Raw genomic sequence first — 230,686 nt, 5'->3', positions numbered from 1 at the left:
GATGCCAAGAAGCTCTACTCAGGCTTCAACCTGGCCAACCCCAGCACGTCGGTATCGATGACCATTAACGGTCCGGCCGCCCAGCTGGCTGCGTTTTTCATGAATGCTGCCATCGACCAGCAGTGCGAGCTGTACATCAAGGAAAACGGCCTGGAGGCGGAAGTCAACGCTAAAATCGACCGGATTTACGCGGAGAAAAACCTCACTCGCCCCCGCTACCAGGGCGACTTGCCCGACGGCAACGACGGCCTCGGCCTGATGCTGCTCGGCGTGACCGGCGACCAGGTGCTGCCAGCCGACGTGTACGCGACCATCAAGGCCAAGACGCTGACGCAGGTGCGCGGCACCGTGCAGGCTGACATTCTGAAGGAAGACCAGGCCCAGAACACCTGCATTTTCAGCACCGAATTTGCCCTGCGCCTGATGGGCGACGTGCAAGAATACTTCATCCAGCAGAAGGTGCGGAATTTCTACTCCGTGTCCATCTCCGGCTACCACATTGCCGAGGCTGGCGCTAACCCGATTACTCAGCTGGCCCTCACGCTAAGCAACGGCTTCACGTTTGTGGAGTATTACGTGAGCCGCGGCATGAGCGTGAACGACTTCGCACCCAACCTGAGCTTCTTCTTCTCCAACGGCATCGACCCGGAGTACGCCGTGATTGGGCGGGTGGCGCGCCGCATCTGGGCCAAGGCCATGAAGCTGAAGTACGGCGCCGACGCCCGCAGCCAGATGCTGAAGTACCACATCCAGACCTCGGGCCGCAGCCTGCACGCCCAGGAAATCGACTTCAACGACATCCGTACCACGCTGCAGGCGCTCTACGCCATCTACGACAACTGCAACTCCCTGCACACCAACGCATACGACGAGGCCATCACCACGCCCACCGAGGAATCGGTGCGCCGGGCCATGGCCATTCAGCTCATCATCAACCGCGAGCTGGGGCTGGCCAAAAACGAGAACCCGCTGCAAGGCTCCTTCATCATCGAGGAGCTGACCGACCTGGTGGAAGAAGCGGTGCTGCTAGAATTTGACCGCATCACGGAGCGCGGCGGCGTGCTCGGGGCCATGGAAACCATGTACCAGCGCGGCAAAATCCAGGAGGAAAGCATGCACTACGAGATGCTGAAGCACACCGGCGAGTACCCCATCATCGGGGTGAATACCTTCCTCTCGTCGAAGGGCTCGCCCACGGTGGTGCCGGCCGAAGTCATCCGCGCCACGGAGGAGGAAAAGCAGTACCAAATCGACATGCTCACCCTGCTGCACCAGCGCAACGCCGACCAGGCCCCAGCGCGGCTCAAGCAGCTGCAGCAAGTAGCAGTGGCCAACGGCAACCTCTTCGCCGAGCTGATGGAAACGGTGAAATACTGCTCGCTCGGGCAGATTACCAATGCGCTGTTTGAGGTCGGCGGGCAGTACCGGCGGAATATGTAGGGCTGTATAGGCCAATAAAAAAGGGTGCTCCCTTGCTGAGGGAGCACCCTTTTTAGTTTTTGTTACTTAATCCTACAGAAATGCATTCCCTGTTGCCTGGCCCCAAAGGGTGGAAGTTCGTCGAGGTAGATTATGGTCAGGCTATGCAGCACTATTCAGGATTTGGCAAAGACATATTTAAGCATCTCGAACAACATATTCCAGGAGTAATTCTTGCTTTCCGCTTCTTCTGTTCAACTGCTTCTCAAAAGGTGGATTTGTATGCCGTTTACGAAAAGGAGGACCTATCTTTTGCTATTCAGTTGGACCCGGATTGCGAAGTAATCTGCTTTTGGAATTTGCAAGGTTTACACCACGAAATTGGCACTTGGGCATTAGAACCCTACGCTGAGGCTATACAGTTTATTGAAGGATTACTTGTATAAGGCCCCACAAACTGCCCCAGGCGGGCCGGTCGGGCCCGGCGGCGCGACAAGGCCAGCTTCGGCAGCGGCGGGGGGCACGGGTCGGGCCTATCGTATCGCTACTAACTCCTATCGGACCGTTTCTGGCGCACCAAGTGACGCATACTTAACACCCGATTGTAACCCTTCGCCAGCGGGGCTAGTATGCGGCAGCTAACTCGTCGCCGGGTTGGGCATGCTTTGCCTAATTCCAACCCCTTATCACGGCCTTTACCTTATGATAGACCACTTCAGCGAAGTAGACAGAGCCAAGCTTTTTCTGCTGTATCACCTCAACCCGGTGCATCCCAAGGCCCCGCCGGTTCCCAAAGGCCCCTTGCTGCAGATTGTGATTATCCGGCACGGCGAAAAGCCCACCGAGGGCGACAATTTATCTGCCAAAGGATTTGAACGGGCACTGGCTTTGCCCGATGTGCTCAATAACTTGCTGCCCCGCCCTCCCGATTTCACCTACGTGCCGTGCATCGGCACCGATAAGGAGGAAACCACCCGGGTGCGGATGATGCAAACCGTGCTGCCCTACGCCGTGCAGCACAACCTGACCATTAACAGCGACTACGCGCCCGATGAAATCAAGGGCCTCGTGAAAGAACTTCGGCACCACCGCGGCATCGTGCTGCTGGTATGGGAGCATCACAACATTGTAAAAATTGCCGAGGCCCTGGGCATCGAAGAACCCCAGCAATGGCCCGACGATGATTACGACAGCATCTGGACCATCACGTTCAAAAAAGGCCGCGCCAAGGGCAAGGCCAAACAACCAGTGCTCACCAAGAGCCGAGAAGGCATTCAGCCGGCGGCTGTTTAAACTGGCTCAGGAGTCTACGGCAACAATCCCCGACATTTGCCGGCCCATGAAGCACCTGATAGACCTGGCCGGCTGGAACCGCCGCGAGCATTTTGCTTTCTTTTCTACGTTTGAAGAGCCTTTTTTCGGCCTGGTAGCCACTGTTGACTGCACCCGCGCCCTGGCCGAAGCCAAGCGACTCGGCGTGCCGTTTTTTCTGTATTACCTGCACGCGGCCTTGCAGGCGGTAAACCAGGTGGAGGCCTTTCGCTACCGCATTGAGGATGGGCAGGTCTATTGCTACGACCGTATTCACGCCTCGGCCACCATTGGGCGGGCCGACCAGACGTTTGCGTTTTCCTTTATCGAGCACCACGACGAGCTGGCGGACTTTCTGCCGACAGCCAACGCCGAAATCGCGGCGGTGCAAGCCAGCCAGGGACTGCGCCTGAACGAGCAGACCGGCCGGTCCGACGTCATCCATTTCTCGGCCATTCCGTGGGTGCGCTTCACCGGCCTGAGCCACGCCCGCAGCTTCAGCCACCCCGACAGCTGCCCCAAGATTTCGGTGGGCCAAACCTACGCGGAGGGCATGGCTACTCTGATGCCGGTCTCCGTCAACGTGCACCACGGCCTGGCCGATGGCTACCACGTGGGGCTGTTTCTGGCAGCTTTCCAGGAACTGTTGGGCTAAGGGCTTGAGAAAGTCTAGCAGTGAAACCAAGAAAACCGCCCCGGAAGCTACAGCAGCTTCCAGGGCGGTTTTCTTTTGGAGTTTGCCAACCAGATTTGACCAGACGGTTGCTTACTTTTTGACGGTAGCGACGGGATGAGCCTGCTTTATGGCCTTTTCGTCGATTTTGGTTACCTGGCCGGCGGCAACCAGCCACTGGCCGCTTTTCTTGACCAGAACCATGGTTACCAGGTCCCGACTGGGGGCTTCTCTGTTCGTGCCCCGGTTAACGCCGTCGGGTGGGTATGCAGCCCCAATCGCCATTTCCTCGTTCGCCACTGCCACTTCCGGGGTTATGCCCCGCACGGTCGTGTTGGACGGTTTGAAGGGCACCCCCTTATACATCTTGAAAAGCTCCTCATGGCCCTTTATCAGCTGCGACTGGCCTTTCCAATGCATCCCCACTGGGGTGATGAAGCTGATGTCCTTGGTGGTGTAGGTTGTCATTTCCTGAAAGCGGTGATTGTTCAGGTTGGCGTCCCAATGAGCTACTACCGCCCGGATAGCCTTATCGTCGGCGGGCGCGAGCTGGGCCGAGGCAAGATGACTGCATAACAAACCGCCGATGCTTAGCAACAATGTTTTCATGGCATTAAGGAAAAGGGTGAAAAAGCAATTGGCGGCCCTGGGCTACATGGCCGTAAAATCATTCTATTAAGGTTGAGCTGGTATGCCTCTTGCGGAGCTTCCAGCCAGCCAGGAGGTTAGGCCTGGCTTTGTCATTATAATTTAGCAATATTTTTACATTAAACACAATTAAATCATTTTCTGTGTTAAGTTATTTAGGTTGAGCTGGTGTACAGTCCTCTTCATTGTGCCATTTGGAAGCCCGTTCAGCCCTATTGCTAAACATCCACGGGCCTTCTGGCTTACTGAGTACTTTTAATTATTTATTCGCCTGCTTTTCACATTCACGCATGACCATCACCATCGCCCAGCACTCTGCCCATCCCCTCACCGTCAACCGCCTCGGCTACGGCACCATGCGGCTCACCGGCCTGCAAATCTGGGGCGAGCCGGCCAATCGCGGGGAGGCACTGGAGATACTTAAAATCGCGGTTGGGGCAGGCGTGAATTTTCTGGATACGGCCGACTATTACGGCGAAGATGTGACCAACCGCCTGATTGCGGAAGCCCTGCATCCGTACTCGCCGGGCCTGGTAATCTGCACGAAGGTGGGCGCCACCCGCCGGCCCGATAAAAGCTGGGTGCCCTACAACAGCCCCGAAAACCTGCGGGCCAGCATCGAGAACAACCTGCGCACCCTCAAGCAGGAGCAGATTCAGCTGGTGCACCTGCGCCTGATGGGACACGGCGCGGTTCCGCTGGCCGAGCAGCTCGGAGCAATGTATGAGATGCAGCAAGAAGGCAAAATCCTACACGTGGGCCTAAGCAACGCCACCCGCGCCGAGCTGGAAGAAGGCTTGCAGCTGGGCCCCATTGCCACGGTCGAGAACATGTACGGCTACGCGCAACGCACCACCGTGCAACTGCCCCACGGCGCCAACCCGGGCGGCGAAGAAGTACTGGATTTGTGCGAGCAGCACGGCATTCCGCTCATCCCGTTCTTCTCGCTGGTGCACGGCCTGCCCAACGCCGGCGACAAGCTCGCGGCCATTGCCCGGAAGCACCACGCCTCGGAAGCGCAGATTAACATTGCCTGGTTGCTGCACAAGTCGCCCTGGATACTGCCGATTCCGGGCACCTCGTCGCTGGCGCACTTGCGCGAAAACATACAGGCGGCGCACATCCAGCTGAGTACGGAGGATATGGCATTCCTGGCCTAGCCGCACCAAGCACTTTTTAATTAGTGCGGTTTCATCGTTGGTCTTGCTGGCGCCGGATGCATCCTTTGGCGGGCCCACCGGTCATTGGATAGGGCCGGGTGCACCGTTCGTCAGGAAGGCATACGTTCTGGCTCAACCTCGACAAGCACAGAATGAACGAAGGTCGGCAATAGCATTATTTTCAGTTGGACCTTAATTTTGTTCCATGAAACGCGGCTATTGGTATGGCATTGGAGCCCTGCTGCTGGCGGGGTGGTATCCGGAGGGGCCGGTGCAGGCCCAGTCCCTGACGGGCGTATGGCAAGGCGTAGAAACCGATACCGGCGAGCCCGATGCCGTGTGGCCGGCAGTGCTGCGGCTGCAAAAGGGCAAGGGCACCGACGTGTTCGGCGTGCTCTATCAGGAAGTGGGCGGGCGGCCTCACATTACGGTTACGTTTCAGATGCAAGGCAAGCGCACCGATAAGGGCATGCAGCTCGACCACATTCGGAAGCTCAACGAAACCGGCCGCACGCCCGACAGCTACTGGTGCGACGGCTCCATCGCCTTCACCTATGATGCCAGCCAGGAAAAGTTGACCGGCCACGCCACCTACCGGCCCGTGGGCGACTGCGACGTGGGCACGTTCACGATGTATCGCATCAAGCTAAAATCGCCGGCCACGGTGCAGGCCGGCACCGAAAGCACGATTCGAGTATCGGGCCGCAACGTGATGTGGTACGCCGACCCGGAGCTGAAGCAGCCGCTGAATACCGGCAACACCTACCGCACCCGGCTCACCAAAACCACCACCTTCTACCTCACCCAGGAATTTTACCCCACCAGCCAGAGCCCGGTGGTGCCCATCACCATTCAGGTAACGGGCGCGGTGGCCAAGGCCACGCCGAAGCCCGCGCCCCCACCGCCCGCGCCGGTGCGCCCCGACACGGTGCGCCCGGAGGTAGCGCGCCTCGATACGGCGCGCCCGGCCCCGGCGCCCATTATTATAACGCCGACGCCGGTGGTGCTGCCCACGGTGTTGTTTAAGGTGGGCACGCCCGAGCTGCTACCCGAAGGCCGGCCCGCGCTCGACCAACTGGCGGCCGAGCTCAAAGCCCGGCCCACCCTGCGGATACGCGTGGTGGGCCACACCGACCGGGTGGGCGAGCACGACAAAAACCAGCTGCTCTCGGAGCAACGGGCCGCTGCGGTGAAAGATTATTTGGTGCAAGGCGGCGTGGCGGCCGACCGCATCAGCACCATCGGGTACGGCGACACGCGCCCGCTCTTTACTTCGCCCAATGTTCGCAACCGCCGGGTGGAGGTGGAGGAAGTGAAGTAAAGGCGCGTTGGGGCTGCTGGCTTCGAAACGTTTTGGGTGTCCAGGCGCATATTTGCGTCTGGTAGGCTGCGCCGTTGGCATTTATCCGCAGGGTATTGTTCAACGGGGCAGACGCGAATACGCGTCTCGACAGCTTGCCGGTGTCTCTGTACCCACCGCAACAATCAGCTACTCCCCGCGCATGAAACCCGGTAGAATTCTCACGCTCGCGCTTGCCTTGCTGGGCGGTGCCCAAACCGCAGCCCAAGCCCAGGCTGGCAGCCCCTGGAATAACAAGCAGTGCGCGGTGGTGCTGACGTACGACGACGCCATCGATGTGGACCTGGACAACGCCCTGCCGGCGCTGGATTCCGTGAAGCTGCGGGGCACGTTTTACTTGATAGGCTCGTCGCCGGTGGTGGCGCGCCGGCTCAATGAGTGGCGGCAGGCCGCCAAGCGCGGGCACGAGCTGGGCAACCACGCCCTGTTTCATCCCTGCGACGGCAGCCGGCCGGGCCGGGGCTTCGTCACGCCCGACAACGACCTGAGCAAGTACACCGTGAGCCGGGCTGTAAACGAAATTCGGGTCACCAACACCTTGCTCACTGCCATCGACGGCAAAACCGCCCGCACCTTCGCCTACCCCTGCGGCGACCTGAAAATCGGCGATGTCAATTTTTATGACCAGCTCAAAAACGACTTCGTGGCGGCCCGCGGCGTGACGTCTGGCCTCCAAACCCCCGCCCAAGTCAACCTGGACAATATCAACAGCTATATGATAAACGGCCAGTCGGGCCAGCAACTAATTGACCTGGTGAAGCAGGCGCAGCAGTCGCACACGCTGCTGGTGTTCTTGTTTCACGGCGTGGGCGGCGGCCACAGCCTCAATGTAGACCTGCAGGCCCACCGCCAGCTGTTGCGCTACCTCAAGGCGCACGAAAAAGACATCTGGGTGGCGCCCATGGTGGAGGTGGCCACCAAAATCAAGGGGCTGCAGCAGGTCTCATCTGCAAGTAAGCAATAGGGCGTTGCCTTCTCACGCCCTTTCAATCACGAACTTTACAGCTGATTCAGCTCAATTTCTATTCCGTGAAAAAACTTCTCCTCGCGTCCGCCATCCTCTGCTCCTACACCGCTTCGGCGCAAAAACTCAGCTCCACCGAGCGCAAAATTGTGGCTTCTGTGCAGCAGAACATGCCCCAGTCGGAGAAGCTGCTGGAGCAGTTGGTGAACATCAACAGCGGCACGCTCAATGTGAAAGGCGTGCGGGAAGTGGGCACGGTGCTCCAGAAAGAGTTTGACGCGCTGGGCTTCAAAACCGAGTGGGTGGCCATGCCCGAAACCATGCAGCGCGCCGGCCACCTGGTAGCCCAACACAAAGGCAAAAAAGGCAAGAAGCTGTTTCTGATTGGGCACCTCGACACGGTCTTTGAGCTGGACATGCCCTTCACGAAGTACACCCGGCTCAACGACTCCACCGCCACGGGCCAGGGCGTGAACGACATGAAAGGCGGCGACGTGGTGATACTCGCGGCGCTGCAGGCCCTGCAAGCCAACGGCCTGCTGAAAAACGCGAGCATCACGGCTTACTTCACCGGCGACGAGGAGCGCGGCGGCAAAGGCCCCGAAAGCCGCGCCGACTTCATAGCCCGGGCCAAACAAGCCAACGTGGCCCTGGCCTTCGAAACCGCCACCAACCTGCACACGGTGGCCACGGCCCGGCGCGGCTCCAGCACCTGGCAGCTCAAAACCTTCGGCACGGCGGCCCACTCCTCGGGCATCTTCAAGCCGGCCGTGGGCTACGGCGCCATCTACGAAGCCGCCCGCATCCTCAACTCCTTCCGCGAAACCCTGAGCCAGGAGCAGTACCTCACCTTCAACCCCGGCCTGATGGTGGGCGGCTCGGAGGTGAACTACGACGAAGCCAAAGCCCGCGGCGAAGTGGTGGGCAAAACCAACATCATCGCGCCCACTGCCTCCGTTGTCGGCGATTTGCGCTTCCTCACCGAAGCCCAGAAAGACGCGGCCCGTGAGAAAATGCGCGCCATTGTGGCGCAGAACCTGACCAATACCAAAGCCGAAATCACGTTCTCGGACGGCCTACCCGGCATGGCCCCCACCCCCGGCAACCAGAAGCTGGCCGCCCTGGCCGACCAAACCAGCCGCGACCTGGGCTACGGGCCCGTAGCGGCCGGCGACCCGGGCTCGCGCGGGGGCGGCGACATTTCCTACATAGCTCAATACGTCGATTGCCTCGATGGCCTCGGCGTGTCGGGCAAAGGCGCGCACGCGGCCGGCGAGACCATCAACCTCAAGGAATTTCCGATGCTGGCAGAGCGCGCCGCGCTGATGATTTACCGCCTTACCCGCTAGCCACCCGGCCGCCTTGCGGCACCTGAGCTAACATATGAATGCCGTGATTATACAACCGAGCGAGGAAATCATTCCCCACCGCCACTTCCTCATCCACAAGCCCTACGGCTGCCTCAGCCAGTTTGTAAGCCAGTTTTCGGGCGAAGCCAAAAAAACCATGCTAGGCCGGTTTTACGATTTCCCGGCGGGCACCATGTCCGTGGGCCGGCTCGACGAAGACAGCGAAGGCCTGCTCCTGCTCACCACCGATGGCAAAGTGAGCCAGCACATCCGCAGCAAGAAGATTGAGAAGGAATACTATGCCCAGGTAGACGGGCTGATTGACGAAGATGCCATTGCGCGGCTGCAGGCTGGCGTCGAAATCGGGATTGAAAATGTGAAGTACCAGACCAGCCCCTGCCGGGCGTTTCGGCTGGACCCAGCCCCGGACTTTGCGCCCCGTTCCAAGAAAATCCGCGACGACCGGCACGGGCCCACCAGCTGGGTTTCCATCACGCTCACGGAAGGCAAATTCCGGCAGGTGCGCAAGATGACGGCCGCCGTGGGTTTTCCCACGCTGCGGCTGGTGCGGGTGCGCGTGGGCAGCCTGCACCTGGGAGCCATGCAGCCGGGCGAGGTAGTGGAAGTGTCAGGCTTCGAAGGTTAAGGCAATGTTAATTAGGCTGCATGCATAACATATTCAGCTCAACCTTCGTATCTTTGCACCGGAATCACCACCAGGCTATTTCACTTATCGATTATGAAGAAGAACACCGCCCTATCCGTTTCGTCGCTGCTATTGCTGGGCGGCGTGAGCTACCTGGCTGCCAAACTGGCCGGCCTCGACCTGACGTTTGACTTCGCTGGCGACGACGACCACCTCTCCTATTGCTAAGCGTTATTTTATCGGTACCCACCGTTCTCTGCAATTAAATAAGCAGAAAGCCCGGCCCTTTGGCTGGGCTTTTTTGTTGTTAACTCGGCCATTACGGCCGGGCGCGGCGGTTCGGCCCGGCTTTTGGAACTTTGCCCCCGCAACGGCGTAACCCGTTCACCTATTTTTTCACCGGCTGGCGGTGGCGCAACGGCAACGAGCCCCAGCCCAACCTACTCCTACCCTGCCCATGAATCTCGATTCCCACCAAGCTCAGGTGAGCTACATCATTGGCCGCGACCTGGCCCGCAACTTTGCCCAGCAAGGCCTCGAGCTGGACGTAGACACCCTGGCCGGCGCCCTGAAAGAGGGCCTGCAGGGCCTCCCCAGCCGCCTGACCCAGGAGCAAATGCAGGCCGCCATGCAACAACTGCAAGAGCAGATGGGCGGTGCCGATGACCAAGACGACAACCAAAACCCCAACGCCGTGAACAACAACAAAGCCGAAGGCGAAGCCTTCCTCGCCGAAAACGCCAAGAAGCCAGGCGTGACCACCCTGCCCAGCGGCCTGCAGTACGAAGTGCTGACCCAGGGCACCGGCCCCAAGCCCACGCTGAAATCGTCGGTGACGACGCACTACCACGGCACCCTGATTAACGGCACCGTATTCGACAGCAGCTACCAGCGCGGCCAGCCCGCCACCTTCCCCGTCAATGGCGTGATTGCTGGATGGACAGAAGCCCTGCAGCTCATGCCCGAAGGCTCGAAGTACCGCCTTTACATCCCCTCGGACCTGGCCTATGGCAAGCGGGGCGCCGGCCGCGACATCCCCGGCGACACCGCCCTCATCTTCGATGTGGAGCTGATTAAAGTAAATAACTGAGGGGCCGTGGTGGCGGTGGCCGCTCCGGCGGCCTCCACTACCACGCGCACCGCGGCGCCCCGCTGGGCCCGCACTACTAGTACCTTGGCTGTTTCTGAGCACATGAAAGACCTCGAAGCCCAGCCACCCGCTGACCCAACTTTGCCCGTGGCCCCGGAACAACCTTCCGGGGCCGCTTTGCTGACTGCTGCCCCGGCCGCAACGTCGGAGCCCACCCCCGAGCTGCCCCCCGCCCCGCCCCTGCGCAGCGACGACGGCCGGCTAACCCTCACCGACACCACCCTTACCGTGCGGGGCCAAACCTTCCTGCTGCTGGAGCTGGAACGCGCCGAGCTCACGCCGGTCCGCTGGATACTGTGGTACCTGCTCGGGGGCCTGGGCCTGGCGGCCGTCATGATTGCCTTCCTGCAGAACTGGCTGCGCACCGGCCCGGCCATGATTGGCATGGCGCTCACGGCGCTGCTCCTGGCCTACGGGCACCGCGGCACCAACCGCCTGCGCCTGCACCGGCTGGGCCACGAGCTGGTCAACTTCGCCCTGCCCGGCGAAACGCCCCCCTGGCAGCGCCTCATCGCGGAGGTGAACCGCCGCATTTTCCGGGTGCATGACCAGGCGGCCCGCGAAGCGGCCGCCGTGCTGGCCGCGGCCGACGAGGCCATGCGCCAAGATGCCCTGGAAGCCCAAGCCGCCACCGAGGCCGGCGGGCACGACCCGCCGAATGACAATGATTTGATTGATCCGTAGCGCTACTTAATAGTACCGTAGCCGTAAGATCTTCAGCAGGCTGTGACTTACCTTCGCGCCCCACAAATCCCTAGCGCGCCTCTTTCGGCAGATTATCGTTTTTTATCCCCTTCATGGACTCTAAACATTCGCATACCGCTATATCGGGAGCAGGACTACTTATTGCCTTAGGCATTATTTACGGCGACATCGGCACCTCGCCGCTCTACGTAATGTCGTCCATTCTCAAGAGTGGCACCGTCCCCGATATGATTGACGCCCATCTGGTATTGGGCGGCATTTCGTGCGTGATATGGACCCTGACGCTGCAAACCACCGTCAAGTACGTGCTGCTCACCCTCAACGCCGATAACAACGGCGAAGGGGGCATTTTCTCGCTCTATGCCCTGGTGCGGCGCCGGGGCGCGTGGCTGTCGGCGGTGGCCATCATTGGTGGCGCGGCCCTGCTGGCCGACGGCGTGATTACGCCGCCCATTTCGGTGTCGTCGGCCATTGAAGGTCTCAAAGCCGTGTACCCCAGCCTGACCCAGGATATCGTGGTGTACATCGTGATTGGCATTATCGCGGGCCTGTTTCTGCTGCAAAGCTTTGGCACTCAGATAGTGGGCAAGGCTTTTGGCCCCATCATGCTGCTGTGGTTTACCATGCTGGGCGTACTGGGCGGCATCTGGATTTATGAAAACCCCATCATTCTGAAAGCCTTCAACCCCTACTACGCCTACGATTTGCTGGTGCGCTACCCCGGGGGCTTCTGGCTGCTGGGGTCGGTGTTTCTGTGCACCACGGGGGCCGAGGCCCTGTATTCTGACCTGGGCCACTGCGGCAAGGGCAACATTCGCATCAGCTGGACCTTTGTAAAAACGGCCCTCGTTCTCAACTACCTGGGGCAAGGCGCATGGCTCCTGAAACACGAAGGCCAGATGCTGGAAGGTAAAAACCCCTTCTTCGCACTCATGCCGCAGTGGTTCCTGCTCATCGGCATCAGCATTGCCACCATTGCCGCCATCATCGCCTCGCAGGCCCTCATAACGGGCTCCTTTACGCTGGTGGCCGAAGCCATTCGGCTCAACATGTGGCCCAAGGTGCGGCTCAACTACCCCACCGATGTGAAAGGCCAGCTCTTCGTACCGAGCATGAACCGGCTCCTGCTGCTGGGCTGCATTGGCGTGGTGCTGTATTTCCGGGAGTCGACCAACATGGAAGCGGCCTATGGCCTGGCCATCACGCTCACCATGCTCATGACCACGATTCTGCTCACGGTGTGGCTGCGCGCCAAGAAGGTGGCCCTGCCGCTGGTTTTTGCCTTTGCGTCGCTTTACGGCATCATCGAAGGGGCTTTCCTGATTGCCAACATGCGCAAGTTTCCGCACGGCGGCTGGGTTTCGTTGGCCATCGGCGGCGCGCTGATGGGCGTGATGTACGTGTGGCTGAAAGCGTTTTACATCAAGCGCCGGCTCACGGAATTTGTGCGCCTGGAGCCGTACGTGGACGCCCTCAAGCAGCTCAGCGACGACGACTCCATCCCCAAGTATTCTACCCACTTGGTGTTCCTGACGTCGGCCGAGCGCAGCTCAGAAATTGAGCAGAAAATCATCTACTCCATCTTCCAGAAGCGGCCCAAGCGGGCGGATATCTACTGGTTCATCCACGTTGACACCACCGACGAGCCCTACACCATGGAGTACAAAGTGACTGAAGTTGCGCCCGACGACGTGTTCCGCATCAACTTCCGGCTGGGCTTCCGGGTGCAGCAGCGCATCAACCTGTACTTCCGCAAAGTGATTGAGGACCTGGTGCGCAACAAGGAAGTGGACATTACCTCGCGCTACGAGTCGCTGAGCAAGCAGCACGTGACCGGCGACTTCCGCTTTGTGGTACTAGAGAAGTTTCTAAGCATCGAAAACGACTTCCCCACCCGCGAGAAGCTGGTGATGCAGGCCTACTTCTACATCCGCCAGTTCATTGCGTCGGAAGACCAGTACTTTGGGTTGGACACCTCGTCGGTGAAAGTGGAGAAGGTACCGCTGGTTATTGCCCCAGTACGCGAAGTGGCCCTGAAACGCATTCGGTAATCCTAAAGTCTGTCATGCAGAGCGCAGCGAAGCATCTTAACACGCCAAAACGAGTCGTTCCCCGGCGATAAGATACTTCGCAGCGCTCTGCATGACAGACGGTAGAGTGAATTAACAAAAAAAGCCCCGTGCTGGTAGCACGGGGCTTTTTTGTTGCAAGTCGCAAAACCTATTTCGTCGCCCCCAGCCACCGCTCCAGCACGAGTTGCTGGGCAGCAGTTGGGCTAGCTGCCGGCTGCACCTGATACTTCAGGTCCGGGTTGGGCTGCATCTTTAGGGTGATGTCGCGGTTGAGGCCGTCGCGGCGCACCTGGAGCTTAAGCTCCGAGCCTACCGGGCCGCCGAGCAGCGACTTCGCGGTTTCTTCGGTGGGCGCGGCGCCGTTTATCAACAGGATTTCGTCGTTTACGTTCAGGCCGGTGTTCCAGGCGGCGCGGTCGCGCAGTACACTCGTCACGAGCAGCTTCCCGCTCCGGTTGGAAAAGGCAGCCCCGATGGTGCCGGAGGTGCTGAGCGGCGCGCTGCTCAGTGTGAGGCCGGCATAGCCCAAGGCCGTGGCGAAATCAATCGGCTTGGTGCCGTACACGCTGTTCTGGAAGAACTCGTCGTAGCGGCGGCCGGCTACTGTGGCCACAGCATCCTGGAATTCCTTGTCGGTAAACCCGCGGCCGGCTTTCTTATAGTAGGTGTCGTACAGCAGGCGAAACACGTCGTCGAGGTGCTTCCCGCCCTTCGTGGCTTCGGCAATGTTGAGGTCCAGCCAGGTGCCAATCAAGTCGCCTTTGGAGTAATAGCTGATTTGGGTATTGACGGCGTTCTCGTTGGGCCGGTAGTATTTAATCCAGGCATCGAAGCTGGACTCGGCGGCCGACTGCACGCGGTTGCCAGGTGTGTTTTCTACCTCCGTTATTGCATTGGCCAGCTTGCCCAGGTACTCGTCGCGCGAGAGTAACCCAGCCCGCTCGTTGAGGAGCTTGGAGTAGTATTCCGTCATGCCTTCGCTCACCCATAGCATGTGGGTGTAGTTTTCCTTGTCGTAGTCGAACGGCCCCAGGGCCACCGGGCGAATGCGCTTCACGTTCCAGAGGTGGAAGTATTCGTGCGCCGCCAGGCCCAGAAACGACTTGTAGCCTGCCTCCGTGCCGTAGGAGCCCCGGCTCACCTCCAGGGTGGTGGAGTACAGGTGCTCCAAGCCCCCGCCGCCGCGCTCCAGGTTGTGCACGATGAACAGGTAGTGGTCGAGCGGATTCTGGCCCACCACGCGGTGCGCTTCTTCGCACACCTTCTTGAGGTCGGCCGTCAGCTTGGCGTCGTCTGCGTTGTACGTGCCAAACATGGCCACCTGGTGCGGCGTGCCGTTGGCGGTGAACTCCAGCACTTTCTGGTTGCCGATTTCCATCGGCGAATCGGCCAGCTCGTCGTAGCTGGCGGCTTTGTAGGTGAACTTACCGGTGCCGGGGCGCAGCGCCGTGCTTACCTGGGCCCAGCCGGCGGCTGGCTGCACCACCACCGTACTGCCCAGCATCTTGTTTTCGGCGGGGTACATAAACACGCTCGTGCCGTTCAGGTAGCCGTGGTCGGCGTCGATAAACGAGGTGCGCACGGTCAGCTCAAAGGCGTAGACGCGGTAGCTCACCTGGAAATTGGCCTGCTTGGCGTGGCGCACCCGCCAGGTGTTTTTGTTGATTTTCTCAACGGCCAACGGCTGCCCGGCGGCCGTGCGGGCCTGGAAGCCTTCCACGTTCTTGGAGTATTCGCGCACCAGGTAGGAGCCCGGGGCCCACACCGGCATTTTCACGTCAGTGTAGTCGGCCGGGAAGCCGCCCAGCTCCATTTTAACTTCAAAGTAGTGGGTTTGGGGCGCGGGCATGGCCAGCGTGTAGCGCAGCGTGGGCACCACGGCCGCCGGGCGCGCCTGCACTGCCAGCCCGCCGGCCAGCAGCAGAGCCAGCGCGGTATGACCAAGGCGTATTTTTGAATTTCTGAGCATTAGCAATGTTATAAGATGGACCTTTGGCACAAAGTAAGCCCGGAGCACTGCCTCCAACCTAGCGAACAGCCCTGCGTTGAGGGCTATTGTGGTGCTTACTTTCGGCACCCACTTTGCACTCCGTTCGATTATGCGTTACGTCTGGCTGGTTTTTATAGGATTATTGGCCGCCATGGCCATAGTTCTGCCCCGGCTAAACCGCCGGGCTGCGGCCCCCAAGCGCGTAACCTGGACCACCACTAAGTCCGACGACCTGCCGGCGCAGCCGGTTTCCACTTCCTTCGCTGCCCTGCGCGAAGCCCCGGCCACTGGCCTGGCGGCCCGCGCCGATAGCATTGTGGCCTTCGGCCTTTCGCATCAGGGCACGCCCTATGTGTTTGCCGGTACGTCGCCCCTCACGGGGTTTGACTGCTCCGGCTTTATCATGTACACCTTCGCTCATTTCAACGTCAACGTGCCGCATTCCACGGCCCTGCTCATTGACGTGGGCCGCCCCGTAGCGCGCGCCGAAGCCCAACCCGGCGACATCGTGGTGTTTACGGGCACGGCGCCTACCAGCACCACGCCGGGCCACGCCGGCATTGTCATTTCCAAGCGGGGCGAAGTGCCGCTGCGGTTCGTACACGCCTCCTCGGCCCGGCGCGAGTCCGGCGTGAAAGTGAGCCAGGTAGAAGGAACCGACTACGAGCGCCGCTTTATGCAGGTGCGCCGCGTGCTGGGGCCCGGTGCCATGGTAGCCACCAACGCGCCCAAGCCAGCACCACTGGCTCGTACAGTAGCTCCGGTAGCAGCGCTGCCCACCCGCCCGGCCGCAGTAGAGCCACTGGCTGCCCCCGTAACGGCCCCGCCCAAAGTGCTGCCGGCCCTTAAGAAAGCGGCGCCAGTGGCGCGGAAGAGCACCCGCACGGTGGCCAAGAAAGCAGCCACTCGCAAAAGCACGGTGGCCAAAAAGAAAGTGGCGCCCACCATCCGGCACAAAGCCCCGGCCAAGAAAGCCCCGGTGAAGAAAACTACCCGCACCACTTCAAAAAAGCGGACGACTCATTAAGAGCGCAGGGCTTCGGGGAAATGCAATTGGGCTAAAAAAAGCGATACCCGGTACGCCTCTGCCGTCCCACTAAAGGGCGACTGGGCGAACCGGGCATCTAATCCTTCAAATCTTACCAAGCGGCGAAACTGGGGTACAGTTCCGGCGTCCTAAGCGTAAGACCTGGCCGAATGTGGGCAGCCTTAGGAGCTACCCCACGAAGCTGTTGTTAGGCGCGTACTGCGGTGAAGCGTACGACATTCGACAGGCTTGGCAGGATTTGTTTGGGACTACTAGACATTTTGTACCTCCTTTCTTTACGTTCGACATAACACTCATTCGCGCGGCCCAGCACCTTAGGGCTGCTTGAATGAGGCCGTAGCACTCACTACTGGTCGGTAAAGTTAATAGCGGAAACTAAGGTTCAAAACCTGGAGCCTAATTATTGGGCTAAACCCGCTCAACAGTAGCTTGAGCCCTGATTTACAGCTATATTTTTTTTGTCATTAGTAGCGAAAATCTCGTCTGCTTAGCAAAAGCTCATAACTTGGCCGTAAACTTGCCTGGGTGCTATTCAATACCACCGGCGGGCCCTCCGGAATTTTTCAATTACCTTTTCCCATCAAACCCACTCCTCTTCTCTTCAGAAATGAAAAAAACACTGCTTTTACTCATTGCCCTCGTGTTGGGCGTTGCCCGCATGGCTTCCGCCCAAACCATGACCCCGCTCGGGGTATGGACGAACTCGGAGAAGAAGGCCACGTTTGAAATATACAAGTGCGGCGACAAGTTGTGCGGTAAAATTGTGAGCCTGACCGTACCGAATGACCCCGCCACCGGCAAGCCCAAAACCGATAGCCAAAACCCCGACCCCAAGCTGCGCAACCGCCCCCGCCTGGGCCTGGTGTTTATGCAAGGCTTCAAGTACGACGACGACAACAAGTGGGACGACGGCAAAATCTACGACCCCGAAAGCGGCAAGACCTACTCCTGCTACATGAAGCTGGAAAGCGCCAACACCATGGAAGTGAAGGGCTACATCGGCTTTTCGCTCATTGGCAAGTCCCAGACCTGGACGCGGGTAAAATAACCGCCCGGACAGTTGCCTGATAAACGGTAATAAGGCCGGTTTCCCCACGGAAGCCGGCCTTTGTTTATGGCACGCTCCCTTGGATGCGCGCCCCCCGGGCCCAAACCGGTGGCCTGCCCGGCGCCGGCTCCCAAACTATTTACCAAAGTGGGTGTTTCGACTCCACTAACTTTCCACGTTTTGCTCGATTTTATCCACAACCTGTTTCGCTCCAATGCGAAATCCCCGGCCTCCTGGCACGCGGTGGCGCTGTCGCCGGCCCAGGTCCGGCGGCACGCCCGCTGGGTCGAGCAGCGCGTGTACCTCAACTGGCTGGGCCCCTATTTTAAGGCCTACCACCTGCGCAAGGGCGGCGCGGCGGGCACCCGCGGCTTCCAGGTGCAGCTGCTGCAGGAGCACGGCCGCCAGGGCGCGCTGCTTTTCTTTGACCCTTCGATTGGGCCCGGCAACTTCCGCCACTTTTACGAGCACCTCGGCGAGCGGGTGCTGGCGCTGGGCTACCGCCGCGCCTGCGCCGACAAGTGCACCCAGCAGCGCGAACACTACACCGAAACCACGCTCAAGCAGTTCTTCAAGCCCAACCCAACCGACTGCCCCCACACCGGGGATTGCAACCAGCGCTTTGGCCTCATCACCGTCGATTTGGTGGCCGTCAATGGGCAGCCCATGTTTATCCGTCTCACCAGCAACGCCGTGCTCGAACCGGGCTTCACGCCCGCCCGCTCGTTTGATGAGCTGCTAAAGGCCCTGCTCGACGCGCCGCCGGCCGACGCCGCCAGCGAGGCGCTGATTGCGGTGTACCACGACACATTCTAGCAATTGAGCTAAAAAAAGCCGCTCCTTCTCAGGAGCGGCTTTTTTATTTAACGGGTTGGGCTGAATTACTCCCGTACAAACCGGCTCTGGCCCAGCAGCTCGCCCTGAGCACCGAGCAGGCGCAAGTGGTACAAGCCCGGGGCCAGCGCGTGCGTGTAGAGTGTGGGCTGCTGCGCCACCACCACTTGCCGCAGCACCACGCGGCCCGTGGCATCCAGGGCTTCGGCCGTGAGGCGGGCGGCGGGCAGCGCCGATAATTGGAGCTGGTCGCGGCAGGGATTGGGGTAAAGGCTGAGGGGAATGACACTGGTACCCGCCCGGTTGGCCAGCAAGGTATTGTCGCGAAAAGCGCCGCTGTACGGAGAGTCCAAAATCCACTGGTCCGGGTCGATTGCCACGCTGGCCACGGTGCTATTCACAGAGAAATAGTAGGTTTCGGTGGCCTGGCCCTGGTGCAGGCGCACGGTTTGGGTAGTACCGTTGGTGAAGGTGAGGCGGTAATCAACATCGGTGTCAAAGAAAGGCGTATAGTATGGAAAGGAGGCTATTTCATTAACGCGCAGCACGAAACTGCTGCCGTTCTGGTTCCACTTGCCATCAAAGAGGGGGGCGCCATGTCCCGTGAACCATTGCTGGAAGAAATACCCGAGCGGCCGGCCGGCCTCACCCTCGAAAATGCGCTGCAAATCGGCAGTGCGGGCGGTAGACCCACGGAATTGGGTCTGGTAGGTGCGCAAGGCCCGAAAGAACTTGGTATCGTCGTTCAGCAAATAGCGTAGCATGTGAATTACGGCAGCACCCTTCTTATAGCTCAGGTTATAATTGAAGATGCGATGCACGCTGGTGGTGTCGTCCACCGACATGCTCCCCTGGTCCAATAGCGCGTTTTGGTGGGCGTTGTCCATCCAGGCGCGGGCACTGGCGGGGGTATCAAAGGCTTGCAGCGAGAGGTACTCCCCGTAGGACGCAAAGCCTTCGTTGAGCCAAATGTCTGCCCAGCTGGCACAGGTCACGTTGTCGCCAAACCACTGATGGAAAAGCTCATGGGCAGTGAGCGTGAATGAAAACCCATCCTGGGTGGTCATGGTTTGGTGCTCCATGCCGCCGAAAATGGGGGCCGTGGTGTGCCCGTATTTTTCGTTGGCAAAAGGGTACAGCCCCACCAGGGCCGAGTAGTTTTCGATAAAGCCCGGCGTCAGGTCTATGCGGGTTTTCCAGTAATCGAGGTACGCCTGGTTGTACACGTAGTTGACGATGGGAATGCGGGGCCCACCGGCGGGGTTGGCGTAGTTCACGTACTCCAGATACGGCGCCACCGACACCGAAATCAGGTAATAGTCGATGGGATGCCGGGACTTCCACTCGTAGCGCACCTTGTTGCCCGGGAGCGGCACGGTGCGCACCAGCACGCCGTTGGAGCCCACCTTGTTGGGCTGGGTGGTGGTCACCCACACGTCGGAAGAGTCGGCTTTGTCGGTGAGCACCTGCTTGCACGGAAACCACTCGTGCGCCGAAAAAGGCTCCGACAAGGACCAGGTAACGTCATAGGCAAAGGTTGGGGCGCCGTTGTAAGTATCGATGTTGACCGAACTGCGGTTGCTCAGGCCGTTGCCGATGGCCGCCGAATTGCCGCTGGGCGCCGTGCCGTGGTAGTAGATGCGGGCATCGGCCAGGGAGTTGGCAGCCAGGGGTTTGGCCAGGCCGGCGGTGGCATCGGGCCCGGCCCGGCGGATGCCGGGCGCGCGGCGGCCGTTCACCACCACCGAGTCGATGAGCAGCGTGGCAGTGCCGGCCGGGGAGCCCGCCGGGGCCTGGTATAGCTCAAATGCCAAGGAATCGAGGGCCTGGCTTCCCACCCGAAGGCGCATCCACACCGAGCCGGCCACGTTCAGCGAGTTGTTTTCCATAGCCAGGTCCAGCTTGTAGTACTTCACGTCGTACCGGTCCATTTTGCGGCGGTGCGGCACCGAAGTCGTTGCGCTGCGCAGGGCCGCCTGCACGTGGCCCGCCGCGCAGAGCCGGCCGCCTTCCAGCTCTTCCGGGCTCAGGCTGAAGCCGCGAACGTTGGCGCCAGGCGCCAGCTGCTGGGCCCGCAGCCCCGGGGGCGCAGCGAATAAGCTGCTCAGTAAGAAACCGTAGACCAATGGACGCATAGGATAGAGAAAAGAAGTAAATAGTGCCATACCAGTTCGGTAGCGCCACCACCTTGTGGGCACCTAAGGTATGGCGGCACACCCCTAAAACCAGCTTACGGCCGAGCCAATCCGGCGTGCCAGCAAAACGCGGTGCCCCGGCCAGAAGTTGACTTTAGCGGCCGTATATTTCGGCTCCATCCGGATTTAGTACGCTTATTTCTCCAACGAATGCTCTTTCGCCTTCCTTTGCCCGGTCCGGCGTGGGCTGCATTGCTGCTGTTTTGGGGCAGTTGGCTGGGGTTTGGCAAGACGGCACAGGCTACGCACATAGTGGGCGGTGAAATGGAGCTGGTGCACAATACCGGCGAGTCCTACACGCTGCTGCTCAACCTGTACTTCGACGCCGTGAATGGCAACGTGAGCGTGCTCGATGCCGACCTCACGGCCAGCATTTTTGAGAAAAGCACCAACAACCGCATGACCAACGTGGTGCTGCCGCTCAGCAGCAACACCTTCGTCAACTACACCAATCCGGCGTGTGCCCAGCCCACGCTCAGCACCCGCAAGCTGGTGTACAGCAAGCTCATCACGCTCACGGCCGATACCTACAACAGTCCGCAAGGGTACTACGTGGCGGTGGAGCGCTGCTGCCGCAACTACTCCATCAGCAACATAGTGGCGCCCAACAACGCCGCCCAAACCTTCTACCTGGAGTTTCCGGCGGTGGTGCGGGGCGGCAAGCCCTTCTACGACTCCACGCCGCGCATCTTTCCAGCACTGGCCGACTACGCTTGCCGCAACGAGCTGTTCTACTACGACTTCGGCGGCCAGGACGCCGACGGCGACTCCCTGGTATACGACCTGGTAACTCCGCTCAACGGGCACGCCAACGCCACCGTGCCCAAGCCCGCTGCGGCCGACGCGGCCCCTTATGCCCTCATCAAGTGGAACCCGGGACTAAGCACCCTCAACCAGATACCCGGCGCTCCCACCCTCGAAATCGGCCGGAACTCGGGCCGGCTCACCGTGCGGCCCACGTCGTTGGGCCTCTTCGTGTTTGGGGTGCGCTGCGCCGAGTACCGGCGGGGCGAGAAAATCGGGGAATCGCGGCGCGACTTCCAGCTGATGGTGCTAAACTGCGCCGTGAACACCAAGCCCAGCCTTAAGCTGCTGCCCGCCCCGGCCAGCCCTACCACGTACCGGCCCGGCCGCGACACCCTGCATTTTGTGCCCGGCGGCAACCGCTGCGTTCGGCTGCGCTTCACCGACCCCGACCCCAATTCGCGGCTGACCTTGTCATTAACCCCAGTAAATTTTTCGGGCCTGCTGCCCACGTTTACGTCGGTTAGCAGCGGCGCGGTGCGCACGGCCGGCGCACCGGATACGCTCACGGCCACGCTCTGCTTTCCTGAGTGCATGAACTCCCGCGGCCGGGTCTTTTTGCTGGATGTGGTGGTGGGCGACGACGGCTGCAGCCTGCCCAAGCGCGATACGGTGCGCGTGGCTTTCACCGCCGTGCCGCCCGGCAACACCCCGCCCACCATTGCTGCCACGGCGGGCCCGGCTCTGCCCCTGCGCGTGCGCGTGGGCGACCTGGTAGCCTTCGACGTGACCGGCACCGACCTCGACTACGACCCCGTGCAGCTGGAAATGACCGGGCTAGGCTTCAGCCCCGGCGCATTGGGGGCCACGCTCGCGCAGGGCACCGCCGGCAACCAGCAGCGCGGCCGCTTCACCTGGCGCGTCGATTGCCGGGCCGTGGGGCCCGATTCCGTCTTCACCTTCCGGTTTGCGGCCGCAACGTCGCCGTGCAGCACGCGCGACGTTGCCACCATCTCGGTGCCCGTGGTGGTGAGCTACGCCAACCACGCGCCCGTGCTGGCCTCAAGCCTGCCGGTGCCCAAGGGGGCGGAAATCCCCCTGCTGGTGCTGCCCCTGGGCCGCCAGTATACCGCCACCTTCACCGGCACCGATGCCGACCGCGACGGCCTGACCCTAACGGCCAGCGGCACTTCCAACGAAGGCAAGGAAGGCTTCGACCTGGCTGCTGCGGGCATGCGCTTCCAGGCCTTCAACGGTACGGGCGCGGCCAATGGCACCTTCAGCTGGGACGTGAGCTGCGCCGCGGCTAATCTGCACCGCGAGCTCACTGTCACGTTCCAGCTCGTGGATGCCACCTGCAAGCCCCTGCCCCAGGTGCAGCGCGTCCGCCTGCAGGTCAAAAGCCCCGATTCGCTGGCCGTGAAGCTCTACAACGTCATCACCCCCAACCGCGACGGGCAAAACGACGAGTTCCGGCTGCCCGACCTGCCGCCGAACTTTTGCGATGCGCAGTTCGCCAGCATCCGGATTTTTAGCCGGTGGGGCCAGCAGGTCTTTGAATCGCAGGACCGTGAATTTCGCTGGCCCGGCCAGGGCAATGGGGGGCTGTACTACTACTTTGTGTCCTACACCGACGGCCGCAGATACCGGGGCTGGCTCGAAGTAATTCGGTAGCTCACCTACCATCTATTGTGTCATCCATCACTCCGCACCAGGTACAAAAAGAGCCGCTAAAGTGAATTAGCGGCTCTTTTTATTTAACTCACTTTGAAGCGTCTATACACTCCTCAAAACAAAAACAGAAACACAGCAAACAACGCCACCCAGAGCACATCGATGAAATGCCAGTAGGTACCCAGCATGCCCAGCTGGCGGCGGTGGTAGGGGTTGCGGATGAACACCAGCGTGCGCACCGCGTCGCGGTCGGCGTGCAGCACGCGCAGCAGCAGGGCCAGCAAAAACAGCATGCCGCCCAGCAGGTGGGCCACGTGCAGGGCCGATATCAGGTAAATAAATTGGCCGCTGCTGCTGCTGGCCGCCCCTTGAAAGGGCACGCCGGTGGTCATCAGCTCGCGCCAGCCCAACACCTGCAATCCCGCAAACACGCAGCCCAGCAGCAGGGTAGCGCCCAGGCAACGGGCCAGGCTGCTCAGGTCGTCGTCGGCATACAGCCGCGGGGCCTGTGCCATGGTGTAGCTGCTGAGCAACAGTACGATGGTGCTCAGCGAGAAATACCGCGGCAAGGAATGCAAGCCCGTGGGCACCCCGCTCCGCAGCCGCGTGGTGACATACGCCGCCACCAGCATCACAAACATGATGGTGATGGCCAGAATCACCAGGTAGAGCACCACCATCAGCGGCGGCATGCGCTCGATGCGGCCAAACGGCGACGAACGCCGGCGGGCCCCTACCTGGTTTTCGTGTTTGTGCTCGGAGTTCATCGGGGTGGGAAAGGGGTGTTCTTTCCAAACTAATCGAACTGGAATTAGTTGCAAAACCACTCCGATTTACCCCGGGGCGGGGCTACCGAAAGAACGAGCCGATTTTGCCCAATACGGCGTTGAGCGTGATTTTGGGGGTGCGCTGCACGCCGAACGTGACGTAGGTTTTGCCGCCCACCCGCAAATCCAAGACCCACCCCAACTGACGGGCCAGATCATTGATTTGCTGCATGGGGTCGGGGCCGGGGGGCTTGGCCGGCTTGGGCACGCCGGGGGGCGTGGGCGGGCCCGCCGTGAGCAGGTCGAGCACCTGCTGGCTGGGAATGTTGAGGATGAGGTAGGTGCCGGCAGCGGCAAGCTGCAGGGCGTGGCCATTCCAGTTGATGACGAGCTGGGCCTCAATTTCGAGGGTACTAGGCACCGGCTTCGGCAGGGCTGGGTGGCAGCTGGGGGGCAGCCGGCTGGTCGCCGCGGGTGCGGATGCGGAGCGAGCCGTTGAGCTTCCAGGTAGCGGCCGGGGCGTTGGGGTTTTGGGGGTTTGGCACTTGCAGCTCCATTTGGTCGAACGCGCAGCTGAGCTCCACACCGCCCGAAAGCTTGCCGAGCAGGGAGGCGGCCATGTCGGCCCAATTAGATGAGGAAGAATCGGCCATGTTAGCAGGTGGGTTAGGGGATGAAGGGGGCGAAATGGGGCAAGGTGCCCAGCCCCCGAATGGCCGCAAAGTACGACCACGCACCTGCTAACGCAACGAAACGGCCCGGGTTGCGGGGCATCCCTGCCCCCTGCCGGCCGCGTACATTTGTACCCCATTGCCTTTTAGCTCAACTCCATGTTCGCTTCGCGCTCCTGTTCTGGTCATGCGGCCGCTTTCCTGCTTTTGCTTTCGGGCTCCGGCCGCGCCCAGTCCCTTACCGACTCTATGCTCCCACCGCGGCCGGAAGCAGTTTCTGAGCTAGCTTTTGAAGCAAGCCCGGCCTCCTGCGCCCACCCGTTTGGCTTGCATGCAGGCCAGAACCTGGAGTACCAAATTCTGAACAGCAAAGGCAAGTCTACCGGCGCCGTGCGCTACCGGGTAGTGAGCATCAGCACCGATTCCGTGGCCCACAAAAAGAACAAAGCGGTAGTGACCACCAGCGTCCGACTGAAAAGCGGCCTATACGACCCTACCAACCTGGTGCTGGCCCAACAGGACCTCACCTTCTTTTGCCGCAACGACACCACGTTTACCGATGGCTTGCGGGAAATCAACTACGAAGGCCTCAAGTCTTTTCGCGACCGGCGGATGACCTACCAAGGCACGCCGCTGGCCTGGCCCAACCAGCCGGCACCCGGCAGCGCCCTGGGCGAGGGCGGCGCCCTGGTGCAGGTGAGCAGCCCGTCGGTGGCCATTGCCAAGGTCAAGACCACGGTGCTCAAACGCAAGCTAGTGGCCGGGCGCATTCCCGTCACGGTGCCCGCCGGCACGTTCAGCTGCTACATGGTGAAGAGTGAGCGCGAGCTGGCCACCGCTGCCCGCGCCGACCTCGTCCTGAAAAATGCTGGTCGGGAAATTGACTACTACGACCCCGCCGTGGGCATCATCAAGACCGAATACTACGACAAGAAAGGCAAGCTCCTGCAATCGCGGGTGCTGGCCAGGCACTAGCTTTTACCGGGGCTCGAGTTATAAAATAGCCCAACCCGTTTCGCCCTGAGGGCCGCGCAGCAGGCTGTAGTGGTCTTGCTGGCCCAGCACCTCCACGGGCGTTTGGGGCGCCAGAACTCCCCCGGCCGGGGCCGTTTTGGTCGGCTGCAGGAGCAGCTCAGTCGCTTTGGGCAGCACCAGACGCCGCAGCGGGGTGGCCGAGGCCCCGACCACGGCATGCTCCCCAACGTAGCCGATTTGGCCACCCGGGGTTTGCACCCGCAGATCGGTCCCCTGCTGGCCTATAACCAGCAGCGGCACTTGCTTGGATAGCCGGGGTAGGGATTGCAGGTGGCCGATTTGCTCCTTGCCCGCCGAGACCCGCAGCATCGCCGCTGCGCGTAGCCGCACGAATTCGCCGCGCTGGTCGGGGCCACTGGGCAGCGCGGCCACCGGAGCGGGATGGTGCACAAAGGGATAAGGGTCGATGGCGCCCTGGCCGCTGCGGTAAATGCCAAAGTGCAGGTGGGGCAGGGTGTGGCGGGCGTTGCCGGTATTGCCCACCAGGCCCAGGGTATCGCCGGCGCGTACGTGCTGGCCCACCGTCACCAGCTGCTTATCTAAGTGCGCATAATACAGGTGGTTGCCGTGCGCGGCGTCGGCCAGCCATACCACCCGCCCGCCGATGGGCGTTTCGCCGGTGCGAGTGATGAACCCCGCGGTGGCGGCCACAGCCGGGGTGCCGCGTGCGGCAAAAATATCAATGCCCTCGTGTGAGCGCACTCCAGCATCGCGCGGAGCGCCCCAGAAGCTGCCCACGGCCGCATCGGTGCGGCCCTGCACCGGAAACACGCCCAAACTGGGCTCGCGGGCCACGCGCAGGGTGTAGCGCCCGGCGGCCAGCAGCTCGGGCTGTACCCGCAGCAGGTGCTGCCCGTCGGCGTCGGCCAGGTACCTAAAATCCAGCACCAGCGTATCGGCGCTGGCCAGGGGCACCGGGGCGCGGCCGGGTACTACTTCAAAAGCATCCAGAAATACACGGACCGGCGCGCTGGTAGGCAGCGTCAGGCTTACGTGAACCTGCTCGCCGGCGCGCACGGCGTAGCGGTAGCTGGCCGCCGTGGGCCGCTCGGGCCGGAAATACCCGGTCTCCGTGATTGGCAGCGTGACCACCAGCGAATCGCGGAGCGCCTGCTCGGCCGCCGCCAGCCAGGCCCGGCCCGCGGGCCGACGGTCGAGGCCGGCCTGGTGCAGCTGCCGGGCATATGCCTCGTGCGGGGTCGGCTTTTGAAATAGGGCCTGCAAGGTCTGTTGCTTGCTACAGCCGCTCAGCACCAGGATTACTCCGAAGAGAACGGGCCACAACAGTCCTGCCAGCGGCCGATTCGCGGGCCGCTTAATAGAAGCATCCGTTATTGATAACATGCCATTCAAACACCGGCTTCCGGCGGGTAGTTCGGGTGCCGGGCGGGCCTGGCCCTACCTGAGCCAGGGCAGCACTTCCGGGCCTGGGCCGGCCTGCTACCTTTACGCTCCATTCCCGCCTCACCCCTGCTCTATGAAGCTTATCGAATGCCCGCGCGACGCCATGCAAGGCCTGCCCGAATTCATTCCGACCGCCACCAAAACTGCCTACCTAAATACCCTGCTTAAGGTCGGCTTTGATACCCTGGATTTTGGTTCCTTCGTGTCGCCCAAGGCCATTCCGCAGCTGCGCGACACGGCCGAAGTGCTGGCGGGCCTGGACCTGAGCGCCACCAAAACCAAGCTGCTGGCCATTGTGGCCAACCTGCGCGGCGCCGAAACCGCTGCCCAACACCCCGAAATCAGTTACCTGGGCTTTCCGCTTTCCGTCTCCGAAACCTTCCAGCGGCGCAACACCAACCAAACCACCGCCGAAGCCCTGGCCGACGTGGCCACCATGCACGAGCTGTGCGAGCGCACCGGCAAAACCCTCGTCACCTACCTGTCGATGGGCTTTGGCAACCCCTACGGCGATGCCTGGAGCCCCGAAGTTGTGACGGATTTTACCCAGCAGCTGGCGGCCCTGGGCATTCACATTGTGGCCTTGTCCGACACCATCGGCGCCTCTACGGCCGCCACCATTGCGCCCTTGTTCTCCGCTCTGATTCCGGCCTTTCCAGCCATTGAGTTTGGCGCCCACCTACACACTACGCCCACCACCTGGCACGAAAAAGTAAGCGCCGCCTACCAGGCCGGCTGCCGGCGCTTCGACGGCGCCATTGGCGGCTTTGGCGGCTGCCCCATGGCCGCCGACGAACTCACCGGCAACATGGCCACCGAAAACCTGCTGGCCTTCCTGGCGGAGAACGGGCTCGATTCGGGCCTGGATTCCGCTGCCTTTGCCCAGGCTCGGGCGGCGGCTACGGGGGTCTTTGCTTTTCATTAATTTGTAGCCAATGCTTCCTACCGCCGATATTTTTATTCCCTGCTTTGTCGACCAGCTGTATCCCGCTACCGCCATGAACATGGTGAAAGTGCTGGAGCGGGTGGGCGTGCAGGTTAATTACAACCCCGACCAAACCTGCTGCGGGCAGCCGGCTTATAACGCAGGCTACAAGCCCCAAAGCCGGGCCGTGGCCGAGAAATTCCTGCAGGACTTTGCGGCGCCGGAAGCAGCCAATCCACGCTACGTCGTGAGCCCCTCGGCGTCATGCGTGGGCATGGTGCGCAACAGCTACACCGACTTATTCGCCGACACCCCGGCCCTGGCCAGCTGCCAGGCCGTGCAGGGCCGCACCTACGAGCTGACCGAGTTTCTGGTGGATGTGGTGGGCATCTCCGCGATTCCGGGCGCGCGGCTGGCGGGCAAGTACACCTACCACGATTCCTGCTCGGCGCTACGGGAGTGTGGCATTCGGGCGTCCCCGCGCCTGCTGCTGGACAGCGTGGCCGGCCTAGAACGAGTGGAGATGGCCGACAACACCACCTGCTGCGGTTTCGGAGGCACCTTTGCCGTGAAGTTTGAAGCCATTTCGGTGGCCATGGCCCAGCAAAAGGTGGAGCACGCACTCGACACCGGCGCCGACTTCATCGTGAGCACCGACGTGAGCTGCCTGATGCATCTGGAGGCGTACATCAAGAAAGAAAAGCTCCCCCTGAAGTGCCTGCACATCGCCGACGTGCTGGCCAGCGGCTGGTAGCCCACTGCAATATTGAGCTAACCCGGCCCCCTACTTTCTGACTTTTTCTGGTGCAGTATTATTTATCCGGCCGTCTTTCGCAGCAGTTGTTGTGGCTGGCCTGCCTGGCGGGCGTGGTGGGGCTGCTGGCCGCGCGGTCCTTGGTGGCGCTGGCGCCGGTGGTGGCCGTGCTGGCCGTGCTGGCCAACCCCAATCTGCGAACTGAATTCCCTCGGTACTTCCGCAATGGGGCCGCCATGTGCGCGGCGGCCATGTTCGGATTCCTACTGATTAGCGGCCTCTATACCAGCGAGTGGGCTACCTGGCGCCACGACTTGTTCCGTTACCTGCCCTGGATAGCAGTGCCGCTGGCCTTCACGCTGGCCGTGCCCCTTACGGCACGGCAGCGGCTGGCGGTGGGCTGCTTATTCGTGCTGGGCACGGCGGCCATCGGAGCCGCTACCCTGGCTAAGTACCTGCTGGACCCGGCCGCAGCTAACGAGGCCATCCACTTGGGCCAAAACGTGCAGGCCGTGACGCGCATTTTCCACATCACGTTTGGCGTGATGCTTGCCCTGGCCTTCTTCTGGGGTCTGCTGTTGCGCCGCAGCAAACTTGCTGGGCCGGTGTTGCGGGGCGCGCTGCTGGCGTCGGCAGTAGTGGCGGCGCTTACGCTGCACGTACTAGCGTATCGCACGGGCCTGCTGGTATTCTACACGAGCCTGTTGGGCTATGCGGTGTGGCTGCTGGTACGGCGGCGCCTGCTGCTGGGAGTTGGGCTGCTGGTGCTGCTGGGGCTGGGCCCGTGGCTGGCATACCACACGCTCGAATCGGTGCGGCAACGGGTCGACTCTACGGTGTGGGACGTGGGCCAGTTCACCAATCAGCAGGACATCAACGACTATTCCCTGGCGCGCCGGCTCGCGGCCGTAGAAACCGCTAGGGCCGTGATTGGGCAGCACTGGCTGATTGGCGTAGGCCCCGCCGATACTCGCGCGGCCATGATGGCCCAATACGACTGGAAGGATTACGGCCTCCGGCAGGCCAACCGCGTCGAGGTGCACAACCAATACCTCGAAGCCCTAATGGGCGGTGGGCTGCTTGGCTTTGGCCTGCTGCTGGTGCTCCTGCTGTGGCCATTCACCCAACCGCAGGCCCGGCACAATCCCTACCTGTGCTTCTTCCTGCTGATTCAAGCCACAGCCATGCTGGTCGACGCCGTGCTCTCCCTGCAAATTGGGCTGAACCTGTTCATCTTCGGCTACGGCTTCCTAGCGGCAGCGACGATAAAAAATGAATAATTAAGAATGAAGAATTGGTCGTTGGGCTAATTCTTCATTCTTAATTATTCATTCCTCATTCTTAATTCAGACTAAAGCGCTTTTCTAATTCGCTCTTTGAGCCCGGGGGTGGCCTCCAGGAGCGGCAGGCGCACGGCGGCTCCGCATACGCCCAGCGCTTCCAGGGCAGCTTTCACGCCCACGGGGTTGCTTTCTTCATACATGAGGGGGTTGAGGGGCAGCAGGTGGAACAGGCCCGTGCGCGCTTTGGTAAAGTCGCCGGCCAGGGCCGCCCGGGTCATGTCGGCGAAGCGCTTGGGGAAGGCGTTGGCCATCACCGAGATGATGCCTTCGGCGCCGCAGGCAATTAGGGCGGGCGTGAGCACGTCATCGCCCGAGAGCAGCAGAAAACCTTCCGGCTTGTGGGCGGCAATGGCCAGGCACTGCTCCATGTTGCCGCTGGCTTCCTTGATGCCCATGATGTTGGGGTGCTGGGCCAGGCGCAGGGTGGTTTCGGCGGAGATGTTGGAGGCCGTGCGGCCGGGCACGTTGTAAAGAATAATGGGCACGGGGCTGGCCTCGGCCAGGCGGTGGTAGTGGGCCACCAGGCCGGCCTGGGTGGGCTTATTGTAAGCCGGGCTAGCCGATAGCACGGCCGCAATGCCGTCGAAGTCGGTGCTGAGCAGGAGTTCTTCGGCCACGGCCGTGTCGTTGCTGCCGATGCCGTACACCAGCGGCACCCGGCCGGCCACGTGGGCCTTGGCCACGCGCAGCAGCTCGGCTTTTTCCTCGGCCGTGGTGGTCGGCGATTCGCCGGTGGTGCCATTCACCACGAGGTATTCCACGCCGCCGTCGATGCAGAAATCGAGCAAGTGGCGCCAGCCGACATAGTCCACCTTAAAATCGTCGGTAAACGGGGTGACCAAGGCCACGCCCGTGCCGTGAAATGCCGGAAGACGGGTGCCAGAGTTGTTCATGCGGGTGATTGGGGGTTAGTTTTGCACAAAGGTAGGGGTGCGTCGCACGCACCCGGCATTTCGCTCTTGGCTGCCTCATCCATTTTTAGCTGCCCATCCCGGCGGACGTGTGCGACACGGCCCAATTATTATGAAATTCACCACTGCTTCCCTCCTATTGGCTGCCCTTGCGGTGGCCGCCTGCGAGTCCAAAACCGCCACCACGGGCGAGTCCGCCACTAGTTCTGCCACGGTGGAGGCCGCAACTATCGACCCGGCCGTGGCCGGCACGTCCGGTACCCGCGCCACTTCTACCGACGAGGCCAACGCCACGCCCGCGCCGGCCCCCACCAGCATTCCGGCCAGCAAAGCCGGCGATGCGGCTGCCATTCTGGCCCGGCCGCAGGTGCCCATCCTGTGCTACCACCAGATTCGGGACTGGACGGCCCGCGACTCCAAAAACGCGAAGGACTACATCACGCCCATTGCCACGTTCAAGGGCCACATCAAGATGCTGGCCGACTCGGGCTACCACACCATCTCGCCCGACCAACTCTACGCCTACATGACCACCGGGGCCAAGTTGCCGAGCAAGCCCATCATGCTCACCTTCGACGACACCGACCTCGACCAGTTCACCATTGCCCGCCCCGAGCTCGACAAGTACGGCTTCAAGGCCATGTATTTCGTGATGACCGTGAGCCTGGGCCGCCCCCACTACATGACCAAGGCCATGGTGAAGCAGCTTTCCGACGAAGGCAACATCATCGGCTCGCACACCTGGGACCACCACAACGTGAAGAAATACCAGGGCAAGGACTGGGAAACCCAAATCGACAAGCCCACCAAAACCCTGGAGGAAATCACCGGCAAGAAAATCAACTACTTCGCCTATCCCTTCGGCCTCTGGAACGAGCAGGCCTTCCCCGAGCTGAAGAAGCGCGGCTTTGTGGCGGCCTTCTCCCTGGCCGAAAAGCGCGACCAGAACGACCCGCTCTTCACCATTCGCCGCATCATCGCCAGCGGCTACTGGACGCCCCGCACGCTGCACAACAGCATCGTGCAGTCGTTCTAATACAAAAAAGAGTGCTTTATGTAATTGCAAAAAGCCCCGGCCATAACAGGCCGGGGCTTTTCTTTTTCAACTTGGGCTACTTTAGTTGCTGCTGTGTGGCTCACCAAGTCAACCATTCGCTGGCCTCGACTTGCCTTAAATAAAATTGGGCTTGTCCAGCTTTTTGGCAATGCGGTAAGCCGCGTTCATCAGCCCAACGTGGCTGTAGGCCTGCGGGAAATTGCCCCACTGGGAGCCAGTTTTGGCGTCCACGTCTTCGCTCAACAGCCCCAGGTGGTTGGCGTAGCTGATGAGCTTCTCAAACTCCCTGATGGCATCGGTGAGGCGGCCCACACAGGCCAGGGCCTCCACGTACCAGAAAGAGCAGATGAGAAACGTGGTTTCGGGGGTGCCAAAATCGTCGGCGTGCCGGTAGCGGTAGAAAAGGCCTTCCGGGGTTTTCAGCTCGTTTTCCAGGGCGATAAGGTGCTGCCGGGCCCGCTCCGAATTGGGGTCGAGGTAGCCCATGAGTATCAGCTGCAAGGTGCTGGCGTCGAGGTGGGGCGAGCCGATGGCGTTGGTATACGCGCCCAGTTCGGGGTTGTAGCACTGCTCGATGCGCCGGGTGGCCTCCTCGTTTAGCTCCGTGGCCAGGGCTTCCATAGCCTTATTGCCGAGCGCCCGCGCCACCTTGCGGGCCGCGTGGCTGCCAGCCCAATGAAACAGGTAGGTGTAGCAGTGGTACTGGGCTAGGTTGCGAAACTCCCACAGCCCGGCATCGGGCACGTCCATGGTGGCCTTGATGAGGCCCAGAGCCTCGTACATCAGGGTTTCCGACGAGGTCCGCTCCGGGTTCACGAAGCGGTGGTCGACGTAGAGCGGCAGCAGCGCCACCAGCACCTGGCCGTACACGTCGTTCTGCACGTGGGTGTACGCATCGTTGCCGATGCGCACCGGCTGGTTGCCCATGTAGCCGGCCAGGTCCAGTTCCTGCTCCACCAGCTCCGAAGCGCCGCTGATGCCGTATAGCGGTTGGTACTTGCCTTTTACTTTGGTCGAAATGTTGGCGATGTAATGGAAATACCGCTCCATTTCCTCGAAGTGGCCGATGTTGTTGAAGGCCGTGAGGATGTAGTAGGTATCGCGCATCCAGCAGTAGCGGTAGTCCCAGTTGCGGGTGCTGCCGGGCGCTTCGGGCAGGCTGGTGGTGCTGGCCGCAATGATGGCCCCGGTGTCTTCGTACTGGTGCACCTTCAGGGCTAGGGCCGACCGAATGACCTGCCCCTGGTAGAAGTCGCCGATGCTCATGCTTTTCACCCACTTGCGCCAGTATTCCACGGTGCTGCTCAAGAACCGCTCGGCCGTGCTTTCCAGCGGGGCCTCTAGCGGCGCGCCATAAGTCAGCACCAGGTACTTGGTTTCGTTCAGGGCAAAGTCTTCCTCGTCCACCACATAGGTGAGCGGGATGTTGGTGGTGAGGCGAATCTCTTCTTCGAGCCCCAGGTAGGCAATGTGGTTGGAGCTGCGGCGCCGGCTCAGCTCTTTGGTGCCGTACTCGCCCACGGGGTCGCAGGTAACCCGTATGCGCGGCGCGCCGGCCATGGGCTCCACCTTGCGGATAAACATCAGCGGCTTGTAGTAGCGCTCATACTGCGAGAAGCGCGGGGCAAAGTCCGTGACGCGGTACCGGCCGTCGGCGGTGGTGATTTCCGTGCACAGCACGTTGGTGTTTTCCAGGTAATACTGGTGCGAGCTAAAACTGGCCCCGGCGGCCGGGCGAATGCTAAATTCGCCGCCTTTGTTCGCATCGAGCAGGCTGCCGAATACGAAGCTGCTGTCGAACCGCGGCCAGCACAGCCAGGCCACGGAGGCATCTTTTCGGATGAGGGCCAGAAAGGCGCAGTTGCCAATCAAGCCCATTTCGTAGGTGTGCTTGATGGAGTTGGACGGGTTGGCGGGGCTGGGTGCGGGGTGCAAAGAGTCTGAAATCATACGGCGGGCATTACGTGAAGCGCGGCCCAGCCCAGTGCAATTCCGGCGGGCACTTACCAAAAAGACCCGGCAGCCTACTGCCGGGTCTTTTTAGAAATACGCCGGAACGCGGCCTAAGTTTCTGTTTTTGTTCGCCAGGCTTCGCTTATCTAACGGTAGCGCCTGTGCCCGCTCACAGCTTTGCCGGGAGCACTGCCTTAGCCCCCGCGCCCTTGGCGGCTGGCCCCGGGAAGAGCACCGGCACCTGGTGAACCACCACCACAAAGGGGTAGTCGCCTTTCATTTGGCTGTAAATTGTAGCTTCAAAATCAGGCCCTTTATACCGCACCGCTTCGCAGCTCGGGCACGTCACGGGTTCAGCCACGAGCTTGCGGCTCTTCAACTCACTCCGCAGCTCACGCACGAGGCATGCACCGTTTTGAATACCACGTTCTGGCCCGGGCGCTGCGCCCGCAGCATGAGCCGGGATGTAGCCACTGCCGCCCCGTTTTGATTATCAGCTCAATTCGACGACCCTATTTCTCAATTGTCAAACGGGTACACTTGGCGCCGCTGCGAACAATGTAAATGCCGGCCGCGAGGCCTTCCACTCGCAGCAAAGCTGCCCCGTCGGCACCCGCGCATGCTTTAGCAACCTGCCGCCCCCGCACATCAAACAGCGCCACTTCGCTCGAGAGCCCTCCCTTCACTACGATAGTGCTGCTGGCCTGGGCAGGATTCGGGCACACTTGCAGGCGGCCCGCCTTATCCGAAGCTTCCCCTATACCCGACAACGCCCGGACCGGCGAGTAGGCAGCCTTGCCATCGGTGTCAACTTGGCGCAGGCGGTAGTACACCGTTGTGGTAGCGTAGCGGGCAAAACCCAAGTCGGTATACTGGTACGCGTGGAGCTGGGCGCTGGTACCATTGCCCGGCACCTGGCCCAATGGGGAGAACATGCGCCCGTCGGTGCTGCGCTCCACCTCGAAATAAGCATTGTTTTTTTCCGACGCCGTGCTCCAGCGCAGCAGCGCCGCAGCTCCCTGCTGCTCGGCGGTAAATGCGCTAAGGGTTACGGGAAGCGGTGCCGCCACCGCCGATGCGCTTTCAAACGCGCCGATGTTGCCACGGGCCGGGGCCTGGGGCATCGGGTTGCCCATAAAATCCCGCACTCCGGGGCTGATGTTAAACTCGGCTTGCAAGTCAATGCCAGCGGCCAGCACCGGAGAGGTAGCTAGCGGGGCCACTACTGCCGAAAGGTTGCTCAATTGGGGGTCGGCGTTGAGGCCGGTGGTGCGCCCAGCGCTCAGCTGCTCCTGGGTGGTGGCGGTGCGCCAGGCTTGCAGGTCCGTGTAAGTTGAGCCGTTCCATTCCACCACCAGCGGCTCCGCGGTGCTCCAGTAGCAATTGCCCTCCAGGCGCAAGCTGGCCGTGCACAGGGTGCTCACCACGGGCAGCCCCCCCGTGGTTTGCAGCACGTTGTTGCGCAGGGAAAGGTCCGAAAAGCCGCCACTGGCGATGTAGACTGCCTTGGGCCGCGTGCCGTCGGCCGGTGGGGTCAGGAGTACGGTGTTGTTATAAATATTGGCGCGCTGAATGCCGCCGTTGTCCCCCGAAGACCATAGCTCCAGGGCGCCTTGGTTGTGGCCGCGGGCGTCGTTTTCGCTGATGTTGTAGCGAATGGTGAGGTCGTGCATCGGGGCAGCACCGCCAAACTGGGCCAGCAGGTAGCCAGCGCCCTGGTTGTCGTGGGAGTAGTTGTACTGCATCACCGAATTGGTGCAGCCGCCGTCCAGGTCGAAACCGCCACCGTCCAAAGCGGTGCCGGATTTATTGTTGTACGATTCGCTCAGTTGAATCACCAGGTTGTTGCAGGCCCAGCCCCAGATGCCCACCGGCCCACCGGAAGGGTTGGCGTTGAGCCGGCCGTTGTCGTGCGCGACGCAATGCTCGATGAGCACGCCGTCGATGCCGGCGAGTACAATGCCGTTGCCCGTGTGGGTATTGGTTACGTCGGCCCGGCCGGGGTTGTCGTAGGCCTGGCAGTTGCCCACGTACCAGTTGCGGTGCACTTGCCCCGCCAAGGGAAACGGCTGGTAGGAGCTCAGGCCGGCTTCGCCGTTGGCGTGCAGCTGGCAGTCGGTGATGCGCACATCGGAGTACCCGCTCGTGGCCTTGTCACTCCCGAAGATAATGCCGGAGTTGCGGTAGCCGCTTACGTCCAGGCTCTCCAGGCGGAGGTGGGCAAGGGGGGCATTGTCGGCGTCAATGGTAAAAATTACGCCGGAATTGGTGCTGCTCAGGCGGCCCGCTCCCACAAAGACCAGTTTGCTCAGCTCAATGCCCGCCGTGTTCGGCGCATAAAACCCAAATGAATTGCCGCTGGAAATCGTAGCCCGTCCGCTTCCGTACGAGCTTACCACCAGCGGTTTCGTCGGGGTGCCCTGGCTGCCATTGTGCAGCCAGATTCCGCCTTGGAACGTTTGGCCGCCCTCAAATAGAATACGGTCACCCGGCTGAAAAGCGGTGGTGTTAACCTTATCAATCGTGCGCCACGCGGTGCCTATGGAAGTGCCCGTCTGGCCATCATTCCCGGTTGGACTTATATAATAAGTTTCTGCGCGCAATGAACGAGAGCTCAAAATGACAAGAAGTGATAAAAGTATAATTTTTGCCTTCATGCAACCTCAATAAAAAAGATGAGGCGACAAAGTTAAACGATTTAACTATTATTAAAATATCAACATTTATGAAGCCATATTATAATTTAACAAGAATACTTGCCTCTGATACTGCAATTCCTTTTTTTGCAGTTGAAAACTAAAGGAATTGTGCATGTATAAACATAGTACAAATTTTATATTCAGAAGCAATTAAGGCATTATAACCCCAAACAGAAAAAATTTCACTCAATTCTGTTCCGAACCAACAGTTCACAAAAGGTTATAAGGCAAGGCTAGTGTTGGGCTGCTACCCACGGCAGCTGTTTCCTGGCTCCAACTCTTAGCTCGCTGTTGATAAACCCTGCTAACGCTGCCCATTTTGTGGCGGAGGGGGGCTATAGCAGAAGCCACCAACGCCAAAAGCCGAGCTAGCACAGCTGCTACGGCCTGATGGCACCGCTTTTCATTGGCCTTCAGTCAAACGTTCTTCCACATCCAATTGCTACTTACCCGCTGAAAATCGGGCCGGGGAATTAGCCATAGTTCGGCCATTCCTCCTTATGAGTAGCTTTCCACGCAGATAGCAAAAGTCATTTACCCTTTAATTGGGCTAAACTCTCTTGCTTTTTTGGTCGGCAGTCGTGTCAACGAGTGGGTTGCAGTGCTCACTTTAAGCCGCGGAGCAGGACTTAGATTTTGCCCCCGCAGTAGCGTCGTCTTTCCGATAGCATCGGCATCCGTATCATACACAACTGCTTTGATTTCCGGATAGCGACGCGCGACTCGCCGGGCCAGTATGGTCGGGTCTAGCCGAGTGGGCGGCAAAGCGGTAAGCAGCAGAACCGGCTTTTGATGCAGCTCGAGCTGTTTTGCCGATTGAAGCCGCAGGGCTTCGTATCCCTGGCCGGCCTCTTGCTCCGGGTGGTCGGCTACCATCCAGTCAAAGTAGGGAGCCCCGGGACAGTAGCGAGCCAGGCCCTCCCGGCGGGGCGGGGTCCACATCCAAACCACGTTAGAAACCTCTTCGGCCCGAAACCCTCTTATCATCGCCCGCCACTGCTGCCGGTATTCCTTCGCGGAGTTGGCGGCAAACAGCGGCCGCAGCATCACCGTCCGCTGAGTAGATTGCTTGAACCGGCGGGCCACCCGCTGCCAGTAAACAATGCTGTGGGCTGGCCCCGCTACGGGCCAAGTAATCAGCGGCACTTGAGTTGGTGGCAGGCGCTGGAGTGCCTCCAGCGGCAACAACGGCACGGGGGCAGCATCGAGTACAAACGTCGCTATGTCTTTTCCCTGATATTTTTCCTGGCCCGGGGCAACACCGGCAGTAGCAGGTGGCTCCAAGCCCGCAGCTTCTACTCCGACGTGCACGGCCAACCCACCCGATTCTGCCCAATCCAAATGGGGCACGGGAGCAATGACGCCCAGGTGAATAAGCAGCTGCACAATGGCCCCCACGGTTCCGACGCCGGTGACCAGGCCCACGGCCGCCCGCCGCAGGCGCCACGCCGTGGCCCGGACCAGCCCGTCGTAGAGGCGGTTAAAGCCAAGCACCAGCGGCCGGAACGGCCAGGTGGCCATGTCGCGCACGAAGTTCCGCAGAGCCTCGTGCTGACCCATGGCGCTAGCCGCCAGCAAAATTATGGCCAGCGTTGCGCAGAGTCCCACCATCAGATTGGTGTAGAGGGTTAACGACTGCATGCGGCCGTACTTGCAGGCCGCCAGGAGTACCAGCGCGGTTGCTATGTTAGGAAGCGCCATGCGCCACTCATTTCGGAGCCAGCCTTCTTCTTTGGGAGTGGGGATATACGGAACCCGAACGCGGAACACCGCATATACGAACCCCATAGTGTACACCCACCAGGTGCCTATCCGCAAAAAGCCCCCCGCCAGGTGCAGGCCCCGCTCATGGGGCTCGCGCAGCCACTGCTGGGCGTAGCAGCGAATCAGCAACGCAATGCCCCACAGCGGCAGCATGTGCTGGGCAAAAGCTTTAAGGGAAACGTACCAGGGAAACTCGACCAAAGCGAGCGAAGCCACCGGCACCAGGATGTCGATGAGGGTGACCACCCCCGAAAAGAAATACAACGGCAGCGTGAAGTAATGCAGGCGCTGCGCCCACGTAAACCGGCCCCACAGCCGTGGATACACCCGAAACATCAGGTCAAACGCACCGCGGGACCACTTGAGCTGCTGGGCATAAAACGCGCCTAATGACGAGGGCACCAGCCCCCGGCTGAGCACCTTGGGCACGTACACCGACTGCCACCCCTCGGCGTGCAGGCGCATGGCGGTGTGCATGTCTTCGGTCAGGCCGGCCGCGTGCCCCCCGATGGTATCCAGGGCAGCCCGGCGAAAGGTGCAGTTGGCACCAATGGCTTGCACAGTGCCGTAGGCGTTCATGCCCATCATCAAAGGGCCGTAGAAGTGGTAGGTCTGTTCCGCGGCCCCCCGGGCCACCAAGCTCTCCTCCTGGTTGCCGTAGGCTTGCACCACTTGCACAAAGCCGACTTTTTCATCCTCAAAAAATGGCATTACCTGGTCTAGAAAGTCAGGTGCCATGACGTGGTCCGGGTCCAGCACCACGCAAAACTCGCCAGTGGCATGCCGCAGGGCGTTGTTAATGTTGCCGGCTTTGGCATTCGATTTCTCCGTCCGGGTCACGTGCACCACCCCCAGCCGCTCGCATTCCCGGCGTAGAAAAGGGTCGTCGCCCTCGTCGCACAGGTAGCTGGTATGCGGGTAGTTCAGGGCCTGCATGGCCTCCAGCGTGCGGACAATCATGTCGTGCGGCTCGCCCGGGCAGGCCGTGGTAAGCACGTCAACGGTTCGTAGCCTAACCTGCGCGGGAACCGGTGCAATGGGCTCCTGCACCTGCACGTAATGCACCCATTCATGCAGCATCCGCAGCATTTTAAAGCCCAGCGAAACTACCAGCAGCCAAAACAAAGGCGCATAGCCTATGTGCTCAAAGCTGATAAACCAGCTCAGAAAATACGCCATTGCCACCAGCCCAAAGCCAACCAGAATGCGCATGTACTTCACGCCAGCGGCTAGCTTATAGCTTACCTCATATGCTGGCGTGGGAACTGTAGGAGAAGCAACTAACTTATCGATTAGGCGTTTTTTTTTACTGATTTGATTTTTACTGATTTGATGGCATCCACTATTTTTTTATGAGTGATATATGCAATCATAATTAAATCAACAATGGATAACTCTTCGCTTTTTAACGACCATTATAAGTAAACGTTCCGCAAGGAAATAATTAAAGTTATTTTTTATCGTGGAAAGATTAAATTAATAATAAAGGGATATGGATATTAAACTAATTAAATTTCTTCTATAGCACGCCACCAAAACCACTTCTTTACAAGAGACCAATTATCTGTACTTCAGTAACGTAAAGTACAGACCAGTTCTATTTGCCATTACTGACCGACTCTGTGAAGCTTAGTCAATTAGCAACAGCTGCCTATCTCATCTTGATGACGATGACAGTTAGTGGGTGTAAAGAGGAGCGCAAGGCCTCTAGCCCACCAGCTGAATGGACACCTGTGTCGGTGCGTGTGGTGCAAACTCCTAGTGGCTTCGTATTGGAAAGGCAAGGGCGACCATACCGAATTCGGGGCGCGGGCGCCACCCAGCATTTTGAACGAATCAGGGAGGCGGGCGGCAACTCCGTGCGGCTATGGACTGCCGATTACGCCGGCCCTCTGCTTGATGAGGCGCACCGCAACGGTCTCACCGTGATGCTGGGCCTCTGGCTGGCTCCCGAAGGCAAAGCCATGGACTACAACGACCGCACCGCGGTGCAGACCCAACTTCAACGCATCCGCGGCGAGGTTCTGCGCTTCCGCAAGCACCCGGCGTTACTAATGTGGTGTATCGGCAATGAGCTTGACTTGGGTAAAGTGAACCCCAAAATGTATTCGGCTATGAATGAAGTGGCCGTTATGATTCATAAGCTGGACCCCAATCATCCGGTCACCACGCCTTTAGCCGTAATTGCCACTTCCATACCGCTCCTGCAGCGCCGGGCACCTGCCATCGACGTTCTTTCCGTGAATAAATACGGCGGTCTCAATAAGCTGCCCGAGCAACTGCGCATTATCGGTTGGAAAGGGCCCTACATCGTGACCGAGTATGGTACGAAAGGGTATTGGGAGTCAGACTCCACTAAATGGGCGGTCCCGCTTGAGCTGAACAGTGCCCAAAAAGCCGCCTTTATCGCAAAGCGCTATCGGCATACCATGGTAGAAGACTCGGCGCATTGCCTGGGGTCTTATGTTTTCTTTTGGGGAACAAAATTTGAAAAAACCCCGACCTGGTTCAGTCTTTTTTCCGAGGACGGCGAAAAGACGCTGGCGGTGGATACCCTGCAGTATTTATGGCAAGGCAAAAAACCAGCAAACTTTGCACCCAGCATTATCCATATGACCCTCGCGGGCAAACGGGACGTGAACTTTCCCCACCTGCGCACCAACACCGAATATCCGGCCACGGCAGTAGCCCGGGACCCGGAAAGCCAGGCGCTCACGGCTGAGTGGGAATTATGGCCCGAGCTGCCTCCGACCGCAAATGCAGATGAGCCGGTGGAGCCCCTAACCGGGTACATCAGCCAGCCCTCGACACACGGCGCTACGCTGCGCACCCCGCTTCGCCCGGGCGCTTATCGGCTCCTGCTTTGGATTCATGATGGGCACGGCGGGGTAGCCACCGCCAACATTCCCTTTTATTGCGAAGGCGGAAAGTCCGGCCAAGCAGCGGGTGTCCCGGCCGAGGCGCAACTAAGATAGGCATGCGCGGACCTTAGCCGCGCACGCACGGCTAGCTAAATAGCTCGCCCTGGCTGCCCAGCCCAGTGGCCGCAATCACGTTCTCCTCGGAAACTGCGGGTTCGTCTTCCGAGCTGGGCAGCAACGCCATCAGCTCGGTTTCGGAAATAATGGGCACCTTGAGCGCCAGCGCTTTCTCACGTTTGGCCGGGCCCATGTTGTCGCCGGCCACCAAGTAGCTCAACTTCTTGCTGATGGAGCCCGTGATTTTGCCGCCGTTGGAAATGATGACCTGCTGCAATTCTTCGCGGCTGTGCGATTCAAATACCCCGGAAATGACGAAGGTGAGCCCCGCCAAGCGGTCCGAAGCGGGCACTGGGGCCTCACCCGTCACGGCGAGCTGCACCCCGGCTTGGCGAAGCCGTTCGATTAACGCCTGGTTTTCGGGCTGCTGGAACCAATGAGCCGCCGCCACGGCAATGACGCCTCCTACTTCGGGTACCGCGGCCATCTCCTCGGCCGAAGCCACCATCAGGGCGTCGATGGTGCGGTAGTGGGCCGCCAGTTTCTGCGCCACGGTTTCGCCGACGTAGCGAATGCCCAAGCCGAACAGCACCCGTGGAAAGGGCACCTGCTTGCTGGCCTCGATGCCGGCAATGAGGTTATCAATGCTCTTTTCGCCGAGGCGCTCCAGGGTTACCAACTCGGCGCGACGGGCGGGCAGGTCGTAAATGTCGGCCGGCGTCGTCACCAGGCCGAGGTCAAAGAACCGGCCCACGGTTTCGGCCCCCAGGCCGTCGATGTTCAGTGCTCTGCGCGACACGTAGTGCTCGAGGCGGGCCTTGAGCTGGGGCGGGCAGCCCCGCTCGTTGGGGCAGCGGAAATGGGCTTCGCCCTCGGGGCGCACCAGCGGGGTAGCGCAGGCCGGGCACAGCGTCGGGTACTGAATGGGCACGGCATCGGCGGGGCGGGCCGCCAGGTCAACCCCGGTGATTTTGGGGATGATTTCGCCGCCCTTCTCCACGTACACCAAATCGCCCAGGCGCAGGTCCAGCAGCTCAATCTGGTTGGCGTTGTGCAGGGTGGCGCGTTTAACGACCGTGCCGGCCAGGGGCACGGGCGTGAGTAAGGCCACGGGCGTCACGGCGCCGGTGCGGCCCACGTTGTAGATGACTTCGTTGAGCCGGGTGCGCGCCGCTTCGGCCGGGTACTTGTAGGCAATGGCCCACCGCGGGCTTTTGGCGGTGTAGCCCAACTGGTCCTGCTGGCGCAAATCGTCCACCTTGATGACGATGCCATCGGTTGCCACGGGGAACTCGTGGCGCTGTTTGGCCCAATAATGCACGAAGTCCAACACCTCAGTGATGTTGGCGCAGCGCCGCCAGGTATCCGATACGGGCAGGCCGTAGCGGCTCAGTGCCTCCAGGGCCGCGCTGTGGCTGGCAAAATGCCGGCCCGGGGTTAGCAGCGAGTAGGCATAAAACCGCAGCTTGCGGGCGGCCACCTGGGCGGAGTTTTGCAGCTTGAGGGTGCCGCTGGCGGCATTGCGCGGGTTGGCCAGCAGGGGCTCGCCGTTTTGCTCGCGCTCGGCATTTAGCTCGGCAAAGACCGGCAGGGGCATAAACACTTCGCCGCGCACCTCGAAGTCCTCGGGCTGGTCGGGGCCGGGGCGCAGGGCCAGCGGCAGCGTACGGATGGTGCGAACGTTGGCCGTGACCACATCGCCGCGGGTGCCGTCGCCGCGGGTCACGCCCTGCACCAGCTGGCCGTGCTCGTAGCGCAGGCTCATGGCCACCCCGTCAATCTTGAGCTCGCAGACGTAGCTATAGGGTGCCCCTTCCAGGCCGCGCTGCACCCGCTCGTCGAACTCTCGCAGGTCGTCTTCGGAGTAGGTATTGCCCAGGCTGAGCATGGGGTAGCGGTGCACGGCCGTGGGAAACTGCTTGGTGATGGTGCCGCCCACGCGCCGGGTGGGCGAGTTGGGCAAAGCCAAATCCGGGTAGTCGGTTTCCAGCTGGTGCAGTTCGGCCAGCATCTGGTCAAACTCCTGGTCCGGGACCTCGGAGATGTCGAGCTGGTAATACTGGTGGTTGAGCTGGTGCAGCCGCTCGGTGAGGGCCAGGATGCGTTGCTGAACGGCGGAAGAATCGGGCATGGACGGGGCGCCAGGCGTGGCAATACGGGTCGGAATATCTAACGGCGCACAAGCTACGCCAGCGTTTTAAAACGAGTTTAATCACAAAAAAGGCCACCTCAGCGGGCGGCCTTTCTACTGCTTTCAGCGTCAGGGAATAACCGCTAGTCTTGCACCAAAACCCCGTCGGCCATAAAAGTGAGCTGCTGCTCGTCCTGGGTGATGGCGGCAATTTCCTGGCTCGATTTGCCGGCGTCTTTGGCATAATGCTGCAAGTCAGCTTTGGGCACTGTGCTGCGGTGGGCCCAGCCGCTCACCACCACGTTGTGGCCGCTGAGGTCTTTGGGCACAAAAAAAGCGTAATCCCGGAAGCGGACCCGCATCGGCTTGCCGTCGGCCGTGGGCAGGGTCATCCAGCAGCCCTTGGCCTGGCACACGGCCTGGGCCTTGCCAGTCAGCTTTAGTTGGGCCGAGTCGCGCGTGCCGAGGGCGGTGGGGAGGGCGCTCATGAGCACGGCCCCCTCCGGCGTGATGGCGGCCCCGTAGGTCTGGCCGGGGCGCGCGGCGGGCACGCTGGTGCTGGGCCCTTCACCCGGCTCCTCCTCGGTGGTGGTCGAATCGCCATCACCGCCCGGGGGCACATCGGAATTATGCCCGTTCACCTCCTTTTGGGGACCCACCGGCAGCACCGGGTTGATGGGTGCCGAAGGAACCAAGCGCACATACAGCAGAATGGCGACCAGCACGCCGGCAAACGAGAGAATAAACTTCATAACAAAAGATTGAAAAGGAGGCGAAACGTGTAAAACGGGGCGATAAGTACGGGCATTCTGCCCATGCATAACGTACGGCGCGATTGGGCTAGTGGCTAATCACTACGGCCTTGCCCAATTTGCGCACGTACGCCAGGCGCCGCTCTGACCCACCCGTGCCGGTAAAGTCGAAGGCCACCGTGGAGGGGTCTTCGCGCAGGGCGGCCCAGGTCTTGGTATCTACCTCGGCGGGCTGCTCCAGGCCCGCGGGTACGGCGGGCTGGCTAAAGTGCCCGGCGGCGAAAAAAGTATTCATGCCCTGCAGGATGGCAATTTCCTGGTCGCGCACGCTCGATGCCTGCGGGTCTAAGGTGCTTTCGCTCAGCAAGGCGCGGGCGGGCATCACTTCATGGCGCAGGGTATCGCCCTTGCTGGTGGTCACGATGAAGTGGGCCCGGGCCGTGAGCACCCGCGGGCCGCGCAGCTGCAGAATGAAGTTGTCCTTGGTGTTGGGGTCCGAAAACGTGTGGCTGGTGCTCACGGTGTTGAGCACGGTCTTGCTGCCGATGCGGGCCCCGTTGCCGGCCACCGGCGGCTTGTAGGTGGTGCGGGGGTCAGTTGTCGAGCTGCTGACCTCGCGCTCGGTGCTGACGCAAGAAGAAAGCTGAAGCGTGAGCCCGGCAGCAAGCAGGGCAATGCCCGAAAGTTTAAGAGGAAATGTTTTCATATAAAATGGGGCGCGGCGCAAACAATTAGGCGCACGAAGATATGCTGAGAAAAAAGGGGCTGGGTGATTAGGCCTCAATATTTAAACTGAACCGAAGCCGGGGATTTTACGCGAATAGCTAAGCAATAGGTTTGCCCTGGCGCCATTCATTTCTCAGAATAACCCGACTTCCACTCCCACCACCCAGCGCGGCAGCTCGGGCCAGGCCGCGTAGCTGGCCCCAAACGCCGAGGTGAGCCGGTAACGGCCCACCAGCGCGTAGCGGTCCATGCCGAGGCGAGCCCCCACCCCACCGGTCCAGCGGCGCAGATACGGCAGGCCGCGCTCGGTGGTTTCGACGGAGGCGATGCCGGGCGCGGGCTCGTCTTCGGTTTGGTGGCTGGTGGCGGCAATCCAGCCGCCGCTGGCCAGCACGTCCACGTAGCGCCCAATGGAGTTGCCCCGGCGGCCAGCGTTCAGCCGCAGGCTCACTTCCGAGAATACCTGCTGCGTGCCCAGGCTTTCGCGCAGGTGCACGGCGGGGGTGGGCAGGGTCTTGTGGTTATTCTGGGCTAGGCCATAATGCTGGTAACCATAGCCCAGGTCGAGGTTGAGAGAAAGTGCTTGGTTGAGCCGGAATTTCAGGCGCCCCCCGGCGCGTAGCTCGGCCGAGGCCGGACCGTAGCGCACGCCAGCTCCCGCGCCGGCCGGACCCGCCAGCAGCCCATAGCCCAGGTACAAATGCCCATAATAGCTGCGGTTGGGTCCAAACGAATTCTTCAAGGTGTCTTCGGCCACGTCTGCTTGCACCAGCACTTGCTGCGCCCGCGCCGCCTGCGGCCCACACGCCAACGCCAGTACGGCCACGGCCCAACGTGCCCGCATGCCCAGGCAAAAATGCCCGCCGGAAAGCGAAACCCTTAATCTGGATAGCAGCCTTCTCATTCCGAATAAGTTCCGGTGAAGCCTTTGAAATAGACCCGCAGCACGTCGCCGGGGCTCAGCAGGCGGCGCGGCACCTGCACTACCAGGCGCTGGTTTACGGCGCGGGTTTCGTAGCGGCGCAGCACGCCGCGGCGGTCGGCCACGTTCCAGTAGAGATAGGCGGGGTAATTGGGCTCGGGCAGCGCGGCCTGGGGCGTGCTACCGGGGGCGGCCGGCTGCTCGTGGCCCACGGGCGGCGCCGACGCATCGGCCGGTGCTTTTGCGACGGGCACGATGGGCGCAACCTGCACGGCTATTTCGCTTTGGTCAACGGTGAGCGGAAGCATTTCCGCCAGGCGCATGGCCGCTTCCGGCCGGATGATGACGGCAATCAAGCTGTCGTGAGCCACAAAATCGAAGGTGGGAACGGGAGCTTTAGTTTCTTGGGCAGCGGCCGGAAGGCCAAAGTGCTGGTAGCGCGGCCGCCCATAGCCGTGCGCGTAGTCAAAGTACGGATACAGTTCGGCCGATTTTTCCAGCTCCTGAAACAGCTGCATGGCCGTCAGCTTGCGGTTCTTTTGCCACATGCAGGCCGCAAAGCCCGCCACCAGCGGTGAAGAAAAGGAGGTTCCTTCCAGCCGCTCGTATCCGCTGGGCGTGGTGGTGAGTACGATGCCGAAGGCGGACAAATTGGGCTTGGGCCGGCGGTCGGCCGTAGGCCCAAAAGAACTAAAATCTAGGTGCAGGCCCGTTTCGGGGTCCAGGCCACCCACGGCGAGCACCGAATCGGCATCGGCCGGCGTGCCAATGCGTACCCAGTCGTTGTCGCCGTCGTTGCCGGCCGCGCTCACTACCAGGATGCCCTTGCGGGCAGCCAGGTTAGCCGCGCGGGAAATGAGGCTGCGGCGGCCGTCCATCTGCTCCGGGAAATAGCGCTGCTCGGTGTACGCCAGCGAGGAATTGATAATGTCAGCCCCGAGGCGGTCGGCCCATTCCACCGCAGCCAGCCAGGCTTCTTCCTCGGCGTAGCGCTCCCGGCCCAGCTGCTCCGTGCGGGCCAGCAGGAACTCGGCCGCGGGGACTAAGCCCAGCGCTGGGCCGGGCGCGCCCGTGGTAGTGGCCAGGCGGCCAGCCAGGCAGCCCATTACCTCCGTGCCGTGGCTGCCCCCGTGGTACACGTCGTCGCGGTTTTTCAGGAAGTCATGGGTGGCCACGATGCGCTTGCTTTTCACCAGTTCCTGGAACCCGGGGTGCTCGGGCAGCCCCCGAAAGCCCACGTCGAAGACCGCAATGCGCAGGCCCTGGCCCTCAAGCCCCGCGGTGCGGAGCGCTGGGCCATCCAGGTGAGCCGTCTGGCGGCGGGACAGCAGATAGTCGCTGGCCGAAATTGGCTCAACCGTTAAGTTCGTTTTGGGCTGGGAAGGGAAAGCGGCGGCTTCATGCGCGGCTACCTGGGCAGTGGCCTGCGGCCAGCGCTCCACCGACAGCACGCCCGGGAGCGAGCGCAGCGCCGCCGCCTGGGCCGGCGTGGCCCGGCACGCTACGGCATTAAACCAACGACTCACCAGGGTAATCGTGTCTACCCGGGCCCGGATACTGGCCACGTAATCTGCCCGTACAGGCAGGTCGGTTGTCTCAAATGCCGGGAGGTGCTGGCGGGTACGGCGGGCCTGGGCGGCTGGTGTAAAGTAGTGGGCTGGGGCGAAGCTGACGCCGCTTTTATCCTTCAGGGTTACCCAGTACCGGCTTGCACCATCGGCACCGTTTTCCTGCGCGCCGGCCCGTGCCGCCAGCCCAAGCAGCAGCCCCAAACCCCACACAAAACGAGCCCATTTCCTATTCAAAATTCACACATCAAAACTGATTCCTGCCCTTGGCAACTGCCAGGCTCAGCCTTTTATTGAGCTGATTTGGCAGCCTTTTCATCTCAAAGCGCTCCAGCCTTTCTGGGCTAATTTAAGCAGCCCAGTTGCGCTGCCCGGCAGTAGCTCACCGAAAATAAACTTAATCTACTCATTAAATCATTCTGCAATAACCGGCTCTTACAGACCGTATTTACTCAGCAGATATATCATTGAAGCCATGCTGGCACCGCCCAGCTCCAGCTCGCGCCGGTTCACCTTATCGAAAGTATCGGCGGCGGTGTGATGGATATCGAAGTAGCGTTGCGAGTCGCACTTGTAGCCGATGAGGGCCTTGGGGTGCACCGCCTCTTGCAGGGGTTCGATATCGGTGCCGCCGTGGCCCGCCGTGATGTCGTCCACATTGTAAGGCTTGAGCAAGGGCGCCCATTTCGCCACCTTGGCCAGGGTAGCCGCATCGGCTTCCAGGTTGAAGCCGCGGGGCGTGAAACCGCCGCCGTCTGATTCGATGGCCGCTACGTGGGTTTCTTTGTTTCGGGCGGCCAGGCGGGCGTATTCTTTGCCGCCGCGGGCGCCATTCTCTTCGTTCATAAAGAGCACTGCACGCACGGTACGCTCGGGCCGGAAGCCCACGGCGCGCAACAGACGCAAAGCCTCCATGCTCTGCACGCAGCCGGTGCCGTCGTCGTGAGCCCCCTGGGCGAGGTCCCAGGAGTCGAGGTGGCCACCCACGGTGATGATTTCCTGAGGGAATTTGCTGCCTTTGATTTCACCCACCACGTTGTAGCTTTTCACTTCGGGCAAAGTGGCGCACTCCATTTCCAGCTCAAACTGTAGCTCGGGGTTGGCCTTGAGCAGCAAGCTCAGCTGGTCGGCGGCGTTGGTGCTGAGGGCGGCGCCGGGCACTTTGGTTACGGCTTCGTCGTAGGCCATGGTGCCCGTATGTGGGTTGTCGTCGCGGGCGCTGGTGAGCGAGCGCACCAATGCGCCTACGGCCCCGCGCTTGGCCGCTTCGATGGCGCCGCTACGGCGCTGGTCGCCGGCGCGGCCGTAAGCCAGGCCGGGCTCAATCAGGGCATCGTCGAAAGGCCGGTTGTAGAAAATGAATTTGCCTTTCACGGCCGCGTCGGGCAGCTTTTTCAGCTCGTCGAAGCTGTGCACTTCTACCACGCCGGCCTTGAGCTTGCCGCCGGTGCCCACCGAGCCGCCCAGCGCACACACGGGCACCTTGATTTCCTTGCCCTTATTGCCCACAATTTCGCCCTTCTCCTTGCTGCCGCGCACCCAGTGCGGCACCATCACCTCCTGCAGGTACACGCGGTCGAAGCCGGCTTTTTCCATGGTGGCCTTGCCCCACTCCACCGCTTGCTGGGCCTGGGGCGAGCCCGACAGCCGCGCGCCAATGGTGCCGGTGAGGTAGCGGAGGTTTTCGTAGCTCTCGCCGCGCAGCAGGGCTTCGTCAAAAATTCGGCGCAATGCCACCGAATCCGTTACGGGCACGGCCGCGACGGCGGTAGCGGCTGCTGGCTTTTCGGGCTTGGCTTTGGCGGCTTTGGCGCCGCGCTGGGCCTGGGCGGGCGCCAGGCCGGCTAGTACTGCGGCAGCGGCCAGCGCGGTGCGGCGGCACCAGGCGGCTGAATTCAAATGGGTCATAATGGTTGGGTAGGCACCCCAAACGGCGGGGTTGTGCTGCGAAAGTACGCGGGACGGCTCAGCTAGCGCACACGCGAGGGCTTCGCCACTGCTTCGGTGCGCCGCTCGGGGCCGTAGCCCTGCACGCTCACCTTGGGCAACGCGCCTTCCGTAATGCGAACCGTGAACAAATAGTCGTACTCATTATCGGCGATAGAGTCGACGGGCGGCGTGCCACCCAACGACTCGATGAGGGGCAGCAAGGTATTGGAATGGCCCACGACCACCACCGTCTTGCCCAGGTATTCTTTGCGAATGCGCAGGGCCAGGGCCGTCGTTTCCTTGGGGTTGTACACCTGCGGCTCCAGCCGGGTGGCGGCTGCCAGCGGGGCCAGGGTGGCGCGGGTGCGCTTGGTATCGGTGGTGAACAGCGCCGCTGGGTGGCGGCGGGCCAGCAGCTGGCTCAGCACCTGGGCCCGCACCTCGCCCACGGCCGACAGCGGTGGGTCGCTGAGGGTGCTGGCGGCGGTGTCCTTCTCGGCGTGGCGCACGAGGTAAACGGTGGTCACGCGGGGCTTTGCTTTGCCCTTGGCGGGCGCCTGGGCCTGGGCCACGGCGCTGCCCAGGAAAGCAGCTAGCCCAACCAGCAAAAACAACAAGTGAGAAAAGCGTGAGGTCATATCAAAAAGGCAAACAATGAAACCGAATCCCTAGCAAATTACGGTACAATCCCGTAAGCCCTCTGTGCGGGTACCCGGCGCGCAGCACCTTCATGCAGTGTTCAGGTAGCCATACCGTATGTTGCGCTGCGGAATTCGCCGTCTCCACCCCTCATCTCGCCCCTAACGCCATGCACGTTTTGCTCATCGAAGACGAAAAAAGCCTGCACCAGGAAATGCGCCAGTTTCTACTACAGGCCCAGTACCTGGTCGACTCGGCCTATACCTTCGCCGAAGCCTCCGAAAAACTGTATGTGAGCAGCTACGACTTCGTGCTGCTCGACCTAGGGCTGCCCGGTGGCGATGGCCTGGACCTGCTCAGGGAAGCCCGCCTGAATGAAAACCAGGAGGCTTCGTTCATCATCCTCACGGCCCGCGGCGCCCTCGACGACCGGATTCGGGGCCTCGACCTCGGGGCCGATGACTACCTACCCAAGCCCTTCTCGCTGCTGGAGCTCACCAGCCGGATGCAGGCCATCACGCGGCGCAAATTCAACCTGAAGCGGCCCGAAATTACGTTTGGCCAACGCTTTAGCATGGATTCCAATGCGCGCATCGTGCGGCACAACGGCCAGGAAGTGCCCCTCACCAAAAAGGAATTCGACCTGCTGCACTACCTGCTGCTGCACCGCGGCCGGGTGCTCACCCGCCTGCAGCTCGGCGAGCACCTGTGGGGCAATGTGCTCGAAGACGACTCCGACTCCAACTACATCGACGTGCACATCAAAAACGTTCGCAAGAAACTGGCTCAATTCGAGCCCGCCGATTTTCTGGAAACCGTGCGCGGCATTGGCTACCGGGCCGCCGAGTAGTTTCATTTAACATTTATCATTTAACATTTATCAGCTTAAGGCGGCATCGGTACTGCAAAGCGCCCGCTGCCTTTCTCGTGTGTTAAATGATAAATGTTAATTGATAAATGAAACGCCATGCGATTAGAAGCCAAACTTGCCTTATTCAACGGCCTCTCTAAGCTGCTGCTGGTGCTGTTGGGGGCGGTGGTGATTCCGCCCATCGTGCAGCGGGTGGCCGTGGGCCACACCGACTATCACTTGCGCGACAAGCAGCGGCGGGTGTTGGCCCTTATTGCCCGCGACGGCCTGCAGGCATTTGAGCAGGGCGAGCGCGCCGAAACCTACGCCGACTACAACATCATCAAGCAAGAGTACATAACCCTTACGCCGCTGCCCGCCGGCGCGCCCCTGCCCAAAGAGCGCATTTTTGAAGAGCGCCGGCAGGTCGACCAGCAGGTGGAAGACTTCCGCATCCTGAGCTTTGCCCGGGCCCCCAGTACGCCGGGGCAGCGGGCTTTTCGCATCGAAATAGGCTCCTCGCTCGAGACCGTGGAGCTGCTCACCAACACCCTCCGCCAGCTGGCGCTGTGGGTGCTGGTGGCGGCTTCCGTCCTCACCATTTTCACCGATGCGGCCTTTGCCCACTACCTGCTTAAGCCGCTCCGGGAACTGACCATCCGCAAGCTGCGCAGCATCCGCCAACCGTCCGAATTCAACTTCGAACCCATTGATACCGACACTACTGACTTCCGCAGGCTCGATGAGCGGTTGAACGCCCTCATGCGGCAGGTACAGTCGGCTTTTGCCAAGGAGCGGGAGTTTATGAGCAACGTGAGCCACGAGCTGCTCACGCCGGTTAGCATCCTGCAGTCGCGCTTCGAAAACATGCTGCAGGACCCTTCCCTACCCGAGGCTCATGCCCAGCAGATTGTGGAATCGCAGCGCACGCTCTACCGCCTGCGCAACACCGTGCGCACCCTGCTGCTCATCGCCAATATCGAAAACGAGCAGTACCTGCGCGACGAGCCGGTGAGCCTCTCGTCCGCTGTGGCCGACGTGGCCGAGGAGCTGGACGACCGCCGCCAGCAGCGCGAAATTACCCTGGACATCGACATCGCCGGCGACGACGTGCGCCCCCGGGCCAACGCCAGCCTGCTGCACACGCTGCTGCGCAACCTGCTCTCCAACGCCATCAAGTACAACCACGAAGGGGGACACATCCGGGTGCTGGGCCGGCCTCTGGCGCAGGGGGGCTACCGCCTGCGGGTGGAAGATACGGGGCCCGGCATTGCGCCCGACCACCAGCCCTACCTCTTCGACCGCTTCCGGCGCTTCCATGGCAATGCGCCCGGGGCGCCGGAGGGCTACGGGCTGGGGCTGCCCATCGCCCAAACCATTGCCGGCTTCCACGGCGCCACGCTGCGGGCCGAGTCGGAGCTGGGGAAAGGCACTGCCTTCGAGCTGGACTTCAAGCCCGATTCTACCCACGCCGTTGGGTTCATTCCCTCTTCATAGCAGCGCTTTACCTTCGGGTAGAAATTATACTCCCGTGCAAAATCTACTCAAAGTCATGCTTTGCGGGCTGCTCCTGCTGCTGGCTGTGGCGCTGGGCACCGAAGTGGTGGCCCTGCATCGCAGCCAAGGGCCTGGCGCACCCAAACCGGCGGCGCCCGTGGTGGTGCGCAAAGCCCCCCACCCCCACGCGCCCCCCAAAACCGTGCGCCCGGTAAAGCCGCACGCCAAGGCGCCCGCCATCGTTCTCACGCCTCCTTCACAATCGCACAAAAAAGCCCCAACTCAGTAGCTGGGGCTTTTTTGTGGGGTCTAGCTTTGCGTGGCCGGGCCGTAGTCGCCGGACGGCACGGGCTGGGGCGCGGCCTGAGCTTCCATGGCTTCGGGCATGGGCAGCTGCCACTTGGCGCTGAGCTGGTCGAGGCCGTGGTGCGCGGTGAGGTCGAACTGGCAGGGCACCACCGACACGTAGTTGTTGGCCAGGGCCCACTCGTCGGTATCGGTGCCGTGGTCGAGGTTCACGAACGAGCCGATGAGCCAGTAGTACGGGCGTTGGTACGGGTCGAGGCGGCGGTCAAACTCTTCCTGCCACTTGGCGCGGGCCTGGCGCGAGAGGCGCAGGCCGGCAATGGGCGTATCGGAGTTTTTGGGAATGTTCACGTTGAGGGCCGTGCCGGCGGGCACGCCGTGGTCAAGCGCGTAGCGGCACACCTGGGTCACCCATTCTTCTACGTGCGAGAAATCGGCTTGCGGCCCGTATTCGCACAAGGAGAAGCCCACGGCGGGCAGCCCTTCAATGGCCGCTTCGATGGCCGCCGACATGGTACCGGAGTACAGCACGTTCACGGAGGCATTGGAGCCGTGGTTGATGCCCGACACCACGAGGTCGGGCGTGCGGTCTTTGAGCACGTAATGCTTGGCGATTTTCACGCAGTCGGCCGGGGTGCCGGAGCATTCGTAGGCTTCGATGTCGGGCCCGAAAACTGGGTTTTTGGTGAGGCGCAGCGCCTGGCCGATGGTGATGGCGTGGCCCATGCCCGACTGCGGCGCGTCGGGGGCTACCACCACCACTTCGGCCCCCAGGGCCTGCACAATTTCGACCAGGTAGCGGATGCCGGGGGCCGTGATGCCGTCGTCGTTTGAAACGAGAATAAGGGGCTTTTTCAAGAGCAAGGAGGCGAGTGAAATGATAGGTACTACGTGCACAAAGGTAACCCCGGAGCATACTCCCCTCCTTAGTTAGGGCGGGGATGCTTAACGGCTAAGTTGAGCTGGGATGGTTAGGTCGTTGCACGATGGGCGAGCGAGTTGGGCTGGCGTCGTTGTTACATCTTGGGCTGGAATCGTTCGCCTATCGTGCAACGATTCAACCACCCCCGTTCTCGCCCTTGGCTCGAACATCCCCTCCTTAGCTTCGCTGACCTTCGGTTGGTAAGGAGGGAAGTGTTGTTCGCCTATTCCTCCTGTCGTTCTTTGCGTCATGTTTGCTTTTCTCCTTGCTTCGCTGATGACCCTCGCTCCCGCCCCGACTGCTCCGGCACCCGCCTGGCGCACGCCGTTCGAAAACGACCCCGCCGGCAACACCACCGCCACGCACGCCGAATGCATTGCCTACTACCAAAAACTGGCGAGTGCGTACCCCAAGCAGCTGCATATGGCCGAAGCCGGCCCCACCGATTCGGGCCTGCCGCTGCACGAGGTGGTGCTGGCCTCGGATGGCGACACGGACCCCGCCAGCACCCGCCGCAAAAACCGCCGCGTGCTATTCATTCAAAACGGCATCCACCCCGGCGAGCCCGAAGGCATCGACGCGAGCATGATGCTGGCCCGTGACCTCGTGCAGCAGCCCAAGCTGCACAAGCTGCTCGAGGGCGTTACGGTCGTCATCGTGCCGGTGTACAACGTGGACGGCATGCTCAACCGCAACTCCACCACCCGCGTGAACCAGAACGGCCCCGCCGCCTACGGCTTTCGGGGCAACGCCCGGCACCTCGACCTGAACCGCGACTACATCAAGCAGGACTCGCGCAATGCCCGCTCCTTTGCCGCGCTGTTTCAGAAGTGGCAGCCGGATATTTTCGTCGAAACCCACACCTCCAACGGGGCCGACTACCAGTACACGATGACGCTCATTGCCACCCAGCACAGCAAGCTGGCGCCGGCCCTGGGCACCTACCTGCAAGGCCAGCTGCTGCCCGCGCTCTACAAGGGCATGGAGCAGAAAAAGTGGCCCATGACGCCCTACGTCGACTTTGAAGGCAAAACGCCCGAGCGCGGCCTGCGGGCGTTTCTGGAAACGCCGCGCTACTCCACCGGCTACGCGGCGCTGTTCAACACCATCGGCTTCATGCCCGAAACGCACATGCTGAAGGCGTTTGCGCCGCGGGTGCATGCCACTTATGACTTCCTGAAAACCATGCTCGAAACCGTGGGGCAGCAGTCGGCCGCCATTGCCACGGCCCGCACCGCTGCTACGGCCGGCATGGCCGCCCAAACCACCTTCCCCCTCGCTTGGACGCTCGACGAGAGCCAGCACGAAACTGTGCAGTTCCGGGGCTACGAGGGCCGCACCAAGCCCAGCGAAGTGAGCGGCCAGCCCCGCCTCTACTACGACCGCGCGGCACCCTTTACCCGGCCCGTGAAGTACTTCAACACCTACAAACCCACGGCTACCGCCGCCCGCCCCACGGCCTACATCATTCCCCAGGCCTGGGGCGAAGTGCTGGACATCCTGCGCCGCAACGGCGCCACGCTCGAGCCCTTGGCCCGCGACGTGACCGCGCCCGTGGAAGTGTATTACCTGGAAGACTACAAAACCAGCCCCCGCGCCTATGAAGGCCACTACCTGCACAGCCAGGTGCAACTGCGGCCTGCCACCGAAACCGTGACCTTTCACCAAGGCGACCTGGTGTGCTACCTCACGGACGCAGCTCCCGTGCGCTACCTCATCGAAACGCTGGAGCCCCAAGCCACTGATTCGTTCTTCGCCTGGGGCTTCTTCGACAGCGTGCTGCAGCAAAAGGAGCATTTCTCCGACTATGTGTTCGAAGACGTGGCCGCCGACCTGCTGCGCCGCGACCCGGCCTTGAAGCAGCGTCTCGAAAAGCTAAAGCAGCAAAATCCGGCCTTTGGCAGCAACGGCGCTGCCCAGTTGGAATGGGTATATCTGAACTCTCCCCACCGGGAGGCTGGCTTCAACCGCTACCCGGTGGCCCGGTGGCTCGGCACCGGCCGCTTGGGCCAATAAGCCATGTGCGGTAGTTGATACAGCTATTTTAGTCGAGTGGCCCCTGCAACCAGCTACGTGCGGCGTCTTCATCGGTAAAGGTCCGCAGGTCGAAGGGGTGGCCGGGGGCATAAGCGGCGTCCATCACGGCGCGCAAGGCAAGGTCGGTGCGCAGGTTCTCGGCACGTACTGGCGCCACCAAAAAGGCCAAGCGCAGGCAGGCGGGGCGATGCTGCTCAGCGGCCCGGGGCAGCCAGATGGTGGTCCCCCAGCGGGCGGCATCGGCATCGGTGGTGGGCTGGCGCCGCACATCGAGCAGCCAGTACGGAGTACCCAGCCCTTCAGGTGCCAGCAATATGGCCTCGTACTCGGCGCGCTCGGTCTGGAGCGCATGCGACGTAAGCCAACGTGCCGTGAAGATGTCCTGGTCGGGGTGGTAAGCGAACTGCAAGGGAAGTAAAAAGAAAACGAAGCAAAACCGGGGAAGAGTCAAAACTACAAAGCTGAACGCTACCAACCAGCTACGGAATGGGCCACCGGCAGCGGCCGACAAAGCTCTGTCTCCAAAGCAACTAAAAATCCCCGCGCACCAATTGGTGCGCGGGGATTTGCTTTAGGTTCGTAGTCCGGCCTAGCGCCGGCGGCGCGTCTTTTCGTCCTCGTCTTCGTCGTCACCTTCACCAAAGGTGGGCATGGTGAACATCGACGAGAGCACTTCTTGGCTTGGACGGCTGAGTTGAGCTAGGTTTGAAAACCAGACGGCACGCAGCTATCCCTTTAACGTGTTTTTGGCTCGAGAACTTCCTTTTTTGCCCAAAGGCGTTTGCTTGACCTGAAGCTCCGCGAGTTTCTTGCGAATAGCCGGGGTTTCCTGCAGCTGCAAGGCCTTGGTGTAAGAGGCTATTGCAAAGTTCGGCTGCTTTTGGGCTTGGTAGTAGTCGCCCAAGCCGGAGTGTACGTTGGAACTGGTAGGATAATTCTGCAGGTTCAGCTGAAAAAGAGCCAGAGCCCGCGGGGCTTGCCCTTCTTGAGTCAGTAAGTAATTAGCCAGTCCATTGACAAATGATTCGGGCGGCAGCACCGAGTAGCCCACTTGTGCCGATACCTGCTGATAATGGGCCACCAGCATGGCCGCGCCGTCTTCGGTTGGCTTCTTCGCGATGAGGGCAAGGATAGAAGCTATTGACAGCGCGTAGGGTTGAAAGATGTAGTTCAGCGCATCGGAGGTCGCGGGTACTGTTACCGAACCGTGCGAGTCGGTGGGGTAATAGCGGAAGGCCGACCGTAGCCCGTTGCCTGGGTTTCGGGCCAAATCCTCGCGCAGCTTCCACTTTGCCCGGCCATGCTGCCCGCTTATCGACGGGTCTTTTGCCGTTAGCACCGAATCCTGGCCGGAAGCATTGGCAGAGGCAACAAATAACGTGCGCCCTTTAAAACGGGGTTGGGCCAATGCCTCGTGAACCTGCTTCAGGAGATTTTCGCTATCCCACCACATGCTGGGGTCCAGGGCCACGTAATTCTCAAACAAGTTGGCGTGGTGAACCAGCGTGTTCATGACGAGCAGCCCCCCAAACGAGTGGCCAATAAGGGTGCGGTGGGCCGAGGCTGGATAGTGGGCTTCGATGTAGGGAATTAGCTCTTTTTCTAAAAACGCGGTAAAGTTTTCGCCGCCGCCAGCTGCTTTCAATTCTTCGGGCGGCATGCCCTCAAAACTTGTTGGGCGCGAAGGAGTAAGGTCGCGAGTGCGTTGGGTGTTAGGGATGCCCACCACAATCATCTCCGGGCATCCAGTTTCCGGAGACTCGCTCTGGCGTTGAATCATGCCCGAGGTGTATACAAAATGGTCTTCGCCGTCGAGCAAGAACACCACCGGGTAGCGTTGCTTGGCATGCGTCAGGTCGCTGGCGCTGGCCGGCACAGAAATCCACACCTTACGCTGCTCCTTGAGCACAGTAGATGTAAGACTGTCGACCTGTCCAATGACAAGAGCGCCTTTCTTTACGGTTTGAGCCTGAACCAACGCCGCCGAAAATAGGAAAAAGGAGAGTAAATGGAGCTTCATGAAAACGTTCAAAAAAAGATGATAAACATTCAAATATACAGCATTTGAACTAAGAGCCTATTACCGAAAAAATTGCTTCGCTTTTTTTACTTCTATTTCCAATAAAATAAAAAAGCCCCGCGCACCATAAGGCACGCGGGGCGTTTTAACGTTATCAGGCCTGCTTTACAAGCTTAGCAGCGCTACCGGCGACGGCGGGGCTTTTCGTCCTCGTCTTCATCGTCGTCATCGCCAAAGGTGGGCATAGTGAACATCGACGAGAGCAAGTCCTTGAACTGCGCCCCCGAGGTGAGGCGGTTGCGCGATATCAAGCTGTGCTCGGCAAGGCCGTGGAGCAGGAATTCCATCAGGAAATAGGTGTGCTCGGGTGTTTCGTTGGGGTGCAGCTCGGTTACGATGTCGCGCAGGCCGGGCACCTGGTCCAGGGCCTTGCGGTAGTCGGCGGTGCTGGCGTCGTGCAGCAGGTCCAGGGTGTGGCCGTTGCCGAACCACTCCTGCACCGTTTTGTAGGGCGACGGGCGGTTCTTGAGCTTCTTGGATTTGTCGGGGTCGGGGAAGTACTGCAGAAACAACGTGCGCACGGCTTTGCCCATCAGCTTTTCGGCCACGATGCCCGCGCCCTCCTGCTCGCCCTCGTACACCAGCTCAACTTTGCCGGTGATGGCGGGCACGGCCGAAATAAAGTCGCCCACACGGACGTACGTGTTCTTTTCGCCGTTTAGCAGGGCGCGGCGCTCGGCGCCGGCTATCACCTGCTCGTAGGCCGAGATGGTAAGGCGGGCCGACACGCCCGACTTGGCATCCACGAACTCGGAACCACGGGCCTCTACGGCTACTTGCTCCACCAAGTCGTGCACGATTTCGTTGCTGGTCACCATGCCCTTCTGCTCGTCTTTGATGCGGGCTTCTTGCTTGGTGATGCGCTTGCCAATCTCAATCGTCTTGGGATAGTGCGTGATAATCTGGGCGTCAATCCGGTCCTTGAGCGGCGTCACAATGCTGCCGCGGTTGGTGTAGTCCTCGGGGTTGGCCGTGAAGACAAACTGGATATCCAGCGGCAGGCGCACCTTGAAGCCGCGAATCTGGATGTCGCCTTCCTGCAGGATGTTGAACAGCGACACCTGGATTCGGGCCTGCAAGTCTGGCAATTCATTAATCACGAAAATGCCGCGGTGCGCCCGCGGAATGAGGCCAAAGTGAATCACCCGCTCGTCGGAATACGGCAGCTTGAGCGTGGCCGCTTTGATGGGGTCGGCGTCGCCGATGAGGTCGGCCACCGACACGTCGGGTGTGGCCAGTTTCTCGGTGTAGCGCGAGTCGCGGTGCATCCAGTCCACGGGCGTGTCTTCGCCTTTCTCGGCAATCAGGTTTTTGGCAAACACCGAGAGGGGCTGCAGCGGGTCGTCGTTGAGCTCGGAGCCGGCTACTACGGGCATCCACTCGTCGAGCAGGTTGATGAGCAGGCGCGCAATACGGGTTTTGGCCTGGCCGCGCAGGCCGAGCAGGTTGATGTGGTGCCCGGCCAGAATGGCGCGCTGCAGGTCCGGAATCACGGTTTCGTCGTAGCCGAAAATGCCGGGAAATACTTCCTCCTTGTTGCGGAGCTTCTCAATCAGGTTTTCGCGCAGCTCGGCTTTGACGCTGCGCGGTTTATAGCCACTGGCGCGGAGTTGGCCCAGGGTGCGGATGGTTTCGTGCTTCATGGAGTGCGTTGGAGGGAAAAGGGCTTCCCGGGTAGTTTAACCGTGAAAGGGGGATGGAGGTTCAGGCAGGCACCGGCGGCCGCCGCTACACGCCAAGCAGCCTGAGCAGCCGCGTGCTCTACTGCTTACGGAAGAGGCATCAGGAACAGTTGCTGAAGCGGCCTTGCGGGGAAAAGCAATGACCAGCTACTTAACTCAGCGCCAGCTCAACTATTGTTTTTTCACTAATAATTGTTGTTTTTTAGTTAATGCTTTTCTTTCACTTCGATAACCTTCTGCGAGAAAATGAAAAAGAATCCACATACTCCCAGCTTGGTAACCGGATTGCTGTTGCTGGCTGTGGCTGGCTCCGCCGCATTTATCAACGTGCCGGGCGAGCCCCAACAGCAGGCTCCGGCGGCAGTGCCAGTGGTTCGACCCAGCACGCCGAAACGCGTGGAGCAGGGCGAAAAAATAGTGACGGTGATGTGCGCGCACTGCCACCGCAACCCGTCTACCAACACCCTGGCCGGCCGGCCCATGCCCGACCTGGGCACCGACTTTGGCAAGTTGTATTCGGCCAACATCACGAAGGACCCCAAATTTGGTATCGGCGACTGGACCGACCAGCAGATTGTGACCATGGTGCGTACGGGAGCGGGCCCCGACGGCCGCTTGCGCGTAGCAATGCCCCACTTTGCGTACCTGTCCGACGAAGACGCCTCCAGCATTGTGGCCTTTTTGCGTTCGAACAATGCCCTGGTGCAGCCCACCGCGGAGCCCAGCCATCCCCAGGAATTGTCTCCCCTGGGCAAGAACCTGCTCCAAAACGTACTGAAGCCAACTCCCCTGGTCAAGCACCTGGCCGATGCCCCTCCGGCTTCCCAACCCGTGGCATTGGGCCATTACCTGGTGATAGGCCGCTACCAGTGCTACTTCTGCCATTCGCAGGATTTTAGTACCAACAACGAAGCCAAGCCCGAACTATCCAAAGGTTTTTTGGGTGGCGGACACAAGTTGCTTGACGATGAGTTGAATGTTCGCGTCAGCCGCAATCTCACCATGGATCCGGAAACGGGCCTTGGTAAGTGGAACGAAGCGCAATTCAGCAAAGCAGTGAAATTTGGAATGGCGCCAACCGGCATTCTGCACGCGCCAATGCCCAAATTCTCGACCATGACCGATGAGGAGGTACATGCCCTATGGGCTTACCTGAAAACCGTTCCGAAAATCAAGAACGCCACGCCGGAAGATGTTGCGGTTAATACCAAGTAGTAGTGGGCTTGCTTGAAATAGAAGCAAAGAAGGAACATCAGTCATGCACAGCGCAGCGAACCGAAGGTCGGCGTAGCCAAGCATTATTACCGCTTCGATGAATCGCCTGTCATGCAGAGCGCAGCGAAGCATCTTATCAGGTCAGAACCATTCGTTCAGCGGGGATAAGATCCTTCGCTGCGCTCTGCATGACAGGAGGCGCGGGCGAGATGCTTTCTTGCGACTGGCATGCCAGATTCAATCTTGATAGAAACCAGCCTTACAGTGTCTTGCGGCGGTTCTTTTTGTAGTCCTCAAACACCAGGTGGCCTAGGCCCTGCAAGCCGGAATAGTAAGCTTTGCCCTGGTTCACCTCGGTGAATTCTTCCACAAATTTCTGCAAATACGGGTCGGAGGTAATCATGAACGTGGTGATGGGAATCTTAACGCGGCGGGCGGCGGCAGCGATGTTCAGGGTCTTGTTTACCACCTTGCGGTCGAGGCCGAAGGAGTTTTTGTAGTAGCCGTTGCCTTCCTTCAGGCAAGTGGGCTTGCCGTCGGTAATCATGAAAATCTGCTTGTTGGGCGTCTTGCGCTTGCGGAGCAGGTCCATGGCCAGCTCCAGGCCGGCGACGGTGTTGGTGTGGTAGGGCCCCACTTGCAAGTAGGGCAAGTCCTTCACCTCAATCTGCCAAGCGTCGTTGCCGAACACGATGACGTCGAGGAAGTCCTTGGGGTACTTCTGCTTCACGAGCTCGGCCAGGGCCATGGCCACTTTCTTGGCTGGGGTGATGCGGTCTTCGCCGTAAAGAATCATGGAGTGCGAGATGTCAATCATCAGCACGGTGCTGGTCTGGGACTTGTGCTCGTTTTCGCGCACTTCCAGGTCGCCTTCGGTCAGCATGAAATCGTCGCCGTCCATGCCGTGGTTGAGCTGGGCATTGCGGATGGATTCCGACATCTGAATCTGCTCGAGCGAGTCGCCGAAGCGGAATTCGCGCAGGTCGGTGCTTTGCTCGTCGCCCTGCCCGGTGTGGGGCGTGCGGTGGTTGCCGGTGCTGCTCTTTTTCAGCTTGCCAAAAATCTCCTCCAGCGCCGACTTGCGGATGCCTTGCTCGGTCTTGGGCGTGATTTTGAAGGCGCCCCGCTCCTGCTCGTTCTCATCGATGTAACCTTTCTTTTTGAGGTCATCGATGAAATTGCCCATGCCGTACTGGTCGTCGGTGAGGCCGTACTGTTTGTCTAATTCGTTGAGCCACTGCAGCGCTTCGCCCACATCGCCGGAGGTGATGGTGACAAGCTGCATGAATAGCTTAAACAAGGACTCAAACCCTTTTTCGGGCTGGTCTTCGGGCACAAAATCGCGGAATCGGAAGCCTACCATATCATTTAGCAATTAACATTTATCAATTAACACCCGCACCGTGTGCTACGGGGCAAACACCCGCATGGGTGAGGATGTTCATTGCCTGCGCCGTCAGCCATCGTGCTCAATTGATGGTTTGCGAATTGTCTTCAATACCCTTCACACCTGTTGGGTGTTACATGCCGAATGTTAATTGCTAAATGAGATGAAAGCTATTTGGAATAATACCGTCGTGGCCGAAAGCGACGACACCGTGGTGGTTGAAAACAACCACTACTTTCCCGCCGACTCCCTTAAATCGGAGTTCTTCGAAGCCAGCATTGCCCAAACCAGCTGCCCCTGGAAAGGGCGCGCTAGCTACTACTCTCTGCGTGTGGCCGGCGAGCACAACAAGGACGCCGCCTGGTACTACCCGGAGCCCAAGGAGGCGGCCCAGCACATCAAAGGCCGGGTAGCTTTTTGGAAGGGCGTGAAAATCGAGCAATAAGTCCCGCGCGATTTACGCAAGAATCGGGTTTTGGAGGCCGGGGCAATGCACGAATTTTGTAGCCAATCAGCCCCCGATTCCCATGACGGACTACGAACGCATTGCCGCCGCGCTCGCCTTCACGCGCGCCAATTTTCAGCAGCAGCCCACCCTGGAGCAGCTGGCCGAACAGGCGCACTGGAGCCCGTTTCATTTCCAGCGCAAGTTTCAGGAGTGGGCCGGCGTGTCGCCCAAGAAGTTTCTGCAATACCTGAGCCTAGACCACGCCAAGCGCATGCTGCAGCAGCAGGTTTCGGTGGCCGAAGCGGCGTATGAAACGGGCCTATCGGGCACCGGGCGCCTGCACGATTTATTCGTGACCCTGGAAGCCATGACGCCCGGCGAATACCGCCAGGGCGGCGCCTCGCTGGCCATAGTGTACAGTTTTGGGGAGTGCCAGTTCGGCCCCTACCTCGTGGCCTCTACGGCCAAAGGCATCTGCAAGCTGGTATTTGTGGAAGACGTTACAAAGGCCCTCTCCGACTTGCGGCAGGAATGGCCCAACGCCACGCTAGTTGCCGCCGAAGAGCCGGCCCACACGCAGGTAGCGCGGTTTTTTGCCCGCACGTTTCAGCCCACCGACCGCCTGCATCTGCACCTGAAAGGCACGCCGTTTCAGCTCAAGATTTGGGAATCACTGCTGCGTATTCCTGAAGGTGAGCTGCGCACCTACGCCCAACTGGCCACCGCGGCCGAGAACGGAGCGGCGGTGCGCGCCACGGGCACGGCCATCGGGGCCAACCCGGTGGGCTACCTCATCCCCTGCCACCGCGTGATTCGGCAAACCGGTGAGTTGGGCCAATACCGCTGGGGCACCACGCGCAAAGCCGCGCTGATTGGCTGGGAAGCCGCACGACAGGTCATATAACAATTAACAGCCGTTCTGAAGGACCAAATGGGCCTATCGGAACGGCTGTTAATTGTTATATGATAATTGTTAAATGGATTAAGAAATCCACTTGAACTTGTATTCCAGCTTGGGCACGGGCATGCGGTCGGCTACGCGGCGCAGGCGGTTGGGCAGGGCCATGATGTAGTCGCGGGCTTTTTCGGCCGGGCCGGTGAGGCCGCCGATGTGCTCGATTTTCCAGTCGTGGATGAGCGAGTCGAGGATGTCGGTGTAGTCGGAGCTGGTGTACACGCCGAGGCGCTGGGCGGCGTCGGTGAAGTGGCCGAAGGTTTTGCCCATTTCAATGCCCATTTCGCGCATGTAGTGGGCCGGCATCACGATTTTTTTACGCATCATGTCCTCGAAGGCCAGCATCATTTCGCTGGGGTCAACTTCGAAAATCTTCTCCACAAAAGTCTTGTAGACGCGGGCGTGGCGGTTTTCGTCGCCCGCAATCATGCCGCAGATTTTGGACAGTTGGTCGTCGCCGGCGGTACGGGCCAGCTGGCCCACGCGGCGGTGTGAGATGTTGGTGGCCTGCTCCTGGTAGCTGGTGTACACAAAGGCGCGGTACGGGTCGTGGGCCGTGCCCAGGTCGAAACCATCGTTGATGAGGTACTGGGTCGAGACTTCAAACTCGCGCATGTTCACGCGGCCGCTCAGATACAGGTAGCGGTTGAGCAGGTCGCCGTGGCGGTTTTCTTCGGCCGTCCAGCCCCGAATCCACTGGGCCCAGCCGTTGTCGCGGTCGCGGTTCAGGTCGTCGAGCTCGTGAAACCAGGCCTCGTAGTTGGGCAGGGCTTCTTCCGTGATGGTGTCGCCGATGAGCACGGCCAGCAAGTCGTAGCTGAGGTTGCTGGCTTTTTCACGCAGCTCTTTTACCTGGTCGAAGAAGGACTCCTGCCGCGAATCAGGTAGAAAATCGGCGGGCTGCCAGCTGTCTTCCACGCTTTTGAGGAAGGTGCCCATGTTGGACTTCAAATAGCCTTCGAGGTTCTGCAGCACTTCGCTGCGGGAAGTCATCGTGGACGTTAGCATAAGAGGGGGCGAAGAAGCGTGAATAATTAATGAAGAAACGCTTTTGCCGAAGCAAAGGTCTGCGGCGCGGGCAAGGAGCAGGGTATAAAATTATGGCATTGGCGCAATGAGGCGCTGCCTTGGCTGCCGGGCTCAGCGGGCCGGCCAGGGCTGCACGCGGTAAAATCGCAGCGTTGAATCGGTGGGCAGCGCTTCGCCAAAGGTAGGGCTTAACTGCATGCGGGGCCCGTCGAAACGGAAACGGCGGCTAAGCCAGGCGGCCGTTTCGGGGGTGAGCACCCACACGGGCGCTGGGCCGGGTTGGGCTGGGGCAGCCAGGCGGCGCAGGCATTCCGTTTGGTCGGCGGTGCCACTGAGCGCGCGCCGCAGCTGGCTTTGCGACGCATCGTGCGACTGCCAGCCGGTGAGCACCAACACCGGCCCGGGACCAAGGGAATATGTGCGAAAGGGCGAGAGGCTTTTGAGCAAGTCATTGCTTCCCGCCAGGATGAGGATGCGGCCCGCACGGGCTTGAGCTATAGATTGTAGCGCCAGCCGGTGGCGCCGCTCCTCCTGGCCCAGCACCTGTCGGCGATGAAGCGTTTTGGCTCCGTAAAGCAGCACGACTACCTGCACAGCTACTAAGCCCAGCAAGCGCAGGCCGCGCGGGAGTGCGACGCTGGCCGTTGAGCTAAGACCAGCGCTTCGTTCTTGAGCTGAAAACACGAAAGCCAGATTGGTTATCAGCCAGAAATCCAGCAGCGGGAGCGCCAGGCGCGGCGGCAGCTTGAGGAATCCCGCGCAGAGCACCAGCGCCGCTGCAAAACTTAGTTGCACCAGCCAGAATAAGGGGCGCTGCCGCCGTTTCCGCGCCTTTCCCAAGGCAGTTGCCGCCAAGGCCAGTAACAGGGGGAAATAGTCGCGAGCCAGCTGCCCAGCTCGCATCATGATTTTGGCCGGCACCTGCTGGGCGAAAAACTCCCGGGCATTGAATACATACGCTCGTTGGCACAAGGCTTCGTTTACTACGGTAGAGTCGCCCATCAGCCACAGGCTGAGCGCAGCCGTGCCCAGGCTATCCGCAGGTGTGCGCGGTTGTGGGCGCAGTTGGTCGAAGTCGAGCACGCGGGCGAAGTAGCGGTCACGCGCTTGGGCCCGGGCTTCGGTGGGCGTTTGGAGCAAGGCGGCCGTGCCAGCCGCCAGGGCCAACCCCAGCACCGCGCTAAGTATCACCGGAGCCGCCCGGCGAATGCCGCCGGCTAACAGCACGGCTGCAGGCAGTACCGCCACAAAACCCATCAGGGCCAGGCTTGGCCGCATTAGCCAGGCGGCCCCCAACCCCGCCAGCCCAATAATTAGTGGCGCTCCACGACCCGGCCGCTGGGCCGCAAACAGCACCGAAGCCCCGGACAGCAGCACCCCCACCCGCACGTGACTGAACCACAGCCAATGTTCCAGCCACGCCACGCCGAAGAACACGACCAGCACCAACACCAGCGCTGCCGGCCGCAAATGGGACCGCAAGAGCCTATCAAGTACCGCAAAAACGAGCACGGTGGCCAAGCCAAGCAGCCCGGCATTGAGCAGCCCAAACCAAGGCCAGTTGGGCAGGGCCGTGTAGGCCGCGGCCAGCACGTGTCCGTAGCCGTGGAAATAAAGCGGCAACGACGCGACCGGCTTCAAGGCCATCACCCCCGAAAAAAGCCAAGCCAGGGAGGCATCGTCGCTGGTTTCGTAGTAGCTGCCCAATCCCGCCACGGTACCAAGCGTGAGTGCCAATGGCAGCAGCACAACGCGGGCAAAAATGGCTAAACGGGAGTGATTCGGCACTGGGGCAACGGGAGAATTTCAGCGAAGAAACGGGGCCGGGCGGCATCGTCCCTGCCATGAGCTCATTTCTTAAGCCTTACTTGGCCTTTCTACTTTCAAAAAAGACCGCCAGATTTAAGCTGGGCTATTAATTATTAAAACATCCGGCTCCACGTAGCCAGGGCCCAATCCATGGCGGTTGGGCTAGTGGTTTGGCGCAGCAGCGCGAACAGCTCCTTTACTTCGGTGTGGCGGTGGCGCCGGGCGGCCTGGCGCAGTTCCCAACGCAGGCGGATAGCTAAGGCGGCGCGTTCGTCGGCGGTGCGCACCAATGCCAGGGCTTTGCCGCATACCTGGATGGTGGAAGCCAGGTAGGGGTCGTGGCGCTGGTAGGCGAGGCTGCTCATGCTGCGGGGGTGTTTGCGCTTGCGGGTCGTCACCTCGTCGAGGTAATGAAACTGCCACTCGCGGCTGGCGCGCACCCAAAAGTCAAAGTCTTCATAGGCCAGCGTCTCGTCGTAGCCGCCTAGTTGGGCCAGGCAGGCGCGGCGCATCATCATGGTGGGCGTGCTGATAAAGTAGTGCCGCAATACTTCGGCAAATACCCAGCCGCTGGCCGGGCGGGGCTTCAGGCCACCGTGGCCATCGGGCTGGTGGTGCAGGCCCAGCAGAGTGCGGTTTTCGGCTATCAGCTCGGCATTGGAATACACCACTCCCACTGTGGGCGCGGCGGCCCGAAACGCTGCTACTTGTTGGGCTACCCGCTCCGGCAGCAGCACATCGTCGGTGGCGAAATCAATCACAAACTCGCCGTGGCTTTGCCGGAAAGCCAGGTTGAAGGCGCGGCAGTTTCCTACGTTTTCGGTGAGCAAATACAGGTGCCAGTTTGGTTGCCGGGCAGCGTACTCGCGCAGTATGGCAGGGCTTTCGTCAGTGCTGGCATCGTCCACGAGCCACACTTCTAGGTTCGGATAGGTTTGGCTGAGAATGGAATCCAGCGCCTCACGCAAAAACGGCGCATGGTTGTGGCACAGCGCCACGATAGTAACGGGCGCTTTGCTTAATAAAGAATGAGGATTGAGGAATGAGGAATTGGGCATGGGCAATGGCGACAAATGAAGGGAAGAAAAATTCTTCATTCTTCATTCTTCATTCCTGATAATGGCTCATTCTTCCTTCTCAACTGAAATCCCGCGCAGGCCAGCAGCAACAGCCAATAGCGGCCGGCATGGGCGAGCACCGCGCCTTCCAGGCCAAAACGCGGCAGCAGCACGGCCAGCATGGCAGCAAACACCGCCGCTGATGCAGCCTGAACGGCCACGTAGGGACCGGTACGCGCCCGGGCGGTGAGCTGAAAAATGAAAATCCAGCTCAGAAATTTGGCCCAGTCGCCCAGCAATTGAGGCCCAAGAAACTCTCGCGCCCCCAGTAAATGTGGGGCAAACAGCAGCGGCAGCAGCCAGTTGCGGCAGGCAAAAATCAGCACCAGGCCGAGGGCGAGCACCGGGGCCAGCAAACCCAGCACCCCCAGCAGGTAACCGCGCGCGGCCCGTGGCTGCCCGGCCAGCGCCGCCAGCCGCGGATAGAAAACGCTGCTCATCACTGCCGCAAACACCATGGTGTAATTGTCGGAGAGCTTGGCCACGGTCTGCCATAAGTCGGTGCGGGCGGGCCCGAAGTTGGCCAGCAGGTAACTGCGCAACACATAGTCCACGGCTTTGCCAAACAGCAGCGTGCTCACAGCCATGAGCAGAAACTGGCTCAAGCGCCGCACGGCCAGGCGGCTGACGGGCCCCGCCAGCCGCAGGTGCCGCAGCACGCCGGCCCGCGCCGCCAGCACCAGGGCCGGCAGCAGCGTGAGCCCCTGCGCCAGCAGGTAAGCCAGCAGCACCAGGTTGAGCGGTAAATGGCGCAGCAGCGCCACGGCGGCCGCACCCGTGCCCAGCAGCGCTACCGCCACCGATAAGCTGATGTAGGCCCTCAGCCGCCCGGCCGCCAGCAGCGCGGCCCCCAGCAGCCCTTGCCCCGTCAGCAGCGCAATGCCCACCACAAACGCCGCCAGGCTGCTCCATCCCCAGCCCAGCAGGCCCTGGCTGGCCAGCACCGCGGCGCCGGCCAGGAGCGCCGCGCCATTGAGGCCCGCCGCCGCGCCCAGCCACACCCGGTAGCGGGGGCTGCCGGGCTGCAGCGGCGCGAGGTATTTCACCAGGCCCACCTGCACTCCGTCGTTGGACAGGGTAGTGAGCAGGGCCATTAGGTTTTGGAATTGGGCCAGCAGGGTGAGGCCGCCGGCCGGCGCGTAGGTCGCAAACAGCTTGTTCAGCACCAGCGCACCCGCGGCCCGGGCTACCACGGCCACGCCCGTGCCCAGGGAGCCGCGCACGAAGCCCCGCCAAACAGATGGAGCGGCAAGCGGCCGGGCTGGCGATGTGGAAGAAGTTGGCAACACAGGCGGCGCGGCAGATTAGCTCAACGAGGGCGTAAAGAACGGCAACCCTAGTTTCCTGGCATTTCTCATTTGTTCCGCAGGCTTTTCGCCCAGCTCAGTCGCAAGCCGGCTACCCCGCCCAGATGCCGTTTAAATCGCAGCAACGAAGTATTGGGGCCGGAGTCGAGCATGGAAGTGCCCAGGTCCAGCACTGCCATGCCGCTGGCCCGGGCAAAGGCGTGCAGGCCTTCGTTGAGCATCACCACCGGGCTCAGGGCATTGCAGCGCAAAGGGCTGGCGGGGTAGAAATTATACAGCACCTGCTCATCTACCCGAATGGCAACCGTGAGCGCAGCCCACCCCCCATCTGGCTGGCGCACCGAAAACAGGAAATGCTCTTTGGGGAAGTGTCGAAACAGCTCCTGCACCCGCGCCAACGGCAACGACAGCTCCTGGCCCCGCTCCAGCCGGCACGCCTGAATAAACTCGTAAGCCGCCGGCAGCAGAAAGGGCGGCTCCTGCTCAAAGTGCAGGCCATAGCGGCGGCACTTGTGCAGGCGGCGGCGCTCCGACGGGTGCAGGTGGGCTTCGTAGGCCCGTTTGGGGTCGAGGTGGTAGTTCTGCTCGGCCAGCGTGACGCGGTAGCCGCGTTGCCGCAGCGTTTCGGCCAGCACGGCGGCACCCGAGGGGTCGTAGGCAAAGGGGTGGCCGCGTAGGGCTACTTCCTGAATCCCGCGCTGGCACAAGGCAGTTTCAGCAGCCTCAAGCAGGCCATGCAGTTGGGCTACGCTCACGCCGGCGGCTAGCTGTACCGCGCCAAAAGGCGCCTGCGCGGGGCTGCGGGCCAGGGCGTTGTTTTCCTCCAGCACTAGGTGCAGTTGGGCTACCGTGCGGCCAGCCGCAGCGTCTTCTAGGTACAGGCTGAGGACCGTTGGGGTAGCCGGCTGCAGTACTTGGTGCTCGGGCCGCAGGTACAGAAACGACTCAAAAGCCAGCGGCAGCCGGGGCGCGGCCGGGCCAGCCGGCCCGCTTTCCACGGCCCAGACGGCGAGCCCCGCCGCCCCGCGCTCCGCGTCTGCCTCAACCGCAACTGTAGAATCCGTACTTTTCAAACTTACTTGTCGTAGCCCTGCCAGCAAAGTACGGCACAGAACCGTCGTCTGCCGACGGGCGGCCCCTTCATTGGGAGCCATTTCACTAATCTGGAAACGCCCGCGCTCAGGATATCTTCATCCGGCCGCCATGCGTAGGGCCGAAATTGTGCTTTCGTTTCTTTATTCCTCTTCCGCCGCATGAACCCGCTCAATTCCCTTGCTTCGGCCGCGCCCAACCGCTCGCCAGCCCTGGCCGAAACCGCCGGTCCGGTGGGCTACACCGTTACCGACCGCGAGGCCACCCGGCAGGCCCGCGAGCAGCAGGTGGGCCAGCGCCCGGGCACCCTCAACGTGCGCGAAGAGGCCATGAAGCCGCGCCTGTTTTTGATGGCCTACGACGAAAACACGTTCATAGAAGAAGAATACACCGACCGCTACGACGAGCTGCTGGTCTGGCTGCGCGACCACCCCGAGCTCAAGCACTGGATTGACGTGCGCGGCTACGGCGACCTGGCCCTGATGGAGCAGCTGATGCACGATTTCGGCCTGCACCCCCTGCAAATGGAAGACGTGCTCAACGATTACCAGCGCGCCAAGGTGGAGGTGTTCGACGACCACCGCCTGTTTATGGTGTCGCGCATGACCGACTTCACCCGCAACCTCGAAATCGACGACGACCAGCTCTCGCTCTTCACCGGCCCCAATTACGTGCTGTCGTTTCAGGACGACTACGACGACTGCCTCGACTCGTTGCGCACGCGCATCCGGTCCAATTTCAGCACCCTGCGCCGCCGGCCCATGCTCTACCTGGCCTACGCCCTCACCGATGTGGTACTCGACCACTACTACCCCACCATGGCCGCCATCGGCGACTACATTGAGGAGCTCGAAGAAGCCATTTTTGCAGACAAGCGCCCGCGCCGGTTGCTCAACCGCATCCTGCGCATCAAAAAGGACGTGGTGCGTTTTCGCCGCCTAGTGTACCCGGAGCGCGACAAAATCGCCGAAATCCTGCGCCTGCCCGATGAAGTGATGCCTGAGGAGCTGAAAATCTTCTACCGCGATGCCTACGACCACGCCATTCAGGCCCTCGACCTGGCCGAGAGCTACCGCGACAACATCTCCTCGCTCACCGACCTCTACCTCTCCGACCAGGGTAACCGCATGAACGAGGTAATGAAGGTACTCACCATCATCAGCACTATTTTCATCCCCCTGAGCTTCGTGGTGGGCCTCTACGGCATGAACTTCCAGCACGACGACGGCCACGGCCACGTGCTGCCCCTCAACATGCCCGAGCTCTACAAGCCCTGGGGCTACCCCATGGTGCTGGGCCTCATGTTCATCGTGGTCATGATTCAGCTCGTGTATTTCTACCGCAAAGGCTGGCTGACAAATAGATAATTTTCATTTAACAATTAGCATTTAACATTTATCAACTGCTCTATTTGCCCAAATTGAGCTGATGGAACGGCTGATAAATGTTAAATGCTAATTGTTAAATGACCCAAAACTTGGGCCACTCGCTCGGCCACGGTGCCTTCAACTAGGGTGTAGGGGATGCCGAAGTAGTCCAGCTGCATGAGAATCATGCCGTGCTGGAAGCTGCGCAGCGCCTCGGGCCCGCGCCAGCCGTCCTGCTCAAAGGGCACGGTGGGGGCGCACACGAACGTGTGGGCGTAGCGCTGCCCGCACACGGCGGCCATGGCCTGCAGCATGGGGTCGCAGCGGTGGAAATAGTAGTAGGAATACAGGGCCGTAGTGGCCGCGTTGGTATCGCAAAAAATCACTCCCTGGGCTTGAGCTCCGGCTTCGTTTTCCAGTTCCACGTGGCGGCGGGCGATGTAGAGCAGGTCTTCGTAATCGAGGTTGCCGCTTTTTTGCTCGTGCAGGGTGCGCCCGTATTCCGGTACCCACACCGTGTCCAACGCTTCGGCCAGGGCGGCGCACAAGGTTGATTTGCCGCTGCTTTCGGCCCCGAGCAGCACCACGCGGGGCACGGCGGCCGGCGGCACCACCCCAAATTGAGCTGCCACCAACGGGTGTAAAAACTGTGCATATTCCGTCGGATAGCTGCGCACCAAGGTTCCGGATACCGGCACCTGCGGGCGGGCAGGGTCAACGGCGACATGCGCGGCGCCTAGATGCTTGGCAAACCCAGGCCCGTAGTCTTCGCTGCTGAAAACAACGTCGATATGAATACCACGTTGGGCTAGCCAGCGGCGCACAAATTCGCGATGCGTGGCGTCATCGGCTGCATCAGGCGGCACACCGTCGGCGTCGGCCGAAAGGGCGGAAATGCGCAGGGGCGTGCTGCCAATTCTTGGTCCTTCGGATACCTCATCGCCGCGGTACAGCTCCCGAATCCAGCCGGCGCGAACAGCGGCGGGCAACGTGGCCGAATCAGGATTGGCATACACCAGCACCACCAGCTCGGACACTTGAGTTGCAGCAGCTTCGAGCAGGAGTTGATGGCCTTTGTGCAGCGGCCAGAATTTGCCAACTACCAAGCCCGTTGATTCAGATGTATTCATGTATTATGGATGTATCAACGTAACAGACTGTTATGTTGGGTTTACAAAGCCCCTTTACTGCGCCATTTGTCATGCTGAGCGCAGCGAAGCATCTTCTCACGGCTCAACGATTCGTTCAACCTGAGAAGATGCTTCGCTGCGCTCAGCATGACAGCCGATTGAGTAACATTCTGATTTCTAAGGCAACGCCACCTTCAGCTCCGTGCGGCGCAACTCGCGGCTCACTGTGCGCACCAGCTGATAAGTATCGGTGGTGGCATCGTAGCTCAGGCCCACGCCGGAACCGGTGCTGGGCATGGGTGCGCCGCCCAGCAGCCGGCCCTTGCCATCGTACACAAACACGTGGCCCGGGCCGGTTTCTGTGACGGCGATAATCCGTCGGCCATTGCCAAAGTCGAAATACTGAACGGGTTTAACGCCCGAAGTCACGAAGCGCTGGGTGATGAGCGGAACCGGCTTGTTGGGCAGATACACGTCGAGCTGATTGCCATCTTCTCGGGTCACGGCGAAGGTGCGGCCGCGGGCGTCGGGCACCAGCCGGAAGCGGGCTGTGCGGCTCCAGGTGGCCACCCGTGCCCGGCTGATGATGTCGCCGCTAAGGTTGAAGACCACCAGCTCGCCGTGCTGGTTGACAAGTGTAAAGCGGCTGCGCGCCAGCGTGGCGCCGGCCTGCACCAGCACCCCGCCGGCCAACCGCCCGCCCATGCTCAATGGAAAACCGGGGAACAGGCTCCCCTTCCCATCAAAGGCATACACGTAGCCGTTTTGCAGCGGCACCAGCACCACATCGCGCCCATTCACGCTGAGCAAGGCCGGCCGGCCCGCCAACGGAAAGTCGAGCTGCTTGGGCTGCCAGCCCGGGAAAAGGCGCCCTTTGGCGTCGAGCAGCAGCAGGTCGTTGCCCGCCGTCACGGCCAGCAGGCGCGCGGGGGTACCGGCGCCGCTGCCGGGTGCAGCCAGCAGGGCGGCCACGCGCACGCTATCGGGCAGGTTGAGCGGGAAAGGCAGCACATCGCGGCCGTCGTTGGCAAGGAGATGCAGTTTGTGGCCAGCACCCAGCAACAGGCCGCCCGGCACGCCGCCCGCACCCGGCAGCAGGTTCAGCCCCACTACCGGCGTGGTGAGCGTATCCGACCACAGCACGGTGTTATCGGCACTCACGTAGTAGAGCACGCCCGTCGAGTCCTGCACCACCACCGCCGGAATGCGCGTGCCCAAGGCCGGCAGCAGCGTAGGTGCCCCCAGCAGCGGGTACTGAAAGGTCATGACCCGGCCGTTGGCCGCCCCACCGGCCTGCGATAAAGCGGGCCCCAAATCGGGGTGCCGCAGCAACAGCTGGGTGTAATACTGCGCCTCCGGGGCCGACTCATTTTCGGCCGGTACCAGCTGCATCGCAATCTGGGGAAAGCGTTTAAACAAGGCTTCGTTGCGCAGCAGGCCTGCCCGGCGCTCCTCGGTGAGCACGCCCAGCAGGGCGTTCCAGCTGTTGCGCGTATCGATAATGATGCTCAGTCGGGCCTGGGGCAGGGTTTCCTGCAAAAACGAAACCTGCGTGGGGCTTTGCGCCCAAGTGCGGCCGGCCACCACATCGGCCAGGTAGCCATTCAGGGTCAATTCATCGGAGAGCACCAGGTAGTTGCCCACCATCACGCCCGCGCCGGCCACGGCCTCCACCGCATAGGGCCGCGCCGGAGCCAGCAAGGGGCCCAGTATTGCCGCTTCGGGGAAGGCCACCGGGTGCACCTCGTAGGGGCCTACTCTGGTAAACGACGGCGAACTGTTGTAGATGCGGCGCAGCCGGGCCAGCCACTTGTTGGTGCGGGCGGGCGCGGGGCAGCGCACAAAAGCCAGCCGGCCGGGCCGGCTGCCCGCCGCCGCCGTAGCCAAATAGCCAATAGCCATTTCCCCATCAAAAGTAGCCCGCAAGCTATCCAGGGCGGCGTTTCGGCCCAACGAATCGACCAACGGGCGGCCTGGGCTGGGCCAGGTGCGGGCGGGGTCGGCGGCCAGGTGCAGCAGCATAGCCGTGCGCGTGCTCATCAGGCTGGTCATTCTTAGGGGTTGGGCGGGCTGGCCGCGCAGGCGCTGGTGCAGCGCGCCCCGGGCCGTTTCGGGATTCGAGAACCCCTGGAGCTGGGCCCGGCTACCGGCCAGCTTCACGCCCAGCAGGCCCTCAGACACTAGGCCAGCCAGCTGGTCGAACTGGCTGTGGGCATCTTTCCGAAACAGCACGTCCAGAAACTGCGGCAGGCGCCGGTAGTTCACCAGCAGGCTGGCATCCACGCCTCGCAGCTTCAACAAATCGGTGGAGCTGAACGCGGCCACTACCGTCGGCGCATCGGGATGAGCTAGGCGGCGCACTACGGATTCCACCAGCGCTGGCTTAGCACTCACCACGAGGTGGTTGCGGTAGTTGAGCACGGTGAGGCTGTTTTCGCTGCGCCGCTCGGTGAGCACGGTCAGTTCCTGGTCTTCGTAGTCGCGAGTGCTGAGCCGGTAGCGAGGGTCGCGGCCCAGCGTTTCGAGCAGGCTCCGTACCTGCCGGTACTCGGCCACGCGGGCCAGCGGAATCTGGTAGAGCACATCGAACTCGCCCGACCCCGTTACGTGCACGGAGGTAATTACGAGCTTGCGGCCCAGCAGGGCCAGGATGCCGTTGCGGCGCCGGGCGCTGCCACCCGCCAGGCTATCGGCCAGGGCCAGATGCCCAGCGGCCTGTTGGAAGTAACGCACCGCCGTGAGGTTGTCCCACAACTCGGTTTCCTGCAGGTGGCGGACAAGCGCGGGGTGGTCGTGGGTGCTCAGCACCAGCACGGCATCGTCGGGCACCAGGGAGTATGGGTCTACCGGCACGGCCGCAAGGGTGCGCCGGTAATAGACGTAAGTGGCCAGCGCGAGCAGCAGGAGCAGCGCCGTTAATAACGCCAGGAGCTTTCGGGACATGCTTAAGGAAGCGGATGACGGGCGACGAAAGTACGGCCTAAGGCAGGTTGCCAACGCAACGCTATCCAGCGGCAGCCCGGAATAACCAGCCCAACCCAGTAGTGAGCGAGAGCCAAGGTCTCATTCTATAGGCTACCACGCACAAAAAGATGAATTTATATAGAACTGTAGGGATGGAAAGATGCGGCTGGCGCCCATCGGCACCCTTAGCCGGGGTTCCTTTGAAAAGCATTTTAGCAGCCACTATACCAATGACTTACCAGGCGCTAACGGGTAAAATAAAAAGCTCAGCGTTGCGGCCAACCTTCTTATATTTTGCTTCATGAAGCTACTGGTGCGTCCTCGTTTTCAGTTGAGCTGTTTTGGGGCATCGTGCTGCTGTTGCTTGCACCCGCCTGCTATCACTTTACGCCGGGCGTCGATGAGGTAACCACCGACCACAAGGAGCTGCTGGGCAGCTCCGAAACGGTGCGCGGCTTCTTCGACCGGTTTCAGGCCGCTTACCAGCAGCGCGACTCCACGCTCTACGGGCAGCTGTTGGCACCCAGGTTCTGGTTTACCTACCACGATTTCGTGGCCAACGCGGACCGCTCCTGGACCCGCGACGTGGATGCCAACACCACCTACCGCCTCTTCAAAGCCTCCCGCTCCACCAAATTGCAGTGGATGCAGTACCTACCTGCTCCGGCACGCTCTCGTCGGACACGCTAGCCAATGTGGAACGCGCCTTCCAGCTTACCATCGAGCAGCGCAACAGCGAGCGGCTTTCGGGCTAGGGCACGGCTCGGCTGTTGCTGGTGTGCAAGCACCGCAACGCCCCGTGGCGCATGCGCACCAGGTACGACCGCAGCGAATTTTAATTAGCTTTTCGCTACGTTTCAAGCAAGGCCTGCCGTTTACGGCGGGCCTTTTCGTTTTCTTTGACAAAATTCTCTCCTCTTCTATGACCGAACCTCAACTCGTGACCGAACCGCAAACCGCACAACCGCACTTTAAGCGGGCCATTAACCTCTTCGATGCCATCATGCTCGTCACGGGCAGCATGATAGGCTCAGGCATCTTCATCGTCTCGGCCGACATTGCCCGGCAGGTGGGCAGCGCTGGCTGGCTGCTGGTGGTGTGGCTGCTCACTGGCTTCATCACCATGGCCGGGGCCATCAGCTACGGCGAGCTGGCCAGCATGTTCCCCAAAGTAGGTGGTCAGTACGTGTACCTGCGCGAGGCCTTTGGCCGCCTCACCGCCTTCCTCTACGGCTGGACGCTTTTCCTCGTCATCCAGACCGGCGTAATTGCCGCCGTGGCCGTGGCCTTTGCCAAATTCACCGGCGTGCTGGTGCCGTATTTCAGCGTAAAAAATGTGCTGTTTCAGGCCGGCAGCTTTGAGTTCAGCAGCGTGCAGCTGCTGGCCATTATCCTTATCATCGCCATCACGGCGCTCAACGCGCAGGGTGTGCGCACCGGCAAGCTTATTCAGAACGTACTGGGCAGTACCAAGCTCATTGCGCTAGGCCTGCTTATCTTGTTCGGCGTGGCCCTGGGCATGAACCACGAAGCCATTCAGGCCAACTTTGCTGACTTCTGGTCGGCCAGCCGGTCCCCCGCCCCGGGCGTGAGCGCACTTACTGTGCCCATCAGCGGCAGTGCCTTGGTCATCGCCATCGGCATGGCCATGACGGGCTCCCTGTTCTCGTCCGACTCCTGGAACAACATCGGCTTTGCCGGCGAGGAAATCCAAAACCCCGAGCGCACCCTGGTGCGCAGCATGGCCATCGGCACGGCCATCGTCACGGCTCTCTACATTCTCATCAACGTGGTGTACCTGCTGGTGCTGCCGCTGCACGGCTCGCCCGAAGCCACCACCCTGGCCGGCCGCGGCATCCAGTACGCCGCCGACGACCGGGTAGCCACCGCCGTAGCCGAATCGGTACTCGGCAAGGCCGGCGCCTACATCATGGCCGTACTCATCATGCTCAGCACCTTCGGGGCGAACAACGGCATCATCTTGAGCGGCTCGCGAGCGTATTTTGCCATGGCGAAAGATGGCCTGTTCTTCCCCGGCCTGGCCCGCCTGAACGGCGCCGGCGTACCCGGCCGCGCCCTCTGGGCCCAGTGCCTGTGGGCCTGCCTGCTCTGCCTCAGCGGCTCTTATGGCCAGCTGCTCAACTATGTGATGTTCGCCGTGATTTTGTTTTACGTGGTCACCATCATCGGCATTTTCGTGCTGCGCCGTACCCGCCCCGACGCGCCTCGGCCCTACCGCGCCTGGGGCTACCCGGTGGTGCCGGGCCTATACATCTTGCTGGCCAGCGCCTTCTGCATCATCCTGCTCATTGCGCCCGACACCGCCGAATTCTCCCGCCGCGGCCTGGGCCTGGTAGCGCTGGGCCTGCCGGTGTACTTCCTGTTCGGCCGGGGGTTTGGCAAACGCTCGGAAGCCTAGCCCACTGGCTTTGCTGCATAAAAAAAGGCCTCCGTGCGGAGGCCTTTTTTTATGTCCTATCTGCCTTTTGAAGGCAAACGGCTAGCGGCGCTTTTTACCGGCTTTGGCGCGGGGCGTGAGGGTCACGTTCATGGACTTGGAGCCGCTGGTACGCACCACTTCGTCGTCGTAGCCGCCGTAGCCAAAAATCAGGCTGTGGTCGTCGCCGCCGGGCACTTCCATGGAGTAGTTGCCATTGGCGTCGGTGCTGGTGCCTTTGCTGCTGCCCTTCAGCAACACGGTGGCGCCAACGAGCGGCCGGCCGTTTTCGTCAACAATGCGACCCGACATCGTAACGTTGGCGGGGGCAGCGGGCTCGGGCGTAGCCACCGGAGCGGGCGCGGCCTCCGCTACTGGGGCGGGCTCCGGGGCCGCGGCTACTGCTGCCGGAGCGGCCGCGGGGGCCGTGGCCACGGCGGGCTTGGGAGCAGCCGTTTTGGCGGCGGGCTTGGCTACTTCCTCGTCGGCTTCCTCCACTTTAGCAGCCGGCGTGGCTTTGAGGCCGGCGGCAATGCTATCCGATGAGGTGCGGGCGGTGGCGGTTACGGCCGCGTCCTCGAGCATAAACGAAGGCGTGGCGGCGGCCAGGCCCGTGCCGCCGCCCTTGCCGCCCTTGGGCAACGCGATATAGCCCACCACCAGCGCTAGAATAACAGCCACCAGCACGTACATGAGGCGGTTGTTGCCGCCGGACATTACCTCCTCGTCCTGGGCGTCCAGGTTGGGGTCGTATTGCTCCTCTTCAAGCTTGGGTAGATCTTCTGGATTCATAGGGTTAAAATGAGGTTTGAGATGATGACAAAGGGATATCCGGAAATAGATAGTCATCGAAGACACTATGCCAAATATGGTCCGCAAGTTAAGCTATTGTCGGGTTTTCTGCTCTAGCGGAAAATTTATTTCGGCCGCCGCTGGCCTTGCCTCGGCCGTAGCCCCGGTACTCGCTGTTGATTAGCCCGATATACTGGCCGGAATCATCTTCGCAACTTTATTTTCTAGTTGCAGAGCACAATTCGGGACATTCCGCAACTACAGAAGCGGGGCGAAAACTCAGGCGTAGTGCTGAGTTCCCGCCCCGCTTCCGGAAGCCTGGTGACGTAGAACAACAGGCCTTAGCCGTCGCTGATGGTTTCGTTGCGGCCGGCCGGCTTGGCTTCGCCACCGGGGGCTTTTTCGCCAAACTCCTGGTCGCGGGTGCGCAGGTTGTGGTCCAGCTCAATACTGCCTTCGGATTCGAAGCCGGGGCCCTGCGCCTGCTCGTCTGCGCTGGTGTGCTGGTTGCCGCCCTGAGGGCTGGTCTCCGAGCCGCCGATATGTAGGTTCTCGAGCTGGTCCTTCTGGTTGTCGCGCTGGGTGTAGCCGTTGGCGCCCGTGTTGCGGGCCGCCGAAGGGTCGTTGCTGGATTTGTTGTTGCTCTGGTCCTGCTTGTATTCTTTCTGGCGTTCCAGCTCTTCGTTTTTCGGAAAGTTCTTGTTCTCGGTAATCTGGGCGTTTTCGCCCTCGTCGGCATCGGTTCCGTTGCCGGAAATATTGTCAGGAATCATAGAAATAGGCTAAAGTGGTGGGAGCTTGTGTTTCCAGACTTACGCAACCCCAGCCTTTCCGTTACGAAAAAGCCCGGCCGTGGTGTGGCCCCTCACTCGCCCACCTGCTCGGTGTCCCGGCTCAATTGGGCTAGCCGGCTCAGTTCTGGCTGTTCAGGGACCAGTCGTAAGGGTAATAGTCGACGGCGTAAGTGGCCGGAATCTTTTTGCCTTCCCGAAACTGGTTGATGTACGCCACCCTGGTTTTGCCGCTGGCCTTAAAGTCGGCTTCGTACCACTTAAAAATCTGGGAGAGGTGCACCTTGCGCGCCTTGTCATCGACGCGGATAAAGGCCGGATCCTGCAGCACCTGCTGGGCCTGAATGGTGAGCTGCGCATCGAGCGAGTTGCCTTCGTAGGCGGCGCGCCGCAGGCGGGGGCAGCCTTTGGCGCCGCACACCAGGGCAAAATGCACGCGCGGGTCGGCGTAGGGCTGGCGCAGCTTTTTGGTCTCCAGGTCGTTGAGGGTGAGCTGTTCGCCGGCCACACTTACCAGGTTTTTATCGAAGAAGCCCGGCACTTTTTGCACCGATTCGAGGGGGTAATTTGCCACGACCTGCCCAATCACCGACAGGTTGTAGGCGTTCAGGTAGAAGGCCTTGCGGTCGTTGAGCGGGGCCGTGGCCGCATCGAACGCCGCCACGCGCTTCAGCAAGCCCTGCAGCTCCAGCGGGTTGCGCTTGATGGCGGCGTAGTTCACGTTGCCCTCGGTATCCACAAACTTGGCGAGGAAGACCGTGGCGGCAGCTGGCAGCGTGGGCGGCGTGGCTTCGGCGGCTGCCACATGCGCAGCAAGCAGGCAAAGAGCCGTGGCAAAGCGGGCGGCGAGGCGCCGGGAGCGGTCTAGCATAATCATGAGCGTAAATCCAGGAGGTGGAGAACAAGCGTACCCTTGTAAGGTTGACCACTGCGGCCAGTCAATCATTGAGCCACAAACGTCGGAAATGGAGCCGGTGGTATTCCCCGGGCTCCGCCTACTTTTGGTATCTAACTCAATTTCCTGCCTTCACCCCCACCCACTCGTATGCACCTGGTTATCATCGGCAACGGCATTACCGGCGTCACGTGTGCGTTGGCCGTGCGCCGGCTGCGGCCCGAAGCGCAAATAACCATCATCTCGTCGGAGAGTGCGCACCACTACTCCCGCACGGCCCTGATGTACGTGTACATGGGGCATCTGCGCTCGCAGGACATCAAACCCTACGAAGACTGGTTTTGGGCTGAAAACAGCCTGACCCTGGTGCACGCCTCCGCCACAGCCCTGCACACCGCCGAAAACCAGATAACCCTCGACAATGGCAGCACCCTGCGCTACGACCAGCTGCTGCTGGCCACGGGCTCCGAAAGCAAGCTAGCCGACTGGCCCGGCCAGCACCTGGCCGGAGTGCAGGGCTTCTACAATTTGCCCGACCTCGCCGCTATGACCCGCGATACCCACGGCATCGGCCGCGGCGTGGTGGTAGGCGGCGGGCTCATTGGCGCGGAGCTGGCCGAAATGCTGCATTCCCGGGGCATTGCGGCCACGGTGCTGGTGCGCGCCCCCCACTTCTGGGGCTCGGTGCTGCCGCCCGAAGAAGCCCAACTGGTAGACCGGCAGTTTCAGGAAAACCACGTGGCGGTACAATACAGCACTGAGTTGCGCGAGATTCTGGGCGATGACCAGGGGCGAGTGCGAGCCGTAGTGACCACCGCCGGCGAAGAAATCGCCTGCCAATGGGTTGGGCTGGCCATTGGCGTGACGTCCAACCTCTCCCTGGCCAAAACCTCTACCCTGGAAACCGACCGCGGCATTCTCGTCGACGAGTACCTGCGCACCAGCGTGCCCAACGTGTACGCGGCCGGCGACTGTGCCCAATTTCGCCAACCCGGCGCGGGCGAGGTCTCCATCGAGCAGCTCTGGTACACCGGCCGCATGCAGGGCGAAACCGTGGCCCAGAACCTTTGCGGGCAGCCCACCCCCTACCGGCGCGGCGTGTGGTACAATTCGGCCAAGTTCTTCAACCTTGAATACCAGACCTATGGCCAAGCCCCGGCCGGCTCGGAGGCGGGGCTCGACAGCTTTTACTGGGAACGTCCCTCGGGCCGGGTGGCGTTACGCATCTACTTCCGGGCCGAGGCGCCGCACGCGGTGGTCGGGTTCAACGCCCTGGGCCTGCGCCTGCGCCACGACGTATGCGAGCAGTGGATTCAGCAACGGGCGCCTTTAGAAACGGTGATGGCCCACCTGGGCGCGGCTAATTTTGACCCGGAGTTTTTTCCGCAGCACCAAAAGGCCATTGTTGCGGCTTTCAACCAGCGGTTTCCGCAGCTGCCTGTCACGCTGAAGCAGAAAAAAGGCCTGTTCGCCCGCTTTTAGCTCCTTTCACTAGTCATTCCCTCCCCGCCGTGGACTTATCCAAACTTTACCGCCCTTCGGCGCTCAACAGCTTCCAGTTCATCGCCCTCACGGGCCTGCTGATGAGCGCCGGCGCCCACCTGATACTGCGCTTCTTCGTGAACCGCCCCATGCCCGCGGGCTTCGACTGGCTCTACGTATGTTGGGCTGGCTTCTACGTGGTGGGCACCCTCATCAACCTGTTTGGCAAGCCCGACGAGCCGCACGAGCATCACCACTAGCTTTTGGTGAAAAGAATTGCTTGAATAAGGGCCGTCATGCAGAGCGTAGCGAACCGAAGGTCGGCTTAGCCAAGCATCTTTATTGGATAGCAAATCTAATCGCCTGTTATCAATCACCTGTCATGCAGAGCGCAGCGAAGCACCTTATCACCGCGGAACGAATCGTGCTGACCTGATAAGATGCTTCGCTGGGCTCTGCATGACAGGCGAATAAATTATTCAGCTCAATGAAGCTGATTACTCATAGCAACAGCTAAACTCCCCCAATGACCCCAACTTTCACTACGCCACCGCTGCCCACATCCTCGCCAGCTGAAAAGCTTACCCTGGCCGTGGTAGCCGGCGGCCTGCTGGCCCTGCTCCTGGCCCTGGCCGACGCCGACCCCGGCCGGCAGCGCACCTGGCTGTACCTGGCGCTGGGCCTGGTGAGCGGCGGCACCCTGGCCTGGAGCTGGCTGAAATTCGGGCAGCACCCGGCCGGCGTGCAGCACAACAATCTGTGGCTGCGGGCGAGCACCGGGCGGGGCGGCATAGCCTGGGTAACCGGCCTCGTCCTCACGGGCTTCTACGTGGTACTGTACTGGTACAGCGGCGACAACGGCCAGGGCAACTTCGGGCCGCTCAACAACCTGGTGCACGGCCTCGACGGCTTCAGCCAGCTGCTGCGCGCCCGGCCCGCCGACCAGTGGTTTCTCTACGGCACGTTTTACACGCTGGCCATCTTAGTAATGGGCGGCCGCGCGCTCTGGAAATACCGCCACTCGCGCTACCAGCTTATCCGCACCGGCTCGGTGATGTTCTTTCAGCTGGGGTTTGCCTTCATCATCCCGGGGCTGCTGCAATTTTTCCAGCAGCCCGAGTATTACTTCAGCTACTTCTGGCCGCTGAAGTACGATTACCTGTTTCCGGGCACCGTGACCTCGCTGGCGCAAAACGGCGGCTTGGGTGTGTTCATGGTGTTTTGGGGCGCGGTGATGTCGTTTCTGGCCACGCCCGTCCTCACCTATTTCTACGGCAAGCGCTGGTACTGCTCGTGGGTGTGCGGCTGCGGCGGCCTGGCCGAAACCGCCGGCGACCCCTACCGCCAGCTCTCCGACAAAAGCCGCGCCGCCTGGCGCTGGGAAGTGCGCCTCATCTACCCCATTCTGGCCATCATCACCGCCATCACGGTGCTGCTGTGGGTGAATTTTGCGATGAACAGCTCCTTGCTCGGCGAGGTAGGAAACGTGGCCGCCAAGTGGTACGGCTTTGCCATCGGCGCCGTGTTTTCGGGGGTGATTGGCGTGGGCTTCTATCCCATTCTGGGCTCGCGGGTGTGGTGTCGGTTTGGCTGCCCAATGGCTGCCTACCTGGGCCTGCTGCAAAAGCACTTTTCCCGCTTCCGCATCAGCACCAACGGCGGCCAGTGCATTTCGTGCGGCAACTGCTCCAACGTGTGCGAAATGGGCATCGACGTGAAGCAATACGCCCAGCGCGGCGAGCCCATCATCCGGGCCTCCTGCGTGGGCTGCGGCATGTGCAGCACCGCCTGCCCCCGCGGCGTGCTCAACCTGGAAAATGGGCCGCGCGATGGCCGCTACCAGGGCTCGCCGCTGATTCACGCCGATAGCCTGCGGATATTGAGCTAAGCATTGACATCGCTTCAGCAGTACCTGGAATTAACGGACTTGTCGCCCACAGGAAAGCGGGGCGCGTTGTTTAGCTTGGCAGGGCATAGGCCAACGACACCAAGCCGGAGGAATACGTCTGGGCGTCCAGCAGGGTGAGCGTGCGCCGGGTGGCGAGGGGCGGAAACAGCGGTTTGCCGCCCCCAAGCAGCAGCGGATGGACGGCCAGGCGGAGTTCGTCCACCAGGCCCAGGGCCAATAGCGACGCCGTCAGGCTCGCGCCTCCCCAGAGCCAGATGTCCTTGCCTGGCTCCTGTTTGATGCGCCGCACGGCCGCGCCGATGTCCCCGCTAATCAAGGTCGCGCCGGGCGGAACGTGCTGGAGGCTGTTCGAGAACACGTATTCGCGCAGGTGGGACCACCCCGCTCCTGCCCCGACCCCGGCGGCGCCCGTGGCGACAGCCAGCTCGTAGGATTTGCGGCCGTAGAAGACGCTGTCGACGCGCTGCAAAAAGGCCGTCATGCCGTAGTCCTGGTCGGTAAAACACCAGTCGTACTCCCCGCCGGGCCCTTCGATGTAGCCGTCCAGGCTCACGGCCAGTTGCAGAATCACTTGTCGCATCGCCAAGACAAGCAGGGGCGGCTCACAGCACTTGCTTGCCCAAGGGTAAAGATAAAAAAGAAGGCCTGTTCCTCGCTCAAACGATTCCAACCGTTTTGCTAACCTACATGAGCGGAGCCAGGGTCGGCGAGGGCTCGTTCTACCTCCAGCATCAGCGCCTGCACCAGGTCGGCCGCGGGGAGCGTCCGGCTCCGACCCACGCCCGTGCCCGCCCATTGCACGGCGAAACCGGCTTCACCCGCTTGCTGGGCGGCGGCGACCAAGGCTTTGCCGGCCACGTACGCCCGCGAAAAGGGCGCGACCGGCGGGCGGTCCGGCCGGTCGACCTCCTGCACGAAGCGCGTGACCAGGCCCCGGGCGGGCCGTCCCGAAATCACGGGCGTGAGGGCCGTGGGCAAAGGCGGCTGCCGCAACAGGGCTTCGCGGTAAGGCGCCGCTGCGGCCGACTCCGGGCAGGTAACGAAGGCCGTGCCCAACTGCACCGCCGACGCGCCCGCCCTCAGGGCCGCCGCAATGTCGGCCCCGTCCATCAGCCCCCCGGCCGCCACCACGGGCAAGCGGCTCTGCCGGGCGAGTTGCCGCGTCAGTTCCAACGTCCCGATGCCCGGCTCCACGGCCGGGTCGAAGGTGCCCCGGTGCCCGCCGGCCTCCACGCCCTGGGCCACCAGCGCATCCACGCCGGCGGCTTCGGCCCGCCGGGCTTCGGCGGGCGTGGTGACGCAGGCAAGCAGCACCGCCCCGGTCCCGCGCAGGGTGGCGAGTTGGGCGGGGGTGGGCAAGCCAAAATGAAAGCTAATCACGCGGGGCCGGGCGGCCACCAGCACGGCCAGCAGGGCGTCATTGGTTACAAAACTGGGGTAGAGCTCATCCAAGTGGCTGGGGGGCGTGCTCCCCAGGGCCGTGAAAAAGGGCCGCAGGTACGCCAGCCACTGCGCATCCCGGGCGTCGTCGGCGGGGGCGGGTTGGTGGCAAAAGAGGTTGACGTTAAACGGCCGGTCCGTGGCGGCCTGCAGCGTGGCCACTTGTTCGGCGACGGCCTGCGGCGACGCTGCAGCGCCGGTGGCAAGGGAGCCCAAGGCCCCGGCCCGGGAGACGGCCAGGGCCAAGGCCGGGGTGGAAACGCCCGCCATGGGGGCTTGGATGATGGGGTAGGCAATCCCTAACCGTGCACAGAAAGCATTCATGAGAAAAGGAGGCATTTCGTGGTTGATACCGTGTCGGCAAGCGAAAGGTCGGGCCGGAAACGTGCCTTCACCGGCGCCGCTTGCCTCAGGGCTTGTGTCGAGCAGATAGCAGCCCGCTTGCCGAACAACCGTGCAGCAAGCAGCATGCAGGCGGACTAACATTTTCACCCTCGTAGCGGGTGCAAAACTCACCACGTCCACACAACGCCGAGCAACAGCAAGGGCGCACGGCACACAACCGGGCTCGGAGGCTTCCTCCAACCAGCTAATGCCGCCTTATGTAGATGGTGAAGGCCCGTTTAGGAAGTTCTGCAACAGCAACAGTAGTTTAAATAAGGCAACAAGCTATTTATCATTCCAGGAATTACCGTTCATAATACGCGATAAACGGCTCAACGCGCTGAGCACTACCGCAGAAACGCCAGCAGCGCCTGGTGGAATTGGGCCGGCGTTTCCAGGTGCGGAATGTGGCCCACCTTGTTTAGCTCAACCAGCTGGGCACCCTTTATCTCGGCGGCGGTGCGGCGGCCCAGCGCCGGGTATTGGCCCATTTGGGCCAGCACTTTGGGGTCTTTTATCAATCCTTTGCCCACCACGGTGCGGTCCTGCTGGCCGATGACAAGCAGCGTGGGCACAGCAATGCGGCCGAATTCGTAGCTCACCGGCTGCTGGTAAATCATGTCGAAGGTGAGGGCATTGGCCCGGGCTACCTTGGGGAAGTCGGGGCTTTTGGTTTGGGCGGCCAGGGGCAGCAGCCATTGGTCGTGGGCGGCCGGGTAGCCGTTGGGGTAGTACGTCGCGTGGTACTTGCGGATGCTGGCTTCGGTGCTTTTCAGCTCAGATGCCTCGGCCTGGTCTACGCTTTGAAAAGGCACTCCCGCGCGGTAATCTTCCAGCCCAATCGGGTTTTCGAGCACCAGCTTTTCGGTGGTCTCCGGGTACATCAGGGCAAAGCGGGTGGCCAGCATGCCGCCCATGCTATGCCCCACGATGACGGCTTTTTTCACGCCCAGCGTATCTAGCAGGTGCCGGGTGTTGCGGGCCAGCTGGTGGAACGAGTAGTGGATATCAGCCTTGTCGGACTTGCCAAAACCAATCTGGTCGGGCACCACCACCCGGAACCCAGCCGCTGCCAGCACTTTGATGGTTTCGCGCCAGTAGGCTCCGAAGAAATTCTTGCCGTGCAGCAGCACCACGGTGCGGCCGTTGGGCTTGGCATTGGCCGGCACGTCCATATAAGCCATGCGCAGGGCTTGCCCTTCCAGCTTCAGCGGCAGTGTTTTTACGGGGTACGGGTAGTTGTAGCCGTCGAGGGTGGCGTTGAGGACAGTAGGTTGGGCTGAAGCAGAAGTGGCTGCGAGCAACAAAGGAAACAGCAGCAACAAAAAGTAACGGGGCATTGCGAAGGAGAAGGTGAAATTCTCATTACGCGAAAGCCAGGGCTCGCGCTTGCGCCGATGTATGAAAACGGCGCTAGCAGCTTCTGTTATCCTAACTATTGTCATGCAGAGCGCAGCGAAGCATCTTATCACTGTTGCACGATTCGTTCCGCGGTGATAACATGCTTCGCTGCGCTCTGCATGACAGACGATTAATTGCCCAGGCAACTAAGGGTGTAAAGGCGTTGGGCAAAGCTAAGCCGGCAGCCCGGCCAACACTTTCTTCGCGTTGCTCACGTGGTCAGTAGCGCCGCTCAACGAGTTGAAGATGTACTGGATGACACCTTTCTTATCAATCACAAACGTGACGCGGCCCGGCAGCAGCCCCAGCAGCGCGCGGGGCACTTCGTAGAGCTTGCGCACTTCGCCTTTTTCATCGGCCAGCAGTTGGAAAGGCAGATTATGCTTGGCCGTGAATTTCTGATGCGACTTTTCGCTGTCGGAGCTGATGCCCACTACTTCGGCGCCAAGGTCTTGAAAGTCCTCGTACTGGTCGCGGAATGAGCAAGCTTCGGCGGTGCAGCCGGGGGTGTCGTCTTTGGGGTAGAAGTACAGTACCACGTGGCGGCCGCGCAGCTCGGAGAGGCGAAAGGTTTCGCCGGTGGTGGTCTTGAGGGTAAAATCGGGGGCGGGTTGGCCTACCTGGAGCATATCTAGAGTAAATGATTGACAGCCGCAAAGTAGCGGCAGCGCGCTGCTTTACGGCGGAGGCGGCATCTTTGTGGCGCGGCTGGCCGGTGCGGTCGCCTTTATTGCTTTGCGGGGCCTGGCTCCGCTCCTGTCTTTCATGCCCCAGCCCCGCATCAGCGTCATTATTCCTGCTCACAACGAAGCCAAAGCCATTGGGCTGGTGCTGGGCGAAATTCCGGCCGGCCTGGTGCAGGAAGTGGTGGTGGTGGATAATAACTCGAGCGACGACACCAGCGCCGCCGCCCAAGCTGCGGGCGCCACCGTGCTTCGCGAGCCCCGCCCCGGCTACGGCTACGCGTGCCTGGCCGGCATGGCCTACGTTTTTGGCAAGGCCCAATCCGAACAGCCCGAAATCGTCGTATTCCTCGACGGCGACCATTCGGATTTTCCGGAACAGATGCCAGAGCTGCTCGCGCCCCTGTTCCGGGGCGATGCCGACATGGTCATCGGCTCGCGGGCGCTGGGCGTGCGGGAGCGCGGTGCGCTGCTGCCCCAGCAACGCTTCGGCAACTGGCTGGCTTCGCGGCTGCTGCGCCTGCGCTACGGCGGCACCTTCACTGATTTAGGGCCTTTCCGGGCCATCCTCGCCCCTGCCTTGCTCGGCCTCCACATGGAAGACAAAACCTACGGCTGGACGGTGGAAATGCAGGTAAAAGCCGCCCGCCAGGGCCTGCGCACCGTGGAAGTGCCCGTGCGCTACCGCAAGCGCATTGGCACCAGCAAGGTATCGGGCACGGTGCGCGGCACCATTGGGGCCGGCTACAAGATTCTGTGGACCATTTTTCGGTATTGGTAAGCCCGCTTGCTGCTACTCTCCTGCTACCTTCTGGCGATACTTTTCCGTGTTTTTGGTCTTCTGCTTCTTTTTGTAATGCCGGTGCTGCCTCTGTTGCTTGTGGTGCTCTATGGCCTATGCCTGCTGTTTATTGTGTGCTTCAGCCTGGGCCAGTGGCAGCTTACGCGGCTGGCGCGGCGGGCCTATGCCCGGCCCAATGCCGCGCTGCCCCCCGCCCCGGCCGTGTGGCCCCGCGTGACGGTGCAGCTGCCGCTCTACAACGAGCAGAACGTGGTGGAGCGGGTCATTGACGCCACGGCCGCCCTCGACTACCCGCCCGAGCTGCTCCACATTCAGGTGCTCGACGACTCTACCGATGCCACCGTGGCGCTGGCCGCCGCCCGCGTATCCCACCACACCGGCCAGGGCCTGCGCATCAGCCACGTGCGGCGCCCCTCCCGCGAGGGCTACAAGGCCGGCGCCCTGCGCCACGGCATGGACGAAACCGACGGCGAGTTCATCGCCATTTTCGACGCCGACTTTGTGCCCACGCCGGATTTTCTGCGCCGGACGGTGCCGTATTTTTTGCAGGATGAAACCGTGGGCGTGGTCCAGACCCGCTGGGGCCACCTCAACCAGGACGAGTCGCTGCTCACGCGCCTGCAGGCGTTTGGGCTGGATGCGCACTTCCTCATTGAGCAGGTGGGCCGTACGTTCGCCGGGTTTTTCATCAACTTCAACGGCACCGGCGGGGTGTGGCGCCGCACGTGCATCACCGATGCCGGCGGCTGGCACATCGACACCCTCACCGAAGACCTGGACCTGAGCTACCGCGCCCAGCTGCGCGGCTGGCGCTTTGTGTACCGCCCCGAAATAGTGGCCCCCGCCGAGCTGCCCGCCGTGATGGACGCCCTCAAGTCGCAGCAGTTCCGCTGGACCAAAGGCGCCGCCGAAACTGCCCGCAAGCACCTGGGCGCTATGTGGCGCTCGTCGCAGCCACTGGCCACCAAGCTGCAGGCCACCTTTCACCTGCTCAACAGCAGCGTGTACGTCGTGATTCTGCTCATGGCCCTGCTGAGCGTGCCGCTGGTATTCGTGCGCGCCAATTACGCGAGCTACAAGCTGGTATTTCAGCTATCGTCGGTGTTTTTGCTCGGGTTCGCCCCGCTCATATACTATTACTATACCGCCTGGCGGCTGGCCCGGCCCACTGGCAAGGCGCAGCTGTACCCGGGTTTCTTTCTGCTGTTTTTGTCGGTTTCCATGGGCCTGGCGCTGCACAATTCGCGGGCGGTAATCTTAGGCTGGCTGGGGCAAAGCACGCCGTTTGTGCGCACTCCTAAGGCTGGCACCAAGGCACTGGGCCAGCGCCGGTACCGCACCGGCGGCCTCGGCCCCTTAGTGCTCCTGGAAGGTTTATTAGCCGCGTATTTCGCCTTTGGGCTCGGGGCCGGCATCTACTTCGGCGATGCGGGGCTGGTGCCGTTTCACACGCTGCTCACCTTTGGCTTTGCCGCGGTGTGCTATTATTCGGTGCGGCACGCCCGCTAAGCTTTCCATTCCAAACCCATTGGCCACCAAGCTTCCTTCGGTTTCGCAAGTTGCGGCGCTCCTGCTTTCGGGCGCGGCGTATGGTGGACTGGCCTATGCCACGCCACGGGCGCACTTTGGGCAGCTGGTGGGCCTGTTTGCCGTGGCATTGCTGGCCTATGTGTGGCTGCTGCGCAGCAAAATACCGCTGCGGTGGGGCCTGGCAGGCGCCTTGCTGTTCCGGCTGCTGTGGCTGCCGGCCACGCCCGCCCTGTCCGACGACGTGCACCGCTTTCGCTGGGATGGACTGCTGGTGGCCAATGGCGCCAATCCCTTCCAGTTTCGCCCCGACGAAATCATTGCCGAGGGCGCCCGCACGGCCATTCCTAACAAGCAACGCCGCGACGAGGCCCTGCCGCAGCTGCAGCAGCTCTACCGCCAGATAAACTCGCCCCACTACTACTCGGTGTACCCGCCCGTTTGCCAGCTTGTCTTTGGCGCAGCAGCCCGGCTGTTTCCGGTTTCCGAGGCGGGTTTTGCCGCCTGCCTGCGCGCCGTGGTCCAGGCAGCCGAGGTAGGCACGGCCTGGCTTCTGCTGGCCCTGCTGCCCGCCTTGGGAATGCGCCCGGACCGGGCACTCCGCTACCTGCTGCACCCCCTGGTGATTGTGGAAATCACGGGCAACCTGCACTTTGAGGGGCTGGTGTTCTTTTTCCTGCTCTTGGCACTGTGGCTGCTCAGCCGCAACCGTTGGGCTGTTTCGGCGGTGGCGCTGGGGCTGGGCATAGCTACCAAGCTCCTGCCCTTGCTGGCGTTGCCCCTGCTGGTTCGGCGGTTGGGCTGGCGGCGTTTTCTGGCGTATTCGGCGGCCGTGGCGGGCACGCTCCTGCTGCTTTTCAGCCCCTTTATTTCGGTTGAGCTGTTCGTCAACATCAGCCGGAGCCTCAACCTTTACTTCCGCAGTTTTGAGTTCAACGCGAGTATCTATTACCTGCTGCGCGCCTTGGGATTCTGGCTCACTACCTACAATGAAATTGCGATAATCGGGCCGTTGCTGGCGCTTACCAGCGGCGGCGTTGGGCTGGTGCTGGCGTGGCGCGAGCGGCACCTCAGCCTGGCCGCATTGCCCCAAACGCTGCTGCTCATGCTAACGGCCTACTACGCCCTGGCCACCACCGTGCACCCCTGGTACCTCACGCTGCCGATTGGGCTGGCGGCCTTGTCGCCGTTTCGCTTTCCGCTGGTGTGGGGCGGCATGGCCGTGCTCTCCTACGCCGCCTACCGCAGCAGCGCGTATGCCGAAAACCTCTGGCTCGTTGGGCTGGAATATGCCGTTACGTATGCCGTGTTGGCCTGGGAGCTTTACCAGCCCGCCGCTGAAAAGCAACCCGAAATCCCAGCTTCTAAAGCTGCTTAAGGCTGTCAGTGGGCGTTGCCGGGGACAGCATACAGCCATAGCCTGGCTTGTTAAAATTGTCGGTAAAATCAGCAAAGAATAACGCAGCAACATGTCGCGTCTTTAATCCGTGCTTATTTATCTGGCAGCCAGTTAGCTTTAATACCACTTGTACCCATCTTGTTCTCAGCCTACTATAGCCGCGCGCCAGGTGGCCAAATCATCGGCCGTGTCTACATCGTGCAGCTCTGGCAGCAGCGCCACGCGCCGGCCCAGGCGTTGGGCATCGGCTACGGTATCGGCCAGTACCGTTTCAGTGCTCCAGGCTTTGTTTTGAAACAGCTCGGGCTGGGGCTGGCGCAGGGCCAGCAGGTAATACCCGCCATCGGTGGCGGGGCCCAGCACCACGTCGTGCTGGCTCAGCAGGGCAAAGGCTTCGGTGAGGTGCTCGGTCCGGAGGCCGGGGCAGTCGGTGCCGATGATGGCCACCTTCTCCGCCCCCGCCGCAAAGGCTGCCGCGAAAGCCGCGGTCATGCGCTGGCCCAGGTCGCCGGCTTGCTGGCTGCGGGCAGTTAGTTGGCCCCACTCCTGCGCCTCCTGCGCCGTAGGTACCGGGCCGGCGGTGCCGGCCAGCCACACCGTAGCCGGCACGCCCGCCTCCGCTATCGCCGCGCGGGTGATGCCGAGCAGCTCATGGTAAATGGCCAGGGCCTCGAAGTCGCCCACGCCGGCGGCGAGCCGGGTTTTTACCTGGCCCAGCGCTGGCACGCGCGCAAATACCAGCAAGTGCGCCGCGCTGGCTGGAGTAGCTACGGCGTCCATCGGTTCTTTACTCATATACTTTTTGCCCGTTTTTGAGCCAGGGGCTCCACAGCGGCGAGTACGGGTGCACGTTGCGGGTGAGGCCCTGGGCGTTGTACACCGGGTAGCCTTCGTTCACCCATTCAAACAGGCCCCCGTATAGATTGCGCACGCTCCGGAAGCCCAGCGCGTGCAGCCGCTCGCCCAGCCGCTCGCTGCGGTAGCCCACCGAGCAGTACACCACAACAGGTTGCTTGCGGTCGATGCCCACAAACCTTTCCCTGGCCAGCGAATCGTAATTCACGAACCGGGCGCCGCGCAAATGGCTCACCTTAAACTCGGCTGGGGTGCGGGCATCGAGCAGCAGCGGCGCGGCGGGCCGGCTCAATTCCTGCACCAGGGCCGCCGCTTTGACGGTGGGCACGGTGTTGCGATACAAGGCCTGCAGCAGGCGGTCGTAGTTAGGATTGCTGCCGCCCGGTGTGCCCGTGCCAGCCTGGCCGCAGGCGCTCAGCGCAAACAAGCTTAAGAAGGCAAAACCGGCGCGTTTCAAGACCATAGTGGCTCAGAATAAGGGGAATAAGGCGAGGGTGGATAGCAGGATTGGGCTGCGGGCGCCTCCCTCGGGGAAGTATCCGGGTATGAAAAGCTCCTAGGGCGCCCTTCGGTTCAATTGCGGCGCACGTGGATGCTTACCCGTTCGCCTTCTTCGCTGGTGGTAGGCATCACGTCGATGCGGTCGGCTTCGTCGAAATAGATGGCCAGGCCCCGCACGATGCCCACGGCCAGCCCGCTCATGCGCCGCGGCGAGACGTACTCAATCATCAGCTCGTTGGGGCCCAGGCGGGTGACGTTGAGCACGGGCGGCGCGTTTTTGACGTGCTCCTGGCGCACCTGCTTGTGCATGGTATTTTCGGTGTGCTCAATCATTTCCAGGGTGCGCCAGCCGGGCTGCACCAGTTTCTGGTACATGTACATGAGGTCGGGCACCAGGTACTCGCCGAACTTCTCGTGCAGTTCGCCCGCCGACATGCCCGTCATCTCGGCCGCGTGGCCCACCAGGGCATAGATGTGCTCGTCGGGATAAACCGTTTTGTGGTCGAACTCGGTGTTTTCGAGGCCGGACAGCTCCACCAGCTTTACCCAGGTGCTGTGGTCGTACTGGGTTTGTACATAGCGTTTTAACAACGCAAAAATAGAGCCATGCATAAAAGAGGGTTTCAGACTGGTAGAATACAAAATTACCGCCTGCCAGCCGCTTTGGCCCACAGGCGGTAATCCTCCGAAAGTTATGGGAAATCAGCTCAACTCTTTTGGTTCTTCCCTTCGCAGAGTGCGGACAGGGCTTTTAGATGTTCCCCACCACGGTCATGGTGCTCAGGGTTGGGCTTACGCTGCCGCCTTCGGGCTCCACCGTCATGGCAAAGGTCTGGGCGCTGGCAATGTCTTTCATCTGCTGAAGGCCTTCGCCAGTGGCCGTGGCCGCGGTGAGCACGCCGGCATCCACGGGCTGGCCTTTGTCGAGGGCCCAGAGCTGGTACTGCTTGCCGGCGGGCAGGGCGGGCAGGCTTTTCACGTCGACGAAGACCTTATGGGTCGCGGGGTTAAACAGCACCTTGGCGTGCGCCGTGGGCGCAGTTTTGGTGCCGGCCAGGGCCACGGCCCGGAACTCGTCGCTGCGCAACACTTGGTTTTCCTGGCGCAGGGCGCCGAGTTCTTTCTGCACCACAGTGGTCGTGGTGGCGAAGCGGGCCTGGTCGTTTTGCAGGGCCACGAGGTCGGAGCTAGCGTCTTTCCAGCGGCTGTATAGCAGCGCATTGGCGCCCAGGCTCAGGATAAGGGCCACCGAGGCCGCCATGGCCCAAGTGGAGCGCGAGGAACTAGCAGCCACCGGAGCAGCCGAGGACAGGGGCCGCACCACCGCTTCTGGGGCCGAGTCCACGGGTTGATTTGTAGAAGCATAGGCGACGCTATTGGCTTGGGCCACGGCGTCTACATCGGCCCGCAGCGTACTGCTGGGCTTCGCAATCTGAGCCATTACGTTGCCCAGCACCCGCTCGCGCATGCCGGCAGGTGGCGTGAGGGCGTGTGCTTCGGCATAAAAACCCAACGCCTCCTGTACCTGTTGCAGTTCGGCCTGGATTTCGGGGTGGCGGGCCGCCTGTGCTTCCACGGCCGCTTGTTCGGCGGGCGAAAGCTCTCCGAGAGCGTACTGCTCCAGGATGCCCGATTCTATATAGTCTTGGATGTTTTCCACGATTGATTCAGCGAATAAGTTTGCTAAGGACTTTGATGGCGGTGCGGGCCCGGGTTTTCACCGTTCCCAGCGGAAGGTTGAGCTCCTCGGCCACTTCACTTTGCGTAAAGCCCTCGAAATAGAGCAGGTCGATAATCTGACGCTGTTCGGGAATCAATTTCTGCGTGATTTCCTGCAGCCCTATGTGCTCCGGGCGGAAGGTCGTGGGTGCGGCTTGGCGCTGCGCCGTCAGACTATCGTCCAGTCCCTGAGTGCGGCTACCTACGCGGTGCTGACGTGAGCGGATTTTATCGATACTCAGATTCCGACATATATTAAGAACCCAGGTAAAGAGGCGGCCTTTGCTGGAGTCGTAGCTGGCAAAGGCGTGCCAGATTTTCACCAGGGCTTCCTGCAGCACGTCTTCGGCCTCGTCTTCGGCTTTCACAATGCGGAAGATGACGCCGTAGAGGGCCGCCGAATACCGCTCGTAAAAGAGCGTCATGGCCGATTCGTCGCGGGCCTGCAGCCGTCGCACGAGTTCCGCCTCGGCGGCGGGTGGTAGGGAAATAAGGGGGGTATCGGACACGGGAGTGACAGAAAGTGAAAAAAGAGGCCAGAACCGGCACCATACTTAGCGCACGAAAATACGCGGAGCCGGGCAATGGGCACCATACGCGCTGGGCCTACGTAACCGAACCACCCCCACTGAAGTTGAAGCTTTGGGAAATTACCGCCTTGCGCTTCAGCTTGAAGGCCATTTCCCGCGTACTGTTGCGTCTTTCTCACCTTGCTATTCTTGCCTTCCCGTTATGGCCATCGAAACTTACAATCCCCACACCGGCCGCGTGCTGCGCCGTTTCACTCCTTTTAGTTGGGCCAAAACTGAGCGCATCCTCGACCAGGCCCACCGCGCCGCCGCCAAGTGGCAGGCCACGCCGTTTGCCCACCGGGCCGACGTGCTGCGCGCCGCCGCGGCCCTGCTGCGCGAGCGCCAGGACGACCTGGCCCGCACCATGGCGCTGGAAATGGGCAAGCCCGTGACCGACGGCCGCGCCGAAGTGCAGAAATGCGCCGCCTGCTGCGAGTTCTACGCCGAGCACGCCGAAGGTTTCCTGGCCGATGAGGTGGTGAAAACCGACGCCAGCCGCAGCTTCATCAGCTACCAGCCCCTGGGCGTGGTGCTGGCCATTATGCCCTGGAACTTCCCGCTCTGGCAGGTTGTGCGCTTTGCCGCGCCGGCCCTGATGGCCGGCAACGTGGGCCTGCTCAAGCACGCCTCGAATGTGCCGCAATGCGCCCTGGCGCTGGAGAAGATATTTCACGATGCGGGCCTGCCGCCGGCGTGTTTCCGCACCTTGCTTATTGGCTCCGATTTGGTTGAGAAGCTGCTGAGCGACGACCGGGTGCGCGCGGCCACGCTCACCGGCAGCGAGGGCGCCGGCGCCTCCGTGGCCGCCATCGCCGGGGCCCACATCAAGAAAACCGTGCTAGAGCTGGGCGGTAGCGACGCCTTCATCGTGCTGGCCGACGCCGACGTGGCCCTGGCGGCCAAAACCGCGGCCCAGGCCCGCATGATAAACACCGGGCAGAGCTGCATTGCCGCCAAGCGCTTTATCGTGGAGAAGCCGGTAATCAAGGATTTTATCAGCCAGATGAAAACCCACCTGCTGGCCATGCGCCCCGGCGACCCCCTCGACGATGCCACGCAGTACGGCCCCCTCGCCCGCCCCGACCTGGCCGATGAGCTCACCAAGCAGGTAAACGACTCTGTGGAGCAAGGCGCTAAAGTGGAGCTGTTCGGCGGCCAGGCCAAGCCCGGCACCGCCCTGTTTCGGCCCATGATTTTGTCGAACATCAAGCCCGGCCAGCGCGCCTACGAAGAAGAGCTGTTTGGGCCCGTGGCCTTGGTGCTGGAAGCCAAAAACGCCGACGACGCCGTGCGCCTCGCCAACGACTCCCGCTTCGGCCTGGGCGCCGCCATCTGGACCTCCGACTCCAAGAAAGGCGAAGCCTTGGCCCGGCAAATTGAAAGCGGCGCCGTGTTCGTAAACGGCCTCGTAAAATCCATGCCCGAGCTGCCCTTCGGCGGCGTCAAAAAGTCCGGCTACGGCCGCGAGCTGTCGTACCTGGGCATCCGGGAGTTCGTGAACCAGAAATCCGTGTGGATTGGCAAGGACGCGGCTGCGTCTGCGAAGGTGGAGTAGCGGGAAGGGCGGGTTTTAGCTCAAGTAAAAGTAAAATTGAATCAGACAACAAAATTGAATCAGACAACTTGGAGTACGCAGGGTAGCCCCTCGCTTCGTTGTCATGCTGACGAAGAAAGCATCTTATCACGCTCCAACGATTGGTTCTGACTTGATAAGATGCTTCCTTCGTCAGCATGACAGCCGATTAAGTCGCTAGCCCATACGAGATGCTTCGCTGCGCCCGCCATGACGTTCTAATTCAACTCACAAATACCCCAACGCCTTATAAACAGCCCAACCGCTCATCTCGTGAATGAGCAAACTCCAGAGCACCAGGGCCTCAGGGTCCGGCACAAACCAGTAGTCCGGGGTGCGGGCGCGGTCGGTGGTGCGGAAGCCGGCGGGGAAAGGAATTGGACTTAGCCCAACTTTATAAAAGCAGCCCAGGGCGCGCCGCTCGTGGAACGCCGAGGTTACCAATATCAACGACTGGATGTCGGGGTGGGCAACCAGCAGCTGCTTCGTGAACACCGCGTTTTCGTGCGTATTGCGGCTGCGGGTTTCTACCAGGATGTGCGACTGCGGCACGCCGGCCAGGCGCAGCAGCGTGGTTAAGTCCTCGGCTTCGGTGTGGGCCTTTTGCAGCACCGCCCCCGAGCCGCCCGATACGATGATGCGGCGCACCCGTCCGGCCCGGTACAGCCACAGCGCGTTGGTGAGGCGGTCGGCGCCCTGACCCAGATACACCCGGTCGTGCGGCGATTTGCTGACTTCCGTAACGCCGGTGAGCAGCACAGCGGCATCGGCGTGGGCGGGCAGGGCCGCAAGCGGCACCGGCGGCATTTCCCACGCCAGCAAGGCCTCGTTGACGAGGGCCGGATTGGTGCCGACGAGCGTGAGCAGTGCGGCGGCTATCAGCCACTGGCGCTGGCGACGCGGCTGCCGGGCCACCAGCGCGGCTAGCAGCAACGCCAGCAGCCACACGGTAGGCAGCAATACGAAATCGAGAACTTTGGAAAGTAGGAAAAACATCGCCAAAAGTAAGGCGACGGGCGTGCTAGGCCGGTTGGGGCTGGTGAGCGCGCAGGCGGTCGAGCTGGGCCAGCACGGCTGCATCGGTTACCTGGGTGTCGCACTCCAGCATCCGGCCCTGGCAGTAGCTCACGAAAAACGGCGCCGCGCGCTGGGCCATCAGGTGCTTGGCTACGGGGTTTTCGTCGGAATCGAGCCGGATGAACAAGATGCCGTCGTAGGCTTTGTCGCCGGCAAGCCTTTGAAAGCCCGGGGCTACCAACGCGCAAATCGGGCAGTTATCGGCCGTAAATTGGGCCAACACCTTCGGGTGCTCGTAGATGAACTGCCGGAGCCCCTGGTCATCCGTATCAACGACGGCCGAATTGAGTAGTTTTTCTAACATAGAATAGTGGCAATGGCGGGGCGCCAGCAAAAGTAAGGTCAACCTTGCTACCCCGCGCCTCAGACACCATGAACATCTAAATGATTCCGGTGCTCCGGCCCAGTTGGATGAACTGGCGATTACTTCCGCAGCATCAGCTCGCGGATGTATTTGACCGGGGCGCTGCCGTAGCTGAGAAACTCTTCGTGAAAGGCTTTCAGGTTGAAATTCTTGCCTTGCTTTTTCTTTATTTCTTCGCGCAGGGCATAAATCTCGGTGTAGCCCGAGAAGTAGCTGCTGAGCTGCACCTGGCTGAGCGTGGCGCGCAGCCACTTTCCGCGGGCCTCGGCTTCCTCTTGGAAACCATCGCGGCGTAGCATCGTCACCACGTCGTTTTCGCTCATGTTGTCGACCTGAATGGCGCGGTCGATGATGCTGTTCAGGGTCACGCGCATGTTCCACTTGTCCCAGAGCAGCCACATCTCGTCGGAGTTCTTGCCGTAGCCGTTTTCCAGCATCATGCGCTCGGCGTACACGGCCCAGCCCTCCACCATGGCGCCGTTGCTGAAAATGCTTTTCACCAGTGAAGGCGAGCGGTTGGCGTACACCAGCTGAGTGTAATGGCCGGGAATGGCCTCGTGGATGTTGAGAATCTGCAGGGTGTAGTCGTTGTACTCGCGCAGGTAGCTCTCGGCCTGAGCCGGCGTCCACTCGGCCGGAATCGGCTCCACGTTATAATAAGTATTGGCGCCTTTGTCATAGGGGCCGGGGGCCGATACGCTGGCGCCCGTGCCGCTGCCGCGCATGTAGAGCGGCGTTTCGCGCACCACCAGCGGCTTGCTGGGGTCCTGGGTCAGAAGCTTATGCTCGTTTACAAACGCCACCAGCGTCGGAATCTGGCGCTTCACCGCATCCACAAACCCTTCGCGCGGGGCGTGCTTCAAGGTGAGCTGATTGACCACGGCGGTGATGAGTGCCAGCGTGTCGGCCGGGGCTTTTTGGCCGGGGAAATACTTGGGGTACAGCCGCGCGGCGCGTTGGCCCATGTCGTGCAACAGCTCGGCCTTGTGCTTAAGGGCTTGCTGGTAAATTTCGGCGGCGGTGAAATGCGACTGAATGTCGTAGGCAAACTTCTGGTCAAACAGGTCCTTGCCGATGCGGAACGAGCGAAACTTGCCAGCCGGCAGCACCTGCTTCTGCAAAAAATCGAGGTAGCCCTGCACCGCCTGCCGCGTGGCGGCGATGCGGTCGGTAAGCGTTTTTTTCTCCACCGCGCTCAGTCCCGACTTCTGCACCGAGTCGGCTAAGGCCGAGCCGAATACGGCCAGGCCGCCGGTGTTTTGCTTGATGGCCAGCTGGGTGTGTTCCCGCGTTGGGCTGCTGAGGTTGGCCCGCGCAGCAGCGTAAAACTCCGCGGCGTGGCTGATTTTGTCGGAGATGTTGCGCAGGCGGCGGTCCAGCGGGAAGTAGCGGCCGTTGAGCAGGTCGCCCACCGTGGCGCCCAGGTTGTAGCCGGCCGGGTTCCACTGCCAATTCTGGAGCGTATCGGCGTACCAGCGTTCGGCCCGCAGCTCGTTGCGCAGCAGGCGCAGGTCAATCTGGTTGTTGGGCGAGAGGCTATCCAGCGAGAACTTGCCGAGCGCGGCCAGGTACTGCTGCGTAAAAGCGGCGTCGCGCCGGCGCTGGGCGGCATCGGGGATTACCTGCAGCGAATCGTACTTGTGGTAGTCCTGCGAGGAAGCAAAATCAGGGTTTTGGCGCCAAAGCGCTTCTATAAACCGGTTTTTGAAGGCATCGAAGCGGGCATCGGACGCAGCGGTTGCGGCTGGCTTATCACCGTGGGAACAGCTGGCTACGGCCAGGGCCAGCAAGGGCAGGTAGCGAAGTTTCATGCAGAGCGAAAACGCGGATAATTTTTGGGCGGGAATGCAGTAAAGGAACACCGCAAACCCCACACTTAGCCAAGCTGAGCTGTACGTTTGTCTGCCGCTTTACTCATTTCGTACAAGCCCCTCCATCCCACCGGCCCCTGCCCATGACCACCTTCCGAATTGAACACGACTTCCTCGGCGAACGCGAGCTGCCCGACACCGCATACTACGGCATCCAGACCCTGCGCGCCCTCGAGAACTTCTCCATTACCGGCATTCCCATCAACACCGAGCGGCTGTTTGTGCAGGCCCTGGCCTACGTGAAAAAAGGCGCGGCCCTGGCCAACTGCGAGCTGGGCGTGCTGCCCGCCCCCATCGGCGAAGCCATTGTGGCGGCCTGCGACCGAGTGGCAGCCGGCGAGTTCGACAATCAGTTTCTCACCGACATGATTCAGGGCGGTGCGGGCACGTCAGTGAACATGAACGCCAACGAAGTAATTGCCAACGTGGCCCTCGAAATCATGGGCCACCCCAAGGGTGCCTATCAGTACTGCCACCCCAACAACCACGTCAACTGCTCGCAAAGCACCAACGACGCCTACCCCACCGCCTTTCGCATTGCGCTCAACAACAAGCTGGTGGGCTACCGGGAAACCCTGGGCGCGCTGGCCGATGCCTTCGCGCAGAAAGGCGTGGAGTTCCAGGACGTACTCAAGATGGGCCGCACCCAGCTCCAGGATGCCGTGCCGATGAGCATGGGCGACGAGTTCCACGCCTTCGCCACCAACCTGCGCGAGGAGCTGCTCCGCATCGACGACTCGCGCCGCCTCATCGATGAAATCAACATGGGCGCCACCGCCATCGGCACCCGCGTAAATGCCCCTGCCGGCTACCCCGAGCTCGTGACCGAGTACCTGCGCCGCATCACCGGCCTCAACCTCATCCTGGCTGGCGACCTCATCGAGGCCACCTATGACACGGGCGCCTACGTGCAGCTCTCCGGCGTGCTCAAGCGCACGGCGGTGAAACTCTCCAAAATCTGCAACGACCTGCGCCTGCTCTCCTCGGGCCCCCGCTGCGGCATCAACGAAATCAACCTGCCGCCCCTGCAGCCCGGCTCCAGCATCATGCCCGGCAAGGTGAACCCCGTGGTGCCCGAAGTGGTGAACCAGACCGCCTTCTACGTCATCGGGGCCGACCTCACCGTGACCATGGCCGCCGAAGCCGGCCAGCTCCAGCTCAACGTGATGGAGCCGGTGATTTCCTTCGCCCTGTTCACCAGCATCAGCTACATGACCAACGCCTGCCGCACCCTGCGCGACAAGTGCGTGGTGGGCATCACCGCCAACAAGGCCCACGCCGAAAGCCTCGTGCGCAATAGCATTGGCATCGTCACCCAGCTCAACCCCGTCATTGGCTACGAGGCCTCAGCCGAAATCGCCAAGGAAGCCCTCCTCACCGGCAAGTCCGTGCACGACATTGCTGTGACCGAACGCGGGCTGCTCACCCAGGAGAAATGGGACGAGATTTTCACGTTCGAAAATCTGATTCGGCCGGTGTTTATGCGGTAACGCCCGTCGGCACATTTCCGGTAATCCGTCTAGCAGATTGCAGCGACTCATCTTGCCCGCGCCGTCTGTCATGCAGAGCGTAGCGAAGCATCTTATCACGCCACAACGATTCGTTCTAACTCGATAAGATGCTTCGCTGCGCTCTGCATGACAGAGGATTGGTTTATTGCTGTAAGCAAGACGCTCACAGCATGACGTTTTTATATCGCTCACTCCCATTCCACACAATTCCGTCCTCATGCTCCGCCTCCTACTCCTTACGCTATTCCTCCTCACAGCATCTACCGCCTCTTTTGCAGCTCGCATCGATACGCTGGCCATTCCCAGCGCGGTCATGCACAAAACTTACCGCGCCGCGGTAGTGCTTCCGGCTTCCTACGCCAAAAACAAGAAGGCTCATTACCCGGTGCTGTACCTGCTGCACGGCGCCTACGGCCACTTTGCCGACTGGCTGAAAAGCACACCCGACAAGCAGCTGGTGCACAACCTAGCCGACCAGTACAACATGATTATTGTGCTGCCCGAGGGCGAAACATTCAGCTTTTACCTCGACAGCCCGGTGAGCCCGGACAGCCAGTTCGAAACCTACCTGGCCAAAGAAGTTCTGCCCAAAATCGACCAAACCTACCGCACCGTGGCCGAACGCAAAGGCCGCGTCATTTCCGGGCTTTCCATGGGTGGGCACGGGGCCCTGTTTCTCTCGGCCCGCCACCCCGACCTCTACTGCGCTGCCGGCAGCATGAGCGGCGCGCTGGATTTGATGAGCTTTAACCGCAAGCTCTCCCCTGCCGATGCCGTCCAGCGCGCCAAGCTCTGGGCGCCCGTTCTCGGCTCTGAAGCCGACAACCCCGAGCGCTTTGCCGCCAACTCTGTGGTCAACCTCGTCGACCTGATTCAGCGCAACAAGCTGCCGCTCATCATCGACTGCGGCGTCGATGACGGCCTGATTGACATCAACCGCGAAGTGCACCGCCGGCTCGTATACAACCACACCCCGCACGACTACACCGAGCGGCCCGGCGCCCACACCTGGGAATACTGGCAGAATGCGCTGCCGTACCAGCTGCTTTTTTTCCAGCAGGTACTGAAGCAAAATGGGGTGACGGTGCTGTAGCTGGGTCGGGAGTAGGTTGAGCTGGCTCAACGCAGCCCAACAACATTCCGCCGCTAGTCCGGTTCTTTCCCGCTAACCGCCTTTCCCAGTTTCCATGAAATACAATCTGCTCGGCCAAACCGGCCTCAAAGTATCGGAGCTCTGCCTCGGCACCATGACCTTTGGCGGCAAGGGCTGGGCCCAGGCCATTGGCTCGCTCCAGCAGCCGGCCGTGGACGACATTATGCGGCGCGCGCTCGACGCCGGCATCAATTTCATTGACACGGCCAACGTCTACTCCGAAGGCCTTTCCGAGGAACTCACTGGGCAGTCCATCCGCAACCTGGGCGTGAACCGCGACGACCTGGTGCTGGCCACCAAAGTGCGCGGCAAAATGGGCGAAGGCCCCAACGATTCCGGCCTCACGCGCAAGCACATCATGGCCGAAGCCGAGGCCAGCCTCCGGCGCCTGAACACCGACTACATCGACCTCTACCAAATCCACAGCTACGACCCGCTCACGCCCCTGGACGAAACCCTGCGGGCCCTCGACGACCTGGTGCGCAGCGGCAAAGTGCGCTACATCGGGGCCAGCAACCTGGCGGCCTGGCAGCTGATGAAGGCGCTCGACTACTCGCATTTCCGCCACCTGTCCCGGTTCGTGTCGCTGCAAGCCTACTACACCATTGCCGGGCGCGACCTGGAGCGCGAACTGGTGCCGCTGCTGCTCGACCAAAAAGTGGGCCTGATGGTGTGGAGCCCCCTGGCCGGCGGCTTTCTCAGCGGCAAGTTCACCCGCGAAAACCTACAGGCCGACGACTCTCGCCGCAGCGGCTTCGACTTCCCGCCCGTCAACAAAGACCTGGCCTTAGACATCATCGACCACCTGCGGCCCATGGCCCTGGCTAAAGACACTTCCGTAGCGGCTCTGGCACTGGCCTGGCTGCTGCACCAGCAAGTGGTGACCAGCGTCATCATCGGCGCCAAAAAAATGGAGCAGCTCGACGATAACCTCCAGGCCGTCGACGTACGGTTTACGCCCGAGGAGCTGCAGCAGCTTGATGAAGTAAGCAAGCTCACCCCCGAATACCCGGGCTGGATGCTGGCTTTCACCGGCGGCGACAGACAAGCGTAATTACTGCGCCCAAGCACCTTCACCTAACAGGCCCGCAGCTCAACTGTGGGCCTGTTGAGTTTGCTGGGAATCAGTAAGGATTTTTTAAAGCTGAGCGTTACGGTGTTGGTCTGCCATTATATCTGAAGAACTCTCACCCTAAGCTCAACCGAACAAGCCCGCCCAATACCCGTTTGCCAGCTTGCAGCGGCTGGTTTTGAGCCCTGCTTCTCCGTCTCAACTCGTTAGCTACTCTCTCCCAATGACTCCTCAGCAACTACACGAAGCCGAATTCAGCAACACTTTAGTTGATGAGCTGCACGGCGAAACCGCCCCGGACAACCGGCCCCGCCAGGTGCCGGGCTACACGTATTCGCGGGTTGAGCCAACGCCCGTGCGCGACCCGCACCTGCTGGCTTGGTCCGACGACCTCGGCGACTACCTTGGCCTGGCCCGGCCCGCCGAGCGCGGCCCCACGGTGGATGCCCTGGCCGGCAACCTCGTAACGGACAGCATGAAGCCCTTTGCGGCGCGCTACGCCGGCCACCAGTTTGGCAACTGGGCGGGCCAGCTCGGCGACGGCCGCGCCATTTCCCTGGGCGAGCTGGAAGCCACCGACGGCAGCACCTGGGAAATCCAGCTCAAGGGCGCGGGTCCCACGCCCTACTCGCGCCGCGCCGATGGCCGGGCCGTGCTGCGCTCCTCCCTGCGGGAGTTTGTGTGCAGCGAGGCCATGCACTACCTGGGCGTGCCCACCACCCGGGCCCTTAGTTTGGTGGGCACCGGCGATACCGTGGTGCGCGACATGTTTTACAACGGCAACCCCCGACCCGAGCCGGGCGCCATTGTGGCCCGCGTGGCGCCCACCTTCATCCGATTTGGCAATTTCCAGATGATGGCCGCCGCCGGCGAGCTCGACAACCTGCGCGCCCTGGCCGACTACGTTATCACGCACCACTACCCCGAGCTGGGGGCGCCCTCGCCGGAAGTCTACGTGCAGTGGTTTGCCGAAATTTGCCGGCGCACCGCCGTGATGGTGGCCCACTGGATGACCGTGGGCTTTGTGCACGGCGTGATGAACACCGACAACATGTCCATCCTGGGCCTCACCATCGACTACGGCCCCTACGGCTGGCTCGAGCCCTACGACCCCGGCTGGACGCCCAACACCACCGATTTCAGCTACCGCCGCTACGCCTTTGGCCAGCAGCCCCAGGTCGCGCTCTGGAACCTGGCGCGGCTGGCCGAGGCGCTGGCGCTGCTCGTTTCCGATGTGGAAGTGTTGCGGCCCGGCCTCGATTCGTACGTGACGGCATTTGAAAGCACGCGGCAGGAAATCATGCTCCGCAAGCTGGGCCTCACCGCCCTGCACCCCAAGGAAGACGTGCACCTGACCGGCGGCCTGCACGAGGCGCTGGCCGAAGCCGAGGTTGACATGACCATTTTCTTCCGGCAGCTTTCGCACATTGCCCCGGAACTGGTAGCCGCGCCCGAGCAGGAAAGCGAACGTTTCCAAGAGCTGCTGGCCGCCGCGACCTATGTTCCGATGCCCAACCCGGCGCACACGCCCTTGCTCCAGTGGCTGCAACGCTACCTGCAGCGCCTGCGGCAGGAAACCAATTCCGAAGCGGCCATCAAGGCCCTGATGCTGGGCGCCAACCCCAAGTACGTGCTGCGCAATTACCTGGCTCAGAATGCCATTGAAGCCGCCGAAAAAGGCGACCTTGCCTACTTGAACACGTTGATGGAGGTTCTCAAACACCCATATAGTGAGCAACCCGAGCACGAGGAATTTGCCGCCAAACGCCCCGATTGGGCCTGGGACATGCCGGGCTGCGCCACGCTTTCGTGCAGTTCTTAAATTTGCAGCCATTGGCCGGAATTAGCCGTTTTAAATCCAGCTCAACTTCCGGCACAAAGTCTTCCCGAAGCCTTGATATAGCAGTAAATCACTTTGGTAACGTTGCAAAAGACCTCCGTAGTCCAACGGAGGTCTTTTTATTGTCCGCTTAAGAACCCCGGGCTTCCTACTTTCGCCTTCATGCGCTCCCCTTTCCTGCTTTTATCCCTGGCTTTGCTGGCCTGTTCGCAGCAGCAGCCCGAAAATGCCACCCAGCGGCCCCCGGCCCCTGCGAAGCCTGCTCAGGCGGCTCCCGCTCCTTTCCCCGAGACCTTCGAAACCGGCAGCAAGGGCGCATATACCGAAGCAGACGAGCCCCTGGCCACCGGCACCTGGCACTTTGCCGATGCCTTGGTGGGCAGCAGCCCGCAGGACCACAAAAGCGGTGAGCGCGCGGCCCGCCTGCACAACCTGGGCCGCATCCGCATGAACTTCGACGCCGTGCCCGGGGTGCAGCGCATTACCATCAGCGCGGCGGCCTACGGGCAGGACGGCCCCAGCACCTGGGAGCTGTGGCTGAGCCGCGACGGCGGCCGCAGCTTCGTGCGCACCGGCCAGCCCATCGAAACCCGCGGCCCGGCCCTGGTGCCCCACATGTTCGCCGGCGTGGCCAACGAGCCCATCCGCTTGGAAATCCGCAAAACCAGCGGCCCGAACAACCGGCTCAACATCGACGACATTACGCTGGAAACGGCCAAAGGGCCCGCCGTAGCCGTGAGCACCGGCGCCACCGGCGGCTATTTCGAAAACCGAAACACCCCCCAACCGGCCACTCCCGGCCAGCCTAATTCGCGGCCTGCCCAGCCTCGCACCGGCCAGGCACCGGTAGGCGCGGGTACGCAAGCCCCGTCTACTTCCGAAGACAACCTGGCCCTGGGCAACCCCAGCGGCGCCACTTCCGACCCCGCCAACGCCAACAACTACCTGCTGGTGCACCCGGAATTTACGATAGGCTACCACGCCACGCGCGGCATCCCCACCTGGGTGAGCTGGCACCTGGGCCGCGGCGACCTCGGCCAGGCCCCGCGCCAGAACAACTTCCGCCCCGACGCTGCCCTGCCCCGGCAGTTTTACCAGGTCACGCCCGCCAGCTACGCCCGCTCCGGCTTCGACAAAGGCCACAACTGCCCCAGCGGCGACCGCACCAGCGACCTCGACGCCAATTCGGCCACGTTCCTGATGACCAATATGGTGCCCCAGGCCCCGCACAATAACCAGCAAACCTGGGCCCACCTCGAAGAATACGGCCGCTCGCAGGTGCAGCGCGGCCAGGAGGTGTACATCATCATGGGCAGCTACGGCCGAGGCGGCACCGGTGCCAACGGCTTCGCCACCACCTTGGACGAAGGCCGCGTAACCGTGCCCGCCCGCATTTGGAAAGTCATGGTCATCCTCCCCGAAGGCCAGAACGACCTGCAGCGCCTCAGCACCGACCCTAGCGTGCGCGTGCTGGCCATCGACACGCCCAACGACAACAGTGTGAATCCCGATTGGCGGCAGTACCTCACTTCCGTCGATAAAATCGAAGCTGCAACCGGCCTAGATTTGCTTAGCGCCCTGCCGCAAAACACCCAAGCCCGCTTGCAAAAGCTGGTGGATAGTGGCCGGGCGCTGTAAACCGAATTAACAGGTGATGGCGTCGAAATCGACGCCTTGATTGACGGGATTCACGGATTTGATGTAAAGCCAAAACGCCTGAAGCAATGGTTGCTTCAGGCGTTTTAGTTTTCGTTTTAGCTGGACTTTTTGACTGCTAACGGCTAGAAACGGTGCGTCAGCGAAAGCCCGGTTCCTCCCGATGGGCCCGGGAAATTAACTACTCCCACCTCCGTCCGGCTAGCTTTGGCCATGTTTCGGTGGTGAAGCAGATTCCAGGTACTCAGCGCCAAAGTGGCTGTCCCTGCCCCAATATTCACAAAGGAAACGGTACGCTCCGGGGCGTGCGATGTGCCAGCCGCAGGATATGGATTCCACCCGATGCCGTAATACGGCGTTTCGTCGGCGGGCAAATTAAAGGCGCCCATCAGCACTTGCCCGGCTCCGCTGAGCAGGCCCACGTAGGCCACGCCCCGGCTCACTCCCGGCAGGTTGAACTGGCTGGCATTGGCGACGCCCAGCATGGTATTGAAGCCGCTCCACACGGCCGTGCCCACGGCGTAGCGGGTAGCCACCGGGGCTACGGTTTGGGTGCTGGCACCGGGAACTGGGTAGCCGTAAGTGGGCTGAATCAGGGCGCACTCCTGCTTGGTGAGGCCGGAAGTCTGCACCCATTCGGCTAGCTCGGGGGCGCGCATGTCGGCAATCAGGTCGTACTGATGCGCTTTGTTTATGCGTTCTGCCACGGGACGGCCAGCTGTTTCGGCTACCAAGAACCCAACCGCGCACAGGCGGCCGTCGCGGTCGATGAAGCAAGGCCGGCGCTCCCCGGGATAGTCGTAGTTGCGCGGAAACACACCGGCCGTCCAATAGGGGTGCAGCAAATCGAGCAGATGCACGCGGCGTTGGGCCAGCGTGGGGTTCAGACCGGCCGTAGGGCGCTGGCGCAACAGCCGCTCGGCATACGCCAGGTGGGCCTGCACTCGGGCATCATCATTGGTGCTGGCAGTGGGCTGCTGGCCCGTGGCGGCTACGTAGCCCGCATTGCCCACGAGGGTATTTACCTGGTCGGTGGCAAGAGGAACGGGCTGTTGCTGACAGGCGCTGAAGCTCAGGCCCAGCAACAGAAAGGCATAAAGTTTTTTCATCGAGGTAGCGAGACATTTTGCACGGGACCCTCCCGTGTTTGTGCCTGACCGCCAACCCTACGCTTAAGTTGCACGCCTTATTGAGCTAAGTATTCAAAACTAAAGTGGCCTCAGGTTTCCGTCAACACGGTTTTGAAGCCGGCCAAGGTGCCATCGGCAGTGCGGCCCAGCGCGTAGGCGTGCACCTGCGGCCCAGTGCCCACGCGGTACACTTTTGTGCCATCCAGTTCCTGCTTCATAAACATCTGTAGGGCTTTGTAGCGGTTGGCCAGCTTTTCGTCGCCCAGCACGCCGTTATCGGCCGTGTGGTTGCGCAGGAATTGGGTGAGCTCCACGGTTTCGACTTTGCTGCCCGCGGGCTCACCCACCGCCTTAAGCAGTGCCGCATCCGACAACTCCCCACCAGGAGCAGCATATGCTACGGCTTCCAGCGGAGCATCCGATTCGCTCATGAACATCAGGCCATCCACCTGCTTTTTTAGCTCCGATGGCACTGCGGCCCCGGAGTCAGCACTTGAGCTAGTTTTTGCTTCGCTCAGGCCGCTGCCGCCCTCTACTTTGGCCGCGATTGCCGCCACCAGTTCCTGCATGCGGGCCTCGGGCACTTTGATTTTGGGGTTGGCGAAGTTCATGTCCGACACCTTGTTCATCGGAATGAGGTGAATGTGCGCGTGCGGCACTTCCAGTCCAATCACGGCCACGCCAATGCGCTTACAAGTCACGGCGGCCTGCACTCCCTTCGCTACTCGTTGCGCAAAGACGTGCAGCGCGGCCAGCTCATCCGTCGGCAGGTCGAAGATGTAGTCGACTTCCTTCTTGGGAATCACCAGCGTGTGGCCTTCCACCAAGGGCGTGATGTCGAGAAACGCCAGGTGGCGGCCGTCTTCGGCTACTTTATACGCCGGCAGCTCGCCGGAAACGATGCGCGAAAAAATAGAAGGCATGGGGCGTTAGTTGTCAGTGGTTCGTTGTCGGTTGTCAGGTACTTGATGCAAATAAACGAGAACCCGCTGCCCAACGCCGGGCAACTGCCCCAAAACAGTTAGGGCAGTCCCTTGCGGAACTGCCCTAACAACTAAAAACTAGCAACCGACAACTATAGCCTACCGGCTGATTTCCAGAATCTCAAACTGCAGCTTGCCGGCCGGCACAATGATTTCGGCCATGTCGCCGGCCGATTTGCCCAGTAAGCCTTTGCCGATGGGCGACTTCACGGAGATTTTGCCGGCGGCCAGGTTGGCTTCTTCCTCGGCTACCAGCGTGTAGTCGAGCACCATGTTGTTTTTCAGATTCTTGAGCTTCACCTTGCTCATGATGAGCACCTTGGTGAAGTCCATGTTCGTCTCGTCGATGACGCGGGCATTGCCGACAACTTCTTCGAGCTTCGAAATCTTCAGCTCCAGCAAACCCTGGGCGTCCTTGGCGGCGTCGTATTCGGCGTTTTCGCTCAGGTCGCCTTTGTCGCGGGCTTCGCGCAAATCTTCGGCAGCTTTGGCCCGGCCCCGGACTTTCAGGTCCTGGAGTTCCTCCTTCAGTTTTTGCAGGCCCTCGGGGGTGTAATAGTTGATGGTGGACATGATGGATGTAGCGGCTGGTGGGTTTGGCTAAAAAGCAAGGAGAACGGCTGGCACTGCCAACCGTTCTCCCTTCTTAGGTTCACTGCAAAGATACGCAAAAACGGGCTAGCTCCCCGCCGTCGCTCCCTGCCGCACCTGTCGGAAAGCCGCAATCTTGCGCACCAGCACCTCGTTGATGCGGGCGTAACTCTGGTGCGTCCAGCCGCCGATGTGGGGCGAAAGCACAACGTTGGCAGAGGAAGCGAGGAAATTAAACGGCTGCTGCTGCTCGGGAGTAAGCGTGCCAAGCCGTTCATTTTCGAGCACATCGAGGGCCGCGCCGCGCACCTTTCCGGCCTGCAGCGCCCGTACCAAGGCAGCCTGGTTCAGCACTTCGCCCCGGGCCGTATTGAGCAGCCAAATCGGCGCGGCAAACCCAGCGAGCAGGCGCTCATCGACAAAATGATGATTGGCCGGCGAGTACGGTATGTGCAGGCTCAGCACTTCGGCGCGGGCCTGCAGCTCGGGCAGGCTTACCAGCGTAGCGTAATCATCGGCCGTACAGCTTGGGTCAATGTCATGGGCCAGCACGGTGCAGCCAAAAGCGCTGAGCCGGCGCGCAAACGCCCGGCCCATGTGCCCATAGCCCAGCAGCCCCACAGTTTTGCCACCGATTTCCTCGCCCCTGTTGGCCTCGCGCTGCCACTGGCCCTGGCGCACTTCGTGGTCGGCCCGGGCAATGTTGCGGAACAGCGCCAGCAGCAGGCCCACGGCATATTCGCCCACCGCGTCGCGGTTGCCCTCAGGCGCGTTGAGCAGCGTGACGCCAGCCGCGGCCATGGCGGCCTCATCGATATTATCGACCCCGGCGCCGGCCCGGGCCACGTAGCGCAGGTGCGGGCCGTGGGCCAGCAGGTCAGCCGTCACGCGCAGCTTGCTGCGCACCATCAAGCCCTCGTAGGGAAAAGCCGCAAGGGCGGCAGGTACTTCGGCAGCCGTCAGGTTGGGGCAATAGTTTATCGATACGCCAATGGCTTGCAGCATCGGCTCAAGCGACGGGTGCATCTCATCGACTACCAAGCAGGTATTCACCATTTGCTAGCTTTTGTCAAATTCGAATCAAACCGTGGAATTGCGTTTCCACACAGTTTATGTAGCGCTTCGTTAAACTCTATTTTAGTCAGCGGACCGAGAATGTTTCTTCGTGCTACCTCACGGTCAGCTGTACCAGTCATGCGGGCGATGTAGAATTGAGGCGTGGTACAAACGGCCCTCTTAATGATGCATTTATCATTAAATCCTGCATCAACTACCGGACAATTGAAAAGCGCATCAGCTAAGCCAAATTCTTCATCGTCAAAATGCAAATACCAAGCACCGGAATCAGGCTCTGTCTCATCCAGATAATAATGTCCTACTAAGTGCTTGGTCTCGTATTCATCGCCCCAAAAACAACCTGAAAGCATGAGTAGCGGGAGTAACAGAATCAGAACCCTATAAAGCTTCATTTCAAAAGCATTTAGTGGAATTATTCCACAAAATCATTTGAGTCCAAATCGGGCAGGGCGGCACTCAAGCCCGCATTGTGCTGCCCAATGCGCTGAGTCAGCCCAACAAACTCAGCCACGCCCAACTGCTCGGCCCGCTTCTCGAAAATTGCATCGGTGGTAGCCTCCGGTGGTAGGCCGAAGGGCTTTAGCGCATTGCGCAGGGTCTTGCGCCGCGTTTGAAATGCTTGCTTCACCACCCGGAAAAACAGCTTCTCGTCGCAGTCGAGCTGCTCGGTTTCGTTGCGCGTGAGGCGCACCACGGCCGACTCCACTTTGGGCGGCGGCACAAACACGTGCGGCGGCACGGTAAACAGGTACTCGATTTTATAATAGGCTTGCAAAAGAACGCTCAGGATGCCGTAGGTTTTCGAGCCGGGCGGCTCGGCCAGGCGTTGGGCTACTTCCTTCTGAATCATGCCCACCACTTCGCGCACCTGCTGCCGGTTGGCCAGCACCTGGAAAAATATCTGGCTGCTGATGTTGTAGGGGAAGTTTCCGATGATGGCCAGCGGCTGGCCGGGGAACATCGTGCCCAAGTCCTGCCGCAGGAAGTCGGTGGCGTAGATGCGGTCGGCCAAGGCCGGGTAGTGGGCTTTCAAGTAGGCCACCGACTCGGTATCGATTTCCACCACGCTGGTTTGGTAGGTCGGGTTTTCCAGCAGGTACTGCGTGAGCACCCCCATACCGGGCCCAATTTCGAGCACCTGCCCCACGCCATCGGGCAGCTGCAGGGCGCCCACGATGCGGCGCGCAATGTTGGGGTCGGCCAGAAAGTGTTGGCCGAGGTGTTTTTTGGGGCGAACGGTATTCACGATGGAGCTATTTGATAAAGAAACAATACGTCTGGCCGCCCAGGCTAGGCCGAAGGCAACGGCCCGACAGCGCTACTATGCAGGGAACCACAGCTGTTAAGCGAGACCGCAAGGCTGCTGCGGCAAGCTCGGCAGCACGTTGCTAACCGTTCTGTCAAAACCTCGCCACCTAAACAGTACCTTGCGGCCTCAAATCTACGGCCTTCACTCCCGCTCATGTCCCTAGCCCTTGCCCACGTGGCCGCCGCGCCGGCCCAATCTTCGCAGGTATTCATCCTGTCGCACGGCACCGAAGCCCTGCCTGCTGCCGCCGCTGGCGACCTTTCGGCCCAAGCCCAGCAGTACGTGACCGCGGCCCTCGCCGACGACCAGAAGCTCGTTCACCTCAACCACTTCAGCCATCACCACTACTTCGTGGTGCTGGCCAAGAAGCCCACGCCCGAGCAGATAGCCGAGGCCCTGCGCCGCAGCGGCCACGCCCTGCACGCCCTGCTCAAAAAGGAAAAAGTAGCCGAGCTGTTCATTCACAACCTAAGCGACACGCCCGACGCGGCCCTGCTATTGGCCGAAGGCCTGGCCCTCACCGCTTACCAGTTTGAAGGCTACAAAACCGACGCCAAATCGCGCAAGTCCGCTAGCCTCACCACTGTTTCCATTGTGGGCGACGCCGCCACTCCCGAGGAAGTAGCCGCCCTTGACGGCCTGCTGCAAGGCGTGTTCCTGGCCCGCAACCTGGTCAATGCGCCGCTTAACAAGCTCAATGCCCTCCAGCTCGCCGAGAGCATCGCCACCGCTGGCGACGAAGCCGGCTACACCACCGACATCCTCGACCTCCCCAAAATCGAAGCCCTGCGCATGGGCGGCCTGCTGGCCGTTAACCTGGGCTCGCCCGAGCCGCCCACCTTCAGCATCCTGGAGTGGAAGCCCGCCGGCGCCCAAAACGCCAAGCCCTACGTGCTGGTGGGCAAGGGCGTCGTATTCGACACCGGTGGCCTCAGCCTCAAGCCTACGCCCAACAGCATGGATATGATGAAGTGCGACATGGCCGGCGGCGCGGCCGTAGCCGGCACACTCTACGCCTTGGCCAAAAACAACGTCCCCCTGCACGTCATCGGCCTGGTGCCCGCCACCGACAACCGCCCCGGCGGCCTGGCCTACGCCCCCGGCGACGTCATCACCATGCACAGCGGCCTCACCGTTGAAGTAAAAAACACCGACGCCGAAGGCCGCCTGCTCCTCGCCGACGCCTTGAGCTTCGCCAAGAAATACGACCCGGAGCTGGTCATCGACCTGGCCACCCTCACCGGCGCCGCCGTACGCGCCCTGGGCACCGAAGCCTCCGCCGTGATGGGCACCGCCGATGCCAACACCAAGCAGGAACTTACCGCTGCCGGCTACCGCGTGCACGAGCGCCTGGTGGAGTTTCCGCTGTGGGACGAGTACGCCGACCACATCAAGTCCGACATTGCCGACCTCAGCAACTTGGGCAAGGGCGAGGCCGGCCAAATCTCCGCCGCCAAGTTCCTGGAGCGCTTTGCCGAGGCTTACCCTTGGTTGCATCTCGACATCGCCGGACCGGCCTTCCTAACCGCAGCCGAGAGCTACCGTGGCAAGGGCGGCACCGGTACCGGCGTGCGTTTGCTGTACCAGTTCTTGACCAATCAATTGACTAAGTAGGTGGCATGCTGAGCTTGTCGAATCATCTCGCTCGCGCCGTCTGTCATGCTGACGAAGGAAGCATCTTATCACGTCCGGACGATTTGTTCAGCCGTGAGAAGGTCCTTCGCGCTGCTCAGGATGACAGTAGAAGCGGCAGAGATGCTTCGACAAGCTCAGCATGACGTTCTTTTTGCCTGACGTTCTAGATTAGTACAATGCCCCCCTCCCTTCCCCGCTTAGGCTTTTCGGTCGGCGACCTTGCCGGCATCGGCCCCGAGGTTATTTATAAAACGCTGCTCGACGAGCGGCTGCTCAAGATTTGCACCCCGGTCATTTATGGCACGGCCACCGCGCTGTTTGACGATTTCCCGGTTGACCCCGACGCAGAACACCTCACGTTCCGGCAGCTGCGCGACGCGGCCGATATTGCCCCCGGCCGGCTCAACGCCGTGACCTGCTGGGATGAGGACTTTGTTCTCGCCCCCGGCAAGCCCTCACCTGCCACCGGCCAAGCCGCCCGCGAAAGTTTGCTTGCCGCCAGCCGCGACCTTAAAGCCGGCAAGCTCGATGCCCTCGTTACGGCGCCTATCAGCAAGGACAACACCCAGTCCGATGAGTTCCGCTACCCCGGCCACACCGAGTTCCTCACCACGTTTTTCGGAGCACCGGAGAGCCTGATGTTCCTCGTGGACGAAGGTGGACTGCGCATTGCTACTGTCACGGGTCATATCCCGCTCAAGGATGTGCCCGGGCGCCTCACTGCGGAGCTGTTGCGCACCAAAATCACCTTGCTGCTCAAGTCGCTCACGCAAGACTTCGGCATTCTCAAGCCGCGCATCGCGGTGCTGGGCCTGAACCCCCACGCTGGCGAAAACGGCCTGCTGGGCAGCGAAGAAGCCGATACCGTGACGCCCGTTATCCAGCAGTTTGCCCAGGAAGGCCACCTGGTCTTTGGCCCCTTCCCGGCCGATGGCTACTTCGGCACCCAGCAATTCCGGCAGTTCGACGCCACGCTGGCACTCTACCACGACCAGGGCCTGATTCCTTTCAAGCTGATGGCATTTGAGCGCGGAGTGAACTTCACGGCGGGTCTGCCGGTGGTGCGCACTTCGCCCGACCACGGCACGGCGTACGGCCTGGCGGGGCAGTTCAAGGCCAGCGAAGCGTCGTTCCGGGCAGCGGTTTACCTCGCCTGCGAGGTGTGGCGGCAGCGCTGGGAAGATGCCCAGCCTCGCTCGGCGCGCTAGCGGAAGCGGGCTAATCTGGGGCATCAATAAAAAGTGGGCCACGTATAGTGAGCTGCACATTTTGCCAGAGAAGAGCTGACCATCAGCGTAAACACCAGCGGTAGCTGACTGAAAACGCTAAGAAAGTTGGGCTTATCTTTTGGCAAAAAGCCGGAATTTCACTACTTTTGCCCCCTGCTATCAAGCCGACCGTGAAAAAAGAAAGCCAATACGACCTCAATCTTGCCAAGCTGGCGCTGAAAACGCACCATTTTGAATTCGAGTTGGGTCCCGACTTTTTCGCCTTATTCGACCAGCCCCTGGTGGAGCAAGGCAACCTGCACGCCGACGTTGAGCTAATCAAAACCGAGCGGCTCCTCACCCTGAATTTTCACATCACCGGCACCGTGCGCCTGACCTGTGACCGCAGCCTCGACGAGTTCGACCAGCCGCTGGACATTGAAGAGCAGCTCTTGGTGCGCTTCGGCGATGAGAACAAGGAGCTGGACGACAACGTGCTGCAAATCACGCCTGAAACCCAGGCTTTGCCCCTGGCCCAGCACCTGTACGACTACATCGGCCTGGCGCTGCCCATGAAGAAGCTGCACCCGCGCTTCCAGGACGAAGCCGACGACAACCCCGACGCTCCCACCAAGCTCATCTTCAGCACCCGTCCTGCCGATGATGCGCCCGATGACGACGAGCCGGCCGACCCGCGTTGGGCCGCCCTGCGCAACCTGAACTAACCCGTCAGCGCCGCGAGTCGCTCCAACCACTCCCAACTCATAATTCAAAACTCATAATACATAATTTCCCATGGCTCATCCTAAGCGCCGCACCTCTTCCTCCGTTCGCGATAAGCGTCGTACGCACTACAAGCTTACTCCGAAGGCCGTTACCTTGTGCCCCAACACGGGCGAGCTGCACCTGCGCCACAAGGCCTATGTAGTAGACGGCGACCTGTACCACAACGGCCAGCTGGCCATCAAAAACTACTCGAAGGTGAGTTCTGCTCCCGCTGCCGATACCACCGGCGACGACGAATAACGCGTCAGGTTGTTACTTCGCGGTACCTTACGGTCCGGCTTCGCTCCTTTTTTAAGCCAGCGGGGCCGGACTTGTAGTTACTACCCCTTTCCCTGACCTCCCCAAACACCTCCTACATGAAAATAGCCCTCGACGCAATGGGCGGCGATTTCGCTCCCCAAGCCGCCGTGGCGGGTGCCCTGCTGGCCGCCGAAGAACTCGCCGGCCGGGCCACCATCGTCCTCATTGGTCAGGAAGACGCCGTGCGGCCGCTGCTCCAAGCAGCTGGCCCCGCCGGTGCCGCCCTCGAATTCGTGCCTGCGACGCAGATTATCGAAATGGCCGAGCACCCGGCCAAAGCTTTCCAACAAAAGCAGGACTCTAGCATTGCCGTGGGCTACAAGCTGCTGCTGGCGGGCGAGGTCGACGCATTTTGCTCGGCGGGCAACACGGGTGCCATGCTCGTCGGCGCCATGTTCACGGTGAAGGCCGTGCCCGGCGTAATCCGCCCGGCCATTGCCAACTTCGTTCCCAAGCTCAAAGACAAGTTCGGCATCCTGCTCGACGTGGGCGCCAATGCCGAATGCAAACCCGAAATGCTCGAGCAGTTTGGTGAGCTGGGCTCCCTGTATGCGCAGTACGTGCTGGGCATTGCCGAGCCCAAAGTTGGGCTGGTAAACCTGGGCGAAGAAGAAGGCAAGGGCACCCCTAACACCCAGGCCGCCCACCAGCTGCTGAAAGCCAACCCGCACATTCATTTCGTGGGCAATATCGAAGGCCGCGACATGTTCAACGAAAAGGCCGACGTGGTGGTCTGCGATGGATTCACCGGCAACATTTTGCTGAAAATGGCCGAGTCCATCTACGAGATGATGGACAAGAAACAGATTCACGACCCGTTCTTCGACAAGTTCAACTACGAGGCCGTGGGCGGCTCGCCCATCCTGGGCATCAACGACAACGCCATCATCGGCCACGGCCGGAGCACGCCGCTGGCTATCTGCAACATGTTGGTGCAGGGCTACAACATGGCGGATTCCGGCATTGTCGACCAAATAAAGGCTACATTTAAGTCATAACTCCAGCTTTAAGCGAAGGGAGAAACTGCTGGCCCCGGCCGGCTTTTTCTTAAAACTCCCTGGCACCCCTTGGCGGCACCTCGAGCGCGAAATGGTCGCGCTTTTTTCTGTTGCGATGCCCATTTTTCGCTTACCACGCCTACTTTTGCCCATATGAAGATTACTGCTGCCATCACCGGCGTGGGCGCTTATGTGCCCGAATATGTGCTTACCAATGCTGAGCTTGAAAAGCTGGTGGAAACCACCGATGAGTGGATTATGTCCCGCACCGGCATCAAGGAACGCCGCATATTGAAGGGTGAAAACCAGGGCGCGTCCGTGATGGGCATCAAAGCGGTGCAGCAATTGCTGGATAAAACCGGCACCAACCCCGAGGACATCGACCTGCTGATTTGCGCCACCACTACCCCCGACGTGCTGTTTCCGGCTACGGCCAACATCATTTCCAATGGCGTGGGCATCACCAAGGCGTTCAGCTACGACGTGAACGCGGCCTGCTCGAGCTTCCTGTTTTCGCTAGCCACGGGCGCCCAGTTCATCCAAGCGGGCACCTACAAGAAGGTGATTGTGGTGGGTGCGGATAAAATGTCGTCCATTGTGGACTACACCGACCGCGCCAACTGCATCCTGTTCGGCGACGGTGCCGCGGCGGTACTGCTGGAGCCCAACTCCGAAGGCTACGGCCTGCTCGACCACGTGCTGCGCACCGACGGCAGCGGCGAGGCCTATCTGCACCAGAAAGCCGGCGGCAGCCGCCGCCCCCCGTCGCACGCCACCGTGGACGCCAAGGAGCACTACATTTACCAAGAGGGCGCCACGGTGTTCAAGTTTGCCGTGAAGAGCATGGCCGACGTGGCCGCCCAGGTAATGGAGCGCAACCACCTCAGCAAGGACGACGTGGCCTGGCTGGTACCGCACCAGGCCAACAAGCGCATCATCGACGCCACAGCCAACCGCATGGGTGTGGGCCCCGAGAAAGTGATGCTCAACATTCACCGCTACGGCAACACCACCAACGCCACCATTCCGCTGTGCCTGGCCGACTACGAAAGCCAGCTCAAGCGCGGCGACAACCTGGTGCTGGCCGCCTTCGGGGGTGGCTTCACCTGGGGCTCCATCTATATCAAATGGGCGTATGATGGCGCAGCGGTAGCCAGAAGCTAATAGCTGTTAGCTTTGCATCCTTTGCGCTGAATTACATTTCTTTCCCATCCAAACCAGCTATTAGCCCCGTGCTATACGCTAATAGATTATAAAGCCATGGCAAGTACCGCCGACTTCCGCAACGGGCTCGTTCTTAATTACAACAACGAGCTGCACGTCATCACCGAATTTCAGCACGTGAAGCCCGGCAAAGGCCCGGCCTTTGTGCGGACCAAGCTGCGTAACATCAAGACCGGCCGCGTTATCGACAACACCTTCAACGCCGGGGTGAAAGTGGAAACGGCCCGCGTAGAGCAGCGCCCCCACCAGTTCATCTATAAGGACGACTACGGCTACACCTTCATGGACACCAGCACCTTTGAGCAGATTGTGCTGCCCGACGCCATGGTGCCCTTTGCCGACCTGATGAAGGAAGGCCAGGAAGTAACCATCCTGATGCACGCCGAAACCGAACAGCCCCTCACCGCCGAATTGCCGACTACCGTTGAGCTGATGGTAACGTATACCGAGCCCGGCCTGAAGGGCGACACGGCTACCAACACCCTGAAGCCCGCCACGGTTGAAACCGGCGCCCGCATCCAGGTGCCGCTGTTCATCGACCAGGACACCAAAATTCGGGTGGACACCCGCAACTACGCTTATGTCGAAAGAGTCAAGTAAGGATTCGCCCAAAAAGGACGCTGCCATGAAAGCCAAAGAAATACAGGAACTGCTCGATTTTATCTCCAAATCAGGCCTCAATAAGGTTAACATTGAAACCGAGGAATTCAAGATTTCGGTGCAGCGTGACCCCAACACCAAACAAGTAGTGAGCATGGCTGCCCCGGCCCATACCCACGCCCCGGCTCCGGCTCAGGTGGCGGCTCCGGCTCCTGCCCCGGTGGCTGCTGCGGCACCCGCAGAAGCAGCACCCGCTGCTAACCACAAGGCCCTGAAAGCGCCCATGATTGGCACGTTCTATCGCAGCAGCGGCCCCGATGCTCCGGCCTTCGTGCAAGTAGGCGACATGGTGGAAAAAGGCCAGGTTATCTGCATTATCGAAGCCATGAAGCTGTTCAACGAAATCGAAGCCGAAGAAAGCGGCCGCATCGTGAAAGCCCTGGTAGAAAATGCTACCCCGGTGGAATACGACCAGCCTTTGTTTTTGATTGAGTAGTTAATACGCCTGTCATCCTGAGTGGAGCGAAGGACCTTATCATGTTTGAACGACTTGTTCTGACTTGATAGGGTCCTTCGCTCCGCTCAGGATGACAGTTTTTTTATTCCTGACTATCCCACCCATGTTCAAGAAAATACTCATCGCCAACCGGGGCGAAATTGCCCTGCGCATTATCCGCACCTGCAAGGAAATGGGCATCAAGACGGTGGCCGTGTACTCAACCGCTGACAAGGAAAGCCTGCACGTAAAGTTTGCCGACGAAGCCGTGTGCATCGGCCCGCCCGCCTCGTCGCAGTCGTACCTGAGCATGCCCAACCTGATTTCGGCCGCCGAAATCACCAACGCCGACGCCATTCACCCCGGCTACGGCTTCCTCTCGGAAAACGCGGAATTCTCCCGCATCTGCGCTGAGAACGGCATCAAGTTCATCGGGGCCGCGCCCGAGATGATTAATCAGATGGGCGACAAGGCTACGGCCAAAGCCACGATGATTAAGGCCGGCGTGCCCTGCATTCCCGGCTCGGTGGGCTTGCTCGACTCGGTAGAGCAGGGCAAGAAGATTGCCAACAAAATTAAATACCCCGTTATTCTGAAGGCCACGGCTGGCGGCGGCGGGCGCGGCATGCGCATTATCCACAGCGACGACGAATTCCAGAAAGCCTGGGACGACGCCCGCACGGAATCGAAGGCAGCGTTCGGCAACGATGGCATGTACCTGGAGAAATTTGTGGTGGAGCCCCGCCACATCGAGGTGCAGATTGTGGGCGACCAGTTCGGCCACGTAGCCCACCTTTCGGAACGCGACTGCAGCATCCAGCGCCGCCACCAGAAGCTGGTGGAGGAAGCGCCTTCCCCGTTCATGACCGACGCGCTGCGCGAGAAAATGGGCAAAGCAGCCATTGCCGGCGCATCGGCCATTGGCTACGAGGGCGTGGGCACCATTGAATTCCTGGTGGATGCAAACCGTGATTTCTACTTCATGGAGATGAACACCCGCATTCAGGTGGAGCACCCCGTGACCGAGGAAATCATCAACTACGACCTCATCAAGGAGCAAATCAAGGTGGCCGCGGGCATCCCGATTTCGGGCAAGAACTACTTCCCGAAGATGCACGCCATGGAGTGCCGCATCAACGCCGAAGACCCGCGCAACGGGTTCCGCCCGGCTCCCGGCAAAATCACCACGCTGCACATTCCCGGCGGCCACGGCGTGCGCGTGGATACGCACGTGTACGCGGGCTACACCATCCCGCCTAACTACGACTCGATGATTGCAAAGCTCATCACCGTGGCCCAAACCCGTGAAGAGTGCATCGTAAAAATGAAGCGTGCCCTGAGCGAGTTTGTGGTGGAAGGCGTGAAAACGACCATTCCGTTCCACCTCGCGCTGATGGATAACGAGCAGTTCCGCGAAGGCAATTTCACGACGGCTTTTCTGGAGCAGTCGTTCGATTTCTCGTCGATTTAAGCTTTCTACGTTGAGCCAACAGCAACGCCTAATCATCTTTGGTTAGGCGTTGCTGTTGGCTCAATTTTGATTTGTACCGACCATGAAAAAGCTATTTCCACTTGGCCTCATCTTGAGCACTTGTTTTTTGCTTAACGGCTGCGCTAAATCCTGCAATGGCAACATTGAAACCACGGTTCTTTTTGCGAAGCCTGGTGCTAAAGGCGGCCGGGATATCTACGTCGATGTGGTAAACAAGCCCGACTTAGGCATTAAAAAGACCTTACTGTACGAAGGCAAGGAGTTTGGCACCTTTCCCCATGTGATTATCATTCAAGACCCGGCCAGCAAATTTGCGTCGAACAGCAAAATCTGCTTCACCGATTACCAAAAAGGAGTTGCCGAAGCAGGAGGCGATTTGACCGAGGATGGCATTCCACAGATTCGGCTTTATTAAAGAAATCGGGAGAAGGCTGCAACTGTTGACGGTCCGGTTGGCCTCTTTTCCCTGATTATACTTTGGCTTAGCTTGAATTGATGAGAGTTTTTTTGCTTGTTGGTGCCCTGTTGCTAGTCAGCCCGTTACCTGCTTTTTGCCAAGGCCGAGACACTGTTTTCGCCGTGCACAAATTGTTTAGGGAGAAACGCGGCAGTGCCAAAGGTTTGCTGTCATTCAGTGACAGTACGGCGGTCAAGGCGTACCGGGCACAACGTGCTGGTAGCCCAATCGCTACGCAGGATACCCGTCGAGACGCTTTGGCTAATACCGCCTTTACTATCGCGGGGATGTTGAAGGCAAGTCAGTACAGCGTCGAAGAAGAGGCCGCTGTTATTAGCCGTTACAACGACGGCGGCTCCATCCCACCCGCCATTCGCCGGAAGTTGAAGCGCAAGCACTTTCATCGCACTGCCGGCGATATAGTTAGCCCTTAATTCTAATTCGAACGCCCCCGCCGCCCCAAGCGCCGGGGGCGTTCGGCTTTCTGGCTACCTTTGCCCCACCAAATTCCCATCCCACCCTTAATTCCCAAAATACCCCTCCTAATATGGCACGAGTGGAAATGACGATGCCCAAAATGGGCGAAAGCATCATGGAAGGCACCGTCCTGAAATGGCTCAAGCAAGTCGGCGACACGATTGAGCAGGACGAATCGGTGCTGGAAGTGGCCACCGACAAAGTAGACACCGAAGTGCCAGCCATTTATGCGGGCGTATTGCAGGAAATTCTGGTGCAGGAAGGCCAGGTAGTAGCCGTAGGGGCCCCCATCGCCATCATGGAAACCGATTCGGCGGGCGCAACGGCTGCGCCCGCTAGTGCTGCGCAAGCCGCTCCCGCTCCTTCCAGCAACGGCGTACCCGTAGATGCGGGCGTAGCCGAAGTGCCATACCTGCCCGAAGCCGGCGCCCCACAGGCAGCCCAACGCGGCATGCAGCCCGCCACCAATGCGGTGCATCAGCCCGGCCGCTTCCTCTCGCCGCTGGTGTTGAGCATTGCCCGCGAAGAGGGCGTGAGCATGACCGACCTGGAATACCTGCCCGGCACCGGCAAAGAAGGCCGCGTGACCAAGAAAGACATCCTGGATTATGTCGCCAACGGCAAAAAGGCGCTGACACCCGCCGCTGCCCCAGCCGAACCTGCCGCGGCCGCGCCTGCCGCGCAGCCTCAGCCCGCTGCCACGCCTACTGCTACGGCCACACCGGCCGCCCCTGCAGCCGCTCCCAGCACCAAGCCCGCGCCGAGCGTGAGTGGTGGCCAGGAGTTGATAGAAATGGACCGCATGCGCAAGATGATTGCGCAGCGCATGGTGGACTCGGTACGGATTTCGCCTCACGTTACCAGCTTTGTGGAAGCTGATGTGACGGATCTGGTGAACTGGCGCAACAAGCACAAGGACGCTTACAAGAAGCGCGAAGGCGAAAACCTGACCTTCACGCCCATCTTCATTCAGGCCGTGGCCCGCGCCATCCAGGACTTCCCGATGATTAACGTGTCGATTGATGGCGACTACATTGTGAAGAAGCGCGACATCAACATTGGCGTGGCAGTGGCGCTACCCAGCGGCAACCTGATTGTACCGGTCATTCACAACGCCGACCAGCTCAACTTGAACGGGCTGACCAAAAAAGTGAACGACCTGGCCAACCGCGCCCGCATCAACAAGCTGAAGCCCGAAGACCTGGAGGGCGGCACGTACACCCTTAGCAACGTGGGCTCGTTTGGCAACGTGATGGGCACGCCCATTATCATGCAGCCGCAGGTGGCCATCATGGCCGTGGGTGCCATCAAGAAGAAGCCCGCCGTGATTGAAACGCCGCAGGGCGACCTCATCGGCATCCGCCACTTCATGTTCCTGTCGCACAGCTACGACCACCGCGTGGTGGATGGCTCGCTGGGCGGCATGTTTGTGCGCAAGGTAGCCGACTACCTGGAGCAGTTTGACCCCAATACGGCTATCTAAGCTTTGACCCCGCAGAACGTCCTGCTGAGCGCAGCCGAAGCATCTCTACCTCAATGCTAATTAAAGCCGGCTCAACGAAGCGGTAGAGATGCTTCGGCTGCGCTCAGCATGACGTTCTATTTTCTATTTATAGGATTTATAGAACCTCATGAAAAACATTATTGTCCTGGGGGCCCTGGTACTGGCGCTGGGCCTCATCGGTTATTTATACCAACAGCTGTCCGCTACCGAAAAAGAGTTGCAACTGGCCCAAAAGCGTTTCGCGGATTGCGAAAAGGTTACGTTCCAGCTGCAACACCAGCTGGCGCCACTGCAGAAAAAACAGCCCGGCGGCATCCCGCAGTAGCGTTGACTAGCGGAAGGGAAGGCTACACCGAGCAAGCATTCGAAGAAATTGAGCCGGAGTTCTGATTCCTATAACTCGTAAAATCAAAAAGCCACTTCCTGCAGCAGGAAGTGGCTTTTTTGTTGCTTCAAAAGTTATCACAGCGCCTGGATAGACTGTTCTAGGGCGGTGATTTTCGCTTCGGCGTCGGCCAGTTTCTGGCGCTCCCGCTCGAGTACATCGGGCTTGGCGTTCTGAGCGAACTTCTCATTGCCCAACTTCTTTTGCACCGACTCGCGGAATCCCTGGGCATACTCCAGCTCTTTCTCCAAGCGCGTGCGTTCGGCCGCCATGTCGATGTGGCCTTCCAGCGGGATGAAGAACTCGCTGCTGCCCAGCACGAAGCTGACCGAGGCCGCAGGGCCCGCATCGGCGAAGGTTACTTCGGATATGCTGCCGAGTTTGCGGATGATGCCGTCGTAGTTAGTCAGCAGCGCGGGCTCATCGGTCTTGGCCACCAGCGCCAGGGGCTTGTTGGGACCGATGTTTTTCTGGTTGCGCACGGTGCGAATGCCCGCCACAATTGCCAAAGCTTTTTCCATTTCAGCCAGCCTATGAGCGGCATCAGCTGGGCCTGAGGCTTTGGGCCAGGGCGCCACGGTCACGTAGTCGCGGGGGCCGCGTTCGGCCAGCTCGTGCCACAGCTCTTCGGTGATGAAGGGCATGAACGGGTGTAGCAGCTTGAGCAGCGTTTCGAGGAAGGCGGTGGTGTGGCGCAGCGTTTCGGCGTCGATGGGGTGCTGGTAGGTGGGCTTCACCATTTCTAGGTACTGGGAGCAGAAATCGTCCCACACCAGCTTGTACACCGTCATTAGTGCATCGCTTATCCGGAACTTCTCGAAGTGGTCGTCGAGCTCCACGATGGCCGCTTGCAGCTTGGCGTTGAACCAGGCCACGGGCTTCTCGTTCACGAAAGGCAACGCAGCGTCTACTTCCCAGCCTTTTACGAGGCGGAAGGCGTTCCAGAGCTTGTTGGAGAAGTTGCGGCCCTGCTCCACAAGCTTGATGTCGAACAGCAAGTCGTTGCCGGCCGGGGCCGAAAACAGCATACCCGTGCGCACGCCATCGGCGCCGTACTGGGCTATCAGCTCCAGCGGGTCGGGCGAGTTGCCAAGCTGCTTGCTCATTTTACGGCCCTGCGCGTCGCGCACGATGCCGGTGAGGTACACGTTTTTGAACGGCACTTCCTTGCGGTATTCCAGGCCGGCCATAATCATGCGGGCCACCCAGAAGAAAAGGATGTCCGGACCCGTCACCAGGTCGTTGGTCGGATAGAAATAATTGATGTCGGCATTGTCGGGGTCTTTGAACCCGTCGAATACCGAAATCGGCCACAGCCACGACGAAAACCAGGTGTCGAGCACGTCCTCGTCCTGGCGCAGGTCGCTGAGCTGCAGGTCGTGGTTGCCGCTTTGGGTACGGGCCTGCACCAGGGCCTCCTCCTCGGTGAGGGCAACTACAAAGGTGCCATCGGGCAGGTAATAGGCCGGGATTTGCTGGCCCCACCACAGCTGGCGCGAGATGCACCAGTCGCGCACGTTTTCCATCCAGGCCCGGTACATGTTCTTGAACTTGGGCGGATGCAGGCGCACGGTGTCGTTTTCCACCACTTCCAGGGCGGGCTTGGCGAGGTGCTCCATTTTCAGGAACCACTGCAAGCTTAGCTTTGGCTCAATTACCGCTTTGGTGCGCTCCGAGGTCTGCACAATGCTGGCGTACTCTTCGATTTTATCGAGCAAGCCGGCCTCCTGCAAATCCTTGGTGATTTGCTTGCGGGCCGCAAACCGGTCCTGGCCCACGTAGAGCACGGCCTTCTCGTTGAGCGTGCCGTTGTCGGCCAGAATATCGATTACGGGTAGGTTGTGCTTCAGGCCCAATTCGTAGTCGTTCAGGTCGTGCGCCGGCGTCACTTTCAGCGCACCGGTACCGAATTCCACCGATACGTACTCGTCGAAAATCACCGGGATTTCGCGGTCCAGCAACGGAATGCGCACGCTAGCGCCGGCCAGGTGGGCGTAGCGCGGGTCGGTGGGGTTCACGGCCACGGCTACGTCGGCCATGATGGTTTCGGGGCGCGACGTGGCCACGGTCAGAAACTGACCCTCCTGCCCTACTACAGCGTAGTTGAGGTAGAACATCTTGGCCTGCACGTCCTTGGCAATTACCTCCTCGTCGGAGATGGCGGTGCGGCCTTCGGGGTCCCAGTTTACCATGCGCACGCCGCGGTAAATCAGGCCCTTTTTATACAGGTCCACAAATACCCGGAGCACGGCCTCGGTCAGGTCGGGTTCCATGGTGAAGCGGGTGCGGTCCCAGTCGCAGGAAGCGCCGAGCTGCTTGAGCTGCTCCAGAATGATGCCGCCGTACTTCTCTTTCCAGTCGAAAGCGTGGCTTAGGAACTGCTCACGCGTGATGTCGCTCTTGGCGATGCCCTGCTCTTTGAGCTGAGCCACTACTTTGGCTTCGGTGGCGATGCTGGCGTGGTCGGTGCCCGGCACCCAGCAGGCTTCTTTGCCCTGCATGCGCGCACGGCGCACCAGCACATCCTGAATGGTATTGTTCAGCATGTGGCCCATGTGCAGCACACCGGTTACGTTGGGTGGCGGGATGACTACGGTATAAGGGACCTTTTTCGGGTTGGGGGACGCTTTGAAAAAGCCTTGTTTCTGCCAACGCTGGTACCATTTGGCTTCAACGTCGGTGGGCGAATAGGTGGTGGCGAGGGACATAAGGGAAATAACAAGAAGCAGAAAGAGCAAAAATAGGCATTAGAAACGCAGGCCCGGAAAACGCACTCCCTACCGACACATGAATACCCAACTGGGCAACAACCAGTGCTATTCGCATTGTGTTGTTATATCATGGTGTTTAGTTTTTCTACTCGTCATTTCAACTAATTTAACAAAGTCACAGCGCTGTGCATCAGCCTGGGCCTGACCCGCGCTGAGTTTGACGAAATTGTGGCGGCGCCACCCAAGACTTTTCACGACTACCCCAATAGCTACCAGTTCTTCCGGTTATTCAAGGGCTCAATCAAGCTAATGAGCCGGCTCAACCTCATTCCGGAGTCGGCATATGACAAGTATTTTAACTGCGGCACATAGGTCAGCAATTAATAAAAACGACCAACAAAAAGGCCGCTTCTCATGAGAAGCGGCCTTTTTGTTGAGCGCGGTATTTTCGATTTAGGCAGCGATGTGCAGCCAGTCTTTCTTTTCTAGCAGGCGCTCGCGGGTTTCGCGGTAGTCGGGGTCGTCCACGCAGCAATCGACGGGGCACACGGCGGCGCACTGCGGCTCCTCGTGGAAACCTACGCACTCGGTGCACTTATCCGACACGATGTAGTAGTACTCGTCCGAAACTGGCGTTTGGGGAGCGGTGCCGCTCACTACAGTGCCATCGGCCGTGGCTACCTCTTTCAAAGTCGTGCCATCGGCCCAGCGCCATTGGGCACCGCCTTCGTAAATTGCATTGTTGGGACATTCCGGCTCGCAGGCACCGCAGTTGATGCACTCGTCGGTTATCATGATGGCCATAGGGCGTCGGGGGTCAGGTAGTGAAGGGAAACCAAAGTGGAAACTGCGGGCTTTACGTAAAACGACGAGCCTGCGCCGTTCTTTGGCCCTGCAAAATTAACCAACAGCGGCTGGGTTTACATGGTTTTGCCCAATTTTGCCGGGTATTTGCCCGCTTTGGGCCCCGCCTCTGGCTCCTGGCTCCTTTCTTACCTATGAATCACTCCGAACGTTTAGCTGCTTTTGTGGCCCTTGGCCAGCGCCTGGCCGCCCTTTCCTCCGACGAAATCCTCACGCTGGCTGCCCGGGCCCGCAACCAAAACGCGTGGTTCGACGAGCCTAGCGTGACGGCCGCCGTGGCCGGCATCGCCCACATGCTGGCCGAAGAGCCCCTGCGGCACTGGGCCGCCCGCTACCCGCCCGAGCCCACCACCGTGCACCAAGTAGGCGTGGTAATGGCTGGCAACATCCCCATGGTGGGCTTTCACGACCTGCTGTGCGTGCTGCTCAGCGGCCACATCCTCCTGGCCAAGCTCAGCGCCGACGATACCGTGCTCATGACTTGGCTGATAGAAGAACTCACCCGGATTGAGCCGCGCTTCGCCGACTTTATCCAGGTGCTGCCCCGTCTCAACGCCGCCGATGCCTTCATTGCCACCGGTTCGGATAACACGGCGCGCTACTTCGAATTTTACTTCGGCAAGAAGCCCCACCTCATTCGCCGCAACCGCACCAGCGTAGCCGTGCTCACGGGTCAGGAAAGCAGCGCGGAGCTAGCCCTGCTGGGCCCCGATATCTTTCAGTACTACGGGTTGGGCTGCCGCAATGTGAGCAAGCTATTCGTACCTGAGAACTATGATTTTGTTCCACTGCTCGATGCTCTGCAACCCTGCGAAGGCGTGATTAACCACCACAAGTACAACAACAACTACGACTACAATAAGAGCATCTTGCTCGTCAACCGCGTGCATCACTACGATAACGGCTTCTTTCTGCTCCGGCCCAGTCCGGCGCTGGTGTCGCCTATTTCGGTAGCGCACTACGCCGAGTATTGCAGCGAAATCAACCTGGTAGACCAGCTCACCGACATCGCAGCCCAGACCCAATGCGTGGTTTCGGCCGGCGGGCGCTTTGCCGGAAGCCTGCCGTTTGGCCAGGCCCAGTCGCCCGGCGTAGACGAATACGCCGACCGAGTCGACACCATGGAATTCTTGGCGCAACTGCCTAAAATATTTTCATCAAAAACTTAGACTGCCGCGGTTTATTTATCGTTACAAACCGGAAGAATCTATGCGTTTCCCTGCTATCTTTCTGCTGTACCGCTAAGCTATATCGCCATGTCATTCACGCCCGCTGCTCACTCTGTCGAGATAGTCGAAAAAGAGGATTTGGCCACCATGCGCTTCGCCCCCGAGGACGTGCTGACCGACCAAGCGGCCCGTCAGCGCCGCCGCGCCGATGCCGAACGCGCCGCCACCCTGGGCAACGCCTACCACGGCAAGCTCGACATCTATTTCCAGACCGCCGATGGCGCAACCAAACGCGTAGCTACCACCATCTGGGCCGCCGATGCCGACCACCTCACGCTGAAATCGGGCGCCTCACTCCCCATGCGCGCCGTGCTGGGCTTTGACTTCTACTAATCACGGATGGGCACGAATTTTAATGGATTGCACGGATTTTGTGCACGTTATCCTAATCAAAAAAGGCTTGCCAATTGGCAAGCCTTTTTTGATTCTTCTGCATCGATGGCCTAGAGGCGCAGCAGCGTGCGCTCAATCATAGCATCCACAACGGCGCCGGCATTTTCGGCAAACTCGCCAGTGGCGCGGTTGGCCACGATGGCATTGAGCGAAAGTACCTCATGGCCCAGCATGCGGCCCAGGGAATAATAGCCCGCCGTTTCCATTTCGAAGTTGCTGAGTCGGAAAACGCCTTCGGCGCTCTGGTGACGGAAACTCTGCAGCCGCGCGATGTAGTCGGGCTGGCGCAAATCTAGGCGCAGGCTGCGGCCCTGCGGGCCATAAAACCCGGGGCAGGTGAGCGTATTGCCCATCACCATGCCAGCGCCCAGCTGCTCGCGCAGGATATCGGAGCCCCGCACCACGTAGGGCGCAAAGGCCAGGCCCAACGACTGCTGAAGCTCCGTGGCAATTTCGGTTTCAATGCCGGTTTCCATCAGGGGGTAGAACTGCATCAGGCTGTCGAGGCCCACCGCGTGCTCGGTGGCCAGCATTGCCCCAATGGGCACATCGGCCTGCAGGCTGCCGCTGGTGCCCAGCCGGATGATGCGCAGGCTCATGCGCTCCTCCACCGGGCGCACGGTGCGCGACATAAAGTCGATGTTCACCAGCGCGTCCAGCTCGTTCATCACGATGTCGATGTTGTCGGTGCCCATGCCCGTGCTCAGCACCGTGATGCGCTTGCCGCGGTAGTAGCCCACGTGGGTCACAAACTCGCGGTGCATGGTTTCAAACTCAATCGAATCGAAATGCCGGCTCACCTGTGCCACCCGGCCGGGGTCGCCCACGGTCAGGATGGTATCGGATATGTGGTCGGGCAGCAGGTTGAGGTGGTAGATGCTGCCGTCGGGATTCAGAATGAGCTCGGAAGATTTTATCATGGGGAAAGAGCAGGGCGCTCGGTGTGAGGGGCTGGAGGACAGGGGAAAGCTAGTAAGTGGGCTGATTGCTCGGCTATACTTGGTACTTACTATGCCTTATACGAGGCAAGGCCCTGGGCGGGGTTGTAGTGGTTGCTGAGTTTGGGATAAGCGCCGGTGCCATCATAGGGGCGCTTGTCGGGGTGGGCGGCACAGGCGTCGGAGCAGGCGCCCTGCAGCTGCTCGCCGCAGGCTTCGCACAGTGGCAGGTGGGCGTTGCAGTGCGGGTTGGCGCAGTTCACCAATCGGTTGCTGGGTTGCTGGCAGTGCTGGCAGCGCGAAATCACGGTGGGGTTCACCCGGTTTACGTCCACGGCCACGCGGTTGTCGAACACGTAGCACTGGCCGTCGAAATCCTCGCCCCCAGCTTCGATGCCGTACTTGATGATGCCGCCGTGCAGCTGGTACACGTTCTCAAATCCCTGCTCCAACAGGAACGCGCTGGCTTTTTCGCACTTCACGCCGCCGGTGCAGTAGGTGAGAATCTTCTTGTCTTTGAATTCCTTGAGCCGCTCCACCCGCTCGGGGAAGTCGCGAAAGTTCTCCATGTCCAGGGTCACCGCGTTTTTGAAGCGGCCCAGGTTGTACTCGTAGTCGGAGCGCACGTCTACTACCACCACATCGTCGCGGTCTTTTAGGGCCTTGAACTCTTCGGGCGAAAGGTGCTGGCCTGTTTTTTCATGCGGCCGCACGTGGCGCAGGCTGCTGTGCACAATTTCGGGCTTCACGCGCACATGCAGCTTCTGAAATGTGTGCGCCGGTACCTCGTCAATCTTAAACTCGAGGGCCGCAAAGCGCGGGTCGGATTTTACGGCTGCCATGTAGCGCGCGCAGCTTTCTACCGTGCCCGATACGGTGCCGTTCAGGCCTTCGGTAGCCACAATGATGCGCCCGCGCAAATCCAATTCCAGGCACAGGCGATGGTGCTCCTCCCGGAACTGCTCCGGATTGGCGAGGGGCGTATAGCAGTAATAAAGAAGAACCTGATACATTTTTAATGAGGAATGAGGAATGAAGAATGAGGAATTTAGAACGGCTACAAACGCCAATTCTTCATCCCTCATTCTTCATTCCTAATTATACCTTAACAGCAGGGTTGCCAAAAACGGTTTGCCCGTTTGCCACGTCGGCCACCACGACCGAGCCGGCGCCTACCCTGGCTTTTTCACCAATTTTCACGCCGGCCACCACCACGGCGCCAGCCCCGATGAAGGCCAGCTCACCTATCTGCGCATCGGCGCCAATCAAGGCCCCGCTGCCTAGTTGGGCAAAGCTGCCGACAGTGGCTCGAGCTTCCACTACGGCGTTGGCACCCACCAAGCAGCCATCGCCGAGGGTCGCGGTGGCGGCTACCACGGCATTCGGTCCCACGTAGTTGCCGTGGCCCAGCGTGGCGTGGGTGGCGACGCTGGCGCGCTGGTGAATGGCGTTCACGGGCACGGCCTCGTATTCGGTGCGCAGCATGTTGGTAAGGCTGCGGCGGCTGGCGGTGTCGTCGGTGGCCACAAATACTTCGCATTTCTTGCCCAACAGCTTCAGCAGCTCGCCGTCGTCGGTGTTACCCATTACTGGCACGTCGAGCAGCTCCGTGCCTTGCAGCGTTTTGTCGTCATCGAGCAGGCAGTACACCACCACATCGTTAGACAGAAAAGCATCGAGGGCAGCCGTGCCAACCGTTTGGGCACCAAGAATAATGACGGGGTTTTCCATAAAATACGTTATCAATTGGGCGTTCTAAACCCCCGGAGAAAAAGGCCCCGGCCGCAGCAGAACGAACTGCAAAGTTACGCCACCGGCCGTGCCGACGTTTTAGCCGGCCTGCCGCTAGCCTGGGTGCCCTTGCCCAACCTTACACGCCGGAGCAGCGCTGCTGCATAATCGTTCTGCAGAAGCAGCAGCAGCAAAAACGGCAGCAGCTCGCTGCGGTACCGGTTCAGGGAGCCGAAGTTGGGCGTAGTTAGCCCAATCAGCATGGCCAGGACCACACAAAAAATGCCCAAGCCCAGCCCCAGCCCAAACGGCAGGTGCCCTGCGCGGCCCCGGGCCGTGCCCACGGCAGCCAATATCAGCAGCCCCAATAGGGCCACATTTTCGAGGGCCGCCGCAATATATAAGGGCTGCCAGGCTTCCCCAAGCCAAGGCCGGGTAACGGTATTGACCGCGGCCAGCGGGGCGTGCGCCGCAATGCTTTCGATGGTAGGACGAAGGACCGGATATTCGAAATGAGGCCGGCCCACCGAATGGGCGACTTCAAAGGAATACACCCGAATTACCTGATACGTAAATTTATTGATGCTGAAAGCAATGCTGAATTGAGGCGCGAGCCACACCCCGGCGCCCAGCACGGCCGCCAAAACCGCAACCTGCGCCCAACGGTAGCGAGCGAAACCGAAGCGCTGCAGCCAATGCCCCAGGGCCACGCCGCCCAGCACCCCCAACAGCGGCAGCGCAAAAAAGTACCGCATCTGAAAATGCAGCAGCGCCAGCAAAACCGTGCCCAGCCACCACAAAATTCGCTGTTGGGCTGAACCTTGTCCTGCCGATTCCGGAGGACCATAAAGTCCCTTCAACACGCGGGCCATAAGCCACGCCCCACTGCCCAGCAGCACCGCTTCTTTACTGATGCCCGTGGCCCAAAACCAGACCGATGGCCACAGCAGAAAGCCCACCACCCCCGCCGCAGCCGGCGTGTGGGGAAGTGCCTCAGCCAGGGCACGAGCCAATAGCCAGCACCCCGCAAAAGCGAATACGCTTAAGTAAAGCCCGTTGAGCCAGCCGGCACCCAGCGAAGCTAGATTGAGCAGCGCCAGCAGCTTGATAAGAATCCAGGTATTGGAGGTATTCTGATACACCGCATCGTAGCCCCCGCTCTGGCTGCCGATGTGCATGATGGTTATGGCCTTGGTGAGCGTCTGGACGGCGGTGCTTGGGCTGGCCCAAAGCTGGGCGGTGACCTGCTTGCTGATTCCGCTCATAAACTCCGCGTCGAGCTTTGGGGTCCAGTTGCGGGCCATGCCCACCAGCACCCGCAGCCCGAGGCCCACTGCAAGCACGGTGCGCCACCAACCCGAACCGGCCCAGCGCCACTGCCGCCGCAGCCACGGCACCAGCACCGCCAGCAGCCCGGCATTCAACAGAAAAGCAAGCAGCAGCCTCATCGAGCCACCCGGGGTTGCTGAACCAGGCGATTGCCGATGGCGCAGTGCAGGCAGCGGCGCGGCGCGCAATAGCTCTTATGCAAAGCCAGCAGCCCTTGCGAATCGGCGGCGGAGCGGTGGGTGAAATTGAGCAGGTCGTACACGTCGGTATATTGGTTGTGCTCGGCAGGCAGCTCACTCAGAAGGGCCACGCTGCTTTCGACCAAGGCGGGCTGGCCTACGTGCCGAGCGTAGGCCACGCGCAGCGGCACCACCACGTTGGTGATGAGCAGGTCGGTACTGCTTTTGCCCAGGGACGGCACCTTGCCCGGCCGGCCGGGCCGGAAGTGCGTGCGCCAATACGCCGGCACCGTAGCCTGAAAAAACTCTGTGAGCGCCGCCACGCTTTGCGCCGTCAGCAGGGCATCAAACAGCGCCGGCCGTGCATGCAGCAAGGCCGCCAACTGGCTTAGGCGCACGGGTGGGAAATTCGCTGGCCGCAGGCGGAGGTAGTTCCACTCGTGTACGTGCAGAGCCGTGGATAGCAAGCCGTATTTATGGCTCAGGAACTCATACTCGCGCCTCAAGTCCTGAATGTACTCATCCGAGACATTTTCCTCATTTTCAGACAAGAATCCGGCTTGCCCAAAGAGCAAGGCCTCCAGCTGGCGCTGGTCGTGCCGATGCCGGCGGAGCACCGCCAGCGGCAGCGCTTTAGCCAGCCGGGCCAGGGGCTCGCTATTTTTCTGAAAGCCGAAAGCCGCCATTAGGGCATGGTAGGCCGTGGCCTCCCAGTCCTGGCCCAGGTGCTTATGGAGGTCCATGATGGTGTCGGCCTTGCGTTCTACCCGTTCGAGCAGGGCGCGCTCTATCATCATAGTTTTCGTGATTTCGGGCACCAGGTGCAAGAGCGGGGCGCAGGGCAAGGGAGCAGCAGCCGGTGCCTCCACCAGGGCCTGGTAGCGGGCCAGCAACTCCGGCATTAGGCGCGGCTGCAGGGCCAGGGTTGGAATGAGGCTGCCGTTGGTGCGAGCCACGTCGGCGTCGTGGCTACCCACCACGTGCAGGATTACCTGGTCGTACTTCGGGTCAGTCTGGTGGCTGTGCCGGGCCCAATCGGAGGCGCGGAGGTGGATTTCCACAGCGCCGTTCCACTCCACTTCGCCCAGGCGTAGGCGGGCATTTAGGAAGTCCGGGCCCGCATCGGCGTTGCGGTGGCCCGGGCGTAATACCTGGATTTCTTCGCCATCGGCAGTGCGTAAATCGACTTTATCGAAGTACTGGTGCTGCCAGATGTAATGGAGAAAATCTTCGCGCATTGGGCAAAATTAGTAGTCAGTTGCTCGTTATCAGTTGTCCGCAAACTTGTGAGGCCACGTTCCATAAAAAACGGCCCGTCTCGAAAGAGACGGGCCGCTAAATGTTACCAGCTTGGCAACTGGCAACAAATAATTAACTCATTACCGCAAATCCACCACCTTTACGCCCTTGTACTTGGCCTTATCGAAGGCGAACGTGTTAGCATCAACGGGCGGGTTGGGCTGAAACTTCTTGATAGTAAAGGTGTACTGATTGCCGTTCTTCTTGAACATCTGCCAGCTCTTCACCGAAGCGTCTTTTTTGCGCACTTTCAGGCGCACTTTGAACACGTCGTTTTGGCGATTTTCTGGCGACAGCTCAATTACGTCCAGGGCTTCGCCGCCTTCCTGCACTTGCTGCACATAGGTGTATTTATACCCCTTTTTGTACATGGTATAAATCTGCGAAGGCGACATTTCCTGCGAATCCGGGTCAGAATCCGAGATATTGACCTCGTTTTCGTTCTTCAGGTACGTCCAGGTAGTAGTGCCGTTATTGATGACTTCCTGGCCACTGATTTTCAAGCGGAACTTCTTGCCGCTCACGACGATGTCACCGTTGAGGTTCTGCTTCACCTTGGCGCTGGGGTTTTCCAGGGTTTGGGTGAAAGTAGCTTGAAAAGCATTTAGCGCCTGGTATTTGGCGCTCATTTGGTCAAGGATTTTGCCGGCTTTGGGGTCCTGCTGGGCGGCGGCGGGCAGTGCCAGCGTGGCCGCGAGCAGCAGGAAGGAGAACGTTTTTTTCATTTGAAGGGGTAAGAACTGAAGCGTCTGTAATACGCTCCGATGGCCTGATACGGATTTCGTTTAACAAACGACCGGCCAAAATGCTACATCGACGTCGCGGAAGCCAAAATAATTAGGTGAAATTACCTTCGCCATAATTGGGCAAGGTTCTCAGCGGCTATTATTTGCTCATGCTATTAAGCAGTTGCTCGAGCTGGTATTCGTCGGGAATGAGCACGTCGCGGGCCTTGCTGCCTTCGAACGGCCCCACGATGCCGGCGTGCTGGAGCTGGTCGATGAGGCGGCCGGCGCGGTTGTAGCCCAGCTTGAGCTTGCGCTGGAGCAGGCTGGTGCTGCCCTGCTGGTGCAGCACGATGCAGCGGGCCGCGTCCTCAAACATGCTGTCGCGCTCGGTGGGGTCCATGTCTTCGTTGCCGCTGCCGGCGTCCCCGTCGGCCCCGGCCACTTCGGGCAGCATGTAGGCATCCGAATAGCCCTGCTGCTCGCCGATGAAGTCGCAGACGCGGTCCACTTCGGGCGTGTCGATGAAGGCGCACTGCACGCGTATTAGGTCCGAACCCGCTGAGAATAGCATGTCGCCCTGGCCAATGAGCTGGTCGGCGCCGCCGGTGTCCAGGATGGTGCGCGAGTCAATCTTGCTGGTCACCTTAAAGGAAATCCGGCACGGGAAGTTGGCTTTGATGATGCCGGTGATAACGTTTACCGAGGGGCGCTGGGTGGCCACGATGAGGTGAATACCGATGGCGCGGGCCAGCTGCGCGAGGCGGGCAATGGGGGTTTCTACTTCCTTGCCGGCCGTCATCATCAAGTCGGCCAATTCGTCGATGACGAGCACGATGAAGGGCAGGAAGCGGTGGCCTTTCTTGGGGTTGAGCCGGCGCTCGATGAACTTGTGGTTGTACTCCTTCAGGTTGCGGCAGCCGGCTTCCTTCAGCAGGTCGTAGCGCCGGTCCATCTCCATGCACAGCGAATTGAGCGTGTTTACCACCTTCTTCGTGTCGGTGATGATGGCCTCGTCGGTGTCGGGCAGCTTGGCCAGGTAGTGGCGCTCAATTTTATTGAAGATGCTCAGTTCCACCTTTTTGGGGTCGACGAGCACGAACTTGAGCTGGGCCGGGTGGCGCTTGTAGAGCAGCGAGGCCAGAATCACGTTCAGGCCCACCGACTTGCCCTGGCCCGTGGCCCCGGCCATGAGCAAGTGGGGCATTTTGGCCAGGTCGGCCACAAACACTTCGTTGGTGATGGTGCGGCCGAAGGCGATGGGCAGGTCCATTTCCGAGCGGGCAAACTTCTCCGAGCCCAGCACCGAGCGGATGCTCACCATCTCCTTTTTGGTGTTCGGCACCTCGATGCCGATGGTGCCCTTGCCCGGAATGGGGGCGATGATGCGGATGCCCAACGCGGCCAAACTCAGGGCAATGTCGTCTTCCAGGGCCTTAATTTTGGAGATGCGCACGCCGGCTTCGGGCACGATTTCGTACAGCGTCACGGTGGGGCCGATGGTGGCCTTGATGCTGGCAATGCTGATGCCGTAGTGGCCCAGGGTTTCAACAATGCGGTCCTTGTTGGCTTCCAGCTCTTCCTTGGTGACCTGGGCCTTGGCTAGGCCGTAGTCGTTGAGCAGTTCCAGGGTCGGGAATTGGAAGCGGGGCAGGTCCAGCGTGGGGTCGTAGTTCACGTTGGGCATGGCGTCGGCGTCCTCGTCTTCGTCGGCCACGGCGGCGATGTCGGCGCCCGCGTTCGGATCCAGGTCGTCGCGGCCGGGCGTGGTGAGGGTGAGGTCGGGCAGTTCGCGCTTTTCCGGCTTGGCCAGCGGCGTGTCGTTGTCCGCCAAATCGGCCAGCGAAAGCGGCGTGGGAACGGTGGAAACTGGCACGCTCGAAGCCACTTCCGGCGTGGGCATTTCGATGGAGAAAGCAGGACCGCTGACCGCCAGCGGCACTGCTGCAGCGGCAGCAACTGACGCGGCGGCCGGAACGGCACCAGCACTGGCCACGCTGAGGGCTACGCCGGCACCCATTCGGGGCGCCGGCTCAAATTCTACTGCGGCCGGAGTTTCTTCAGTTTCATCCGCATCAAGCGCCAAGGCAGGTTTTGCCTGGGCACCGCCAGCGGCTACAGTAGCAGTTGAGCTGGTGGCCGATTCCTGTACTGCCGGTCTGGCTTTTACGGCCGGAGCAGCTACGGCTACTGGAGCGGCGGCAGCGGCTTGCTCGGCAGCCAATTCAGCTTCGAGTTCGGCATCTTCCTCAGCATCGTCTTCGGCCCCGAGGCGACGGAAGCTGCCCAGGTTAATGCTGGTGACGTTGAAGAAGAAGACTACAAACGAAATCAAAGCGAACGCAAGCAGCAGGACCGTGCCCCAGCCAATGAGGCTGTCGAGCCAGGAAGCAGCCTCAAAACCCACGCCGCCGCACAGAAAATCGAGCCGATGGGCCAGCACCGGGTCGGCGCCAGGCGTAGCCAGCGTCACCACCACATAACCCAACAAGATGCTGAGCCATGCCATGGTGAACAGCCCCAGGGCCAGCACGTAGCTCACCGAGCCCACCGCCGAGCGGAAGACAATCTTGTAGCCCAGGAAAAACACCATCGGCACCAGCGCAAACGCCGCCACCCCAAACAGCTTGTAGATGAACAGCTGCGCGGCCCAGGCGCCCAGCAAGCCCAGCCAGTTGCCCGACTCCTGCCCGGCTTCCTTGAGCGGCGTGGTGCTCAGGCTCGCTACCACACTCTGGTCTGCGTGGCCGGTGAACAGGAACGATGTGAAGGCAATGGTGAGATACAAGCTCCCAAGCAGCAGCCCGAACCCGATAAACAGGTGAAAGCGGCGGTCGCGCAGCAAGGCCAGTGCGTTGCTCAGGCCCGGCAAGGGCCCGCGCGGCGCCCGGGGTGGCTTGGGGGGCTTTGGTGGAGCCGCTGCGCGAGCGGCTTTGGGTACGTTGGTAGCTGCCGGGCGCGGCTCTGGGCGCACGGGGGCGGCCTCAGAGGCAGGGGTAGCGGGGCGGGGCTCGTTGCGCCGGGGCTGCCGGGGGTCGGCAGGGCGGTTGGCAGAGGAGCCGGGAGAAGGGTTCTTGTAACGATTATCTGCCATTCGACGGAAGCATAAAGGCCAAATTTACATAATACAGGCTAGTAAACGACCAGCAGAAGGCCAAACTCACCTTCTATTAACGGATGAGCCAATTTAACCATGTTAAAATTGGAACGGCAGCGGCCCCGAGCACGACCGGAACGCCTTGCACGGCCGCACATTGTGCCCACCGGCTCATTGCAATCTTACTATATGCCTCGCCCGAGCTCCTCGCTCGACTTTGTAGCGGGGCCCACAGCACCAACCGCCTCACCCCTCCCCTGTCCTAGCTCCTCGGGTGAAACTCGGTGATAACCTGGCGCAGATAATCCCGGTCGAGGTGGGTGTAGATTTCGGTGGTGGTGATGCTGGCGTGGCCCAACATTTCCTGCACGGCGCGCAGGTCGGCGCCGCCCTCGATGAGGTGGGTAGCGAAAGAATGCCGCAGCGTGTGCGGGCTGATGGTCTTCCGCAAGCCTGCCTGCTCGGCCAGCTTTTTGAGCGTAGTAAACACGGTGATGCGCGACAGCGGCCGGCCGCGCTGGCTCAGAAAAACCACGTCCTCGGCTCCACTTTTAATATCGAGGTGCCCGCGCACGCCGCTCAGGTAGAAGTTCAGGTGCTTCAGGGCCTCGCGGCCGATGGGCACCAGCCGCTCTTTGTTGCCCTTGCCCACCACCTTCACAAAGCCCTGCTCGGCGTACATGTTCGAGAGCCGCAGGTCGCACAATTCGCTCACGCGCAGACCGGAGGAGTACATCACTTCCAGCAGCGCCCGGGCCCGCAGGCCTTCGTCGGTGCTCAAGTCGATGGCCGCAAGCAGCTCTTCAATTTCGGGGTAGCTGAGGGTGTCCGGGAGGTGGCGGCCGGTTTTGGGCGCTTCCAGGGTGTCGGTGGGGTCCAGTTTGAGCAGGTCTTCCATGATGAGGAAGTTGAAAAACGCCTTCAGGCCGGAAAGGGTGCGGGCCTGCGAGGTGGCGCTCAAACCCAGGCCTTGCAGCGTGGCCAGGAATTCATGCAGCACCGGCGTGGTCACCTGAATGGGGCCCATGTGCAGCTGCTGCATCACCAAAAACTGCTGGAGCTTGGTGACATCGCGCACATAGGCCTCCACCGAATTGGGCGACAGAGACTTTTCGAGCCGGAGGTAGCCCTGAAATTGGTTGATGGCAACGGGCCAAGTCATGTCAGTTAACAATTACCATTTAACACTTCATACGCTGGCGGGCATTGCGAGCGCACGAAAGCCGACGATGTAGCTTGCGGTCCCAAAGAACGCCGCTAACCACGACTATGGCTTGCCCCTCGGCAACCCCAGTGCCAGCGTGATAACTGTTAAATGATAATTGTTAACTGAATTGATGGACATTCTCATCCTCAACGGCCCCAACCTGAACCTGCTGGGCCGCCGCGAACCCGGCATTTATGGCACCCGCTCGTTCGATGACTTTTTTCCGGAGCTGGAAACAGCTTTCCCCCAGGCCACGCTCACGCACTTCCAGTCCAACCACGAAGGCGAGCTGCTCGACAAGCTCCACGAAATCGGCTTCACCCACCACGGCATCGTGCTGAATGCCGGCGGCTACACCCACACCAGCGTGGCCCTGGCCGATGCCGTAGCTGCCATTGCCGTCCCCGTGGTGGAGGTGCACCTCAGCAACCTTCACGCCCGCGAAGACTTCCGGCAAAAAAGCCTGCTGGGCAAAAACTGCGCGGGCAGCATCAGCGGCTTTGGGCTGGAAAGTTATCGGCTTGCCGTGCAGTGGTTCGTAAATCAGCAGCCCAAAAAGGTCGGTTTTAGGGTCTCATAACCCTGCAGTCCGGGTTTTACAATTGAGCTGAATTTCCCCGGGCGCGCATTCGGTTGGCGAGTATTTGGGGGCGAACTTTGTGCGGGTGGATATTTTTTGACCTTCCATACGCGTTGCGGGTAGCAGCTTCTTCCCGGCCCAACGCACCACTGGCACCTGCGCCGGTGCTGCCGGCCGGGAACCCAGAGCCCTCCCCAACCTTCCTTCCATCTGAAAATCCGTTCAATTCGTGGTTCAGACCTTCACTTTCAACCCCGGGCCTTCGGCCGTTTATCCTGCCGTTCGCCAGTACCTCACCGATGCCCACGACGAGGGCTGGCTCTCGGCCCCGCACCGCAGCGAGAAAGTCACCAGCCTGGTGCGCCAGACCGTTGCCGACCTCAAATCCAAGCTCAACATCCCGCAGGATTACACTGTCCTGTTCACCAGCTCGGCCACCGAGTGCTGGGAAATTCTGGCCCAAAGCCTCACGCCGCGCCGTAGCTTTCACCTCTACAACGGCGACTTCGGCGAGAAATGGCTGAAGTACGCTAAGGCCCTGCGGCCCGCCAGCACGGGCGTATCCTTTGGCCTCGAAGAAGTGCCCGACATCGCGGCCCTGCCCTTCAACAGCGAGGAAACCGACCTGGTGTGCATCACCCAAAACGAAACCAGCACCGCCACCCAGCTCCGCGAGGGCTTTATCCTGAACCTCTACAACCGCCTCGGCGGCGCCCTGTTGGCCGTGGACGCTACCAGCAGCCTCGGCGGGCTCAACCTCAAGTACATCAAGGCCGACGCTTGGTTTGCCTCGGTGCAGAAGTGCTTTGGGCTGCCTGCCGGCCTAGGCTTGCTCGTGCTCTCGCCGCGCGCCGTGGCTCAGGCCCGCCTGGTCAACGACCGGGCGCATTACAACGGGCTGCCCGCCATGCTGTCCCAGATGCTCAACTTCCAAACCAACTTCACGCCCAACGTGCTCAACATCTATCTGTTGAGCCGGGTAATGGCCGACCGCGAGCCCATCAAAACCGTGCACCAGCACCTGGCCGACCGCGCCCAGAAGCTCTACGACTTCTTCGAGCAGGCCACCCCACTGCAGCCCCTTATCACCAACCCCGAAACCCGCTCCACCACCGTTATCGGCTTGAAAGGTGAGGCTAGCATCATCGAAGAAATCAAGCGCAAGGCCCAGGAGGCGGGCCTGAACCTGGGCAGCGGCTACGGCCCGCTGAAGAACACGACCGTGCGCATTGCCAACTTCCCAGCTGTGCCCGATGCCGCTTTTGAGGCCCTGGTGCAGTTTTTTGCCAAAGAATTTCCGGCTTGAAGCGACAGGGCTGACCAGAACGACAACTCCCCTCCTTACCAAGGAGGGGATGCTCAACTTGGCAGTTGAGCTGGGGTGGTTGAATCGTTGAACGACTGGCGCCTGAGTCGTTCGGGTGTCGTTCAACGAGGTCAACTACCCCCGTTCGAGCCAAGGGCTCGAACATCCCCTCCTCAGCTGAGGAGGGGAGTTTTTGTTCTGCTGGCCCTGTCTGCTCCTTCTATCTGCTCCCACCCCATGATTCATCTGTTCACCGACGGCTCGGCTCGCGGCAACCCCGGCCCCGGCGGGTACGGGACCATACTGCGCTACGGCCCCCACGAAAAAGAGCTCACCCAAGGCTTCCGCTACACCACCAACAACCGCATGGAACTGCTCGCCGTGATTGTCGGGCTCGAAGCCGTGACTCGGCCCGACCTGCCCATTCGCGTCGTTTCCGACTCGAAGTACGTGGTGGATGCCGTGGAGAAAAAGTGGGTGTTTGGCTGGGAAAAGAAACCCGACTTTGGCAAAAAAGCCAACGAGGATTTGTGGCGCCGCTTTCTAAAAATCTACCGGCAGCGGAAAGTGAGCTTCCACTGGATAAAGGGCCACGCCGGCCACCCCGAAAACGAGCGCTGCGACGTGCTGGCCGTGCAAAGCGCCCTCGGCAAGGGCCTGCTGATAGACGAAGGCTATGAGGCCTTGAGCCAAACGCCGCTGCTGTAGCCGCGCCTCATGCCCAACGACTACTTCGATTTTAAGCAGTTCCGCATCGAGCAAAGCGCCTGCGCCATGAAGGTGAGCACCGACGCCTGCCTGCTGGGCGCCACCACCGACCTTACCGGCGCCACACGCCTGCTCGACATTGGCACCGGCACTGGCCTGCTCGCCCTCATGGCCGCCCAGCGCCACCCCAGCGTGGAAATCGAAGCGGTGGAGATTGACAGCGCCGCCGCCGCCCAAGCCGCCGCCAATGTGGCCGCAAGCTCGTGGGCGGCACGCATTCAGGTGCGGGCAGCCAGCCTGGCGCAGTATGCCGCTGCGCAGCCCGCGCCTTTCAGCCACATGGTGTGCAATCCCCCGTTTTTTCTGGAGTCCCTGCCTTCGCTTGCTACGAAGCGCCGCACGGCCCGGCACGTGAGTACCGACTCGCTTTCTTTCGAAGAGTTAGCTCAATTCGCTTTCCAATTCCTGCTGCCAAGCGGTTCCCTCACGGTATTGCTTCCGCCACCGGAAATGGCCTGGTTCGAGCAGGCGGCCCAAGCTGTGGGCTTATCAGTAGCGGCACGCCTATCAATCCGGCATCGCCCAGGGGCGCGCGTGACGCGGCACATCACCCGCTTCGAGCGCGAGGCGGCAGTTTGCGCTGAAAAGGAACTGGTGATTCACACTGGCGCCGCGCCCGGGTATTCGAGCGAGTTCCGGGCCCTGCTGGCAGAGTTTTACTTAGCGCTGTAAATATGCCTGCCGTGACGTGCGGAGTTTAGCTCAATGCTCCTCCTCGGTGAATACAATGCCATAATCAGCCGCCAGCTCATCGAGTATCGGCTCATATAAAGCGGCTTGCACGGGAATTAGCACGCCGCGCTGCGCCACCTCACCGCGCACCAGACGGCGCACCGCCATACCCAAGGGCAGGCCCACGGTTTTGGCCATGGCCGTGTGTGTGGCATCGTCGCCTAGCACGGCCAGTGATGAGGTGAGGCTGTGGACAGCTCCGTTCAGCTCAAACCCGAACTGGTGCTGCATCACAATCAGGTCGTGGTCGTGGGGCTGGAGCTGCCATTTTTCGCTGAGCAGACGCTCGAGCAGTTGGGCTGGCGTGCCGTTGGCATGGCCCACGGGACGGTCCGAAAACAACCCCAGCCAGTTCAGGCGCCCCATTTCCTCGCCGGTGGGGTCCAGGCCCAGGTAATTGGCCACGCGCACCGACAAGTCCAGGTCCGGAACCTGCGAGACGGGCAAGTAGGCTTCCACCAGCTCGGCCCAGGTCATGGCTTCGGGGTTATCCAGATTCACGGTATCATCGGTGAGGCCCAGGCGCACCAGCGCGTGCCAGGCGGCGCAGTACCCCGGCCGGCGCAGCGTGCCCCGCAAAATGGTCGGAATACCATCGAGGCCATACGGCGCGCGGTAGCTCAACGAGTCACGGTTGGCGTAGCCCTCAAACTCGCCGTAGCCGGGCACCGCCAGCGTTTCGGTGCGGGCAAATAACTGCTGATAGGGAATGAAGCGCGGATGGCCGTTTTCCAGGTATTTGGCCGTGCTTTGGCCCGCCAATACCACGTTGCGGGGGTTCCAGGTAAACTTGTATTTCCAGGGATTGTCGCCTTCCGCGTCAGGAGCCAGCAGCCCCCCGCAATACGACTTAAACGAAGTGAGCCGCCCGCCGCGCGCCCGGATATGCTCAATGGCCCGCATGGCCGACATGTGGTCCAGGCCGGGGTCGAGGCCGCACTCCATGAGCAGGGTCACCCCGGCGGTCACCGCCTCCTCGTGCAGCGCCCGGATTTCCGGGCTCACGTAGCTGGCGGTGGCCAAGTGACACCCGTGCCGCACGCACGCCCGGGCCACCACGCCGTGCAGCAGCGCCGGCAGCATGGAAATGACCACATCGGCCTGCTCCACTAGCTCATCGAGCAGCGCTTCCTGCTCTAAAGCAAAGGGCACCGCCCGTGCGTATTTGGAGTGAGCCGCCAGCACCGGGGCCAGGTGCGCCGGGTTGGCATCGGCGACGGTCAGAAACCAGTTTTCGGTGGGCGCATGGCGCAGCAGGTACTGAATAAGGGACGAAGCCGAACGGCCGGCGCCGAGCAGAAGCAAGCGGGTAGTCATGCGGCAAAAGTAGTGGGGGGCGCCGCACTTGAAAACCAAATGCTAAGCTCAACCATGTCCCCGTTGCGCTAACTTTCCGCAGGTGCTTAAAAATCGCGGTTAACTGCCTTATCTTCGCCGCCCCTTATTCCCACCTCATGGCCCGCATTCCTCGCCAGCAACTGATTTCCTACGAAGAGCTGGACTCCGCCAACGACCTCACCGACGCCGAGCGGGCTACGTGGCAAGCCGCCCGCGATGCCACCGCGCACGCCTACGCTCCCTACTCCAGCTTTCACGTGGGCGCGGCCCTGCTGCTGGCCGACGGCACCATCTTCCGGGGCACCAACCAGGAAAACGCCGCCTTTCCCTCGGGCCTCTGCGCCGAGCGCACGGCCTTGTTTGGCCTCGCCGCCAGCCAGCCCAACCATGAAACCATTGTGGGCATGGCCGTGGCCGCCCGGCCCAACGGGGGCGATTTTGGCCCCGCCCTCCCCTGCGGCGCCTGCCGCCAGGTGATGCTCGAATACGAAGCCCGCCAAGGCCAGTTCATCCCACTGCTGCTGCCCAGCCGCGCCGGCACCATACTGCGCTTCAACTCCCTGGCCGCCATCATGCCCTTCAACTTCTCGGCAGACGACTTGCCGGCGAGCTAGTTGAAGAATGTACGCCTACCCATCCGCACCGCGCGGTTTTGGGCTAGATAGTGCCTGAAAACAATCTGAAGCCGCCCCTTGGCATGACTGAACACCACCTGGCCGTCACACGTACGGCGCGCTATTATCAGTTGGGCCAATTGTCGGCAGCAACCAAGCGCGTGTGGTTTGTGTGCCACGGCTACGGGCAGCTTGCCGCGTACTTCTCGCGGCACTTCGCTTTCATCACCGCAGCCGACCCGGCCACCGTCGTCATTGCGCCGGAAGGCCTCTCGCGTTTTTACCTTACCGGCAACGGCGGCCGCGTGGGCGCCAGCTGGATGACCCGCGACGACCGCCTGCATGAGATAGACGACCACGTCAATTTCCTAAATCAGCTGGCCGACCAAGTGCTGGCGCTTTGCGCCGCCAATGTTCAGGTCACCGTGTTGGGCTTTTCGCAGGGCACCGCCACCGTCAGCCGTTGGCTTACGCGGGCACATTTTGCCCCAGCCAGCCTCATTGTCTGGGCCGGCAGCTTTCCCGAAGACCTGGCGCCCGCCGCAGCCCAGCGCCTGCTAGCTGGTCTCTCCCTGACGCTTGTGTTGGGCACTGAAGACCAATATATCTCCTTGCTTCAGATGCAAAAGCAACAAGAGCAGCTACAGCAACTTGGGGCCACGCCCAAGCTAATCACGTTTGCCGGCAAGCACGAAATGAACCGGGCGGTTTTGGAAGCACTTGCCGGCCTAGGCCCAGCGCAAGGCTTGAGCTAACCAGGCACAGCAAAATTTACTTCCGCACAATGGTGGTGGCGGCACCTTGCGCACCGGCCAATACCAGCACTTCGGCAATGGTCACGTGTGGCGGCCGGGTCACCATAAACACAATGATTTCGGCGATGTCTTCGGGGCGAAGGGGTTCAAAGCCTTCGTACACCTTGGCCGCGCGCGCCTCGTCGCCTTTGAAGCGTACCTGCGAAAACTCGGTTTCCACTGCCCCCGGGTTCACCTCGGCCACCCGCACGCCGGTGGGCAGCAAATCCAGCCGCATGGTTTTGGTGAGCATGCCTACCGCCGCTTTGCTGGCGCAATACACGTTGCCGTTGGCATACGCTTCCTGCCCGGCCACCGAGCCGACGTTGAGAATAAAGCCGGTCTGGCGGGCCGTCATGCCGGGCAGCAAGGCGTGCGTCACGTTGAGCAAGCCACGCACGTTGGCGTCGAGCATCTGGTCCCAGTCGGCGGGGTCGCCGCCTTGGATGGGAGCCAGCCCATGCGCACCGCCGGCGTTGTTCACCAGCACGTCGGGCGCTTGCAGTTCGGCGGGCAGCGTAGCCACGGCCGCCTGCACCGCGGCCCGGTCGCGCACGTCAAACTCCAGAATATGCACCGGCACCGGGGCCACCTGGGCAGCTAGCTCCTCCAGCCGCTCGCGCCGCCGGCCCGCCACCACCAACTGAAAACCGGCCCCGGCCAGCGCTACCGCCGTGGCCCGACCAATCCCCGACGAAGCACCGGTAATAAATGCAGTTTTCATACAGCTGAAGAAAGAGGCAAACGCAGAAAATTGAGCTGATTGGAGTTGAGTATTAAATAATACTCAACTCCAATCAGCTCAATAATTACAGCCCAATTAGTTTTGAATGTTAAGGTAAAGAGTCACCGAATTGGTGCTCAAGCTCTGCAAGCTGCGGGTAAACGTGTCATTGTGCGGCACCAGCAAATTGCGCAGACCATGCGAAAAGCGAACCTCCGGCGCCAGCTTAAACAGCGGATAAAACAAGTCCAGCCCAAACCCATATTCCAGGGTTAGGTCGCTTTTTACTATCTGGAGCTGGTTGCGCAACAGGTCGCTGCGGCGATTGCTGGCCGTCAGACTGGGGCTCAGGCCGGCTATCATATACACGCGGGTGTTGCGGCGCCGCTCCGACTGGTACTTCAAGAGCACTGGGAATTGGATAACGGTAGTGGTGACCTGCTGGGTCACAATAGAGTCCGGGCTGGGATAGCCCCGCGGCCGAAATTCCACTTTGCGCGTCAGGAAGCTAACGCCCGGCGCAAACCGCAGAATAAATGGCGACCCTGCATTGCCCAAGCGGGCATCGCCAATGAAGCCGACGCCAAAACTGGGGCTGATAATGGCGTTGGCCGTAATGTCCTGCCGGTTGATGTACCGCTCCGAATGCTCGATGTCGAACCGGGAAGCGGTGAAGGCAATGTACATGCCCGGGTGAAACCACCGGTCGTCGTAAGCCGGCAGGTTTTTCACGGTTACGGACTTCACGGTGCCGCCCTTGCCGCGGGTGGCTTTGTTACTGGACTTGCGCTGCGCCATCGCTGCGGTGGGCAGCAGCAGGCCCAAAAGGCCCAGCAGGGCGAGGCGCTTTACTTGTGCGCCGTGTAAATGGAGCTGATGCCGAAGGTGAGTGGTTGCCATGCAGGTTCTTTAAAACCGACTTTGGCGAGAATAGCCAAAAAGTCGGGGCCATCGGGAAATGCCTGTACCGAAGCAGGCAAGTAAGTGTAAGCCGACTGGTCTTTGGAAATCAATTTGCCAAAAACCGGCAGCACCCGACGGAAGTAAAAATTATACGCTTGCTTAAGTGGAAACGCCGTGGGCTTGCTGAATTCTAAAATCACGAGCTTGCCGCCCGGGCGCAGCACGCGCAGCATTTCGGCCAGCCCGGCCTCGAGGTGCGCAAAGTTGCGCACACCAAAGGAGGCGGTCACGGCGTCGAATTCCCCATCCTGGAAGGGCAGGTTCTCCGAGTCGCCCAACTCCAGCTGAATGCGGTGGCCCAGGCCTTTGGCGGCGAGCTTGCGCCGGCCCACTTCCAGCATGCCTTCCGAAATGTCCACGCCGGTCACGTGCGCATTGGTAGCAGCGGTGCGCAGGGTTTCAATGGCAAAGTCGGCGGTGCCGGTGGCAATGTCCAGAATGCGGGCCGGGCGCAGTTCTTTCAACTCGTCCACCGCTTTGCGCCGCCAATAAATGTCGGTGCCAGCACTGAGGAAATGGTTGAGGAAATCGTACTTGCCCGCGATGGAGTTAAACATCTGGGCAACCTGCGATTTCTTATCGGCGGAATTGTCTTTGTAGGGTACTACGGCCATGAGCGGGCGCAAAGAACGGTATGGAAGCGAGAAAATTGTCCTTCCCCAACGCCCAACGGGTCAGGTTTGTTGGGCCGCCCCGTTAGAAAAGCGCGACGGGCCACCGCGAGTAAGCACATAAAAAAGCGGGCCGGACAATGTGCCCGGCCCGCTCCCCTAGTTAAAGGCCTGAACGACTACTCGTTTTTGGTCTTAATCTTGGTTTTTTCGCCATTGGCGTCTTTGGCTTTGCCATCCAACTCACCGTTTTTGGTTTTGGTTTTGGTGTCGCCAGCGTCGCTTTTGGTTTTCACTTTCACTTTGTCCGAGTCCTCGTCCACTTTGGTTTTCACCTTGGTGCCGTCGGCCATCTTCACCTTGCTTTTGCCGGGAGCCAGCGGCACAGCGGTGCCGGTGGTGCCGGTAGTGCTGGCGCCGGAAGTACCGGTGGTGTCGGTGGCGGCGGGAGCAGCCGGGGCAGCAGTGGTCGGCATGGTAGCGCCTTCCTGCATCACCGGACGGAACTCGTCACGACGGTTGAGCTGCATGTTCTCGGGCGAATCGTTCGGCGCGGCCGGACGACGCTCGCCGTAGCTTACCGTGGTCATGCGGCTTTCAGCAATGCCCTTCTTTTTCAAGTAGTTCTTAGCTGCATCGGCGCGGTTCTGGCCCAGTACCATGTTGTACTCGTCGGTGTTGCGCGAGTCGCAGTGGCCTTCAATCGAGATGTTGATGCCCGTATTAGCCATCAGCTTCTGGGCGGTGTTGTTCAGCTCCGTAATCGACTCCGGACGCAGCTTGTACTTGTCGGTATCGAAGTAGATGTTCTTGAACATCCCGTTCGCCAGGCTGGTGGTGTCGATGTAGTTCACGTAGAAGTTCTTCGTGATGGTCGTCGAGTCATTCGTCGACACCGGCACGGCAAATTCCTGCGTTTCGATGTTCTTGCCGTCCTTGCTCACGGCTACCTGGTAGGTACGGCCCGAAAGCACGGCTACCTGGTAAGCGCCATCGGGCTTGGTTACGTCGCGGAAGCTCAGCGCCGTTTTGTCGGCCTGCGCACCGGTGAACACCAGCTCAACACCCGGAATCACCGACGTGCTGTCTTTTGCCGAGAACACCTTGCCTTTGATGATGGCGTTCTTGATGTAGTTGATGGTGTAGATGTCTTTTTCACCGTAGCCACCGATGCGGTAGGAGCTCAGGTAAGCATACGAACCGTCGGGGCTCAAACGGTAGTACGAGTCATCGTCCGGCGTGTTGATGGGGTAGCCCAGGTTCTGAGCTTCGCCCCAGCGGCGCGTTTCGGCGTTGTACTCCGACTTGAAGATGTCGTAGCCGCCCATGGTGTTATGGCCACGCGACGAGAAATACAGCGTTTTGCCGTCTTTGCTCAGGTACGGGCTGTCGTCATCATACTTGGTGTTGATGGCGCTGCCGAGCGATTTGGCCGGGCCAAACTCGTCGGTCATCGAAGCACGGGTCGACACGTACAGGTCGAGGGTGCCATCTTCTGAATAGCGGCCCGTCGAGAAGTACAGCGTCAGTCCGTCCGGAGTAATGTAAGCATCCCCTTCGTACGACTTCGAGTTGATGTTGCTGCCCAGGGGCTTGGGAGCCGTCCAGTCGCCACCGCTTTTCTCCGAGATGAAGATGTCGCCGTTGTTATCGTTACGGTACATCAGCAGCTTGGTGTCGTTGTCGAACAGCTGCGTCGAAGCATCATGGCCTTTGCCGTTGAGCACGCCGCTCAGCGAGCGGGGCTTGTTCCAGTTCTCGTCGTCGAGGCGGGTGGCTTCGAAGATGTCTTCGTAGTACTCGCCGTCGGCGGCAATGCTCTTGTTTTTCTTGTCGCTGGGCTTGCCGGTAGCACCGGTTACGTTCTCACCACGCGAGGTGTAGATGAGCAGCTTGTCATCAGACGAAATAACCGGGCTGTGCTCCGAGAATTGCGTGTTGATGGTCGGGCCCAGGTTCTTCACGAAGATGTCCTTGGGCGAATTGAACTGCACCTTGGCATTCTTGCTGTGCTGAATAAGCTGCGCCAGCTCTTCTTTGCGCTGGTCGTTCTTTTTCAGGGTAGCATTGTACGCCTGAAAGTGAGCTACCGCCTCATCAAAGTTGTAGTTGAGGTGGTCTACCCGGCCAAGCCAGTACTCCACGTCCTTCGAAACCTTCGGCTTAATTTTCTGCGCCTTGTAGATGTAGTCGCTGGCCTTTTCCTTGTCGAACGACATATAGGAAATACCCGCGTTGAACAACGCCTTGGCATTGTTGGGGTCTTTGGCGAGTACCTTTTCGTAATAAGGGAGGGCAGCGCGGTAGTTTTCCTGCTCGAAGAACTTGTTGCCGGTCTTGAGGTCCTTCCGTGTGCTTTGCGCCTGGGCCGGTGAGGCGATGGTGGCGGTGAGGGCAACGGCGCACGACGCTTGCAGTAACCTTCTGGATAAGTTGTCCATTGGAGGAGAGGTTTGAAAAAAAGAAATTTCTGAAGGGTTGGTAAGTAGAAACGCGTAGCGTTGGGGCCGCGTAGTGTTTTTGGGCCTTATACTCAAAAAAGGCAGCAGGGTTAGGCTTTAATACCCGTTTACGGCTAAGGTAACCGTACAGTAGCGCCAACCTCGTGCCTATTTATATAGTCAAGGGCAGGCCAGTGACGAGCAAAGATAGGTTTTTTGCTTACAAAAAGCGGTTTTTGGCGGCATTAAGGCCATTCTACGACGGGCGAGTGCGGCGGCAGCGGCCCACTGGATTGGCAGGCATGACGCGCAAATATAGAAGCACCAATGAAATAGCCATTGATTTGCACATTTTTATTTCTCCGACCGCCGCTGGGTTTCGGATGTAATTTTGCAACTCCTTACATTTTCGCTATTACCCGCCCTTCGATGATTATTCGCGATGCTCGTTTTTTAACCAGCAACTCCCGGGCCGACCTCTGCCCGGAGCCTACCATGCCCGAATACGCCTTTATTGGCCGTTCCAACGTTGGCAAGTCCTCCCTGATTAATATGCTCACGGGCCGCAACGGCCTGGCCAAAACCTCGGCCTCGCCGGGCAAGACGCAATTGATAAACCATTTTGTAATTAATGATGAATGGTTCCTGGTCGATTTGCCGGGCTACGGTTATGCTAAAGTGAGCAAAACCTCGCGCGCCGAGTGGGCCCGCATGATTAATTTCTATTTGCGCAACCGGGCCAATCTGATGTGCGTGTGCGTGCTCATCGATTCGCGCCACCCGCCGCAGGCCGCCGACCTGGAATTCATGGAAAAGCTCGGCGAAGAAGGCATTCCGTTCGTAATGATATTTACCAAGACGGATAAGCAGTCCACTGCCCAAACCAAGGCCTTGGTTACGTCCTACCTGCAAAAGATGAGCGAAATCTGGGACGAGCTGCCGCGCTACTTCCAGACTTCGGCCGAAACCGGGCTGGGGCGCGACGAAGTGCTGGACTTCATTGCAGAAGTGAACCAGCAGTGGGACGCCAATGCAGCTGCCCAAGAGTAAATTGGCCCCTAAATTGCCAATAGCGGCCCGGCCTGCATTGGGCTGCTGATTCACCTGTCTTCTCTCCGCTTTTATATATCATGATTAGAAAAACCTCCCTTTCGCAGCTGGCCATGGGCCTGCTGCTGGCCGCTGCCGCACCGGCCATGGCCCAAACCGCTCCCAACACCCAGCCCGGGGCTAAGGTCCACGCCGAACAAGGCACCGGCATTGGCTCGGTGGGCAAGGTCATTCCGGTGGCGGAGTACTACGAAGGCGGCCAGGAGGCCATGTATGCCTTCATTGCCAAGGAGCTGAAATACCCGGCCATCGCCAAGCGTAACCGCATTCAGGGCCAGTGCATCATCAGCTTCCAGCTCAACGCCGATGGTACCATGCAAGACATGCGCATCGTGAAACAGCTGGGCGGCGGCACCGGCGAGGAAGCGCTGCGCGTGGTGCGCCTGCTCAAATTCAAGAAGCCCGAACTGCCCATTCGGGCCAGCCTCCCCATTGTGTTCAAGCTCGGGCAGACGGCCTCGAACGCGACGGACGGACAATAATCCGTAGTTTTGCCTTGTTGAATGAGGAATGAGGAATGAAGCAGCGCTTTGGGGCCTGCATTCGTTTTTCGTTCCTCATTCTTCATTCCTCATTCTTCATTTAGTTACCATGCCTTACGAATTGCAAGAGTTGGCCGCCATCAGCGGCATGCCCGGCCTGTACCGCTTAGTGCGCGCCGCGCGCCACGGCGTACTGGTCGAAAGCCTCGATGAGAAAGCCACTCGCACCCTGGCGCCGGCTCGCAACAAAGTGTCGCTGCTGTCGGAAATCTCCATTTACACCCAGGACCCCGACCAGACCGTGCCCCTCACGGAAGCCTTTGACCGCATCTACCAGAAGCACGGCACCACGGCACCGGTTACGTCCAAGTCGAGCGAAAGCGAACTGACCGACTTCATGGCCAGCGTCATACCCGACTACGACCGTGACCGCGTGTACCTGTCCGACATCAAGAAGCTGGCCAGCTGGTTTGGCATCGTGAGCAAGCACGTCCCCTACCAGGAAGCCACGGCCGTTGCCGAAGCGACCGATAGCGCCGAAGCGGCGCCCGAGACCAAAGGCAAGGCGACCAAATCAGAAAACGAACCTACGGCCGACGAGCCCCTGAGCACCGGCGGCGTAATTGCCGCGGCCGACGAGGATGCCAGAGCCGAGGGCAACCCGGAAGCGGCTCCCGCCAAGAAAAGCCGCAAAAAGGCCGAGTAAATAGAAATCAATTTCCATAAAAAAGCCCGCTCCTGAATCAGGAGCGGGCTTTTTTATTATTCGTTTAAGCTATTTGGAAGGGACGCTCTTGAGTTGCTTCTCTTTTGCCAGGAAGGCTTCGGCCTCTTCTACCAGCTCTTTGCTGCCGATGAAAACGGGGCAGCGCTCGTGCGGCGTTTTTGGCTCAATTTCCATGGTGCGCTGGTACCCGTTGGAGCTTTTGCCGCCGGCCTGCTCCACAATGAAGGCCAGCGGGTTGCACTCGTACATGAGGCGCAGCTTGCCCTGGGGCCCTTTGGAAGTGGCAGGGTAAATGTAAATACCGCCCTTGAGCAGGTTGCGGTGGAAGTCGGCCACGAGCGAGCCAATGTAGCGGGCCGAGAAGCTGCGCTCCTTGCAATGCTGCACAAACGCAGCCACTCCGGGCGAAAACGAGTCGGAGCTGCCTTCGTTGATGGAGTAGATGGTACCGGTTTTGGGCGTCTGAATATCGGGGTGCGAGAGGAAGAATTCGCCCAGCGAGTGCTCGTAGGTAAAGCCGTTCACGCCGTTGCCGGTGGTGTACACGAGCATGGTGCTGGAGCCGTAGATGACGTAGCCGGCGGCAACCTGGTGCGTGCCGGGCTGCAGGCAGTCGGCAGCGGTGCCTTCGCGGCCGGTGGGCGACACGCGGCGGTAGATGCTGAAAATGGTGCCGATGCTCACGTTCACGTCGATGTTCGAGGAGCCGTCGAGCGGGTCGATGGCCACCACGTACTTGCCTTGGTTGTTGCCGGTCTGAATCATTTCATCGTCTTCCTCCGAGATGATGGTGCAGACTTCGCCTCCGTTGCGCAAGGCCCGGATGAAGCGGATGTTGGCAATCACGTCGAGCTTCTGCTGGTCCTCGCCCTGCACGTTGCGGTTGCCGTAGGCGCCGGCAATGTCGATGAGACCCGAACGGTTGATTTCGCGGTTTACAATTTTGGCTGCCAGGGCGATATCGCGCAGCAGCTGAGACAATTCCCCGGTGGCGTAGGGAAAGTCCTCCTGCTTGCGCATGATAAAACGGTCGAGGGTGGTGCCAACGGGCAGGGCCAGTTTATTGTGGTCCATATATAGAGGAGCGGAATGAAGGGCAGGAACGCAGGGCAAAGCTACTTCGGCGGGGCTGAAATTTCTCCCTTAAAATTGTTCGGTACTGGACCAGTATCGCAGTTGAGCTATGCCTGGGAATAGGGCTGGCGGGGCGCAAGGCTTGTTTTTGAGTTGAGCTGGGCAAAGACTGTCGGCACTCCTACCTTTGCCCGCCATGGATAATGTGCATGTTTACAAGTTTGGCGGGGCTTCGGTGCGCGATGCCGACGCCATCCGAAACCTGGCCGGCATCGTGCGGCAATACGGCCGCCAGCAGCCGTTGCTGGTGGTGGTGTCGGCCATGGGCAAAACCACCAATGCGCTCGAGGAACTGTTTCAGCTGGCCTACGACGGCCAGGACTATTCAACCCAACTTGCTCGGCTCAGTGCCTTTCACCAAAGCGTGGCCGCTGACCTGGGCCGGGCTCAGGAAACACAAGCCGCCGCCAAAGCAGAAGCACCTCTCCTATCTGACCTGCTCACCGAACTGGCCGACCGCCTCGCCACCGTGGGCCCCGGCGACTACGACCGGCAGTATGACCAAATGGTGAGCTTCGGCGAGCTGCTGGCAACGTGCATCGTGGCCCGGGCGCTGGGCCTGCAGTGGCTCGACTGCCGCCCGCTGATTCGCACCGACCACACCTGGCGCGAAGGGCGCGTAGACTGGCCCACTACGGAACGCCACATTACGGCGGCCGTGCCGGCGCTGCTGGCCGAAGGCCCGGTGCTGACGCAGGGGTTTTTGGGCGGTACGGCGGGCGGGGCCACCACCACGCTGGGCCGGGAGGGCTCTGATTATACGGCGGCCATTTTTGCATACTGCCTGCGCGCGGCGAGCGTCACCATCTGGAAGGACGTGGCCGGCCTGCTCAACGCCGACCCCAAAATATTCCCCGACACGGTGCGCTATCCGGAAATAAGCTACCGCGAAACCATCGAAATGGCGTATTACGGGGCTTCCGTCATTCACCCCAAAACCTTGAAGCCCTTGGCCGACCGCCGCATTCCGCTGCGCGTGAAGTCGTTTATGGACCCCGAAGCGGAAGGCACGCTCATTCACGACTGCCACCACCCCATGCTGGCACCGGCTTTTATCTGCAAAACCAACCAGTGCCTGCTGTCCTTCGAGAGCAAGGATTTCGCCTTTATCTCGGAAGAAAACCTGGAAGTAATTTTTGGCGCGTTGGCCCAGGCCAAGTTAAAAATTAACGTCATGCAGAATTCGGCCATCAGCTTTTCGGTGTGCACCGATTATTCGGAGCGCCGCATTCACCAGCTGTTGGATTTGCTGCGCGAGCATTTCACCTTGCACTATAATACCGGGCTCACGCTTTTCACCATTAAAAACTACGATGCCGCCAGCGTGGCCCGCCTCACCGAGGGGCGCGGACTGCTCCTGGAGCAGCGCACCCGCAGCACGTTTCAGTTTGTGTGCAAGTAGCCGAGCGACGTGGGCTACACGCATCGGCACCACGCCCGGCATTGTTGGCACCCCGCCCTTAACCCGTGCGGTGGTAGTATTGCCTAAACCGTAGCAGCACGCAAATAGCCCCTTGCTTTTCGGCGATTTAGCACAAGATTCGTACGGTACTCACCCATTACAATTTCACTTCAAGACTATGTCAGTTCTCGTTGGCAAGCGTGCCCCTTCCTTTAAAGCCACGGCTGTGATTGACGCCTCCTTCGAAGAGGACTTTTCGCTGGACCGTTACCTCGGTAAAAAGCACGTGTTGTTTTACTTCTACCCAGCCGATTTCAGCCACGTGTGCCCCACCGAAATCCTGGCGTTTCAGGACCGGCTCGAGGAATTTGAGCGGCGCGGGGTGGCCGTGGTGGGCTGTTCCACCGACTCGCAGTATTCGCACCTGGCCTGGCAGCTCAAGCCACGCGATAAGGGCGGCATTGCGGGGGTGAAGTACCCGCTGGTGGCCGACTCCACCAAAACCATTTCGGCCAACTACGACGTACTGGGCGGCCACTACGATTATAATGAGCAGGGCGAAATGACCTACGTGGGCTCGCCCATGGCCTACCGCGGCCTTTTTCTCATCGACAAAGACGGCATTGTGCGGCACCAGCTGGTGAATGACCGCCCGCTGGGCCGGAGCCTTGCCGAGGCCCTGCGCATGATTGATGCCTTGCAGCACTTCGAGAAACACGGCGAGGCCTGCCCCGTCGATTGGGAAGCCCACCCGCAATTATAAACGCGACCGTAATTCCGGGCCGAGTCCTGATTGCGTAATTTTGCGCCTTGCTGTTCCTTTATAATATTGCGCTGGGCCTGTATGGCCTGTTGCTGCGCCTCGTAGCGCCGTTTGTGCCCAAGGCGGCGGCCTGGGTGGCGGGCCGTCGCGGGCTGCTGCCCCACATTGCCCGCACCATCGGGGCCGACCCCGCGCCGCGCGTGTGGTTCCATTGTGCTTCGCTAGGCGAGTTTGAGCAAGGCCGCCCCCTGCTGGAGGCCTACCGCCAGGCGCACCCCGACACCAAACTAGTGCTGACGTTCTTCTCGCCCTCGGGCTACGAAATCCGCCATAACTGGCCCGGTGCGGACTATATTTTCTACCTGCCGCTGGATAGCCGCCGTAATGCCCGCGCCTTTCTGGAGGTGGTGCGGCCCCGGCTGGTTGTGTTTGTGAAGTACGAATTCTGGTACCACTTCCTCAACGAAGCGCACCGGCGCGGCATCCCCGCCGTGGTGGTCTCCGCCATTTTCCGGGCCGACCAGGTGTTTTTCCAGCCCTGGGGCGGGTTCTTTCGCAAGATTCTGAGCCATTTTGCGCACATCTTCACCCAGAACGAAGCCTCCGCCGCTCTACTTCGCGGCCTGGGCCTGGCCCAAGTGAGCGTGGCCGGCGATACGCGCTTCGATACCGTGGTAGCCACGGCCGCGGCCCCGCCCAAGTCCTTGCCCGTAGTCGAAGCCTATGTAGCCGATGGGGCGCCGGTGCTGGTGGTGGGCAGCAGCTGGCCCGAAGACCTGCCGGCCCTGGCCCCGCTCCTCACGCACTACCAGTCCAAGCTGCGGGTACTCATGGCCCCGCACGAAATCAGCGAAACCAACCTGCGCCTGGTAGAATCGGCCTTTCCGGGGCAGGTGCTGCGGTATTCGCAGGCCGACGCCGCCACCGTGGCGCAGGCCCGCATCCTGCTGTTCGACAACGTGGGGCTGCTGAGCCAGCTCTACCGCTTTGGCCAATACGCCTACGTGGGCGGCGCTTTCGGCAAGGGCCTGCACAACACCCTGGAAGCCGCTGCCTTTGGGCTGCCGCTGTTCTTTGGGCCAACCTATGCCAAATTCCAAGAGGCCACTGAATTAGTTGAGCTGAAATGCGCGTTTCCCGTGCATAATCCGCAGGAGCTGGAAACGGCTTTTGCCCAGCTCTGGCACAATGAAGAAGCCCGCCTGCACCTGCGAGCCACGATGCTAAACTACGTGCACAGCCAGGCGGGCGCCACCCGCACCATTATGGCCGCGCTGCCCCATCTCACTGCCTCATGATTTCGGATACTCCTTCAACTACTAGCCCCGGCACCTTGCTGCACGGCACCGTGGTAAAATCCACCGGCTCGTGGTACGTGGTGCGCGGCACCGATACCGGCCAGCTCTACCGGTGCCGGCTGCGCGGCAAATTCAAGATAAAAGGGCTGAAGGTGAGCAACCCGCTGGCCGTGGGCGACCACGTAGAATTTGCCGTGGAAGCCCAGGCCGAGGGCTCTGCCGTTATCTCCCACATTGCCAAGCGGCGCAACTACATCATTCGCCGCTCGGTGCACAAAACCGGTCACTCACACATCGTTGCGGCCAACCTGGACCAGGCCCTGCTGGTGGTCACGCTGGTGTCGCCGGCCACCTCATTCGGCTTCATCGACCGGTTCCTGGTCACGGCCGAGGCGTACCACGTGCCCGTGACGCTGCTGTTCAACAAGACCGACTTGTACGACGCCGATGGGTTTGAGTACCAGGCCGAGATTGCGGGCATGTACGCCAGCCTGGGCTACCCCAGCCGTACCTGCGCGGCCACCACGGGCGAGGGCGTGGCCGAAATCGATGCCCTGCTCGAGGGCAAAGTGAGTTTGCTGGCCGGCCACTCCGGCGTGGGCAAAAGCACCCTCATCAACGCCCTCGTACCGGACCTTGATCTAAAAACCGCCGAAATCAGCGAGTTCTCCGATAAGGGCGTGCACACCACCACCTTTGCCGAAATGCTGGAAGTGCGCCCCGGCACCCATATTATCGATACACCCGGGATTAAAGAGCTGGGCTTGGTAGAAATTCCGCCCGCAGAGCTGGCCGGCTATTTCCCCGAAATGCGCGCCCTGCTCAACCAGTGCCGCTACCACAACTGTCAGCACACCCATGAGCCCGGCTGTGTCGTGCGCGAAGCCGTGGACCAGGGCCGCATTGCCCTCCCGCGCTACGACAGCTACCTGAGCATGCTGGCCGGCGAAGACAACCGGCACTAACGCCTGTCATTGCGAGCGTAGCGCGGCAATCTTTCCTCTGCCTGCACTTACCCCTGAGAAGTGACAATGCTTCATTCTATTAAAAAAGCCCCGACTCTGCAGTAGAGCCGGGGCTTTTCACATCATAAGGTTAGGCGCGGTGAGAGGACGGATTGCCACGCTGCGCTCGCAATGACTGGTACTCTACTTGCCCAAGGGCAATACTACGCCGTCGATAACGTGGGTTACGCCATTGCTGGAAATCACATCGGGGATTTGCACGGTGGCGGGCGTGTCTTTGCCGTTGCTTACCATCACCTTGCCATCGCGCACCATAATGTGGAGCTTGTCCCCGTTGACGGTGGTCAGTTCCTGGCCGTCTTTCAGGTCAGCGGCCACGAGGCGGCCGGGGATGACGTGGTACTTGAGCACACCGGCCAGCTTGGCTTTGCTGGCGGGGTCCATGAGACCGGCTACGGCGCCTTTGGGCAGCTTGTCAAAGGCGGCGTTGGTGGGCGCGAATACGGTGAAGGGGCCAGGGCCACTGAGGGTCTCAACTAAACCAGCCTGCTTCACGGCGGCCACCAGCGTGCTCACGCTTTTGGCGGCAGCGGCATTTTCTACAATGTTTTTCTCGGCGGTCATCGCCACGCCGTCCACCATTACGCCTTCAGGCTTGGCCATCCGGGCCGAGTCGCCGGCCATAGCAGCCACCGAGTCAGCGGGGTTGACGGTGTTGGTGGTTTCGGTTTCAGTGGTAGCGGGCTTGTCGTTGCCGCAGCTGGCCAGCACCAGCGAGGTGGCCACGGCCGCGAGCAGGGGCGCAAAATGTTTTTTCATGAAAGAAGTGTGGTGAAAAAGTGGTTTGGTGTGACTATGCCGATGCGGCGGTTGAGCTTACGAAGTAACAAACCGGCAGGGATGTTTCGCTACGCCAACCGATTTCTTACCTTCGCCCCCGGGAAAGCGCCACAGTCTTTCGCCAAACGCAATTCGCAAGCACCATTCCGAGATTTATGAAAACAGCTGAAATCCATACCAAAAAAGGGGTAATGAAGGTCGAGTTTTACGAGCAGGACGCTCCCAAAACCGTTAAGAACTTCATCGACCTGGCCGAAAAAGGCTACTACGACGGCCTGAAGTTTCACCGCGTCATCCCCAACTTCGTGATTCAGGGCGGCTGCCCCAACACCCGCGCCGGTGCTAAAGGCGTGCCTGGCACCGGTGGCCCCGGCTACAAAATCGACTGCGAAACCAGCGGCGGCAACCAGTACCACGAGCGGGGCGCCCTGAGCATGGCCCACGCCGGCAAAAACACCGGCGGCTCGCAGTTCTTCATCGTGCACGACCGCCAGAACACCGCCCACCTCGACCGCGTGCACACCGTGTTCGGCAAAGTGGTGGAGGGCGTTGATGTCATCGACCAGATTCAGGCCAACGACGAAATCGAAAAGATTGTAGTGAAGGAGGCGTAAACCTCAGCTCTAACTACATAAAAACGTCATGCCGAGCGTAGCCGAGGCATCTCGCGTGTGGTAGTAACCCAATCGACTGGATATACTATTGCACGCGAGATGCCTCGTCTACGCTCGGCATGACGTTCTTTTTTATCAACCCGCGCCTACTTCCCTTCCGGCGATGGGTTTTCAATCTCCCGTACCAGTTCGCTATACCAGCCTTCGCCATACTTGCGAATCAGCGGGTCTTTCAAAAACTGGTACACCTTCACCCCCAGCGTGCCACCAAACGCGCAGGCCGGGTTGCAGATGCCCCACCGGTCGTAGTTGAGCGCGTCGAAGCCATCGTATTTGGTGATGCGAATCGGGTACAGGTGGCAGCTGATGGGCTTTTTGAACGTGGTGGCCCCTGCCAGGTAAGCTTGCTCAATGCCGCATTTGAGGATGCCGCGCTCGTCGTAGAGCGCGTAGGCGCACTCCTTATCGTCAATCGTTGTTGTACTGAAGTCACCTTCCCAGTCTTTGATGTACAGGCCCTGGGCCTCGATGGCCGCGCGGCCCGCATCGGTGAGGAAGGGCTTGATGTTGGCGTATTCCTGCTCCAGAATCTTGAGCTCGGGTTCTTCGAGTGGCGCGCCGAGGTCGCCCTCTACGCAACAAGCGCCCTTGCAGGCTTCGAGGTTGCAGACGAAAAAGTTGTCGGCGATGTCGTCGGAGATGACCGTTTCTTGAATAATAATCATTAGTACAAAGATAACCCCGACCGCGGGGCCAGAAAATCATTGGGCCCCCTACCCGGTGGGCCGTATCTTTGTCAACCGCCCAAAAGGCGACTTAATTCGCAGATGGCACTAGATTATTTATCCCTCCTCAATCCGTCGCAGGCCGCCGCGGTGATGCAAACCGAAGGCCCGTGCATGATTATCGCCGGTGCCGGCTCGGGCAAAACCCGGGTGCTTACCTACCGCATTGCCAACCTACTGGAAAAGGGCGTCGACCCGTTCAACATCCTCGCCCTCACCTTTACCAACAAGGCCGCCAAGGAGATGCGCGCCCGCGTGGAGAAAGTCGTTGGCCCCGCCGCCCGCAACCTCTGGATGGGCACCTTCCACTCGGTGTTCGCCAAAATCCTCCGTTCCGAAGCCGACAAGATTGGTTACCCACGCAGCTTCACCATCTACGACACCCAGGACTCGAAGACTCTAATTGGGCAGATTGTGAAAGAGCTGGAGCTCGACGACAAGCTCTACAAGCCCAGCCTGGTGTTGGGCCGCATCTCGGCCGCCAAGAACAAGCTGATTTCGGTAAACCAGTACCTTAACGACGCGGCCATCAAGGCCGACGACGAGGCGGCACTCCGGCCCAAAATCGGCGTGCTCTATCAGCAGTACCAGCAGCGCTGCTTCAAGGCAGGCGCCATGGACTTCGACGACCTGCTTTTCAACACCAACGTGCTGTTCAAAGAACACGTCGACGTGCTGAACAAGTACCAGAACATGTTCCGGTTCGTGATGGTAGACGAGTATCAGGACACCAACTATTCGCAGTATCTGATTACCCGCAAGCTGGCGGCGAAAGAGAGGAACATCTGCGTAGTGGGCGACGACGCGCAAAGCATCTACGCCTTCCGCGGCGCCGACATCACCAACATCCTCAACTTCGAGAAAGACTACCCCGAGCTGCAGGTTTTTAAGCTGGAGCAGAACTACCGTTCCACCAAGAACATCGTGTGGGCCGCGAACTCGGTGATTAAAAACAACCAGGCGCAGCTGCGCAAGGACGTTTTCTCGGAGAACGAAGACGGCACCCTGATTGAAGTCCTGAAAGCCGCTTCCGACAACGAGGAAGGCAAGTTGGTGGCCAATTCCATCTACGAGGACAAGATGAACGGCCATTTGTCCTACGACAACTTCGCCATCCTGTACCGCACCAACGCGCAAAGCCGCGCGATGGAAGAAGCCCTGCGGAAGCTCAACATCCGGTACAAAATTGTTGGCGGCCTGTCGTTTTATCAGCGCAAGGAAATCAAGGACTTGGTGGCCTATCTGCGCCTCACAGTTAACCAAAACGACGAGCAGGCGTTGCGCCGGGTGATTAACTACCCCAAGCGCGGCATCGGCGATACTACAATCAGCAAACTCATCACCACGGCCGACGAAAACAACCACTCACTGTGGGAAGTAGTAGCCAACGCCGACCAGTTTATGCCGGCGCGGGTGTCGAATCCGGTGGTGGGCTTTGCCGAGAAAATCAAAAGCTACATGGTGGTAGCGGCCAAGGAAGATGCCTTTGAAGCGGCCAAATTCATCGCCAAAAACTCGGGCATGCTCGAGGAACTGTACGCCGATAAGAGCATAGAGGGCCTCTCCCGCTACGAAAACATGCAGGAGCTGCTCAACGGTATCAAGGAATACGTCGACGACCCCGAGCGCGAAGACAAGAGCCTCGGCGCCTTCCTGCAGGACATTGCTCTGGTGACGGACTCCGACCTGAAAGACGCAGCGCAGGAAGGCGAAGCCGTGACGCTGATGACCATTCACTCGGCAAAGGGTCTGGAATTCCGCAATGTGTACATCGTGGGCATGGAGGAAAATCTCTTCCCGAGCCAGATGATGATTACCTCGCGGGCTGACCTGGAGGAAGAGCGCCGCCTGTTTTACGTAGCCATCACGCGGGCCGAGAAGAAGCTCACGTTGAGCTACGCCACTTCGCGCTACCAGTGGGGCAACTTGCGCAGCTGCGAAAAAAGCCGCTTTCTGGATGAGATTGACCCGCAGTACGTCAACTTCAAATTCGCGGCCGGGCCGGGCGCGGGCGAGTCGCCGTTTCAGCACGTATTTGAGCGCCGCTCGAACCTAATTCCAACGGCGCCGCGTAAGGTGCAAGCCACCAAATACGTGGCCCCGGCCGACTTCACTCCTTCCGACACCTCCAAGCTGCAAAGCGGGCAGCGCGTCGAGCACGCCAAGTTCGGCTTCGGCGTAGTGAGCCAGCTCGAAACGCAGCAGGGTACCACCAAAGCCACCATTCAGTTCGAAGAAGTAGGTGAGAAAGTGCTATTGCTCAGCTTCGCCAAGCTGCGGGTGCACTAACCTTTTGCGGCCCATATAGAGGAGGCATAAGCCTTCTTCCTATCTTTGGCCCGGGCCCGCCTTTGGCGGGCCCTCCTATTGCTTTCTATGACCGACCTCACCACCCTGCCCTTCCACCTGCAACTGCTGGTGCGCGAATACGGGCACAGCACCTACCAGCTCATTCAGGGCCTAGCCCAGATTGAAGACGTGGCCGAGCGCACCAAGCGGGCCGGGCAGATTGTGCAACTGATGCTCCGCTTGCAGCCGTCGCTGCGTGAGTTGCCTGAGGTACAAACCCGCCTCTGGAACCACCTGCACGCCATGGCCGGCGAAGAAGTGACCTTGGATGCACCCGTGCCACTGCGCAGCCTCACAATTCGTACCGAGAAGCCTACCCGCGTCCCCTACCCCCGCCAGGCCCCGAAGCTCCGGGCCTACGGCGCGGCCGTGGAGGCCCTGATTGCCAAGGCCCTGACCATTGAGGACCCGGCTGAGCGCGAACAGGCCACCGTTCAGATTGGCCGGACCATGAAGTTCCTGTACCGCCAGCACAACAAGGAAAACGCCAAGGACGTGACCATCCTGCGCCATCTGGGCGAGCTCTCCGGCGGCCAGCTCCGCCTCGACCCGGCCGTGGTCGACAGCGAAAACCTGTTTGAGATGCCAGGCGGCACCGGCCGCACGCCGGCTTTCATCGTGCCCCAGCCGCAGCAGAGGGAAGGCCGCGACCGGCGCGAAGGCCGCGACAACCGCGACGGCCGAAACGGCGGATTTGGCAACAAAGGCGGCAAAAAGCGCAAGAAAGGCCGCCAGGAACCCCAGCAGCCCCCTCAGTAATAGTTTCTTTTGGAACGTCATGCTGAGCTGGCCGAAGCACCTCTTCCACGCAACTAACTAGATTTAGTACAGCGGTAGAGCTGCTTCGGCCAGCTCAGCATGACGTTCTGCCTACTCGAATATCAACCCGATTAAATAAAAAATGGCTGCATTTGAAGTACGCGGTGGCAAAGCGCTGCGCGGCGAAATCACGCCCCAGGGCGCTAAAAACGAAGCCCTCCAAATTCTCTGTGCAGTACTGCTGACGCCGGAGCCGGTGACCATCAGTAACATCCCCGACATCCGGGATGTAAACAAGCTTATTGAGCTGCTGCGCGACCTGGGCGTAAAAGTGGGCAAGCTGGCCACCGACACGTACGTTTTTCAGGCCGAGGACGTCAACCTTGACTACATGGATTCGCCCGCATTCGTGGCCCAGGCGGGCGCGCTGCGGGGTTCGGTCATGATTCTGGGCCCCATGCTGGGCCGCTACGGCCGCTGCCAGCTGCCCAAGCCGGGCGGCGACAAAATTGGCCGCCGTCCCATGGACACGCACTTCCTGGGCCTCGAGAAGCTGGGCGGTAAGCTCACCCTCGAAGGCACCGATTTCTACCGCATCAAGGCCGAGGGCAAGCTCCAGGGCACCCACATGCTGCTTGATGAAGCGTCCGTAACCGGCACAGCCAACATCCTGATGGCCGCCGTATTAGCCGAAGGCACTACCACCATATATAACGCTGCCTGCGAGCCTTATCTGCAGCAGCTGTGCCGGATGCTGGTGCGCATGGGCGCTAACATCCAGGGCATTGGCTCTAACCTGCTCACCATCGAAGGCGTCGAAAGCCTGGGCGGCACCGAGCACCGCATGCTGCCCGACATGATTGAAATCGGCTCTTTCATCGGCCTCGCCGCCATGACGGGCTCCGAAATCACCATCAAGGACTGCCAGATTCCGCAGTTGGGCCTTATTCCGGATACCTTCCGCAAGCTGGGCATCCAGCTGGAGTTCCGCGGCGATGACATTCATATCCCGGCCCAGCCCCACTACGAAATTGCCACCTACCTCGACGGCTCTATCCTCACGGTGAGCGACCACACCTGGCCGGGCTTTACCCCGGACCTGCTCAGCATTGTGCTGGTAGTGGCCTGCCAGGCCAAGGGCACCGTGCTCATTCACCAGAAGATGTTCGAGAGCCGCCTGTTTTTCGTCGACAAGCTAATCGACATGGGCGCCCAGATTATTCTCTGCGACCCGCACCGCGCTACGGTTATCGGGCTGGACCAGCGCACGCGCCTGCGCGGCATCACCATGACATCGCCCGACATTCGGGCCGGTGTGGCCCTGCTCATTGCGGCTCTTTCCGCTGAAGGCAAAAGCACGATTGAAAACGTGGAGCAGATTGACCGCGGCTACCAGAACATCGACCAGCGCCTCACCGCCCTCGGGGCCGACATTCGCCGGCTGTAACGGCTGGCCTTCTAGCGAACAAAAAAGCCCGGCTGTGAAGCCGGGCTTTTTTGTTGGCCAATCCTTAAGTGAAGTATTTGCTTAAGTTGAGCTGTAAAGGCGAATTAGTCTACCACTAAATCAACCACGGCATTCACCAGCGACAGCGCAATGCTGAAAAGCAGCGCGTTGAGGAAACCGTGCACGTCGAAACTGCTCATCAGGAAATCGGCCAGCTTCACAATGATTACGTTGATAACCAGCAGGAACAGGCCCAGCGTCAGCACGGTGATGGGAAAGCCGAGAATCTTGAGAATGGGCTTCACGACGGCGTTGAGCAAGCCCAGCACCAGCACCAGGATGGCCGCGCTGCCGAATCCGCTCAGTACTACGCCCGGCAGCACCAGGCTGAGGCCGTACACCAGCACCGCCGTCAGGATGAATTTGAGGATAAAACCAATCATGAAAAAAGGGGTTGAGGTGAGAGAAGGTTACTCCGCCTCCATCCCTTTCGCGACGAGGCGGCCTTGAGATACGGCCATCCAGTTGCAAAGTTGGTAGAGCAAGCGCGCGCCCACGATGCCGTTCCAATCGGTGTCACCGGGGGCCACTTCGTTGAGGTCGCAGCCGATGATGGTGATGCCCGCCCGCACGATGGAGCGGATGAGATAGGTGGCTTCTTCGAACTCCAGGCCACCGGGCACGGGCGTGCCGGTGCCGGGGCACAGCTTGGGGTCGAGCCCGTCGATGTCGAAGCTGATGTACACCTTGGGGGGAAGTTGAGCTATGATTTTGCCGCAGACTTTCTTCCACGATTTCTTGGCGAACTTTTCTTCGCTTAAAAAGCGCTGGCCGAACAACGCGACCCGCCCGTTAGAAGTCGCAATAAAATCGGCCTCCTGCTGGCACATGTCCCGGATGCCAACTTGCACCAGCTTCTTCACCTGGGGCAGGTCGAGGGCGTTGTACATGATGCTGGCGTGCGAGTATTGGAACCCTTCGTACGCCGGGCGCAGGTCGCAGTGCGCGTCGAACTGCAGGATGGCGAATTCTTCGTGCCGCTCGGCAAGCGCGTGCAGGTAGCCCAGGGGCGTGCTGTGGTCGCCGCCCAGCACCACCACGCCCTTGCCCTGGTCGAGCAGGGCGCCGGTTTTATCCTTAAGCCACTTTAGCATCTTGTTGCCTTCAGCCGTGATTTGGCCGGGTACGGTGCTAAATTTTTGCTGGTCGGTCTCGGGCTGGCCGGCTTCCAGCCAGTCGATGTATTCGGAGGCCTGCGGGCGCAGCTTGCGGCTGGTTTCGGCAATGGTTTCGTCCTCGTCTTCCATGGCCAGGCCCAACTTCCAGGCATCGGGCAAATCCTGGTCGTACAGGTCGACTTGCATGGAGGCTTCGCGAATGGCGGCCGGCCCATCGGCGGTACCAGCGCGGTAGCTCACCGTCACTTCCCACGGAACGGGCACCACCACCACCTGAGCTTCCTCGGTGGTGAAGGGCAAACCAAACAGGCCGCCGGCTGCATCGCCAGGAGCATTGGGGTCGAAGGAGGCTATTTTTTGGGCCAAAGCGGCATTGTTCTTAGACATCGGAGTTTGCTAATGAAGGGTTATTAAAAACCAAGGCCGCCAATCGGGGTGAATCCGCTGGCGGCATGGGCAGGGAAGCTATCGAATAGCTCCACAAAAATCCAAATTATGAAGTTGAGCCGGATGAATTGGCTCAAGCTGTATGACGTGCTTTTATAGTAGGCGGTTATGTTGCTAAATGCAGTGAGCAGCCTTCGGTAAAAAGACTAGGCCGACATCTGACTGCCCAGGAAATCGTAACTGCGAATTATCTCCAGAATTTTCGAGAAGGTGACCCGGTCAAAGAACAGCATCAGCGGCAGCTCCACCATGTTGTCTTTGTCGGAGAACTGAGTGATAACCGAAAAAATCAGGGGCTGGAGCTGGTGCTGAGGCAGTAGGCTCTGCAGAATATCGCCGATGTCGCCGTGGGGAGCGGTGGGAGGCGCCCCGTAAATATTGGCCTTGAGGATGTTGGCGAGCTGCGTGACCAGGGCCCCGGTGATGATGTTGCTGATTTCGAGCAGCAGCGACTCCTGAAGCTCGTTCACCTCCAGCGATTCGGCCGATTGCATGCGCAGACACACCCGGGAAAGCCGCTGAATGTGCTGGCCTGAGAAGAACATCAGCGTGGTACCGTTGAAATCCCCCCGGATATCGGACTGAATAGCAACGTGGTTGGTCTGATAATCGCGCACTCTGGCCAAGATATCGTCGCTTACCAGCAAGTCGATATTCGGCACTTCCAGGAGCACCCGTTCTTGGGCGATTACGGCGAACGAATCGGCGGCGCGAGCCAGGCCAATGTTCAAAATCTCGCGGATTATATCACGTTCTAAGTCGGTCATCGATAAATCCATAACGTCGAATCTAGGGGGAAGTGCAGCTGCGAGGACTGTGGTGAGAGAAAGTGAGTTTAGGGCCGTTTGTTTAAAAACAAGCGGGTGAGTGCCGGCACATCCAGTACGAGGCACACTTGCCCGCTTCCGAGCAGGGTGACTCCCCCAAACAGGTCAATGGTATCCAACGGCTTACTGAGTGGCTTGATGACGATGTTCTGCTGACGCAGAAATCGGTCGACGACCAGGCCCAGGCGGCGGTTGTTGTAGTTGACCACCAGCACATGCTGGGGGCCATTCACGTCGTTTTTGTCGGCAAGGGGTAGCGGCCCGTCGCCTTCGTCGTACAGCAGCTGGCGCAAGGGCACCAGCGGTACGGACTGCTCGTGGAATTGGGTCACCAGCACGCCGCCCACTACCGAAATCTGCCCGGGGTGTAGGGCCAGCACCGTGTCGGTGTGCAGCAGCGGCACGGCATAGGGCCGTTCGTCCACTTCTACCAGCAAGGCGCCTTTTACAGCAATGGAGGTGGGCAGCACCAGCGTAAACGTAGTGCCCACGCCCAACTGCGACTCCACGCGTAACTGGCCGCCTAACGAATCCAGGGCCAGCTTCACCACATCCAGGCCCACGCCGCGGCCAGAGATGTCGGTTACTTGTTGAGCCATTGAAAAGCCTGGCTCGAATAAGAACGCCCACACGGCGTGCTCGTCCAGCGTAGCGGCGGCTTTAGCCGTGGTCAGGCCCCGCTCTACGGCTTTGCGGCGCACGGCTTCGGTGTCGATGCCGCGGCCATCGTCGCGCACCTGAATGAGCACGTCGTCGCGCTCGGTCAGGGCCGAGAGGGTGAGCTGCCCAACGGGAGACTTGCCCGCCTTCAGGCGTTGCTCGGTGGTTTCGAGGCCGTGGCTGACGGCGTTGCGCACCAGGTGCAGCAAGGCGTCGGTAATGATTTGCAGGATGTTGCGGTCAATCTGCACGTCCTGCCCGCTCATGGTCAGCTCCACCTGCTTGTCTTCGACCGCGGCCACGTCGCGCACCACCCTTGGAAACTTGTTGAGCAGCACGCCCACCCCTACCAGCCGGGCATCCATCACGCTGTACTGCAAATCATCAGAAATGCGGAACAGGTGCTGGGCCGTGGCCAGCAGCGCGGGGTTGTCGAGCTCCTGGGCCAGGGTCATTATCCGGTCGCGGTCAATCACCAGCTCGCCTACCAGGTTCAGCAAGTTGTCGAGCTTCTTGACCTGGATGTACACCAGGTCCGACAGCTCCATTTTCCGGTTCGACTCCTCTTCGGTGTCGATGGTCTCTTCGTCGTCCAGCACCGGCGCTTCGCCGCGCACTAGGCGGTCGAGGTTCTCAAGCAACGCACTGGCATCGGGCAGGGGCTGGTTGGCTCCCACCGCCCGAATCATGCTGCCCAACGCGTCAACCCCGGCAAATACCACCCGAATGAGCGGCCCGCTAAAGGTGCGCTCGTGGTCCCGAATCAGCCCAAAGAGCGTTTCCAGGTGGTGGGCAACCTCGCCCAGGTCCGTAAAGCCCATGGCCCGGGCGTTGGCCTTGAGGTTGTGCATGAGCCGGAACAGCTCATTGAGTGCCGGACCCGCGTCGGGGTTGCGCTCCAGCTCGCTCAGGTGCCGGCTCATGGAGTCGTAATACTCCAGTGCCTCGGCCATGAACAGCTCCCGGTATTCCTGGTCGCGCGTTTTCATTGGCCGATGTTCATAGTTACACGTTGTTCCCAAACCGCCACGCGCCACCAAGCCCCATCGTTTCCGACGGTGAGCTGCATAGCCACGGGAGGTTGCGGCCGCACCTTAGGCCGTCTGTTCTGTGGCGTCGTTGTTTTGCAACGCGGCTCCCACTATCTCCAACACCTTCTCTTCCGAGAACGGCTTCACGATGTAGGCCAGGGCCCCATTCTCGATGGCTTCGTTCACGATGACCTCCTGGCCCACGGCGCTGCACATCACCACCTTGGCCGACGGCTGCGTTTGGCGAAGGCTCTTGAGCACGTCCAGCCCGGTGTTATCGGGCAGAATCACGTCGAGGGTGATGAGGTCAGGCTCGGTTGAAGTGGCCATTTCCAGGGCCTGGGCCCCGTTGGCGGCTTCGCCTACTACCTCGTAGCCAGCGTCGGTGAGCATGTTCTTGAGCATCGTCCGCATGTAAAATGAGTCGTCGACGATGAGAATGCGCTTGTTCATGGTATTGGGTGACATAGGGGTAATTCGATTGCATGGCCGAGCTACTGCGCCCGGCCCCGCGTTGTACGGGCTGGGGGCTACGAAGATGCCCCTTTGCCGGGCAGCCGCATCACCTCGCTTGGGGTGAGCAACTTACGCATGTCGAGCACGATGATGATGCCCCCCTCGGGGAGTTTGGCAATGCCTTCGAGGTACTTGTCGCGGGTGCTGGAGTCCTGCACAAACTCCGGGGCCGGCTCAATCTGGCTCAGGGGCAGCGTGAAGGGACGCGGCACTTCGCGCACCATCAGGCCAAGGGTATAGTCGGCGGCCTCCACGGCTACGGTGTAGCTGCGTTCGGGCAAGGGCCGGCCGGCGGGCCGGAGCCGAAACCGCTCTTCCAGGTCAATAATGGCAATGATGTCGCCGCGCAGGTTGGCAATGCCTTTGATGAAGGGCGGCGTTTTGGGCATACGCGCCACTTCCGGGGTCACGGTCACCTCTTTCACCTGCTCAATGCGGATGCCGTAGTCTTCGTCGCCCAGCCGGAACACAATGAGCTGAACCAGCTCGGCCGGTTTGGCGCGTTCAGATTTAGGGGCAGGAGCGGCTAGTTCAATCTCGGCCATATACTTGGTAGTCAGCAGCTGGTGGTCAGTAGTGGGTATTTGGTGGTCGGGAAGCTAAAGCATTGTTGCTTGCGACTACCAAATACCACTACCAGTTACCAAAAATTACTTGGCTTTGGCTTTTGATTTGGGGGCTGCGTCCTTCACGGCCTGGCCGTTGCGGGGGCTCTTGCCATTCTTCGCCTGTTCGGGCTGGGCCGCCGGCTTTGCAGGCGCCGGCCGTGAGGCTTGAGCTGCAGGCTTGGGCGCCCCATTGCCGTTAATTTCTACCTCCGCGCGATTCGAACGTACCCGCCGCTCCGTTTTAGGAGCTGCCGGAGCAGCTGCTGGAGCAAACATTTCGGCCCGGCCATTGCGGCGTACCATGCCGTTGCGGCGGCCATTTTCGGAAAGTTCCGGAGCTGCTTCGGGCCGGCTTTGGGCCCGGCGGTTGGCGCCGCCGTTGCCGTTCTGCGGAGCAGGAGCGTACGAATCCCGGGCCCGGTACATATCCCGAACGCTTGGACCGCGGCGCAGCGGCACCGGCTCGGGCTCCGGCTCGTACGAGCTGAGTTGGAAGGTTTCGAGGCCGGCCTGGAGGTCGTCGGCAATGTCGGTGAGGCGCTGCGAGCTGGTGGTCAGCTCCTGCATGGCCGTCGACAACTGCTTGGCCGTGCCGGCCACTTGCTGCGTGCCCGTGGCCGTTTGCTCGGCAATGGCTACCACTTCCTCCACGTACTTCACTACGTCGCCAATCGACGTTTTCTGTACCTCGGTAGCCGTGAGAATGTCGCGCGAGGTGCGGAGCGTTTCGCCGCTGCTGGTCGCAATGTTCTTAAATGCCGAGCTGGCTTCGAACGTAGCGTTCTTGCCTTTGAGTACTCGGTTTTCCATGGTCGAAATAGCGGTTGCGGCTGAGGTGGTGTCCTTGCGAACGTCCTCTACCAGCGTGGCAATTTCGTTGGCCGACTTGCGGGAGCCTTCGGCCAGCTTCCGGATTTCCTCGGCTACTACCGCGAAACCACGGCCGGCTTCCCCGGCGCGGGCTGCTTCGATGGCCGCGTTCAGTGCCAGCAGGTTGGTTTGCGAGGCGATGTCGGTAATCACACCCAGCGACTTGCTGATCTCACCCGACCGGGTGCTAAGTACTTCGATGGTGCGGGACGTTTGCGAAGCGGCACTGGATATTTCTTCCATGTTTTTCACCACTTCCGCCACCGTTTTCAGACCGAGCTGCGAGGTCTGCTCACCCAGGATAGCCGATTTGTTTACCACGTCGGCCTTGTTGGCGGTTTCCTTCGTGGCCTGCATGATTTCTTCAATCAGCTTAAAGGCCTGGTCGGTTTTCAAAGCCTGGTTCTGAGCGCCTTCAGCCATCTGCTGCATGGCCAAGGCCACATCGACGGTTACGCGGCTCATCTCCTGGCCTTTGCCGGCCATTTCTTCCGAAGAAGTACCCACAATCTGCGACGAGTCGTTGATTTCGCCGAGCAACTCGTTCAGGTTCTCCACGGCGAGGTTAAGGGCGTTCGACATGGCCAGGATGTCGCCCGTGGTAGGCACTTCCACGCGCTGGGTCAGGTCGCCTTCCGAGATGGCGCGTACCACGCGGCTCACTTCCAGTACCGGCGAGGCAATGGATTCGAGCAGGGCGTTGAGCGTGTCCACCAGTTCTTTCCAGGAACCCGACACACCGCCTACCGTGGCGCGTTCGGTTAGCTTGCCTTCCACACCGGCCACTTTCGCCACGCGGCTTACTTCGACGGCGAGGCGGTTAAGGTCGTCCACCATTCGGTTGATGGTGTCGGCCAGCTCGGCTACTTCGCCTTTGGCTTGCAGCGTCAGTTTCTGGGTCAAGTCACCCTTCGATACCGCGGTCACTACCTTCACAATGCCCCGCACCTGCGTGGTGAGGTTGGAGGCCATGTAGTTTACGTTGTCGGTCAGTTCCTTCCACACGCCAGCCACGCTGGGCACGGAGGCCTGACCGCCCAGCTTGCCCTCGGTGCCTACCTCTTGCGCCACGCGGGTTACCTCGCCGGCGAAGATGTTCAGGGAGTCCACCATTCGGTTCAAGTTGTCTTTCAGGTCGAGCAACTCACCGTTGACGTTTACCGATACTTTCTGGCTCAAGTCGCCGCGCGATACGGCGGTAGCTACGTTGGCAATGTCCCGTACCTGCGAGGTCAGGTTGCTAGCCATTGTGTTTACGTTGTCGGTGAGGTCCTTCCAGGTGCCGCGCACGTTGGGCACTTTGGCCTGGCCGCCCAGCTTGCCCTCGGTACCCACTTCGCGGGCCACGCGGGTTACTTCGTCACCGAAGGTGTTCAGGGAGTCCACCATTTCGTTGAGGTTTTCCTTCAACTGCAGCAGCTCACCGCGCACATTTACCGTGATTTTCTGGCTCAAGTCGCCTTTGGCTACGGCAGTTGCCACGTTGGCAATGTCGCGCATTTGCGAGGTCAAGTTCGAGGCCATCGTATTCACGTTGTCCGTCAAATCCTTCCAGGTGCCGCTTACGCGGGGTACGTTGGCCTGGCCGCCCAGGATACCTTCGGTGCCCACCTCACGCGCCACGCGGGTTACCTCGCCGGCGAAGATGTTCAGGGAGTCCACCATCTGGTTCAGGTTGTCCTTTAGGTCGAGCAGCTCACCTTTTACGTCTACCGTAATCTTCTGCGAAAGGTCACCTTTCGATACGGCGGTAGCTACATTGGCAATGTCTCGCACCTGAGAAGTCAGGTTGCTAGCCATTGTGTTTACGTTGTCGGTCAGCTCCTTCCAGGTTCCACCTACGCGGGGCACTACGGCCTGGCCGCCCAGTTTACCTTCGGTACCTACTTCGCGGGCCACGCGGGTTACTTCGTCACCGAAGATGTTGAGCGAGTCCACCATCTGATTAAGGATGTTCTTCAGCTCCAGGATTTCGCCCTTCACGTTCACCGTCATCTTCTGGCTCAAGTCGCCGCGGGCTACGGCGGTAGCCACGTTGGCAATGTCTCGTACCTGCGAGGTAAGAGCCGCGGCCATGTCGTTTACGTTGTCGGTCAAGGCTTTCCACACACCGGCCACGTTCGGCACGCTAGCCTGGCCACCCAGCTTCCCTTCCGTTCCTACTTCCTGTGCCACGCGGGTTACCTCGCCAGCAAACAGGTTAAGGGACGCCACCATCTGGTTCAAGTTCTGCTTGAGCTGCAGGAATTCACCTTTTACGTCGACGGTTACCGTCTGCGTCAAGTCGCCTTTGGCTACCGCGGTTGCCACGTTGGCAATGTCTCGTACCTGGCTCGTCAAGTTCGAAGCCATGTAGTTTACGTTGTCGGTCAAGTCCTTCCACACACCAGCGACGCTGGGCACGGAGGCCTGGCCACCCAGGCGGCCTTCGGTGCCTACTTCCTGCGCCACGCGGGTTACTTCGCCGGCAAACAGGTTCAGCGAGTCCACCATCTGGTTCAGGTTCTGCTTCAGCTGGAGCAGCTCGCCTTTTACATCGACGGTTACTTTCTGGCTCAAGTCACCTTTTGCTACCGCGGTGGCCACGTTGGCAATGTCCCGCACCTGAGAAGTCAGGTTGCTCGCCATGTTGTTTACATTGTCGGTCAGGTCCTTCCAAACGCCGGCCACGTTCGGTACCGAGGCCTGGCCGCCGAGTTTACCCTCCGTACCCACTTCCTGCGCCACACGGGTTACCTCGCCGGCAAACAGGTTCAGCGAGTCCACCATCTGGTTGAGGTTTTGCTTGAGCTGCAGGAATTCGCCTTTTACATCAACCGTTACCTTTTGGGTCAAGTCGCCCTTGGCTACGGCCGTTGCTACGTTGGCAATGTCTCGTACCTGACTGGTCAGGTTCGAGGCCATGTTGTTTACGTTGTCGGTCAGGTCTTTCCAGATGCCGCCTACGTTGGGTACGCTGGCTTGGCCGCCGAGCTTTCCTTCGGTACCTACTTCTTGGGCCACGCGGGTTACCTCGCCGGCGAAGATGTTCAGGTTGTCGATGGTTTTGTTGATGGTTTCGGCCATCAGTTTGAAGTCGCCCGATACCGGAATCTGGAAGCTTTCGTCCAGGTTGCCGCGGCTGATGTTCTTCAGTACCTTGCCTACCTCCAATACCGGCACGGCGATGCTGTCCACCAGGCCGTTGATGTTGTTAATCATGTCGCGCCAGAAACCCGCGGCGCCGTCGGCCGAGGCCCGCGCCTTCAGGTTTCCTTCTACCCCGGCCACCTTCGAGATGCGCGATACCTCGCCGCCTACCCCGCCTATCATCTCCACCATCGAGTTGTAGGCTTCGGCGATTTCGGCAAAGATGTCGTCGTTCTGCTTGGTCAGGCGCACCGACACGTCGCCTTTTTTGAAGGCGTCGAGGGCGTAGAGCACCCGGTTGAGCTGGTCGTTTACGTAGCCCGGGTCTTGGGTATCTACCGAACCCCGCGAGCCGCCTTTCTTGCGGGTCAGGTCGTTGTTGGTCCGCACAACGTCCAGGGCCGATACGGCACCGGTATCCGGCGTGTTACCGGCAATCTCATCCGTAGCAGCGGTCGTCGGGGTGCGGCGAGGCGTAGTTTGCGGATTCTTGGGGGAAGCCATATTATATAGGTAACAAGCGGATGGAACGAGGACAAAAAGGGGAAGGCGAAGTACGGGGGTTATCCGCGAATAAGCAAAGATACGCTGGTTTACCAAGCCAATGAACTCAGCCGTACAGAAGCCCTGTTAACCTGGCCTGTCGGGGCCGGATTCCGGCCGGGTGCGGCGCCGCTGGGAAATATCCGGCATCTTTGCGGCCAATTTTAACATTTCCCCACGGCTGGCCGTTTCACTTCCCACCGCCTTCAATTGCCTGCCGTTTCCCCTTACGTGCCCACATGGTCAAGAATTTAGTTATCGTCGAATCGCCGGCCAAGGCCAAAACCATTGAAGGCTATCTGGGCCAGGATTTCGTGGTGCGCTCCAGCTACGGGCACGTCCGCGACCTGCCTAAAGACAATAATGCCATTGATATAGCCAATGGTTTTAAGCCTACTTACGTGGTATCGGCCGACAAACGGGAGCTAATTGCCCAGCTAAAAAAACTTTCCAAGGAGGCCGAAATGGTTTGGTTGGCGAGTGACGATGACCGCGAAGGCGAAGCCATCAGCTGGCACCTGGCCGAAACCCTGAACTTGCCGATTGCGAAGACCAAGCGCATTGTCTTCCGCGAAATCACCAAAAACGCCATTCTGGGCGCCATCGCCAACCCGCGCGAAGTTGACCAGAACCTGGTGAATGCCCAGCAGGCCCGCCGCGTGCTCGACCGGCTGGTGGGCTTTGAGCTGAGCCCCGTGCTCTGGAAAAAAGTAAAGCCGGGCCTTTCGGCCGGTCGGGTACAGTCGGTAGCTGTGCGCCTTGTAGTGGAGCGGGAGCGCGAAGTTTCCCATTTCCTGTCGGCCAGCGCCTACCGCATTGTGGCCCGCTTCGATGCCGGCCGCGGCGCAGTACTCGAAGCCGAGCTGCCGACCCGCTATAAGGTGCGGGAAGAAGCCGAGGCCTTCCTGCAGCGTTGCCTGGGCGCTACCTATCAGATTGAGAGCCTCGACAAGAAGCCCGGCAAGCGCAGCCCGGCCGCGCCGTTCACCACGTCTACGCTGCAGCAGGAGGCCTCGCGCAAGCTGGGCTTCTCGGTGGCCCAGACCATGAGCGTGGCCCAAAAGCTCTACGAAGCTGGTAAAATCAGCTACATGCGGACGGACTCGGTGAACCTCTCGGGCGAGGCCTTGGCGGGCGCGCAGGCGGCCATTACGGCGGCTTACGGCGCGGAATACCACCACACCCGCACGTTCAAAACCAAGTCAGCTTCGGCCCAGGAGGCGCACGAAGCCATCCGGCCCACCGATTTTGGCGCCGTGAAAGCGGGTTCTGATGCGTCGGAGCAGCGCTTGTACGACCTGATTCGCAAGCGGGCCATGGCCTCGCAAATGGCGGAAGCCGTGATTGAGCGTACCACGGCGGTTATTGGCATCAGCACGCAGCCGGGCGTCACGTTCACGGCCACCGGCGAGGTCATCACCTTCGAGGGCTTCCTGAAAGTGTATGCCGAGAGCAAGGACGACGATGACGAGGAAGAAGCGAAAGACGGAGAATCGAGCTTTTCGCGCGGTTTGCCGCCCTTGAGCATTGGGCAGAACCTGCCGTTGCAGCGCCTGAGTGCTACCGAGCGGTTTTCGGCGCCCCCGGCGCGCTACACCGAAGCCTCGCTGGTGAAGAAGCTGGAAGAAATGGGCATTGGCCGGCCTTCCACCTACGCCCCTACCATCAGCACCGTGCAGAAGCGGGGCTACGTGGAAAAGGACACCCGCGAAGGCAAGGAGCGCGCCTTCCACGTGCTCACTCTGGAAGGCAACGGGGTGAACACCGAAATCAAAACCGAGAACTACGGCGCCGAAAAAGCCAAGCTGTTTCCCACTGATACGGCCATGGTGGTCAATGACTTCCTGGTGGAGCACTTTCCCGTGATTGTGGACTACCAGTTCACAGCCAAGGTGGAAGATGAATTTGACCAGATTGCCAACGGCCACGAAAACTGGACGCAGATGCTGACCGGCTTCTACGGCAAGTTTCACGCAACCATCGAGGCCGGCCAGGATATTGAGCGCAGCACCCTGGGCAGCACCCGCGAAATCGGCGTGCACCCCGAAACGGGCGAGAAAATCACGGCCCGACTGGGCCGCTACGGTCCCTACGTGGCGCTGGGCGACACCACCGACCCCGAGGTGAAACCCGCCTACGCCAACCTGCGCAAGGGCCAGTTCATTGAAAGCATTACTTTGGATGAGGCGCTGGACCTGTTCAAACTGCCGCGCGTGGTGGGCGAGTTTGAGGGCAAGGACATGACGGCCAACCTGGGCCGCTTTGGCCCTTACATCCGCCACGACAGCAAGTTCTATTCCCTCACCAAGGAGCAGGACCCGCACACCATCACGGCCGAGGAAGGCGTGGCACTGATTGAAAACAAGCGCAAAACCGACGCCGAGCGCCTCATCAAGTCGTTCCCCGAAAACCCTGACATTCAGGTGCTGAATGGCCGGTTTGGGCCCTACATCGTGGCGGGCAAGAAGAACGTGAAGATTCCCAAAGGCGAAGAGCCGACGGAACTCACGCTGGCGCGTTGCCAGGAGCTGGCCGACGCCACCCCCGACAAGCCCGCCAAAGGCGGACGCTTTGGCAAAAAGGCTGCCCCTGCCGCCAAGGAGGAGAAAGCCGATACGCCCGCTAAGAAAAAACCAGCCGCCAAAAAGCCCGCGGCAAAGAAGAAGCCAGCTGCAAAAGCCGCTGCCAAGCCGGCCGCCAAAAAAGCCCCGGCAAAAGCAAAATAGTTGCGGAATTGAGCTGTTTTTAGCTCAATTAAATTCCTCAAAAGCCCGCCTCGTTGCGGGCTTTTGTTTGCCCCTTGGTCAGCTTATTTATCCTCCAACTACATTTAGGACTTAGCCTCACTCAGATTCTAATCCAGCGTTCCTCTACTATCCTATGGCGCATTTATTACTTATCAATTGCCCCGACGAACCTGGGCTGGTGTACAAAATCACGGGGGTGCTGTTTGGCCACCAATTAAATATTATCCGCAACGGGGAGTTTGTGGAGCGGCACGACAACCACTTTTTCATGCGCACGGAATTTGCCGGCGCCGTAGAGCCCGCGACGCTTCTGGCTGAGCTAGAGGCGGTGCTTCCAGCGGCAGCCCACATTCGCCTTACCAACAACCACAGAAAGGACATTGTGCTGATGGCCACCAAGGAGCATCACTGCCTGAGTGAGCTCTTGGTGCGCCACGCATTCGGCGAGATGAATGCCCGGGTGCTGGCCGTGGTGAGCAACTACGAGGTGCTGGGCGACCTGACCCGCCGGTTTGATATTCCGTTTCACTACATCACGCACGAAGGCAAGAGCCGCGAGGCGCACGAGGCCGAGGTCCTGGCCGTGCTCACGCAATACCAGCCCGAGTTTGTGGTGCTGGCCAAGTACATGCGCATTCTTTCGTCGGACTTCGTGGCCCACTACTCCAACCGACTGATAAACATCCACCACTCCTTTCTGCCGGCCTTTGTGGGTGCCAGCCCTTACGCGCAGGCCTACGAGCGGGGCGTAAAAATCATCGGCGCCACCGCGCATTTCGTGAACGAGCAGCTGGACCAGGGCCCTATTATTTCCCAAAGCGTCATCCCCATCGACCACACCCAGAGTGCCCGCGAGATGGCTCAGGCCGGCCGCGATGTGGAGAAAATCGTGCTGGCCCGCTCGCTCAAGCTGGTCTTTGATGAGCAGGTGTTTGTGCACCGCAACAAAACGGTGATTTTCGACTGAGCCAGGTTCCGGCAAATTGAGCTGAAATGCCACGATGCTGAAGTTATGCAGGCCGCTTAAGCGAATTAAGCGCCGTATTTGGACAATGGCAATTATGCCGTCCAGCCTACTACTCCGGTGATAATCGGGCACCGAGCCGGCCGATTCTCGGTTAAAAGAAAATATTGAAGGCATCGTTTGCCCGCTGAAAACCACCCTCCCACCCTATAGTCTACTCCGCAGTGAAACACCTTGTCGTTCTTACCGGTGCCGGCGTATCCGCCGAGTCAGGTATTCGCACCTTCCGCGACTCCAATGGCCTGTGGGAAAGCCACCGGGTGGAAGACGTGGCCTCGCCCGAAGGCTTTGCCCGCAATCCCGAGCTGGTGCTTGATTTCTACAACCAGCGCCGCGCCCAGGCCCGCAGCGTGGAGCCCAACGCCGCCCACTTTGCCCTGGCCGGCTTTGAGGAGGAACCGGGCTGGCGCGTCACCATCATCACCCAAAACGTCGACGACCTCCACGAGCGCGCCGGTTCCACCGAGGTCATTCACTTGCACGGCATGCTGAATAAGATGCGCTCGGTGAAAGACGAGTCCGTGGTGTACGACTGCCCCGGCGACATTCACCTCGGCGACCTGGCCCCAGATGGCGGGCAGCTGCGGCCCCACATCGTGTGGTTTGGCGAAATGGTGCCCCTGATAGAAGACGCGGCCGCAGCCACCGGCACCGCCGATGCCCTGCTTGTGGTGGGCACGTCGCTGCAAGTGTACCCGGCGGCCGGGCTGCTGCATTATGCCCCCGTGGGCTGCCCGGTCTACGTCATCGACCCGCACCAGCCCGCGGCCGGCCGGCGGGGCATTCAGTACGTGGCCGAGCCCGCGACCTCGGGAGTACCCAAAATTTTGCGGGAGCTGGCCTCGGTATAAAATAGGCTTGGGCGGGCATGCATACGGGCAATGGGGGCGGCAGTTCAGCGGAGCTTGGCGCAACTACGCCCTTACTTTTTGGTTGAAGAGCCGTAAGAGAGCCTATATACTGCTTTTATGCGTCGCATCTACTCACTTTTACTGGCAGCCTCGCTGCTGCTGGCAGTCACTGCTAACGCCCAGGTTTCCGCCCCCGCTCACACCGTATTTCTGCTGGGCAATACCGCTCAGGCCGCTTTGCCCACCGAACGCCTTAAGCGGCTGCGCCAAACCCTGGAGCAGCAGACGGGCCCATTTACGGTGGTGCACCTCGGCGATATTGTGGGCAACACGGGGCTGGCCGCCAAAGGCGATACAGCGCTGGCGGAGACCGAGCGCAGCCGCGCCGATGCCTTGATTGGGCTGGTAAAAGGCCTGCCGCAGGGCAAAATTTATTTCCTGCCCGGCGATAAGGATTGGGCCAACTCCGGCCCCACGGGCCTCAAGGCCGTACGCCGCCTGGAGAAATACATTGAGAAGCAGCTCCCAGGCCAAAACGCTTTCATTCCGACCAATGGCTGCCCGGGCCCCGAGGTGGTGGACGTGGCCCCGCTGGTGCGGCTGGTGGCGCTCAACACGCCCTGGTTCACGCACCCCTACGACCGGCCCGAAGCGCCCGACACCGATTGCAAAACCCTGACCAAAGAGGAATTTCGGGAGCAGCTCCAGGACATCATCGACGAGACCAAGAACAAAAACGTGCTGCTGGTGGGCCACCACCCCGTCCTCAGCAACGGGGTGTACGGCGGCCGGCAACCCCTCGCGCGGCACCTGATCCCGCCGGTGCTGGGCACCATCTACGCTGCCTACCGCCAGAACGTGGGCAGCCCCCGCGACCTGGCCAACCCACGCTACCAGGAGCTGAGCAAGGAGCTATTGAATACCCTGCAAAGCAACCCCGGCCTGGTGTATGCCGCCGCCCACGACTACAGCCTGCAGCTCACGCCGTTCCAGGGTAACTACCATATCGTGAGCGGCAGCTTTGTGGAGAGCCAGCACGTTGGGACCAATGGCGAGTCGCTTTATAACGAAAGTAAAGAAGGCTACACCACCCTCGAATATTTTGCCGACGGCACCGTCACCACGCACTTCCACACCTTTGGCGAGGGCAGCCAGCCGGCCCAGGACGCTTACACCGGCACGCTGTTCCGTTCGGCCTGCGCCGATGGGGCGGCTGCCAAAGCCCCGGTGAACCCGTTTATTCCGCAATGCCCCGGCACTGCCAAAACGGTAGAAGAGAGCAAACCCGATGCCCCGTTTCAGGCCACCACTACGGTAGTGCCCGGCCCGGAGTACAAGGCTGGGCCTGCCAAGCGCTTTCTCCTCGGCGACCTTTACCGCACTTCCTGGCTGCAGCCTGTGGCCGTGCCCACGCTGGACCTGGCCACCGAAAAAGGCGGCTTGCATCCGTTTGGCAAGGGCGGCGGCCGGCAGACGACTTCCCTCAAGCTCATTGCCAACGACAGTTCGGAGTACGTGTTCCGGTCGGTGGACAAGGACGTTACGCGAATCCTGCCCCCGGAACTGCGCAACTCCATTGCGTCCGACGTGTTGCGCGACATCACGGCCACGGCCAACCCCTATTCCAACCTGCCCATCGGCTACCTGCTCGACCAGACGGATATACTGCACGCTCGGCCCCGCCTGTTTCGCCTGCCCGACAACCAGCAGCTGGGCCCCTACCGGGAGCAATACGCCGACCTGCTGGGCACCCTGGAGGACAGCCCCAAGGACCCCAAAGGCAACTTGGCCGGGTTTGGCAACTCTGATGAGGTGACCCGCAGCTTTAGTCTCTTTCGCAAGCTCTTCAAAGACCACGACAACCGGGTAGACGCCCCCGGTCTGGCCCGGGCCCGGGCCTTCGACATGCTGGTGGCCGACTTCGGCAAACACGAAGACAACTGGAAGTGGGCCGGCTACAAGCAGCCCGGTGGCGGCATCCTCTACCGCCCCATTCCGCGCGACCGCGACCAGTCCTTTACCCTGTGGAATGGCCTGCTCACGTACATCGCCAACCGGGAGTGGGCCGTGCCCAGCATCGAGGATTTTCAGGACGAGTTTCACGACCTCAAAAGTCTCAACTGGCCCGCGCGGCACCTCGACCGGTTTCTGCTCCAGGGCCTGAGCCGGGGGCAGTGGCAGGAGGCAGGCAAGTACCTCCAGGCCAAGTTAGCGCCCGCCGTTATCGACGAGGCAACGGCAAAACTACCCACTGAAATTCAGGACTTATCCGGCAAAGACATCAACCGCAAGTTGAAGTCCAGAATCCAGACATTGCCTAAAGCGCTGGATGATTATTACCTCTTGCTAGCCAAGCGGGTGGACGTAGTGGGCAGCAACAAAAGCGAGGTGTTTCAGGTCAACCGTATGTCCGATGGGCAAGTGCGGGTGCAGATGTTTGACAAGGCCAAAGAGAGCGAAGCATCCAATGGTCCGGCTCTGTTCGACCGTACCTTCAAGCCCAACGAAACCGACGAAGTGTGCCTGTACGGCCTCGACGGGAAAGACATATTCACGGTAACCGGCGACGGCGGCAGCCACAGCATTTTGGTGCGCGTAATCGGCGGCGATGGCAAAGACCGCATTACCGACGACTCGCGCGCGGCCGGCCTGCGCACCCTCACCAAGGTGTACGACGTGCCCGACACCGACCTGCACCTAGGCCCCGAATCCGACAACCACACCAGCTCCCGCGTGGGCGTGAATGCCTACAACCGGGAGCAGTTTGAGTACAATAGCTACCGCCCGAGCATCTCGCTTTTCTACAACGCCAACGACGGCTTCGGGGCCGGCGCGGGCGTCACGTTCCTGCGCCAGGGCTTCCGCAAGCCCGGCTACAAGAACATGTACCAGTTCAATGTGCAAGGCAGTTCCAATGGCCTGTTTCAGGTTACGGCCAGCACCCGCCACCGCTACGCCATTGGCAAAGTGGATGTGGGCGCCGAGGTGCGCTACGGCAACTACTTTCCCTTTTACCGCTTCTTCGGCCTGGGCAACAACACTGCCTTCAGCCAGGACCAGTACGACAACAAGTTCTACAACGCCCGCTACCGCGGCTACACCCTCAATGCCTTCCTAGAGCGCACGTTCTTCCAGCGCAGCATCCTCCGCGTGGGCCCCACCTACGAAGACTACACCAGCAGCTTTGCCGGCAACAGCTACCTGGGCACCACTAATTTGGAGTTATCCAGTGGTGCGCGGGCAAATACCAGCCCCCAGCAGCTATTGGGCTTAAACGCCGTGCTTGATCTGGACCTGCGCAACCGCCCCAGCTTTGCCCAGCGCGGGGCCCGCATCCGGTTGCAGCACGACTCCTACCGCCAGCTCAACGGCGCAAAAAACAACTTTGGCCTAACCCAGGCCTTCGCCGAATACTACGGCACGGCCAAAATCGGCGTTCCCATCACACTGGTGCTAAAAGGCGGCGGCGCCAAAAATTACGGCCCCGATTCCAGCATTCCCTTTTACAAATTCGCCAGCCTGGGCCAAACCGAAAACCTGCGGGGCTACTACCGCAACCGCTTCAGCGGCGACGCCAGCCTGTACTACAACACCGAGCTGCGCTTCGCCCTGGGCCAAGTCAAGACCAATTTCCTGCCCTTCTATTACGGCGTATTTGGCTTCTACGACCAGGGCCGGGTGTACTTCCAAGGTTCTTCTGCCGATGGCTGGCACAGCGGCTACGGCGCGGGCTTCTATATAGCCCCAGTAGTGGAAACGCTAGCCCTCTCGGTGTCCTATCAAAAGTCGGCTGAAAGCACGCTTATCCAGTTCGGCCTGGGTTTCCGCATTGATAAATAGGAAACTTGAGCTGAAAACCAGTGCTCCGCTGCAGCAATAGTTGCTTTGAAATCAAACTTTGAGCGGACTTTTGCCGCTGAGCAAAGCCCACTCACCGCCTGGGGCGTCGCTGGTGTGGCCGAGGGCAGGACCAAAAGAGCTTGCAAGGCTCAGGCAATTAAAGCGTAGCCCGCAGCTATTGTACCGTAATTTCGTGCTTATGAACTATCCTCTTCGCAAACTTGCCGCCATTGACATAGGGTCCAACGCCGTACGGTGCCAGATTTCCGCGGTGCTTTACTACGAAGGACGCTACCGGCTCAAGCGCGTGGAGTACGTGCGCTTCCCAATGCGGCTGGGCGAAGACGTATTTGCCTCCGGCCGGATTTCACCGGCCAAGGAAGAGAAATTTGTCAAGTTTCTGCACTCCCTGAAGCTGCTGATGGAGGTGCACGAAGTCTGCCACTACCTGGTATGCGCCACCTCGGCCATGCGTTCGGCCAGCAATGGCGCGGCCATCAAGGCCCGCGTGCAGCAGGAGCTGGGCATGGAAATCAAGGTGATTGACGGCCAGGACGAAGCCTTTTTCATCAACCGCGTCATCGAACACCTGCTGGAAGACAACAAGCACTACCTGCACATCGACGTAGGTGGCGGCAGCACCGAATTCAATATTTACCACGACCGCCGCAAGGTTGCGGCCCAGTCGTTCGAAATCGGCTCAATCCGGCGGATGCAGCAGGAAGAAAGCGGCGACGCCAATACCGACGCCCAAACCGACCTCTGGGCCCGCATGGAGGCCTGGGTACGCGAGCAGTCGCGCAAGCACCACGTCACCCGCGCCATCGGCACGGGCGGCAACATCAACAAAATCTACAGTCTTTCGCCTGCCGCGCCCAACCGGCCCATCACCAAGCGCAGCATCGACACCATCCTCACGCGCCTCTCCGGCCTGAGCATGGAGCAGCGCGTGAACGTGGCCATGCTTAACCCCGACCGGGCCGATGTAATTGTGCCCGCCGGCCATATCTACCTGTCCGCCATGGAGTGGGCGGGTATCAACAGCATGCTCGTGCCCGACATTGGGCTGAAAGATGGCATGCTCCAATCCCTGTTCGAAGACTTCTTCGATGAGCTCAACCCGCATCCTGAAACCGGCCATCCCGCCCACCTCCCCGTGCCAGATATGCAGAACCAGCACGCCGAGCAACTAGAGTAATTGAGCAGCGGGACCTCACCCCCGGCCCCTCTCCATAAGAGAGGGGAGCCTGATGGTAACCAAATGAAAAGTCCCAGCTCAAGATTGAGGTGGGACTTTTGGTTTTCAGGAATTGAGCTAACGCTTGAGCCGCCATGACTCCCCTCTCTTTTGGAGAGGGGCCGGGGGTGAGGTGCCCACGCCAGGGCCAGCCACTTTAACTCGGAACGACCAACTCCCCTACGCCTTCCTCATCTATATGACCTACGGGCGTAGCGTCGTCTTCGCACACCTCAACCTCAACTTCTTCCCCTTCGCCGAAGGTATCATCTCCCGCTGCTTCGCTTGCTTCGAGAGCAGCTTGGGCAGCGGCTTCTTCAGCCACTCCAAGGGCCACGGCGGCGTCAACACGGCGTTGGGCCTGCACGTCGAGCAGGGCCAGCAAGCCTTCGGGCGAGGCGGTAGCCAGCTGGGCTTCGTCGCGTTTAAAGAAGTCTTTGTGCACGTTTACTACCGGCTCGCCGGGCGCGGGGTGCTGGCGGATATAGGCACCATCCTCGCGCATCACGTAGCTATTTTGGTTGTCCATCATATTCATCATCAGAATATTAATGGCTTCTCTTTTAAGCTGCGGATTAACAATCAAAAACAGGGCTTCGATGCGCCGGTCGAAGGAACGCACCATGATATCGGCCGAGCCGGCGTACACCCGGGCCTCGCCGCCGTGGTGGAAATAGAACAGCCGGGTGTGCTCCAGGTACTCTCCTACTATGCTGCGCACCTCGATGTTGTCGCTCAGCCCTGGGCGGCCCGGGCGCAGGCAGCAGATGCCACGCACGATAAACCGGATGGGCACGCCGGCTTTCGCGGCCTTGTAAAACTCGTCGATGATTTCCTTATCCTCGAGCGAATTCATCTTCATCACGATGCCGCTGGGCAGGCCTTTTTTCGCTTGCTTCACTTCCTCCCGAATCAGGTGGATGAGCTGCTGGCGCATGTCCTTTGGCGCCGTGATGAGGTACTCGTAGTCGTCGGGCTGCGAGTGGCCGGTGATGACGTTGAAGAACTCCGACACGTCGTGGCCATACACGTCGTTGGTCGTGAGCAGGCTCACGTCGGTGTAGAGCCGCGAAGTCTGCTCGTTGTAGTTGCCCGAGCCGATGTGCACGTAGCGCGTCACCTTCTCCCCTTCCTTGCGGATAATCATGAGCAGCTTGGTGTGCGTCTTGTACTTGCTCACCCCGTAAATCACGAAGCAGCCGGCCTTCTCTAGCCGGGCCCCTTCGCGGATGTTCTTCTCCTCATCAAACCGCGCCTTCACCTCAAACAGCACCGAAACGTGCTTGCCATTCTCGGCAGCCTTGAGCAGCGCCGCCGATACCCGCGAGTCGTCGGCCAGCCGGTAGATGGTTTGCTTGATGCCCAGCACGTGCGGGTCCACGGCGGCCTGCTCCAGCAGCCGCACCATGGGCTCGATGCTGTTGTAGGGATGGTGCAGCAGCACGTCGTGCGTCTTGAGGTACTCGAACATGTTCTCCTCGGCCCCTTCGGGCAAACTCAGCGGGGCCACCGGCGAGGGCAGCTTGGCGGTTTTGCCCCGGAAGTTGGGGTGGCGCACTATCTGCCACAGGCCTTTGAGGTCAATCAGGGAGTTGATAACGAAGACGTTGCCGTTGTCGATGTTCCACCGCTCGCGCAGCACGTTCATCAGCACCGGCGAGGCGTTGGGCTCCACTTCTACGCGCACCACGCGGCCGCGCTTCCGGGTTTTTAGCCCAACCTGGATTTCCTTGATGAAGTCGTTGTCGATGTCGTCGGATTCTTCGAGGGTGAAGTCGCCGTTGCGGGTGATGCGGAACAGGTTGGCCGCCACAATTTCCACGTTGCGAAACAGGCGGGGCAGAAACTCGCGCACCACTTCCTCAATGGGCACGAAAATGACCTTGTCTTTGCGGTTGAGCTCAAAGAACCGGGTTAGGTTCTGCGGAATCTGCACGAAGGTGAGCCGCTCCTGCCCTTTCTCGGCTTCGCCGTCCAGCCCCACGGCCAGGCCGTTGCCGATGCGCGTCACCACGCCAAAGATGAGCATCTGGTTCATCATCAGCGGGAAGCCGTGGTAGGCGTCGTACACCATGGGCGTAAGCAGCGGAAACACGGTGTTCTTGAAAAAGCCATCCACCTTCTTCACCTCCAGCTCGGTCAGGTCCGCCATTTTGAGGATGTTGAAGCCGTTCTTTTCGAAGTTGGGCTTCAACTCGTTCAGGTAGGTCAGGCTCTGGTCGTTCACGAAGCGGTGCGCGAAATCGAGCAGCTTACGCCGAAACGGCAGCTCCCGCAGGCCCGAGTAGTCAATCCGCTCCTTGCCGTAGTCGAGGTAGTTGTACAGCGACCCGACCCGAATCATAAAAAACTCGTCCAGGTTCGAGCTCGTGATGGCCAGAAACTTGAGCTTGTCGAACAAGGCGCGGTTAGGGTCCTGCACCTGGTCGAGCACGCGGTAGTTAAAGCGCAGCCAGCTCAAGTCGCGGCTGATGTACTTGCTTTTACGAATAAGGTCGGCAGATTTGAAGAGCTTCATGGTGGCGGGGAAAGTCAGGGCAAAATACGGGGAAATGGCCCTGTTCAGGCTATTTTAAGTGGAAATAATGGCCGTGGCTTCTATTTCAACCAGCAACCGCGGGTCAATCAGCGCCTTAACTTCAACCATGGACGTTGCGGGGCGGATATGCCCAAATACCTCCCCGTGAGCCCGCCCCACTTCCTCCCAGCGGGAGATATCGGTAACGAACATGCGCGTGCGGACTACATCTTCAAACGATGCACCGGCCTCGGTTAGTGCCATTCCTATCTTCTCCAATACGCGCTTGGCCTGCGCATAAGCATCCGAGCCCGTCACGGTCTGGCCATCCTGAGCCGTGGTGCCCGCCACCTCCACCACGTTGCCCACGCGCACGGCTCGCGAGTAGCCCACAATGGCTTCCCAGGGTGCGCCGGAAGAAATCAGTTGTCGCATAAGGTTTATAAAGTTGATTAGCACGAATCCATACTGTCAAGAGAACGTCATGCTGAGCGGAGCCGAAGCATCTCGCTCGCATCGTTGAACCGAAGCTCAGCGCAGCTAATGATTGATTAGTGACAGCACGCGAGATGCTTCGGCTGCGCTCAGCATGACGTTTCTCTGCATAATGTTTTGTTGAAAAAGAAAAGGCCCGCTTTGCAGCGGGCCTTTTCAATGACGTGGTGCTTACACGTCAAGTTTCGCGTACTTGGCGTTCCGTTCGATGAAGTCGCGGCGGGGCGCTACTTCGTCGCCCATCAGCATCGAGAACAGGTGGTCGGCTTCGGCGGCCGATTCTACCGTTACTTGCTTCAGGGTGCGGGTCATGGGCTGCATAGTGGTGGTCCAGAGCTGCTCGGCGTTCATTTCGCCAAGACCTTTGTAGCGCTGCACGTTCACCGTTTCGGGCTTGCCGCGGCCAAGGTCTTCCTGGGCTTGGCTGCGCTCCTCCTCGGTCCAGCAGTAGCGCTCTTCCTTGCCACGCTTCACGAGGTAGAGCGGCGGCAGCGCGATGTAGATAATGCCCCGGTCCACCAGCTCGCGCATGTAGCGGAAGAAGAAGGTCAGAATCAGAGTCCGGATGTGCGAGCCGTCGATGTCGGCGTCGGTCATGATGATGACCTTGTGGTAGCGCAGCTTGCTGAAGTTGAGCGGGCCCGACTCGGTGCCGTCGTCCTCCGTAGTAAAGGCCAAGGACTTGCGCTCGTTGAAGCTCACGCCCAACGCGGTAATCATGTTCTTGATTTCCTCGTTTTCCAGGATGCGGTGCTCCTGGGCTTTCTCCACGTTCAGGATTTTACCGCGCAGCGGCAGAATGGCCTGAAACGCCCGGTTGCGGCCCTGCTTGGCAGTGCCACCAGCCGAGTCACCTTCGACAAGGTACAGTTCGCAGATTTCGGGGTCCGACTCCGAGCAGTCGGCCAGCTTGCCCGGCAGGCTGTTGCTCGATAGCACGCCCTTGCGCTGCACCATGTCCTTGGCCTTACGGGCGGCGATGCGGGCCTTGGCGGCCAGAATTACCTTCTCCATAATGCGGTTGGCCTGGTTCGGGTTCTCGTCCAGGTATTGGGTCAGAATCTCGCCTACCACCGAGTTCACCGCGCCGCTCACTTCGGAGTTGCCGAGCTTGGTTTTCGTCTGGCCCTCAAACTGGGGCTCCATCACCTTCACCGAGATAACGGCCGTGAGGCCTTCGCGGAAGTCATCACCAGTGATTTCCACCTTGGCTTTTTCGAACAGCTTGTTCTTGTCGCCGTAGGTCTTGAGCACCCGCGTCACCGCCGAGCGGAAGCCCGCCACGTGCGTGCCACCCTCAATGGTGTTGATGTTATTAACGTAGGAATAGACGTTTTCCTGGTACGAGGTATTGTACTGCAGGGCCACTTCTACCGGCGTGCCGCCCTTCTCGCTCTCCACGTAGATGGGCTCCGAGAGCAGCGAAGGCCGCTGCTCGCCGTCGAGGTACTGCACGAAGTCGCGCAGGCCACCGGTCGAAAAGAACTCTTCGCCGCGAAACTCACCACCTTCCAGCTTCTCGCGGCGGTCGGTGAGGGTAATGCGAATGCCTTTGTTCAGATAAGACAGGTCGCGCAGGCGCGACGCCACGGTGTCGTAGCGGTATTCGGTTTCGGTGAAGATGCTGGCATCGGGCAAGAACTGCACTTCCGTGCCGTGCTCCTCGGTGTCGCCTACTTCCTTCACGGGGTACTGCGGGAAGCCAATTTTGTACTCCTGCTCGTACATGTGGCCGTTGCGGCGCACGGTCACTTTCAGGTCGGTGCTCAGCGCGTTCACGCAGCTCACGCCCACGCCGTGCAGGCCCCCGGACACTTTGTAGGAGCCCTTGTCGAACTTGCCCCCGGCGTGCAGCACGGTCAGCACCACTTCCAGAGCTGACTTGCCTTCTTTGGCGTGCCAGTCTACCGGAATGCCGCGGCCGTTGTCGCGGACGGTGATGGAGTTGTTTTCGTTGATGGTAACGTTAATCAGGTCGCAGTGCCCGGCGAGGGCTTCGTCAATTGAGTTGTCGACTACCTCCCACACCAGGTGGTGCAGGCCTTTCATGCCGGTGTCGCCGATGTACATGCTGGGCCGCTTGCGCACGGCCTCCAACCCTTCCAGTACTTGAATGCTGTCGGCGGAATAGTCCGACTGTGCCATTTTCTCTTTCGTTTCGCTCATGTGGGCGGGATTAAATCAGGTCGTTAAACAGCCCTTCGGGTTGCTAGGTACTGAACAATCAAAAGTACTTATTTAATCCCATTTCTGTCAATATTTGCGGTTTTTGCCCCTGTATTTTTTTATTTTCAGCTTCTCCGAATTCCTCGCAAAACCCTCATGGTCCCAAAGGAAATTCGGAACATAAAAAAAGGCCTTTCCCGGCGTGGGAAAGGCCTTTTTTTATTGCGTTATTATCCCTTAGTCAATCACCAGCTTTTGCGTGGCAATGCCGGCGTCGGTGCGCACCTGCAGGGTGTACACGCCGGCTTTTTCGCCGCTCATGTTCAGGGTCACATTTCTGGAGCCAATGGCCGTGGCACTCAAGGCCTGCGCCTGTACCTGGCGGCCTAGAGCATCGACTACGGTGAGCTGCGCGCTGCCTTTGAGAAAAGAGCTCAGCTCCACTTTGAACACCCCCGAATGGCTGGGGTTGGGATACGCGCTGAGCACGCGTTGCAAGGCCGCATCGCGGGTAGCGGTAACCGTGCTGCTGGCTTTGAAGATACCGCCCACGCCATTAGCATCGGTAGCGGCGCCGGCGTAGCCCGTGGCGCTGCCCGCCGGAGCGCCTGCCGGAGCCGAAATCAGGTCAAAGGAAAAGAAGCCCTGGCTGTTGTTGAGGTTGGTCCAGTTGATGCCGTCGGTGCTATAGGAAGAGCCAAAATCGGCGGCTACTGGCGTGGGGGTAGTCACGGGGAACCGGGCCCCCACGCTGTAGTAGCGCCCATCCACGGCATCGATGTCAAAATGAAAAAAGCTGCCATTGGCGGTGTTTACTGGCGTAATGGGCGACCAGGTGGCGCCCCCATCGGAAGTGCGAATGACATTGACTTCTGAGAAAGCGTTGTTGGCCACCTTGTTATTATAGGCGATGCCGTTCAAATCGTCTTTAAAAGCCAAGCGGGTGATACCGCCAAGCAAGGTGGTGACCGCACTGGCCGTCCAGGTGAGCCCCCGGTCAGTGGATTTCAATACCCGCACGGGGGCATTGTCGTTGGAGGAGCCCAAGCCGGCCCAGATGGTATTGCCCCGCGCAAAAAACGAGCGGGTGAGGCCAAATTCGTTGGGCAAAGGCGCCGGGATGCTGGATTGGGGCACCCGCGTCCAAGTCAGCCCGCCGTCGGTGGTGCGCAGTATTTCGAAATAGCCATTGGTGGGGTCGCCCAGCGAAACGCCCACGCTGGCATCGAACATGTGCACGAAGTTGCAAAAGCCGCCCTGCGTGCCCACAAACTGCGAAGCGGTAGTGACTTTGGTCCAGCTGATGCCGCCGTTGGTGGTGCGCAGTATCTCGCCCCCCGCCGCGCCTTGCGCAATTGGGAAAGTAGCGGCTACGGCCGTGGTAGCCGAAACGCCCACGCTGGAGATATTGCCCGTCTGGTAATTCTGCGAACCGTTGGCGGCGCTCACCGTGCCAAAATTGAACTGGTCACCCGCGGCGTTATTGGTGACAAAGAATGCGGTGGGCTTGCCAGCGCTGGAGTTTTCCTCCGCCACCATCCAGGCAATGGTGGGCGACGTCGTTTTCACATCAACAATAAAGTAGCCCGGCGCGAAGGCGCCGCTTCCGACTTTATTTACTTCTACCCACGGCCCCAGGTTGGGGGTTTGGGCGTGCAGGCCAGCGGCAAAGCCCAGCCAAACCAATAAGAGTAATGTTTTTTTCATGACGAGAACATGGTAATTACGGGTTGATAACAAAAGAGGTTGATGACAATAGGCAACGCACTAGCAGGCAGGCGCCTAACTCAAGCAGGCTGGCTTTTGCACTCAAGATAAGCAACATGGTTAATGTCTAACAACTATGAAGACTTAAGCACTTGGGAAGTGAGATACTGCACGCGCCTTCGGGAAGTTGGGCTATTCCATTATGGTTGGGCTAATGCACTGGGGAAACAGGGGGCTCAGCGTCACTGGGGCTAAAACAAAAAAAGTCCCTTCCCGGACGGGGAAGGGACTTAATAGAATGGCCCCGTTTGGATTCGAACCAAAGACCGACTACTTAGAAGGTAGTTGCTCTATCCAGCTGAGCTACGGGGTCGAAACGGGGTAAACAAATGTCGGGGTGGCAGGATTCGAACCTACGACCTCCTGCTCCCAAAGCAGGCGCGATACCGGGCTACGCTACACCCCGAAAAAAATAATGTTGAGTTTAGAAAACTACCTACTGGGTGGAGCCCCAACGGGAAGCTTTCGCAACCCAACATTATAGTGGAGAGGGGGGGATTCGAACCCCCGGTAACCTTTAGAGCTACGGCAGTTTAGCAAACTACTGGTTTCAGCCACTCACCCACCTCTCCAGGCTGGTTTCGCTTCCGTCCGAAGCGGGTGCAAATATACGGGCAGAACTCAAAACGCCACACTTTGGGCGAAAAATTTATCTTTGAGCCTCACAAAGCTGGACATGCGCCAGGGCCGGAGGCTTCTTTGCGGTTTGCTATTTCACCTGTACTTCAATTGCTAACCTGGGCATATCCTGATTTCGTAGCGGTGGGGCTGGCCGTAATGTTGGCGCTGCTGCTGTTGCTGGGACTCTGGCAGCGCACGGGCCGGCTGGCCAACGCCCTGAATACGCGCCCGCGGCGCCGTGGCTGGAAGCTGGCGCTCCGGGTGCTGGCCGGCGCTGCACTCCTGGGCGCGGCGCTGGGCCCCGCCATCGGGGTGAGCCAACGGCCGGTGCGCACCGCCGGCAAAGACGTGTGGCTGCTGGTGGATGTGTCGCGCTCGATGGATGCGCCCGATGTGGCCCCTACCCGACTGCTGCGCGCCCAAGCTGAGTTGCAGCAGCTGGTAGCTCAATTTCCGGCCGACCGGCTGGGGCTGGTGGTGTTCGGGACTGAGGCGGTGGTGCAGTGCCCGCTGACCTACGACCAGGAAGCGGTGCAGGTGTTCATCAGCACGCTGCGCACCAGCTTGCTGCCGGCGGGCCCCACCACCCTGCGGGCCCCGCTTGAGCTGGTGCTCAGCCGGCTGGTGCCGGCACGCAGCGCGGCGGGCACGCCACGGGCCACGGCCTTGGTGGTGGTCAGCGATGGCGAGGATTTTGGCGAGAACCTGGAACCGGTGCTCCGGACGCTGGCCCGCACCGGGGCGCGGATTTATACCGTTGGCGTGGGAACGGCCGAGGGCGCTACCATTCCCAAGCCCGGCGGCGGCTTTGTGAAAGATGGCCGGGGGCAGTTGGTGCAAACCCGCCTGCAGGAAGCCCCGCTGTTGCAGCTTTCGGCCCAAACCGTCGGGCAGTATGTGGAGCTAAACAACAAGCAAAACGGGTTTGGGACGCTGCTGCGGTCGTTGCGCACCATGCAGGGGGCTGCCGAGCAGGTGCGGACCGTGGCCGTGGCCGACAACCGCTACCGCTACCCGCTGGCCGCCGCATTGCTGCTGCTGGCGCTGGATATCGCGCTTACCATTACCATTATTCGCCCATGAAATACCTGGTGTTATTGGTGTTGGCAATCAGTGGCCCCACTTGGAAGCTGTTGACGTGGGTGCACGACCGCAATACAGCCGTGACAGCCGGTACGGCCGCCTATCGGCGTGGCGATGCGGCAACGGCCGCAAAGGAATTTGAAGCGGCTTTGAACGCTAAGGCCCGTCGCACGTCCGACCCGCGGCTGGTGCTCAACCTGGCCCATGCGCAGGCCCGGGCTGGGCAGCTGGGCCCGGCTCAATCCACCTATGAGCGGCTACTGACTGGCAGCCCAGCTCAATTGAGCAGCGTGGCACGCCAACAGCTGGCGGTGCAAGCCGCCCAAAAGGGCGAGATAGCGCAGGCCCTGGGCTTGCTGCGGCAGGCGTTGCTGCTCGACCCCGCCAATGCCGGAGCCCGATTCGATTACGAAGTACTCAGCGATTATTTAGCCCAACGGCCGGAGGGACCGAAAATCCCGCCGCCTCAGCCCAAGCCGCAGCCCGGAACACCCAAGCCCGCGCCGGATAAGAACGGCGCCGAAAAAAATAAACCTACCGAAAAAGCCGGCACCAACCGCCAAGGCGAAATCAACGACCAAAAGCCAGCGCCCGCCCAGCCCAACTCACCGCCCGAGCAGCGCCCCGATGCGGCCGGGCAGCCCAACAGCAAGCAGCCCAATGCCGCGCCCGGCAAAGCCGCCGCGGGGGGCCGCACGCCCGGCGCGGGCACCCCGCAGCCCGTGGCCAGCGGCGTGACGCCCGGCACCCAGCGCGGGCTCGACCGCGGCAGCAACGCCCCCGCTCCTGCCCCCACCGGCCGCAGCAACCGCCCGGGCACCGGCGCCGCTACGCCGGCCGATGTGCGCTTGCAAACCCAGCGCGAGCGCCTGCAGGCCATGAACCTGAGTCCGGCGCAGGCCCGGCAGCTGCTGGAAACCCTGCGCGTGCAGGAGCAGCAGTACCTGCAGCAGCAAACCCGACCGGCTCAACAGAAGCCTGACCCCAACAAGCCGACCTGGTGATTTCGCTTTCAGCCTATGGCCGTTGGGCCGCCAACTAAATTTCCCGAACGACCGTTAGGCTGGCTACCGTTTCGGGGGTTGTAAATCCGTACTTTTGCGGCCTGATTGAACCTCCCACCCAACCCTTTTACCATACCTCGTATGCAAACCAGAGAAGTTGTCATCATATCTGCCGTCCGCACGCCCATTGGCTCATTTGGCGGAGCACTGTCGTCGTTGTCGGCCACGGAGCTGGGCGCCATTGCCTTGAAAGGGGCGTTGGAGAAAGCCGGCGTGGCCCCGTCGGAAGTTGAGCAGGTTATCATGGGCAACGTTATTTCGGCCAACCTCGGCCAGGCTCCCGCCCGCCAGGCCGCCAAGAAAGCCGGCCTGCCCGACACCGTGGAGTGCACCACCGTGAATAAAGTATGCGCTTCGGGCTCCAAGGCCATCATGTTCGCTTCCCAGGCCATTATGCTGGGGCAGGCCGATGTAATTCTGGCCGGCGGCATGGAGAGCATGAGCAACGTGCCATACTACCTCGACAAGGCCCGTTTTGGCGCCAAGTACGGCAACGGCCAGATGATTGACGGCCTGGTGCGCGACGGCCTCTGGGACCCCTACCACGACTACGCCATGGGCAACGCGGCCGAGAACACGGCCAAGGAAATGGGCATTACCCGCGAGCAGCAGGATGCCTTTGCCATCGAGAGCTACACCCGCAGCGCCTCGGCCGCCAAAGCCGGCAAGAAGAAAGACGAAATTGTGCCCGTCACCATCGAGAGCCGCGGCAAAACCACGGTGATGGAGGACGACGAAGAGTACCTGAAAGTGGACTTCTCGAAAGTGCCCGGCCTGAAGCCGGCCTTCATCAAAGAAGGCGGCACCGTGACGGCCGCTAACGCTTCCACGCTAAACGATGGCGCGGCCGCCGTGCTCCTCATGAGCCGCGAGAAGGCCGACGCCCTGGGCCTCACCCCCATCGGCCGCATCCTGGGCTTTGCCGATGCCGAGCAGGCCCCCGAATGGTTCACCACGTCGCCGGCCCTGGCCATTCCGAAGGCGCTGAAGAACGCTGGCAAGACGGCGGCCGATGTGGACTTCTACGAAATCAACGAAGCTTTCTCGGTGGTGAGCCTGGCTAACAACAAGCTGCTGAACCTGGAAGGCACCAAAGTGAACGTGTACGGCGGCGCCGTGAGCCTGGGCCACCCGCTGGGGGCTTCCGGCGCGCGCATCGTGACCACGCTGATGAACGTGCTCAAGAACGAGGGCGGCACCATCGGCGTCACCGGCATTTGCAACGGTGGCGGCGGCGCCAGCGCCATTGTAGTCGAGCGACTATAAGCGGCCCCAGCCACACCAAGCAAGGCCCCATCGAACGTTCGATGGGGCTTTTTTTGGCCCGAATTTTAGTAAGCTCCTCTCACTGCACGGAAAACCCTTTTTCTGCGTTCTTGCGCCTATGAAATACCTATTGCCTTTTGTTCTACTGATGCTGGCCTTGCCCTCGCACGGCCAGAAGCTGCGGCGGCTCGTCACGTATTACGACTCCACCAACGTGCACAAGCGCGAGGTGTACACGGCCCGCGTGGCCGCCGATACCGTGCCCCAGGGCACCTACCGGCGCTACTACCGCAACGGCAAGCTGGAGCAACAAACCAGCTTCACTAACGGCAAGCGCGACTCGGCTTACGTCGAATTTCACCCCACCGGCAACCGCCGCCTCGAAACCACTTACCACGACGGCATCCGGCAGGGCCCGTTCAAAACCTACTACGACAACGGCAAGGTGGCCCAGGAAGGCCTGTTTGAGAACGACGAGCCTAACGGCGAGCTCACCTTCTACCACCCCGATGGGTCGGTGAAGCTGCGCACCACCCTCACCAAAGGCCAGCCCAACGGCGCCCTCAAAGCGCTGTACCCCGACGGCAAGACCCAGGCCGAAATCACATATGTGGACGGCCAGCCCAACGGCGCGGTGAAGTTCTTTTACCCCAACGGCGCGGTGCAGAGCGAGGGCACGTTTACCCGCGGGCTCTTGTCGGGGCCGTACAAAACGTACTATCCCAACGGCCAGATTGAGAACGAAGTACTGGCCGACAAAAACGGCCGCGGCCGCTACCGCAGCTACTACATGAGCGGCAAGCTTCAAACCGAAAGCACCTACGCCCCCGCCCCGCTGGTGCAGCGGCCAGTGAAAAACCGGCTGGGCGACGACCTCACCAAACGGCTGGCCCCCATCACCGGCACCAACAACCTCGAAGGCCCGTCGACGAGCTACTATGAAAGCGGCCAGGTGAAAACCAAGCTGACCTATCACAACGGCGTGCCCACCGGCCACGCGCTCGAGTACTTCGAAAACGGCAACCTGCGCGAGGACATCGACTACAGCAACAATGGCCACGACCGTAAAATCACGCGCTACCACGACGTGGCCGGCAAGCTGCCGCAGGCCGAGGAGCAGTACAAGAACAACAAGCCCACCGGTACCTGGAAAGAGTTTTATCCCGATGGCAAGACCCCGCGCAAGGCCGAAACCTACGGCCCCACCGGCCGCCTGCTCGGCGACCGCCTCACCTACTTTGAGAACGGGCAGGTGCAAAGCCGCCAGCCTTTTGTCAATGGGTTTTCGTCGGGCGTGGCCCAGGAATATTTCCCGTCGGGCAAGCTGCGCAAGGAAACCACCTACGTGCGCAACGTGCTGCTGGGCCCCTTTAAAGAGCTGCGCGAAGACGGCACCCTGGCCGTGAGCGGGCAGTACCGCAACGGCAAGCAAAGCGGCGTCTGGACCTACTACAAAGAAGATGGCACAACGGAAGCTCGCTCCGTGACTTACCGCAACGGCCTGGCCGTTGACCCCGTGAAGCAAGCTGCCAAACCCCGCGTACCAGCAAAGCGCAAGTAACTATTGAGCTGAACGGGCCGGCCCCTATTAGCCTCATTTTTTGTAAACATCACATAAAGCCTCGGCCATCTGGTCGGGGCTTTTTTGATTTTAATGGAGAAAAGTGAAGTCTTCAGGCAACTGCGAGCCGGAGCCATGCATCTATTGCCGCGTACTCGCAAGGCTTTACCAGCCCAACCATAGGGCAAGCAACTTTTATTTAAAAATTTCTTTTGGCTGAATACCAGCACCTAACCCATGACATACTTGAGCTAGATTAAAAAAATTTGCAACAGTACCTTGCTTTACAAAGTACCTGTTTTACTTTTGTTCTATTGTTAGCCCAGTAGCTGAGCTTAGCGTGTACCAAATATGACCCGCTACCAGACCACCGCCACTTCACTCACCTGAAAAGGGCGCCCGGTTCACTCACCTCTCCAGCGGAACCGCGGCCGCTGCCAGACCCGAGTCGTGCCTCGCTCCCCTCACCTTCACCTCTGCATTATGAAACTCTTCTCCACTCCAAGTACCCTGATTCATGTTGGCCGCTCCCTGCGCATGTGGGCTGTTGCCTCGCTCCTGCTGCCGTTGGGCGCGGCGGCCCAAACCGCGGGCCCGGGCAGCGTGAGCGGCAGCCTGAAGGAAGACGGCACGGGCAACCCCGTTCCCTTCTCGGATGTGCTGCTGCTCCGCGCGGCCGACTCCACATTTGTGGCCGTGGCCCAAACCAACGACCAGGGCGCCTTCAAGGCCGCTTACCTGCCCCTGGGCATCTACCTGATGCGGGTGCAGGACCTGAACTACAAGCCGCTGCGCCGCCGCTTCACCCTCACCGAAGCCGCGCCGGCCGCCCAACTGCAAGGGCTGAAGCTCACGGCCGCTACCGCCACCAAGCTCAGCGAAGTGGTGGTAACGGGCCAGAAAGCCACCGTGGTAGAAGAGCTGGGCAAGCGCGTGATAAACGTGGAAAAAGACCTGGGCAGCGTGGGCGGCACGGCGGCCAACGTGCTGCAAAACGTGCCCTCGGTGAGCGTGGACGTGAACGGCACCGTGAGCATGCGCGGCACCTCGAACGTGACCATCCTCATCGACGGCAAGCCGGCCGGTGTGAGCAACGGCAACTCCGGCGGCCAGCGCCTCGACCAGATTCCGGCCTCGCGCATTGCCCAGGTGGAGGTGATTACCAACCCCTCGGCCAAGTACGACGCGTCCGGCGGCGGTGGGGTCATCAACCTCATTACCAAGAAAGGAACCAAGGCCGGCACCAACGGCACCGCCGCCCTGAACGTGGGAACCGGCGACAAATACAGCGGCAACCTGAACCTGAGCCGCAAGGTGGGCAAAGCCACGTGGTCGGCGGGCTACAACGGCCGCGACGTGACCTACCAAAGCCACGGCCACTCCGAGCAAACCGCCCTGCTGGGCACTGATACGGCTCCCCAGACCGTGCGCACCACGCAGGTAGGCGCGGGCAGCGAAGTGCACCGCAACCACAACGTGCGGGTGGGCGTTGAGCTGGAATTGCCCAAAAGCCAGACCCTGAGCCTGAACGTCTCGCCCGGCAAAGAGGTAAACCTGGAAGGCGAAGGCCAGGAGCTGACCCAGCAAACCAACTACGGCGCCGTGCAGCGCGCCCGCGGCCGGCAAGACCTTGACGTGCAGGTAAAAATCCTAAACTACGACGGCAGCTACCGCCGCACCTGGGCCGAGCACAAGGGCCGCGAGCTGACCGCGAACTTCGGCGGCGTGGTGATTGACGCCAATGTGCCGGTGGTGCAACGGCAGTTTGCCGAAGCCGGCTCTGCGCAGGTGGCCCAGCCCGGCACCCGGCAGCAGCTGAGCCTCTTGGGCAACATTCAATTTGGGCAGGTGGATTACACGCACCCCCTGGCCGCAGGCAAAGGCCGCCTGGAAATGGGCGTAAAACTGGAGCGGCAGGCTCAGAAGGGTGCCAATGAGTTTGGCTACGCCAGCAGCGAAAGCCGCCCCAACGACTTCCAGGACGACCCCACCCGCTCGCTCACCTACACCTCGGAGCAGGTGGTGCCCGCGGCTTACGTAACCGTGCAGCGCCCCCTCGGCCCCAAGTGGAGCGCCCAGGCCGGCCTGCGTTCGGAGTACACCATCCTGAGCGGAACGGTGCAGGGCGGGGCGGGCATTGCGCAGCGCGGCAGCCTCAACCAGGATTACCTCAATTTCTTCCCCTCGGCCACCATCAACCGCGAGTTTGGCAAGGACCCTGGCCAGAACCGCCTGCAGTTCAGCTACGCCCGCCGCCTCAACCGACCCAACTTCATGCAGCAGTTGCCCCTGGCTATCTACCAGGACCCGCGCAGCTACCGCCTCGGCAACCCCCGCCTGCGGGCCGAGTTCAGCCACAACATTGAGCTGGGCCACCAGCTCAACCTGGGCCAGGCCACTATCACCAGTACCGTGTTTGCCCGCATCACCACCAACTCCATCCAGCGCCTGCGCTTTGTGGATACCCTGGCCACCCGCCTGGCCGGGCCAAGCGCCGGCCTGGTCACCGCCGAAACCTTCCTCAACGTGGGCCGCACCACCAACCTCGGCGCCGAGCTGAGCGTGAACCAGCCCCTGGCCAAGTGGTGGCGTCTGAATACCAGCACCTCCCTCTACCGCGCCCAAATTGCCACCAACGGCATCGGCACCAATCGCCAGGCCCTGGTGGGGACTCTGCGCCTGACCAACAACTTCACTATCCGTCCCACGCTGGACGTGCAGTTGAGCGGTAACCTGCGCTCGGCCTCGCTCACGGCCCAGGGCCGCCAGCTGGCCCAGGGTCAAATGGACATCGCCCTGCGTCAGCGCCTGTTCTCCGACCGCGCCGCCCTTACCCTCCGCGTGTCGGACTTGCTAAATACCCAGCAGTACCGCAGCGAAATCGCCACCGATGCCCTGAGCAGCTACCGCTACGCCAAAGACGAAAGCCGCGTCGGCTGGCTGGGTTTCACTTGGTACATCGGCGCCAGCAAGGCCAAGCCGGGCCGCATCGAGGCCGCGCCCCAGGGCGGTGGCGGCTTCGGCGGCTGAGGTACTCTACCATTTGCCACCCCGCTTTTCTCACCTTCTACTTTCTGCAAAACAGCCCCGTCGTCGGTCAGTCCGGCGGCGGGGCTTGTTGTTTTTGATTCGGCCAAATGGTGCGGCGGAGGAGACTCCCCACGGCCCCGGTTCGCTTCATGCGCGAAGCCAAAAGAGAGAAGGGCCTGATGATTCATGACCGTGGATAATCCGGTGCCCCCTCTCCTTTTCGGAGAGGAATCAGGGGGTTAGGCGCCCTGCCCGAACGATGACCACGCTACACTATACCTGCATGGTTCAATGAATCCGACCAATCCCGTGTCCGCTTCGCGGTCAAATTCCCTCCTTATTCAAGCAGAGGAGTTTTCGTTCTAGGCCCTGCCTACCTTTGCACCCGTCATGCAAAAACCTAGTATTCCGAAAGGCACCCGCGACTTCGGGCCAGCCCAAGTGGCGCGTCGCCAGCACATTTTCAACGTTATCCGCCGCACGTTTGAGTCGTTTGGCTACGCTCCGCTCGAAACCCCGACCCTGGAGAACCTCTCAGTGCTCACCGGCAAGTACGGCGACGAAGGCGACCAACTATTATTCAAAGTCCTGAACTCCGGCGACTTCGCCAAAGAAGTAACAACCGCCGACCTGGAGATTGGCTCCAAAGCCCTGCTGCCCAAAGTGGCTGAAAAAGGCTTGCGCTACGACCTCACCGTGCCCTTTGCCCGCTACGTGGCCATGAACCGCGGCACGCTCACCTTCCCCTTCAAGCGCTACCAGATGCAGCCCGTGTGGCGCGCCGACCGCCCCCAGCGCGGCCGCTACCGCGAGTTTTACCAGTGCGACGCCGACGTGGTGGGCACCGACTCGCTGCTCTGCGAAGCCGAAATTGTGCTGATGATGGCGCAGGTGCTGAACGGCTTGGGCCTGCACGACTTCACCATCAAAATCAACCACCGCGGAGTACTGCGCAACATTTACCAGGCCCTGAACGGCGAAGGGCGGGAGTCGGATTTGTTCGTGGCCATCGACAAGCTCGACAAAATCGGGCGCGACGGCGTGACCCGCGAGCTGTTGGACCGCGGCTTTTCGGAAGCCACCATCGACACGCTTTTTGCGCTGCTGACCACCGATGGCGACTACGAGGAGAAGCTGGTGCGCCTGCTGGCGGGCTTCGTCACGGCCGGCGTGGAGCCCGAGGGCCCCCGCCCCGGCAACGGCGAAGAAACCGAAGACCCACAGGCCAACTACCGCGGCCTCACGGAGCTGGCCACCGTGCGCGACTTGCTCACCGCCTCGGGCTTCAAGCAATTCGACCGCCTCGAGTTTGACCCCACCCTGGCGCGGGGCCTCTCCTATTACACAGGCTGCATTTTCGAAGTCAAGATTAACAACGTGCAGATGGGCAGCGTGAGCGGCGGCGGGCGCTACGACAACCTCACCGGCAGCTTCGGCCTGCCGGGCGTGTCGGGCGTGGGCTTTTCGTTCGGCGTCGACCGCCTGTACGACTGCCTCGAAGCGCTGGACCTGTTCACCGTGACGGCCGAAACTCCTACCCGCTGCCTCCTCACGCATTTCGACGTGGCCAGCGGCCGCGCCGCGCTGCCGCTGTTGGCTCAACTTCGAGCTGCCGGCATCCCCAGCGAGCTGTACCCCGACGTGAGCAAGCTGCAGAAGCAGTTCAAGTACGCCGATGCCAAGGGCATTCCGCTGGTGCTGGTGCTGGGCCCGGAAGAGCTGGCGGCTGGCGTGGTGAAAATCAAAATCATGAAATCCGGCGAGGAAAAAGTGCTGCCCATCGGCGAAGTCGTAACCGCGCTGACGGCGGAATAGCCCAACTACGCCGTTGGCCGCAGCCCTCCTCCGAAATCCCCTCCCTGGCAAGGAGGGGATTTTTTTTAGTTCTTTGCTGCCACCCCCGCTCACCCCACCCATCCCTCAATGCCCACCCATCTTATTTCGCCCACTCAGCCCCTCACCCTGGCCGAGCTGGGGGCCCTGCTGGCCGATGGCCGGCCCGTTGCGCTGAGCGACGACGCCAAGGCCCGCATCACCGCCTGCCACGACTACCTGCACCAGCGCCTGGCCCACGACAACTCGCCGATTTATGGCATCAACACCGGCTTTGGCTCGCTTTATAATGTGAGCATCGCCCCGGAGGCCCGCGCCCAGCTGCAAGTCAACCTGATGATGTCGCACGCCTGTGGCACCGGCGCCGAAGTATCCGGCAACCTCGTGCGGCTCATGCTGCTCCTGAAAGCCCAAAGCCTGAGCTACGGCCACAGCGGCGTGCAAGTGGCCACCGCCCAGCGCCTGCTGGATATGTACAACCGAGAAATGCTGCCCGTGGTGTACGAGCAAGGCTCCCTGGGCGCCAGCGGCGACCTGGCCCCCTTGGCGCACTTGTGCCTGCCGCTGCTGGGCCTGGGCGAAGTGAACTACCAGGGCTACCGCCTGAGCGCGGCTGACGCCATGAGTTTGTTTAGCTGGGCGCCGCTTACGCTGCAAGCCAAAGAAGGGCTGGCTTTGCTCAACGGCACGCAGTTTATGCTGGCCTATGCCGTGGATGGCGTGCTGCGGGCCCAGCGCCTGGCCGCGGCGGCCGATGTCATTGGGGCTCTTTCCACCGATGCCTTCGGCGGCTGCTCCGACCCGTTTCAGCCCAACCTGCACCGCATTCGCCCCCACGCCGGGCAGGTAAGGGTGGCCGAGCGCCTGCGCGAGCTTTTGGCCGGCTCCGAGCTGCAAACCCAGCCGCGCATGGCGGTGCAGGACCCCTACTCCTTCCGGTGCCAGCCCCAGGTGCATGGCGCCTCGCGCGACGCGCTGGCCTACGTAGCCCAAGTAGTCGAAACCGAATGCAACTCGGTGACCGACAACCCCAACATCTTCCCCGACGACGACCAGATTTTGAGCGGCGGCAATTTCCACGGCCAGCCCCTGGCCTTGGCCCTCGACCACCTGGCCGTGGCCATGGCCGAGCTGGGCAGTATCTCGGAGCGCCGCACCTACCAGCTCATTTCCGGGCAGCGCGGCCTGCCCACTTACTTGGTAGCCGAGCCGGGGCTCAACTCGGGCCTGATGATTCCGCAGTACACCGCGGCCGGCATTGTGAGCCAGAACAAGCAGCTGTGCACGCCGGCTTCCGTCGATAGCATTGTGAGCAGCAACGGCCAGGAGGACCACGTGAGCATGGGCGCCAACGCCGCCACCAAGGCTAGGCGCGTCATCGAAAACGTGGAGCAGGTTTTGGGAATTGAGCTGCTTACGGCTGTGCAGGCGCTGGCCTTCCGCCGCCCAGGCCGTACTTCGGATGCACTGGAGCAGGTGGTAGCAGCATTCCAGCAGGAGGTTAAATTCGTGGGTCAGGACCGGGTTCTCTACCCCGACCTGCACCGGGCCGCGGCCTTCGTCCGTAAGTTTGACTGGCAATAAAGGCGCGGGCTTTTCGTAAGGCCTTTCCCATGTTCTGGCTTTGAAAAATCAGCCGTTGGAATTTTGCCTTTGCGGGGCCTGGATACCTGCGCAGCGTTTTGAATGCTCCTTATGAAGTTGCTGAGCCGTCTTGTTTTCATCGTTCTTCTCTGGCTGGGGGCTGGCGCGGCGCGGGCTCAGTCGTGCGCTTCGCCCAACCCGCCGCCCTGCACCTTCACTGCCGTTGATGTAGCCACTGGCCAGGAAGTGCAGGCCTTCTGTGTGGGCCGCAGCGTGCGGTTCGAGCAGTGCGCGGGCCGCAATATTCCCAACAGCCTGTTGTTTTACGGCGTAAAGCCCGGCGTGGGCAGCACCTTTCTGCCTTCCTGCAGCCCTCCCAACCCACTGCCGTACGTGTACACCCCCACCAAAGCTGAAGTGGGCCAGGTCACGGTTTCGGAGCTGGCAAATGCGCAATCCGGTGGGGTTGGTGCTCCTTCTACGTACTATATCCGCACGTTTCGGGTCTATGATACGGTGGCGCCGGCCTTCAGTGTGGCGCCCTGCCCCAGCAGCTCGGCCCTGGTCACCGTCACGGATGCGAAGTACGACAGCTACACCGTGCAAGCGGGTGCTGGGCCAGCTCAACCCATCCTACGCAACAAGCCGACGGTGGTAAGCCTGGCGGCGGGCGCTACCTCCATCACGGTCACGGGCGCTTATACGGCCGTCGGCGCGTGCGGGGGCGCCAGCACGCAGACCGTAGTTCCGCTACCACCAGCGCCCGCACCAGCCTTCACCCGCCTGGCGCTGCAGGCCCCGCTGCCGGGCGGCACTGCAACCTTAGATGTTGGCCAGCTTCCGGCCGGCTATACCTACACCCTGCAACGAGCCGATGCCAGCCTCCCGGGTGGCTTCCGCTCCGTGGCGACCGTGGCCGCCAACAGCACCAGCCTCACCTTATCCAACGCCGCGGCCGGCTGCTACCGCCTGCGTCGCACCGACCCCTGCCACCTCGATTCGGCCTTTTCGCCCCTGCTCTGCACGCTCAGCCTGACCGGCAGCTCAACCCAAAACCGCAACCAGCTGCAGCTCAACGACGCGGGTACCGGCAGCACGTACAGCGTAACGCGTAATGGCCAGCCCCTATTTGGTTTCGTCTTCATCCCAGGCGGGCTCGAAGACCCCAACGTGGAATGCGGCACCACTTACACCTACGTCATCACCGCCACCCAGCCGGGCGGCGTAACCTCGGTTTCTAATTCCGTTTCCATTACCACGCAATCGGCTCTGGCGCCGGCACGGCCGCGGCTGGTGGCCAGCTTCAACCTGCGCAACGTGGTGGAGCTGACCCCGATTCTGGCCAATGGTGGGCTCACCACCGGCAGCACCCTACGCTACACCCGCACCGCCAGCGGAAAACCAGCCGCCGACTTCGGCACCGCCACCAGCACCCGGGTGCAGCGTGATTCGGCGGGCATGGATGCCCTGCTAATCCAGCGGCCCTGCTACGCGGTGCGCCTCACCGACGTGTGCGGCAATGCCTCGCCGGAAAGCTCCGCGGCCTGCCCAGCCCTGCTTTCCACCACCGCGGCCGACCCCGACGGCACCACTGCCACGTTGAGCTGGACGCCTTTCACCGGCCCCGACCCAAGCGTGGCCGCCCGTTACGCGCTGCAGCGCCTGGCCGCCGATGGCTCTGTGCTAAGCACCGTGGCTGTGAGTGGCAGCCCCTACACCGACCTAACCCCGCCCACCGACCGGCAGGTGCTGCGCTACCGCCTGCAAATCAGTGGAGCCGGCCTGCCGGCGGGCACTTTCAGCTACTCCAACACGGCCACCGTGGTCCGTCGACTGGCCCTCGTCATCCCCACGGCCTTCACGCCCAACGGCGACGGGCTGAACGACGTGCTCGAAGTAAAAGGCAAGTACCTGCAGAACTACACCTTTCTGATTGTGGACCGCAACGGGCAGGAGGTTTTTCGGGGTACCCAGCGCAGCGACGCCTGGGATGGTACCATCCGCGGGCACGCCCCCGTGCCCGGCGCTTACGTATGGCGGTTTGAGCAAGCCAACGAAGACGGCAGCAAGCCGTTTACGGCTACGGGCTCGGTTACTATTCTCAAATAATCAAACAGCCTTTGTCCGGTTACGAATTGGAATCCGGCGGCGCGGTGCCAAAGTTCTGCGCACTTTCCCGCCTTTTCCTTGTTCATTGCTAACCCGACAATTCCTCACCTGACAAACGACAACCAACGACCATGGCATTCGACCTAACCGGCATGATGGGCAAAGTGAAAGAGCTGCAAGACAAAATGCAGCAGGCCCAGCAGGAAATTCAACACATCACGGCCACGGGCGAAGCCGGTGGCGGCTTGGTGCGCGCCACGGCCAGCGGCCACCGCAAGCTCCTCAAGCTCGAAATTGACGAAACGCTGCTCACCCCGCAGGACCGCGACATGCTGGCCGACCTGGTGGTGGCCGCCGTGAACAAGGCCCTGGACGAAGCCGCCGAGCTGGCCCGCCAGGAGCTGCAGCGCAAAACCAGCGGCCTGATGCCCAACGTACCAGGCCTCGACTTGAGCGGTTTTGGCGTCTAGCCCAGACGCCATGCTTAATGCGGAATTGGGAATGAGCAAAGAAGAATTGCAGGCTAAGCAAGCGGAAACAAGCCCTGACTTGAGTGGAGAAAATCCCTCATCTCTCATTCCTCCATCTTCATTGAAGCCCTGTGCCGACGTCGCAATTGTCATTCTGAACTGGAACGGCGCCAATTTCCTGCGCCGCTTCCTGCCCGGGGTGATAGACCACGCCGATGGGGCCCGGGTTATCGTGGCCGACAACGCCTCCACGGACGACTCGGTTGAGCTGCTCGCGCGCGACTTTCCGCTGGTGGAGCTGCTGCTGCTGGACCGCAACTTTGGCTTCTGCGAGGGCTACAACCAGGCTCTGGCCCAAGTTGACAGCGACTTTGTGGTGCTGCTCAATTCCGACGTGGAAGTGACCCTGGGCTGGCTGCGCCCCCTGCGCGGATTGCTGGAAGCAAGCCCGCGCATTGCCGCGGTGCAGCCCAAAATCCTGGCCCAAGCCGACCCGACCTATTTTGAATACGCCGGGGCCGGGGGCGGCTACCTCGACCGCCTGGCCTACCCGTTCTGCCGCGGCCGCCTGTTCGATACCCTCGAGAAAGACCACGGCCAGTACGACGACCCTCGGCCTGTGGCCTGGGCCAGCGGCGCCTGCCTGCTGGTGCGGCGCTCGGCGTGGCAAGAGCTCGGGGGGCTGGAGCCGGCCTTTTTCGCGCACATGGAGGAGATTGACTTCTGCTGGCGCCTTTGGAATGCCGGGCACGAAGTGTGGTACCACGGCAGCAGCGCCGTTTACCACGTGGGCGGCGGCACCCTTCCCAAAAGCAACCCCCGCAAAACCTACCTCAACTTCCGCAACGGCTTGGCCCTGCTTTATAAAAACGCGGCGCCGGGCGAGCTATTTGGCGCCATGCTCCAACGCCTGCTTCTGGACGGCGTAGCCGGGCTGCGCTTTTTGGCTAGCGGGCAGGGCGGCAACTTCATGGCTGTGCTACGGGCGCACTTTAGCTTTTATAAGAAGCTCAGCTACTGGCGCAACAAGCGGAGAGCCGCCCGGCCGCACCTGCTAGTGAAAGACCGGCCCGGCGTGTACGCAGGCAGCCTGGTTTGGGCCTACTTTGCCCAAGGCAAAAAGAAGTTCTCCCAATTGGGTATTTCGGCAGTTGCTAGGAACGCAAAGCTGCCCGTATGAACTCCGCGAAGCGTTTGTACCCCACTAGATTTATAAAGTGGGGCGCAAGTACCACAGTGCGGTTGTAGTCCCAATTCGTCAGAAAAGCCATGCAGAGCGAATCGGCCACCACAAAGGGCAGAATTACCAGCAGCAACAGTACTTTGAGGTAAAGCCAAACCCAGCCATTTAGCTGCTGGGGCTGGGCCATGAGGCGTTCGAATGGTTCGCGTGCCAGTTTGGTGTAGCCATACCAGCAAGCCAGCATCACCGCAATGTGAATGGTCGGGGCCATTGGGAAGTTCGTAAAACTGTCCCAAAATAGCCTGGGGCGGCTTGCTTTACAAATCCCAGACGGTGCTGCGCTGCTGGCGCATGGCCCGGCGCACGTTCATCCAGAAGGCCCCCGCGAAGTACAGCACGATGGGGGAACCAAACGTAAAAAACGAGGCGTAAACGAACGACAGCCGGACGCTCCGCGTGCTAAAGCCCCAGCGCTGGGCCAGCGCCGAACACAAGCCGAAAGACTGCGTTTCCAAGTAGTTGGTAAACCGATTCATGGGCGGGAGCGGGTAGCAAAAGATAAATTCCCTGGGCTAAGATAGGGCTTTAGCGGGGCCAGGGCAAGCGGATGAACGTAAGTTTGCCAGCCCAGCACCGACTATTTCAGGGGCTTTTACGTTTGAAGGGTAGGTTTTCGTTTTCCTGCGTTGCGCTTTTTAATGATAAATATTTCGCGGCCGCTGGCCCACGGGCTCCTGGCAGCCACCCTTTTGCTATCGGCTTGCACCCTGCCGCGGGTGCTGAAGCAAGCCGAAACCGGACGCACCGTGGTGGCCCGCCCCTCGCCGCTCACGGCTTCGGGCGAGTCAGTCCCGTTTGAGGTAGTGGCGCGCGCCCCGGCCAAGCACCTGCACAAGGGCGTGGCCTACGAGCTACTGGTGCGCTACCGCTACGAGCACGGCCTGCGCGAAGACACCCTGGGCCGCATCGCCTTCACATCCGGCAACTACGTGTACGACGACGAGAACAAGGGTTTTCTGGTAGCCACCCAAAAGTTCAGCCTGCCCAATACGCCCGGCCGCAACCCCGGCGAGCTGCTGGCCCACGCCCAGGTGCGCGAGCTCAAAAAGAACGGCCGCGTGCTGCGCGCCGCCGATGACGTGCGCGTGGCCCGCGGCATCGCCGACCCGGCCCGGCAGGTCACCCGCGAAGACACGGTGCTGACCTTCCTGCCCGAGCGTGCTAGCAATAACATGAGCGGCACCCGCGTGCTGCCCTTCTACTTCGATGAAGGCCAATGGTTTATCCGGGGCTACCTCGGCACCAACGTGCAGGCCCTGGAAGACCTGATTGACGCCAATCAGCAAACCAAGCAGGTGCTCATCATCGCCGGCCACTCGCCCGACTCGCTCGATGCCCACAACCGCCTGCTGGCCAGCAAGCGCGTGCGCATGCTGCTCTATTACTACAAGCAGCGCGTGAAGAAATTCTCGTACCTCAACAAGGTTGAAGACATTCGCTTCGACACCCTGGCCTATACCCGGCGCTGGGACACCTTCCTGAGCAAGGTCACCACCTCGGCCCTCAAGCCCGAGCAAATGGACTCGGTGGTCAGCATTATCAACGATACCAAGGGCACGTTTGAGGAAAAGGAGAAGGCCCTGCACCGGCTCACGTACTTCGACTACATCGAGCAGTACATCTACCCGGTGCTGCGGTTCGGCACCGTGGCCGTCACCTACAGTGCTCCCAAGCGCTACGATTCGGAGGTGTACCTGCTCTCGAAAAAGATTGTGGAAAAGCAAGTAGAGGCCGACGCCCTCACGCCCGAAGAGCTTCGCTACTCGGCTACGCTCACGCCACTGCTGGCCGAAAAGCAGCGCATCTACGAGACCGCAGCCGCCAATACCAACAGCTGGGAAGCCTTCCACAACCTGGGTGTGGTGCTGCTGCAGCGCGCCGAAAAAGAGCCGACTGAGAAAATCCGCAAGGCCTACTACCGCCGTGCGGCTGTCAACTTCACCCTGGCCGCCCACCGCAACCCCACCGCGGAGTTCTTCTACCACGCCGCCACGGCCTACCACCGCGCCGGCGACCGCCTCGAAGCCCTGCAGAACTACGACTATGCCATCAAGCTGGGCGGCGACCGGGCGCTGCTGCGCAAGATTTTCTCGGACCGCGCGGCCCTCGAAATCGAAGTAGGCCAGCCCGACGAAGCCCTGCGCAGCCTGCAATACGCCGGCCCCTCCTACCAGAACGCCCTAAATAAGGGCCTGATTCTGGTGGGCCGCGAAGGCTACGACTCGGCCCTGGAGCAGTACCGTCTGGCCCACCAGCTGCGCCCCTCGGCCGCCGCCCCGCTCTACGGCATGGCCGTGGTAGCCGCCCGCCAGAAAGACGAAGCCGCCATGGGCGAATACCTGAAGCAGGCCGTGGCGCTGGACCGCAGCTACGCCCAGCGCGCCGTGGAAGACCTCGAATTTCAGGATTATGCCCAGGGCAAGGTATTTCGCGAGGCGCTGCGGTAATCGTTGTCCATCCGGCTGGCTCATCGTAGCTTTGCCCAACGGCTCAAAACCGGTTTTTACCTAAAGAATATCATGCGTCAAATTCAATTTCGTGAGGCCTTGCGCGAGGCCCTGTCCGAGGAAATGCGCCGCGACCCGCGGGTATTCCTGATGGGCGAAGAGGTAGCCGAGTACAACGGCGCCTACAAAGTGAGCCAAGGCATGCTCGACGAATTCGGGCCGGAGCGAGTGATTGACACCCCGATTGCCGAGCTCGGCTTTGCCGGCATCGGCGTAGGCGCGGCCGCCAACGGGCTGATTCCGATTATCGAATTCATGACGTTCAACTTCTCGCTGGTGGCCATCGACCAGGTGATAAACTCGGCCGCGAAGCTGTATTCGATGTCGGGCGGTCAGTATTCCTGCCCCATCGTGTTCCGCGGGCCTACCGGCAACGCCGGTATGCTCTCGAGCCAGCACTCGCAGAACTTCGAGAACTGGTACGCCAACACGCCCGGCTTGAAAGTAGTGGTGCCCAGCAACCCGTACGACGCCAAAGGCCTGTTGAAAGCCGCCATTCGCGACCCTGACCCGGTGATTTTCATGGAGTCGGAGCTGATGTATGGCGACAAGGGCGAAGTGCCCGAAGAAGAATACATCCTCGAAATTGGCAAAGCCAACGTAGTGCGTCAGGGCAAGCACGTGACCCTGGTAAGCTTCGGCAAAATGATGAAGATTGCCTACGCCGCCGCCGATGAATTGGCCAAGGAAGGCATCGAGGCCGAAGTAATTGACCTGCGCTCGGTGCGGCCGATTGACTACGACACCCTGGTGGAGTCGGTGAAAAAGACCAACCGCATGGTGGTAATTGAGGAAGCCTGGCCCCTGGCCAGCCTTTCGGGCGAGCTGGCTTACATTGTGCAGCGCCGCGCCTTCGATTACCTCGATGCCCCCGTCATCCGCATTACCTGCGCCGACGTGCCCCTGCCCTACGCGCCTACCCTCATCGAAGCCTCGCTGCCCAACGTGGCCCGCGTGGTGAAAGCGGTAAAGGAAGTAACCTACGCCAAGGCTTAAGAAAGATTCTCACATCAAAAAAGCCCCGATGGTATCCACCGTCGGGGCTTTTTTGTGCGCTTTGATGCCGCGAATTATTCCTGTGGCGCCTCACTAGGCGGGCGCAGCTGCTGGGCCGTAGATTCGGAGAGCTGCCAACAGCCCCACAGCCAGCCCAACGCCAGCCCCAGCACCGCTACCCGCCGCAGTGGCGAGCCCAGCGTCCGCCACCACCTCACTGGCTGCCAGCACGCCGCAACGCCCGTGAGCGCCAGCAGGTGCAGCGGCAGTAGAAACCGGCACTCCATCAATGTAGGCAGCACCAGCAAACACGGCAGCAACAGCGCAACCATTACAGCAGCAGGCACAGAATCAGTATCAAACTGCGGCCGGCCAGAACGACGCAAGCCAACCACTGCCAAGCAGGCGCCTAGCCCCAGCAGGGCATAGTTGAGCAGGCGCAATGCTGCTTGTCCCGGTGGGTGCAGCTGTGTGGGATAAGGCGTGGGGAATCGAATATCCAGGCCATTGAACAGATGCCGCAGGTAGCGCCATCCCACTGCCAGCGGCTGACGAACAACAAACTTGAGGTACTGCCCATAGCTCGTGAAGCTGCGGCCGGGCATGTTCGCCATTGCTCGCTGCCCAGCGGGGTCGGCGAAGACCAGGGAGCGGGGAATCTCTGAAATCAGGCTGGACTCGTAGCGCTGGAAACTGGTGCCCCAACCAAGCTGCTTAAGGTATAGGGGACGGCTGCTGGGCAGGCCGGCCAGCACCAAAGGCGTGGGCTGCTGAAAGTAGCGCTGGTTGATAAGCCACTGGGGCAAGAGCACGAGGGCCGCCCCGGCTACAAGGCTGGCGGTACGCCGCCACAGCTGCTGCGAGGGCCGCGGCAGTGCATACAGTAGCCACAAGCAGGCGGGCACGCTGGCCACGTATATGGGGCGGATGTTGATGGCCGCCGCCAGCAGCAGTCCGGCCACGCCAGCCCACGCCCAGCTGCGCCAGCCCAATGCGGCCAGCCCCAGCAGCAACAGCGTGAGGGCGGGCATGTCGCTGAGGGTAAAATTGAAATAGTCGCGCCAGAAAATGAAGCCGAGCCCCACCAGCCCGAACCAGCGTGCCACGCTGAGCGGACGGCGCGCCACCTGGGCCCACAGCTGCGGGATGGCCAGCCCAAAAAGCAAAGCGGCCCAGCCAGCTCCCAGCACCCGCGCGCCTGCGAGCATGGGCCAGCCCGTGACGTGACACAGCACCCGCGCCGGCAGTATCAGCAGAGGCCCCAGGTAGCCCCGCAACGGCTCATCGAAGGCCAGGAGCGAAAAATGTCCTTGCTGCGTGAACTTGAGCGACAGCTCCCAGTACTCGGCGGCGTCGAACTTGAACTGCCCGGGCGTGTAGCCACTAAAGGGCAGATAGACCGCGTACAACAGCAACACCACCAACGGCCGCCACAGGGTAGCCAAAGCGGCACGCAGAGAAGAAAAGATTTGGCCCATGCGAAGCAAAACTAGGTCCGCGAGCTGAAAGCAAACCGTATAAGGTGCATAATGCAGAGAATCAAGGCACAGTAGTTGAGCTTCGTGCTAATTCAACTGGTCGCCGTACCTTTTGGCCCTTACGCCTCCTCGCCCGCTCCTCCAAAAATCCCACCCCTATGAACCACCGCTTCCACCTCAAGTTTGAACAACTGGAACGGGCCACCGAACACCTGCTGGCCTCGGCCGAAGCGCTGGGGCCGGACGCAGCCAAAGCCCCCGCTCCCGGCAAATGGTCAGCCACGCAAGTGGTGCACCACCTGCTGTTCATCGAAAGCAACATCGTCAAATACGTCGAGAAGAAAGTGCACGCCGCGGAGCAGCTGCCCAAAGTTGGGCTGTTTACGCGGCTGCGGGCGCAGCTGGTGCGCTTGCTGCTGCGCCTGCCCGGCGTCAAATTCAAGGCCCCGCGCGGGGTAGCCACCCTCACCGATAGTGGCGAGGTGCCCTCGTTGCCCGAGCTGCGCCACAGCTGGGAAGCCCTGCGGCGGCAGCTCGAGCGCCTGCTTAACGAGTTCCCGAGCCGGCTGCACAACCGCGCCATTTTCCCGCACCCGCGCTCCGGCCGCATCACCATCGGCCAGGTCATGGAGTTCCTGCTCGACCACCTGCTGCATCACCAGCAGCAGCTCGACCGCATCACCAAGGCGCTGAAGGCGGGGCCTTCTACGCTGGTGAAAAGCTAAATCAGCGGGGTTGGGCTTCGTAGAGCGGCATGGTACCGAATGCGGCGGCCAGCTCGGCGGGCGGTACGGTCAGCTTGCGGCGGTCGAGGTCGAGCCAGGCGCCGTCCACGGTTACGGTGGCGGCCACCCGGCCATCGGCCTTGTAGATGGTGTGCACGATGGTCCAGCGCGAGCCGTCGGGCGCTGCCGAGGCCAGCTGGCCGTCGACGCGGATTTCTTCGCCGATGCTTACTTCTTTCAAAAACTTGGTTTCTTCCCGGAAGAGGATGGGACCCAGGCGCAGGCGCGCAAACTCGGCCACGCCGTAGCCCCAGTTGGCCAGCAGCACTACGCGCTGGTCAGCGGCGTAGTCGGCGTACGCGGAGTGGCGCATGTGGCCGTTGGGGTCCATGTCGGCCCAGCGGGTCCGGTAGATGATGGTATCGGTCATTAGGTTTTAGCAGCAGGAATTCAAAATTAGAAGTAAAGAACAGGACCCTACTTAATGGCTCAATTCTTCATTCTTCATTCCTCATTCTTAATTCTAAATTAATTTAAAGGGGTGAGCCGGACGAGGTACTGTTCATCGTCGTCCTCGCCCAGGAATTCGGCAGAGTAGCCCGCGGTTTCGGCGGCATCGTTGAGCAGCGCCGGGTCGACGAACAGCCAGGGGAACGAAACCCCCATTTCGCCTTTATAGCTCAGGGAATATTCTACTTCGCCGTAGTACGGGCCGTTGAGGTTGAGGAGCAGCGAGCCGTCCTCGTCTTCGTAGAGGTAGCGCACGTCCGACGACGTAGCCAGAATCTGGCCGTTGGGCGCCAGCAGCGTGCGGGCATGGGCCAGAAATTTGTCGAGGCCCTCTAGCGTCCCCGTCAGGCCCAGGCCGTTCATTAAGAGCAGAATGGTGTCGAAGGGCAGCTCGTTGGTGGGTAGCGGGGCAAATAAATCGTGGCGGGCCACGGTCTGTACGCCGCGTTCGGCCATCACCTGCACGGCGCCCGCCGATACGTCCACGGCCTTCACGTCGAAGCCGCGGCTTTGCAGCTCCAGGGTGTGGCAGCCGGCGCCGGCGCCCAGGTCGAGCACGCGGCCCCGGCTTTCGTTGAGGGCCAGGCGCTCCAGCTCGGGCATTTGCAGCAGGGTGCGGAAGAAATACGCGGCCGGCAGGGGCTCGTTGTCGGCCACGTTGCAATGCACGGTGAGCGCGGCATCGGCATCGCCGTGATGGTAGGCCAGCAGGGCCTTGCCCAGGATATCGGGGGCGGTGGTCGTCGTCATGAGTAAAGAGGTCGAAAAGCCCGGGCAGTGAATAAGCCGAACCAAGGTATTGCCGCCACTAACCGCTTCGGGACCGAAAAGTACCCAAAACTTCGCGGTGGAGCTTGGCGTTTGGAGTAGCAGTGCCCCAAATGAACGCCCCATGCTTCCCGCTAAACTCCGTAAAGGCCAGCTACCCACCAAACTCTGCGCTACCTGCGGCCGGCCCTTCGAATACCGTAAAAAGTGGCGCGCCAATTGGGCCGACGTAAAATACTGTGGGGAGAAATGCCAGCGCAACCGACCCGCAGGGGCCAGCCCCGCTCCCACCGAATGAGGGCCGCCAGCCGATAGCTGTATCTTTTCTTGCCTGCTGACGTTTTCAGCGGAGGTTATTAGTTTCTTCGCCCTTTCATCCCCTAGCCTTTTCCCTTTCACTATGGCTTCCAACCTCGATTACCTTGACCCCGCTTTGATTCCGCTGGAAGAGAAAGTGAATGCTTACCTGGAGGCAGAAAAGGCGCTGCAACGAGCCACCGCCGTCCTCAAAAGCGAGCCCCTGCACGACAAGGAAGTAGCCGCTGCGGCCGCTCAATTTGAGCAGCGCCCTCCCACCGGTAGCTACAACCAGGAAGCCGACGAGCGCCAGCAGGAAGTGGAGAACCTGCGCACCGACCTGGCCCTGCTGGAGCGGGAAATCATTGCCCTGATTCCCACCCGCGACGAATGGGTAAAAGTGAACCTGGGCTACGGCCCCAGCCGCGTAGGCGCCTGGCACGTGCCTGCCATCGGCGGTAAGCCGGAGCGCTACGAACTGCGCATTGTGCACTAATGCTAGTTTTTCAGCTCAATGGCTGAACACTTAGTTACTACAGAATCACTTGCTTTTTAGGCAGCAAAAAGCCCCGACTTATCATAGAGCCGGGGCTTTCTGTATTTACTGGAATGCTGGTAAAATCAGTCGGGAAAGGGCTTTGCATGCCGCTCAGCAGCTTAGTTGCCGCTTAGTGTCCGGCATCCCAATCGTAGCCGAGCTCAGCCCAATAATCCTTGGGGCGCGTGTCGGCGAAAGCGATGGTACCGATGCGCTTGAGGTGCTTTATGCCGTACTTGAGCGGGGTGACAAGGCGGAGCGGCGCGCCGTGCGCTGGAGTGAGCGGCTGGCCGTTCATCTCGTAGCACAGCAGCGTTTGGGGGTGCAGGGCGCTATGCATGTCGAGGCCCACGTAGTAGGCGCCGTCGGGGGTGCGCATGCCCACGTAGGGAGCCAGGTCGGCGGGCGGGTTGAGCGGGTCGGCAGGCTGGCCGCTGCGGGTGGCGAGCGGGTAGCGGGCCAGGAAATCGGAGAGGCGGGCGCCGGCCCAATGCACCACCACGCTCCAGCCCTCAATGCACTTGAGCTCGGTGGTCATCTGAATCTTGGGCAGGGCCTGGACGTCGGCCAGGGTGAATTCCTGGACTTTACCGGAGCCATAGCCTTGCACCTGCAGGCGCCACGCGGCAGGGTCCAGCGCTTGGTCAAGGCCGACTTTGCCGTTTACCCGGGGCGTGCGGGCCCGGCTGCGGGCAAACTCGGGGGCCAGCCGCGTTTCTTTGAAATAGGCGCTACTCAGGCGGCCGTTGGCGTCGAGCACCTTGCGCAGGGGGCGCGGAATGCCGGACTCGTTGGGCTGGGAAGACAGCCAGTTCCACCCGCCAAGGCCAGCCAACCCAGCGAGGCCCAGCCCAATAAACGCGCGCCGCGAACGACGACGCGCCTCGGCTAGCACCTCCGTTTCGGTGGGGAGCGGCTCGCGCGGGCCTGCGGCCGGCGTGGGCGCAGAAGTTTCGTCTGTCATACCGAAGAAAAAATTAGTTGGGCAAAAGGGACGAATCGGCGGGCGGCAGCGCCGTGGGGCCAGCCTTCAGCTCGTGGGTGGCGGGGTCCACTTCCACAATTTCGAACCCGGCCACCATGGCCCGGAAATTATTCCAGCCCGCCCGCACCACCTGGGTAATGTGCACGATGAAAAACAGCACGTAGCCCATGGTGAGGGCAAAATGCAGGATGCGGGCAAACTCGTAGCCGCCGAGCAGCTGCGTAAGCCAGCCAAACTGCGTGGGCTTGTAGATGGCCAGCCCCGTGAGCAAGGACCCCAGGCCCATGAGAATCACCGAAGTATAGGCTATCTGCTGGGCGCCGTTGAACTTGCGCACCGGCGGGTGCTCCTTGCGCAGGCCCAGGTCATAGAGTGTGACCTGGATGGCTTCCCTGAACGAGTGGCGGGTGGGCAGCAGGTAGCGCCACTCGCCCGAAACCAAGGTGTAGAGCACGTACAGCAAGCCATTGAGGAAGAAAACCCACATCAGCACGAAGTGCCAGGCCATGCCCTGGGCCAGCTTGTGGTCCATGTGAAAGGCCTGGTAAAACGACTGCGGGAAGAACTTGAACAAGGTGGTATTGCCCCAGCCCAAGCGGTACACGTCGTTGGCCCAATAAATCCACAGGCCGCTCCAAATCATGAGGCTGAGGACCGGAAAATTGACCCAGTGAAACCAGCGAATAGCCAGCGGGTGCTTTTCAACAAGTTGCTTCATACACTGCGGGGTGACCAGTTAACGGGCGGAAGGTACGCCGGGGGCCCGGCTTGGCCCTCCCCTTGCTTGACGCCCAGGGCGGTTCAGCCTTACACCAAGGCCGGGTATTTAGGGCCGATAAAGTGTAGCCGTTGCGCGTCTGGGTATCCCATCCTCGACTTAGCCAAACGCGGTAACCGGCGCTTCGGGTTTCTACAATCCAATAGTTAACGGCTACTAAAGAACGTCATATAATGAGATGCCCTGAAAAATGCAAGCCCTTACATTATTAATAACTTTCTAATATTATTTTATATATATTTGCTATCGAAGGTAGCACTGATGAGTTTAAACGATTAAGATTTGACGACTATCAGTACCACTTTGCGAAAAGCGTGCACGAGCGCCAACCGGGCGCCCCCACATTTCTCCGCTTTCCTTGTAGCGAAGCTCATTGGATAATTCTTTATACTAGAACCAAATGTGGAACAACTGCAGTCTCCTGCTGCTCCTCTTGGCCAGTAGTGGCGTGCAATCTTGCATGACTACCGTTCCGGCATTTAGCGCCGTCAGTCAGCCTAGAATCGGCCTATCTCAAAGCCACTCCGAGCAACCCGTCTGGCAGCGGCACCGGTGCACTGCTTGTGGTAAGCTGGCGGAAGCCAACTCCTTCCCTAACGCGGAAATGTGTCCCCGGAATGCCGGCACAACCACCACGGGGCATTCGTGGGGCGATGCGAAGGAAAACGAAGAGGCCAGGCTCGCCTGCATTCATTGCAACGCGCCTTTTTTCAACTCGCATGGCTCAAATGACAGCAGATGCCCAAAATCCGAAGCCGGGCACCGGTGGGAAACCCGCCCTGTGGGCCGCTAGCACGAGCGCATCACCAACAAGAAATGAGTCTTCTTCAATGGGAAGCCCTTGTCCTATATTTTTGCGAAGTTGAGCCAATTTCTTTTTGGGCAAACCGCAAAAAAAGGCAGAAGGGAAACCCTTCTGCCTTTCCATACCAAAACACCTTATGTGATTATTTGAACTCATTTTCAACACGTTAAATTTTTGCAATTACGATTTGTGGACAAGCCATGGACATATCCGTGGACACGTAATACCTTGTGCACATGCCCAATAATGGGTGGGATTACATCTCTTGAGAATGTACAAGATTTACTACAAGGTTCGGTCGGCCAAAGAAGACGGCACCGGTACCGTCTACGTCATGTTGCGTTGCGCCAACGGCGAAGAAGTAACAAGGACCACGGGGGTATCGGTGACCGTCAAGGAATTCAATAAAACCACGGGCAAGGTCAGCGCCAAGGACATTTTGCACCGGGAAAAGAACGAAGCCATCCGGCTCCTGGTGGTGGACTTGGAAGATGCCGCTTTCCAAGCTTGCTACAACGAAAAAGCGCAAAAGGTGGAACTGACCAAGGCCGGTATCGAAGCCGAGTACCCCAATTCCGTCAGTCGCCGAAGGGGCGCCCAAAACTTGAAGGTAGGTTTTACTGCGACCGTTGAAAACCGCATCCCCGACCTAGAAGCCCAAATTGAACGCTTGCAACGGGAATTGGCAGAAGCCAAGCAATTGCTTCGCCGCCAGCGCGGACAAGATGAAAACGAAGAAATTAAACGGGATTTGTTCTCCAATCGAATTGACGAATTCATCCTTGTAGCAAAGAGCATGAAAAAAGAGGCTACCCGGAAGAATTACCTCTACCTAAAAAGTGTAATGCGGAGTTGGAACCCGCAGTTGCAAATTCAGGAAGTCAACTTGAAAATGTTAACGGAGCTGCAACATTGGTTAGCCACCAAGCCCAACAAGGACGGCAGCAGGTGGCGAAACAGCAGCATCTTGAATGTGCTCACCCTGACCCGGGCCGTCTACGAATATTTCGCGGATGACTTAGGATTGCCCACGGCATTCTTTAAAAAATTTGAGAAGGTTAAGTACTTGGCCAACGAGAACGTAGTCTACCTGGATGCCCTGGAGTTGGACGAGTTTGCGAACGTTTCCTTAAAGGGAGACTTGCAGCTTCAAGTAAGGGAACAATTCCTAGTCTTTTGCGAGACGGGTTTGCGTCAAGTGGACGGTTGCATCTCTCGCGCCGCCGTCTACGAAGTGATGGACCGCAAAGGTCGCAAGTACAAGGAAATCCGTTTGAATCAGGAGAAAGTGAACAGTTTGGTCAGCATTCCTTTGAGCAAACGGGCCGAAGAAATCCTGGAACGCAACAATTATAGTTTCACTCCTATCCCCAACAACCACTTCAACCAAGCTTTGAAGCAAATCGCCCAGAAGGTCCAAAGTCTGCAACGGGAATTCACAGTAACCAACTTTAACGGCGCTAGCGGCATCCCGAGCACCAAACCCAAATGGCACTTTATCAGCAGCAAAGTGGGCCGTAAGACTTTTGTTAATAACTGTTTTGAACGACAAGTTTCGGAAACCACGGTGGCCGCTTGGTTGGGTCACAAGAACACCATCATGGTCCAGAAGCACTACAAACACCGGGGAGACATCGCTAAGGCTGAAGCTCACAAAATCTTTCAGTAACTAACGCATCGCATATCTACTTGATGCTTGCAATTGCTAGGGTCATGAGAAAAGAATTTGCATTTCCTAAAAGGATACAATGCTTTAATGCGAAAGCGATACTGTTCAGAATCGCTTGAAGGCCTATAAAACAAAGATTTTACCAAGTTAGTAAATAAGAAATTATACGTTCCGTATTGCACTAAACCCCGGTTTAAAGCTCCCCTAACGCTTAAAAGCATTGGCTTAAGGCCCCGTTTTGTACCTGCCTAAACGGAATATTTTGGCCTCTACGCTGCTTCAAACAGCAATTTGACTACTACCTGCAAAGGTGAGGGAGCTTAAAAAGGCTGTTTTTATCTTTTTAGCCCCCTCCTCCCCGGCTCGTACCCCCTTCTGGATGGGGGGGGGGTATAATTTGGCAATGTGGTGGAGAACGCCTGTGTTATACGCCAGTTACTTTTGTTACTGGAAACGACTGGTATAGTTCTAGTACCCCCCATGCCAAAACAAAGGCCAGAAAAAAAAATTTGTGATTTGAATTTCCAGTGGTAAATCCTAGTAAGGCTACCCCTGGACCGTTAGTTAAAAGCGAAGTCTATGGGGCCTGCGGGTGGGACCTGTTTTATATTTAATTATAACGTCTCCTGTTCTTTCGAAGGTTAATCAAGTATTTAGCCTCCAATTTTAACACCTCGGCATAAGTGGTCCTTACGGCCATTTCGTAGCCTGCAAACCGTCCGAGTATTTCTAGGCACTCCTTTAGGCCGTACTCTTCTATTTTCTTAGCGTCCTCCGCCAATTCCTCTACTTCGCATATAATGTCGTTTAGCTCGTCCATGATGATGTGGTAAGCTTTGTCGAGGGCCTTGCGGGCAGGCTCGTGGTAGAACTCGCGTTCTAAAAGGTCACAGGCATTGCGGATGCCGAGCCGCTTGGATTCCAGCGCGGTCCTCCGACGAAATCCATTCCAACCGGTTAGCAGTGGGTGAATGGCCTGAAAACGCTTGTGTAGGGCCTGGATTACGACCGGTGCGAGGGGTGCTGGGGTAAGTGTGTTGTTCATGTTGTTGTTGAAAAAGGCAAGGCTTATTGTTTATGCCCTGCCGGAAAAGGATTTAGGTAAATGGTTTTAGGATTGGTTGTTTAGAGCACTTGGCCCTGGCTTTCTTCCAGGGAACCGAGCACATCTAACAAGTCTTGTAGGTCATCCTCAGAAAGCAATTCGTTGGAGCTGCTTGCCTTCCAGGACAAGGTTGGTGTAGTGGGCCAAGGCAGCGTCACGGACGGCTGTATAATTGGTGCAGCTACTGGAGGATGTATTGTTGGTTTGATACTAACAACGGCCTCGAAACCGACCTCGGCAAAGACCTGCTTCATGATGGCCGTGGCTTCCCGGCAATCCCAGGGCGGACATAGCAGGCTGTCGTGCTTGGTGAAAGCGGTCAACTCTGCCTGCTTCAACCGCGGATAGACCCGGTCAATCATGATGTCGGCTTCCAGCCGTTGCAGATACACCGCGAGGTTTCGCGGAGCGTCCTCGTTGCCGAACCGTTCTTGGTTGACGCGGTTGAATTCCAGCAGCCAGGTAGCGACAGCACCGTATTGTTCCACGAACTTCTTCCAACTCGGCCACTGCGCGGGGTTACTGGAAAACAGGAGCCGGAATATTTCCCGCTTGCCCCAGTCCCTTTCGCGGCCACAGCACCGCGCAAAGTCCTGGTAGATGGTACCGGCTTTGGCTTCCTCAAAGAACCGACGGGTTTCGGGCGAGGACGTCAGGGGCGGGATTGTCAACCCGGCACCGAGGATGTCCCCGTGTTCCAATACGAACACCAGGAACGCCACCTGCGAGTTTGCAATGTCCACCTCCTCCAGCTCTACTCCGTCCACCAGGACGAAGGGCAGGAGTTGCTTGGGGAACTCCGTAAGCTGGGTCACCAGCCGGTTGTTGGTGCTGACGCGTTCCGGCTCAAAGCTGTTTTCCTCCAGGCCCCGGATGGCTCGCTTCCATCCCCTGAGGATGTCATCCACTTTGCGGCGTTTGAATTCACTTGCGGTAGCCACCACGAAACCGCCTTTGCCTGCCCGAAAAACTTGCTCCCCGTTACCCGCCTGGTGCAGTTTCTTCAAAAGCGCACGCGTCTTGCAATTGTACGTCTTGCTGCGTGTGCCAAAACGCACATCGATGAGCACTTCGTCGTCGCGGTACTCCGCACTGGTATCGTCTACCCGCCATTCCTGCAGGTCCAGGTTGCTGACGTAGTCGTTCGTGTAGCGGCGGGCCTCGTCGCCCTCGATGGTCAATTGGGCAGAGTCCGACTGAAGCCACGTATGCATTTGGGCACTCAACGTTCGCTGCTTTCGGCGCTTGCTATCGCCGGTGTACGTGACCGTAACCAACGGCCCCTTCAGGAACTTCGGGTTAACGCGGTAGCCCTTGGGCCTGCTTTTGTCCTTGCTATAGCTTTCCTTGCCCTGGGCGTTGCGTTCGACTTCTACAATGGCCTGGGGGGCGCCATGATGGGTAGTAACCTCTTTCAGGGGGGTTAAGGCCCGGTAACAATTGGAACTGATGGCCAGGAAGTAGCTCCGGGGTATGGTTACAAAGGACTCTTCGTCGCGGAAGGCTCTCTTTTGGCAGAGCAGGATGCTCCACACTATTTGGATGGCGGTGGTGCGTCTCACCCCGTCTATGTGCATCGCGTCGATGGCGTTAACCAGGGCAATAGGCAGGTAGATGGTGTAAATCTTCTTCTGAGGTATGGACATGAGGTTTCCTTCACTACATCGGCAATAAGCCGCATAGTGTTTTTGTGCAATTAATGTTTTTTTTGTGACCGCTTAAGTTTCGGCAGGGTACCAAGTGAAAAGCGCCTTCAGTCGTCTTACAAGGCTTATCCTTTCCTTATTTTCCTTACATACCAAAAATACACTCTTTTTACTTCTTAGGAAAGTGAAATATTTTGTCACTTTCAAAAACTTATGCTTAAACAGGTTGATAATCAGAATATTATTCGAACAGCTTGAAAAAGATGGGGGTAATTATTTTTTATATGACGTGATTATCAATAGTTTATGTCAAATGACACACATTTATGTATCCCTCCCGCTTATACTTTAGAGAAGAGAGTAGTAGTAATACTAATAAGATGAAATGTACTAGTTACCTATTAGGTATGTAGTAGGTATCTATCATGACGTAGTAGGTATGTATTCTAATAGAGTATACACTACCTCTATTGTCTATTACTTGCCTACCACGTACTACTATCCCGTCACCACCGTACAAACCCACATCAAACATCTTTGTGCCAATGCGTGTGTCTGCGTTGCTCTTCCCCACCTGCTTCTCCATTCTAGCGTGCTTTAGCTTTACATGCGTTGATGAGGAGGAAATGCGACCCTTTACTGCGGTGGGGTCGATGTTTTAACGCTCGAACGGTTGTGGTGTTGATGAGCATGGTTTGGAATGAAATGAGAGCTTACTTGTAGCGATGGTAAGCCGGGTATTGAAGGAAAGCTCAGGGTACAGGGTTCTGCATCCCTTGTGGGGTTGGCGTAATAAATCGTTAGTAAGGAGGATGGTCAGGGTTCCGCTAGGCTTCAAGGAGCACCGGTAGCCGGTCGCGGGCTTTCTTCTGGCTTAGGCCCGAGACGTGTAAGGTGCTGCCAGTCCCCTCCTGGCGGAGCTGCCCCTATTAGTCAGGTTGACCAGCGGACGCTGACATGGTGCTGGTGATTGGCGCATGCTTTTCTGTAGTAGGGCGAGGCTCCTGCCCTCCCTGTGTGGGCGAATCTGTACGCCGCAACTTGTTAAATTTCGTCACCGAGAGTACCACCTCGCTATCTTGGTTGTGTGCTGGCGCACAATGTTCTGTGATGGTTACTTACATACGTTTGCAGGAGGCTTTTTCTGATGCATGATTCATGGTAAAGAAGAATAACGTATAGCCATCTACATGGCACTGCTGTTTTTCAGCTACTGATTCCCTTATCGACCGGCATCCTGGATGGCGAGGGCTTGCCACTTCCGGACGGCCTTTTGACTAGGGTTCAAAGCTCTGCGACAAAGGTAAACCAATCCCTGCCGCACTTGCAATATTCATAATGCATAACCTATGCGTCACCCATATGTCACCTCTATTTGTCACCCCTATTTCTTCACAAATGAGGCGCATCCGCTTTTTTTAGCATGCTATTAAACTAAAATCTGCTCGCATATCCTTGTTTAACAGCAATTTAATTAAGTCTAAGTATTTGTTACCTCAGTGCAATTTAAATAGGCTTCAGAAACGTGCATTTGGTGCCTATATTACTTAAATACAATTTAAGAAATCTTTGAAATATTTCCAAAAACTTATGATTCTCGATGCCCTTGCCGGGATTGGTAGGAGAACTTAAGTGAGTTGGCCGATTAGGAGGTGTGGGTTTGTAACATCATTGCCGATTGGCTCGGCACTGCTAGAACCGGCGAGTCAGCTTATGAGCACCAAAATTTAGCCGAGGACCTGCAACGGTCACAGCATACCTTCCCCGTGTGGTGACCCATGGTTCAATCCTCCTTTGCGCTATTTATACCTTTTTGTTAAAGCCTGGACCCCGGCCGCCGGTATGTTAGCGTTAGAGCAAGTACAGGCCGACTTGCAGGCGGACCACTTCCCGACCTCGACACTGGCGGTACTCCCCCACCGGCTGCTCAAAGACGCGGTAGGTGCCTCAGGCCAGGGTGCGCGTGTCCACCTTTTCCTAAACTAGTCAAACTAGAGCGTTTATTGCCGTCTATGAGTCTACTTGTCGTTTATCACTTCCTTTCAAGGCGGCGTGTCCTGCTTGTTGGTGCCAGCCTGCTTGCGCTGGGGGTGCTCTACTTCGCCTACGAAGAGAAAACCCTGCCCGAATACTGGTTGCAGCGCCATTTAGCGGACGCGCCGCGACAAGCGGCGAAGCTATTCCCGGCCGACAGCGTGCTTCGTTATGCCTTCTACGATTCTTCCGGCATTGACTTGGCCGTCCAAGTGGATAACGCCGGTGCGCTGCGCGTTACTCAGGGCGCGTGGTTTATCGACCACCCACCGACGCTCCCCACCGGCACCGCGGCGGTGGGTCCGACGACCTTTCGGAGCTTGGCCCGGCGGTTTACCCGCACCTGGTCAGCTTCTCAAATCGAAGATGTAGATAACCACTTTGGCGGGCGCTACGCCCTGTTGGAACTGCGCCACGGCTCAAGCCATTCGGTAACGGTTGGGTGCTACAACGTGATTCCCGCTGCTTCCTTTTCCCAATTCAAGCACGAACTGCTGGAATTGGCAGAACGTGCGCGCTAGTGATTTACTCGTTTTGCTTTACGGACCGTTTATTCAGGCTATTTTAAGCGCAACTCACAAGCCATCGGCTCTGGGCGACACCCACCGGGAGTACCGGTCTCGAAACTGATTGCGAGTCGCCTCATCGGAGAAGATAATGTCCACGCCACCGTCGTAAGGTGCAATGAGGCACGCGTGTTCAATGGAGACGAAAAAGGCCTGAATCGCCCCCTCTGCAATTTCGCGCAGAATCCCTTCGCCCACGGCGGCCGTCCACCGAACCAGCGTGCAGACGGGCCGATACAGGTCGCCTGGCTCATACTCGTCCGGCACGTGCGGGTTCGGTGGCAGGGTGCTCAAGGCCACGGGAGGGAGCGCGGTAAACGCCATCCCGCGCAGGCAGCCTTCGGCGGTAAACGCCCAGGGAGGAGGTGCCGCTACCGCTGCCATTTCATATTCTCCCGTGACCAGTATCAAGTCCGCGGGTTGGCTCACCAGGTCAGCGAATAGGGCAAATTGGCGGCCCAACAGTTCGGCCCAGTCTGCATCGTCGCCCGGGTAGCGTTGGGCTTCGGGCAGGCTGTGAATCCGCAGCCACCGGTCTGGGTAGGTTATGCGCAGCCGGTACCCCAAGGGCATCGCCTCAGGGTAAGTGGAGCACCAATAGGCGTGGAAGTCGGCAGCAACCATGTTTAACTTTTCAGGCAAGGTAAAGCCGCTCGCTCCTTATGCTATCCAAAACCTAGTATAAAGTCATGCTTCCTCAAGGTTCGCAATGAGGAAGCGTTCGACTCTAGTACTGATGACCATCCTCTAAAAAGAAGAACTCGTCAATCCGTAAATCACCAGGCATGCGGAAGCTGAGGTCTAATGGTTTACCAGGGTTAGAGAAGGTGAGCCTTGGGCTTCCAAATCGGTAGGGCATCACGAAAAAACTCTTGGTTTCGAACCAGTATTGCATCGGGCGCTGACGGCAATACTGGCGAGATTTAGGATTACGACAAAAGCTTGACATCCCATCAAAAAAGTAAAGTGTAGATGCTTTTAAATGTCCTCCAACCCACTATTAACCATAGCTCGGTTTTCGCACTGAAGTCACCCTAACCTTCGCTTTCAGGCGTTAAACGCCTATTCAGCGAGTAATGGGACAGCGCCAAACTATTATAAGAAATGCTCCACAACCTGCCAGGGTTAACGCATACCATTATTATTGACACGCACTATGTAATCTGTTAAACGCTGGGTCCGTGCCGTAACTAAATCCGTCATATCAAAAGAGTGAAAGATTGACAGTGTACTTAGAAAAAAAGCATTGGTCATAAAATGTGGTTGTTCTTCGCCTAATTCAGCAAAATCATTAGCCTGAATATAGCGTAGTGCATCAAGCAGTAAATCTTCTCTAGTAGTCGCCACTTCTGTTATTATTTGGACGATATGGTCAGTAACAGCTTGGCCGTAATTTATAGCCGATGCACTTGTGGGTATAAGTCCTTTATGAATTATCCCATTTCTAAATTCCACTGGGGTTTTGCCTCCCAAATCATTTTTGCTAATTTTTAAATCATCAAGTGTAGGCATGGCTTTGCCAAATTCCTTGAAAAAAAGAAAATTAACAGCTCCTAATTGCCGCTCAGACTGATTAACAACTGATTTCCAAACTTTATCAAATCCAATCTTATTAGATTTCGCTTCTTTCATTAAAAGCACCAATATGATGAATTCATAAAATCTCTCAAGCGAAGCAGCGAAGCTCGTTACTGCTTCTCTAAAATAGCCGTCCTTAAGAGCTAGAACACCGGATTCAAAGAGGACCTCATGCTTAAGCCCAGACACTATGACTTTGCATGAATGCCCCTTTTCGCATTTGAATGAGTAGATTTTCGATTCTTGTAATGGAATGGTCACCCAAGGTATTATATCCCTTTTTTCTGAGATTGGCAAGGCAGCATTTTCATTAATACAGGCCGTACATAGCACTTTTACTTTCATTTACGATTGGCTTTTGCTTTTAAAATTACCCTTCAGAAAACGTCATAAAAACCGGCCCGGAAAACCTGAGCCTCTGGGCCGTTCGGGCACTTACGGTTACTTTCCAATATACGACCGTTTATTGGAGTGAATTCAGGCAGCTCCCCTGCTTTTTGAGCACAATGGAACAGAAACGAAAAGACGATTCAAAACCGGCTATTATTAGCAGCAGGGCATTGGACAACCTTGGAGCCATAGGGGCCTCAATCCTCGACGTCATAGTTGGACCAGCACTACAGTCGCTAACCAAAATGGCCGAAGCGTTTCCTGTTGTCGGATTGGCCATCAGCGGGGGAAAAGCCATACATGACATTAATCATCAGCTTTTCCTTCGCAAGCTTGCCCTATTTTTACAGGAGTTGGACAAGGCCCCAGCTGCTGAGATAGAGGATTTTCTACAGGAGTTGAGCGAAGACCCATCATACTGCCGGAAAGTGGGCGAAGAATTGATTCTCGTTTTGAATAGGTTGGACAGCGTTGACAAGGCCACGCTTTTAGGCAGGATTTACGGCGCATTCATGCAGAAAAGAATAGACGCCGAAATTTGTAAACGCTACTCGTCCTTGGTGGACAGGGCGCATTTGCCTGATTTGATAGCGTTTTCTAGGTTTACGGGTGGCCACAGCATCAGCGAGCCGCATTTCTCGGTCATAGAAATTGAGGGTTTGGCCTTGATTGGAGTCGTGCAGTTTCCGGTTATGACAATAAACGCAGAAGCAGGCATGAATGCAGATGCTCCTACCCATTTCCTAAGCGCCGGGTTGACTACGGTTGGAAGGGGGTTCCACGAGTTAATAAAACACCTCTAGCAAATGAGAGGGCTACGCCGAGGGGCCGCTGCGCCCGGGCCTCGTGGCGGGCCATCTGCTCCTGTTAAGCAATCCCATGGTCAATGCGGACGACCAAAATGCAGGGCAGCCTTACCAAGTGGCCGAGGCGTTCGCAGAACCCAGAATTCGCAACCGGGCCTCTACGGCGCCAAAAGCGAACCCCAAATTGGTACACTACTAGGTGAGGTTTTTGCCTTTAATGGCAAGAAGAGTTGGTGTGTCTCCGTCCACAATTTCATCATATGCCGCAAGAGTAACTAGGAGTAAGTCTCGTCTTTTAGTTCGATGCCCTTCAAAATCATGGCGTTTAATCCAGCATAGACCGATAACCCTTATTCAAAGACAACCAACACCGAGTGCTTTCCTTTATTGCCAAAGCTTGCCTCGTTTAGGCTTCACCTTTCTGGGCAGAAAGTTGATTCTGATATACCAAAATGAAAAATGGTACATAAGGAGAATGCAGAACTTCATTGCTACAGTTTATAAACGTGCATTTGTAATATGTAGCAACATATGTATCTTTGGGAAAATCCACCGGAAATAATCCAAGTCCGCATGAAATCCTACGTCGCTTATTACCGGGTGTCCACCCAGAAGCAAGGCCAAAGCGGGTTGGGGCTGGAAGCCCAGCAAGCGGCCGTGGCCAGCTTCGTCGGTACCCACGGCGTCATTGTCAAAGAATTCATCGAGGTTGAATCCGGCAAGAAGGACAACCGAACCCAGTTGGTAGAAGCCATCGCGGAAGCCAAGCGGTCTTCCTCGGTGCTGTTGATTGCAAAGCTGGACCGCCTCTCCAGAAACGCGGGCTTCATCTTCCAGCTGCGAGACTCCGGGGTGAACTTCCAGTGCTGCGACATGCCGGATGCCAACACGCTAACCGTAGGCATTTTCGCCGTCATTGCCCAACACGAGCGGGAGACCATTAGCAAACGCACAAAAGAGGCGTTGGCCGCCAAGAAGGCCCGGGGTTTTCAACTCGGCACCCCGGCCAACCTCACCCCTACCGCCATCCAGAAAGGAAAGGCAATTCGCCTTCAGAACGCCAGCACCAATAAGGCGAACGTGCAAGCTGCTTCCGTTATTCGGGACAAGGTGGCACTGGGATGGACCCTGCGAAAGGTGGCGGACCATTTGAATACCCATGGGTACCGAACGCGCACCGACAAGGCATTTACATCCGTTCAAGTCATGCGATTAGCAACGCCCAAGACACCGGCCCAGTAACTTGGGAGACGGCGCTTAACAGTTCCTTGGGTTTAGCTTTTGGGACCGTTTTCTTGAACTGGTGCGCTGCATTGGTCGAAGGACTTACCTTGCTCCATGACTTTTTCCATCACGCCGCACATCGGAGCGGGCGCCTTGCACTTCGGCATGAGCCGGACGGCCATACGAGCGCAGTTGGCCGAGACGCCCGAACGATTTTTTCGGAACGAGATAGAGGACACCGATTTCTACCCATCGCTGGGGCTATTTGTCCTCTACGATGGCACGGAAACGTGCGTCGCCCTTGAGTTCACCCGCCCGGCCCGCGTGCTCCTGGATGGAATCTCGCTGCTGCCCTTATCGAAAAAGAAGGCGGTGGCACTCTTTAAGGCCGACCCCGGATTGGAGCAAGATGAGGCGGGGTATACCTGCTACCAACTGGGCATCGGGGCTTACTATGAAGAGTCGCAGCGGGCCGAAACTGTGATTGCCTTTTCCCCCGGCTATTACAGTTCGTAATCTACTGGTTAACTATTCCGCTCCTTTAACCAAACAGAGCGCGTTCAAGGCACGACCGCTTTCTTTAACTCGCAAAAGGTTTGATACCACACAGGTTACTTTTGGCTGTATGCTTCGGAAGCACCTTAACTACCTCTTGGCGGCACTCTACTGCCGCAACCGGGCGACAATGAAAATTTCGGACGAGTCTGTGGTAGTGTTTACTGCCAAATTACAGGTATGCATGCTGTTGTTTCTGTACGAAATGCCATCTTGGGGTGCCCTGGGCCGTCTATGGACGCACCGGCAAATGGACCTGCACCTGACCAGTAGTAATCGCCTGGACGTAGTGCTGATGCTAGTGCCCTTGTTCATGTCCGTTCACCTGTTGGCGTGGCGAACGGAGCGCTTGGTTGCCTTTGCCGCTGACGCGGAACACCAGGCCATCCTACGTCAAGCACATCGCACTTTATTGGTCCTGGTAGTCGTGGGTTTAATTTGGATGGTCGTACTTGCCAAGTACAATGCTGGGACGTTGTAACACTCCAACGGGCTATGGTAGCATCCTCTCCTTATGCGATTATTACCGTTTGGCTAAACGAACCCCTGCTTGTTATTGCAACGGAACCAGCTCTACCTCGGAAAGGATAAGCTCGGGTAATCGGTCACCCCACGCCAAGGCCGGTGCCGTATTGTACCGTTCGTATGGCGTGCGCCAGGGGGTTTGCTGCGCTTGCGGAACGAGTCGGTACCGAAACTGAATGGACCGCCCCACCCGATAAACCGCGGTGTCCGGCAAATCAAACACCTTCACCTGTTGAAACGCCGGGCCGAACACGCCGCCCGCCGTGAGGCCCGGAAACGACAAGGGAGACACCTCCACCTCCCAACGCGGGCGCGGGGATTGCCCGCGGTCATCCACGGTGGTTTCGAGGCGTACGAGTCGCCCGGTGGCCAGGGGAGTACTGGGCGTAGCCAGCTCCTTTTCACAGCTGCTGCTCATGGCTAACAGGCCGATGCCGATAAGGGTAAAAAACGGAACAACTTTCATGGCAGGATGGCGTGAAGGAATACAGGTACTAGGCGAGGACCGCTACCACAGCGCATTGGTTGCGCGGGAATAAACTTACCCTCGTTTGTGAGAACAGCTGAAATTCCGACCGTTTTTTGAACAAAACCTGTTTGATTTCCGCGTATGCTTGGCCCTACTGCTACTTCCGGTGATAAGACTGGCGATGGTCGGTCATAGGGCTTATAAGTGCCACTAAACACCACCTTGTTACCCACCTCTCGGAGACTCGCTGGCACAGTTCCACAAAGCATATCGAAATCCACCGAATCATACGTGCCCGGTATCGCCCGGCGCACATAATACTGTTGCAGTGTAGGGTCGAAGCCAATCGTGCCTTCTACGTTCGTTACCGTTTTCACGGGCGGCTTGTCTGAGGCACAAGATTCAGAAGTCACCGCGGGGGCTTCCTCGCATTTCTGACACCCGCTGCTAGCAAATAGCAGTCCGCTCAGCAGGCAGCACGAAAAAAGCGTTTTCATAAAATAGGGGAAGGGTTGTGTGGGGGTGACCGCCGCTGCCGTGTAGTAGTTGCTTGCACTCAAATATAAGATAATACATATTATTATTAACCGCTCCTTGTGTCAGTCGGAACGTTTGTGTATACTGCTCATCTGCAGGGACCTAAATAAAAAATTCGGTATGCAACCTATAGCTTGCGTGACCAGTCACCAAATGGG

At 60.1% G+C, this 230,686-nt stretch carries 193 protein-coding genes and 3 tRNA genes (1 of these 196 running past the window's edge); 101 read left to right on the top strand and 95 right to left on the bottom strand.

Features of this window, described 5'->3' with window-relative positions:
* From AUC43_RS13935 to AUC43_RS13920, 4 genes are all read left to right on the top strand, one after another.
* Nucleotides 1–1,440, top strand: partial view of a methylmalonyl-CoA mutase family protein gene (locus tag AUC43_RS13935; protein WP_068194777.1) — the end only. 1,977 nt of this gene lie to the left of the window's left edge; the window shows 1,440 of its 3,417 coding nt (coding positions 1,978–3,417); its start codon lies off the left edge, out of view; it ends in the stop codon at nt 1,438–1,440.
* Between the two features lie 80 nt (nt 1,441–1,520).
* A complete protein-coding gene (locus AUC43_RS13930; protein ID WP_068194774.1) occupies nt 1,521–1,865 on the top strand; it encodes a hypothetical protein in 345 nt (114 codons plus the stop codon).
* A 256-nt stretch (nt 1,866–2,121) separates the two neighbouring features.
* Nucleotides 2,122–2,712 carry a hypothetical protein gene (locus tag AUC43_RS13925; protein WP_068194770.1) on the top strand — a complete coding sequence of 197 codons (591 nt, stop codon included), beginning with the start codon at nt 2,122–2,124 and terminating at the stop codon, nt 2,710–2,712.
* A gap of 46 nt (nt 2,713–2,758) precedes the next feature.
* A complete protein-coding gene (locus AUC43_RS13920; RefSeq protein WP_068194767.1) occupies nt 2,759–3,385 on the top strand; it encodes a chloramphenicol acetyltransferase in 627 nt (208 codons plus the stop codon).
* A gap of 111 nt (nt 3,386–3,496) precedes the next feature.
* Here AUC43_RS13920 and AUC43_RS13915 read toward each other — a convergent pair whose 3' ends face one another.
* Nucleotides 3,497–4,012 (bottom strand): SgcJ/EcaC family oxidoreductase, encoded by a 516-nt coding sequence (locus AUC43_RS13915; RefSeq protein ID WP_068194763.1) that lies wholly within the window; start codon nt 4,010–4,012, stop codon nt 3,497–3,499.
* Between the two features lie 329 nt (nt 4,013–4,341).
* Here AUC43_RS13915 and AUC43_RS13910 point away from each other — a divergent pair, with 329 nt between their 5' ends.
* The 9 genes from AUC43_RS13910 (at nt 4,342) to AUC43_RS13875 (ending at nt 13,436) form a co-directional block, all read left to right on the top strand.
* The gene (locus AUC43_RS13910) at nt 4,342–5,211 is read left to right on the top strand and encodes an aldo/keto reductase (RefSeq protein WP_068194760.1); all 870 of its coding nucleotides are present in this window, start codon (nt 4,342–4,344) and stop codon (nt 5,209–5,211) included.
* A 205-nt stretch (nt 5,212–5,416) separates the two neighbouring features.
* Nucleotides 5,417–6,532 (top strand): OmpA family protein, encoded by a 1,116-nt coding sequence (locus AUC43_RS13905; protein WP_068194756.1) that lies wholly within the window; start codon nt 5,417–5,419, stop codon nt 6,530–6,532.
* 181 nt (nt 6,533–6,713) lie between these two features.
* Nucleotides 6,714–7,535 (top strand): polysaccharide deacetylase family protein, encoded by an 822-nt coding sequence (locus tag AUC43_RS13900; protein WP_068194754.1) that lies wholly within the window; start codon nt 6,714–6,716, stop codon nt 7,533–7,535.
* Between the two features lie 65 nt (nt 7,536–7,600).
* Nucleotides 7,601–8,884 (top strand): M20/M25/M40 family metallo-hydrolase, encoded by a 1,284-nt coding sequence (locus AUC43_RS13895; protein WP_068194750.1) that lies wholly within the window; start codon nt 7,601–7,603, stop codon nt 8,882–8,884.
* A 43-nt stretch (nt 8,885–8,927) separates the two neighbouring features.
* Nucleotides 8,928–9,530 carry a pseudouridine synthase gene (locus AUC43_RS13890; RefSeq protein WP_233254010.1) on the top strand — a complete coding sequence of 201 codons (603 nt, stop codon included), beginning with the start codon at nt 8,928–8,930 and terminating at the stop codon, nt 9,528–9,530.
* A 93-nt stretch (nt 9,531–9,623) separates the two neighbouring features.
* Nucleotides 9,624–9,758, top strand: coding sequence for a hypothetical protein (locus AUC43_RS21715; RefSeq protein WP_257721708.1), 135 nt, complete (start codon nt 9,624–9,626; stop codon nt 9,756–9,758).
* Nucleotides 9,759–9,987: 229 nt separating this feature from the next.
* Entirely contained in the window at nt 9,988–10,620 is a 633-nt protein-coding gene (locus AUC43_RS13885; RefSeq protein ID WP_068194746.1) for an FKBP-type peptidyl-prolyl cis-trans isomerase, read from the top strand.
* A gap of 102 nt (nt 10,621–10,722) precedes the next feature.
* On the top strand, nt 10,723–11,364 hold the full coding sequence (locus AUC43_RS13880; protein WP_068194743.1) for a hypothetical protein: 642 nt from the start codon (nt 10,723–10,725) through the stop codon (nt 11,362–11,364).
* A gap of 113 nt (nt 11,365–11,477) precedes the next feature.
* The gene (locus AUC43_RS13875) at nt 11,478–13,436 is read left to right on the top strand and encodes a KUP/HAK/KT family potassium transporter (protein WP_068194739.1); all 1,959 of its coding nucleotides are present in this window, start codon (nt 11,478–11,480) and stop codon (nt 13,434–13,436) included.
* 169 nt (nt 13,437–13,605) lie between these two features.
* Here AUC43_RS13875 and AUC43_RS13870 read toward each other — a convergent pair whose 3' ends face one another.
* Entirely contained in the window at nt 13,606–15,426 is a 1,821-nt protein-coding gene (locus AUC43_RS13870) for a M61 family metallopeptidase (protein ID WP_233254009.1), read from the bottom strand.
* 172 nt (nt 15,427–15,598) lie between these two features.
* Here AUC43_RS13870 and AUC43_RS13865 point away from each other — a divergent pair, with 172 nt between their 5' ends.
* The 3 genes from AUC43_RS13865 to AUC43_RS13855 all read left to right on the top strand — a co-directional run bounded on the left by AUC43_RS13865 (nt 15,599) and on the right by AUC43_RS13855 (nt 18,359).
* Nucleotides 15,599–16,474, top strand: coding sequence for a C40 family peptidase (locus AUC43_RS13865; RefSeq protein WP_157781082.1), 876 nt, complete (start codon nt 15,599–15,601; stop codon nt 16,472–16,474).
* A 628-nt stretch (nt 16,475–17,102) separates the two neighbouring features.
* Entirely contained in the window at nt 17,103–17,543 is a 441-nt protein-coding gene (locus AUC43_RS13860) for a DUF2147 domain-containing protein (protein WP_068194733.1), read from the top strand.
* Between the two features lie 180 nt (nt 17,544–17,723).
* A complete protein-coding gene (locus tag AUC43_RS13855) occupies nt 17,724–18,359 on the top strand; it encodes a hypothetical protein (RefSeq protein ID WP_068194729.1) in 636 nt (211 codons plus the stop codon).
* Between the two features lie 65 nt (nt 18,360–18,424).
* On the opposite strand, the gene AUC43_RS13850 is transcribed toward AUC43_RS13855, so the two are convergent.
* Nucleotides 18,425–20,512 (bottom strand): M1 family metallopeptidase, encoded by a 2,088-nt coding sequence (locus AUC43_RS13850; protein WP_157781081.1) that lies wholly within the window; start codon nt 20,510–20,512, stop codon nt 18,425–18,427.
* A gap of 210 nt (nt 20,513–20,722) precedes the next feature.
* Between AUC43_RS13850 and AUC43_RS13845 the strand changes: the two genes are divergently transcribed.
* On the top strand, nt 20,723–22,990 hold the full coding sequence (locus AUC43_RS13845; protein ID WP_082685098.1) for a T9SS type B sorting domain-containing protein: 2,268 nt from the start codon (nt 20,723–20,725) through the stop codon (nt 22,988–22,990).
* A 113-nt stretch (nt 22,991–23,103) separates the two neighbouring features.
* On the opposite strand, the gene AUC43_RS13840 is transcribed toward AUC43_RS13845, so the two are convergent.
* The 3 genes from AUC43_RS13840 to AUC43_RS13830 all read right to left on the bottom strand — a co-directional run bounded on the left by AUC43_RS13840 (nt 23,104) and on the right by AUC43_RS13830 (nt 24,410).
* Nucleotides 23,104–23,757: a cytochrome c oxidase subunit 3 gene (locus AUC43_RS13840; protein ID WP_068194720.1), complete on the bottom strand. Its 654-nt coding sequence runs from the start codon at nt 23,755–23,757 to the stop codon at nt 23,104–23,106.
* An 82-nt stretch (nt 23,758–23,839) separates the two neighbouring features.
* On the bottom strand, nt 23,840–24,178 hold the full coding sequence (locus AUC43_RS13835; protein ID WP_068194719.1) for a hypothetical protein: 339 nt from the start codon (nt 24,176–24,178) through the stop codon (nt 23,840–23,842).
* The gene (locus tag AUC43_RS13830) at nt 24,171–24,410 is read right to left on the bottom strand and encodes a hypothetical protein (RefSeq protein WP_071885921.1); all 240 of its coding nucleotides are present in this window, start codon (nt 24,408–24,410) and stop codon (nt 24,171–24,173) included. The genes AUC43_RS13835 and AUC43_RS13830 overlap by 8 nt, the downstream gene beginning before the upstream one ends.
* Before the next feature lie 345 nt (nt 24,411–24,755).
* On the opposite strand from AUC43_RS13830, the gene AUC43_RS13825 reads away from it, so the two are divergent.
* Nucleotides 24,756–25,403: a TapB family protein gene (locus tag AUC43_RS13825; RefSeq protein ID WP_068194713.1), complete on the top strand. Its 648-nt coding sequence runs from the start codon at nt 24,756–24,758 to the stop codon at nt 25,401–25,403.
* Between the two features lie 18 nt (nt 25,404–25,421).
* On the opposite strand, the gene AUC43_RS13820 is transcribed toward AUC43_RS13825, so the two are convergent.
* Complete coding sequence (locus tag AUC43_RS13820) at nt 25,422–26,687, bottom strand: M23 family metallopeptidase (protein WP_199243449.1); 1,266 nt, start codon at nt 26,685–26,687, stop codon at nt 25,422–25,424.
* Between the two features lie 253 nt (nt 26,688–26,940).
* On the opposite strand from AUC43_RS13820, the gene AUC43_RS13815 reads away from it, so the two are divergent.
* Genes AUC43_RS13815 through AUC43_RS13805 form a run of 3 tightly spaced genes read left to right on the top strand, consistent with a single transcriptional unit; the run spans nt 26,941 to nt 29,826 of the window.
* Nucleotides 26,941–27,792 (top strand): hydroxymethylglutaryl-CoA lyase, encoded by an 852-nt coding sequence (locus AUC43_RS13815; RefSeq protein WP_068194710.1) that lies wholly within the window; start codon nt 26,941–26,943, stop codon nt 27,790–27,792.
* A gap of 10 nt (nt 27,793–27,802) precedes the next feature.
* Nucleotides 27,803–28,546 carry a (Fe-S)-binding protein gene (locus tag AUC43_RS13810; protein ID WP_068194708.1) on the top strand — a complete coding sequence of 248 codons (744 nt, stop codon included), beginning with the start codon at nt 27,803–27,805 and terminating at the stop codon, nt 28,544–28,546.
* Between the two features lie 50 nt (nt 28,547–28,596).
* Nucleotides 28,597–29,826 (top strand): O-antigen ligase family protein, encoded by a 1,230-nt coding sequence (locus AUC43_RS13805; RefSeq protein WP_157781080.1) that lies wholly within the window; start codon nt 28,597–28,599, stop codon nt 29,824–29,826.
* 71 nt (nt 29,827–29,897) lie between these two features.
* Here AUC43_RS13805 and dapA read toward each other — a convergent pair whose 3' ends face one another.
* Entirely contained in the window at nt 29,898–30,782 is an 885-nt protein-coding gene (gene dapA, locus AUC43_RS13800; RefSeq protein WP_068194702.1) for a 4-hydroxy-tetrahydrodipicolinate synthase, read from the bottom strand.
* A 157-nt stretch (nt 30,783–30,939) separates the two neighbouring features.
* On the opposite strand from dapA, the gene AUC43_RS13795 reads away from it, so the two are divergent.
* Nucleotides 30,940–31,836 carry a polysaccharide deacetylase family protein gene (locus tag AUC43_RS13795; RefSeq protein ID WP_233254008.1) on the top strand — a complete coding sequence of 299 codons (897 nt, stop codon included), beginning with the start codon at nt 30,940–30,942 and terminating at the stop codon, nt 31,834–31,836.
* Between the two features lie 135 nt (nt 31,837–31,971).
* Here AUC43_RS13795 and AUC43_RS13790 read toward each other — a convergent pair whose 3' ends face one another.
* The 3 genes from AUC43_RS13790 to AUC43_RS13780 form a co-directional block, all read right to left on the bottom strand.
* Nucleotides 31,972–33,807 (bottom strand): glycoside hydrolase family 15 protein, encoded by a 1,836-nt coding sequence (locus AUC43_RS13790; RefSeq protein WP_068194695.1) that lies wholly within the window; start codon nt 33,805–33,807, stop codon nt 31,972–31,974.
* A 515-nt stretch (nt 33,808–34,322) separates the two neighbouring features.
* Nucleotides 34,323–36,413 (bottom strand): T9SS type A sorting domain-containing protein, encoded by a 2,091-nt coding sequence (locus tag AUC43_RS13785; protein ID WP_068194690.1) that lies wholly within the window; start codon nt 36,411–36,413, stop codon nt 34,323–34,325.
* A 630-nt stretch (nt 36,414–37,043) separates the two neighbouring features.
* A complete protein-coding gene (locus AUC43_RS13780) occupies nt 37,044–39,485 on the bottom strand; it encodes a glycosyltransferase family 2 protein (RefSeq protein ID WP_099092940.1) in 2,442 nt (813 codons plus the stop codon).
* A gap of 410 nt (nt 39,486–39,895) precedes the next feature.
* Between AUC43_RS13780 and AUC43_RS13775 the strand changes: the two genes are divergently transcribed.
* Nucleotides 39,896–41,248 carry a glycoside hydrolase family 2 TIM barrel-domain containing protein gene (locus tag AUC43_RS13775; RefSeq protein ID WP_082685096.1) on the top strand — a complete coding sequence of 451 codons (1,353 nt, stop codon included), beginning with the start codon at nt 39,896–39,898 and terminating at the stop codon, nt 41,246–41,248.
* 31 nt (nt 41,249–41,279) lie between these two features.
* Here AUC43_RS13775 and ligA read toward each other — a convergent pair whose 3' ends face one another.
* The 7 genes from ligA to AUC43_RS13740 all read right to left on the bottom strand — a co-directional run bounded on the left by ligA (nt 41,280) and on the right by AUC43_RS13740 (nt 49,917).
* On the bottom strand, nt 41,280–43,382 hold the full coding sequence (gene ligA / locus AUC43_RS13770; protein WP_068194683.1) for an NAD-dependent DNA ligase LigA: 2,103 nt from the start codon (nt 43,380–43,382) through the stop codon (nt 41,280–41,282).
* Between the two features lie 143 nt (nt 43,383–43,525).
* A complete protein-coding gene (locus tag AUC43_RS13765) occupies nt 43,526–44,134 on the bottom strand; it encodes a DUF4920 domain-containing protein (protein ID WP_068194681.1) in 609 nt (202 codons plus the stop codon).
* A gap of 88 nt (nt 44,135–44,222) precedes the next feature.
* A complete protein-coding gene (locus AUC43_RS13760) occupies nt 44,223–44,840 on the bottom strand; it encodes a hypothetical protein (protein WP_068194679.1) in 618 nt (205 codons plus the stop codon).
* A 153-nt stretch (nt 44,841–44,993) separates the two neighbouring features.
* Nucleotides 44,994–45,704: a hypothetical protein gene (locus AUC43_RS13755; protein WP_068194677.1), complete on the bottom strand. Its 711-nt coding sequence runs from the start codon at nt 45,702–45,704 to the stop codon at nt 44,994–44,996.
* 56 nt (nt 45,705–45,760) lie between these two features.
* Nucleotides 45,761–47,554, bottom strand: a complete 1,794-nt coding sequence (locus AUC43_RS13750; RefSeq protein ID WP_068194673.1) for a S8 family serine peptidase — start codon at nt 47,552–47,554, stop codon at nt 45,761–45,763.
* A 231-nt stretch (nt 47,555–47,785) separates the two neighbouring features.
* Nucleotides 47,786–49,258 carry a M20/M25/M40 family metallo-hydrolase gene (locus AUC43_RS13745; protein WP_068194672.1) on the bottom strand — a complete coding sequence of 491 codons (1,473 nt, stop codon included), beginning with the start codon at nt 49,256–49,258 and terminating at the stop codon, nt 47,786–47,788.
* Between the two features lie 62 nt (nt 49,259–49,320).
* Nucleotides 49,321–49,917, bottom strand: a complete 597-nt coding sequence (locus AUC43_RS13740) for a histidine phosphatase family protein (RefSeq protein WP_082685095.1) — start codon at nt 49,915–49,917, stop codon at nt 49,321–49,323.
* Between the two features lie 170 nt (nt 49,918–50,087).
* Here AUC43_RS13740 and AUC43_RS13735 point away from each other — a divergent pair, with 170 nt between their 5' ends.
* The 3 genes from AUC43_RS13735 (at nt 50,088) to AUC43_RS13725 (ending at nt 52,554) form a co-directional block, all read left to right on the top strand.
* Nucleotides 50,088–50,768: a response regulator transcription factor gene (locus AUC43_RS13735; protein ID WP_068194664.1), complete on the top strand. Its 681-nt coding sequence runs from the start codon at nt 50,088–50,090 to the stop codon at nt 50,766–50,768.
* Nucleotides 50,769–50,885: 117 nt separating this feature from the next.
* Complete coding sequence (locus AUC43_RS13730; protein ID WP_068194660.1) at nt 50,886–52,265, top strand: sensor histidine kinase; 1,380 nt, start codon at nt 50,886–50,888, stop codon at nt 52,263–52,265.
* A 34-nt stretch (nt 52,266–52,299) separates the two neighbouring features.
* Nucleotides 52,300–52,554, top strand: a complete 255-nt coding sequence (locus tag AUC43_RS13725; protein ID WP_157781079.1) for a hypothetical protein — start codon at nt 52,300–52,302, stop codon at nt 52,552–52,554.
* Nucleotides 52,555–52,574: 20 nt separating this feature from the next.
* On the opposite strand, the gene surE is transcribed toward AUC43_RS13725, so the two are convergent.
* A complete protein-coding gene (gene surE, locus AUC43_RS13720) occupies nt 52,575–53,429 on the bottom strand; it encodes a 5'/3'-nucleotidase SurE (protein WP_068194651.1) in 855 nt (284 codons plus the stop codon).
* Between the two features lie 313 nt (nt 53,430–53,742).
* On the opposite strand from surE, the gene AUC43_RS13715 reads away from it, so the two are divergent.
* On the top strand, nt 53,743–55,509 hold the full coding sequence (locus AUC43_RS13715; RefSeq protein WP_082685094.1) for a M14 family metallopeptidase: 1,767 nt from the start codon (nt 53,743–53,745) through the stop codon (nt 55,507–55,509).
* A gap of 28 nt (nt 55,510–55,537) precedes the next feature.
* Here the strand turns inward: AUC43_RS13715 and AUC43_RS13710 are convergent, their stop codons facing one another.
* The 3 genes from AUC43_RS13710 to AUC43_RS13700 form a co-directional block, all read right to left on the bottom strand.
* Nucleotides 55,538–55,939 (bottom strand): hypothetical protein, encoded by a 402-nt coding sequence (locus AUC43_RS13710; RefSeq protein WP_068194648.1) that lies wholly within the window; start codon nt 55,937–55,939, stop codon nt 55,538–55,540.
* A gap of 318 nt (nt 55,940–56,257) precedes the next feature.
* Nucleotides 56,258–57,550, bottom strand: a complete 1,293-nt coding sequence (locus tag AUC43_RS13705) for an alpha/beta hydrolase-fold protein (RefSeq protein ID WP_071886100.1) — start codon at nt 57,548–57,550, stop codon at nt 56,258–56,260.
* 182 nt (nt 57,551–57,732) lie between these two features.
* Nucleotides 57,733–59,253, bottom strand: a complete 1,521-nt coding sequence (locus AUC43_RS13700; RefSeq protein ID WP_068194640.1) for a sigma 54-interacting transcriptional regulator — start codon at nt 59,251–59,253, stop codon at nt 57,733–57,735.
* Nucleotides 59,254–59,538: 285 nt separating this feature from the next.
* Between AUC43_RS13700 and AUC43_RS13695 the strand changes: the two genes are divergently transcribed.
* A complete protein-coding gene (locus tag AUC43_RS13695; protein WP_071885920.1) occupies nt 59,539–60,507 on the top strand; it encodes a c-type cytochrome in 969 nt (322 codons plus the stop codon).
* 259 nt (nt 60,508–60,766) lie between these two features.
* Here AUC43_RS13695 and AUC43_RS13690 read toward each other — a convergent pair whose 3' ends face one another.
* A complete protein-coding gene (locus tag AUC43_RS13690) occupies nt 60,767–61,870 on the bottom strand; it encodes a vWA domain-containing protein (RefSeq protein ID WP_068194635.1) in 1,104 nt (367 codons plus the stop codon).
* Nucleotides 61,871–62,057: 187 nt separating this feature from the next.
* Here AUC43_RS13690 and AUC43_RS13685 point away from each other — a divergent pair, with 187 nt between their 5' ends.
* Entirely contained in the window at nt 62,058–62,339 is a 282-nt protein-coding gene (locus tag AUC43_RS13685; RefSeq protein ID WP_068194632.1) for a DUF427 domain-containing protein, read from the top strand.
* A gap of 82 nt (nt 62,340–62,421) precedes the next feature.
* Nucleotides 62,422–63,246 carry a bifunctional transcriptional activator/DNA repair enzyme AdaA gene (locus tag AUC43_RS13680; protein ID WP_068194629.1) on the top strand — a complete coding sequence of 275 codons (825 nt, stop codon included), beginning with the start codon at nt 62,422–62,424 and terminating at the stop codon, nt 63,244–63,246.
* Nucleotides 63,247–63,324: 78 nt separating this feature from the next.
* Here the strand turns inward: AUC43_RS13680 and AUC43_RS13675 are convergent, their stop codons facing one another.
* From AUC43_RS13675 to AUC43_RS13655, 5 genes are all read right to left on the bottom strand, one after another.
* A complete protein-coding gene (locus AUC43_RS13675) occupies nt 63,325–64,305 on the bottom strand; it encodes an acyl-ACP desaturase (RefSeq protein ID WP_068194627.1) in 981 nt (326 codons plus the stop codon).
* A 132-nt stretch (nt 64,306–64,437) separates the two neighbouring features.
* Nucleotides 64,438–66,075, bottom strand: a complete 1,638-nt coding sequence (locus tag AUC43_RS13670; RefSeq protein ID WP_068194625.1) for a hypothetical protein — start codon at nt 66,073–66,075, stop codon at nt 64,438–64,440.
* A gap of 173 nt (nt 66,076–66,248) precedes the next feature.
* On the bottom strand, nt 66,249–67,193 hold the full coding sequence (locus AUC43_RS13665; protein ID WP_068194622.1) for a glycosyltransferase family A protein: 945 nt from the start codon (nt 67,191–67,193) through the stop codon (nt 66,249–66,251).
* A gap of 35 nt (nt 67,194–67,228) precedes the next feature.
* Nucleotides 67,229–68,542: an MATE family efflux transporter gene (locus AUC43_RS13660; RefSeq protein ID WP_157781078.1), complete on the bottom strand. Its 1,314-nt coding sequence runs from the start codon at nt 68,540–68,542 to the stop codon at nt 67,229–67,231.
* Nucleotides 68,543–68,607: 65 nt separating this feature from the next.
* Nucleotides 68,608–69,633: a hypothetical protein gene (locus AUC43_RS13655; RefSeq protein WP_068194617.1), complete on the bottom strand. Its 1,026-nt coding sequence runs from the start codon at nt 69,631–69,633 to the stop codon at nt 68,608–68,610.
* A 180-nt stretch (nt 69,634–69,813) separates the two neighbouring features.
* Between AUC43_RS13655 and corA the strand changes: the two genes are divergently transcribed.
* Nucleotides 69,814–71,019, top strand: a complete 1,206-nt coding sequence (gene corA / locus AUC43_RS13650) for a magnesium/cobalt transporter CorA (protein WP_082685092.1) — start codon at nt 69,814–69,816, stop codon at nt 71,017–71,019.
* 80 nt (nt 71,020–71,099) lie between these two features.
* Here corA and AUC43_RS13645 read toward each other — a convergent pair whose 3' ends face one another.
* Both AUC43_RS13645 and AUC43_RS13640 read right to left on the bottom strand, forming a co-directional pair.
* Complete coding sequence (locus tag AUC43_RS13645) at nt 71,100–72,149, bottom strand: AAA family ATPase (RefSeq protein WP_071885919.1); 1,050 nt, start codon at nt 72,147–72,149, stop codon at nt 71,100–71,102.
* A gap of 177 nt (nt 72,150–72,326) precedes the next feature.
* A complete protein-coding gene (locus AUC43_RS13640) occupies nt 72,327–75,092 on the bottom strand; it encodes a hypothetical protein (protein WP_068194610.1) in 2,766 nt (921 codons plus the stop codon).
* A gap of 315 nt (nt 75,093–75,407) precedes the next feature.
* On the opposite strand from AUC43_RS13640, the gene AUC43_RS13635 reads away from it, so the two are divergent.
* Both AUC43_RS13635 and AUC43_RS13630 read left to right on the top strand, forming a co-directional pair.
* A complete protein-coding gene (locus AUC43_RS13635; protein ID WP_157781077.1) occupies nt 75,408–75,803 on the top strand; it encodes a hypothetical protein in 396 nt (131 codons plus the stop codon).
* A gap of 232 nt (nt 75,804–76,035) precedes the next feature.
* Nucleotides 76,036–77,532, top strand: coding sequence for an APC family permease (locus tag AUC43_RS13630; RefSeq protein ID WP_068194603.1), 1,497 nt, complete (start codon nt 76,036–76,038; stop codon nt 77,530–77,532).
* Nucleotides 77,533–77,613: 81 nt separating this feature from the next.
* Here AUC43_RS13630 and AUC43_RS13625 read toward each other — a convergent pair whose 3' ends face one another.
* The 3 genes from AUC43_RS13625 to AUC43_RS13615 form a co-directional block, all read right to left on the bottom strand.
* Nucleotides 77,614–78,342, bottom strand: coding sequence for a carboxypeptidase-like regulatory domain-containing protein (locus tag AUC43_RS13625; protein WP_068194600.1), 729 nt, complete (start codon nt 78,340–78,342; stop codon nt 77,614–77,616).
* 341 nt (nt 78,343–78,683) lie between these two features.
* Entirely contained in the window at nt 78,684–79,115 is a 432-nt protein-coding gene (locus tag AUC43_RS13620) for a hypothetical protein (protein ID WP_068194598.1), read from the bottom strand.
* 139 nt (nt 79,116–79,254) lie between these two features.
* A complete protein-coding gene (locus AUC43_RS13615) occupies nt 79,255–80,004 on the bottom strand; it encodes a DUF547 domain-containing protein (RefSeq protein ID WP_157781076.1) in 750 nt (249 codons plus the stop codon).
* Between the two features lie 174 nt (nt 80,005–80,178).
* Between AUC43_RS13615 and AUC43_RS13610 the strand changes: the two genes are divergently transcribed.
* The 3 genes from AUC43_RS13610 (at nt 80,179) to AUC43_RS13600 (ending at nt 83,398) form a co-directional block, all read left to right on the top strand.
* Nucleotides 80,179–81,510, top strand: a complete 1,332-nt coding sequence (locus AUC43_RS13610; RefSeq protein ID WP_068194594.1) for an NAD(P)/FAD-dependent oxidoreductase — start codon at nt 80,179–80,181, stop codon at nt 81,508–81,510.
* A gap of 29 nt (nt 81,511–81,539) precedes the next feature.
* Complete coding sequence (locus AUC43_RS13605) at nt 81,540–81,770, top strand: hypothetical protein (protein WP_068194591.1); 231 nt, start codon at nt 81,540–81,542, stop codon at nt 81,768–81,770.
* A gap of 266 nt (nt 81,771–82,036) precedes the next feature.
* Complete coding sequence (locus tag AUC43_RS13600) at nt 82,037–83,398, top strand: 4Fe-4S binding protein (protein ID WP_068194587.1); 1,362 nt, start codon at nt 82,037–82,039, stop codon at nt 83,396–83,398.
* Nucleotides 83,399–83,468: 70 nt separating this feature from the next.
* Here AUC43_RS13600 and AUC43_RS13595 read toward each other — a convergent pair whose 3' ends face one another.
* The 4 genes from AUC43_RS13595 to AUC43_RS13580 form a co-directional block, all read right to left on the bottom strand.
* Entirely contained in the window at nt 83,469–83,999 is a 531-nt protein-coding gene (locus AUC43_RS13595; protein ID WP_068194584.1) for a dihydrofolate reductase family protein, read from the bottom strand.
* A gap of 98 nt (nt 84,000–84,097) precedes the next feature.
* The gene (locus AUC43_RS13590) at nt 84,098–85,183 is read right to left on the bottom strand and encodes an NAD(P)H-dependent flavin oxidoreductase (RefSeq protein ID WP_068194581.1); all 1,086 of its coding nucleotides are present in this window, start codon (nt 85,181–85,183) and stop codon (nt 84,098–84,100) included.
* A 407-nt stretch (nt 85,184–85,590) separates the two neighbouring features.
* Nucleotides 85,591–86,583, bottom strand: a complete 993-nt coding sequence (locus tag AUC43_RS13585) for an alpha/beta fold hydrolase (protein ID WP_068194578.1) — start codon at nt 86,581–86,583, stop codon at nt 85,591–85,593.
* A gap of 234 nt (nt 86,584–86,817) precedes the next feature.
* Nucleotides 86,818–87,273 carry a peroxiredoxin gene (locus tag AUC43_RS13580; protein ID WP_068194575.1) on the bottom strand — a complete coding sequence of 152 codons (456 nt, stop codon included), beginning with the start codon at nt 87,271–87,273 and terminating at the stop codon, nt 86,818–86,820.
* Between the two features lie 136 nt (nt 87,274–87,409).
* Here AUC43_RS13580 and AUC43_RS13575 point away from each other — a divergent pair, with 136 nt between their 5' ends.
* From AUC43_RS13575 to AUC43_RS13565, 3 genes are all read left to right on the top strand, one after another.
* Nucleotides 87,410–88,108, top strand: coding sequence for a glycosyltransferase family 2 protein (locus tag AUC43_RS13575; RefSeq protein ID WP_068198622.1), 699 nt, complete (start codon nt 87,410–87,412; stop codon nt 88,106–88,108).
* Between the two features lie 75 nt (nt 88,109–88,183).
* On the top strand, nt 88,184–89,638 hold the full coding sequence (locus tag AUC43_RS13570; protein WP_068194572.1) for a cellulose synthase family protein: 1,455 nt from the start codon (nt 88,184–88,186) through the stop codon (nt 89,636–89,638).
* Nucleotides 89,639–89,657: 19 nt separating this feature from the next.
* Complete coding sequence (locus tag AUC43_RS13565) at nt 89,658–91,034, top strand: MptA/MptB family glycosyltransferase (protein WP_068194569.1); 1,377 nt, start codon at nt 89,658–89,660, stop codon at nt 91,032–91,034.
* 165 nt (nt 91,035–91,199) lie between these two features.
* On the opposite strand, the gene AUC43_RS13560 is transcribed toward AUC43_RS13565, so the two are convergent.
* The 5 genes from AUC43_RS13560 to AUC43_RS13540 all read right to left on the bottom strand — a co-directional run bounded on the left by AUC43_RS13560 (nt 91,200) and on the right by AUC43_RS13540 (nt 94,639).
* The gene (locus AUC43_RS13560; RefSeq protein ID WP_082685090.1) at nt 91,200–91,850 is read right to left on the bottom strand and encodes a TIGR04282 family arsenosugar biosynthesis glycosyltransferase; all 651 of its coding nucleotides are present in this window, start codon (nt 91,848–91,850) and stop codon (nt 91,200–91,202) included.
* A complete protein-coding gene (locus AUC43_RS13555; protein WP_068194562.1) occupies nt 91,843–92,373 on the bottom strand; it encodes a rhodanese-like domain-containing protein in 531 nt (176 codons plus the stop codon). The genes AUC43_RS13560 and AUC43_RS13555 overlap by 8 nt, the downstream gene beginning before the upstream one ends.
* Nucleotides 92,374–92,483: 110 nt before the next feature.
* A complete protein-coding gene (locus AUC43_RS13550) occupies nt 92,484–93,023 on the bottom strand; it encodes a heme NO-binding domain-containing protein (RefSeq protein WP_257721707.1) in 540 nt (179 codons plus the stop codon).
* A 139-nt stretch (nt 93,024–93,162) separates the two neighbouring features.
* The gene (locus AUC43_RS13545; RefSeq protein ID WP_068194557.1) at nt 93,163–94,071 is read right to left on the bottom strand and encodes an anti-sigma factor; all 909 of its coding nucleotides are present in this window, start codon (nt 94,069–94,071) and stop codon (nt 93,163–93,165) included.
* A gap of 7 nt (nt 94,072–94,078) precedes the next feature.
* The gene (locus tag AUC43_RS13540) at nt 94,079–94,639 is read right to left on the bottom strand and encodes an RNA polymerase sigma factor (protein ID WP_071885918.1); all 561 of its coding nucleotides are present in this window, start codon (nt 94,637–94,639) and stop codon (nt 94,079–94,081) included.
* 223 nt (nt 94,640–94,862) lie between these two features.
* On the opposite strand from AUC43_RS13540, the gene AUC43_RS13535 reads away from it, so the two are divergent.
* Nucleotides 94,863–96,257: an NAD-dependent succinate-semialdehyde dehydrogenase gene (locus AUC43_RS13535; RefSeq protein WP_068194549.1), complete on the top strand. Its 1,395-nt coding sequence runs from the start codon at nt 94,863–94,865 to the stop codon at nt 96,255–96,257.
* Between the two features lie 246 nt (nt 96,258–96,503).
* Here AUC43_RS13535 and AUC43_RS13530 read toward each other — a convergent pair whose 3' ends face one another.
* From AUC43_RS13530 to AUC43_RS13520, 3 genes are all read right to left on the bottom strand, one after another.
* Nucleotides 96,504–97,271 (bottom strand): YdcF family protein, encoded by a 768-nt coding sequence (locus AUC43_RS13530; RefSeq protein ID WP_068194547.1) that lies wholly within the window; start codon nt 97,269–97,271, stop codon nt 96,504–96,506.
* Between the two features lie 25 nt (nt 97,272–97,296).
* On the bottom strand, nt 97,297–97,656 hold the full coding sequence (locus AUC43_RS13525) for a thioredoxin family protein (RefSeq protein ID WP_068194544.1): 360 nt from the start codon (nt 97,654–97,656) through the stop codon (nt 97,297–97,299).
* Nucleotides 97,657–97,775: 119 nt separating this feature from the next.
* Entirely contained in the window at nt 97,776–99,527 is a 1,752-nt protein-coding gene (locus AUC43_RS13520; protein ID WP_068198617.1) for a DUF885 domain-containing protein, read from the bottom strand.
* 143 nt (nt 99,528–99,670) lie between these two features.
* On the opposite strand from AUC43_RS13520, the gene aspA reads away from it, so the two are divergent.
* The 5 genes from aspA (at nt 99,671) to AUC43_RS13495 (ending at nt 106,801) form a co-directional block, all read left to right on the top strand.
* The gene (aspA, locus tag AUC43_RS13515; protein WP_068194541.1) at nt 99,671–101,077 is read left to right on the top strand and encodes an aspartate ammonia-lyase; all 1,407 of its coding nucleotides are present in this window, start codon (nt 99,671–99,673) and stop codon (nt 101,075–101,077) included.
* Between the two features lie 238 nt (nt 101,078–101,315).
* Nucleotides 101,316–102,191: an alpha/beta hydrolase gene (locus AUC43_RS13510; RefSeq protein WP_068194539.1), complete on the top strand. Its 876-nt coding sequence runs from the start codon at nt 101,316–101,318 to the stop codon at nt 102,189–102,191.
* Between the two features lie 94 nt (nt 102,192–102,285).
* A complete protein-coding gene (locus AUC43_RS13505; RefSeq protein ID WP_068194535.1) occupies nt 102,286–103,305 on the top strand; it encodes an aldo/keto reductase in 1,020 nt (339 codons plus the stop codon).
* Nucleotides 103,306–103,546: 241 nt separating this feature from the next.
* A complete protein-coding gene (locus AUC43_RS13500; protein ID WP_068194532.1) occupies nt 103,547–105,145 on the top strand; it encodes a protein adenylyltransferase SelO in 1,599 nt (532 codons plus the stop codon).
* A gap of 180 nt (nt 105,146–105,325) precedes the next feature.
* Nucleotides 105,326–106,801: a DNA/RNA non-specific endonuclease gene (locus AUC43_RS13495; protein WP_068194529.1), complete on the top strand. Its 1,476-nt coding sequence runs from the start codon at nt 105,326–105,328 to the stop codon at nt 106,799–106,801.
* 143 nt (nt 106,802–106,944) lie between these two features.
* Here the strand turns inward: AUC43_RS13495 and AUC43_RS13490 are convergent, their stop codons facing one another.
* The 6 genes from AUC43_RS13490 to rsmA form a co-directional block, all read right to left on the bottom strand.
* The gene (locus tag AUC43_RS13490) at nt 106,945–107,928 is read right to left on the bottom strand and encodes a hypothetical protein (RefSeq protein ID WP_068194527.1); all 984 of its coding nucleotides are present in this window, start codon (nt 107,926–107,928) and stop codon (nt 106,945–106,947) included.
* Nucleotides 107,929–108,038: 110 nt separating this feature from the next.
* Nucleotides 108,039–108,872 carry a nuclease A inhibitor family protein gene (locus tag AUC43_RS21855; RefSeq protein WP_071885917.1) on the bottom strand — a complete coding sequence of 278 codons (834 nt, stop codon included), beginning with the start codon at nt 108,870–108,872 and terminating at the stop codon, nt 108,039–108,041.
* A gap of 159 nt (nt 108,873–109,031) precedes the next feature.
* Entirely contained in the window at nt 109,032–109,505 is a 474-nt protein-coding gene (greA, locus tag AUC43_RS13480) for a transcription elongation factor GreA (protein ID WP_068194524.1), read from the bottom strand.
* Between the two features lie 105 nt (nt 109,506–109,610).
* Complete coding sequence (locus AUC43_RS13475; protein WP_068194521.1) at nt 109,611–110,579, bottom strand: NAD(P)-dependent oxidoreductase; 969 nt, start codon at nt 110,577–110,579, stop codon at nt 109,611–109,613.
* Nucleotides 110,573–110,950 (bottom strand): hypothetical protein, encoded by a 378-nt coding sequence (locus tag AUC43_RS20995; RefSeq protein WP_157781074.1) that lies wholly within the window; start codon nt 110,948–110,950, stop codon nt 110,573–110,575. The genes AUC43_RS13475 and AUC43_RS20995 overlap by 7 nt, the downstream gene beginning before the upstream one ends.
* A 62-nt stretch (nt 110,951–111,012) precedes the next feature.
* Complete coding sequence (rsmA, locus tag AUC43_RS13470) at nt 111,013–111,846, bottom strand: 16S rRNA (adenine(1518)-N(6)/adenine(1519)-N(6))-dimethyltransferase RsmA (RefSeq protein WP_068194519.1); 834 nt, start codon at nt 111,844–111,846, stop codon at nt 111,013–111,015.
* Nucleotides 111,847–112,062: 216 nt separating this feature from the next.
* Here rsmA and AUC43_RS13465 point away from each other — a divergent pair, with 216 nt between their 5' ends.
* From AUC43_RS13465 to AUC43_RS13405, 12 genes are all read left to right on the top strand, one after another.
* Nucleotides 112,063–113,523: a leucyl aminopeptidase family protein gene (locus AUC43_RS13465; RefSeq protein ID WP_068194516.1), complete on the top strand. Its 1,461-nt coding sequence runs from the start codon at nt 112,063–112,065 to the stop codon at nt 113,521–113,523.
* A gap of 197 nt (nt 113,524–113,720) precedes the next feature.
* Complete coding sequence (gene pdxA / locus AUC43_RS13460) at nt 113,721–114,752, top strand: 4-hydroxythreonine-4-phosphate dehydrogenase PdxA (protein WP_068194515.1); 1,032 nt, start codon at nt 113,721–113,723, stop codon at nt 114,750–114,752.
* 191 nt (nt 114,753–114,943) lie between these two features.
* Nucleotides 114,944–115,477 carry a YceD family protein gene (locus tag AUC43_RS13455; protein WP_068198614.1) on the top strand — a complete coding sequence of 178 codons (534 nt, stop codon included), beginning with the start codon at nt 114,944–114,946 and terminating at the stop codon, nt 115,475–115,477.
* A gap of 70 nt (nt 115,478–115,547) precedes the next feature.
* On the top strand, nt 115,548–115,778 hold the full coding sequence (gene rpmF / locus AUC43_RS13450) for a 50S ribosomal protein L32 (RefSeq protein WP_068194512.1): 231 nt from the start codon (nt 115,548–115,550) through the stop codon (nt 115,776–115,778).
* 116 nt (nt 115,779–115,894) lie between these two features.
* A complete protein-coding gene (gene plsX, locus AUC43_RS13445; RefSeq protein WP_068194509.1) occupies nt 115,895–116,836 on the top strand; it encodes a phosphate acyltransferase PlsX in 942 nt (313 codons plus the stop codon).
* 153 nt (nt 116,837–116,989) lie between these two features.
* Complete coding sequence (locus AUC43_RS13440; protein ID WP_068194508.1) at nt 116,990–118,000, top strand: beta-ketoacyl-ACP synthase III; 1,011 nt, start codon at nt 116,990–116,992, stop codon at nt 117,998–118,000.
* A gap of 96 nt (nt 118,001–118,096) precedes the next feature.
* The gene (gene efp / locus AUC43_RS13435; protein ID WP_068194505.1) at nt 118,097–118,660 is read left to right on the top strand and encodes an elongation factor P; all 564 of its coding nucleotides are present in this window, start codon (nt 118,097–118,099) and stop codon (nt 118,658–118,660) included.
* A gap of 25 nt (nt 118,661–118,685) precedes the next feature.
* A complete protein-coding gene (accB, locus tag AUC43_RS13430; RefSeq protein WP_068198607.1) occupies nt 118,686–119,156 on the top strand; it encodes an acetyl-CoA carboxylase biotin carboxyl carrier protein in 471 nt (156 codons plus the stop codon).
* Nucleotides 119,157–119,280: 124 nt separating this feature from the next.
* Complete coding sequence (gene accC, locus AUC43_RS13425; RefSeq protein WP_068194502.1) at nt 119,281–120,627, top strand: acetyl-CoA carboxylase biotin carboxylase subunit; 1,347 nt, start codon at nt 119,281–119,283, stop codon at nt 120,625–120,627.
* An 82-nt stretch (nt 120,628–120,709) separates the two neighbouring features.
* On the top strand, nt 120,710–121,063 hold the full coding sequence (locus AUC43_RS13420; RefSeq protein WP_068194499.1) for a hypothetical protein: 354 nt from the start codon (nt 120,710–120,712) through the stop codon (nt 121,061–121,063).
* A gap of 589 nt (nt 121,064–121,652) precedes the next feature.
* Entirely contained in the window at nt 121,653–123,065 is a 1,413-nt protein-coding gene (locus tag AUC43_RS13410) for a dihydrolipoamide acetyltransferase family protein (RefSeq protein ID WP_068194493.1), read from the top strand.
* A 148-nt stretch (nt 123,066–123,213) separates the two neighbouring features.
* A complete protein-coding gene (locus tag AUC43_RS13405) occupies nt 123,214–123,411 on the top strand; it encodes a hypothetical protein (protein WP_068194490.1) in 198 nt (65 codons plus the stop codon).
* 137 nt (nt 123,412–123,548) lie between these two features.
* Here the strand turns inward: AUC43_RS13405 and AUC43_RS13400 are convergent, their stop codons facing one another.
* Nucleotides 123,549–126,179: a valine--tRNA ligase gene (locus AUC43_RS13400; protein WP_068194487.1), complete on the bottom strand. Its 2,631-nt coding sequence runs from the start codon at nt 126,177–126,179 to the stop codon at nt 123,549–123,551.
* Nucleotides 126,180–126,635: 456 nt separating this feature from the next.
* Nucleotides 126,636–126,986: a 4Fe-4S dicluster domain-containing protein gene (locus AUC43_RS13395; protein WP_068194483.1), complete on the bottom strand. Its 351-nt coding sequence runs from the start codon at nt 126,984–126,986 to the stop codon at nt 126,636–126,638.
* A gap of 194 nt (nt 126,987–127,180) precedes the next feature.
* Here AUC43_RS13395 and AUC43_RS13390 point away from each other — a divergent pair, with 194 nt between their 5' ends.
* Together AUC43_RS13390 and AUC43_RS13385 are read left to right on the top strand one after the other, a co-directional pair.
* Complete coding sequence (locus AUC43_RS13390) at nt 127,181–128,215, top strand: acyl-CoA reductase (protein WP_068194482.1); 1,035 nt, start codon at nt 127,181–127,183, stop codon at nt 128,213–128,215.
* Nucleotides 128,216–128,302: 87 nt separating this feature from the next.
* Complete coding sequence (locus AUC43_RS13385) at nt 128,303–128,608, top strand: hypothetical protein (protein ID WP_071885916.1); 306 nt, start codon at nt 128,303–128,305, stop codon at nt 128,606–128,608.
* Nucleotides 128,609–128,718: 110 nt separating this feature from the next.
* On the opposite strand, the gene AUC43_RS13380 is transcribed toward AUC43_RS13385, so the two are convergent.
* From AUC43_RS13380 to xerD, 8 genes are all read right to left on the bottom strand, one after another.
* The gene (locus AUC43_RS13380; protein ID WP_068194476.1) at nt 128,719–129,588 is read right to left on the bottom strand and encodes a nucleoside phosphorylase; all 870 of its coding nucleotides are present in this window, start codon (nt 129,586–129,588) and stop codon (nt 128,719–128,721) included.
* Between the two features lie 89 nt (nt 129,589–129,677).
* Nucleotides 129,678–130,619 (bottom strand): oxygen-dependent tRNA uridine(34) hydroxylase TrhO, encoded by a 942-nt coding sequence (gene trhO, locus AUC43_RS13375; RefSeq protein WP_068194470.1) that lies wholly within the window; start codon nt 130,617–130,619, stop codon nt 129,678–129,680.
* A gap of 85 nt (nt 130,620–130,704) precedes the next feature.
* Nucleotides 130,705–131,337: a DapH/DapD/GlmU-related protein gene (locus AUC43_RS13370; protein WP_068194467.1), complete on the bottom strand. Its 633-nt coding sequence runs from the start codon at nt 131,335–131,337 to the stop codon at nt 130,705–130,707.
* A 74-nt stretch (nt 131,338–131,411) separates the two neighbouring features.
* Nucleotides 131,412–132,785 (bottom strand): hypothetical protein, encoded by a 1,374-nt coding sequence (locus AUC43_RS13365; protein WP_157781073.1) that lies wholly within the window; start codon nt 132,783–132,785, stop codon nt 131,412–131,414.
* Nucleotides 132,782–134,083, bottom strand: a complete 1,302-nt coding sequence (locus AUC43_RS13360; RefSeq protein ID WP_068194461.1) for a DUF2851 family protein — start codon at nt 134,081–134,083, stop codon at nt 132,782–132,784. The genes AUC43_RS13365 and AUC43_RS13360 overlap by 4 nt, the downstream gene beginning before the upstream one ends.
* A gap of 141 nt (nt 134,084–134,224) precedes the next feature.
* Nucleotides 134,225–134,869, bottom strand: coding sequence for an outer membrane lipoprotein periplasmic chaperone LolA1 (lolA1, locus tag AUC43_RS13355; RefSeq protein ID WP_068194456.1), 645 nt, complete (start codon nt 134,867–134,869; stop codon nt 134,225–134,227).
* Nucleotides 134,870–135,029: 160 nt separating this feature from the next.
* Entirely contained in the window at nt 135,030–137,963 is a 2,934-nt protein-coding gene (locus AUC43_RS20445; RefSeq protein WP_068194453.1) for an FtsK/SpoIIIE family DNA translocase, read from the bottom strand.
* Between the two features lie 265 nt (nt 137,964–138,228).
* A complete protein-coding gene (xerD, locus tag AUC43_RS13345) occupies nt 138,229–139,128 on the bottom strand; it encodes a site-specific tyrosine recombinase XerD (RefSeq protein WP_068194450.1) in 900 nt (299 codons plus the stop codon).
* A 175-nt stretch (nt 139,129–139,303) separates the two neighbouring features.
* On the opposite strand from xerD, the gene aroQ reads away from it, so the two are divergent.
* From aroQ to AUC43_RS13325, 4 genes are all read left to right on the top strand, one after another.
* Nucleotides 139,304–139,753, top strand: a complete 450-nt coding sequence (aroQ, locus tag AUC43_RS13340; protein ID WP_068194447.1) for a type II 3-dehydroquinate dehydratase — start codon at nt 139,304–139,306, stop codon at nt 139,751–139,753.
* 229 nt (nt 139,754–139,982) lie between these two features.
* On the top strand, nt 139,983–141,059 hold the full coding sequence (locus AUC43_RS13335; protein ID WP_068194444.1) for an aminotransferase class V-fold PLP-dependent enzyme: 1,077 nt from the start codon (nt 139,983–139,985) through the stop codon (nt 141,057–141,059).
* Nucleotides 141,060–141,296: 237 nt separating this feature from the next.
* Nucleotides 141,297–141,767, top strand: coding sequence for a ribonuclease HI (gene rnhA / locus AUC43_RS13330; protein WP_068194441.1), 471 nt, complete (start codon nt 141,297–141,299; stop codon nt 141,765–141,767).
* 9 nt (nt 141,768–141,776) lie between these two features.
* A complete protein-coding gene (locus AUC43_RS13325) occupies nt 141,777–142,499 on the top strand; it encodes a tRNA1(Val) (adenine(37)-N6)-methyltransferase (RefSeq protein ID WP_068194438.1) in 723 nt (240 codons plus the stop codon).
* A 30-nt stretch (nt 142,500–142,529) separates the two neighbouring features.
* Here the strand turns inward: AUC43_RS13325 and AUC43_RS13320 are convergent, their stop codons facing one another.
* On the bottom strand, nt 142,530–143,876 hold the full coding sequence (locus AUC43_RS13320) for a saccharopine dehydrogenase family protein (protein WP_068194435.1): 1,347 nt from the start codon (nt 143,874–143,876) through the stop codon (nt 142,530–142,532).
* 137 nt (nt 143,877–144,013) lie between these two features.
* Here AUC43_RS13320 and AUC43_RS13315 point away from each other — a divergent pair, with 137 nt between their 5' ends.
* On the top strand, nt 144,014–144,511 hold the full coding sequence (locus AUC43_RS13315) for a cytidine deaminase (RefSeq protein WP_068194432.1): 498 nt from the start codon (nt 144,014–144,016) through the stop codon (nt 144,509–144,511).
* Nucleotides 144,512–144,594: 83 nt separating this feature from the next.
* Entirely contained in the window at nt 144,595–145,266 is a 672-nt protein-coding gene (locus tag AUC43_RS13310) for an alpha/beta hydrolase (RefSeq protein ID WP_068194429.1), read from the top strand.
* Between the two features lie 16 nt (nt 145,267–145,282).
* Here AUC43_RS13310 and AUC43_RS13305 read toward each other — a convergent pair whose 3' ends face one another.
* From AUC43_RS13305 to AUC43_RS13290, 4 genes are all read right to left on the bottom strand, one after another.
* Nucleotides 145,283–146,029 (bottom strand): SDR family NAD(P)-dependent oxidoreductase, encoded by a 747-nt coding sequence (locus tag AUC43_RS13305; RefSeq protein ID WP_068194426.1) that lies wholly within the window; start codon nt 146,027–146,029, stop codon nt 145,283–145,285.
* Between the two features lie 96 nt (nt 146,030–146,125).
* Complete coding sequence (gene porT, locus AUC43_RS13300) at nt 146,126–146,929, bottom strand: type IX secretion/gliding motility protein PorT/SprT (RefSeq protein WP_082685088.1); 804 nt, start codon at nt 146,927–146,929, stop codon at nt 146,126–146,128.
* Nucleotides 146,878–147,606, bottom strand: a complete 729-nt coding sequence (ubiE, locus tag AUC43_RS13295; RefSeq protein WP_068194419.1) for a bifunctional demethylmenaquinone methyltransferase/2-methoxy-6-polyprenyl-1,4-benzoquinol methylase UbiE — start codon at nt 147,604–147,606, stop codon at nt 146,878–146,880. Before ubiE ends, porT begins: the two co-directional genes overlap by 52 nt.
* Before the next feature lie 176 nt (nt 147,607–147,782).
* Nucleotides 147,783–150,044 carry an OmpA family protein gene (locus AUC43_RS13290; RefSeq protein ID WP_199243447.1) on the bottom strand — a complete coding sequence of 754 codons (2,262 nt, stop codon included), beginning with the start codon at nt 150,042–150,044 and terminating at the stop codon, nt 147,783–147,785.
* A 429-nt stretch (nt 150,045–150,473) separates the two neighbouring features.
* Here AUC43_RS13290 and yihA point away from each other — a divergent pair, with 429 nt between their 5' ends.
* The 3 genes from yihA to AUC43_RS13275 all read left to right on the top strand — a co-directional run bounded on the left by yihA (nt 150,474) and on the right by AUC43_RS13275 (nt 152,342).
* Nucleotides 150,474–151,094 (top strand): ribosome biogenesis GTP-binding protein YihA/YsxC, encoded by a 621-nt coding sequence (gene yihA / locus AUC43_RS13285; protein ID WP_068194416.1) that lies wholly within the window; start codon nt 150,474–150,476, stop codon nt 151,092–151,094.
* An 80-nt stretch (nt 151,095–151,174) separates the two neighbouring features.
* Complete coding sequence (locus AUC43_RS13280; RefSeq protein ID WP_068194413.1) at nt 151,175–151,636, top strand: energy transducer TonB; 462 nt, start codon at nt 151,175–151,177, stop codon at nt 151,634–151,636.
* A gap of 109 nt (nt 151,637–151,745) precedes the next feature.
* On the top strand, nt 151,746–152,342 hold the full coding sequence (locus tag AUC43_RS13275) for a DUF5606 family protein (RefSeq protein WP_068194410.1): 597 nt from the start codon (nt 151,746–151,748) through the stop codon (nt 152,340–152,342).
* Nucleotides 152,343–152,411: 69 nt separating this feature from the next.
* Here AUC43_RS13275 and fbp read toward each other — a convergent pair whose 3' ends face one another.
* The gene (gene fbp / locus AUC43_RS13270) at nt 152,412–153,437 is read right to left on the bottom strand and encodes a class 1 fructose-bisphosphatase (protein WP_068194407.1); all 1,026 of its coding nucleotides are present in this window, start codon (nt 153,435–153,437) and stop codon (nt 152,412–152,414) included.
* A 196-nt stretch (nt 153,438–153,633) separates the two neighbouring features.
* Here fbp and AUC43_RS13265 point away from each other — a divergent pair, with 196 nt between their 5' ends.
* From AUC43_RS13265 to rsgA, 4 genes are all read left to right on the top strand, one after another.
* On the top strand, nt 153,634–154,899 hold the full coding sequence (locus AUC43_RS13265; RefSeq protein ID WP_082685087.1) for an aspartate kinase: 1,266 nt from the start codon (nt 153,634–153,636) through the stop codon (nt 154,897–154,899).
* Nucleotides 154,900–155,077: 178 nt separating this feature from the next.
* The gene (locus tag AUC43_RS13260) at nt 155,078–155,662 is read left to right on the top strand and encodes a peroxiredoxin (protein ID WP_068194404.1); all 585 of its coding nucleotides are present in this window, start codon (nt 155,078–155,080) and stop codon (nt 155,660–155,662) included.
* 47 nt (nt 155,663–155,709) lie between these two features.
* On the top strand, nt 155,710–156,960 hold the full coding sequence (locus AUC43_RS13255; protein ID WP_068194401.1) for a 3-deoxy-D-manno-octulosonic acid transferase: 1,251 nt from the start codon (nt 155,710–155,712) through the stop codon (nt 156,958–156,960).
* Nucleotides 156,957–157,925 (top strand): ribosome small subunit-dependent GTPase A, encoded by a 969-nt coding sequence (rsgA, locus tag AUC43_RS13250; RefSeq protein WP_199243446.1) that lies wholly within the window; start codon nt 156,957–156,959, stop codon nt 157,923–157,925. The genes AUC43_RS13255 and rsgA overlap by 4 nt, the downstream gene beginning before the upstream one ends.
* 183 nt (nt 157,926–158,108) lie before the next feature.
* Here rsgA and AUC43_RS13245 read toward each other — a convergent pair whose 3' ends face one another.
* A complete protein-coding gene (locus tag AUC43_RS13245) occupies nt 158,109–158,744 on the bottom strand; it encodes a fasciclin domain-containing protein (protein ID WP_071885915.1) in 636 nt (211 codons plus the stop codon).
* A gap of 176 nt (nt 158,745–158,920) precedes the next feature.
* On the opposite strand from AUC43_RS13245, the gene AUC43_RS13240 reads away from it, so the two are divergent.
* Entirely contained in the window at nt 158,921–159,379 is a 459-nt protein-coding gene (locus AUC43_RS13240; RefSeq protein WP_068194398.1) for a peptidylprolyl isomerase, read from the top strand.
* A 146-nt stretch (nt 159,380–159,525) separates the two neighbouring features.
* On the opposite strand, the gene AUC43_RS13235 is transcribed toward AUC43_RS13240, so the two are convergent.
* Nucleotides 159,526–160,104, bottom strand: a complete 579-nt coding sequence (locus AUC43_RS13235) for a DUF3109 family protein (protein WP_068194395.1) — start codon at nt 160,102–160,104, stop codon at nt 159,526–159,528.
* A gap of 102 nt (nt 160,105–160,206) precedes the next feature.
* On the opposite strand from AUC43_RS13235, the gene AUC43_RS13230 reads away from it, so the two are divergent.
* From AUC43_RS13230 to murA, 3 genes are all read left to right on the top strand, one after another.
* A complete protein-coding gene (locus tag AUC43_RS13230) occupies nt 160,207–162,453 on the top strand; it encodes an ATP-dependent helicase (RefSeq protein ID WP_068194392.1) in 2,247 nt (748 codons plus the stop codon).
* An 87-nt stretch (nt 162,454–162,540) separates the two neighbouring features.
* Nucleotides 162,541–163,272 (top strand): DUF4290 domain-containing protein, encoded by a 732-nt coding sequence (locus AUC43_RS13225; protein WP_068194390.1) that lies wholly within the window; start codon nt 162,541–162,543, stop codon nt 163,270–163,272.
* 142 nt (nt 163,273–163,414) lie between these two features.
* A complete protein-coding gene (gene murA / locus AUC43_RS13220; protein WP_068194387.1) occupies nt 163,415–164,719 on the top strand; it encodes a UDP-N-acetylglucosamine 1-carboxyvinyltransferase in 1,305 nt (434 codons plus the stop codon).
* Between the two features lie 104 nt (nt 164,720–164,823).
* On the opposite strand, the gene AUC43_RS13215 is transcribed toward murA, so the two are convergent.
* The 7 genes from AUC43_RS13215 to AUC43_RS13185 form a co-directional block, all read right to left on the bottom strand.
* Nucleotides 164,824–165,162 carry a phage holin family protein gene (locus AUC43_RS13215; RefSeq protein WP_262907577.1) on the bottom strand — a complete coding sequence of 113 codons (339 nt, stop codon included), beginning with the start codon at nt 165,160–165,162 and terminating at the stop codon, nt 164,824–164,826.
* 27 nt (nt 165,163–165,189) lie between these two features.
* Entirely contained in the window at nt 165,190–166,284 is a 1,095-nt protein-coding gene (gene speB / locus AUC43_RS13210) for an agmatinase (protein ID WP_099092899.1), read from the bottom strand.
* Nucleotides 166,285–166,490: 206 nt separating this feature from the next.
* Nucleotides 166,491–167,111 (bottom strand): chemotaxis protein CheC, encoded by a 621-nt coding sequence (locus AUC43_RS13205; RefSeq protein ID WP_068194384.1) that lies wholly within the window; start codon nt 167,109–167,111, stop codon nt 166,491–166,493.
* Nucleotides 167,112–167,179: 68 nt separating this feature from the next.
* Complete coding sequence (locus tag AUC43_RS13200) at nt 167,180–168,820, bottom strand: chemotaxis protein CheA (RefSeq protein WP_068194381.1); 1,641 nt, start codon at nt 168,818–168,820, stop codon at nt 167,180–167,182.
* Between the two features lie 105 nt (nt 168,821–168,925).
* On the bottom strand, nt 168,926–169,315 hold the full coding sequence (locus tag AUC43_RS13195) for a response regulator (protein WP_068198589.1): 390 nt from the start codon (nt 169,313–169,315) through the stop codon (nt 168,926–168,928).
* Nucleotides 169,316–169,392: 77 nt separating this feature from the next.
* A complete protein-coding gene (locus AUC43_RS13190; RefSeq protein ID WP_068194378.1) occupies nt 169,393–169,923 on the bottom strand; it encodes a chemotaxis protein CheW in 531 nt (176 codons plus the stop codon).
* Between the two features lie 105 nt (nt 169,924–170,028).
* Entirely contained in the window at nt 170,029–174,489 is a 4,461-nt protein-coding gene (locus tag AUC43_RS13185) for a methyl-accepting chemotaxis protein (protein WP_233254007.1), read from the bottom strand.
* A gap of 278 nt (nt 174,490–174,767) precedes the next feature.
* Between AUC43_RS13185 and topA the strand changes: the two genes are divergently transcribed.
* From topA to AUC43_RS13160, 5 genes are all read left to right on the top strand, one after another.
* Nucleotides 174,768–177,254, top strand: coding sequence for a type I DNA topoisomerase (gene topA / locus AUC43_RS13180; protein WP_068194375.1), 2,487 nt, complete (start codon nt 174,768–174,770; stop codon nt 177,252–177,254).
* Nucleotides 177,255–177,408: 154 nt separating this feature from the next.
* Nucleotides 177,409–178,242: a formyltetrahydrofolate deformylase gene (gene purU, locus AUC43_RS13175; RefSeq protein ID WP_068194373.1), complete on the top strand. Its 834-nt coding sequence runs from the start codon at nt 177,409–177,411 to the stop codon at nt 178,240–178,242.
* Between the two features lie 221 nt (nt 178,243–178,463).
* Nucleotides 178,464–179,150, top strand: coding sequence for an SIR2 family NAD-dependent protein deacylase (locus AUC43_RS13170; protein WP_068194370.1), 687 nt, complete (start codon nt 178,464–178,466; stop codon nt 179,148–179,150).
* A gap of 117 nt (nt 179,151–179,267) precedes the next feature.
* Nucleotides 179,268–182,990, top strand: a complete 3,723-nt coding sequence (locus tag AUC43_RS13165; protein ID WP_068194367.1) for a hypothetical protein — start codon at nt 179,268–179,270, stop codon at nt 182,988–182,990.
* A gap of 199 nt (nt 182,991–183,189) precedes the next feature.
* Complete coding sequence (locus tag AUC43_RS13160) at nt 183,190–184,188, top strand: Ppx/GppA phosphatase family protein (RefSeq protein ID WP_082685086.1); 999 nt, start codon at nt 183,190–183,192, stop codon at nt 184,186–184,188.
* 196 nt (nt 184,189–184,384) lie between these two features.
* Here the strand turns inward: AUC43_RS13160 and ppk1 are convergent, their stop codons facing one another.
* From ppk1 to AUC43_RS13125, 7 genes are all read right to left on the bottom strand, one after another.
* Nucleotides 184,385–186,745, bottom strand: coding sequence for a polyphosphate kinase 1 (ppk1, locus tag AUC43_RS13155; protein WP_082685085.1), 2,361 nt, complete (start codon nt 186,743–186,745; stop codon nt 184,385–184,387).
* A 54-nt stretch (nt 186,746–186,799) separates the two neighbouring features.
* A complete protein-coding gene (locus AUC43_RS13150) occupies nt 186,800–187,180 on the bottom strand; it encodes a RidA family protein (RefSeq protein WP_068194364.1) in 381 nt (126 codons plus the stop codon).
* A gap of 231 nt (nt 187,181–187,411) precedes the next feature.
* Nucleotides 187,412–189,406 (bottom strand): DNA topoisomerase (ATP-hydrolyzing) subunit B, encoded by a 1,995-nt coding sequence (gene gyrB / locus AUC43_RS13145; RefSeq protein ID WP_068194360.1) that lies wholly within the window; start codon nt 189,404–189,406, stop codon nt 187,412–187,414.
* Between the two features lie 237 nt (nt 189,407–189,643).
* Nucleotides 189,644–191,113, bottom strand: a complete 1,470-nt coding sequence (locus AUC43_RS13140) for a T9SS type A sorting domain-containing protein (RefSeq protein ID WP_068194354.1) — start codon at nt 191,111–191,113, stop codon at nt 189,644–189,646.
* A 299-nt stretch (nt 191,114–191,412) separates the two neighbouring features.
* Nucleotides 191,413–191,486: transfer RNA gene (locus AUC43_RS13135), tRNA-Arg, on the bottom strand.
* Between the two features lie 19 nt (nt 191,487–191,505).
* Nucleotides 191,506–191,579, bottom strand: a tRNA-Pro gene (locus tag AUC43_RS13130).
* A 78-nt stretch (nt 191,580–191,657) separates the two neighbouring features.
* Nucleotides 191,658–191,745 (bottom strand) — tRNA-Ser (locus AUC43_RS13125).
* Between the two features lie 157 nt (nt 191,746–191,902).
* Between AUC43_RS13125 and AUC43_RS13120 the strand changes: the two genes are divergently transcribed.
* The 10 genes from AUC43_RS13120 (at nt 191,903) to AUC43_RS13075 (ending at nt 206,974) form a co-directional block, all read left to right on the top strand.
* Nucleotides 191,903–192,877 carry a VWA domain-containing protein gene (locus AUC43_RS13120; protein WP_157781072.1) on the top strand — a complete coding sequence of 325 codons (975 nt, stop codon included), beginning with the start codon at nt 191,903–191,905 and terminating at the stop codon, nt 192,875–192,877.
* Nucleotides 192,874–193,881 carry a tetratricopeptide repeat protein gene (locus AUC43_RS13115; RefSeq protein WP_068194347.1) on the top strand — a complete coding sequence of 336 codons (1,008 nt, stop codon included), beginning with the start codon at nt 192,874–192,876 and terminating at the stop codon, nt 193,879–193,881. Before AUC43_RS13120 ends, AUC43_RS13115 begins: the two co-directional genes overlap by 4 nt.
* A 141-nt stretch (nt 193,882–194,022) precedes the next feature.
* On the top strand, nt 194,023–195,207 hold the full coding sequence (locus tag AUC43_RS13110; protein ID WP_068194343.1) for an acetyl-CoA C-acyltransferase: 1,185 nt from the start codon (nt 194,023–194,025) through the stop codon (nt 195,205–195,207).
* 118 nt (nt 195,208–195,325) lie between these two features.
* The gene (locus AUC43_RS13105) at nt 195,326–196,768 is read left to right on the top strand and encodes a toxin-antitoxin system YwqK family antitoxin (protein ID WP_068194340.1); all 1,443 of its coding nucleotides are present in this window, start codon (nt 195,326–195,328) and stop codon (nt 196,766–196,768) included.
* 483 nt (nt 196,769–197,251) lie between these two features.
* Nucleotides 197,252–199,798, top strand: a complete 2,547-nt coding sequence (locus AUC43_RS13100) for a TonB-dependent receptor domain-containing protein (RefSeq protein ID WP_082685084.1) — start codon at nt 197,252–197,254, stop codon at nt 199,796–199,798.
* A 390-nt stretch (nt 199,799–200,188) separates the two neighbouring features.
* Nucleotides 200,189–201,613 (top strand): histidine--tRNA ligase, encoded by a 1,425-nt coding sequence (gene hisS, locus AUC43_RS13095; RefSeq protein ID WP_068194333.1) that lies wholly within the window; start codon nt 200,189–200,191, stop codon nt 201,611–201,613.
* A gap of 108 nt (nt 201,614–201,721) precedes the next feature.
* On the top strand, nt 201,722–203,215 hold the full coding sequence (gene hutH / locus AUC43_RS13090; RefSeq protein WP_068194331.1) for a histidine ammonia-lyase: 1,494 nt from the start codon (nt 201,722–201,724) through the stop codon (nt 203,213–203,215).
* Nucleotides 203,216–203,326: 111 nt separating this feature from the next.
* Entirely contained in the window at nt 203,327–205,324 is a 1,998-nt protein-coding gene (locus AUC43_RS13085) for a T9SS type B sorting domain-containing protein (RefSeq protein ID WP_068194323.1), read from the top strand.
* Between the two features lie 131 nt (nt 205,325–205,455).
* The gene (locus tag AUC43_RS13080; protein ID WP_068194319.1) at nt 205,456–205,794 is read left to right on the top strand and encodes a YbaB/EbfC family nucleoid-associated protein; all 339 of its coding nucleotides are present in this window, start codon (nt 205,456–205,458) and stop codon (nt 205,792–205,794) included.
* A gap of 121 nt (nt 205,795–205,915) precedes the next feature.
* Entirely contained in the window at nt 205,916–206,974 is a 1,059-nt protein-coding gene (locus AUC43_RS13075) for a glycosyltransferase family 2 protein (RefSeq protein ID WP_068194313.1), read from the top strand.
* On the opposite strand, the gene AUC43_RS13070 is transcribed toward AUC43_RS13075, so the two are convergent.
* Nucleotides 206,949–207,248 (bottom strand): hypothetical protein, encoded by a 300-nt coding sequence (locus tag AUC43_RS13070; RefSeq protein WP_068194311.1) that lies wholly within the window; start codon nt 207,246–207,248, stop codon nt 206,949–206,951. The genes AUC43_RS13075 and AUC43_RS13070 overlap by 26 nt on opposite strands.
* A 46-nt stretch (nt 207,249–207,294) precedes the next feature.
* A complete protein-coding gene (locus AUC43_RS13065; protein ID WP_068194309.1) occupies nt 207,295–207,513 on the bottom strand; it encodes a PspC domain-containing protein in 219 nt (72 codons plus the stop codon).
* Between the two features lie 162 nt (nt 207,514–207,675).
* On the opposite strand from AUC43_RS13065, the gene AUC43_RS13060 reads away from it, so the two are divergent.
* The gene (locus tag AUC43_RS13060; RefSeq protein WP_068194303.1) at nt 207,676–209,484 is read left to right on the top strand and encodes a tetratricopeptide repeat protein; all 1,809 of its coding nucleotides are present in this window, start codon (nt 207,676–207,678) and stop codon (nt 209,482–209,484) included.
* A 72-nt stretch (nt 209,485–209,556) separates the two neighbouring features.
* Nucleotides 209,557–210,540, top strand: a complete 984-nt coding sequence (locus AUC43_RS13055; protein WP_068198587.1) for a pyruvate dehydrogenase complex E1 component subunit beta — start codon at nt 209,557–209,559, stop codon at nt 210,538–210,540.
* 74 nt (nt 210,541–210,614) lie between these two features.
* Here the strand turns inward: AUC43_RS13055 and AUC43_RS13050 are convergent, their stop codons facing one another.
* A complete protein-coding gene (locus AUC43_RS13050; RefSeq protein ID WP_068194299.1) occupies nt 210,615–212,018 on the bottom strand; it encodes a hypothetical protein in 1,404 nt (467 codons plus the stop codon).
* A 158-nt stretch (nt 212,019–212,176) separates the two neighbouring features.
* Between AUC43_RS13050 and AUC43_RS13045 the strand changes: the two genes are divergently transcribed.
* The gene (locus AUC43_RS13045; protein WP_068194295.1) at nt 212,177–212,743 is read left to right on the top strand and encodes a DinB family protein; all 567 of its coding nucleotides are present in this window, start codon (nt 212,177–212,179) and stop codon (nt 212,741–212,743) included.
* Nucleotide 212,744: 1 nt separating this feature from the next.
* On the opposite strand, the gene AUC43_RS13040 is transcribed toward AUC43_RS13045, so the two are convergent.
* Together AUC43_RS13040 and AUC43_RS13035 are read right to left on the bottom strand one after the other, a co-directional pair.
* Nucleotides 212,745–213,173, bottom strand: a complete 429-nt coding sequence (locus AUC43_RS13040; RefSeq protein WP_068194292.1) for a thioesterase family protein — start codon at nt 213,171–213,173, stop codon at nt 212,745–212,747.
* A gap of 98 nt (nt 213,174–213,271) precedes the next feature.
* Nucleotides 213,272–214,003, bottom strand: a complete 732-nt coding sequence (locus AUC43_RS13035) for a class I SAM-dependent methyltransferase (protein WP_068194288.1) — start codon at nt 214,001–214,003, stop codon at nt 213,272–213,274.
* Between the two features lie 142 nt (nt 214,004–214,145).
* Here AUC43_RS13035 and AUC43_RS20115 point away from each other — a divergent pair, with 142 nt between their 5' ends.
* On the top strand, nt 214,146–214,319 hold the full coding sequence (locus tag AUC43_RS20115) for a DUF2256 domain-containing protein (RefSeq protein ID WP_071885914.1): 174 nt from the start codon (nt 214,146–214,148) through the stop codon (nt 214,317–214,319).
* Between the two features lie 102 nt (nt 214,320–214,421).
* The gene (locus AUC43_RS13030) at nt 214,422–214,814 is read left to right on the top strand and encodes a hypothetical protein (protein ID WP_068194281.1); all 393 of its coding nucleotides are present in this window, start codon (nt 214,422–214,424) and stop codon (nt 214,812–214,814) included.
* Nucleotides 214,815–214,986: 172 nt separating this feature from the next.
* Here the strand turns inward: AUC43_RS13030 and AUC43_RS13025 are convergent, their stop codons facing one another.
* Together AUC43_RS13025 and AUC43_RS13020 are read right to left on the bottom strand one after the other, a co-directional pair.
* Nucleotides 214,987–215,820, bottom strand: coding sequence for a molybdopterin-dependent oxidoreductase (locus AUC43_RS13025; protein WP_071885913.1), 834 nt, complete (start codon nt 215,818–215,820; stop codon nt 214,987–214,989).
* A gap of 13 nt (nt 215,821–215,833) precedes the next feature.
* Nucleotides 215,834–216,559: a cytochrome b/b6 domain-containing protein gene (locus AUC43_RS13020; protein ID WP_068194278.1), complete on the bottom strand. Its 726-nt coding sequence runs from the start codon at nt 216,557–216,559 to the stop codon at nt 215,834–215,836.
* A gap of 1,136 nt (nt 216,560–217,695) precedes the next feature.
* On the opposite strand from AUC43_RS13020, the gene AUC43_RS13015 reads away from it, so the two are divergent.
* On the top strand, nt 217,696–219,093 hold the full coding sequence (locus AUC43_RS13015) for a site-specific integrase (RefSeq protein WP_068194275.1): 1,398 nt from the start codon (nt 217,696–217,698) through the stop codon (nt 219,091–219,093).
* Between the two features lie 610 nt (nt 219,094–219,703).
* Here the strand turns inward: AUC43_RS13015 and AUC43_RS13010 are convergent.
* Both AUC43_RS13010 and AUC43_RS13005 read right to left on the bottom strand, forming a co-directional pair.
* Nucleotides 219,704–220,138, bottom strand: a complete 435-nt coding sequence (locus AUC43_RS13010; RefSeq protein ID WP_068194271.1) for a hypothetical protein — start codon at nt 220,136–220,138, stop codon at nt 219,704–219,706.
* A gap of 80 nt (nt 220,139–220,218) precedes the next feature.
* A complete protein-coding gene (locus tag AUC43_RS13005; protein WP_068194258.1) occupies nt 220,219–221,844 on the bottom strand; it encodes a hypothetical protein in 1,626 nt (541 codons plus the stop codon).
* A 2,012-nt stretch (nt 221,845–223,856) separates the two neighbouring features.
* Here AUC43_RS13005 and AUC43_RS12995 point away from each other — a divergent pair.
* The gene (locus AUC43_RS12995) at nt 223,857–224,399 is read left to right on the top strand and encodes a hypothetical protein (protein ID WP_157781071.1); all 543 of its coding nucleotides are present in this window, start codon (nt 223,857–223,859) and stop codon (nt 224,397–224,399) included.
* A 54-nt stretch (nt 224,400–224,453) separates the two neighbouring features.
* Here AUC43_RS12995 and AUC43_RS12990 read toward each other — a convergent pair whose 3' ends face one another.
* Together AUC43_RS12990 and AUC43_RS20990 are read right to left on the bottom strand one after the other, a co-directional pair.
* Nucleotides 224,454–225,068 carry a DUF3885 domain-containing protein gene (locus AUC43_RS12990; protein ID WP_068194243.1) on the bottom strand — a complete coding sequence of 205 codons (615 nt, stop codon included), beginning with the start codon at nt 225,066–225,068 and terminating at the stop codon, nt 224,454–224,456.
* Nucleotides 225,069–225,569: 501 nt separating this feature from the next.
* Entirely contained in the window at nt 225,570–226,367 is a 798-nt protein-coding gene (locus AUC43_RS20990) for a hypothetical protein (RefSeq protein WP_157781070.1), read from the bottom strand.
* Nucleotides 226,368–226,528: 161 nt separating this feature from the next.
* Here AUC43_RS20990 and AUC43_RS12985 point away from each other — a divergent pair, with 161 nt between their 5' ends.
* The 3 genes from AUC43_RS12985 (at nt 226,529) to AUC43_RS12975 (ending at nt 228,958) form a co-directional block, all read left to right on the top strand.
* The gene (locus AUC43_RS12985) at nt 226,529–227,215 is read left to right on the top strand and encodes a hypothetical protein (protein ID WP_068194238.1); all 687 of its coding nucleotides are present in this window, start codon (nt 226,529–226,531) and stop codon (nt 227,213–227,215) included.
* A 576-nt stretch (nt 227,216–227,791) separates the two neighbouring features.
* On the top strand, nt 227,792–228,460 hold the full coding sequence (locus tag AUC43_RS12980) for a recombinase family protein (protein WP_068198584.1): 669 nt from the start codon (nt 227,792–227,794) through the stop codon (nt 228,458–228,460).
* Nucleotides 228,461–228,556: 96 nt separating this feature from the next.
* Nucleotides 228,557–228,958 (top strand): hypothetical protein, encoded by a 402-nt coding sequence (locus AUC43_RS12975; protein WP_068194235.1) that lies wholly within the window; start codon nt 228,557–228,559, stop codon nt 228,956–228,958.
* Between the two features lie 592 nt (nt 228,959–229,550).
* On the opposite strand, the gene AUC43_RS12965 is transcribed toward AUC43_RS12975, so the two are convergent.
* Complete coding sequence (locus AUC43_RS12965) at nt 229,551–229,988, bottom strand: hypothetical protein (RefSeq protein ID WP_068194229.1); 438 nt, start codon at nt 229,986–229,988, stop codon at nt 229,551–229,553.
* Between the last annotated feature and the right edge of the window lie 698 nt (nt 229,989–230,686).

The organism is Hymenobacter sedentarius (assembly GCF_001507645.1).
In the GTDB taxonomy this organism is placed as follows: Bacteria; Bacteroidota; Bacteroidia; order Cytophagales; family Hymenobacteraceae; genus Hymenobacter; species Hymenobacter sedentarius.
Note: the sequence above shows the minus strand (reverse complement) of the source record. Positions and strands in the feature narration are given on the sequence as shown.

Coding starts and splice junctions, on each gene's coding strand:
- AUC43_RS13150 (WP_068194364.1), bottom strand. CDS start 187,180: ATGCGACAACTGATTTCTTCCGGCGCACCCTGGGAAGCCATTGTGGGC.
- AUC43_RS13535 (WP_068194549.1), top strand. CDS start 94,863: ATGGCCATCGAAACTTACAATCCCCACACCGGCCGCGTGCTGCGCCGT.
- AUC43_RS13860 (WP_068194733.1), top strand. CDS start 17,103: ATGAAAAAAACACTGCTTTTACTCATTGCCCTCGTGTTGGGCGTTGCC.
- AUC43_RS13735 (WP_068194664.1), top strand. CDS start 50,088: ATGCACGTTTTGCTCATCGAAGACGAAAAAAGCCTGCACCAGGAAATG.
- hisS (WP_068194333.1), top strand. CDS start 200,189: ATGCAAAAACCTAGTATTCCGAAAGGCACCCGCGACTTCGGGCCAGCC.
- rsgA (WP_199243446.1), top strand. CDS start 156,957: ATGATTTCGGATACTCCTTCAACTACTAGCCCCGGCACCTTGCTGCAC.
- dapA (WP_068194702.1), bottom strand. CDS start 30,782: ATGAACAACTCTGGCACCCGTCTTCCGGCATTTCACGGCACGGGCGTG.
- AUC43_RS13745 (WP_068194672.1), bottom strand. CDS start 49,258: ATGACCCATTTGAATTCAGCCGCCTGGTGCCGCCGCACCGCGCTGGCC.
- AUC43_RS13420 (WP_068194499.1), top strand. CDS start 120,710: ATGAAAAAGCTATTTCCACTTGGCCTCATCTTGAGCACTTGTTTTTTG.
- AUC43_RS13920 (WP_068194767.1), top strand. CDS start 2,759: ATGAAGCACCTGATAGACCTGGCCGGCTGGAACCGCCGCGAGCATTTT.
- accC (WP_068194502.1), top strand. CDS start 119,281: ATGTTCAAGAAAATACTCATCGCCAACCGGGGCGAAATTGCCCTGCGC.
- AUC43_RS13525 (WP_068194544.1), bottom strand. CDS start 97,656: ATGTTAGAAAAACTACTCAATTCGGCCGTCGTTGATACGGATGACCAG.
- AUC43_RS13645 (WP_071885919.1), bottom strand. CDS start 72,149: ATGAATACATCTGAATCAACGGGCTTGGTAGTTGGCAAATTCTGGCCG.
- AUC43_RS13900 (WP_068194754.1), top strand. CDS start 6,714: ATGAAACCCGGTAGAATTCTCACGCTCGCGCTTGCCTTGCTGGGCGGT.
- ubiE (WP_068194419.1), bottom strand. CDS start 147,606: ATGGCCGTAGTACCCTACAAAGACAATTCCGCCGATAAGAAATCGCAG.
- rnhA (WP_068194441.1), top strand. CDS start 141,297: ATGATTCATCTGTTCACCGACGGCTCGGCTCGCGGCAACCCCGGCCCC.
- AUC43_RS13815 (WP_068194710.1), top strand. CDS start 26,941: ATGAAGCTTATCGAATGCCCGCGCGACGCCATGCAAGGCCTGCCCGAA.
- AUC43_RS13930 (WP_068194774.1), top strand. CDS start 1,521: ATGCATTCCCTGTTGCCTGGCCCCAAAGGGTGGAAGTTCGTCGAGGTA.
- AUC43_RS13465 (WP_068194516.1), top strand. CDS start 112,063: ATGTCCCTAGCCCTTGCCCACGTGGCCGCCGCGCCGGCCCAATCTTCG.
- AUC43_RS13200 (WP_068194381.1), bottom strand. CDS start 168,820: ATGAAAACGCGCGACCAGGAATACCGGGAGCTGTTCATGGCCGAGGCA.
- AUC43_RS13680 (WP_068194629.1), top strand. CDS start 62,422: ATGACGGACTACGAACGCATTGCCGCCGCGCTCGCCTTCACGCGCGCC.
- AUC43_RS13065 (WP_068194309.1), bottom strand. CDS start 207,513: ATGAATCGGTTTACCAACTACTTGGAAACGCAGTCTTTCGGCTTGTGT.
- AUC43_RS13245 (WP_071885915.1), bottom strand. CDS start 158,744: ATGAAAAAACATTTTGCGCCCCTGCTCGCGGCCGTGGCCACCTCGCTG.
- AUC43_RS13320 (WP_068194435.1), bottom strand. CDS start 143,876: ATGACTACCCGCTTGCTTCTGCTCGGCGCCGGCCGTTCGGCTTCGTCC.
- AUC43_RS13590 (WP_068194581.1), bottom strand. CDS start 85,183: ATGAATGCTTTCTGTGCACGGTTAGGGATTGCCTACCCCATCATCCAA.
- AUC43_RS13240 (WP_068194398.1), top strand. CDS start 158,921: ATGAAAACAGCTGAAATCCATACCAAAAAAGGGGTAATGAAGGTCGAG.
- AUC43_RS13055 (WP_068198587.1), top strand. CDS start 209,557: ATGCGTCAAATTCAATTTCGTGAGGCCTTGCGCGAGGCCCTGTCCGAG.
- AUC43_RS13080 (WP_068194319.1), top strand. CDS start 205,456: ATGGCATTCGACCTAACCGGCATGATGGGCAAAGTGAAAGAGCTGCAA.
- AUC43_RS13290 (WP_199243447.1), bottom strand. CDS start 150,044: ATGGACAACTTATCCAGAAGGTTACTGCAAGCGTCGTGCGCCGTTGCC.
- AUC43_RS13030 (WP_068194281.1), top strand. CDS start 214,422: ATGGCTTCCAACCTCGATTACCTTGACCCCGCTTTGATTCCGCTGGAA.
- AUC43_RS13585 (WP_068194578.1), bottom strand. CDS start 86,583: ATGCCCCGTTACTTTTTGTTGCTGCTGTTTCCTTTGTTGCTCGCAGCC.
- AUC43_RS13060 (WP_068194303.1), top strand. CDS start 207,676: ATGATAAATATTTCGCGGCCGCTGGCCCACGGGCTCCTGGCAGCCACC.
- AUC43_RS12990 (WP_068194243.1), bottom strand. CDS start 225,068: ATGGTTGCTGCCGACTTCCACGCCTATTGGTGCTCCACTTACCCTGAG.
- AUC43_RS12995 (WP_157781071.1), top strand. CDS start 223,857: ATGAGTCTACTTGTCGTTTATCACTTCCTTTCAAGGCGGCGTGTCCTG.
- AUC43_RS12985 (WP_068194238.1), top strand. CDS start 226,529: ATGGAACAGAAACGAAAAGACGATTCAAAACCGGCTATTATTAGCAGC.
- purU (WP_068194373.1), top strand. CDS start 177,409: ATGGCGCATTTATTACTTATCAATTGCCCCGACGAACCTGGGCTGGTG.
- plsX (WP_068194509.1), top strand. CDS start 115,895: ATGAAAATAGCCCTCGACGCAATGGGCGGCGATTTCGCTCCCCAAGCC.
- AUC43_RS21855 (WP_071885917.1), bottom strand. CDS start 108,872: ATGCCTTCTATTTTTTCGCGCATCGTTTCCGGCGAGCTGCCGGCGTAT.
- AUC43_RS13015 (WP_068194275.1), top strand. CDS start 217,696: ATGTACAAGATTTACTACAAGGTTCGGTCGGCCAAAGAAGACGGCACC.
- AUC43_RS13885 (WP_068194746.1), top strand. CDS start 9,988: ATGAATCTCGATTCCCACCAAGCTCAGGTGAGCTACATCATTGGCCGC.
- AUC43_RS13520 (WP_068198617.1), bottom strand. CDS start 99,527: ATGAAACTTCGCTACCTGCCCTTGCTGGCCCTGGCCGTAGCCAGCTGT.
- gyrB (WP_068194360.1), bottom strand. CDS start 189,406: ATGAGCGAAACGAAAGAGAAAATGGCACAGTCGGACTATTCCGCCGAC.
- AUC43_RS13705 (WP_071886100.1), bottom strand. CDS start 57,550: ATGAAGCTCCATTTACTCTCCTTTTTCCTATTTTCGGCGGCGTTGGTT.
- AUC43_RS13260 (WP_068194404.1), top strand. CDS start 155,078: ATGTCAGTTCTCGTTGGCAAGCGTGCCCCTTCCTTTAAAGCCACGGCT.
- AUC43_RS13600 (WP_068194587.1), top strand. CDS start 82,037: ATGACCCCAACTTTCACTACGCCACCGCTGCCCACATCCTCGCCAGCT.
- AUC43_RS13380 (WP_068194476.1), bottom strand. CDS start 129,588: ATGATAAAATCTTCCGAGCTCATTCTGAATCCCGACGGCAGCATCTAC.
- fbp (WP_068194407.1), bottom strand. CDS start 153,437: ATGGACCACAATAAACTGGCCCTGCCCGTTGGCACCACCCTCGACCGT.
- AUC43_RS13025 (WP_071885913.1), bottom strand. CDS start 215,820: ATGACAGACGAAACTTCTGCGCCCACGCCGGCCGCAGGCCCGCGCGAG.
- AUC43_RS13165 (WP_068194367.1), top strand. CDS start 179,268: ATGCGTCGCATCTACTCACTTTTACTGGCAGCCTCGCTGCTGCTGGCA.
- speB (WP_099092899.1), bottom strand. CDS start 166,284: ATGTCTAAGAACAATGCCGCTTTGGCCCAAAAAATAGCCTCCTTCGAC.
- corA (WP_082685092.1), top strand. CDS start 69,814: ATGAACCCGCTCAATTCCCTTGCTTCGGCCGCGCCCAACCGCTCGCCA.
- AUC43_RS13225 (WP_068194390.1), top strand. CDS start 162,541: ATGACCGACCTCACCACCCTGCCCTTCCACCTGCAACTGCTGGTGCGC.
- pdxA (WP_068194515.1), top strand. CDS start 113,721: ATGCCCCCCTCCCTTCCCCGCTTAGGCTTTTCGGTCGGCGACCTTGCC.
- hutH (WP_068194331.1), top strand. CDS start 201,722: ATGCCCACCCATCTTATTTCGCCCACTCAGCCCCTCACCCTGGCCGAG.
- AUC43_RS13215 (WP_262907577.1), bottom strand. CDS start 165,162: ATGATTGGTTTTATCCTCAAATTCATCCTGACGGCGGTGCTGGTGTAC.
- AUC43_RS13915 (WP_068194763.1), bottom strand. CDS start 4,012: ATGAAAACATTGTTGCTAAGCATCGGCGGTTTGTTATGCAGTCATCTT.
- AUC43_RS13910 (WP_068194760.1), top strand. CDS start 4,342: ATGACCATCACCATCGCCCAGCACTCTGCCCATCCCCTCACCGTCAAC.
- AUC43_RS13780 (WP_099092940.1), bottom strand. CDS start 39,485: ATGCGCATTCTGGTTGGCTTTGGGCTGGTGGCAATGGCGTATTTTCTG.
- AUC43_RS13570 (WP_068194572.1), top strand. CDS start 88,184: ATGCCGGTGCTGCCTCTGTTGCTTGTGGTGCTCTATGGCCTATGCCTG.
- AUC43_RS13140 (WP_068194354.1), bottom strand. CDS start 191,113: ATGAAAAAAACATTACTCTTATTGGTTTGGCTGGGCTTTGCCGCTGGC.
- AUC43_RS13675 (WP_068194627.1), bottom strand. CDS start 64,305: ATGCTAACGTCCACGATGACTTCCCGCAGCGAAGTGCTGCAGAACCTC.
- AUC43_RS13005 (WP_068194258.1), bottom strand. CDS start 221,844: ATGTCCATACCTCAGAAGAAGATTTACACCATCTACCTGCCTATTGCC.
- AUC43_RS13050 (WP_068194299.1), bottom strand. CDS start 212,018: ATGGGCCAAATCTTTTCTTCTCTGCGTGCCGCTTTGGCTACCCTGTGG.
- AUC43_RS13505 (WP_068194535.1), top strand. CDS start 102,286: ATGAAATACAATCTGCTCGGCCAAACCGGCCTCAAAGTATCGGAGCTC.
- AUC43_RS12975 (WP_068194235.1), top strand. CDS start 228,557: ATGACTTTTTCCATCACGCCGCACATCGGAGCGGGCGCCTTGCACTTC.
- AUC43_RS13925 (WP_068194770.1), top strand. CDS start 2,122: ATGATAGACCACTTCAGCGAAGTAGACAGAGCCAAGCTTTTTCTGCTG.
- AUC43_RS13625 (WP_068194600.1), bottom strand. CDS start 78,342: ATGAATCCAGAAGATCTACCCAAGCTTGAAGAGGAGCAATACGACCCC.
- AUC43_RS13035 (WP_068194288.1), bottom strand. CDS start 214,003: ATGACGACGACCACCGCCCCCGATATCCTGGGCAAGGCCCTGCTGGCC.
- AUC43_RS13730 (WP_068194660.1), top strand. CDS start 50,886: ATGCGATTAGAAGCCAAACTTGCCTTATTCAACGGCCTCTCTAAGCTG.
- AUC43_RS13880 (WP_068194743.1), top strand. CDS start 10,723: ATGAAAGACCTCGAAGCCCAGCCACCCGCTGACCCAACTTTGCCCGTG.
- AUC43_RS13620 (WP_068194598.1), bottom strand. CDS start 79,115: ATGATTCCTGACAATATTTCCGGCAACGGAACCGATGCCGACGAGGGC.
- AUC43_RS13865 (WP_157781082.1), top strand. CDS start 15,599: ATGGCCATAGTTCTGCCCCGGCTAAACCGCCGGGCTGCGGCCCCCAAG.
- AUC43_RS20115 (WP_071885914.1), top strand. CDS start 214,146: ATGCTTCCCGCTAAACTCCGTAAAGGCCAGCTACCCACCAAACTCTGC.
- AUC43_RS13370 (WP_068194467.1), bottom strand. CDS start 131,337: ATGGAAAACCCCGTCATTATTCTTGGTGCCCAAACGGTTGGCACGGCT.
- AUC43_RS13845 (WP_082685098.1), top strand. CDS start 20,723: ATGCTCTTTCGCCTTCCTTTGCCCGGTCCGGCGTGGGCTGCATTGCTG.
- AUC43_RS13575 (WP_068198622.1), top strand. CDS start 87,410: ATGCCCCAGCCCCGCATCAGCGTCATTATTCCTGCTCACAACGAAGCC.
- AUC43_RS13405 (WP_068194490.1), top strand. CDS start 123,214: ATGAAAAACATTATTGTCCTGGGGGCCCTGGTACTGGCGCTGGGCCTC.
- AUC43_RS13385 (WP_071885916.1), top strand. CDS start 128,303: ATGTCATTCACGCCCGCTGCTCACTCTGTCGAGATAGTCGAAAAAGAG.
- AUC43_RS13265 (WP_082685087.1), top strand. CDS start 153,634: ATGGATAATGTGCATGTTTACAAGTTTGGCGGGGCTTCGGTGCGCGAT.
- AUC43_RS20995 (WP_157781074.1), bottom strand. CDS start 110,950: ATGCTTTCAGGTTGTTTTTGGGGCGATGAATACGAGACCAAGCACTTA.
- aroQ (WP_068194447.1), top strand. CDS start 139,304: ATGGACATTCTCATCCTCAACGGCCCCAACCTGAACCTGCTGGGCCGC.
- ppk1 (WP_082685085.1), bottom strand. CDS start 186,745: ATGAAGCTCTTCAAATCTGCCGACCTTATTCGTAAAAGCAAGTACATC.
- AUC43_RS13440 (WP_068194508.1), top strand. CDS start 116,990: ATGAAGATTACTGCTGCCATCACCGGCGTGGGCGCTTATGTGCCCGAA.
- AUC43_RS13700 (WP_068194640.1), bottom strand. CDS start 59,253: ATGAAGCACGAAACCATCCGCACCCTGGGCCAACTCCGCGCCAGTGGC.
- murA (WP_068194387.1), top strand. CDS start 163,415: ATGGCTGCATTTGAAGTACGCGGTGGCAAAGCGCTGCGCGGCGAAATC.
- AUC43_RS13020 (WP_068194278.1), bottom strand. CDS start 216,559: ATGAAGCAACTTGTTGAAAAGCACCCGCTGGCTATTCGCTGGTTTCAC.
- AUC43_RS13395 (WP_068194483.1), bottom strand. CDS start 126,986: ATGGCCATCATGATAACCGACGAGTGCATCAACTGCGGTGCCTGCGAG.
- AUC43_RS13615 (WP_157781076.1), bottom strand. CDS start 80,004: ATGCTAGACCGCTCCCGGCGCCTCGCCGCCCGCTTTGCCACGGCTCTT.
- ligA (WP_068194683.1), bottom strand. CDS start 43,382: ATGCCCGATTCTTCCGCCGTTCAGCAACGCATCCTGGCCCTCACCGAG.
- xerD (WP_068194450.1), bottom strand. CDS start 139,128: ATGACTTGGCCCGTTGCCATCAACCAATTTCAGGGCTACCTCCGGCTC.
- AUC43_RS13640 (WP_068194610.1), bottom strand. CDS start 75,092: ATGTCCCGAAAGCTCCTGGCGTTATTAACGGCGCTGCTCCTGCTGCTC.
- AUC43_RS12980 (WP_068198584.1), top strand. CDS start 227,792: ATGAAATCCTACGTCGCTTATTACCGGGTGTCCACCCAGAAGCAAGGC.
- AUC43_RS13105 (WP_068194340.1), top strand. CDS start 195,326: ATGAAATACCTATTGCCTTTTGTTCTACTGATGCTGGCCTTGCCCTCG.
- AUC43_RS13280 (WP_068194413.1), top strand. CDS start 151,175: ATGATTAGAAAAACCTCCCTTTCGCAGCTGGCCATGGGCCTGCTGCTG.
- AUC43_RS13190 (WP_068194378.1), bottom strand. CDS start 169,923: ATGGCCGAGATTGAACTAGCCGCTCCTGCCCCTAAATCTGAACGCGCC.
- AUC43_RS13665 (WP_068194622.1), bottom strand. CDS start 67,193: ATGCCCAATTCCTCATTCCTCAATCCTCATTCTTTATTAAGCAAAGCG.
- AUC43_RS13740 (WP_082685095.1), bottom strand. CDS start 49,917: ATGACCTCACGCTTTTCTCACTTGTTGTTTTTGCTGGTTGGGCTAGCT.
- AUC43_RS13580 (WP_068194575.1), bottom strand. CDS start 87,273: ATGCTCCAGGTAGGCCAACCCGCCCCCGATTTTACCCTCAAGACCACC.
- AUC43_RS13235 (WP_068194395.1), bottom strand. CDS start 160,104: ATGATTATTATTCAAGAAACGGTCATCTCCGACGACATCGCCGACAAC.
- AUC43_RS13195 (WP_068198589.1), bottom strand. CDS start 169,315: ATGAACAAGCGCATTCTCATCGTCGACGACTCATTTTACATGCGGACG.
- AUC43_RS13085 (WP_068194323.1), top strand. CDS start 203,327: ATGAAGTTGCTGAGCCGTCTTGTTTTCATCGTTCTTCTCTGGCTGGGG.
- AUC43_RS13905 (WP_068194756.1), top strand. CDS start 5,417: ATGAAACGCGGCTATTGGTATGGCATTGGAGCCCTGCTGCTGGCGGGG.
- AUC43_RS13840 (WP_068194720.1), bottom strand. CDS start 23,757: ATGAACTCCGAGCACAAACACGAAAACCAGGTAGGGGCCCGCCGGCGT.
- AUC43_RS13530 (WP_068194547.1), bottom strand. CDS start 97,271: ATGTTTTTCCTACTTTCCAAAGTTCTCGATTTCGTATTGCTGCCTACC.
- AUC43_RS13100 (WP_082685084.1), top strand. CDS start 197,252: ATGAAACTCTTCTCCACTCCAAGTACCCTGATTCATGTTGGCCGCTCC.
- AUC43_RS13870 (WP_233254009.1), bottom strand. CDS start 15,426: ATGCTCAGAAATTCAAAAATACGCCTTGGTCATACCGCGCTGGCTCTG.
- AUC43_RS13400 (WP_068194487.1), bottom strand. CDS start 126,179: ATGTCCCTCGCCACCACCTATTCGCCCACCGACGTTGAAGCCAAATGG.
- AUC43_RS13755 (WP_068194677.1), bottom strand. CDS start 45,704: ATGCGGGCACGTTGGGCCGTGGCCGTACTGGCGTTGGCGTGTGGGCCG.
- AUC43_RS12965 (WP_068194229.1), bottom strand. CDS start 229,988: ATGAAAGTTGTTCCGTTTTTTACCCTTATCGGCATCGGCCTGTTAGCC.
- AUC43_RS13595 (WP_068194584.1), bottom strand. CDS start 83,999: ATGCGACAAGTGATTCTGCAACTGGCCGTGAGCCTGGACGGCTACATC.
- yihA (WP_068194416.1), top strand. CDS start 150,474: ATGATTATTCGCGATGCTCGTTTTTTAACCAGCAACTCCCGGGCCGAC.
- AUC43_RS13695 (WP_071885920.1), top strand. CDS start 59,539: ATGAAAAAGAATCCACATACTCCCAGCTTGGTAACCGGATTGCTGTTG.
- AUC43_RS13810 (WP_068194708.1), top strand. CDS start 27,803: ATGCTTCCTACCGCCGATATTTTTATTCCCTGCTTTGTCGACCAGCTG.
- AUC43_RS13510 (WP_068194539.1), top strand. CDS start 101,316: ATGCTCCGCCTCCTACTCCTTACGCTATTCCTCCTCACAGCATCTACC.
- AUC43_RS13010 (WP_068194271.1), bottom strand. CDS start 220,138: ATGAACAACACACTTACCCCAGCACCCCTCGCACCGGTCGTAATCCAG.
- AUC43_RS13690 (WP_068194635.1), bottom strand. CDS start 61,870: ATGGTAGGCTTCCGATTCCGCGATTTTGTGCCCGAAGACCAGCCCGAA.
- topA (WP_068194375.1), top strand. CDS start 174,768: ATGGTCAAGAATTTAGTTATCGTCGAATCGCCGGCCAAGGCCAAAACC.
- AUC43_RS13070 (WP_068194311.1), bottom strand. CDS start 207,248: ATGGCCCCGACCATTCACATTGCGGTGATGCTGGCTTGCTGGTATGGC.
- AUC43_RS13715 (WP_082685094.1), top strand. CDS start 53,743: ATGTTTGCTTTTCTCCTTGCTTCGCTGATGACCCTCGCTCCCGCCCCG.
- AUC43_RS13555 (WP_068194562.1), bottom strand. CDS start 92,373: ATGGTCTTGAAACGCGCCGGTTTTGCCTTCTTAAGCTTGTTTGCGCTG.
- AUC43_RS13765 (WP_068194681.1), bottom strand. CDS start 44,134: ATGAAGTTTATTCTCTCGTTTGCCGGCGTGCTGGTCGCCATTCTGCTG.
- AUC43_RS13610 (WP_068194594.1), top strand. CDS start 80,179: ATGCACCTGGTTATCATCGGCAACGGCATTACCGGCGTCACGTGTGCG.
- AUC43_RS13550 (WP_257721707.1), bottom strand. CDS start 93,023: ATGCATGGCTCTATTTTTGCGTTGTTAAAACGCTATGTACAAACCCAG.
- AUC43_RS13305 (WP_068194426.1), bottom strand. CDS start 146,029: ATGAAAACTGCATTTATTACCGGTGCTTCGTCGGGGATTGGTCGGGCC.
- AUC43_RS13310 (WP_068194429.1), top strand. CDS start 144,595: ATGACTGAACACCACCTGGCCGTCACACGTACGGCGCGCTATTATCAG.
- AUC43_RS13160 (WP_082685086.1), top strand. CDS start 183,190: ATGAACTATCCTCTTCGCAAACTTGCCGCCATTGACATAGGGTCCAAC.
- AUC43_RS13560 (WP_082685090.1), bottom strand. CDS start 91,850: ATGAGTAAAGAACCGATGGACGCCGTAGCTACTCCAGCCAGCGCGGCG.
- AUC43_RS13500 (WP_068194532.1), top strand. CDS start 103,547: ATGACTCCTCAGCAACTACACGAAGCCGAATTCAGCAACACTTTAGTT.
- AUC43_RS13230 (WP_068194392.1), top strand. CDS start 160,207: ATGGCACTAGATTATTTATCCCTCCTCAATCCGTCGCAGGCCGCCGCG.
- AUC43_RS13410 (WP_068194493.1), top strand. CDS start 121,653: ATGGCACGAGTGGAAATGACGATGCCCAAAATGGGCGAAAGCATCATG.
- AUC43_RS13790 (WP_068194695.1), bottom strand. CDS start 33,807: ATGATTTCAGACTCTTTGCACCCCGCACCCAGCCCCGCCAACCCGTCC.
- AUC43_RS13390 (WP_068194482.1), top strand. CDS start 127,181: ATGAATCACTCCGAACGTTTAGCTGCTTTTGTGGCCCTTGGCCAGCGC.
- AUC43_RS13110 (WP_068194343.1), top strand. CDS start 194,023: ATGCAAACCAGAGAAGTTGTCATCATATCTGCCGTCCGCACGCCCATT.
- AUC43_RS20445 (WP_068194453.1), bottom strand. CDS start 137,963: ATGGCAGATAATCGTTACAAGAACCCTTCTCCCGGCTCCTCTGCCAAC.
- efp (WP_068194505.1), top strand. CDS start 118,097: ATGGCAAGTACCGCCGACTTCCGCAACGGGCTCGTTCTTAATTACAAC.
- trhO (WP_068194470.1), bottom strand. CDS start 130,619: ATGTATCAGGTTCTTCTTTATTACTGCTATACGCCCCTCGCCAATCCG.
- AUC43_RS13360 (WP_068194461.1), bottom strand. CDS start 134,083: ATGCGCGAAGATTTTCTCCATTACATCTGGCAGCACCAGTACTTCGAT.
- AUC43_RS13315 (WP_068194432.1), top strand. CDS start 144,014: ATGGCCCGCATTCCTCGCCAGCAACTGATTTCCTACGAAGAGCTGGAC.
- AUC43_RS13490 (WP_068194527.1), bottom strand. CDS start 107,928: ATGAAAAAACTTTATGCCTTTCTGTTGCTGGGCCTGAGCTTCAGCGCC.
- AUC43_RS13365 (WP_157781073.1), bottom strand. CDS start 132,785: ATGAGGCTGCTGCTTGCTTTTCTGTTGAATGCCGGGCTGCTGGCGGTG.
- accB (WP_068198607.1), top strand. CDS start 118,686: ATGAAAGCCAAAGAAATACAGGAACTGCTCGATTTTATCTCCAAATCA.
- AUC43_RS13495 (WP_068194529.1), top strand. CDS start 105,326: ATGCGCTCCCCTTTCCTGCTTTTATCCCTGGCTTTGCTGGCCTGTTCG.
- AUC43_RS13830 (WP_071885921.1), bottom strand. CDS start 24,410: ATGGCCGATTCTTCCTCATCTAATTGGGCCGACATGGCCGCCTCCCTG.
- AUC43_RS13850 (WP_157781081.1), bottom strand. CDS start 20,512: ATGCGTCCATTGGTCTACGGTTTCTTACTGAGCAGCTTATTCGCTGCG.
- AUC43_RS13685 (WP_068194632.1), top strand. CDS start 62,058: ATGAAAGCTATTTGGAATAATACCGTCGTGGCCGAAAGCGACGACACC.
- rpmF (WP_068194512.1), top strand. CDS start 115,548: ATGGCTCATCCTAAGCGCCGCACCTCTTCCTCCGTTCGCGATAAGCGT.
- AUC43_RS13185 (WP_233254007.1), bottom strand. CDS start 174,489: ATGGCTTCCCCCAAGAATCCGCAAACTACGCCTCGCCGCACCCCGACG.
- AUC43_RS21715 (WP_257721708.1), top strand. CDS start 9,624: ATGAAGAAGAACACCGCCCTATCCGTTTCGTCGCTGCTATTGCTGGGC.
- AUC43_RS13205 (WP_068194384.1), bottom strand. CDS start 167,111: ATGACCGACTTAGAACGTGATATAATCCGCGAGATTTTGAACATTGGC.
- AUC43_RS13875 (WP_068194739.1), top strand. CDS start 11,478: ATGGACTCTAAACATTCGCATACCGCTATATCGGGAGCAGGACTACTT.
- AUC43_RS20990 (WP_157781070.1), bottom strand. CDS start 226,367: ATGAAAGTAAAAGTGCTATGTACGGCCTGTATTAATGAAAATGCTGCC.
- AUC43_RS13475 (WP_068194521.1), bottom strand. CDS start 110,579: ATGGTGAATACCTGCTTGGTAGTCGATGAGATGCACCCGTCGCTTGAG.
- AUC43_RS13275 (WP_068194410.1), top strand. CDS start 151,746: ATGCCTTACGAATTGCAAGAGTTGGCCGCCATCAGCGGCATGCCCGGC.
- AUC43_RS13325 (WP_068194438.1), top strand. CDS start 141,777: ATGCCCAACGACTACTTCGATTTTAAGCAGTTCCGCATCGAGCAAAGC.
- lolA1 (WP_068194456.1), bottom strand. CDS start 134,869: ATGAAAAAAACGTTCTCCTTCCTGCTGCTCGCGGCCACGCTGGCACTG.
- AUC43_RS13760 (WP_068194679.1), bottom strand. CDS start 44,840: ATGAAAACATTTCCTCTTAAACTTTCGGGCATTGCCCTGCTTGCTGCC.
- AUC43_RS13630 (WP_068194603.1), top strand. CDS start 76,036: ATGACCGAACCTCAACTCGTGACCGAACCGCAAACCGCACAACCGCAC.
- AUC43_RS13045 (WP_068194295.1), top strand. CDS start 212,177: ATGAACCACCGCTTCCACCTCAAGTTTGAACAACTGGAACGGGCCACC.
- porT (WP_082685088.1), bottom strand. CDS start 146,929: ATGGCAACCACTCACCTTCGGCATCAGCTCCATTTACACGGCGCACAA.
- AUC43_RS13040 (WP_068194292.1), bottom strand. CDS start 213,173: ATGACCGATACCATCATCTACCGGACCCGCTGGGCCGACATGGACCCC.
- aspA (WP_068194541.1), top strand. CDS start 99,671: ATGACCACCTTCCGAATTGAACACGACTTCCTCGGCGAACGCGAGCTG.
- greA (WP_068194524.1), bottom strand. CDS start 109,505: ATGTCCACCATCAACTATTACACCCCCGAGGGCCTGCAAAAACTGAAG.
- AUC43_RS13115 (WP_068194347.1), top strand. CDS start 192,874: ATGAAATACCTGGTGTTATTGGTGTTGGCAATCAGTGGCCCCACTTGG.